Origin of the sequence: Lentibacillus jeotgali (assembly GCF_000224785.1) — a bacterium.
In the GTDB taxonomy this organism is placed as follows: Bacteria; Bacillota; Bacilli; order Bacillales; family Amphibacillaceae; genus Lentibacillus; species Lentibacillus jeotgali.
Window position 1 is genome coordinate 1 of the sequence record NZ_AGAV01000007.1, and the last position, 201,375, is coordinate 201,375.

Annotated in this window: 202 protein-coding genes, 3 pseudogenes and 3 riboswitches; of the genes and pseudogenes, 142 read left to right on the forward strand and 63 right to left on the reverse strand. The window is 42.2% G+C overall.

The window, feature by feature from the left end:
• Nucleotides 1-1,213 precede the first annotated feature (1,213 nt).
• The 7 genes and pseudogenes from ON01_RS06395 (at nucleotide 1,214) to ON01_RS06420 (ending at nucleotide 4,400) form a co-directional block, all read left to right on the forward strand.
• Nucleotides 1,214-1,414 carry a hypothetical protein gene (locus ON01_RS06395; protein WP_138919744.1) on the forward strand — a complete coding sequence of 67 codons (201 nt, stop codon included), beginning with the start codon at nucleotides 1,214-1,216 and terminating at the stop codon, nucleotides 1,412-1,414.
• Between the two features lie 97 nt (nucleotides 1,415-1,511).
• Nucleotides 1,512-1,736, forward strand: a complete 225-nt coding sequence (locus tag ON01_RS19180) for a hypothetical protein (protein ID WP_138919745.1) — start codon at nucleotides 1,512-1,514, stop codon at nucleotides 1,734-1,736.
• 288 nt (nucleotides 1,737-2,024) lie between these two features.
• Nucleotides 2,025-2,576 (forward strand): GNAT family N-acetyltransferase, encoded by a 552-nt coding sequence (locus tag ON01_RS06400; RefSeq protein WP_010530187.1) that lies wholly within the window; start codon nucleotides 2,025-2,027, stop codon nucleotides 2,574-2,576.
• A gap of 33 nt (nucleotides 2,577-2,609) precedes the next feature.
• Entirely contained in the window at nucleotides 2,610-3,035 is a 426-nt protein-coding gene (locus tag ON01_RS06405; protein ID WP_010530188.1) for a nucleoside 2-deoxyribosyltransferase, read from the forward strand.
• A gap of 219 nt (nucleotides 3,036-3,254) precedes the next feature.
• Nucleotides 3,255-3,673 (forward strand): annotated as a pseudogene (locus tag ON01_RS06410) (cytidine deaminase).
• 101 nt (nucleotides 3,674-3,774) lie between these two features.
• A complete protein-coding gene (locus ON01_RS06415; protein WP_010530190.1) occupies nucleotides 3,775-3,957 on the forward strand; it encodes a PspC domain-containing protein in 183 nt (60 codons plus the stop codon).
• A 119-nt stretch (nucleotides 3,958-4,076) separates the two neighbouring features.
• On the forward strand, nucleotides 4,077-4,400 hold the full coding sequence (locus tag ON01_RS06420) for a hypothetical protein (protein WP_010530191.1): 324 nt from the start codon (nucleotides 4,077-4,079) through the stop codon (nucleotides 4,398-4,400).
• A 152-nt stretch (nucleotides 4,401-4,552) separates the two neighbouring features.
• On the opposite strand, the gene ON01_RS06425 is transcribed toward ON01_RS06420, so the two are convergent.
• A complete protein-coding gene (locus tag ON01_RS06425) occupies nucleotides 4,553-4,933 on the reverse strand; it encodes a hypothetical protein (protein ID WP_010530192.1) in 381 nt (126 codons plus the stop codon).
• A 631-nt stretch (nucleotides 4,934-5,564) separates the two neighbouring features.
• On the opposite strand from ON01_RS06425, the gene ON01_RS06435 reads away from it, so the two are divergent.
• Nucleotides 5,565-6,029, forward strand: a complete 465-nt coding sequence (locus ON01_RS06435; protein ID WP_010530194.1) for a DinB family protein — start codon at nucleotides 5,565-5,567, stop codon at nucleotides 6,027-6,029.
• A gap of 220 nt (nucleotides 6,030-6,249) precedes the next feature.
• Nucleotides 6,250-7,443, forward strand: a pseudogene (locus tag ON01_RS06445) (IS3 family transposase).
• Nucleotides 7,444-8,103: 660 nt separating this feature from the next.
• Here ON01_RS06445 and ON01_RS06450 read toward each other — a convergent pair.
• Together ON01_RS06450 and ON01_RS06455 are read right to left on the reverse strand one after the other, a co-directional pair.
• On the reverse strand, nucleotides 8,104-9,513 hold the full coding sequence (locus ON01_RS06450) for an MDR family MFS transporter (RefSeq protein WP_010530196.1): 1,410 nt from the start codon (nucleotides 9,511-9,513) through the stop codon (nucleotides 8,104-8,106).
• Between the two features lie 142 nt (nucleotides 9,514-9,655).
• A complete protein-coding gene (locus ON01_RS06455; protein ID WP_010530197.1) occupies nucleotides 9,656-10,543 on the reverse strand; it encodes a TetR/AcrR family transcriptional regulator in 888 nt (295 codons plus the stop codon).
• Nucleotides 10,544-11,075: 532 nt separating this feature from the next.
• On the opposite strand from ON01_RS06455, the gene ON01_RS06460 reads away from it, so the two are divergent.
• Nucleotides 11,076-11,426, forward strand: a complete 351-nt coding sequence (locus ON01_RS06460; protein WP_010530198.1) for an NUDIX hydrolase — start codon at nucleotides 11,076-11,078, stop codon at nucleotides 11,424-11,426.
• A gap of 286 nt (nucleotides 11,427-11,712) precedes the next feature.
• Here ON01_RS06460 and ON01_RS06465 read toward each other — a convergent pair whose 3' ends face one another.
• Nucleotides 11,713-12,474: an MBL fold metallo-hydrolase gene (locus ON01_RS06465; RefSeq protein WP_010530199.1), complete on the reverse strand. Its 762-nt coding sequence runs from the start codon at nucleotides 12,472-12,474 to the stop codon at nucleotides 11,713-11,715.
• 116 nt (nucleotides 12,475-12,590) lie between these two features.
• On the opposite strand from ON01_RS06465, the gene ON01_RS06470 reads away from it, so the two are divergent.
• Together ON01_RS06470 and ON01_RS06475 are read left to right on the forward strand one after the other, a co-directional pair.
• Nucleotides 12,591-13,001 carry an Lrp/AsnC family transcriptional regulator gene (locus tag ON01_RS06470; RefSeq protein ID WP_010530200.1) on the forward strand — a complete coding sequence of 137 codons (411 nt, stop codon included), beginning with the start codon at nucleotides 12,591-12,593 and terminating at the stop codon, nucleotides 12,999-13,001.
• Between the two features lie 253 nt (nucleotides 13,002-13,254).
• Complete coding sequence (locus ON01_RS06475; protein WP_010530201.1) at nucleotides 13,255-13,620, forward strand: sigma-70 family RNA polymerase sigma factor; 366 nt, start codon at nucleotides 13,255-13,257, stop codon at nucleotides 13,618-13,620.
• A gap of 106 nt (nucleotides 13,621-13,726) precedes the next feature.
• Here ON01_RS06475 and ON01_RS06480 read toward each other — a convergent pair whose 3' ends face one another.
• Nucleotides 13,727-14,677 carry a DMT family transporter gene (locus ON01_RS06480; protein WP_010530202.1) on the reverse strand — a complete coding sequence of 317 codons (951 nt, stop codon included), beginning with the start codon at nucleotides 14,675-14,677 and terminating at the stop codon, nucleotides 13,727-13,729.
• A 105-nt stretch (nucleotides 14,678-14,782) separates the two neighbouring features.
• Between ON01_RS06480 and ON01_RS06485 the strand changes: the two genes are divergently transcribed.
• The 5 genes from ON01_RS06485 (at nucleotide 14,783) to ON01_RS06505 (ending at nucleotide 18,248) form a co-directional block, all read left to right on the forward strand.
• Complete coding sequence (locus ON01_RS06485) at nucleotides 14,783-15,673, forward strand: AraC family transcriptional regulator (RefSeq protein WP_010530203.1); 891 nt, start codon at nucleotides 14,783-14,785, stop codon at nucleotides 15,671-15,673.
• Nucleotides 15,674-16,117: 444 nt separating this feature from the next.
• Entirely contained in the window at nucleotides 16,118-16,591 is a 474-nt protein-coding gene (locus tag ON01_RS06490; protein ID WP_010530204.1) for an Lrp/AsnC family transcriptional regulator, read from the forward strand.
• Nucleotides 16,592-16,657: 66 nt separating this feature from the next.
• Nucleotides 16,658-17,371, forward strand: a complete 714-nt coding sequence (gene azlC, locus ON01_RS06495; RefSeq protein WP_029329017.1) for an azaleucine resistance protein AzlC — start codon at nucleotides 16,658-16,660, stop codon at nucleotides 17,369-17,371.
• The gene (locus ON01_RS06500; protein WP_029329018.1) at nucleotides 17,368-17,700 is read left to right on the forward strand and encodes a branched-chain amino acid transporter permease; all 333 of its coding nucleotides are present in this window, start codon (nucleotides 17,368-17,370) and stop codon (nucleotides 17,698-17,700) included. Before azlC ends, ON01_RS06500 begins: the two co-directional genes overlap by 4 nt.
• A gap of 92 nt (nucleotides 17,701-17,792) precedes the next feature.
• Nucleotides 17,793-18,248, forward strand: a complete 456-nt coding sequence (locus ON01_RS06505) for a PaaI family thioesterase (RefSeq protein ID WP_010530207.1) — start codon at nucleotides 17,793-17,795, stop codon at nucleotides 18,246-18,248.
• A 162-nt stretch (nucleotides 18,249-18,410) separates the two neighbouring features.
• Here ON01_RS06505 and ON01_RS06510 read toward each other — a convergent pair whose 3' ends face one another.
• Entirely contained in the window at nucleotides 18,411-19,427 is a 1,017-nt protein-coding gene (locus ON01_RS06510) for a DUF3231 family protein (RefSeq protein ID WP_010530208.1), read from the reverse strand.
• Between the two features lie 270 nt (nucleotides 19,428-19,697).
• Nucleotides 19,698-20,894: an MFS transporter gene (locus ON01_RS06515; protein WP_010530209.1), complete on the reverse strand. Its 1,197-nt coding sequence runs from the start codon at nucleotides 20,892-20,894 to the stop codon at nucleotides 19,698-19,700.
• A 430-nt stretch (nucleotides 20,895-21,324) separates the two neighbouring features.
• Nucleotides 21,325-21,428: riboswitch (TPP riboswitch) on the forward strand.
• Nucleotides 21,429-21,518: 90 nt separating this feature from the next.
• Between ON01_RS06515 and tenA the strand changes: the two genes are divergently transcribed.
• The 13 genes from tenA (at nucleotide 21,519) to ON01_RS06580 (ending at nucleotide 32,253) form a co-directional block, all read left to right on the forward strand.
• Nucleotides 21,519-22,208 carry a thiaminase II gene (tenA, locus tag ON01_RS06520; RefSeq protein WP_010530210.1) on the forward strand — a complete coding sequence of 230 codons (690 nt, stop codon included), beginning with the start codon at nucleotides 21,519-21,521 and terminating at the stop codon, nucleotides 22,206-22,208.
• A 144-nt stretch (nucleotides 22,209-22,352) separates the two neighbouring features.
• On the forward strand, nucleotides 22,353-22,655 hold the full coding sequence (locus ON01_RS06525) for a hypothetical protein (RefSeq protein ID WP_029329020.1): 303 nt from the start codon (nucleotides 22,353-22,355) through the stop codon (nucleotides 22,653-22,655).
• A 210-nt stretch (nucleotides 22,656-22,865) separates the two neighbouring features.
• The gene (locus ON01_RS06530; protein WP_010530212.1) at nucleotides 22,866-24,377 is read left to right on the forward strand and encodes a BCCT family transporter; all 1,512 of its coding nucleotides are present in this window, start codon (nucleotides 22,866-22,868) and stop codon (nucleotides 24,375-24,377) included.
• A 494-nt stretch (nucleotides 24,378-24,871) separates the two neighbouring features.
• Entirely contained in the window at nucleotides 24,872-25,726 is an 855-nt protein-coding gene (locus ON01_RS06535; RefSeq protein WP_010530213.1) for an aldo/keto reductase, read from the forward strand.
• A gap of 383 nt (nucleotides 25,727-26,109) precedes the next feature.
• On the forward strand, nucleotides 26,110-26,436 hold the full coding sequence (locus ON01_RS18530; protein ID WP_010530214.1) for a hypothetical protein: 327 nt from the start codon (nucleotides 26,110-26,112) through the stop codon (nucleotides 26,434-26,436).
• A 67-nt stretch (nucleotides 26,437-26,503) separates the two neighbouring features.
• A complete protein-coding gene (locus ON01_RS06545; RefSeq protein ID WP_010530215.1) occupies nucleotides 26,504-26,791 on the forward strand; it encodes a TIGR04104 family putative zinc finger protein in 288 nt (95 codons plus the stop codon).
• Nucleotides 26,792-26,921: 130 nt separating this feature from the next.
• On the forward strand, nucleotides 26,922-27,098 hold the full coding sequence (locus ON01_RS19475; protein WP_010530216.1) for a hypothetical protein: 177 nt from the start codon (nucleotides 26,922-26,924) through the stop codon (nucleotides 27,096-27,098).
• 102 nt (nucleotides 27,099-27,200) lie between these two features.
• Nucleotides 27,201-27,449: a hypothetical protein gene (locus ON01_RS06550; protein ID WP_010530217.1), complete on the forward strand. Its 249-nt coding sequence runs from the start codon at nucleotides 27,201-27,203 to the stop codon at nucleotides 27,447-27,449.
• A gap of 717 nt (nucleotides 27,450-28,166) precedes the next feature.
• Nucleotides 28,167-28,859 (forward strand): ABC transporter permease, encoded by a 693-nt coding sequence (locus ON01_RS06555; RefSeq protein ID WP_010530218.1) that lies wholly within the window; start codon nucleotides 28,167-28,169, stop codon nucleotides 28,857-28,859.
• Between the two features lie 63 nt (nucleotides 28,860-28,922).
• The gene (locus ON01_RS06560; protein ID WP_010530219.1) at nucleotides 28,923-29,384 is read left to right on the forward strand and encodes a YrvL family regulatory protein; all 462 of its coding nucleotides are present in this window, start codon (nucleotides 28,923-28,925) and stop codon (nucleotides 29,382-29,384) included.
• Nucleotides 29,385-30,469: 1,085 nt separating this feature from the next.
• Nucleotides 30,470-30,730, forward strand: coding sequence for a biotin/lipoyl attachment domain-containing protein (locus tag ON01_RS06570; RefSeq protein ID WP_010530221.1), 261 nt, complete (start codon nucleotides 30,470-30,472; stop codon nucleotides 30,728-30,730).
• A gap of 361 nt (nucleotides 30,731-31,091) precedes the next feature.
• The gene (locus ON01_RS06575) at nucleotides 31,092-31,538 is read left to right on the forward strand and encodes a hypothetical protein (protein ID WP_342632877.1); all 447 of its coding nucleotides are present in this window, start codon (nucleotides 31,092-31,094) and stop codon (nucleotides 31,536-31,538) included.
• Nucleotides 31,539-31,824: 286 nt separating this feature from the next.
• Nucleotides 31,825-32,253, forward strand: coding sequence for a hypothetical protein (locus ON01_RS06580; RefSeq protein WP_010530223.1), 429 nt, complete (start codon nucleotides 31,825-31,827; stop codon nucleotides 32,251-32,253).
• Nucleotides 32,254-32,420: 167 nt separating this feature from the next.
• Here ON01_RS06580 and ON01_RS19480 read toward each other — a convergent pair whose 3' ends face one another.
• Nucleotides 32,421-32,564 carry a hypothetical protein gene (locus ON01_RS19480; RefSeq protein WP_175284935.1) on the reverse strand — a complete coding sequence of 48 codons (144 nt, stop codon included), beginning with the start codon at nucleotides 32,562-32,564 and terminating at the stop codon, nucleotides 32,421-32,423.
• Between the two features lie 249 nt (nucleotides 32,565-32,813).
• Between ON01_RS19480 and ON01_RS06585 the strand changes: the two genes are divergently transcribed.
• Complete coding sequence (locus tag ON01_RS06585) at nucleotides 32,814-33,662, forward strand: formate/nitrite transporter family protein (protein WP_010530224.1); 849 nt, start codon at nucleotides 32,814-32,816, stop codon at nucleotides 33,660-33,662.
• Nucleotides 33,663-33,829: 167 nt separating this feature from the next.
• On the opposite strand, the gene ON01_RS06590 is transcribed toward ON01_RS06585, so the two are convergent.
• The 5 genes from ON01_RS06590 to ON01_RS06610 all read right to left on the reverse strand — a co-directional run bounded on the left by ON01_RS06590 (nucleotide 33,830) and on the right by ON01_RS06610 (nucleotide 39,872).
• On the reverse strand, nucleotides 33,830-34,783 hold the full coding sequence (locus tag ON01_RS06590; RefSeq protein WP_010530225.1) for a nucleoside hydrolase: 954 nt from the start codon (nucleotides 34,781-34,783) through the stop codon (nucleotides 33,830-33,832).
• 315 nt (nucleotides 34,784-35,098) lie between these two features.
• Entirely contained in the window at nucleotides 35,099-36,487 is a 1,389-nt protein-coding gene (locus tag ON01_RS06595; RefSeq protein ID WP_010530226.1) for an Asp-tRNA(Asn)/Glu-tRNA(Gln) amidotransferase GatCAB subunit A, read from the reverse strand.
• Nucleotides 36,475-36,669 carry a hypothetical protein gene (locus tag ON01_RS06600; RefSeq protein ID WP_010530227.1) on the reverse strand — a complete coding sequence of 65 codons (195 nt, stop codon included), beginning with the start codon at nucleotides 36,667-36,669 and terminating at the stop codon, nucleotides 36,475-36,477. Before ON01_RS06600 ends, ON01_RS06595 begins: the two co-directional genes overlap by 13 nt.
• Nucleotides 36,670-36,777: 108 nt before the next feature.
• Nucleotides 36,778-38,844 carry a catalase gene (locus ON01_RS06605; protein WP_010530228.1) on the reverse strand — a complete coding sequence of 689 codons (2,067 nt, stop codon included), beginning with the start codon at nucleotides 38,842-38,844 and terminating at the stop codon, nucleotides 36,778-36,780.
• A gap of 185 nt (nucleotides 38,845-39,029) precedes the next feature.
• Nucleotides 39,030-39,872 carry a halocarboxylic acid dehydrogenase DehI family protein gene (locus tag ON01_RS06610; protein WP_010530229.1) on the reverse strand — a complete coding sequence of 281 codons (843 nt, stop codon included), beginning with the start codon at nucleotides 39,870-39,872 and terminating at the stop codon, nucleotides 39,030-39,032.
• Between the two features lie 251 nt (nucleotides 39,873-40,123).
• Between ON01_RS06610 and ON01_RS06615 the strand changes: the two genes are divergently transcribed.
• On the forward strand, nucleotides 40,124-40,744 hold the full coding sequence (locus ON01_RS06615; protein ID WP_029329022.1) for a TVP38/TMEM64 family protein: 621 nt from the start codon (nucleotides 40,124-40,126) through the stop codon (nucleotides 40,742-40,744).
• Between the two features lie 408 nt (nucleotides 40,745-41,152).
• Here ON01_RS06615 and ON01_RS06620 read toward each other — a convergent pair whose 3' ends face one another.
• Both ON01_RS06620 and ON01_RS06625 read right to left on the reverse strand, forming a co-directional pair.
• Nucleotides 41,153-41,740: a cell wall hydrolase gene (locus tag ON01_RS06620; protein WP_010530231.1), complete on the reverse strand. Its 588-nt coding sequence runs from the start codon at nucleotides 41,738-41,740 to the stop codon at nucleotides 41,153-41,155.
• Nucleotides 41,741-42,021: 281 nt separating this feature from the next.
• Nucleotides 42,022-43,257 carry a dicarboxylate/amino acid:cation symporter gene (locus ON01_RS06625; RefSeq protein WP_010530232.1) on the reverse strand — a complete coding sequence of 412 codons (1,236 nt, stop codon included), beginning with the start codon at nucleotides 43,255-43,257 and terminating at the stop codon, nucleotides 42,022-42,024.
• 149 nt (nucleotides 43,258-43,406) lie between these two features.
• Here ON01_RS06625 and ON01_RS06630 point away from each other — a divergent pair, with 149 nt between their 5' ends.
• From ON01_RS06630 to betA, 3 genes are all read left to right on the forward strand, one after another.
• A complete protein-coding gene (locus tag ON01_RS06630; protein WP_029329023.1) occupies nucleotides 43,407-44,402 on the forward strand; it encodes an LLM class flavin-dependent oxidoreductase in 996 nt (331 codons plus the stop codon).
• 76 nt (nucleotides 44,403-44,478) lie between these two features.
• Nucleotides 44,479-45,510: a S66 family peptidase gene (locus ON01_RS06635; RefSeq protein ID WP_010530234.1), complete on the forward strand. Its 1,032-nt coding sequence runs from the start codon at nucleotides 44,479-44,481 to the stop codon at nucleotides 45,508-45,510.
• Nucleotides 45,511-46,132: 622 nt separating this feature from the next.
• Nucleotides 46,133-47,818 carry a choline dehydrogenase gene (gene betA / locus ON01_RS06640; RefSeq protein WP_010530235.1) on the forward strand — a complete coding sequence of 562 codons (1,686 nt, stop codon included), beginning with the start codon at nucleotides 46,133-46,135 and terminating at the stop codon, nucleotides 47,816-47,818.
• Between the two features lie 404 nt (nucleotides 47,819-48,222).
• On the opposite strand, the gene ON01_RS06645 is transcribed toward betA, so the two are convergent.
• Both ON01_RS06645 and guaC read right to left on the reverse strand, forming a co-directional pair.
• A complete protein-coding gene (locus ON01_RS06645) occupies nucleotides 48,223-49,455 on the reverse strand; it encodes an MFS transporter (protein ID WP_010530236.1) in 1,233 nt (410 codons plus the stop codon).
• Nucleotides 49,456-49,708: 253 nt separating this feature from the next.
• Nucleotides 49,709-50,692: a GMP reductase gene (gene guaC, locus ON01_RS06650; protein ID WP_010530237.1), complete on the reverse strand. Its 984-nt coding sequence runs from the start codon at nucleotides 50,690-50,692 to the stop codon at nucleotides 49,709-49,711.
• A gap of 176 nt (nucleotides 50,693-50,868) precedes the next feature.
• Nucleotides 50,869-50,970, forward strand: a riboswitch (purine riboswitch).
• A gap of 179 nt (nucleotides 50,971-51,149) precedes the next feature.
• Between guaC and ON01_RS06655 the strand changes: the two genes are divergently transcribed.
• The 8 genes from ON01_RS06655 (at nucleotide 51,150) to ON01_RS19875 (ending at nucleotide 58,752) form a co-directional block, all read left to right on the forward strand.
• On the forward strand, nucleotides 51,150-51,737 hold the full coding sequence (locus ON01_RS06655) for a xanthine phosphoribosyltransferase (RefSeq protein WP_010530238.1): 588 nt from the start codon (nucleotides 51,150-51,152) through the stop codon (nucleotides 51,735-51,737).
• The gene (locus ON01_RS06660; protein WP_029329024.1) at nucleotides 51,737-53,029 is read left to right on the forward strand and encodes a nucleobase:cation symporter-2 family protein; all 1,293 of its coding nucleotides are present in this window, start codon (nucleotides 51,737-51,739) and stop codon (nucleotides 53,027-53,029) included. Before ON01_RS06655 ends, ON01_RS06660 begins: the two co-directional genes overlap by 1 nt.
• A gap of 231 nt (nucleotides 53,030-53,260) precedes the next feature.
• Nucleotides 53,261-54,298: an N-acetyl-gamma-glutamyl-phosphate reductase gene (gene argC, locus ON01_RS06665; RefSeq protein ID WP_010530240.1), complete on the forward strand. Its 1,038-nt coding sequence runs from the start codon at nucleotides 53,261-53,263 to the stop codon at nucleotides 54,296-54,298.
• Nucleotides 54,299-54,374: 76 nt separating this feature from the next.
• Nucleotides 54,375-55,604, forward strand: coding sequence for a bifunctional glutamate N-acetyltransferase/amino-acid acetyltransferase ArgJ (gene argJ, locus ON01_RS06670; protein WP_010530241.1), 1,230 nt, complete (start codon nucleotides 54,375-54,377; stop codon nucleotides 55,602-55,604).
• Between the two features lie 12 nt (nucleotides 55,605-55,616).
• Nucleotides 55,617-56,414: an acetylglutamate kinase gene (gene argB, locus ON01_RS06675; RefSeq protein WP_010530242.1), complete on the forward strand. Its 798-nt coding sequence runs from the start codon at nucleotides 55,617-55,619 to the stop codon at nucleotides 56,412-56,414.
• Nucleotides 56,389-57,546: an acetylornithine transaminase gene (locus ON01_RS06680; RefSeq protein WP_010530243.1), complete on the forward strand. Its 1,158-nt coding sequence runs from the start codon at nucleotides 56,389-56,391 to the stop codon at nucleotides 57,544-57,546. The genes argB and ON01_RS06680 overlap by 26 nt, the downstream gene beginning before the upstream one ends.
• 241 nt (nucleotides 57,547-57,787) lie before the next feature.
• On the forward strand, nucleotides 57,788-58,090 hold the full coding sequence (locus ON01_RS19870) for a catalase (protein WP_245544985.1): 303 nt from the start codon (nucleotides 57,788-57,790) through the stop codon (nucleotides 58,088-58,090).
• Nucleotides 58,087-58,752, forward strand: coding sequence for a DJ-1/PfpI family protein (locus tag ON01_RS19875; RefSeq protein ID WP_010530246.1), 666 nt, complete (start codon nucleotides 58,087-58,089; stop codon nucleotides 58,750-58,752). The genes ON01_RS19870 and ON01_RS19875 overlap by 4 nt, the downstream gene beginning before the upstream one ends.
• 343 nt (nucleotides 58,753-59,095) lie before the next feature.
• Here ON01_RS19875 and ON01_RS18855 read toward each other — a convergent pair whose 3' ends face one another.
• The gene (locus ON01_RS18855) at nucleotides 59,096-59,218 is read right to left on the reverse strand and encodes a YjcZ family sporulation protein (protein ID WP_083838360.1); all 123 of its coding nucleotides are present in this window, start codon (nucleotides 59,216-59,218) and stop codon (nucleotides 59,096-59,098) included.
• Nucleotides 59,219-59,430: 212 nt separating this feature from the next.
• Here ON01_RS18855 and ON01_RS19190 point away from each other — a divergent pair, with 212 nt between their 5' ends.
• A complete protein-coding gene (locus ON01_RS19190) occupies nucleotides 59,431-59,808 on the forward strand; it encodes a hypothetical protein (RefSeq protein WP_029329025.1) in 378 nt (125 codons plus the stop codon).
• Nucleotides 59,809-59,977: 169 nt separating this feature from the next.
• Here ON01_RS19190 and ureC read toward each other — a convergent pair whose 3' ends face one another.
• Both ureC and ureA read right to left on the reverse strand, forming a co-directional pair.
• Nucleotides 59,978-62,023, reverse strand: coding sequence for an urease subunit alpha (gene ureC, locus ON01_RS06695; protein WP_010530247.1), 2,046 nt, complete (start codon nucleotides 62,021-62,023; stop codon nucleotides 59,978-59,980).
• Between the two features lie 32 nt (nucleotides 62,024-62,055).
• Nucleotides 62,056-62,409: an urease subunit gamma gene (gene ureA / locus ON01_RS06700; RefSeq protein WP_010530248.1), complete on the reverse strand. Its 354-nt coding sequence runs from the start codon at nucleotides 62,407-62,409 to the stop codon at nucleotides 62,056-62,058.
• Nucleotides 62,410-62,594: 185 nt separating this feature from the next.
• On the opposite strand from ureA, the gene ON01_RS06705 reads away from it, so the two are divergent.
• On the forward strand, nucleotides 62,595-62,951 hold the full coding sequence (locus ON01_RS06705; RefSeq protein ID WP_010530249.1) for a YmaF family protein: 357 nt from the start codon (nucleotides 62,595-62,597) through the stop codon (nucleotides 62,949-62,951).
• Nucleotides 62,952-63,798: 847 nt separating this feature from the next.
• Here ON01_RS06705 and ON01_RS06710 read toward each other — a convergent pair.
• Together ON01_RS06710 and ON01_RS06715 are read right to left on the reverse strand one after the other, a co-directional pair.
• Entirely contained in the window at nucleotides 63,799-65,838 is a 2,040-nt protein-coding gene (locus ON01_RS06710; protein WP_010530250.1) for a catalase, read from the reverse strand.
• Nucleotides 65,839-66,213: 375 nt separating this feature from the next.
• A complete protein-coding gene (locus tag ON01_RS06715; protein ID WP_245544986.1) occupies nucleotides 66,214-67,089 on the reverse strand; it encodes a patatin-like phospholipase family protein in 876 nt (291 codons plus the stop codon).
• A 168-nt stretch (nucleotides 67,090-67,257) separates the two neighbouring features.
• Here ON01_RS06715 and ON01_RS06720 point away from each other — a divergent pair, with 168 nt between their 5' ends.
• Together ON01_RS06720 and ON01_RS20210 are read left to right on the forward strand one after the other, a co-directional pair.
• A complete protein-coding gene (locus tag ON01_RS06720; RefSeq protein WP_010530252.1) occupies nucleotides 67,258-67,860 on the forward strand; it encodes a YqjF family protein in 603 nt (200 codons plus the stop codon).
• On the forward strand, nucleotides 67,782-67,994 hold the full coding sequence (locus ON01_RS20210) for a DUF2071 domain-containing protein (protein WP_175284936.1): 213 nt from the start codon (nucleotides 67,782-67,784) through the stop codon (nucleotides 67,992-67,994). The genes ON01_RS06720 and ON01_RS20210 overlap by 79 nt, the downstream gene beginning before the upstream one ends.
• Before the next feature lie 346 nt (nucleotides 67,995-68,340).
• Here the strand turns inward: ON01_RS20210 and sdhB are convergent, their stop codons facing one another.
• A complete protein-coding gene (gene sdhB, locus ON01_RS06730) occupies nucleotides 68,341-69,111 on the reverse strand; it encodes a succinate dehydrogenase iron-sulfur subunit (protein ID WP_010530254.1) in 771 nt (256 codons plus the stop codon).
• Between the two features lie 171 nt (nucleotides 69,112-69,282).
• On the opposite strand from sdhB, the gene ON01_RS06735 reads away from it, so the two are divergent.
• On the forward strand, nucleotides 69,283-69,981 hold the full coding sequence (locus tag ON01_RS06735) for an aspartate/glutamate racemase family protein (protein WP_010530255.1): 699 nt from the start codon (nucleotides 69,283-69,285) through the stop codon (nucleotides 69,979-69,981).
• Nucleotides 69,982-70,449: 468 nt separating this feature from the next.
• On the opposite strand, the gene ON01_RS06740 is transcribed toward ON01_RS06735, so the two are convergent.
• The 3 genes from ON01_RS06740 to ON01_RS06750 form a co-directional block, all read right to left on the reverse strand.
• On the reverse strand, nucleotides 70,450-72,093 hold the full coding sequence (locus ON01_RS06740; RefSeq protein ID WP_010530256.1) for a hypothetical protein: 1,644 nt from the start codon (nucleotides 72,091-72,093) through the stop codon (nucleotides 70,450-70,452).
• The gene (locus ON01_RS06745; protein ID WP_010530257.1) at nucleotides 72,086-72,877 is read right to left on the reverse strand and encodes an ABC transporter ATP-binding protein; all 792 of its coding nucleotides are present in this window, start codon (nucleotides 72,875-72,877) and stop codon (nucleotides 72,086-72,088) included. Before ON01_RS06745 ends, ON01_RS06740 begins: the two co-directional genes overlap by 8 nt.
• A gap of 88 nt (nucleotides 72,878-72,965) precedes the next feature.
• Nucleotides 72,966-74,015: a C45 family autoproteolytic acyltransferase/hydrolase gene (locus ON01_RS06750; protein WP_010530258.1), complete on the reverse strand. Its 1,050-nt coding sequence runs from the start codon at nucleotides 74,013-74,015 to the stop codon at nucleotides 72,966-72,968.
• Nucleotides 74,016-74,166: 151 nt separating this feature from the next.
• On the opposite strand from ON01_RS06750, the gene ON01_RS06755 reads away from it, so the two are divergent.
• From ON01_RS06755 to ON01_RS06765, 3 genes are all read left to right on the forward strand, one after another.
• Complete coding sequence (locus ON01_RS06755; protein WP_010530259.1) at nucleotides 74,167-75,660, forward strand: BCCT family transporter; 1,494 nt, start codon at nucleotides 74,167-74,169, stop codon at nucleotides 75,658-75,660.
• Nucleotides 75,661-75,943: 283 nt separating this feature from the next.
• A complete protein-coding gene (thpD, locus tag ON01_RS06760; protein WP_010530260.1) occupies nucleotides 75,944-76,840 on the forward strand; it encodes an ectoine hydroxylase in 897 nt (298 codons plus the stop codon).
• 76 nt (nucleotides 76,841-76,916) lie between these two features.
• Nucleotides 76,917-77,219 carry a hypothetical protein gene (locus tag ON01_RS06765; RefSeq protein ID WP_029329028.1) on the forward strand — a complete coding sequence of 101 codons (303 nt, stop codon included), beginning with the start codon at nucleotides 76,917-76,919 and terminating at the stop codon, nucleotides 77,217-77,219.
• A gap of 20 nt (nucleotides 77,220-77,239) precedes the next feature.
• Here ON01_RS06765 and ON01_RS06770 read toward each other — a convergent pair whose 3' ends face one another.
• Nucleotides 77,240-78,826, reverse strand: coding sequence for a peptide chain release factor 3 (locus ON01_RS06770; RefSeq protein ID WP_010530262.1), 1,587 nt, complete (start codon nucleotides 78,824-78,826; stop codon nucleotides 77,240-77,242).
• A gap of 278 nt (nucleotides 78,827-79,104) precedes the next feature.
• Between ON01_RS06770 and ON01_RS06775 the strand changes: the two genes are divergently transcribed.
• The 5 genes from ON01_RS06775 to copZ all read left to right on the forward strand — a co-directional run bounded on the left by ON01_RS06775 (nucleotide 79,105) and on the right by copZ (nucleotide 85,392).
• Nucleotides 79,105-79,404 carry a rhodanese-like domain-containing protein gene (locus tag ON01_RS06775; protein ID WP_010530263.1) on the forward strand — a complete coding sequence of 100 codons (300 nt, stop codon included), beginning with the start codon at nucleotides 79,105-79,107 and terminating at the stop codon, nucleotides 79,402-79,404.
• A gap of 734 nt (nucleotides 79,405-80,138) precedes the next feature.
• Nucleotides 80,139-82,277, forward strand: a complete 2,139-nt coding sequence (locus tag ON01_RS06785) for a heavy metal translocating P-type ATPase (RefSeq protein ID WP_010530265.1) — start codon at nucleotides 80,139-80,141, stop codon at nucleotides 82,275-82,277.
• 129 nt (nucleotides 82,278-82,406) lie between these two features.
• A complete protein-coding gene (locus ON01_RS06790; protein ID WP_010530266.1) occupies nucleotides 82,407-82,709 on the forward strand; it encodes a metal-sensing transcriptional repressor in 303 nt (100 codons plus the stop codon).
• Nucleotides 82,710-82,721: 12 nt separating this feature from the next.
• On the forward strand, nucleotides 82,722-85,106 hold the full coding sequence (locus ON01_RS06795) for a heavy metal translocating P-type ATPase (RefSeq protein WP_010530267.1): 2,385 nt from the start codon (nucleotides 82,722-82,724) through the stop codon (nucleotides 85,104-85,106).
• A 79-nt stretch (nucleotides 85,107-85,185) separates the two neighbouring features.
• Complete coding sequence (gene copZ / locus ON01_RS06800) at nucleotides 85,186-85,392, forward strand: copper chaperone CopZ (RefSeq protein WP_010530268.1); 207 nt, start codon at nucleotides 85,186-85,188, stop codon at nucleotides 85,390-85,392.
• Nucleotides 85,393-85,584: 192 nt separating this feature from the next.
• Here copZ and ON01_RS06805 read toward each other — a convergent pair whose 3' ends face one another.
• Entirely contained in the window at nucleotides 85,585-85,887 is a 303-nt protein-coding gene (locus ON01_RS06805; protein ID WP_010530269.1) for a hypothetical protein, read from the reverse strand.
• Between the two features lie 73 nt (nucleotides 85,888-85,960).
• Complete coding sequence (locus ON01_RS06810) at nucleotides 85,961-86,308, reverse strand: hypothetical protein (RefSeq protein WP_010530270.1); 348 nt, start codon at nucleotides 86,306-86,308, stop codon at nucleotides 85,961-85,963.
• Between the two features lie 326 nt (nucleotides 86,309-86,634).
• Between ON01_RS06810 and ON01_RS06815 the strand changes: the two genes are divergently transcribed.
• From ON01_RS06815 to ON01_RS06845, 7 genes are all read left to right on the forward strand, one after another.
• On the forward strand, nucleotides 86,635-87,702 hold the full coding sequence (locus ON01_RS06815) for a DUF3231 family protein (protein ID WP_010530271.1): 1,068 nt from the start codon (nucleotides 86,635-86,637) through the stop codon (nucleotides 87,700-87,702).
• Nucleotides 87,703-87,866: 164 nt separating this feature from the next.
• Nucleotides 87,867-90,008 carry a catalase gene (locus ON01_RS06820; RefSeq protein ID WP_010530272.1) on the forward strand — a complete coding sequence of 714 codons (2,142 nt, stop codon included), beginning with the start codon at nucleotides 87,867-87,869 and terminating at the stop codon, nucleotides 90,006-90,008.
• 158 nt (nucleotides 90,009-90,166) lie between these two features.
• Entirely contained in the window at nucleotides 90,167-90,667 is a 501-nt protein-coding gene (locus ON01_RS06825) for a CBO0543 family protein (protein ID WP_010530273.1), read from the forward strand.
• Nucleotides 90,668-90,696: 29 nt separating this feature from the next.
• The gene (locus tag ON01_RS06830; RefSeq protein WP_010530274.1) at nucleotides 90,697-91,179 is read left to right on the forward strand and encodes a CBO0543 family protein; all 483 of its coding nucleotides are present in this window, start codon (nucleotides 90,697-90,699) and stop codon (nucleotides 91,177-91,179) included.
• 72 nt (nucleotides 91,180-91,251) lie between these two features.
• Nucleotides 91,252-91,512: a hypothetical protein gene (locus ON01_RS06835; protein WP_175284937.1), complete on the forward strand. Its 261-nt coding sequence runs from the start codon at nucleotides 91,252-91,254 to the stop codon at nucleotides 91,510-91,512.
• 54 nt (nucleotides 91,513-91,566) lie between these two features.
• Nucleotides 91,567-91,839 (forward strand): hypothetical protein, encoded by a 273-nt coding sequence (locus ON01_RS06840; protein ID WP_010530276.1) that lies wholly within the window; start codon nucleotides 91,567-91,569, stop codon nucleotides 91,837-91,839.
• Nucleotides 91,840-92,077: 238 nt separating this feature from the next.
• The gene (locus ON01_RS06845) at nucleotides 92,078-92,380 is read left to right on the forward strand and encodes a DUF4183 domain-containing protein (RefSeq protein ID WP_010530277.1); all 303 of its coding nucleotides are present in this window, start codon (nucleotides 92,078-92,080) and stop codon (nucleotides 92,378-92,380) included.
• Nucleotides 92,381-92,500: 120 nt separating this feature from the next.
• Here ON01_RS06845 and ON01_RS06850 read toward each other — a convergent pair whose 3' ends face one another.
• On the reverse strand, nucleotides 92,501-93,850 hold the full coding sequence (locus tag ON01_RS06850) for an MATE family efflux transporter (protein WP_010530278.1): 1,350 nt from the start codon (nucleotides 93,848-93,850) through the stop codon (nucleotides 92,501-92,503).
• 159 nt (nucleotides 93,851-94,009) lie between these two features.
• Between ON01_RS06850 and ON01_RS06855 the strand changes: the two genes are divergently transcribed.
• The 5 genes from ON01_RS06855 to ON01_RS06875 all read left to right on the forward strand — a co-directional run bounded on the left by ON01_RS06855 (nucleotide 94,010) and on the right by ON01_RS06875 (nucleotide 97,299).
• A complete protein-coding gene (locus tag ON01_RS06855) occupies nucleotides 94,010-94,345 on the forward strand; it encodes an ASCH domain-containing protein (RefSeq protein ID WP_010530279.1) in 336 nt (111 codons plus the stop codon).
• Nucleotides 94,346-94,401: 56 nt separating this feature from the next.
• Nucleotides 94,402-95,457: an LLM class flavin-dependent oxidoreductase gene (locus ON01_RS06860; protein ID WP_010530280.1), complete on the forward strand. Its 1,056-nt coding sequence runs from the start codon at nucleotides 94,402-94,404 to the stop codon at nucleotides 95,455-95,457.
• A 246-nt stretch (nucleotides 95,458-95,703) separates the two neighbouring features.
• Nucleotides 95,704-96,006 carry a TIGR04104 family putative zinc finger protein gene (locus ON01_RS06865; RefSeq protein ID WP_010530281.1) on the forward strand — a complete coding sequence of 101 codons (303 nt, stop codon included), beginning with the start codon at nucleotides 95,704-95,706 and terminating at the stop codon, nucleotides 96,004-96,006.
• Between the two features lie 157 nt (nucleotides 96,007-96,163).
• On the forward strand, nucleotides 96,164-96,772 hold the full coding sequence (locus tag ON01_RS06870) for a chromate transporter (RefSeq protein ID WP_010530282.1): 609 nt from the start codon (nucleotides 96,164-96,166) through the stop codon (nucleotides 96,770-96,772).
• Nucleotides 96,772-97,299 (forward strand): chromate transporter, encoded by a 528-nt coding sequence (locus tag ON01_RS06875; protein ID WP_010530283.1) that lies wholly within the window; start codon nucleotides 96,772-96,774, stop codon nucleotides 97,297-97,299. The genes ON01_RS06870 and ON01_RS06875 overlap by 1 nt, the downstream gene beginning before the upstream one ends.
• Before the next feature lie 212 nt (nucleotides 97,300-97,511).
• On the opposite strand, the gene ON01_RS06880 is transcribed toward ON01_RS06875, so the two are convergent.
• Nucleotides 97,512-98,378, reverse strand: coding sequence for an alpha/beta hydrolase (locus ON01_RS06880; RefSeq protein WP_010530284.1), 867 nt, complete (start codon nucleotides 98,376-98,378; stop codon nucleotides 97,512-97,514).
• 449 nt (nucleotides 98,379-98,827) lie between these two features.
• Between ON01_RS06880 and allC the strand changes: the two genes are divergently transcribed.
• The 13 genes from allC to ON01_RS06945 all read left to right on the forward strand — a co-directional run bounded on the left by allC (nucleotide 98,828) and on the right by ON01_RS06945 (nucleotide 115,828).
• Entirely contained in the window at nucleotides 98,828-100,075 is a 1,248-nt protein-coding gene (gene allC / locus ON01_RS06885) for an allantoate deiminase (RefSeq protein WP_029329030.1), read from the forward strand.
• Between the two features lie 45 nt (nucleotides 100,076-100,120).
• Entirely contained in the window at nucleotides 100,121-101,851 is a 1,731-nt protein-coding gene (gene fdrA, locus ON01_RS06890) for an acyl-CoA synthetase FdrA (protein WP_010530286.1), read from the forward strand.
• Between the two features lie 24 nt (nucleotides 101,852-101,875).
• Nucleotides 101,876-103,141, forward strand: coding sequence for a YlbE family protein (locus ON01_RS06895; RefSeq protein WP_010530287.1), 1,266 nt, complete (start codon nucleotides 101,876-101,878; stop codon nucleotides 103,139-103,141).
• Between the two features lie 89 nt (nucleotides 103,142-103,230).
• Nucleotides 103,231-104,178, forward strand: coding sequence for a carbamate kinase (arcC, locus tag ON01_RS06900; RefSeq protein ID WP_010530288.1), 948 nt, complete (start codon nucleotides 103,231-103,233; stop codon nucleotides 104,176-104,178).
• Between the two features lie 47 nt (nucleotides 104,179-104,225).
• Nucleotides 104,226-104,990 carry a (S)-ureidoglycine aminohydrolase gene (gene allE, locus ON01_RS06905; protein WP_010530289.1) on the forward strand — a complete coding sequence of 255 codons (765 nt, stop codon included), beginning with the start codon at nucleotides 104,226-104,228 and terminating at the stop codon, nucleotides 104,988-104,990.
• Nucleotides 104,991-105,145: 155 nt separating this feature from the next.
• A complete protein-coding gene (allD, locus tag ON01_RS06910; RefSeq protein WP_010530290.1) occupies nucleotides 105,146-106,195 on the forward strand; it encodes an ureidoglycolate dehydrogenase in 1,050 nt (349 codons plus the stop codon).
• A gap of 63 nt (nucleotides 106,196-106,258) precedes the next feature.
• Nucleotides 106,259-107,308: an ureidoglycolate dehydrogenase gene (gene allD / locus ON01_RS06915; protein ID WP_010530291.1), complete on the forward strand. Its 1,050-nt coding sequence runs from the start codon at nucleotides 106,259-106,261 to the stop codon at nucleotides 107,306-107,308.
• Between the two features lie 319 nt (nucleotides 107,309-107,627).
• Nucleotides 107,628-109,019: an NCS1 family transporter gene (locus tag ON01_RS06920; RefSeq protein ID WP_010530292.1), complete on the forward strand. Its 1,392-nt coding sequence runs from the start codon at nucleotides 107,628-107,630 to the stop codon at nucleotides 109,017-109,019.
• Nucleotides 109,020-109,413: 394 nt separating this feature from the next.
• Nucleotides 109,414-110,877 (forward strand): allantoin permease, encoded by a 1,464-nt coding sequence (gene allW / locus ON01_RS06925; protein WP_010530293.1) that lies wholly within the window; start codon nucleotides 109,414-109,416, stop codon nucleotides 110,875-110,877.
• 35 nt (nucleotides 110,878-110,912) lie between these two features.
• Nucleotides 110,913-112,271: an allantoinase AllB gene (gene allB / locus ON01_RS06930; RefSeq protein WP_010530294.1), complete on the forward strand. Its 1,359-nt coding sequence runs from the start codon at nucleotides 110,913-110,915 to the stop codon at nucleotides 112,269-112,271.
• Nucleotides 112,272-112,319: 48 nt separating this feature from the next.
• Entirely contained in the window at nucleotides 112,320-113,651 is a 1,332-nt protein-coding gene (locus tag ON01_RS06935) for an allantoinase (RefSeq protein WP_010530295.1), read from the forward strand.
• Between the two features lie 339 nt (nucleotides 113,652-113,990).
• Nucleotides 113,991-114,371, forward strand: a complete 381-nt coding sequence (locus ON01_RS06940; protein WP_010530296.1) for a RidA family protein — start codon at nucleotides 113,991-113,993, stop codon at nucleotides 114,369-114,371.
• 47 nt (nucleotides 114,372-114,418) lie between these two features.
• Complete coding sequence (locus tag ON01_RS06945; protein ID WP_010530297.1) at nucleotides 114,419-115,828, forward strand: YfcC family protein; 1,410 nt, start codon at nucleotides 114,419-114,421, stop codon at nucleotides 115,826-115,828.
• Nucleotides 115,829-115,930: 102 nt separating this feature from the next.
• Here the strand turns inward: ON01_RS06945 and ON01_RS06950 are convergent, their stop codons facing one another.
• Nucleotides 115,931-117,592 (reverse strand): PucR family transcriptional regulator, encoded by a 1,662-nt coding sequence (locus tag ON01_RS06950; RefSeq protein WP_010530298.1) that lies wholly within the window; start codon nucleotides 117,590-117,592, stop codon nucleotides 115,931-115,933.
• A gap of 268 nt (nucleotides 117,593-117,860) precedes the next feature.
• Between ON01_RS06950 and ON01_RS06955 the strand changes: the two genes are divergently transcribed.
• The 5 genes from ON01_RS06955 (at nucleotide 117,861) to ON01_RS06975 (ending at nucleotide 123,277) form a co-directional block, all read left to right on the forward strand.
• Nucleotides 117,861-119,078, forward strand: a complete 1,218-nt coding sequence (locus ON01_RS06955; protein WP_010530299.1) for a pyridoxal-phosphate-dependent aminotransferase family protein — start codon at nucleotides 117,861-117,863, stop codon at nucleotides 119,076-119,078.
• A 133-nt stretch (nucleotides 119,079-119,211) separates the two neighbouring features.
• Nucleotides 119,212-120,156, forward strand: a complete 945-nt coding sequence (locus ON01_RS06960) for an oxamate carbamoyltransferase subunit AllH family protein (RefSeq protein WP_010530300.1) — start codon at nucleotides 119,212-119,214, stop codon at nucleotides 120,154-120,156.
• A gap of 33 nt (nucleotides 120,157-120,189) precedes the next feature.
• Nucleotides 120,190-121,521: a uracil/xanthine transporter gene (locus ON01_RS06965; protein ID WP_010530301.1), complete on the forward strand. Its 1,332-nt coding sequence runs from the start codon at nucleotides 120,190-120,192 to the stop codon at nucleotides 121,519-121,521.
• 338 nt (nucleotides 121,522-121,859) lie between these two features.
• A complete protein-coding gene (locus ON01_RS06970; RefSeq protein WP_010530302.1) occupies nucleotides 121,860-122,180 on the forward strand; it encodes an ArsR/SmtB family transcription factor in 321 nt (106 codons plus the stop codon).
• A gap of 176 nt (nucleotides 122,181-122,356) precedes the next feature.
• Nucleotides 122,357-123,277 carry a cation diffusion facilitator family transporter gene (locus tag ON01_RS06975; RefSeq protein WP_010530303.1) on the forward strand — a complete coding sequence of 307 codons (921 nt, stop codon included), beginning with the start codon at nucleotides 122,357-122,359 and terminating at the stop codon, nucleotides 123,275-123,277.
• Between the two features lie 64 nt (nucleotides 123,278-123,341).
• Here ON01_RS06975 and ON01_RS06980 read toward each other — a convergent pair whose 3' ends face one another.
• Both ON01_RS06980 and ON01_RS19485 read right to left on the reverse strand, forming a co-directional pair.
• On the reverse strand, nucleotides 123,342-124,037 hold the full coding sequence (locus ON01_RS06980) for a YetF domain-containing protein (protein ID WP_010530304.1): 696 nt from the start codon (nucleotides 124,035-124,037) through the stop codon (nucleotides 123,342-123,344).
• Between the two features lie 21 nt (nucleotides 124,038-124,058).
• Nucleotides 124,059-124,226, reverse strand: a complete 168-nt coding sequence (locus tag ON01_RS19485; protein WP_010530305.1) for a hypothetical protein — start codon at nucleotides 124,224-124,226, stop codon at nucleotides 124,059-124,061.
• A 151-nt stretch (nucleotides 124,227-124,377) separates the two neighbouring features.
• Here ON01_RS19485 and ON01_RS06985 point away from each other — a divergent pair, with 151 nt between their 5' ends.
• The 7 genes from ON01_RS06985 (at nucleotide 124,378) to ON01_RS07015 (ending at nucleotide 129,794) form a co-directional block, all read left to right on the forward strand.
• Complete coding sequence (locus ON01_RS06985) at nucleotides 124,378-125,241, forward strand: DUF421 domain-containing protein (protein ID WP_010530306.1); 864 nt, start codon at nucleotides 124,378-124,380, stop codon at nucleotides 125,239-125,241.
• Nucleotides 125,242-125,379: 138 nt separating this feature from the next.
• Complete coding sequence (locus ON01_RS06990; RefSeq protein WP_010530307.1) at nucleotides 125,380-125,592, forward strand: hypothetical protein; 213 nt, start codon at nucleotides 125,380-125,382, stop codon at nucleotides 125,590-125,592.
• A 34-nt stretch (nucleotides 125,593-125,626) separates the two neighbouring features.
• Nucleotides 125,627-127,069 (forward strand): sodium:solute symporter family protein, encoded by a 1,443-nt coding sequence (locus ON01_RS06995; RefSeq protein ID WP_010530308.1) that lies wholly within the window; start codon nucleotides 125,627-125,629, stop codon nucleotides 127,067-127,069.
• A 12-nt stretch (nucleotides 127,070-127,081) separates the two neighbouring features.
• Entirely contained in the window at nucleotides 127,082-127,672 is a 591-nt protein-coding gene (locus ON01_RS07000) for a hypothetical protein (RefSeq protein WP_010530309.1), read from the forward strand.
• A 244-nt stretch (nucleotides 127,673-127,916) separates the two neighbouring features.
• On the forward strand, nucleotides 127,917-128,612 hold the full coding sequence (locus tag ON01_RS07005) for a 2-phosphosulfolactate phosphatase (RefSeq protein WP_010530310.1): 696 nt from the start codon (nucleotides 127,917-127,919) through the stop codon (nucleotides 128,610-128,612).
• Nucleotides 128,609-129,367 carry a phosphosulfolactate synthase gene (locus ON01_RS07010; protein WP_010530311.1) on the forward strand — a complete coding sequence of 253 codons (759 nt, stop codon included), beginning with the start codon at nucleotides 128,609-128,611 and terminating at the stop codon, nucleotides 129,365-129,367. The genes ON01_RS07005 and ON01_RS07010 overlap by 4 nt, the downstream gene beginning before the upstream one ends.
• A 28-nt stretch (nucleotides 129,368-129,395) precedes the next feature.
• A complete protein-coding gene (locus ON01_RS07015; RefSeq protein ID WP_010530312.1) occupies nucleotides 129,396-129,794 on the forward strand; it encodes a VOC family protein in 399 nt (132 codons plus the stop codon).
• Between the two features lie 153 nt (nucleotides 129,795-129,947).
• Here ON01_RS07015 and ON01_RS07020 read toward each other — a convergent pair whose 3' ends face one another.
• Entirely contained in the window at nucleotides 129,948-130,463 is a 516-nt protein-coding gene (locus ON01_RS07020; protein ID WP_010530313.1) for a DUF3231 family protein, read from the reverse strand.
• A gap of 198 nt (nucleotides 130,464-130,661) precedes the next feature.
• On the reverse strand, nucleotides 130,662-130,787 hold the full coding sequence (locus ON01_RS18870) for a YjcZ family sporulation protein (RefSeq protein WP_083838362.1): 126 nt from the start codon (nucleotides 130,785-130,787) through the stop codon (nucleotides 130,662-130,664).
• A 245-nt stretch (nucleotides 130,788-131,032) separates the two neighbouring features.
• On the opposite strand from ON01_RS18870, the gene ON01_RS07025 reads away from it, so the two are divergent.
• Nucleotides 131,033-131,749 (forward strand): class I SAM-dependent methyltransferase, encoded by a 717-nt coding sequence (locus ON01_RS07025; RefSeq protein WP_010530314.1) that lies wholly within the window; start codon nucleotides 131,033-131,035, stop codon nucleotides 131,747-131,749.
• Between the two features lie 144 nt (nucleotides 131,750-131,893).
• On the opposite strand, the gene ON01_RS07030 is transcribed toward ON01_RS07025, so the two are convergent.
• A complete protein-coding gene (locus ON01_RS07030; protein ID WP_010530315.1) occupies nucleotides 131,894-132,316 on the reverse strand; it encodes an Hsp20/alpha crystallin family protein in 423 nt (140 codons plus the stop codon).
• Nucleotides 132,317-132,681: 365 nt separating this feature from the next.
• On the opposite strand from ON01_RS07030, the gene ON01_RS07035 reads away from it, so the two are divergent.
• The 3 genes from ON01_RS07035 (at nucleotide 132,682) to ON01_RS07045 (ending at nucleotide 136,974) form a co-directional block, all read left to right on the forward strand.
• Nucleotides 132,682-133,926, forward strand: coding sequence for a metal-dependent hydrolase family protein (locus tag ON01_RS07035; RefSeq protein WP_010530316.1), 1,245 nt, complete (start codon nucleotides 132,682-132,684; stop codon nucleotides 133,924-133,926).
• A gap of 712 nt (nucleotides 133,927-134,638) precedes the next feature.
• On the forward strand, nucleotides 134,639-135,505 hold the full coding sequence (locus tag ON01_RS07040; protein WP_010530317.1) for a TetR/AcrR family transcriptional regulator: 867 nt from the start codon (nucleotides 134,639-134,641) through the stop codon (nucleotides 135,503-135,505).
• Nucleotides 135,502-136,974: an MDR family MFS transporter gene (locus ON01_RS07045; protein WP_010530318.1), complete on the forward strand. Its 1,473-nt coding sequence runs from the start codon at nucleotides 135,502-135,504 to the stop codon at nucleotides 136,972-136,974. The genes ON01_RS07040 and ON01_RS07045 overlap by 4 nt, the downstream gene beginning before the upstream one ends.
• 153 nt (nucleotides 136,975-137,127) lie before the next feature.
• Here the strand turns inward: ON01_RS07045 and ON01_RS07050 are convergent, their stop codons facing one another.
• Nucleotides 137,128-138,129: a DUF3231 family protein gene (locus ON01_RS07050; RefSeq protein WP_010530319.1), complete on the reverse strand. Its 1,002-nt coding sequence runs from the start codon at nucleotides 138,127-138,129 to the stop codon at nucleotides 137,128-137,130.
• A 294-nt stretch (nucleotides 138,130-138,423) separates the two neighbouring features.
• Between ON01_RS07050 and ON01_RS07055 the strand changes: the two genes are divergently transcribed.
• The gene (locus ON01_RS07055) at nucleotides 138,424-139,020 is read left to right on the forward strand and encodes a hypothetical protein (RefSeq protein WP_010530320.1); all 597 of its coding nucleotides are present in this window, start codon (nucleotides 138,424-138,426) and stop codon (nucleotides 139,018-139,020) included.
• A 97-nt stretch (nucleotides 139,021-139,117) separates the two neighbouring features.
• Nucleotides 139,118-139,492: a DoxX family protein gene (locus ON01_RS07060; RefSeq protein WP_010530321.1), complete on the forward strand. Its 375-nt coding sequence runs from the start codon at nucleotides 139,118-139,120 to the stop codon at nucleotides 139,490-139,492.
• A gap of 134 nt (nucleotides 139,493-139,626) precedes the next feature.
• Here ON01_RS07060 and ON01_RS20045 read toward each other — a convergent pair whose 3' ends face one another.
• Together ON01_RS20045 and ON01_RS18875 are read right to left on the reverse strand one after the other, a co-directional pair.
• On the reverse strand, nucleotides 139,627-139,821 hold the full coding sequence (locus ON01_RS20045) for a YjcZ family sporulation protein (RefSeq protein WP_010530322.1): 195 nt from the start codon (nucleotides 139,819-139,821) through the stop codon (nucleotides 139,627-139,629).
• 126 nt (nucleotides 139,822-139,947) lie between these two features.
• On the reverse strand, nucleotides 139,948-140,052 hold the full coding sequence (locus tag ON01_RS18875) for a YjcZ family sporulation protein (RefSeq protein ID WP_083838364.1): 105 nt from the start codon (nucleotides 140,050-140,052) through the stop codon (nucleotides 139,948-139,950).
• A gap of 210 nt (nucleotides 140,053-140,262) precedes the next feature.
• On the opposite strand from ON01_RS18875, the gene ON01_RS07070 reads away from it, so the two are divergent.
• On the forward strand, nucleotides 140,263-140,532 hold the full coding sequence (locus tag ON01_RS07070) for a hypothetical protein (RefSeq protein ID WP_010530323.1): 270 nt from the start codon (nucleotides 140,263-140,265) through the stop codon (nucleotides 140,530-140,532).
• Between the two features lie 32 nt (nucleotides 140,533-140,564).
• Here the strand turns inward: ON01_RS07070 and ON01_RS07075 are convergent, their stop codons facing one another.
• A complete protein-coding gene (locus ON01_RS07075; protein ID WP_010530324.1) occupies nucleotides 140,565-141,356 on the reverse strand; it encodes a DUF2268 domain-containing putative Zn-dependent protease in 792 nt (263 codons plus the stop codon).
• Between the two features lie 149 nt (nucleotides 141,357-141,505).
• Here ON01_RS07075 and ON01_RS07080 point away from each other — a divergent pair, with 149 nt between their 5' ends.
• The 9 genes from ON01_RS07080 to ON01_RS07120 all read left to right on the forward strand — a co-directional run bounded on the left by ON01_RS07080 (nucleotide 141,506) and on the right by ON01_RS07120 (nucleotide 149,698).
• Complete coding sequence (locus ON01_RS07080) at nucleotides 141,506-141,736, forward strand: YppG family protein (protein ID WP_010530325.1); 231 nt, start codon at nucleotides 141,506-141,508, stop codon at nucleotides 141,734-141,736.
• A 31-nt stretch (nucleotides 141,737-141,767) separates the two neighbouring features.
• The gene (locus ON01_RS07085) at nucleotides 141,768-142,208 is read left to right on the forward strand and encodes a GNAT family N-acetyltransferase (protein ID WP_010530326.1); all 441 of its coding nucleotides are present in this window, start codon (nucleotides 141,768-141,770) and stop codon (nucleotides 142,206-142,208) included.
• A gap of 266 nt (nucleotides 142,209-142,474) precedes the next feature.
• On the forward strand, nucleotides 142,475-143,266 hold the full coding sequence (gene fdhD / locus ON01_RS07090; RefSeq protein WP_010530327.1) for a formate dehydrogenase accessory sulfurtransferase FdhD: 792 nt from the start codon (nucleotides 142,475-142,477) through the stop codon (nucleotides 143,264-143,266).
• Nucleotides 143,267-143,378: 112 nt separating this feature from the next.
• Nucleotides 143,379-143,558, forward strand: a complete 180-nt coding sequence (locus ON01_RS07095; protein ID WP_010530328.1) for a YozQ family protein — start codon at nucleotides 143,379-143,381, stop codon at nucleotides 143,556-143,558.
• A gap of 450 nt (nucleotides 143,559-144,008) precedes the next feature.
• Nucleotides 144,009-145,520: a D-alanyl-D-alanine carboxypeptidase/D-alanyl-D-alanine endopeptidase gene (dacB, locus tag ON01_RS07100; protein ID WP_010530329.1), complete on the forward strand. Its 1,512-nt coding sequence runs from the start codon at nucleotides 144,009-144,011 to the stop codon at nucleotides 145,518-145,520.
• A 73-nt stretch (nucleotides 145,521-145,593) separates the two neighbouring features.
• Nucleotides 145,594-145,851: a hypothetical protein gene (locus ON01_RS19490; RefSeq protein ID WP_029329031.1), complete on the forward strand. Its 258-nt coding sequence runs from the start codon at nucleotides 145,594-145,596 to the stop codon at nucleotides 145,849-145,851.
• Nucleotides 145,852-146,074: 223 nt separating this feature from the next.
• Nucleotides 146,075-147,538 (forward strand): spore germination protein, encoded by a 1,464-nt coding sequence (locus tag ON01_RS07110; RefSeq protein WP_010530331.1) that lies wholly within the window; start codon nucleotides 146,075-146,077, stop codon nucleotides 147,536-147,538.
• An 11-nt stretch (nucleotides 147,539-147,549) separates the two neighbouring features.
• Nucleotides 147,550-148,638, forward strand: coding sequence for a GerAB/ArcD/ProY family transporter (locus ON01_RS07115; RefSeq protein WP_010530332.1), 1,089 nt, complete (start codon nucleotides 147,550-147,552; stop codon nucleotides 148,636-148,638).
• Nucleotides 148,628-149,698, forward strand: a complete 1,071-nt coding sequence (locus ON01_RS07120; RefSeq protein ID WP_010530333.1) for a Ger(x)C family spore germination protein — start codon at nucleotides 148,628-148,630, stop codon at nucleotides 149,696-149,698. Before ON01_RS07115 ends, ON01_RS07120 begins: the two co-directional genes overlap by 11 nt.
• 133 nt (nucleotides 149,699-149,831) lie before the next feature.
• Here ON01_RS07120 and ON01_RS07125 read toward each other — a convergent pair whose 3' ends face one another.
• Nucleotides 149,832-150,485, reverse strand: a complete 654-nt coding sequence (locus ON01_RS07125) for a DNA-3-methyladenine glycosylase family protein (RefSeq protein WP_010530334.1) — start codon at nucleotides 150,483-150,485, stop codon at nucleotides 149,832-149,834.
• A 177-nt stretch (nucleotides 150,486-150,662) separates the two neighbouring features.
• On the opposite strand from ON01_RS07125, the gene ON01_RS07130 reads away from it, so the two are divergent.
• The 6 genes from ON01_RS07130 (at nucleotide 150,663) to ON01_RS07155 (ending at nucleotide 157,424) form a co-directional block, all read left to right on the forward strand.
• Nucleotides 150,663-151,877 (forward strand): NAD(P)/FAD-dependent oxidoreductase, encoded by a 1,215-nt coding sequence (locus ON01_RS07130; RefSeq protein WP_010530335.1) that lies wholly within the window; start codon nucleotides 150,663-150,665, stop codon nucleotides 151,875-151,877.
• A 280-nt stretch (nucleotides 151,878-152,157) separates the two neighbouring features.
• Complete coding sequence (locus tag ON01_RS07135; RefSeq protein ID WP_010530336.1) at nucleotides 152,158-152,409, forward strand: hypothetical protein; 252 nt, start codon at nucleotides 152,158-152,160, stop codon at nucleotides 152,407-152,409.
• Nucleotides 152,410-152,474: 65 nt separating this feature from the next.
• Entirely contained in the window at nucleotides 152,475-153,299 is an 825-nt protein-coding gene (locus ON01_RS07140; protein WP_010530337.1) for a VanW family protein, read from the forward strand.
• 480 nt (nucleotides 153,300-153,779) lie between these two features.
• Complete coding sequence (locus ON01_RS07145; RefSeq protein ID WP_010530338.1) at nucleotides 153,780-154,391, forward strand: nitroreductase family protein; 612 nt, start codon at nucleotides 153,780-153,782, stop codon at nucleotides 154,389-154,391.
• Complete coding sequence (locus ON01_RS07150) at nucleotides 154,388-155,395, forward strand: ABC transporter substrate-binding protein (RefSeq protein ID WP_010530339.1); 1,008 nt, start codon at nucleotides 154,388-154,390, stop codon at nucleotides 155,393-155,395. Before ON01_RS07145 ends, ON01_RS07150 begins: the two co-directional genes overlap by 4 nt.
• Nucleotides 155,396-155,399: 4 nt before the next feature.
• Nucleotides 155,400-157,424: an iron ABC transporter permease gene (locus ON01_RS07155; RefSeq protein WP_029329034.1), complete on the forward strand. Its 2,025-nt coding sequence runs from the start codon at nucleotides 155,400-155,402 to the stop codon at nucleotides 157,422-157,424.
• Nucleotides 157,425-157,975: 551 nt separating this feature from the next.
• Here the strand turns inward: ON01_RS07155 and ON01_RS07160 are convergent.
• Nucleotides 157,976-159,928: an aconitate hydratase gene (locus tag ON01_RS07160; protein WP_010530341.1), complete on the reverse strand. Its 1,953-nt coding sequence runs from the start codon at nucleotides 159,926-159,928 to the stop codon at nucleotides 157,976-157,978.
• Nucleotides 159,929-160,138: 210 nt separating this feature from the next.
• Nucleotides 160,139-160,675: a YceI family protein gene (locus ON01_RS07165; protein ID WP_010530342.1), complete on the reverse strand. Its 537-nt coding sequence runs from the start codon at nucleotides 160,673-160,675 to the stop codon at nucleotides 160,139-160,141.
• Nucleotides 160,676-160,844: 169 nt separating this feature from the next.
• On the opposite strand from ON01_RS07165, the gene ON01_RS07170 reads away from it, so the two are divergent.
• The 14 genes and pseudogenes from ON01_RS07170 (at nucleotide 160,845) to ON01_RS07235 (ending at nucleotide 175,428) form a co-directional block, all read left to right on the forward strand.
• Nucleotides 160,845-161,303: a DUF6884 domain-containing protein gene (locus tag ON01_RS07170; RefSeq protein WP_010530343.1), complete on the forward strand. Its 459-nt coding sequence runs from the start codon at nucleotides 160,845-160,847 to the stop codon at nucleotides 161,301-161,303.
• Nucleotides 161,304-161,367: 64 nt separating this feature from the next.
• Entirely contained in the window at nucleotides 161,368-161,697 is a 330-nt protein-coding gene (locus ON01_RS07175) for a hypothetical protein (protein ID WP_010530344.1), read from the forward strand.
• Nucleotides 161,698-161,853: 156 nt separating this feature from the next.
• A complete protein-coding gene (locus ON01_RS07180; RefSeq protein WP_010530345.1) occupies nucleotides 161,854-162,090 on the forward strand; it encodes a phage holin in 237 nt (78 codons plus the stop codon).
• Nucleotides 162,091-162,164: 74 nt separating this feature from the next.
• A riboswitch (TPP riboswitch) is annotated at nucleotides 162,165-162,268 on the forward strand.
• A gap of 115 nt (nucleotides 162,269-162,383) precedes the next feature.
• On the forward strand, nucleotides 162,384-162,956 hold the full coding sequence (gene thiT / locus ON01_RS07185) for an energy-coupled thiamine transporter ThiT (protein WP_010530346.1): 573 nt from the start codon (nucleotides 162,384-162,386) through the stop codon (nucleotides 162,954-162,956).
• A 133-nt stretch (nucleotides 162,957-163,089) separates the two neighbouring features.
• Entirely contained in the window at nucleotides 163,090-163,296 is a 207-nt protein-coding gene (locus tag ON01_RS07190) for a hypothetical protein (RefSeq protein WP_010530347.1), read from the forward strand.
• 33 nt (nucleotides 163,297-163,329) lie between these two features.
• Nucleotides 163,330-164,751, forward strand: a complete 1,422-nt coding sequence (locus ON01_RS07195; RefSeq protein WP_010530348.1) for a hypothetical protein — start codon at nucleotides 163,330-163,332, stop codon at nucleotides 164,749-164,751.
• A gap of 100 nt (nucleotides 164,752-164,851) precedes the next feature.
• A pseudogene (locus ON01_RS07200) lies at nucleotides 164,852-166,233 on the forward strand (Glu/Leu/Phe/Val family dehydrogenase).
• A 148-nt stretch (nucleotides 166,234-166,381) separates the two neighbouring features.
• Nucleotides 166,382-167,638 carry an L-lactate MFS transporter gene (locus tag ON01_RS07205; protein ID WP_010530349.1) on the forward strand — a complete coding sequence of 419 codons (1,257 nt, stop codon included), beginning with the start codon at nucleotides 166,382-166,384 and terminating at the stop codon, nucleotides 167,636-167,638.
• 160 nt (nucleotides 167,639-167,798) lie between these two features.
• On the forward strand, nucleotides 167,799-170,750 hold the full coding sequence (gene fdhF, locus ON01_RS07210; protein ID WP_010530350.1) for a formate dehydrogenase subunit alpha: 2,952 nt from the start codon (nucleotides 167,799-167,801) through the stop codon (nucleotides 170,748-170,750).
• Nucleotides 170,743-171,210: a helical membrane plugin domain-containing protein gene (locus tag ON01_RS07215; protein WP_010530351.1), complete on the forward strand. Its 468-nt coding sequence runs from the start codon at nucleotides 170,743-170,745 to the stop codon at nucleotides 171,208-171,210. Before fdhF ends, ON01_RS07215 begins: the two co-directional genes overlap by 8 nt.
• Before the next feature lie 184 nt (nucleotides 171,211-171,394).
• Nucleotides 171,395-173,140, forward strand: a complete 1,746-nt coding sequence (locus ON01_RS07220; protein WP_010530352.1) for a carbon starvation CstA family protein — start codon at nucleotides 171,395-171,397, stop codon at nucleotides 173,138-173,140.
• Between the two features lie 57 nt (nucleotides 173,141-173,197).
• Nucleotides 173,198-173,455, forward strand: coding sequence for a cory-CC-star protein (locus tag ON01_RS07225; RefSeq protein ID WP_010530353.1), 258 nt, complete (start codon nucleotides 173,198-173,200; stop codon nucleotides 173,453-173,455).
• A 53-nt stretch (nucleotides 173,456-173,508) separates the two neighbouring features.
• Nucleotides 173,509-174,441, forward strand: coding sequence for an ArsA family ATPase (locus ON01_RS07230; RefSeq protein WP_010530354.1), 933 nt, complete (start codon nucleotides 173,509-173,511; stop codon nucleotides 174,439-174,441).
• Between the two features lie 3 nt (nucleotides 174,442-174,444).
• Nucleotides 174,445-175,428 carry a zinc-binding dehydrogenase gene (locus tag ON01_RS07235; protein ID WP_010530355.1) on the forward strand — a complete coding sequence of 328 codons (984 nt, stop codon included), beginning with the start codon at nucleotides 174,445-174,447 and terminating at the stop codon, nucleotides 175,426-175,428.
• A 160-nt stretch (nucleotides 175,429-175,588) separates the two neighbouring features.
• On the opposite strand, the gene ON01_RS07240 is transcribed toward ON01_RS07235, so the two are convergent.
• Genes ON01_RS07240 through ON01_RS07270 form a run of 7 tightly spaced genes read right to left on the reverse strand, consistent with a single transcriptional unit; the run spans nucleotide 175,589 to nucleotide 179,287 of the window.
• Nucleotides 175,589-176,446, reverse strand: a complete 858-nt coding sequence (locus ON01_RS07240) for a DUF421 domain-containing protein (protein ID WP_010530356.1) — start codon at nucleotides 176,444-176,446, stop codon at nucleotides 175,589-175,591.
• 58 nt (nucleotides 176,447-176,504) lie between these two features.
• Nucleotides 176,505-176,708 (reverse strand): DUF1657 domain-containing protein, encoded by a 204-nt coding sequence (locus tag ON01_RS07245; protein ID WP_010530357.1) that lies wholly within the window; start codon nucleotides 176,706-176,708, stop codon nucleotides 176,505-176,507.
• 7 nt (nucleotides 176,709-176,715) lie between these two features.
• Nucleotides 176,716-177,066, reverse strand: a complete 351-nt coding sequence (gene spoVAE, locus ON01_RS07250; RefSeq protein ID WP_010530358.1) for a stage V sporulation protein AE — start codon at nucleotides 177,064-177,066, stop codon at nucleotides 176,716-176,718.
• A complete protein-coding gene (spoVAD, locus tag ON01_RS07255) occupies nucleotides 177,063-178,079 on the reverse strand; it encodes a stage V sporulation protein AD (RefSeq protein WP_010530359.1) in 1,017 nt (338 codons plus the stop codon). Before spoVAD ends, spoVAE begins: the two co-directional genes overlap by 4 nt.
• The gene (gene spoVAC / locus ON01_RS07260) at nucleotides 178,079-178,558 is read right to left on the reverse strand and encodes a stage V sporulation protein AC (RefSeq protein ID WP_010530360.1); all 480 of its coding nucleotides are present in this window, start codon (nucleotides 178,556-178,558) and stop codon (nucleotides 178,079-178,081) included. Before spoVAC ends, spoVAD begins: the two co-directional genes overlap by 1 nt.
• A gap of 16 nt (nucleotides 178,559-178,574) precedes the next feature.
• Nucleotides 178,575-179,030, reverse strand: coding sequence for a YhcN/YlaJ family sporulation lipoprotein (locus ON01_RS07265; RefSeq protein ID WP_010530361.1), 456 nt, complete (start codon nucleotides 179,028-179,030; stop codon nucleotides 178,575-178,577).
• A 50-nt stretch (nucleotides 179,031-179,080) separates the two neighbouring features.
• Entirely contained in the window at nucleotides 179,081-179,287 is a 207-nt protein-coding gene (locus tag ON01_RS07270; protein WP_010530362.1) for a DUF1657 domain-containing protein, read from the reverse strand.
• Nucleotides 179,288-179,506: 219 nt separating this feature from the next.
• Between ON01_RS07270 and ON01_RS07275 the strand changes: the two genes are divergently transcribed.
• From ON01_RS07275 to ON01_RS07295, 5 genes are all read left to right on the forward strand, one after another.
• Nucleotides 179,507-179,953 (forward strand): hypothetical protein, encoded by a 447-nt coding sequence (locus ON01_RS07275; protein ID WP_010530363.1) that lies wholly within the window; start codon nucleotides 179,507-179,509, stop codon nucleotides 179,951-179,953.
• Between the two features lie 161 nt (nucleotides 179,954-180,114).
• Nucleotides 180,115-181,386, forward strand: a complete 1,272-nt coding sequence (locus tag ON01_RS07280; protein ID WP_010530364.1) for a molybdopterin molybdotransferase MoeA — start codon at nucleotides 180,115-180,117, stop codon at nucleotides 181,384-181,386.
• A 23-nt stretch (nucleotides 181,387-181,409) separates the two neighbouring features.
• The gene (gene moaA, locus ON01_RS07285; protein ID WP_010530365.1) at nucleotides 181,410-182,435 is read left to right on the forward strand and encodes a GTP 3',8-cyclase MoaA; all 1,026 of its coding nucleotides are present in this window, start codon (nucleotides 181,410-181,412) and stop codon (nucleotides 182,433-182,435) included.
• A gap of 51 nt (nucleotides 182,436-182,486) precedes the next feature.
• Nucleotides 182,487-182,897 (forward strand): YwpF-like family protein, encoded by a 411-nt coding sequence (locus tag ON01_RS07290; RefSeq protein ID WP_010530366.1) that lies wholly within the window; start codon nucleotides 182,487-182,489, stop codon nucleotides 182,895-182,897.
• A gap of 807 nt (nucleotides 182,898-183,704) precedes the next feature.
• The gene (locus ON01_RS07295; protein WP_010530367.1) at nucleotides 183,705-185,063 is read left to right on the forward strand and encodes a TrkH family potassium uptake protein; all 1,359 of its coding nucleotides are present in this window, start codon (nucleotides 183,705-183,707) and stop codon (nucleotides 185,061-185,063) included.
• A gap of 207 nt (nucleotides 185,064-185,270) precedes the next feature.
• Here the strand turns inward: ON01_RS07295 and ON01_RS07300 are convergent, their stop codons facing one another.
• The 3 genes from ON01_RS07300 to lepB all read right to left on the reverse strand — a co-directional run bounded on the left by ON01_RS07300 (nucleotide 185,271) and on the right by lepB (nucleotide 188,830).
• A complete protein-coding gene (locus ON01_RS07300; protein ID WP_010530368.1) occupies nucleotides 185,271-186,413 on the reverse strand; it encodes a S1C family serine protease in 1,143 nt (380 codons plus the stop codon).
• 93 nt (nucleotides 186,414-186,506) lie between these two features.
• Complete coding sequence (locus tag ON01_RS07305; RefSeq protein ID WP_010530369.1) at nucleotides 186,507-187,694, reverse strand: zinc ribbon domain-containing protein; 1,188 nt, start codon at nucleotides 187,692-187,694, stop codon at nucleotides 186,507-186,509.
• 611 nt (nucleotides 187,695-188,305) lie between these two features.
• Nucleotides 188,306-188,830, reverse strand: coding sequence for a signal peptidase I (lepB, locus tag ON01_RS07310; RefSeq protein WP_010530370.1), 525 nt, complete (start codon nucleotides 188,828-188,830; stop codon nucleotides 188,306-188,308).
• Between the two features lie 222 nt (nucleotides 188,831-189,052).
• Between lepB and ON01_RS07315 the strand changes: the two genes are divergently transcribed.
• Together ON01_RS07315 and ON01_RS18890 are read left to right on the forward strand one after the other, a co-directional pair.
• Nucleotides 189,053-189,232, forward strand: coding sequence for an aspartyl-phosphate phosphatase Spo0E family protein (locus ON01_RS07315; RefSeq protein ID WP_010530371.1), 180 nt, complete (start codon nucleotides 189,053-189,055; stop codon nucleotides 189,230-189,232).
• Nucleotides 189,233-189,784: 552 nt separating this feature from the next.
• Nucleotides 189,785-189,934 carry an FbpB family small basic protein gene (locus ON01_RS18890; protein WP_083838367.1) on the forward strand — a complete coding sequence of 50 codons (150 nt, stop codon included), beginning with the start codon at nucleotides 189,785-189,787 and terminating at the stop codon, nucleotides 189,932-189,934.
• Between the two features lie 92 nt (nucleotides 189,935-190,026).
• Here ON01_RS18890 and ON01_RS20130 read toward each other — a convergent pair whose 3' ends face one another.
• From ON01_RS20130 to ON01_RS07325, 4 genes are all read right to left on the reverse strand, one after another.
• Nucleotides 190,027-190,269: a hemerythrin domain-containing protein gene (locus tag ON01_RS20130; protein ID WP_010530372.1), complete on the reverse strand. Its 243-nt coding sequence runs from the start codon at nucleotides 190,267-190,269 to the stop codon at nucleotides 190,027-190,029.
• Nucleotides 190,250-190,561: a hemerythrin domain-containing protein gene (locus tag ON01_RS20135; protein WP_010530373.1), complete on the reverse strand. Its 312-nt coding sequence runs from the start codon at nucleotides 190,559-190,561 to the stop codon at nucleotides 190,250-190,252. The genes ON01_RS20130 and ON01_RS20135 overlap by 20 nt, the downstream gene beginning before the upstream one ends.
• Nucleotides 190,562-190,580: 19 nt before the next feature.
• Complete coding sequence (locus ON01_RS20140) at nucleotides 190,581-190,721, reverse strand: DUF542 domain-containing protein (protein WP_010530374.1); 141 nt, start codon at nucleotides 190,719-190,721, stop codon at nucleotides 190,581-190,583.
• A gap of 76 nt (nucleotides 190,722-190,797) precedes the next feature.
• Complete coding sequence (locus tag ON01_RS07325; protein ID WP_010530375.1) at nucleotides 190,798-191,685, reverse strand: DMT family transporter; 888 nt, start codon at nucleotides 191,683-191,685, stop codon at nucleotides 190,798-190,800.
• A gap of 116 nt (nucleotides 191,686-191,801) precedes the next feature.
• Between ON01_RS07325 and ON01_RS07330 the strand changes: the two genes are divergently transcribed.
• On the forward strand, nucleotides 191,802-192,137 hold the full coding sequence (locus ON01_RS07330; protein WP_010530376.1) for a hypothetical protein: 336 nt from the start codon (nucleotides 191,802-191,804) through the stop codon (nucleotides 192,135-192,137).
• Between the two features lie 10 nt (nucleotides 192,138-192,147).
• Here the strand turns inward: ON01_RS07330 and ON01_RS07335 are convergent, their stop codons facing one another.
• The 4 genes from ON01_RS07335 to ON01_RS07350 form a co-directional block, all read right to left on the reverse strand.
• Nucleotides 192,148-192,360 (reverse strand): hypothetical protein, encoded by a 213-nt coding sequence (locus ON01_RS07335; RefSeq protein WP_010530377.1) that lies wholly within the window; start codon nucleotides 192,358-192,360, stop codon nucleotides 192,148-192,150.
• 81 nt (nucleotides 192,361-192,441) lie between these two features.
• The gene (locus tag ON01_RS07340) at nucleotides 192,442-192,915 is read right to left on the reverse strand and encodes a YkyB family protein (protein ID WP_010530378.1); all 474 of its coding nucleotides are present in this window, start codon (nucleotides 192,913-192,915) and stop codon (nucleotides 192,442-192,444) included.
• Nucleotides 192,916-193,093: 178 nt separating this feature from the next.
• Nucleotides 193,094-193,669, reverse strand: coding sequence for an SCO family protein (locus tag ON01_RS07345; protein WP_010530379.1), 576 nt, complete (start codon nucleotides 193,667-193,669; stop codon nucleotides 193,094-193,096).
• Between the two features lie 117 nt (nucleotides 193,670-193,786).
• Nucleotides 193,787-194,647: a metallophosphoesterase gene (locus ON01_RS07350; RefSeq protein ID WP_010530380.1), complete on the reverse strand. Its 861-nt coding sequence runs from the start codon at nucleotides 194,645-194,647 to the stop codon at nucleotides 193,787-193,789.
• Nucleotides 194,648-194,999: 352 nt separating this feature from the next.
• On the opposite strand from ON01_RS07350, the gene cbpB reads away from it, so the two are divergent.
• Together cbpB and ON01_RS07360 are read left to right on the forward strand one after the other, a co-directional pair.
• The gene (gene cbpB, locus ON01_RS07355) at nucleotides 195,000-195,449 is read left to right on the forward strand and encodes a cyclic-di-AMP-binding protein CbpB (RefSeq protein ID WP_010530381.1); all 450 of its coding nucleotides are present in this window, start codon (nucleotides 195,000-195,002) and stop codon (nucleotides 195,447-195,449) included.
• A gap of 126 nt (nucleotides 195,450-195,575) precedes the next feature.
• The gene (locus ON01_RS07360) at nucleotides 195,576-195,824 is read left to right on the forward strand and encodes a YkuS family protein (RefSeq protein WP_010530382.1); all 249 of its coding nucleotides are present in this window, start codon (nucleotides 195,576-195,578) and stop codon (nucleotides 195,822-195,824) included.
• A gap of 42 nt (nucleotides 195,825-195,866) precedes the next feature.
• Here ON01_RS07360 and ON01_RS07365 read toward each other — a convergent pair whose 3' ends face one another.
• Entirely contained in the window at nucleotides 195,867-196,703 is an 837-nt protein-coding gene (locus ON01_RS07365; RefSeq protein WP_010530383.1) for a mechanosensitive ion channel family protein, read from the reverse strand.
• Between the two features lie 187 nt (nucleotides 196,704-196,890).
• On the opposite strand from ON01_RS07365, the gene ON01_RS07370 reads away from it, so the two are divergent.
• The 3 genes from ON01_RS07370 (at nucleotide 196,891) to ON01_RS07380 (ending at nucleotide 201,201) form a co-directional block, all read left to right on the forward strand.
• The gene (locus ON01_RS07370; RefSeq protein WP_010530384.1) at nucleotides 196,891-197,340 is read left to right on the forward strand and encodes a redoxin domain-containing protein; all 450 of its coding nucleotides are present in this window, start codon (nucleotides 196,891-196,893) and stop codon (nucleotides 197,338-197,340) included.
• 260 nt (nucleotides 197,341-197,600) lie between these two features.
• Nucleotides 197,601-199,349: an ABC transporter ATP-binding protein gene (locus ON01_RS07375; RefSeq protein ID WP_010530385.1), complete on the forward strand. Its 1,749-nt coding sequence runs from the start codon at nucleotides 197,601-197,603 to the stop codon at nucleotides 199,347-199,349.
• Nucleotides 199,350-199,365: 16 nt separating this feature from the next.
• Nucleotides 199,366-201,201 (forward strand): ABC transporter ATP-binding protein, encoded by a 1,836-nt coding sequence (locus ON01_RS07380; protein ID WP_010530386.1) that lies wholly within the window; start codon nucleotides 199,366-199,368, stop codon nucleotides 201,199-201,201.
• Nucleotides 201,202-201,375 lie beyond the last annotated feature (174 nt).

Here is a 201,375-nt window from a genome sequence, read left to right on the forward strand (position 1 = left end):
CACAAACTATTTTACGTCATCGTGGCGGAGTAATGGGAAGCAGCACTTACTTTTTAGCCAAAAGGAATAACAATAGTAATAGTTAAACAATACCAGCTAATAGTTGTCAACACTCAAGTCTAAAAAAGTTTTAAAAAACGTGTTACACTAAATTTGGGCATACCAAATACCCTTACCGTTGAACCGATAAGGTATTAGAAGATTATGAATTAAAATTATCTCTTATTATTGATCTACAAAGACTTCCTGACGTTTTAACATGGCATGGATCCAGTGAACCGGATAAACCTCTTTCCTTTGTAAAAAAGGCTTGGACCTGGCTTTCTCCTTTTGCGATATCCAGGCCAATGACAGGGTCCATATGTGATCACAACTCCTTTAATAGATTCACCGGTGCGCCCCTAATCAATCTTGTAGTTTCATAGCTTCGCTTGTTATGCGGGATCGTGTCCCAACCAGCCTCAAACATGTTTCTACAAGTAGGGGGGGTGACAGTATTACGGACGGGGCCGATGTCCCACGGGCGCGAGCATCCTCCCCCGACTTCCTCAAGCATAAAACCTATGAAAAATAGGTCAACCAGTTCAATGACTGGCTGACCATATAATACGATCGAGCGCGGTAATCGAATAGGAAAGTGTGCTTCTAAACAGGATACTCTTTTCCTTAGGTTCAATTTCTAAACGTGATGATAATATGAATTACCGTTGTGGGTTGTGATTTACCATCATTTCATTGGCAGCTTTATTCGTATTATTTAATAGATGTTTTAAAGTTACACCATAGGAATGGAGTTGATTTAGAGTGAATCCTAAATTAAAGAAGTGGTCATTACTCTGTTTCATTATTTGCCTTTTACTTTGGATCCCTAATGTCATTTTCCAAATTAGCAGTCCTTTTTGGATGCTAGTCTATATTGTTGGTCCAATCGGCATAGCCTTTGGCGTTTTAGGTGAAAGTGTTATATTAACCATTTTGAATTTGATTATGTCTTTTAGTTTTTTCATTATTATGTTTTTTGGTTATCAAATTTCTGCATCGTAAGGATAGTATAATACTATTCTTGCGGATGACAGGAAGAGTCGGATTTTTTAACGCAAAAAATACTTATAATCAAGTGAGTTGAGTATTCTGCAAACGGACGCGTTTCTGATAAAATCGCGTCCATATAGCACATAAGGGTGATATTCTCAAATAAATGGGTGATTTAAAAATGAAAATAAAAACAAGAATTATCCTAGGTGCTTTTGGATGGATAATTTTAATCGGTCTGACAATAATTCAATTTAAATATGGCATCCAACAAACCTTTAACCAAGGTTTAAAAGGGATTTTATCCTTGATAGGAACCATTATTGGAATTGTATTGGTTCTTTCCTCTATACCATCACGATCCAAAAAGGATAATAAATAACTCCAGTGCTTCATTAATGACACCTATTTTTTAGCTTTTCACATTAACGGGCGCAGTAATCTAATAAGATGACGTCACTCTGAAAAGGGATTGTTAGTTGAATAAGAATGAATCAGGCATAGTGCTGGGAGAGTTGGAGGTGCAAGGAATGAGTTTTTGGTTTTATATAACAATTATTATAGGCTTTTCTCTTATTTATTATGGATATGATAAAAAGAAAAGCTACGAATTAAAGGGAAAGGAAATAGAGTTGGAACAAAAAAAGGTAGATTTAGAAATAAAAAAATTTGAATGTGGTATAACTGAAGATAAAAATGAATAGCTGAAAAAGTAAAGGGTTAAATCTTCTTTGATTTTAAAGAACATAGGTTTAATGGGAATGTTCAAGAACGAATTGATTATATCAAAAGCCAGAAACATTAAGACGACGATATACAGCAGACCTTTCAGCAATACGAACGGGGGCCTATCTGGAATAAGAGGCACCCTTTCTTTTGTATGTAGGTAATTTTATGGGATAAAGTTTCGGCCAACAAAAGGGGTTTGAAATGGTACAATTTGAATACAATAGTTTTCAGTATAAATCAAAAATAAAAGAGGAGAACAAATGATGGTCGAACTTAAATACTTTGAACGTTCGGATTTCAGACAACTTATCAATTGGATTGATTCATCTGAATTTTTACTTCAATGGGGAGGACCCGGGTTCAATTATCCCCTAGATGAAAGTCAGTTAGAAAAATACATTGAGAAAGCAAATGATGTTAATTCTGATACATTGGTGTATAAGGTGATCAATAAAGAAACGTCAAATGTTGTTGGTCATATATCTTTGAGTAAAATTGATAAAGAAAATAAGTCTGCGAGGGTAGGAAAAGTATTAGTCGGTGATAAAAATGTAAGAGGCCAAGGAATAGGTCAATTAATGATGACAGAAATACTTAAAATTGCTTTTAATGAACTAAATTTACATAGAGTTAGTCTTGGCGTTTTTGATTTTAATGTGTCTGCCATCGGTTGTTATGAAAAAGCCGGTTTTAAAAAAGAGGGATTACTTAGGGATTCTAGAAAAAATGGTGATGACTACTGGAGCCTATGGGAAATGAGCATTTTAGAAAATGAATTTATGGCTAATAGAAGATCATCTGGTATTCCGTTATAGGGCTGTATAAATCGCTCAGGAGGTCAATGGAAAATGAAAAGAGTTTATTTAGCTAGTCCGTTTTTTAATGATAAAGAGATTTGTTATTTGGAAAAGGTTGAGGAAATTTTGGCAGAAAAGGGTTTGAAAGTATTTTCACCAAGGAGAAAGCCAATTGCTGAAAATGTCAAGGTTGGTTCGCGCCAATGGTCAATTGAAACATTTATGGATGATATAAAACACATTAAGTGGGCAGAAATCGTTGTAGGTATTTATCATGGCAACTATTCCGACAGTGGAACAGCTTGGGAATTTGGTTATGCTTATGCTACGGACAAACCTGTTATTTTAGTTCATGTCGGTGATAACAGTAATTTAATGGTGCATGAAGGTGCACACGCAAATATCACTTTGAAGGAACTTAAAGAATATGACTTCGATGAGTTATCCAGTTCTTTCTATACAGGCGAAATGCTCTAAAAGGCTAAATTGAAAGAAAGTCTATATGGGGTCTAGTCGGAAATTTTCATTTTTCATTAGAATATAAAACAGCTATTTCTAGCCTTCTATTTAGTGTTTCCGGTCTTCAATAATGTGTCGCCATTCCGAAATAACACTAAGGGCCATTTAATGGCACAACATAGCTCAATCCAAATCACAAAAATTTACTACAATTATCATTTACTAGGGGGAATAACAATGGATATAGAAAAGAAATTATATGATTCGGCAGTTGAATTAATTAAAGAAAAATACCCTTCTGATTGGGGCGGTGCCGCAGCGATGGCATTAGAAGATGATACAATTTTAACAAGTATAGCACCTGAAGTCATTGTTGCTTCCACTGAACTCTGTATAGAAACAGGAGCAATCCTTGAAGCTCATAAACTAGGAAAAAAAGTGACTCATTCAATATGCGTAGTACGTGATGATGAACATTCAGAATTCAAGGTCTTGTCTCCGTGTGGAGTATGCCAGGAAAGATTAATTTATGGGGACCAGATGTAAAGGTGGCAGTCAGTGTACCAGGAAAAGATATAGTCTTTAAAACTTTATCAGAGGTGCAACCTTATCACTGGACTGCTGCTTATCCAGAAGAGGATTTATTTAATGAGTAAAGTTCCGTTAACGGCGCTTTTCCCTAATAAGGAGTGGTGCTAATATCGGATATAAGAGCCAGATTATTGAATAAATTTTGTGAAGTAAGGAAGGAATTTTAATGTCACAAAAGTTAGCGAGATCATCAACAGATAGAGCGTTATACGGAGTGTGCGGGGGGATAGCGGAGTATTTAGGCATTTCTTCTTTTATTGTGAGAGTGATATTTTTCCTTACTGCTACCGTTTCTGTTTGGGTATATATATTTCTTAATTGGTTTTTAGAAGATAAGCCGTCATTATGAAATATACAATTTCACAATACGATCGGGCGCCTATCCGGAATAAGGATAACCATCCTTTTTTTGGGGAGATGGCTTAGATTATTTAAAGAATTAGTGTCGAGGGAAAGGAGGTCGAATAAATGAAGTTCTTAGAAAAAATTATTGTTTCTGTACTCTCTACACTAATTCTTTCTCTGTCTTTAGCATTTTGGGAATATACACCAATGACCGAGCAACAGGCTGGGATTGCTTATTTTTCTTTTAAAGGGCTCTTTATCATATATTTTATGTATTCGTTACCTGTATATTTAATAGGAGGGGGTCTTTACTCCTGTTTCGTAGATGTATATTTTGGTAAGATTCAGTTTCGCAATAAATTTTTAAAATACGTTTATGGCAGTATATATATTCATACTCAAAGTAACTTGACATGGAGCCTCTGTGGTAATGGTGAAAGGCAATAGGGCAGGGGTTGGTCTTGTTTGGCAAATTAGTCTACCATCACTACTTCTCCATGTAAAGTTGTATTTACAGAATTTATGAATACGCTTGATTGACAAATGGTACATTTTTTAGATGCCATTAACACCATAACCTAAGATATCAGCCATAGATTTTAGTGAAGAGCCCTTTTTAATTCATCTCCTTTAATCCACATTTTCATATTATCCCCTGTTTTCGGATTTATGCTTTCAATCTGAAACATATTATGCTTATCACTAATTTCTGTCACTCTTACTACTGTACCTACACTAAAACTGTTTATTTCACTAAGGTCTAGGTGCTCCTCTACGGAATCGGGATCTCCCATTTCTTGAAGTTTCCTCATCTCATCAACTGTCTTGTCCATAGAGTTGATATCCATACCTCCTACGGTATTCCTTTCTAATCTAAAAGTGTCTCCCACTTTCGGTTCTCCACAAGCAGCTAAAATCAGGCATAAAAGCAACAATGGAATAAGAAATTTTAATTTCTTTGCCCTTGCTATTCTTCTCACCTCCAAAATCCACTTATGATTATTTATATTTGTATCACTACTACAAAATCACTACAATATACATGTTTTGGAAAATTAAAATTGCAAATTGGGTGTTTTTGTACGTCCTCCTGAAATGGTGGAATGAGCTCAAACTGCTTGAGTGGATTGAAGTTCTGCCAACGGGCGCAAATCCGGAATACTGTTAGGATGGTTTTTTGAAAAGCATTATAGAATTTTTCTCCAGTTTTATACTGATAATTGGCTGGGTGGTCACCATTATTGGGATCGGTATTTTGGTATTTTTAATTTTTGCGTCAATTATCTATGGAACCTTTTACAACTTATATTGGCTTTTGGGGTTTACAATACTTGGATTTGGATTATTTCTTATTTGGACCTCAAAGAATCTTATAAAATTTGCGGATGATCATTCAGTAGAAAAGTACATTGACTAGAGTTTTAAATCTTAAATTATACGATCGGGCGCTTTCGCGGAATTGAACGACACCCCAATTGTTAGACACAACAACAAATTGGAGGTGCAGTTCAGGAATAAATTGCGTCCTTTTATGATTTATCGGACCATATTGTTGAGGACCGTAGTTACAGAGGGTAAAATAAGGGGAAAGGGAAGGAGCATGATGCAAAGATGAACGAAGAAATGATTTTCCAGCAAATTAACTTAGTCAGGCAAAACACATTGAATGAAATGGAAGATTTGTCAGAAGAACAGGCAGATCAAATACCAGAAGGATTCCGCAACACGATCCGTTGGAATCTAGGCCACATTTACACGGTTCAAAATGTTTTGCTTTCGAAATTTGGCGGTAAAAATATCGAAACACCACCTCGCTATCTTGAACTATTTGCCCCAGGGACAAAGCCAGCCGATTGGCAAGGAGATGTACCGACACTTGATGAGTTGGGGCAACTTCTAGAAGAACAGCCAGTAAAACTGAGGGAGGCTTTATCCGGACAGTTGGATGAAAAAGCTGCGGAACCTTTTCAATCACTATCAACCATCGGTGAGATTCTGAATTTCACAATGTATCATGAAGGAATGCATGTGGGAACGATTAAAGGGCTAAAAAAGGCGAACAGTGTGGTAGAGTAAAAAGCAAGTCTTTCATTAAAAGCGTATATTAAAAAGAAAAAGTGATTATTAAAATGCTTATTACATAAAAGGACGTACTTCAAATAAGAATTGCGTCCTTTTTTGATACATCGGGAGCGTCTGCGCGAGAAGCAGTAAAAAGTATGATGTTAGCCTAATAATTGGACACAGAAAACAGAGATTTTTATACTGAAACTATTAATTCTTAGGAGTGTCCAAGATGAGCGGGAAACGATACGATAAAGAGTTTAAAATGTATGCTGTAAAGATGGTGACGGAAGATGGCAGAAAGGTGGCAGAAGTAGCACGAGAACTGGATATAGTCCATCAAACATTGCATAAAATGGGTGGCTAAATATGAAGAAGAACAAGAAGATGCCTTTGTAGGGAGCGGGAACCTTCCTGCCAAAGATAAAGTAGAGTATGAAAAGGATAAGCGTATTCGTGACTTGGAAGAGGAGAATGCCATACTAAAAAAGGCTATGGGCATCTTCGCAAAAAGCCGGAAGTAATTTATGACTTCATCGAAAAACACCGACACGAATTCCGTGTGGCGAAGATGTGCGAGGTATTAGGTGTTTGGAAAAGTGGCTATTACGATTGGAGGGTTCGATCCAAGAGTAACCAGGAAAAGCGAAAAGAAAAGCTCACAGCACAGGTGAAGCGAGTATATATAGAGTCCTATAGAAGATACGGCAGCCCAAAAATCACAGAAATATTAAAACAGGAAGGCTGGGACGTATCACAAAAGACTGTGACCCGTATTATGAAGGAGAATGGCTTACGTTCGAAAACAGTGAAGAAATATAAAGCAACGACAAATTCAAAGCATTCTTATCCTGTTTATCCTAATTTATTGAATCAGAATTTCCACGTAGACCACCCAGGAGAAGTTTGGGTTAGTGATATCACTTATGTATGGACCAATGAAGGGTGGTTGTATTTAGCCACTGTCATGGATTTATTTTCAAGAAGAATCATCGGTTGGGAAATGAGCAGGCGAATGACAAAGGCTTTAACGATGACAGCTTTACAAAGAGCGATTCGTCAACAGGAACCACAGGAGGGACTGATTCATCATTCTGACCGTGGCAGTCAATATGCAGCCCATGACTACCAGGCCATTCTACGAAACTATAAGATCACGACAAGTATGAGCAGAAAAGGCAACTGTTATGACAATGCTTCTATCGAATCTTTTCATAGTGTCATGAAGAAAGAGCTTATATTTCATCAAAGATATCAGACACGTGCACAAGCAAAGCAAAGTATATTTGCCTACATCATGACTTTCTATAATTATAAACGTGTTCATTCGTCTATAGGATATTTGTCACCGATAGCTTATGAGAAAAAGTATGCGCAACGAATGGCTGGAACGAACGGAGTGGAATTTCTGTTACCTAAAAAGTAATGATGGGGAGAATTTGTTTCTCTGCAGCGAAGGCTACAGGAGCAGCCTGATAAATACTTAACAAGAATTCCAAATTTTAAGTGTCCAATTTCTTGACATAGGTCCAGTATTACTCTTTTACTTGGCGGCTTCGAATTCCCCTCAGAAAGGGGGAGCGAGTGATTGATATTGACAAGACTCTCGAGTTGATGTTGATGTTTGGAACACTCGTTGTTTTACTTGCTGACAGCCATGAAAAGTAGTAATTACCCTGTCGTCTCCGTAAACGTGGGGTAATTACTCTTTTGTGAAAATCCTGATTCGGAGTCGTCGTGCCTTGCGGATAACTGTCCGGGTCGCAAGTTGCTGCTTACGATTCTTTTATCGACTCCGGAAAATAACAACCATTTTAATATTATTTGTTTCTATCCAAAACTATTCATCTTTTCTCAATTTTGATCAGAGGCTACTAGTCCATAAGTGCTTGCATATTTTTGTATCTTGAAATTACATTACCCTATCCCTATTAATAAGAAACATTTAGCTAAATGACTAGTCCGTTAAAGGGGATTTATTTTAATAAGTTCTTTGAAACACTCTTGTATAATACGAACGGGCGCTAATCTGGAATAATTGTTGAAGAATTAAACGACCACCTGCTTTAGCAGGTAGTCGTTTAAGTTAATGTTTAGATAAACGATCTCCCGGTTTTACGTCTTCTTTAAGTTTAAAAGAAAGTATGAATCCCAAAATAGCTGCGATTCCCGCTGCGATAAAGGAAACATTTACACCATGAATAAGCCCCGATACTGTCTCATCTGGTATGGCAGCTGTAGACATGATGGTAACAAGAATTGCCGTACCGATCGAACCGGCAACTTGACGGAATGTGTTATTCATCGCAGTCCCGTGCGGAATCAGTTGGTCCGGCAACTGATTCAAGGCTAAGGTTGTCATAGGCATCATGACCATTGCGATGGAAATCATGCGAATACCATTCATGGTTGCCAGATATGTGAAGCTTGTATCCATGGATAAATTCGTGAATGCGAAAGTTGTCAACGCTAATAGCAAAAGGCCTCCCCGAGCAAGCCATTTCCCCCCGAATTTATCAAAAAGATAACCGGTGATCGGGTTCGAAAAGCCCATAATAATTGCTCCGGGTAACAACACAAGTCCGGATTTAAGTGCTGAGAATCCAATCATATTCTGCATGTATAACGGCAAAATGATATTTGTTCCAATCATCGCAGCGAAGACGACCATCCCAAGCCCCGTCGCCAAAGTAAAAGTGCCATGTTTGAACACCCTGAATTCAAGAAGCGGCTCTTTCAGTTTCAATTGTCTTGTAATGAACAGGTAGAGAGAAACGATGCCGATCACAATGGATAATATGACCTGAAGGCTGAGCCATCCCGCGTTACCAGCGGTGCTGAATCCGTATAGAAGTCCGCCAAATCCAATTGTCGAAAGAATGACGGATAATATATCCAAACTTGGGTTTTTCTGTTCCGTCACATTTCTGAGTAAGAAGTAAGCCGCTATAATATCTAAAACGGCGATTGGCAGTATAACATAAAACACACTGCGCCATGGGAACTGATCAACGAGAAAGCCCGAAAGACTCGGACCGATGGCCGGGGCGAATGCGATAACAAGTCCGAACAGTCCCATCGCTGTACCTCTTCTGTGTACTGGAAAGGTAAGAAACAAAATGGTTTGCATGAGTGGCATCATAATGCCAGCTCCAGATGCTTGTAATACACGCGCAGCCATTAAGAATGTAAAATTCGGTGAAATCGCGGCAACAAGGGTTCCTGTGGCGAACAATCCCATTGCAGTTAGAAATAGCTTTCGTGTTGTGAATTTGTCGATTAAAAAAGCCGTAACTGGAATCATAATCCCGTTTACGAGCATAAAAACGGATTGCAGCCATTGTACTGTACTCTCACTTAAATTGAGATCTTGCATGATGGGTGGGAGCGCAGTACCAAGAAGTGTCTGATTTAAAATGGTAATGAAAGCGCCTGATAATAACACCGCGAAAAGCGGGACATATTTTTTCCAATTAAACGTTTCTGTATTTTCCATGATATACCATCTTCCTTGCAGTAAAATTTCATTGCATATGCAATTGCGATTATTAATTCCTTCTTGTAGAAGTTTTTGTTGTTTGCGTAAAATTTTTGCTGTTTACGTTATTTCATGAGTCATATTTCCAGACTTTTAATATTTAGTAGTATGTTGCCTGCAAAACAGTCTCAATGCGATGAACCAAGGGGTGACATTCCTTGATTTCCGTCAAGTACAACAATAGGGCTTTAATGAGAAATTTCCTTGGTTCGTTTTCATTAATCTCTTCTTGTAACGATTGAACGGCAGATATTGATTCTTGTTGGATTTCTCTGGGCATTGATAATCGTTCGATCTTCCCACGAAGTTCTTCCAAAAGTTTTTGGATTTGTTCCTGGGGTGATTCATATTGTTGGTCCGGTTCAAACGCTTCGTATTCTTCCATTTTTTGAGACGTTAAGAAGGGTTCCACGTCCGATGTGTGGTGGATCATCGTATCAAATCGTTCTATGACAAAGCGGGCAGCGACTTGAAAATCTATGTCCTTATTTTCATGAATAGCCAAATTCGCATATTCCCTCAATGCTCCCTGAAACATGATGACAAGATCCCAGATATAGGGTTCCACCCGGCTTCCATAGGCTTCCATCAGGCAGTCCTTATACCAATTCATCATTGTCACTCTGATTTTTTTCATAAGCCATGGAATTCTTGGATTGTCATGAGGGGGCATTGCCCGAAGCAGCATGGTTATAAAAGCCCTGTTATCACGAATGCCCTCAAATTGTACAGCAATTTTTTTGATGAGCTTTTCTTTTGGGGACGAAAAGGATTCAAGGCTGATGTTCACAGCCTTTTGCAAGACTTTATTTTGATTGTGTTCAATGACCTGGATCAAAAGTTCTTCTTTAGAATTAAAAACGTTATACAATGATCCCTTTGAAATTTTGCAGTCATCAGCAATTTCCTGTACGGATGTGTTGAAATAACCTTTTTCCGAAAAAAGGTGGGTCGCCGACTGCATAATTTCTTCTTTTTTTCTGGTCATCCCGCACTCACCTCTTTCGTAACATGAAGGTACTTATGCCTTGTACTCGAATAATTGGTTAAATACATGATGAACAACGCACAGTTTCCGTTTTGGATTTTGACATCCGAAAATTCGTTGTTCATCGTACGACTAATCGGTCAAAAATGACCATACGGTTAACAACTAATATATTGTAATTGACTGGATGCTTTAAGTCAACCACCCGAGTTTTTATTTATCTATAAACAATAAATTCAAGCGGTTAAAGCCATAAATCGTGAAACTACTGTACCACAGTAATAAAGGGGTAGCGTATGTAATTATATTGGTGCTTTGAAATTAACAGGTTTTCTCATACTATCTTGAATTCAAATCTTCAGGAAAAGGGCGCGGTAATCGAACAACTGCTTCCTAAGCTGGACCATATTACGGAATAAAGGTTCTGTTATAATCTTGTTAGATAATAGTGGTTTTAAAATAGTGGGATGGTGAGAAAGTGATCAGGGTAGATGTAGCATACGGACTTAATTTGTGAGCAAAAAAGGTTCTGATGGTTAATAATAGGGGGAGTGGCTGGTCTCTTCCTGGTGGAGCAGTTGAAAAAGGGGAAACGTTTAAACAGGCAGTTATGCGCGAGGTTAAAGAAGAGCCAGGGTTAACAGTAGAAGTTGAACACATTGTTTCGGTTAACGAAGCCTTTTTTAAGGAAAGGGGTCATCACGCTTTGTTTACAACATTCAAAGCAAAAATAATTAACGGAAGCCCTTCAATTCAATATGAAAATGAAATTGAAGAGAAAAAGTGGGTGGATTTTCAAACAGCAAACAAGTTAATGCCGTATAATCCCAGTGGCATAGAAGGACTGCTTGAATCTTTCGTCCCTTACACTTTCCAAGGCTAATATAACCTTCCCATTGTTCAATCAACGGGCGCAACTCAGGAATAAGTATCAGCAACCAAATTGAATATAAGGGCGCCATTCCTGAATAAGTCATGGAGCCCGTTCTATACATAAGGGCCAGATTGTTGAAGACTTGAATATTGAGAGATATTATTTCGAAGGGAGTAAATCTGATGCAAAAGGTGTAAGCGTAATGTACATAACAAAAACGGATAGGTAGTAACTATGTTTAATAACTTTGTTTATAACTTAAAGCAGAAAGAATGTTTTCTTTCTGCTTTAACTGCTAAAACGAGTATGATTCGCCATCGTCGGGAACTAAGACATTAGAGGAGATGCCTTTTTCATTTATGAAGTTTTTTAATTCTTCTCGTGATAGGGTCCAATGATTGACAGCTTCCATATGGCTAGCAATAATTTTTGCATTAGGCGCCGCCTTATATACTTCATATCCATCATCTTTTCCCATTACGAGAGAACCACCTTCGAGGAATTGGTTATCTCCGGCATTTACTACAATGATTTCTGGTTGGTGTGTTTCAATTTCCTCTTGAACGCCTTCATACCAAACTGTATCTCCAGCTACGTATAATGTTTTTTCATTTGGGTGTTTAAAAACAGCGCCACATACGGGACCAGCAACTTTTAGTATTTCCCCTCTACCATGCTCACCCTTGGTTTTAGATAATTGGATATCTGCAAAGACGGTATCTTCTTGCAAAACTTCCACGTTTTTAAAACCACTGTTCTTAATTTCTGAAGCATCCTCTTCATTTTGCGTAAACAATTTGATTTCTTTTGGAAGTACCTCTTTGGCAACATTATCCCAGTGGTCTAAATGAAGATGTGTAACTATGACGGCGTCTACATGATTAATAATATGATCAATAGAAGTTGGTAAATCAACTAACGGATTATTTTGATCTTGTCTTGCCGAATCCGGAAAAGGAGGGTAAGTCCCTTTTTCCGCTAAAAATGGATCTATTAAGAATTTCTTCCCTGCATACTCAACGATCAGAGTTGCATTGCGAATTTGTTGTATATTCATGGTTATAACTCCTTTGCTTTTATTTACATTTATTATATATTATCATCAATGAAGACATACATGGATGAAATCAAGTCTTTTTGCCGTTCTACTTGATAACTGAAAGGATTTGAATAATGTTAGATAGTACAGATATGCGTGTTATCGATGAACTATCCAAAAATAGTCGGATTACGATGAAAGAATTGGGTGAAAAAGTTCATTTGACTGGACAGGCTGCCTCAGACAGAATAGCCAAGCTAGAGGACAGTGGCGTGATTGAGGGGTATACGATAAAGGTTAACCAAAGCAAATTAGGGTGTCATGTACATGCCTTTATTACGATCATGACACAAAGTATTAATCACCAACCTTATATCTCATTTATAAAAACACAAGAACAATACGTTATATATAACTATAAAATTAGTGGAGATGGCTGCTATCTTCTTGAATGTAAATTTCCATCCAATGAAGTATTAGATGAATTTTTGGAAGAATTAAATGAATATGCAAACTATAAATTATCGATTGTTATTAATAAATAGTAACTCTTATGTAAAGTTTGTGAAGAAGTACACTTAAATTAACGTGCTTCATCGGGCATGTTGAATAATGTTTAGAGATACTTAGAAATATATTCATAGGATTTAAATTACAAGGAAAATGGGATATGCGTCAGTTATTTAATAGCTTACTTGCAAAAATAATGCAATGGTATTATAATCCGCGGCATTTCACAATTACTTGATTGGAAAACACTGTAAATGACTTAGAACAGTCAACAAGGGAGATATATTAATGAATAATAGATATGAATTAAATGATGATGACATGATTTTCTTTAAGGAAATGATTGAGGTTCCAAACTGGGGTGCACGAAGATCTTACTATAAAATACTAAAAGACCGGGAATCAGAAAGATTTATACGTTTTATAGCGATATACAGAACCGTACGTCCTCTGCTTCTAGACAGGTTATCAGAAAGGGAATTGTTTATCTTGGACGAGTTTTATGGTTTGAAAAAAGAATCAACTCCTATTAATGAATTAGCTTCAACTTTATGCATATCCAGAAGTCGTGTTATCCAGGTTCGTAACAATGCCGAAAGAAAAATTAGAAGAGTATTCCATGAAGAAAAACGAAAGAAACCTCATCAAGTTTGATAACGGGTCCCATTACGTATCGCAAAATCATATTTTGCACTAACCATACCAATAAAATTGAGAATTAGGACTTAAAGAAAAGTCCCCCCTGAAGTTTAAAGGACAATTATTCAACTCTGGGGGACTTTCCATTTTTACCTGATTTTTTCTCTGTAGAAGACTTTGTATTGAATGCAAGTAATACAGTCATCCCAAGAATACAAGCTGTACCAACCCATTGTAAATATCCAAAAGGCTCATTTAACCAAATGACTGTTGTTAAAACAGCTGATAGAGGTTCTAGACTGCCTAACAGACTTGTCTCTTTAGGTGAAAGACTTTGTAAGCTTTCAATATAGAACCAAAACGCAATCATTGTACCGAAAATGACTACAAAAGCGAGGTATAAATAAATTTCTACCGTTAAGTTTGTATAATCCATTTGCCAAGGAGACTGGATCAAACTTAATGCCAAACCGCCAATAATCATAGCCCAGCCAACAACAACAAGGGAATCGTATTGTTTCAGTAAGGGAACAGCATATAACGTATAAAAGGCCAAAGCAAGTCCGGATAATAACCCCCAAATGATGGCAGGTATTGGAACAGATAGTTGTGATAAGGATCCATTTGTTAATAAGAAAAAGCAGCCAACTAAAGATAATGAAATCGTCAACACATCCTGGCGTGTTAAGACCGTTTGTTTGCGCACAAGTAAATATATAATAATCATGACAGGAGCTAGATATTGTAATAGCGTTGCAACAGCTGCATTACCGTGATTAATAGATGCCATATATGTGTATTGAACCGCAAGCATGCCGAGTAACCCAAAAATAATTAACTTGATTGCTGTCTTTTTATTTTTCCAAACACTGAAAACTTGAGAAAAGTCTTTTCTTAACGCCTGAACGACTAAAAGTAAGATACCAGCTATGAGCAAGCGAACGATTACGAGCCAATTAACATCGATGGCATATTGCTGAAAGAGTTTTTGTGAAACCGTACCCCCGACACCCCAAAAGGTGGCTCCTGTTATAACAAGAATTAATCCTATTTTTTTATTAGGTCTATCCATCATTTTCTTCACCTCAAATTATAAGGATAATGTTATGATAAACGAAAATTCGCTGTAATAATACATAGATTGAATCAAATAATATAAATATATTGAGGTGATGATTTGAAATTTAAAAATATTGAAGTGGGGGAAAACTTGAAAGAACTCACTAGCCATCGTACAATTTCCTTACCAATAGCCTGTTATGAAACGGTGATTCGTCAAAATATACAAGGTTATATTCCCCTTCACTGGCATGATGAAATACAATTTGTTTTGGTTGTAAAAGGCGAAGCAAACTTTCAAATAAATGAAGAAAAAATAGAGCTTCGAGAAGCAGATGGGCTGTTTATAAATAGTGGTTGTCTGCATATGGCCGAAGAAAAGAACCAGTCAGACTGTATTTATATTTGTTTAAATGTTTCTCCTCATTTCATTTTACCTCAAGAACTTTATACAACTTATGTATACCCTTATATTCAAGCAACTAATTTACCTTATTTATACATTGATGCAAATGATAATTGGGGGCGTAACATTTTAGGGGCTATTATGAAAATTAAGGAGAGAATTGAACAGGAACCCCCATACTTTGAAATCGAAATTGCCTTACAGACCACGTTTATTTGGAAAAACCTCATTATTAATGGCTTTTCATTAGAATACAATCAAACGGAAGCGCTAAAGAATCATCGGATGAAGCAAATGTTAAACTGGATACATCGCCATTATGGAGAGAAAATTATGCTAGATGATATTGCAAGTGCTGGCGGGTTGAGCCGTTCTGAATGCTGCCGATATTTCAAAAGCATGTTAAAAACGACGCCATTACGTTATGTAACTGACTACCGAATTCAAGCAAGCTTAAGTCTGCTGCAACATACAGACGCCAATGTTACGGAAATTGCCTATCAAGTAGGTTTTAACAGTACAAGCTATTTCATTGATAAATTCCGTAAGATGATGAACATAACGCCATTGGCATATAAAAAACATAACTTTGGTGATCGTTAAGAACATATAAGGCTAATATTAAATTAAGATAATAATTACAATTTTCTGTAAACAGTGTGCGTTCGCGGAAGAAGGCGTCCATCAGAATTGAGCCATATTGTTGAACAACTTTTTTATAACTACATGTACCTAATTAACAAGTATAAACTAAATTCACATGAATAATTTTACTTCCGATAAGCAATAGGGACGGTTATGAAGGATTTTACTTTAACTAAAGGCAGAATAATAAAATATCGCTACGTTCTTTGTCCCCCCACCAAAACGGTAGGGGGTTTTGCTTGAATTAATATCTCATTTTAGTGTGAAAGAGCTGATGCAATAGATTTCCTGAACATTCATTTAACATGAATTATATTTAAATATTTGCTTGGTTAACGGTTAATTATTTGGTAAAATGCTTATTAAACAAAATATAATTTTATTATTTTGAGGAGGTGCAAAATGACAAGTAATCTTGATGAACATGATAAGGCAATATTACGAGAATTACAGGAAGATGCTTCCATTTCAAATCTAAATTTATCAAAAAAAATTGGACTTTCACCATCGGCTTGTCTTGCAAGAACAAAAAATTTGGCAGAAACAGGTGTTATTAAAAAGTTTACGACGATTGTTGATGAGAAAAAACTGGGAATTGAAGTCACAGCCATAGCTCTCATCAACCTATCACCTTTGAATAGAGAAACGATTCATTCATTTTTAGAAGATATAAACAAATATCCGCAGGTTCAAGAGTGCTACACACTTACAGGAAGCCATGACTATATGCTCAAGATCATAACAAAGGACATGGAAAGTTATAGGAATTTTATCATTGATTCATTAATGCAGAATCCGGCAGTCAGCGGCGTTGATACAAGCATGGTGATGAGTACAGAAAAAAGAACTGTCAGTGTACCCATTGATGAAGTTTAGGGGGCTATAAATTTGCATGAAAATATAGATTCACCTAATGAAAATTCCTCCAGTCAATATAAAGATATGAGTAGAAGTAATCAAATATGGATTGCAGCTCGTGTAGCTTTTCCAAAAACAGTCCCAATTTTTGCTGGATTTGTATTTTTGGGAATTGCTTACGGCCTCATGATGAATTCATTGGGCTTTAGTGCCATTTACCCCATTCTGATTAGTCTTATCGTGTTTGCAGGTTCCATGGAGTTTGTTGCAGCAAATTTATTGGTTGGTACTTTTAGTCCACTTACTGCTCTTTTTCTAACTCTGACGGTAAATGCACGGCATTTATTTTATGGTCTTTCCATGCTTGAAAAGTATGATGGCATCGGGAAGAAGAAGTGGTATATGGTGTATGGACTTTGCGACGAAGCCTTTGCAATCAATAGTACAATGGATGTACCGAAAAATATCGATAAAGGCTGGGTTATGTTTTTTGTCACACTGTTTAATCATTTCTATTGGGTATTAGGTGCAACTCTAGGCGGCATTTTTGGTTCTTTTGTCAATTTCAATATTGAAGGACTCGATTTTGTCATGACTGCCCTATTTGTAGTCATTTTTCTTGAACAATGGATGAAGGAAGAAAAGCATACCAGTTCACTTGTAGGTCTGGGAGCTTCCATTGTCTGCCTGATTATTTTTGGCGGAAGTAAATTCATTATTCCTGCAATGATAGCAATTTTAGGTCTCTTAACCCTGTTTAGAAAATCATTGGAGAAAGCCGAGGCTGAAGTCGTATGACGATGAGTATATCTCAGCAGATTATTGTGATTGCCATGGTTGTTTTAGGTACAGTTATCACAAGGTTTCTTCCATTTCTTGTGTTCCCATCCGGTAAACCGACACCGAACTATATACAGTATCTCGGTAAAGTATTACCAGCAGCGGTATTAGGCCTTTTGGTTATTTATTGTTTTAAAGATGTGAGCTTTTTATCGGGAAATCATGGTATCCCTGAAATTATTGGGGTATCAGTCGTTACATTGCTTCACTATTGGAAGAAGAATATGCTTCTCTCCATAGCTGGAGGAACAATTGTATACATGCTCTTGGTTCAAATGATTTTTTAATTACATTGACGATAAAAGAATTACAGGTATTTTGGATACATTTTATGAAATAGATAGGAGTAAAAAATAAAGTAAAGAAGGGGTGGATAATAGTGGGGAAGAGAATTGATGAGCTTCAAATTCACGAAAAACACTACGTACAAATCCGGGAGCAAGTGAAAAACGACCCATATGCTCAGGCGTTAGGTATCCAGTTAACAAAATTAGAAGCTGGTTTTGCAGAAGCCGTGCTAGATGTGCAAAGCCATATGGTAAATGCATATAGAACTGTTCATGGGGCAGTTATTTATGCTTTAGCAGATCATGCATTTTCTGCCGCCTGTAACGCATATGGAAGAACATCATTGGGACTCTCGACAACCATTCAGTTTATTGAATCTGCAAAACCTGGTGACAAGATAGTTGCACGTACAACGGAAATAAAACGAAATTATCGTACCGGGTTCTACCGAACTGACATTTATCATGGGCAAAATCTGATTGCTACCATGGATGCTGTTTCGTACCGTAAAGGTCAATTTTTTATTGAACTGGACGAGCAAGAATAAGTAGTGCAATTTGAACACTACTTGTTCAATCAACGGGCGCCATTCTGAATAAAACTGTGGCCACTATCACTTTAAAAGTCCATTTTCTGGAAGTATATTTGTTGGCACAATCGGGTCGGTCTTTGTTTTAACAGAATCAACAAAAGGTTGACCTTAACAAAGTCACCCTTTTTGTTGACTCTTCGCTAATTTTTTAGGATCTTTTATTCCAGGTGGTTGTTCCAGCCAATTATGTTTAATCATGATATTAGCTCCACTTTTGGCAAGCCGAGAAATCTCAAATGATAATCGTTCATAGTTAATCATCAAATCACTTCGTTGACTGGTAGATGCAGCAGTAGAATAATTCCCCATTCCTGCAGATATAAGCAAATTCATGTGAAACATCATTAATTTATCTGAAAAAGTTTGAGTTGTAGAGCCACTTACACTTACATTGGACTGTGCAGATTCAACATCATCTTGCAAAAGTGTATCTGTAAAAATTTTTAGATGCTTTTTCGAGATGTCCCTTCCACGAATCATGTAATCCTGTACATCTTTAGATGGCGACGTTTGTGCAAATGCAATGCATAAGTGCATCCCTATTGAATTTGTTAGGATGTTCTGATACAAATGGGAAATCTCAACAGCATTTAATGGCCGTTTATCACTGAATGGGTTTAAGCCGATTAAATACTTTTTACTGTCAACATAGTCTGTTTCTTTGGGAACTTCCATATAAGGGTGTCTGGCAATTAATCCCTTGGAAAGACCCGTTTCGAGTGATTGTTTATAAAGGTTACTGGTGTCATTTAACGCCTGCACAAAATAGTTACATACATCATCCCGGTAACTCATCGAAACAAAACCGCTGTATATTAACATTCCAGCCTTCGCCATATGATTCACATACATTAAACAAAGTGTGTCTGAAAAAAGCCACGGTGCGTTCATGTTTACATCTTGTTCTGTAAACCCATTTGGAATAGTGAATTGTTCATTTTCAAAAATAGGTACTAATGTATTCAAATGGTTGGACGAAATATCATAGGCATACTGCACAACAGGTTTTATATCTTCATCTTGAATGTGCTTCAACATAAAACCCAGTACTTGCTTCGACATACTATCATTCATATAGCCAGTCCAAAGAGAACCAATTTCTGATGATGTTAGGGGAATATTCGCTTCATTCATTAAGTAACCTTCCTTTGAGAATATATTCATGTAGGTTTATTATTTACATTAATACGGATTTTATTAACAGAGGTGCACAAACGATTCAAAAGGGTAAGCGCACTATAGAAAACTTACATAAAATTATTCTGTAAACGGGCGCTTTTCCCTAATAAGGAACAGCGCCATTAGCATATAAGGGTGAACAAAGTAAAATATCAAACATGAAATTTCGGGGCTTATGAGCTCAGGTTATTAAGATAATCCTAGAAATAGAAAGAAAGCCGAGCCTCAAGATTGCCCGGCTTCTCCGTGCGTCTGGAATAACGATTTGTCTTCAACTCTGTGCATGAAAAGTGTGAGAAGCACTCCAAACATCATCATACCTGCGGCTACAAAGGTGATCATGGTATACGTTAATCCAGTGTTTAGCAATATGGTTCCCAATGTTGCACCAATGGAATTGGCCAAATTAAAGACGGAGGCTGCAATGGTTCCTGATAAGGATGGTGCTTCGGGTGCACCAATAATAATCTTGGAATTTAAGATGGGCACGACTCCAAACGCTCCTGCACCAAACAAGAAGCACATCACAAATGTTAAGGGAGCGTATGGGAGTAAGAAAGTAAACAACGCAAGTATGACCGCAAATATGCCCAAGGCTGCCATAAGTCGTTCTGTTAGACGAGGGGGTTGAAATTTACCGGAAACAAGGTTTCCAACGACACCACCAAGTCCGAAGAAAAATAACCCGGTCGTAATGCCAGTAACGCCAAAATCAGCAAATTCCTGCATCATTGGTTCTATAAACGTATATGCGGTAAAATTCCCAGAAAAGCCAAACACAATAATGGCAATCACCATGAGTGCATTTTTATTTTTAAAGATTCCAAGTTCTTTTTTCAATTTCGGGGCTTCCGTTGCTTTAAAATTTGGTGTAACAAACAAAAGGCCAACAAACGTCAAAACCCCAAGGATAGCTATAAACCAAAAAACAAGTCTCCAGTCAAGCGCTCCCCCGAGAAATGAACCAAAAGGAACACCAAGCATGACGGCCATCGTGAGCCCACCTTGAACGGCAACAATCGCACTTGTTCGTTCTTCTGGTTTAGATATATTCACAGCCAAATTCATACATACGCCGAAGAATGGTGCGTGCATGGTTGCCGATAATAGTCGGGATAGTAATAAGACCTCAAAGTTTGGTGCGGTGGCAGCAATGATATTGCTCATGATAAATACACCCGCCAGCGCTAGGAGAAGCGGTTTGGGTGGAAATTTAATCGTTGTCATGCGAAGGAGTGGCCCAAAGATGGCTACGCTGATCGCGTAGACACTCAGTAGCAATCCTGTCGTTGACACATTCACGTTTAAATCTGCAGCAAACTGTGTCAATAAACCTGTCACGACGTATTCTGTCATCCCAATGGCAAAAGTACCAAGCATAAATACGGTTAGGATCATGTTTCTTGAGAAGTTTAAGCGCATTATAGGCACACCCTTTCCTTAGCTTTTTTAATCACGAATAGCTATGTTACTCCTTTGATGGGTCGATGTCTAGGTAATTTTCGGAAAAAATTAAAGAAGTAATTTTGGCAACAAAGAGGATTATGGAAATGGCCATGGGGATATCATTTTAAGCGTTAAATGGAATAGAATATGATTTCAATTCATTCAAGCGAATTTGGCTAAATTAAGTATATTGTGGTCTGTCTGACTTTCTTGTGAATTACTTTTACTCCAGATAAAAGGGAAGGTTGGCGTTCAATACCAGTTAATATAAGCCCTGCCTTTCTTCATGAAACGGACGCCTATCTGGAATAAGGAAAGATACGCTAAACACATCATTTCCTGACTCTCACTAAACTTATTGTACAACTCCTAATAATGTGTTTTCATAAAGTGAGAAATTTAAAAAATTATTCACTAGGGGAGCCGTTTGAAGGGCTGAGAAAAGCTTAGCTTTGACCCTTGGAACCTGATCTGGTTCATACCAGCGTAGGGAAGTGGAGTTACAAGTCATATCTGATACTGTATATATGACCAGTCGCTCTGTTTCCTCTAGGGCGACTCTTTTTCGCTTCTCTGGTGGATATAAATGGAGGGGATTTTATGCGTTTTTCAGAGTCGTTGAGAGAATCCACAAAGCAAAGCTGGGAGTTAAGCTTAAATCATCCGTTTGTACAGGGGATTGTCAACGGAGACTTGCCACTGGAAACTTTCAAAAACTACATTATGCAGGACATCTATTATCTAAAACATTATGGCAAGGTGCATGCCTTCGCAGCAGCACATGCAGATGACTTTCATGTTTCCGCTCAACTGGCCGAAAAAGCAAAATATACAGCAGAAGCAGAGCTGACAGTGCACAAGGAGCATGCTAAAATATTAAAGATAACCGATGAAGAGCTGGAAAATTTCAGACCGGCACCAACCGTCTATGCTTACACATCCCACTTATACCGGGCGGCGTTATCCGGAAGCCTGGGCCAAATAGTATCAGCTATGCTGCCATGTTACTGGCTTTATGCTGATATTGGTTTAAAATATAGGGATGCAAAACCGGAAGAAAAAATCTATCAAAACTGGCTGAATATGTATGCTGATGACTGGTTCCAGGAATCAACCCAGGAAATGATTGACTTGTTGGATGAATTAGTTGAAAAGGCTGGCGAAGCAGAGAAGGAAAAAATTAAGAATCAGTTTATTATCGCCAAAGAATATGAACTTGCCTTTTGGGAGATGTCCTACACCTTTGAAACATGGCTTTCTGAAAAAGTAAAGGAAGCAAGATCTAAATAAAAGATCATGGTTATTGGGTTTGGGATATATGTTGCACAACGAAGGGCGCCATTCCGGAAAAAGACTTGGCGCCCGTTCCATACATAAGGGCCATTTTGTGAGATAACTCTTTTGTAATACGAATGGACAATAAGGGTGGGGATAATGTTGCAAGATGAGAAAAAGTACTCTTGGTTGAGCTATGCATCTTTTGGATCAGGAATTTTGTCTACCGTTATAACTTTTCCTTTTTTTTCCAGCGTACTACCTTGGGTTTTATTACGAACAGTGTATTTAGTAGTAATTAGCGCTCCTATTTCTATAATACTTGGCATAATAGCTTTAAGGAAAAAAGGCGAGAAAAGGTTATTAGCTAATATAGGTATAACCTTAGGATTAATAACTGGAATTGCTTTGTTCTTTTTTATTGGATTTATTTGGCTTATAACTCCTGTTCATCCAAATTAAAAACTGGAGTGCTTCAATGGTTTTTTGCATTAAAGTAAAAAAGGTGTTTGTGGTGAAATTGGAATTGTACCGCAATCGGGTCGCTTTCCTGGAACAACAAGGATTGAAGTTCAGTGCTCGAAAATGTTTAACAGCTTAGGTGTTGGGTAATTTATAATATGTTACAATCTTTCTCCTCAAAACATTCACATATAACGGAAAGGATATGTTATGAAGAAAAACGAGACTTATAAAAATCCGGTGTTTTTTGTTTCGGCAATTATTGTTGGCTTGTTAGTTATCATTGGTGCTTTCATACCAGAACAATTTGGCACAGTGGCCCAGACACTTTTTGATTTTACAACGGTTAATTTTGGGTGGTTTTATTTACTAGCAGTATTTATTATTATTCTTTTCCTAGTTGGAATTTCCATAAGTAAATATGGGATAACACGGTTAGGGCCTTCTGATTCACGCCCGGAATACCCGTTTTTTACATGGATTGGTATGCTGTTCTCGGCAGGCTTTGGCGTATCTCTTATTTTCTGGAGTGTCGCAGAACCGATGAGTCACTTTTTTGAAACCCCGTTTCCTGGCATTGAGCCTCAGACAGAGGAAGCGGCTAGGGTGGCAATGGGTTATTCCTTTTTCCACTGGGGGATTAGTCAGTGGGCCGTTTTTGCGATTGCCGGACTGGCGATTGCTTTTCTTCAATTTCGAAAAAAAAGGCGTGGATTGGTTTCCGCTGCAATCGACCCCGTTGTCGGAAAAAACAGAGGTATAGCGCATACGGTGAATATATTGGCTGTCATCGCTACAGTCATGGGTGTTGCGACAACCATCGGGTTATCGTTTAGCCAGCTGAATGGCGGATTGTCATCCGTATTTAATATTCCGAATAATCTTGGGGTCCAGGTAGTAATCGCTCTAATTATGCTGGCCTGCTATTTAATTTCTTCTGGTACGGGATTGGACCGAGGCATAAAATGGCTGAGCAACTTAAACCTGGGGCTGGCGCTCCTTATCATGTTAATTGTATTTTTACTTGGACCAACGATATTTATTTTAAACTCCTTTGTGCTGGGTTTAGGCGATTATATAGCTAATTTTGTTCAGTACAGTCTGCGCCTGACGCCATATACAGGCGGCGAATGGGTAAACCAATGGACAATATTCTATTGGGCATGGGCCATCGCTTGGTCTCCATTTGTAGGTGCATTTGTTGCAAGGGTATCCAAAGGCAGAACCATCCGTGAATTTGTAGCAGGTGTGATGGTAATACCCCCCGCTATTGCTTGTGTTTGGATTGCCGTATTTGGTGGAACTGCATTGTACAGTGATTTAAATAATGGGACACAAATTGCAGAGGCTGTTAACGAAGATGTAACAGTAGCCTTATTTGAAGCACTCGGCGTTGTGCCTTTTACAGACATCTTATCGATTATCTCGATATTGCTGATTTTTACATTTATGGTAACTTCCGCTGATTCTGCAACTTATATTTTAGGTACCATGACATCCAAAGGAAGTCTAAATCCGGCTATGATAACGAAAATAATCTGGGGTGTTCTTATTACGGCAATTGCCCTTGTATTATTATTTACAGGTGGATTAAATGCATTGCAAACAGCTTCATTAACAGCAGCTTTACCATTTACAGTCATCCTTCTGATCATGATTATATCGATATGGAAATCGATAAGAGCAGAATACAAACCGAAAGATAAAAACAGAAGCAGTTAAGAATCATTCCTTTGATTGCTTTTCTTTGCTTTGAGACTACTGATGTCGTAAAAACTCTTTGAACAAGTGATAATATTAAAATTGGTATGAAGATGATTATTTATTTTGAAATCAAATCTCCAAGAATACCAGCTAATAGCTGTCGACATTTGAAGGCTTCGTTTGTCAAAATAAGCTAGACAACCTGCCTACATCCATACGTGTCTGGTAGTCCAAGGACTTTTTGGGTACGTGGTTCCGCCTGTCGGTTGCTGAAGCGATTGGTGTAGGATCATTTTAAATTGGGTATAATAATTATGGACATCTTAGTGAGAGAGATGAAAGCATGAAATACTGGTAATGTGACCTGAGCTTGATGATTGACCGCGAGCTTTTTAACCGAAACCACTGTTTGGTGAAGACAGCCTGTTGGTCTTATATTGGCAGACGTGAAGGAAATATCTTTTTCTATCATTCTCAACTTACATGACAAAGATTTTAAAGGAGATGAGACTTTGACTGTTGATAATAACAGTTTTATTTTAAATGATGGCTCAGTGCTTCCCCTTGTGGGATTAGGCACGATCGGCATTAACGGTGATCAAGGTACATTTGAAATTTTAAATGCCTTAAACACAGGATACCGTTTAATCGATACTTCAACAAACTATGACAATGAAGGTATTGTCGGTGAAGCTGTGCGTCGATCCGCACTGCCCAGAGAAGAAATTTTAATCAGTACGAAATTGCCCGGCTCTTACCATGAATACGACAAGGCGTTTATCTTTATTCAGGAATCTTTACGACGCACTGGGTTAAAATATTTTGACAAGTATTTAATTCATTGGCCGAATCCCAAAGACGGCAAATATGTAGAAGCTTGGAATGCTTTAGTGGATGCTCAAAAACAAGGATTAATCAGAACCATCGGTGTTTCAAACTTTGAACCAGAACATCTGGACAACATTATCGCGGAAACAGGTGTGACTCCTGCTACAAACCAGGTGGAGCGTCATCCGTATTTTAATAATAACCGTATGGTTGAGGAAGATGAAAAACGGGGTATTCTTACTGAATCCTGGAGCCCTTTTGGTCGGGGTTATCTGAATGACGTGCTGAAAAATGCCACAATTAAAGAAATTGCGGATAAATACGATAAAACTCCTGCACAGATTATTTTAAACTGGAACTATCAGGCCGGCGTATTTGCTGTTCCAAAATCGAGTAATCCAATGCATCAAAAAGATAATATCAATAATACCAACTTTGAATTAGCCCCTGAGGATATTGAAACAATCGATTCATTGGATAAAGGGGAAGCCGGCCGTGTAGAAGGGCAGGACCCCAACGAATATCATGAATATGTATAGAGGGGCCACTATATGAACATCGTACTGTATTCGATCCATGAAGGCGCTGCCGCTTCTGATATATGGTCATCGATATTCGGTTTGAAACTGAAAAACACACTATCAGAGTTAGATATTTTTGAGCAATAGGTAAAAGGTGGGGCTGTTTTAAGTTGACCCATTTTTATCTTTAAAAATTGCTCCGTTAACGGACACCTATCTGGGATAAAAGGTGTCCTTTCTTTTTGTATTTTTTAGGAAATTGATTCTGACAAGGATTATTTAAAAGATTGTAGAAATTAATAGCAACTGGAGGTGGTAAGAATGAAAGTTAAACCAATCGTTGCCAATGTGGAAACACAGGATATTTCAAAGGCTAAGCACAATAAAGGGGTTAGAAGATAATGACAAACTTCTCAGGAACAAAATGTTCGCACGATAAATATAGGATGGAAGCTGACCATAGCTCTGATCCTCTGTGGTGTTCAAAGTGTGGCTGTAACCTTGATATTGATGGCTTTCCTCTTTCTGATGAATTGAAATCTGAGTTAATGAATTGGGTAATTGAGTATGGGAAAATTTTAGAACAGACTGATTACGGCGAAAAAATAAAGCGTGATACGGCAATATTAGTTAAATCTCATGATGAAAAAGGAAGGAGGTTGTATCAAAAGTTAAAATTCGAACTCGGAGATAGATACGAGGTAAATTATATACATACATCACTTTGAACAATAACTAAGGCGAAGGGCGGCTCTGGTTTATCAATGTTTCTTCAATTACAGGGGGGATAATTAGATGCCAATCTGTCAAAGTTGTGGTAAAAGGTGGACTTGGAAACAAACGATTAAAACAATATTCAAGTTAAAATGTCCTTACTGCGGTGAAAAACAATACGAATCTGCATCATCCAGAATAAGAAGTGGTGTTTTTTGGCTTATTCCTTTAGTAATTCTACCTATTAATGCCGGATTCGGGTTCTCAGTAGGAACAGCATTATTTATTGCTATCATTTTGGTTTTTATAATATTAGGTTTATATCCATTCATTTTAAAGCTATCTAATGAGGAAGAACCCTACTGGTAAATTTACCTGACTATTATTCAGCTAAAGGGCGCATATCTGGAATAGGTTCTTAGCGTCTAAGCCGAATATAAGGGCTATTCTGCGGAATAAGGTAGATTGAGTTCAAGCAACAATTTAGGGAGGAAGTTTTTTGGATAAAAAGATTGGAGGGAAAGGCGCCTTCTTAGCAGTTGGTGCTGCAGTAGGTGTTGCGCTCGGATCAGCATATTTTAATAATTTAGCTCTTGGAATTACTTTCGGCGCTTTAATTGGAGCAATCATTGATGTGGTTATTTACTGGTACAGACATAACAAAAATAAACAATAACTATAGCTTTTTCAGTAACAGGCAAGTTTCTTAAATAAGGGAATGCGCTCTTGTATCATTAATGTTGCAGATTACCAAAGAAGACTGGGGGGAGGGAGCGAAATGAGTACACATAAACTTTTAAATATAATTGGGCTGGTATCAATTGTGTCAGTAATAATTTATTTTATGGCTTATACTCACGAATATAGTAAAGATGAAATCATTTCAGGATTGGTATTTTACTTCGTGGCAGCTGCTATTTATTTTTTATTTGTGTATCTTTATCACAAAAGTAATCTAGGGCAAAAAATCGTACTATATGGGTTAAGTACAATTATATTAATTTTAATTTTTCTTCTTTTAAGATAATAACATCAAGCTTAAAGAAAGCTTTTTGCAGTAATGGGCGCAAATCAGGAATAAGAACGCGAAACTTTTTGTCGATGTAAACGTAATATTTTAAAGTTAGCATTATAGTTTTAGGTGAGTGATTATGAATATACGAAACGTTGATCGGGCTTTATTTACAGGGTTTATTTGTAGGGATTATTACCTTTATTTCTGAGTTCGTTCTTCCCGATACCAATTATGTAATATCAATTTTAATCCTAGCATTAGCAGCTTTCTTTGGTTTCTTGATTGGGGATAAGGTACTCCCGCAAGATGATAATATTTATTAAAGTTTTTCCCCTTTTTGGATGTCTATTGTTTTTGCGTTTTTGTTTTATCCTTTTTGGGACTGGGCAAAAAACCATATGTTGGAATAAAAGTATAACAGAAAAATAGTGTAATTTTCCTTAAACAATAGGGGCGCCTTCCTTATTACGGTTGCAATCGTCGCCTTGGTAAAATGATAAACTTAGCCTTTGGTTGTAAGTAAGAAGTAAAACATGTATGTGGATTTCCGCTAACGGCCACTGGACCTGGAAACTTAGCCTGTAGATAATTACTTTTGTGATCAGGTCTGTCCATGTGAGCTTGATATAAGGCAGCGTAGCAAAAAAGGGGGATCAACATTGATCGAGGTACAAATTTCAATAAACGTTTTCCATGCCTATTTTGTTTGGCATCGGAATGGGCGATTCGATGGAGTCATTAGTTAGTGCGGGAACCAATGCAGAGAACTTCAATTATACAAAATTTATTTTCCCGGGGATTGTGGCGATGACCTTGCTGATGACATCCATTTTTTCATCACTTTCGATTATACAGGACCGTGATTTTGGTTATATGCGTGAAATTCTTGTGTCACCGGTGTCCCGGGTGAATATTGCAATTGGCAAAGTGCTCGGATCGGCTTCTGTCGCTTTTATGCAGGGTGTGATGATGTTTGTTCTCCTTCCTGTACTCGGTATAGGAATTGATCCGGTTTCGTTTGTCCAAATACTCCCCGTTATGTTTATGATTGCTTGTGCCTTCTCGTCGCTGGGTTTGCTCGTGGCGAGCCTGCTCAATTCCATGCAGGGATTTCAGCTGGTTGTAAACATTCTTGTTATGCCGATGATCTTTCTATCTGGTGCCTTATTCCCGCTAAATAATATGCCTGGATGGGTCAGTTACCTTGTGACATTGAACCCGGTCACCTATGGGGTTGATCTAATGAAACATATTATGATTGACGTGGAGAGCCTGAATGCGGTTGTGAGAGAGGAAATGGGTCTCAATCTTACATTTTTTGACCAACCTGTAACGATGCCCGGGGAAGTCTTCTTCTTAATGGGATTCACAGCGCTCCTGATTTTGCTTGCCACCTTAAGTTTTAGGCGAGCAAACAGTTAAGCGTACTATTTCTTCTAATCTATCAAGTTCAACAAGGGTTAAAAGCATAAAGGGGTTTTCTATATGAGTCAACATAACAACAATTCATTTAAAAATATGAGTTTAAAAGAAAAAACAGCAACAGTTATTGGAATGACACTATTGACTATTCTAATCGCCGGGTTTGTTTTAGGAATTTATTTTTTTGGGTTTGCGGGGGTCTTTGAATTACTCGGGGTTCAGTATCAATCCATTTGGTCATTAGTTATTTTTGTTGTCAGTTTCTTTGTTCTGGGATTTTTGATTGATCTGCCTTTTGAGGCGATGTCTAAACTGTCCGTTGAAAAATTAACAGGAAACATAGCTGCATTTCTTGTTGAATTGTTTTTCGGATTCGCATCGAACTGGATTGCCCTTGTTACAGTGGATGTGTTTGTGGGGAGTATTGAACTTTCACTGGAAGCGAAGTTAATTATTTCATTACTATTAGCCGTATTGGAACCCGTATTCGATAGCAAAAACGAGAAAAACGAAAAAGTGGCTTAGGATGACTTCAATAATAGTGTGTGAGAATGGCCATATCACATAGAAACTTTTTCTCTAAGGTTTGGGAGAGATTTTGTAGTGAATCATTTTGAATGAAGAAAAGCCTTCAGCATTAGAAAAATGCCGAGCAAAGTATGGATCGACACTGGTTGCGTTTAAATAAGAAGAAAACTCGACAGCAAATAATACATCGGATACAAAGGAAGAATATTTCCAGGAATTAAATTGTTTTGCTTATCTTCTTGGTGCTTATGTATATTTTGCTTAAGCAAGAAAGGAAAAGTATAAAGTATAGTTCTCTTATATATTTTTTGCTACTATCAATTGTTTTTATGAGTGGACAAATATATATTTCTTCAACGTATCAATTATCTGATGGAAAGCTTTTCGACTGGGTTTATTTATTCTTATACTTTTATTTTGTCCCACTGTTTATCTTAATGGCTTATAAATTATTTAAAATCACGAATAAAGCATTTAGAAAAACTTGGGTAAAAATTACTATGTTGATATTTTGGGCGGCTGTGCTGGTTGGTATTGGATCTGTATTACCGTTTATATTTATATTAATTTTTTACGGATTTGCGCCGTGAGCCGTAATATGTGCCCCACAACTAATTCAGAGGTGATGGAGGAGGAGCACATTTGAAATGAATTATATTAAATTTAGTCCGATTTTATTTTTGTTAAGCTTATGTCTGTTACTTGTTGGTTTATTATCTGAAGAAATAAGATATGGCTATATTGTTTCGGGGCTAATTATCAATTATATGGGAGTAGCTATGTTGATCATTGGTGTAACGAAAAGGAGTGAAAATAATAGTTAACGTCGGAAACTAATCGGGCGCTAATCGGGAAAAGAATTGGTCCTTTTTTGTTAGGTTGGAATGGATTCATATCAAAAACAGATTGATTTAATCTAAAGTATATATTGTTTCGATAAGATTGATAACCTATAATTATTAATATACAGTAAATATCGAATCGTATGATAATTATTGGCAAAGGTATAACTGCAATTACTCTCCGAAAATTTGAGGAACACTGTTATGTTGAACGAAACAATTAAAGGAGATGAATCTAAGATGAAGTTTGAAGTATTCCCAAGACGTTGGGGTTACCAACATATTATTACGACCCCGGTTAAAGGAAATGTGGAAAGCATTAAGGTCGAATCAGGAGAACAAGTTCACGAACAGCAATTGTTAATAATGATTCGGGCAGAATGGGGGAATGTGAAGCAAATTCTCGCCGGGATAGGCGGAACAGTAGAGACATTGGCTGTGAAAGTTGGGGACAAAGTAGTCCATGGCGATGTTCTTTTTTTTATAAAGGAAGATTTATAGAATTTAATTAAGTTACGCGAATTCTCATGACACAATCTTAGATTTTCTTATTTCCGACAAAGAGATTTTCAGTTCGCGGAATACGAGGTTTATTACCTTTGCCCGATTGTATACTACAGGAATTAAGACATCAGATAAATTTTTCATCCTGCACCTAATTTCCTAATCAGACTTGTTTCTTCCATTTTCAACTCCCGAGCGTTCTTCTTAGCTTCCTATTTTAGTAATTCTTATTCATTCGATTTTCAGTTAAGCTAATGTTCAAAAATGAACGTAAGCGATTCCATTGACGCAGTACCTTATTCTGTGTAAGAATAATTTTAAAGATTAGAACTGAGGCAGGTATTTTATAAGGAATGTGATGGAAAATATGCTTTATATATGGAATATTGAGCGGATAATTAAAGCTGCATTAAAGGAACTCAATTTAGACCTTAACTGTGAGTTTAACAATGATTTAACTGTACCAATGAGTTATAACGTATCAACAAAGACGATAAAATTTAATTACCTCCAAGTAAATGGATATATCAGTGAATTATTTAAACTAAGAGAGTCGGATGAAACCATTGTTAAACTAATCCTCTATCATGAACTTGGTTATTATCTGGATTTTAAGAAAAACAAGCGTGATTTAAAGATACTGATATATGGGGACGATGATGAAAAAGAAGAACTTCAATCGGAAATAGAAGTGAATGCCTGGGAATATGGTAGGACACTGGTACCTGAACAATTAGTAAAATCTTATGACAAAATTCGTGAATTCGAAAAGATGCGTATACAGGAAGCTATAAACAAAGGGTGAAAGCAGGCATATGTACCGTCTTGCTTTAACCCTTTTCCTGGTTGGGTTATAAAAAGTTGTCCGATTTTACCCCTTTGGATATGATTTGTCCAAAGGGTATTATTATGGAAAATAACATAATGATCTTCCGTAAGTCGGAGTTGTTTCCGTTAATTGATTAATAAGAGGGCAATTGAGAAGAAAATCTAAGCAGTAATCTGTGATAAACTTTAGAGAACGTGGGACATTCGTTTTCCTTTACACCTTAAAAAGAAATGAAACTGTATTCAGAGGGGAGGGGAGAAAAATGAAACAGACAAGGCGATTAAAATTGTTGGGATTTTATGATTTGATTTTGGCGGCAGGTTCAATTTGGATAGGCGTTATGATGATTAATTCGAGTGCAGGAATTTTTGTTGAATACCCTGAACTGTGGGCTTCCGGACTCCCCTTTAATAGCTGGGTTACTCCAGGTGCCCTTGCCATTGTTACATTTGGATTAGGTAATATATTGGCGGCATTCTTTACTATGAAAAAAGGTCATAGCTCATGGGCTGTATCTGCCATTATGGGAGGGTTTTTCTGTGTCAGCCTGATTTGTCAGGTCATTATATTAGGCGAAATATATCTTGCAACTATAGAGTTTCTGGTATTAAGTATCATTCAATTATGCCTGAGTGGGTATGTTTTGTTAGGTTATAAGAAAAACCTGAATGTGACCAAAGCCTGGGGTTAAGACTCCTTAATTTCACGGACGCAGTAATCGATAGTACCAATATTACTCTTACGTATGCATCGTCCATTGGCAGCCTAAGGAGTCTGAATTTCTCGTTAGAATGTCAATATCTTATTTCCCTTTATCATATAAAAGAGGCATCCCTTTAATGGATACCCCGATGGTTGTTATTTCTTATCTAGTTTTTCTTCAATTCTCGCTAATCGTTCTAATACTTCATCTTTCCATTTTTGGTCTTCATCATTATCATTGTTGGAACCTGTGTATTCATTAATTTTATTCAATGCTTTATTAACATCAAATTTAGGCATTTTTGCACCTCCCTAAGTAGTATTTTACAGGGGAAAATCGTTCTCTTGCAAATTTGTGACTACTTTCCGTCTTTCCCATTCACATATCTATTTTTTATTGAACAGTCCAACCACCTGTGATCGTCAACAGGAACAACTGCTCCATTGACGTCGGAGAGAAAATGACCATACAAAACTAGCCAGTACGCCCCATATTACTTTATAATCAACTTAGCAGGCTTAGATCACAAACAGATCGGAGGAAATCTTATGGGAGATAAAGACAATCAAGAATCATCACACAAAGCCGCTAACGGAATGCCTGAAAGACAGTTTCTCCTTCCGTCACAAGTCATACGGGTATTCAGTGAAAAAGGGAAAGAGCATCTTGATAAAAATATTCCATCTCAATTGCTTCTATCTTTAACAGCCGGGTCATTTATGTCCTTTGGGGCTGTTTTTTCAGTGTTGCTTGCCATCGGCGTTGATGTTAAAGGACTGGCCTATCTGTTGGAGGGGCTTGGATTTACTACGGGTTATCTTATGGTATTTATATCAGGATCCGTTTTGTTTACCGAAGTGAATGTGCTTTTGCCAACTTATATTTTAGAAAAACCTTATTGGAGGAAACATAAATACCTCCAATTCTGGGGTGCAACATATATCGGCAACATCGCAGGCGCGTTGTTTGTCGCTCTTTTAATAATCAGTTCAGGCTCCATGACACCCGAGTTCACGAAAGAGCTTGAAACCCTTTTGGGCCAAAAAATGAAATTTGCCGAGCATGGCTGGACCGGCTGGTTTCAAGTTATTTTATCAGGGGTTGTTGCCAATTGGCTCATCGGCATGGCCGCCTTTTTAACAAGCTCTGCCAGGGACTTGGTTGGGAAAATCATGGGAACAGCTTTGCCTGTCATCCTGTTTGTGGCAGGTAACTTTCAGCACAGCGCGGCAAATATGGGCTATTTCAGTCTCGGTCTGTTCGCCTCGGACAACTATGCATGGCATGAATATTTATTGTTTAATCTAATTCCAGCAAGCATCGGCAATATCATTGGTGGAACCATTTTCATCTCCCTGGTCTTTTCTTATGCTTTTCGGAAAGAGCTTCGAAGTTAGAAGAGGAGCAGACCTCCTGCAGTATTATCAGTAAACGAAAAATGAGAATAGAAACATCTAATGGACAAGTAACCCGCCAAAAGACGGCGGCTAACTGTCCCTAAATGCCCGATTCCGTTCAACTAACAATCAGTGGGGAAAAACCCCCCACTGATTGAAGTTTCACTTTACCTATCATTCGTTAAGATTTTAAGGACGTTCGAGACAAAGACATTTTGATTAATTTTCAGGGCAATACGTGTACATTCTGGTCCAAAACAATTATCCGACCCTGGTCGGAAGTCTGCGATGCTTTGACCGTCTGTAAACTTACCTTTATATTCGACCTTAACCTTTCGTTTTTTGTACTCATATAACCCACTGATATCAAGGGCTGCCATTAAAGCAGCCAGATCGTGTTGCGGTGTTCCGGGAATACCTGGATCTTGCTGTCGATAATAGTCGTAATAGAAATCCAGGATCGGTTTGATTATCTCTTCTAAAGGTGAATCTGAACGGGTATCGATGAGATTGACAACGCCCGGGGTCAATAAGGCATCCATTGTGGCATCTAAAGGTACGACTGTCAGGTTTACGACATTCCGGCAAACGAAATTAGCTGCAAGCGGATCACCGTAAAAGTTCGCTTCCGCTACTTCGGTTGCATTGCCGGGTTCGATGAAAGCGCCACCCATCACATAGGTTTCTTTTACATCTTGCATCACGTCAGGGCTTAAATAATGGGCTATAGCGAGAGAAGTGCATCGTCCGACATTAACGATCGTTATTTCATGACGATTGTCCTTAATCAAATTGAACAGCTTACTGAAATTCGTACGATTGGCATAACGCTCCTCTGGAATTGGAGGATCTATCGGACCGAGTCCTTCCATGCCATGAATTTCAGGAAAAAAGACAGGCTCTTCACCGCTCAAGGGGCGTGTAGCACCAGCAATGACAGGGATATCTGTACGACCTGCCAGTTCCAACAAGTACTCGACATTTCTATATGCTTTTTCCCGATCGATATTACCGTACCCACTGACCACTCCAATCAGATCAACTTCGGGATTCTTCAGTGCGTAAGTCAGCGCGATACTATCATCTATACCCGTATCGGCAAATAAGATTATTTTTTTCATTTTTACCACCTCAACCTACCCTATGAAAAAAAGACAGGTTTGGTTGTATGTTTGTCCGATGAAAATATTCTTAAGAGGTGAATTTGGTCAAATGTTTCCAATGGTCTTTCCGGACAGGGTTACGTGGAGGTATCTATAAAATCCCCATCTTGATAATAGATGGGGGTGATTTGGAACTTACGTTAAGTCAATTCATTATCCCGCTTGTAATGGAATAGACAGTAATCCGGCAAATAACGTCTGCTAACTGTCTCTAAATATCTGATTCTGTTCAACTAACATTCAGCGGGGAAAACGACTCAGCTGAATGAAGTTTCACTGTACCTGAAACTGGAAAGGGTTGATTCTTTCCCATGCATGTGCAACCTGAAGTAATTGTTTTTCAGAAAGATGATTTCCGATGAATTGCATGCCGGCAGGAAGGCCTCTTAGGTCTAATCCCATTGGCATGGATAAGCTTGGTGTACCCAGTAAATTTACAGGTGAGGTAAATGGCAAACACCTTCTAATAACCTCTAAATTTTGCTCGACCCAATTCTGAGCGAACGCGGGGGTTGTGATAGGTATCGTAGGGCCAAGCATAATATCCACACTCTCAAGAGCGTTATGAAATGCTTCTATCATCTTTCTGCGAGCCTGCTGGGCTTTGACGCAGTGTGGTGTATTTGTCAATGTACCGGATAAAAGGAAAATCCGATTATCCGCTCCATAATCCTCTGAGTGGGTCTGCAGCCATTCGTAATGAAACGCAGATGCTTCCCCAGCCACAATACTATAGCCTGAAAACGTAGACATAGATAATTCGGGGATCACTATTTCTCTTATTTCAGCTCCCAAATTTTGTAGGGTTTCAATTGCATTTTTAAAAAGTCTTTCTACCTCTGTATCTAACCCCTCAAGATAGTAAGTGGGAATTCCGATTCTTATCCCTCTTATTCCTTTATTAAGGTCTTCGGCATAATCAGGCGTTGATACACGAAGGCTTGCGGGATCATTTGCATCAAACCCTGCCATGTCATTAAGCATTAGCGCCAAATCTGAAACAGACCGTGCCATTGGTCCTGCTGTATCCAAAGACCAAGCTGATGGGAACATATTAGAAGTACTAACCAGCCCATAGGTTGGCTTTAAGCCATAAACACCACACATAGCAGCAGGTAAGCGAATGGAGCCAAATGTATCTGTTCCAGTTGCAAGTGTTGTCAGCCCAGCTGCTAGGGCTGCACTGCTTCCACCGCTTGAGCCGCCTGGCATATGATGAATGTTCCATGGATTTCGTGTCGTACCAAATGTCAGATTGGTTCCGGTGGATCCGAGGGCAAGTTCATGCATGTTTAGTTTTCCTAGCATAATCCCGCCTGCTGCTAACAGTTTTTCTGCTGCTGGGGCAGTTTTATTGGGGATGAAATCAACAAAAAGTTTCGAGCCAGCTGTTGTTCGTATGCCTTTGGTATAGTAATTATCCTTGATACCGACTGGAATGCCGTGTAGAGGTCCTTTATATCGACCGTGCATAATGTTCTGCTCAGCTTCTCTAGCTTGTTTAAGAGCCAGTTCGGGAAGAGGGGTAATATACGAATGGATGGTTGGATCAATTGTATCTATGCGCGTTAATAAATGATTTGTCAATTCGACTGGAGATAGTTGCTTTGACTCGATTAAAGGGGCTAGTTCAGTAGCCGTTAAGAAGGCTAGTTCTGCCATAGCATCAACCTCTTGTCGACCACCGTAATCGGTACTTTTTGGTTTAGATCAGGGTATGCTTTAAGGGACACCTGTGCCTGATTGATGGTGGTAAGTGTGTTATGGATATATGGAATGTCACCCTCGTAAATAGGTAAACCCTGCAGGTACAGGCCTTGCTTTACAAAATGTGTATTATTCAAATAGCTTACCTCCCTATTGTTAATCTGGCTATTGACTGACAGAATAAAAAAAGATGGGGAAATAAGTATTTTATTTCCCTGGATCTTTTTGTTATTTTTTTAAAAATACTATATTCGATCCCAAAAACGCTGATGCGCAATGGCGGAGACAAAGTCTTTCCCGAAGTCAGGATTGTTTGCGGCAAAGACTACACCGGCTAAATTATTTGTTTTTGATGCGTGAATACATGACTGCCCGGTTGTTGCAACACCAATCGGTTTATTATGCTTGTAGGCATTATTAATATAATCAGTGATATCTTGGTCGAATTTAGCTTGATTATTTGAGTTTCCGCCAACGACATAGAGTGAATCAAGCAGATAAGGACTTGTCGTAAGAAATGTATCATCAACTTTAAGTTTTGTGCCATCTGCTCCTGTAACGGTTCCAAGCTGGTCACTTATGATTTTTATAAATACCCCGCATTGCTGCAGGTGATTAAGTACGTTTGTGACCTCCTGTCCGTTAAAGCCATTGCCGATTAGTACACCGACTTTTTGTGTATACGCATAATGCGGTGTGTTAGCCTGACTAAGCGAAGGATAACGTGTAGAAATTGGAACATGGGAGCCGCTTGGGCGGTCGACACCGATATTATCAGCAACGATGCAAGCCATTTCCTTATCTACGTTGACCAGCAGATTGACATTTTGCTGGCGGACAGATTTGCTTTCAACCTTTCCGAGTTGATAGCTAAACCCACCGATTGTGTGTTGCTTTTCAACAGGTGTTAAGCTATTCCAAAAGATTCTCGGTTGCGTAAAGAAGTCATTGAATGATTCGCTTCGACCCCGGATGACGTGTCCTTCGACTTTTTTCGGGTAATGCTCATATCCGCCTGCCTCAGGAGGTGTCGTGTATGGCGTGTTATTTGCCAGCGAATTTTCATGATAGTTGACCTGATCCACGTCGATTCGATATCTCATAGGGCCTCGCCTTTGATTATTATGAAATGGGCAAATCGGTTTATTGATTGGTAATTCCTGAAAGTTCGTTCCGATTCGGTGTACTTGCGCCATATGATAAGCAATTAACCTTCCCTGCAATACGGGGTCATTAGAAAAATCAATTCCCGGAACAACATTCGCAGGATTAAATGCTACTTGTTCTGATTCCGTATGGTAATTATCGATGTTTTGGTTTAAAGTCATCTTCCCGATAAGCTGAACAGGGATTAGCTCTTCTGGCCAAAACTTTGCAGGATCGAGAATGTCAAAGTCGTATTTGAATTCATCCTCGAGTGGAATCATTTGGACGCCTAGTTCATACTCTGGATAACATCCTTTGTCAATAGCCTCTCTTAAATCTTTCCTGTGGAAATCCGGATCAAGTCCACCGATTTTCAGTGCCTCATCCTGAAGCAGGGAATGAACACCAAGAACAGGCTTCCAGACAAATCTGACAAAAGTTGCGACACCTTGATCATTAACAAATAAATACGTATTAATCGACCACGATTCCATCATCCGATAACTTCTTATAATGCCTCGGTCCGACATGATCCACTCTACCATATGAAGTGCTTCTGGATTATTGGCTACATAATCCCAAAAATAGTCGTGTGCACCTGAGGCTGTTGGTATATCATCATCCGGTTTAGATTGGTATGCATGCATCGCATCTGGAAATTTCATTGGATCTTGATTAATTAATACAGGCATAGCAATTGTTGTCAGATCGTAATTTCCTTCTTCCGTATAAAACTTAACACCCTTACAACGTAGATCCCTTGCCGTATCATAAGAACCTCTTGGTCCTTGTACGGTAGAAAAACGGACAGTTAGAGGAGTCTTTTTCCCGGGTTCCTGTAAAAATCCTGCTTTTGTAAACTGTTTCATCGACTGATAGCATTCAAACTCCCCATGGGCACTGTAGCCTCTTGCATGAACCGTTCTTTCTGGTTCCTCTTCCTGCACAAAATGATTCATTTTTTCAAAGTAATGCCAGTCTTGATGTAATGAAGGGCCACGCTCACCGGCCTTTAACGTCTCTGAGTCGTTCGATATTTTCCTTCCTTGATTTGTCGTCATCGGCTCCCCGGTATTTTCTATACGGTACCGATCCAATTGCTCATCTTTTTTATTTTCGCTGTATCCGCGGACTCCTTTTTTGTTTTCTGAATTTGAATGATCCATTTAATCACCTATCCCTTTAATTTAAACTTCACTTTAGGATATGTATGTACGAGAGCTAGTCTACATTCCATCCATATTGAAGGTGTCTTGAAAGGAGGGTGGTGATCCGTAGTGTAGAAGGCATCAGAGTAAATTCAAGACACTTGAATTAAATTGGAGTACATTAGGAAAACCGTTTTTTCCAATCATCTGTGGGTGAATTGTCCCTGCTCTATCATTCTCCTTAAAAATTCACCATCGACAATGAGATTGGCTAAAAAACTTTGAAACATTGAAACAACACCGTAAATACCAGCTATTTCAGCATCAGTGTGATACTTCTCCAGAGTCTGCCTATTTATTGTTACTGGATATGGCATTTGATGTGCATATTGAATACTCTGTGATTTTAAATTAGAAGAAATTACGTTATATTCATCCGTCCCAACGTAGTTCCCCAAGTACTTCCAAACTTCAGACAGAAATTTTGGATAAAAAGCTAATGCGCGAAAGTCGCTTGCAACATCAAATGATTGATGTTTTTCAGCAATGTCCAGGAGCAAGTCTTTCACATCAGAAGAAGCGTTAGGTATATGCATCAAATTAACTTGTGGCAGAGGGGGAAACACCCCTGGTTTGATAAAGCCCTCAATCGAATGAGTACCTCTGATGGGTCTATTAGCTAGGCTCTCTGACCATGCAGAGGCAATTAAAAGAAGCTTTGGATTCACGTAATTAAAAATAGACAAGATTTTTTTTATTTGAAGCATTTCCGGCTCATTATAAGCCTGGGACAAGTCTAATTTTGGCGGATTAACAGATAGGTGTGGAAAACGTAACAATTGGGCAGCTTTTTCCATATTGACGGTCAACATGTTCAGCCTGATCTGGCTCCATGCAATTTCAAAGAATTCCTCATATAATGCGGACGTCCTAAACATGAAATTAACAACTGGCACCTTAAGAACATACTTTATATCTTGATAAATAAGTGCTGTCAGCCCCTTAGCTTCTGACTCAAATATCTCAGGAACTCCATAGTTATCCATTTTAATCATCCTCCAGGTGTGTGATCTCTTTATCTTATGTCCCCAGGGCCCCTTTGTTCATGAATCTCTTCTAACGCTGCATTTCCACTCGGGGAAGGAAGCACCGCCTTTTGTGTCGAATATTTATATGAGGACCAGCCTTTTTGTTGCTCAATGAGACAGAAATTTTTGTCCCCGTAGATTTATATGGTATTCTAATTATATTGGGTGAAGAATAATATTCAGGTAACTTGATTGAAACTGGTGTTGGCATGAGTCATCTAAAGAAAACCCTCATAAATTATCAAAAACCGATCGTTCAAATTACCACCATTATCGGGATTATCCTGCTGATCGGGTTTGCTTGGTTTATTATTGAAAGCGGGTTTTTTAGTAATCCGGATCGTGTACAAAACTGGGTCGAAGGATTCGGCGGCATCGCACCGCTGGCTTTTTTGGGATTAACGTTCATTCAGGTCGTTATTCCGGTTTTGCCCGGCAATGTCTCAACCGTTGTCGGAGTGATGTTATTTGGTATTGGTCTTGGATCTATACTGAATATAGTCGGCATTTTTCTCGGTTCCCTGGCCAACTTTTTATTGGCACGGCGATTCGGACGCGGTTTTGCAAGTTATTTCGTCAAACAGGAAACATATGATAAATATATCGGCTGGGTAAATAAGGGGAAGCGGTTCGAACGGTTTTTCTGGATTTCGATGGTTTTCCCGGGGTTTCCGGATGATTTTATCTGTCTGATTGCCGGTCTTACCAAACTCTCATTGAAAAAATTTATCTTTTACTTTTTGCTCTGCAAGCCGGTTACGCTATTTATTTACACGCTAGTTCCGCTTTACGGCATGCATTATATTTATGATGTATTCCAGTCGTTTTAGCTGATTGGCGTCATATGTAAAAAAGCTGAAGACCTTATGAAGAAGGTCTTCAGCTTTTTTAAAGGGTAAGTGACACTCTTGCTCGAAATCGTGGCAGCGTCGCGCGATCTCATGCCATTCTCGCGCGAAATCCGGAGAGTGTCGCGCGATCTCATGCCATTCTTGCGCGAAATCCGGAGAGTGTCGCGCGATTTCATGCCATTCTTGCGCGAAATCCGGAGAGTGTCGCGCGATTTCATGCCATTCTCGCACGAAATCCAGAGAGCCTTACGCGATCGAACAACACAATGCTTCAATCGAGAGAAAAGCGAGTCACCGAGCCAGCAAAGAATTTGATACAGTACTGCATATAGCACTTATGATAGGCAAAATACCACCAGTTTGTAATTGACCTGATTTTTTCCTTATTTATTTTGCAAAGCGATGGTTGCCAATTGTTTTGATGGTCTCACGTGAGAACACCCAGTTATCACTGCTGACTTTGTCCGGATTATAGAAGTATAATGACCCCATTCCTTGCCCTCTGAAGGCAATTGCTTCATTGACAGCTTTCATGTCTTCTGAATCGTATTCATTGTTAATGGCACCGTTTTTCACTGGCGAAAACGCATGGACGCCGCCGGTTTTTTCATAGATGACATCTTTGATCGTGTCAGGAAAATCGTTTGAATCGACACGGTTTAAAACGACGGTCGCAACAGCAACTTTCCCTTCATACGGTTCACCTTTAGCTTCCGCATGAACGAGCTTGGCCATCAACTCCTTATCTTCATCGGAAACGGAATCCGGAATAGCGATTGTTTCACCCGTTTTTAGCTGGAAACCTGATCGTTCGTTGGCAATCTGTAAGTTCGTTAATGATAGACTATTTTTCAGGGCTATCGAGTGAAATGTATCACCTTGTTGTACGGTATATGATTCCGCGGATGCACCTGTCGGAAATGCGATTATAAATAATAGTATTGCTGTAAAAGAGAATTTATTTAATTTATTCATTTTGTTGACCTCCTAGCTGAAAAGTTCACAACTAAGAGTTTAATCAATGTAATATTATTTAGCATTAACCAAAAAATGGCTGTACAGAATGGGCCTTTCTCAACGTTTTATTCATCTGTACTTGCAACCATCAAGGGAATATTTCCCAAGAAATAATAGTATGCAGATTCTGGTTTGACAGGTAAAGAAAGGTCGCTATTTAACAAAGGTTTACAGAGTGATGACACATGTTTCTTCATGAAAAAAGGCGCATAGTAAATTCTGCGCCTTTCATTAATCTGTTAGCTGTTTGCATTGTCTGGATAGGTGCTGTCATCCAGTTGCCGCTCCGTCGCATTAACCACAACGGCCCCGGAAGCGTCACCTGTAATGTTGACAGCCGTACGGAACATATCCATGAAACGGTCGACACCGGCAATCAATGCAATAGCTTCAAGCGGCAGATCCAATGTTGTCAGCACAAGTGTCAACATGACGAGACCCGACCCTGGTACGCCTGCTGTGCCGATCGAGCCTAGTGTTCCAATGAGCACTATTATCAGTATCTGGGCAAATGATAATTCGATCCCAAAGGCTTGAGCGGTGAACAGGGCAGCAACACTTAAATAAAGCGATGTTCCATCCATGTTAATCGTTGCACCCAATGGCAGGATGAAACTTGATATTTTCTTCGACACGCCCAGGTTATCTTCTGAACTTTTGATTGTGACCGGCAATGTTCCGGAACTGCTTTGCGTACTGAAAGCGACAAGACTTGCCGGTGCAATCCCTTTAAAGAATTTAAGCGGATTCATTTTGGCAAATGTCTTGACGGCAAAAGAATAGGTAACCAGTGCGTGAACAATACAGGCGATTGCTACAACCGAAATCAGTTTGATCAACGGCATTAAAACGGACATACCGTATTCACCGATGATCGGAGCCAGCAGTCCGAAAACACCAATAGGAATCAGTTTCATAATAACCCAGGTAATTTTGTACATAATCTCGGCAAAGCCATCAAAGAAACGATGTACTGGTTCAGCCTTTTGCCCGACCATTGTAATACCGATGCCAATAAAAATGGAAAAGAAGATGATCTGCAGAATGTTACCGCTTGATAGACTTTCAATCGGGTTTGTCGGGATGATATTCAGCAATATACTGACGACACCTTCTGTTTCCGTAGCCTCTGGCACAGCCTGTGACGTAGAGATATCAACACCTGTACCGGGTGAAAACAAAAATCCGGCAATTAGTCCGATGGAGACAGCGATAAAGGTTGTGCCGATATAATAAAGAATGGTTTTGCCGCCAATCCGGCCGAGCGTTTCCATACTCCCTGTACTGGCAACACCTGTAATGAGTGATGAAACAATTAAAGGAATGATAATAAATTGAATAAGACGTAAAAACAGATCGCCCAGCGGTTGTATGACGGTGATACCCGGACCGAAGATAATACCAGCTAAAATGGCAAGAACAAAGGCAATTAAAATTTGCGACAACAGGCTCATATTTTTAAGCTTGGCAGCCATGACACATTTTCCCTCCCTTCAGCGTAGTATTAAATAGATATGCTTTGTCCAGTGAAATGAGAACTCCAAGTTGTATCTATTAAAATTGGTAGTTAAATATGTCATCATAGAGGTGTTCCGATTGTTATATGAAAGGGGATTATCGCCGGATGAAGCTGAGTGTACTTGATCAGTCACCGATTTCACGCGGGTCTGATCCTGAAACGGCATTGAACAATACATTAAAGCTGGCAAAAATAACAGAAGACCTTGGATACACCCGTTATTGGGTGGCGGAACATCATAATACGAATGGTTTGGCCAGTGTAGCACCGGAAATACTGATTGCCCGGATCGCTTCATATACGGAAAAAATACGTGTCGGCTCTGGCGGCGTGTTATTACCGCAATACAGTCCGTATAAAGTGGCAGAGAACTTCAAAATGCTTGAGGCGATGTTTCCAGACAGGATTGACTTAGGGATCGGGCGCTCACCTGGGGGCTCTCAGGATACACGCATGGCGCTGACGGATGGCATTAATAAAAGCATGCGGGCGTTTCCGCGGCAATTGCAGGATTTGCAAGGGTTTTTACATAACTCACTTCCCAAAGATCATCCTTACCGCCTGGTCAAAGCAGCTCCACGAACAAAAAAAGCTCCGCCAATGTGGGTTCTCGGGTTGTCGGAAAGGGGCGCCGCGAATGCTGCTGAGATCGGGGCCGGGTTCATGTTCGGACATTTCATCAGCCCGGACAAGGGACAAGCTGCCATGGAAGCCTACCGGGAGCAATTTCAGCCGTCGCCAGATTTCGATCATCCGGTGAACGCGGTCTGTATTTTTGTTGTCTGTGCGGATACTGAAGAGGATGCGGAAGAACTAGCCATCAGTCAGGATAAGTGGCTGCTAAACGTCGGGAAAGGTTCGGATATAAAAGTCCCATCGATTGAAGAAGTTAAAAAACGGACCTACCGGCAGGAGGAGCTTGATATCATCAGGAAAAACCGCCGCCGGGCTGTAATCGGTACACCGGACCAGGTGAAACAGGAACTGGAGCGGCTAAGCGATTATTATCAGACCGATGAATTTATGATTATAACCAATATCTATGATTTAGATGCGAAAGTTCATTCTTACCGGCTGCTGGCTGAAGCGTTTGGTTTATAGATTTAACGGGTTGGGCTTACGTATGATTTATTTGTAGAACAGAACTGTGAGATATGCATAGAAAGGTGGACGTACATTGCTAAAAAAACCAGAAAAACTGCAGTCAGGAGATAAGATTGCGACCATAAGTCCTTCTTCAGGAGCGGCAGGTGATCCCGATACGCGATGGCGTTACGAGCAAGGTGTAGAGCGATTGAGAAATGAGTTTGGTCTTGAAGTTGTTCCAATGCCTAATAGTTTAAAGGGAGCAGACTATTTATATGAAAATCCGAAAGCACGTGCGGAAGATTTGATGACGGCATTTAAGGATGACCGTATCAAAGGAATTATTGCGAATGTTGGCGGCAAGGATTGTATTCAATTACTTCCTTACATTGATCTTCACGTTATCAGCGAAAATCCGAAAGTGTTCATGGGTTATTCTGATATAACGATTCCCCATTTGCTTATGGTTAAGGCAGGAATTTCTTCTTTTTATGGTCCGAACATTTTAACCGACTTTGCTGAAAATGTTGAGATGAACGCATATACCATTGATATGGTGAAACGTGTCCTTTTTTCGAATGAAACCATTGGAGAGATCAGACCTGCCGACGAATGGGCTGTTGAGGTTTTGGAATGGGATGAAGCGGATAAGCACCAACCTCTCACAATGCTGCCGAATCCTGGATATGAATGTCTGCAAGGTTCGGGTGTTGTGAAAGGAAGATTGATCGGCGGTTGTATGGATGTATTAGAAACCGCGAAAGGCACAAAAATTTGGCCTGAACTTGAATATTGGAAAGATAGCATCCTTTTCCTGGAAGTTGCAGATGGAACACTGGAACCTGAGCGCATAAAATCATGGCTGCGTAACTACGCTGCACAAGGTATTCTGCAAATGACAAATGGCATTATTTTTGGTAAACCGCAAGACGAGAAGTATTATGACGACTATAAAGAAGTCATTCAAGAAGTGATGAAAGAAAATGGCCTGGAAAATTTACCAGTCCTTTTTGACCTGAATTTTGGCCACACAAAGCCTAAAACCGTATTGCCGTACGGTGCAATGGCAGAAATCCATTGTACTCAGGAAACGTTTTCGATATTAGAAAGTGGCGTGGAATGAAAATCAAAAGTGACTGTCACAGTCCGAAATTTAGTGGACAGCCATGCTTATTAAGGCAAGAATCTATAACACCATCGGGTTAAATACAAAGGAAGATCATTCATGCTGATCAAGAACAGTGTGAATGATCTTTTTATTTTGCAGTTAAGAAGTATAAATTCTTTCTTACTGCATAAGTGCAACTAAGGCTTTCGCCATTAATGCTTGGCGCTAAGCCAAGTTTTCTAATGTCAGGCAAATTGCTTATCAAAACGGCGCAATTCACTTTTCCATCTACATAAAAAGTTCGATTGGCCATCCATCCACCCGGTTTACGTTCCAATCACCCAATTGCTTGACGCAAATCTATTAGCTCAGGGTTTACAATTTTAATAGATAATGCTATATTTATTTTGTTAAATACATTAAGAAATTATTTAATAAAATAAATTTCAAGTGGCACAGGTGGAATAACCGAGAAGGTTCATCCATCAGAAATGAGTTAAGAATCATGCGGTCACAATTCGTGAAAGGTCTATTCCGATCACCAAGAAATGACCGCAACGAAGAAGTATTGGATGAATGTTCGCAAGTTATTTTGCACACTAGTATTTCATTTACCATCTTTCAGGAGGTTTTACAAATGAATCAAACATACGACTATGTAATCGTTGGTGGCGGTAGTGCGGGTTCTATACTCGGTAACCGTCTAAGTCAGGATAAATCGAGCAGTGTTCTTGTCCTGGAAGCGGGACGTAGTGATTACCCATGGGACCTATTTATTCAAATGCCAGCAGCATTGATGTTTCCATCAGGCAATCGCTTCTATGACTGGATCTATTCTACGGATTCTGAGCCTTATATGAATGGACGGCAGGTCGCGCATGCCCGGGGGAAAGTCCTAGGAGGATCGAGTTCCATAAACGGCATGATTTACCAGCGTGGCAACCCGATGGACTATGAACGGTGGGGGTCTGATTCCGGTATGGAAACGTGGGACTATGCCCATTGTCTGCCATACTTTAAACGGCTGGAAACAACCTTTGGAGCAGATTCCTCTGACGAGTACCGCGGTCACCATGGTCCAGTTAAATTAAAGCGTGGACCTGCCAAGAATCCTTTATTTCAAGCCTTTTTCGATGCAGCTGTGGAGGCTGGTTACTCGAGAACACCCGATGTGAATGGTTTTCGTCAAGAAGGGTTTGGACCATTCGACAGCCACGTGCATAATGGGAGACGGGTTTCCGCTTCACGTGCCTATTTGCGGCCTGTTATGCGACGCAAAAATCTTACAGTAGAGACACGTGCCTTTGTTACCCATATTAATTTTGATGGTCCCCGTGCTAATGGCGTGACATACCAAAAGAATGGAAAAACCTATCATGTTGAGGCAGGCGAAGTGATCCTGGCCGGTGGGGCATTCAACACACCGCAGCTGCTTCAACTGTCCGGTGTAGGAGACGCTGACCATCTGCGCTCACTTGGCATTGATCCGATCGTTGACTTGCCGGGTGTAGGTGAAAACCTTGAAGATCATCTCGAAGTATATATTCAGCACGCTTGTCCGCAGCCGGTTTCGGAACAACCTAGCTTAAATAAAGCAAAAATGCCTTGGATCGGCTTGCAATGGCTACTTGGACGTACTGGTCCGGCAGCATCGAACCATTTTGAAGGCGGCGGGTTCGTCCGTTCGAATGAAGATGTTGATTATCCGAATCTGATGTTCCATTTCCTGCCGCTTGCGGTTCGATATGATGGGCAAAAAGCGAATACGGAGCATGGATTCCAAGTACACGTTGGGCCGATGTACTCCAACTCCAGAGGAAGCTTGAAAATCCGTTCCCGTAATCCTTTTGAGCATCCAAGTATCGTATTTAACTATCTGTCTACTGAAGAGGATCGGCGTGAGTGGATTGAAGCAATACGCGTTTCACGGGAAATTCTTTCGCAGTCGGCGTTAGCGCCTTACAGTTCGGGCGAAATTTCACCTGGTTCTTCTGTTCAAACAGATGAAGAAATTTTGGAGTGGGTAGCGAATGACGCGGAAACAGCACTCCATCCATCCTGTACGGCAAAAATGGGTCCCGCTTCTGATCCGATGGCTGTCGTAGATCCGCTGACCATGAAGGTCCATGGCTTGGACAACGTACGGGTAGTGGATGCGTCTGCTATGCCGCATACGACGAATGGAAATATCCATGCGCCGGTGTTGATGTTGGCAGAAAAAGCAGCGGATATCATCCGGGGACTAAAACCAATGAAGCCTGAGTATAAGGACTATTATCGTCATGGCGTACATTCGAAAGACGCAGGCACCGTGGTGAAGTAAGATAATATAGCTCTGCTTCACAAAGGAACAGAAATTAGGGTGAGGCAATTACACTGTCATGACTGTCTATCAAAACTTAAAAATGGAAAAAATACTACAAAAATGGTTCCGATCTTCAAAAACTGATGCTCGGAACCAGTTTTGATTTTGAAGGGACTTTGGCCGATACATTGCTAGTTTGTTAGTTGCGTTTCAAAATGTTTTTAGCCAAATGACTGAAATCAAGAAAGCCTCGCGCGAAATTCAGGGAGTGCCGCACGATCTTGTACCACCCTCGCGCGAAATCCGAAGAGCCTCGCGCGAAATCCCAAGAACCTCGCGCGATTTCGTGTCACCCCCGCGCGAATTTCATAACGCAACTCGTTCACGCGGCCGAACAACACAATCACCGCTTCATTCAGTGTTCAGTGTTGATACCATTCCCGCACTTTTTCATCCTTTGGCAGTAAAAAGGTGAGTAAGCCGAGCAGGGGTAACAGGGATGCCATGATCATCGTTGTTGTCAGGCCAAATAAATCAATAAATGAACCTAAAGCGACAGCACCGATCGCTCCCATGCCGAATGCCAGCCCGATGATCAAGCCGGACATTGTACCGATTTTACTGGGTACGAGTTCTTGCGCATACACGACCGTTACGGAAAAACTGCTCATTAAGATAATGCCAATGACAGCCAGGAGTCCCATTGCTATTGCCGGACCAACATATGGCAAGAGGATCGTCAACGGGCTTGCCGCAACGAGCGAAAATAGGATAATATTTCTTCTGCCAAATCGGTCTGCTAAAGGCCCGCCAATAAACGTGCCAATGGCTCCTGCAGCGAGGAATATAAACAGATAGACTTGTGATTTTGCAATCGATACCTGGTATGTTTCAATCGCATAAAAAGCGTAAAAGTTGGAAATAGCTTTCGTATACCAGGATCTGGCAAATACAAGGAAAACAAGTATAAAGATCGCGCTTTTAATCCCTTTGGAAACGGACTTACTTGGTTTTGCAGCTGTGGTATGCTTTCGTTTCTCCTTATTATATGCCATTTGGCTTTTATACCATTTCGCAATATATGTCAGCAAAACAACCGCAAGGCCCGCGATCAATATGAACCAAAGTGCCCCTATTTGTCCGAGCGGCACAAGGATTAGTGCCATGATGACGGGAGCCAGCGCCTGCCCGGAATTCCCGCCAACCTGAAAAATCGATTGAGCCAGACCGCGTTTATTGCCTGCTGCTAAGTAAACAACCCGGGACCCTTCTGGATGGAAAATAGCAGAACCCAAGCCGATAAATACAACACTGATGATGAGCAGCCAAAAATCCGGAGCCAGGGCTAAACCGACCATCCCAACCATGCTGCTCCCGAGGCCGATTGGAAGCGCATAGGGAACCGGATGCTTATCGGTGAATGTCCCGACGACAGGCTGCATGACTGATGCAACCATATTTATCGTAAACGTAATCAGGCCAAGCTGTGTAAAGGTCAGCCCCATGGATTTTTCTATAATGGGAAACATCGCAGGAACGACAGCCTGAAGCGAATCATTCAGCAAATGACAGGTTGCAATGATAAACAGTATACGGTATACGGTTGTATTGTCACTGCTTGGCGTGACGGCTTTCTTAGGTATTGCCTTTTCCATATACAATCCCTCTTTTATCGATATATTCCATTACGATTGAGTATAACTGAATTTTGGCGGATAAACCATTAATCAAAACAGTCTAAATGAAAAAATACCTCGCAGCTTATATCGTTTTACTGATAAACCGCGAGATAATAGGAATTTATTTTATCGTCAGATTGTAATAACTCTGGGGAAAAAGCTGTGAACTTCAGGAAATTCCCTGTGAACTTCGGGGAATGCTCCATGAAAAGGCAATAACAAAAAACATCTAGTAAACCTTATCCCCGTTTAAAATCGAATTCTTGACGACGACATAGTCGACATAACGGATCGCATGCAGTTCTTTTCCGCCAGCATAGGAAATGGCAGATTGCAGATCCTGTTTCATTTCAGCCAGTGTGTCGTTCAGTGATCCTTTGTGCTCGACGTACATTTTCTTGCCTTCAACGTTTTTCTTTTCACCTTTTTGGAATTCTGAGGCGGAACCAAAATATTCTTTATAACGCTTGCCATTTTCTTCAATCGTTTTCCCTGGTGATTCTTCATGACCTGCAAACAGGGACCCAATCATGACCATTGATGCACCGAAGCGGATTGATTTGGCGATGTCACCATGCGTGCGTATGCCCCCGTCAGCGATGATCGGCTTGCTTGCTGCTTTGGCACACCATTTAAGTGCAGCCAGCTGCCAGCCGCCGGTTCCAAATCCTGTTTTCAATTTGGTGATACAAACTTTTCCAGGTCCGATCCCTACTTTTGTTGCATCTGCGCCGGCATGTTCCAGTTCTCTGACTGCCTCGGGTGTACCGACGTTTCCGGCGATGATGAAACTTTCTGGCAGGTATTTTTTAATATGGCGAATCATATTAATCACGGCTTCAGAATGACCATGGGCAATATCAATCGTAATATATTCCGGTGTCAGTTTTCTATTTGCCAATTGCTGGATAAATTCATACTCATTTTCTTTTACGCCAACACTGATAGAAGCGATCAGCCCGTTTTCCTGCATGTCACGGATAAAATCGATTCGTGTTTCCGGTTCAAAACGGTGCATAACATAGAAGTAATTATTCTCAGCCAGGTGGCGTGCGATTCTTTCGTCAATAATCGTCTGCATGTTGGCAGGTACTACAGGCAAATTAAACGTATGTCCGCCAAAGGTAATGGTTGTGTCGCACTCAGATCGGCTGTTGACAACACATTTGGCAGGTATTAATTGAATATCTTCATAATCAAATACATTTTCCATCGTTACACCCCTAAACACGAATGTTAATATCGTTTGTATTTAAATTGTTCGTATATTTTCAATGTACATGACTTTTATCAATCTGTCAATCCGTTCCATAGAGGTGTTCGCGAACAAGCGGAGTATTCTGAATTCAATTACAGGGTTGTTTTTTGTGTGTGACGTGCTATAATAGACAGCAATTCAATAGCTTATTTCATATAATCGCGGGAATATGGCCTGCAAGTTTCTACCGGTTCACCATAAATGAACCGACTATGAAAGGAAGCACAACAAAAGGATGCCATCATTGACTTGAGACTTGTCTGGTGAAATCTTTTAGTTGAATGTTCGGATTTAGGCGTATAGCATGTGCTGATCTATATGTCATTATCAATAACCCGAAAAGCATTGCTTTCCTCATAGTTTGAGTGGGAGCTTGCTTTTCGGGTTTTTTATTCCTGGAAAGGAGATCGGAATGGAATCACTCAAACAGAAAATTTTAACAGAAGGAAAGGTTTTGTCCGATTCGGTCATAAAAGTGGATGCATTTCTGAATCATCAGGTTGACCCTGGCTTCATGCAACTTGTTGGAGATGAATTTGCGTCAAAATTTGCACTTACAGGCGTTAATAAAATTATCACGCTCGAGTCTTCAGGCATCACCCCGGCTGTGATGACGGGGCTGGGCCTGGGGGTTCCGGTCGTTTTTGCCCGGAAACGAAAATCGCTCACGTTAAATCATCATCTTTATTCCGCTGAGGTTTATTCGTACACCAAAAAAGAATCAAATGAAATTTCTGTTTCCAAAGATTATATCGACAGTGATGATGTTGTGCTGATTATTGATGATATTTTGGCGAATGGCCAGGCCGCATTGGGGATGATTGACCTTGTCGAACAGACCGGTGCAGCGCTGGAAGGTATTGGTATTGTGATTGAAAAAGGGTTCCAGGAAGGTGGCGAGTTATTGCGCAGACGCGGGATTCGCGTTGAGTCATTGGCAACGATTGCGTCACTTAAGAATGGTCAGGTCACATTTCAAAACGGGGAGGAAACAATATGATGAAAACAGCTGCTTTGAGCCTTCAGCATTTACTGGCGATGTATGCTGGAGCAATTCTGGTACCGCTGATTGTGGGAGAGGCACTGGGGTTAACCTCTGAACAGCTAACGTATCTCGTCGCCATTGATATCCTGATGTGCGGGGTAGCAACGATCCTGCAAGTACTGCGCAACCGGTATTTTGGTATTGGTCTTCCGGTTGTCCTCGGCTGTACGTTCACGGCTGTCGGGCCGATGATTGCGATTGGCGGTCAGTTCGGTATAACAGCCATATATGGTTCGATCATCGTATCTGGTTTGTTCGTTCTGGTTGTCAGCCGCTTCTTTGGCAAATTGGTCCGGTTTTTCCCGCCGATTGTTACAGGAACGGTTGTAACGATTATCGGTATCACATTGATTCCTGTTGCCATCAATAATATGGGCGGTGGAGAAGGCGCTCCGGATTTCGGGTCGGCAGCGAACCTGTCACTTGCATTTGGAACACTGCTGTTCATTATTTTGCTGTACCGGTTTACAAAAGGCTTTATTCGCTCCATTTCGATCCTGATCGGTCTTGCTGCGGGTACGATTGCGGCAGCCCTTATGGGAAAAGTAGATTTTTCCGCAGTCGGGGAAGCATCTTTCTTTCACATGGTTCATCCATTGTATTTTGGAATGCCAACGTTTGAATGGTCTGCAATTATCACCATGATTTTGGTAGCAATGGTTTCATTGGTTGAATCAACGGGGGTTTATTTCGCGCTTAGTGATATGACCGACAAGGATTTGAAGGAAGAGGACCTTTCCAACGGCTATCGTGCAGAAGGTCTGGCAGTATTGCTCGGCGGACTGTTCAATGCTTTTCCATATACTGCATTTTCACAAAATGTTGGACTGATGCAGCTGACTGGTGTTAAATCAGTCAGGATCATCTTCATAACCGGGCTGATGCTCGTGACACTCGGATTTATCCCTAAAATTGCAGCCGTGACAACAATTATTCCAACCGCCGTCCTGGGCGGTGCCATGGTAGCCATGTTCGGTATGGTTATTTCGCAGGGGATTAAAATGTTGAGCGGTGTCATCTCGGAATCGCCCGGGAATTCAATGATTGTTGCTTGTTCGGTTGGAATGGGCATGGGCGTTACTGCTGTTCCTGAACTGTTTGCTCAATTCCCATCAGGCGTTCAGATTTTAACGAGCAACGGCATCGTGGCAGGGAGTGTAACGGCAATCGTCTTGAATATCGTGTTTAATATGACCCCGGTAAAAACGAAAAAACAAGCGCATGTTGTACGTCAGGAAAGTGCGTGAGTTTGTTACGGGGTTGCGATCGGAGAAATTAATGAATTCAGGTTAAAAAGGTGTCTTATAGGGCGCCTTTTTTTATTTATTTATGATAACCAAGCTTATTACACGAATTTTAAAGTAGACCGGTCATAGCTGCTAATCTTTTTATAAAATTTATAATTATACACTTGACATTATATTTATACATTTTATAATAGGTAGAAATAAATGAATTTCAGGAGGAGAACGTGTCATATGAAAGCAGCGATTGTTGGTGCAACCGGATATGGGGGAGCAGAACTGATTCGCATTTTGCAGCAGCATCCAGACGTCACTCTGCAGTCATATCATTCATCAAGCCACCAGGGGGAATCGATGGCGGAAAAATACCCGCATTTCAAGGCTGTGTCCGAAATGGATCTGGAAGGCATTGATCCAGAGTACATCGCACAGGATGCTGACGTGGTATTTGTGGCGACGCCGTCTGGTGTGTCAGCGGAACTGGTGCCTGAGTTCATCAAAGCGGGTGCTCGTGTCATTGATTTATCGGGTGACTTTCGCCTGAAAGATACGCTGCAATATGAGAAGTGGTATAAGAAGAAAGCGCCTGATGAAACGATCCTTGAAAATGCTGTTTACGGGCTGACCGAATGGCTGGATACAGAAGCCACAGAAACGCAGCTGATGACCAATCCGGGCTGTTATCCGACGGCAGCACTGTTGGGGCTGGCGCCACTGGTGAAAAATCAGCTTATTCATCCGAATTCGATTATCATTGACGCCAAGACCGGGGTCAGCGGCGCGGGGAAAAACCCCACAGCCGTCACGCATTTTACGGAGATGAACGATAATCTTAAAGTATACAAAGTCCTGGAACATCAGCATACACCGGAGATTGAACAGGTGCTTGCCGGATGGAATCCAAATACAGGACCGGTAACATTCGGCACTCATCTCGTCCCAATGACACGTGGGATTATGACGACGATTTACGCAGATGCAGCAGAGGATATGACGGCAGCGAAACTATCAGACTTATACAAAGAAACATACAAGGACAGCTATTTTGTCAGAATCAGAGAACAGGGTACATATCCAAGTACAAAAGAAGTATACGGCTCAAATTTTTGTGATGTGTCAGTGGCATATGATGAGCGGACCAATCGGATTATGATTGTTTCAGTGATTGATAATCTTGTAAAAGGTGCTTCAGGGCAGGCTGTGCAAAATATGAACCGCATGTTCGGAATCGATGAAAAAGCAGGTCTGGCATTTGCACCTGTCTATCCATAGGGTGAATGTTAGTTGAACCGAATCGGGCGGCTTTGTCCATTAATTTGAGATAAAATCCATGAAAGGGGGAGAAACAATGGTGCTGACAAAAGAAAGCAGCATTAAAAAAATGGAAAAGGGGACGATTGTGACACCGGCGGGTTTTCAGGCATCAGGTATGCATACGGGAGTGAAACGGAAACGAAATGATCTTGGGATGATTTATTGTGACGTCCCCGCAAGTGCTGCTGCGCTGTATACACAGAACATCATTCAGGCAGCACCATTGAAGGTGACAAAGGAAAGCATTGCTGAAGGGGGAAAGCTTCAGGCTGTGATTGTCAATAGCGGCAACGCCAATGCCTGTACCGGGAAACAGGGCGAAACGGATGCTTATACGATGCGCCGGGCTGCTGCTGAACAACTGTCATTGCCGGAGCATACAGTTGCCGTTTCCTCAACCGGCATAATCGGACTTGATATGCCGATGGATCATATTATTCCGAATATCGAAAACCTTCATTTGGCAACGGATGATAAGGCTGCAGCAGCGTTTGGCGAATCGATTTTGACAACCGATACCGGGAGCAAATCTGCGTGTCACCAGGCAGTTATTGACGGGCAGACAGTAACAATGGCTGGTTCGGCAAAAGGCTCCGGTATGATTGAGCCAAATATGGGAACGATGCTGGCGTTTGTGACAACGGACGCAGCCATAGAGCCCGATATGCTTCATCTGGCGCTGAAAGAGGCGACAGATAAGACATTTAATTGTATAACGGTGGATGGCGATACATCGACAAATGATATGGTGCTGACAATGGCCAGCGGAAAAGCAGAGAATGACAGTCTGACGCCGGAGCACAGTGATTGGGAGACATTTACCGGATTATTGCAGCAAACCTGTGAGGATCTAGCGAAGATGATCGCCCGTGATGGTGAGGGTGCCACAAAGTTAATCGAAGTTGGGGTCGACGGGGCACATGATGACGATGAGGCAGTTAAAGCAGCCAAAACAATCGTCGGCTCATCTCTTGTCAAAACAGCTGTTTACGGAGCAGATCCCAACTGGGGAAGAATCATTGCCGCTGTTGGACGAAGTGGCGTAAAAGCAGATGCTGATACGATTGATGTCTCCCTGGGGTCAATTCCACTGTTGCAAAACAGTCAGCCGCTTCCATTTTCCGAAATAGAAGCCTCTGATTATTTGATGAATGAAGATATTTCCATTTCGGTTAACTTGAACGTCGGCGGCGGCTGCGGCAAAGCCTGGGGATGTGATTTGACATATGATTATGTGCGTATCAATACCAGTTACCGGACATAAGGAGGGGTGATCATGAGTGAAATTGCTGTCATCAAATGCGGCGGCAGTATTATTGACAGCCTGTCAGACGGCTTTTTCGAAAACATCCGGCAGCTGCAGCGAAACGGGGTTAAACCGATTATCGTCCATGGCGGTGGCCCGGCGATTAAAGACATGCTGGAGAAGCTCGGGGTAGCGTTTTCATTCATCGATGGGCTCAGAACCACCTCTGCTGCAGCAATGGATATAGTGGAAATGGTGTTATCGGGGCATGTTAACAATGCCATAACGCGACATATGAATGCAGCGGGTATTCAGGCAGCAGGTTTTTCCGGATCTGACGCCAACTTGATCACCTGTGTCCCGAAAGATTTTCAGACCTATGGCTATGTCGGCGACGTTGTGGATGTGAATAACGTGTTTTTGCAAAGTCAGCTTGAACAACATATTGTACCAGTCGTAGCACCAATTGCCGTTGGGGAAGATGGTGACAGTTATAACGTGAACGCTGATACGGCTGCGGGAAACATAGCGGAATCAATGAATGCGGAAAAGCTTATATTTGTGACCGATGTGCCGGGCATTATGCAAGACGGGGAACTGGTTCGCTCAGCTACAAGGGTGCAAATTGAAGGACTCATTGACAAGGGGATTATCCATGGAGGGATGATTCCTAAAGTGAAAGCGGCCCTTGCCTGTTTAAATGATGATTTACAAAACGTTATGATTGCTGATGCGAACCAGGCAATCAGTGATGCCGGGTTCACCGGTACGATGATTAAACGATCAGAGGAGGCCGTATCGTATGACAGCACTATTTCCAACCTATAAACGCTTTAATTTGTCAGTAGAGCGAGCGTCCGGAACCACCGTGGAAGACACAGACGGTAAATCGTATCTGGACTTTGGGGCAGGCATTGGCGTCTGCAGCCTCGGACACCGGCATCCGTCGGTTCAGGAAGCTCTGCAAACCCAGCTTAACGCCTATTGGCATGTATCAAATCTATACCATAATCCAGTCCAGGAAAACGTGGCGAACTTGCTTACCCAATACAGTTCAGGTGACCAGGTGTTTTTCTGCAATAGCGGAACGGAAGCGAATGAAGCAGCTATTAAGTTAGCCCGGAAAGCGACCGGAAAACATAAAATGATTACATTTAACCAGTCTTTCCACGGGCGGACGCTTGGAGCCATGGCAGCAACCGGACAAGAAAAAATCCATAACGGGTTTGGCCCGATGCTGGAGACATTTCAGTATGTGCCCTTTAATGACAATGAGACCCTCAAACAGGTTATTGACGGCGAAACGGCTGCCGTTATGCTGGAAGTGGTTCAGGGAGAAGGCGGCATCAACCCGGCTGATACTGATTTTGTCCAGGAACTGGAGCGTGTATGTCAGGAAAATGATGTCCTGTTGATTGTTGATGAGGTCCAAACAGGCATTGGACGGACAGGAAAGCCATTTGCGTATCAGCATTACGGAATTTCCCCGGATATCATCACGTCAGCAAAAGGGCTGGCCGACGGTGTCCCTGTTGGCGCTATGATTGCCAAAGACAAACTTCGTGATGCATTCGGACCGGGGAGTCACGCGGCGACATTCGGCGGAAACCCGCTTGCGATGGCAGCAGCAGAAGCCGTTCTGAAACATGTTTTTCAGGATGGTTTTTTGCAGGAAGTAACGGACAAAAGCAATTATTTGATGGACTGCCTGAACGAGTTGATCAAGCCATTACCAGTTGTTTCATCAATCCGCGGCAAAGGGCTGATGATTGGCATCGAATGCTCACAGAATGTATCACATCTGGTTGAAGCACTGATTGAAAAAGGACTGCTTGTTTTAAGTGCGGGTCCAAACGTTCTCCGGCTGCTGCCCCCTCTGATAGTGAGCAAGGAGGAAATCGATCAGGCTGTGGACTTGTTAAGTGAAGTTCTGAGCGATGAAAAGGTATCCGCTCATTGACTTGAACCGATCGATCCAGTAATGGGGTCAGAGAACTTTTCCTATTATTCACAAGAAAAACCTGGTGCATTTGTCCATATTGGCATGCAGGGAGATGTAAGCAAATACCCGCATCATTATCCGAAGTTTGATATGGATGAGAACGTCTTCCTGTAACCCTTTTGAGCAAGTATTATTTAGTTATAGGAATCAGTTCGGACTAAAATTGGTTTGGAAGTGTTCCAATGTCCTTCAAGGAAGGTTGGCTGCGTATCTACCTGCACACTACCATCGGCTTGGTCCGAATTATCAGGAATTACCGATCAATAGACCGATATGTTCGTTTCATAGTAATCAGCGAAGAGGAAGCAATGCCATTTCAATCGATGTTGATCGAGTATGGTATCATGAAAACTCGATGGCCAATAATACGCCTTACACGACGCCTCCAGAAGAAGGGGGATATGAACATTACCAAAGAAAGTTGATGGACACACAATCCGGGCGCGAAGTGAATCATTCAAAGATTACTTTTCGCAACCAAGGATATTCTGGAATAGCATGACAGCAGTTGAAAAGCAGCACTTGATTGATGCACTCAGCTATCAGATCGGACGGGTGGAACGTAAATTTGTTCGTGAGCAAGCTGTTAATCTGCTTGTCAATGTCGATAGAGAGATGGCATGTATTGTAGCTTACAATGTTGGTGTAGATTACCCAAGTGGGACGAATGTTCCCGTGTCAACAAGTTATCCTTCCCTCAGCATATTCAATACACGATATTACGCCTATACGCAAAAAGTAGGGGTACTGATTGGCGATGGGTTTAATAGCCAAGAAGTCATAAATGTGCTAAACCTGCTGAAACAACATGGCGTTTTTGTGGACATTGTAAGTGAAACGCTTGGTACAGTAACTGGTGCAGATGGTACAAAACTCGAAGTTGATAAAACATTTCTTACATCCAGTCCATATCTGCTTGACTCTCTTTTTATCCTTGGAGGAAGTGCTAACAACGAGGCGAAATACTACCAGGATATCATGTATTACACAAAAGTCGCATACAAAGATTATAAACCGATTGGAGTTACGACAAGTGCACAGTCCTATATTCCAACATCCAAGGAAAACAATTTGGCTGGCGTCGTTTTCGGTGCTAACAATCCAAATTTTGGAAATGAATTTGTCGAAGCAGTTGCTATACAACGTTTTTGGAGTAGAACATAATATTGATCTCCCGTATGGATGACCTTTATGGTGGTTTAAGATCTGCAGGGTCACTGCTTCTTTTACTGTACAAATAGGATCATAGATAAAACACCTTTCCAGAATGGATGGTTCCTCCCGTAGCTTGCCTTCAAACATTCCCGTTAAAACGAAACGCTTCATTTTCTGGGTTTAGTTTCTCTGAAACGATAAAAATTATGTTCATGTAAATTTACGGCAAATGAGAAGATCTCACTGCTGCGGTCTATTCGGTAATGCAAAAGGCTTATGGATTTGTTCCATAAGCCTTTTGCAAGTGTATTTAAATAGAAAAGAGGGCTTGCGGCTAAATGGCTTCTTAAACCTAGTAGCCGCCGAATCCCCCTCCAAAGCCTCCACCAACATAGGCAGTACCAACGATGATGAGAAGAATGAACAATACGACAATTAGGGCGAATCCACCGCCCTCTGCATATTCTGCACCCATTAAAAAGCACCTCCCTAGCGTGGGTAGTTTCATACTATGCTCGAAATAAACAGATAGTGTGGATAGCAATCTAACACCATTAAATATCATAGAATAAGAGTAAGCTTTTTAAAAAGTAGCTAGGTGTTCGCCCTTTTTCCTAGACATATACACATGTACCCTACATATGAATACCCTGTTAAGGAATATTTGCTTAGGAAAGGGATGAATTTATGCATAATTATGTATACGGAAATCCACAGGGGCACATAGCTAATGATCTGAAAAATAAGGAGAACATGTATCAACACGTCAAAAAATATATGAATCAAAAGGTGCATATACAAACCTTTACCGGTGATTTTTTCAATGTTTATGTTGACCACGTGGATGCAGAAAATGTCTATCTTACTTTGGCTAGCCAACAGATGGAGACGTCTTCAAGGCAATTTGGATATCCAGATTATGGCTACGGAGGATATGGTTCAGGTTACGGATTTGGAGGATATGGCCCATATGGCCCGGGTTATGGCTACGGTGGATTTGGCGGTATTGGAAGCCTCATTCTTCCTCTGACTGCCATTGCCGGCATATCAGCAGCAGGGTTTTAGTGACTTTTTGGTATTCATAGTATCTGTACCCGTCACCAACATACAATCAGGCGCAAGAATGGAATAACCCTTGCGCCCATTTTTTGATATAAAAGGGCATTTAACGGAATTAATCCTTGTGAAAAATAATGACTGATGTTGAGCTCGTTCCTTAGTGTTGATGTTGTTGCTAAAACATGAAGTATTTCTGACTCATTGGGACATTTTCTTCAGGTGGTTTCTCCACCAATTCACCATTAACATAAACCTGATATGTGGCAGGATCAATGGTGATAACAGGGTTATTATTATTTAATATCATGTCTTTTTTTCCAATAGTACGTGTATTGCGTACGGCATAAATTTTCTTCTTTAGTCCCAATTTTTCGGGAACACCGCTTTCAATGGCAGCTTTGGACATAAATGTAAACGCAACATTTTCAGGTACTTTTCCGCAGGCACCCCATGATTGGCGGTACATGACTGGTTGATCGGCTGAAGTTGCCCCGTTTGCCTCACCTATCGGGGCATGAACAATAAATCCGCCTTTGATAATTTGTTCCGGTTTAACCCCGAAAAATTCAGGTTTCCAAATGACTAGGTCAGCCATTTTGCCTGTTTCAATCGACCCGACCATTTCAGAAATTCCGTGGGTTATTGCCGGGTTTATCGTATATTTGCTAATATACCGCTTTGCACGGAAGTTGTCATTGTTTCCTTTTTCCTCCTGCAAAGGACCCCGCCATTTTTTCATGACATGTGCCGTTTGCCAGGTTCTGAGGATTGTTTCTGCCAAATGCCCCATTGCCATGGAATCAGAACTCATCATGCTTATGATGCCCATGTCTTGCAAAAATCCCTCTGCGGCCATCGTTTCAGGGCGGATTCTTTTCTTTGCCATGGCAACACCCACCGGATCACTGCGCAGTACCCCATGAACCTGGAACAGCATTTGAATGTTAGCATCTGCTGAGTTAATCGTAAATGGACGTGTTGGTGTCGTAGAAGATGGTAATATCGAGCCTGCTCTTGCCATTTTCATCATGTCCGGTTCGTGTCCGCCACCGGTACCTTCCACGTGATAGGTATGAATGGTTCTGCCATTAATCGCTCTAATGGAGGTTGATTCAACCGTGCCGGACTCATTACTGGAATCCGCGTGCAGACAAACCTGAACATCGTATCGATCTGCAATATCCAGGCAGGCGTCAATAACCGCTGGTGTCGCTCCCCAATCCTCATGAACTTTAAAACCGGCTGCACCTTCCATAACTTGTTCTTCTAGTGGTTCTGGAAATGATGCATTACCTCTTGCCCAGAAACCAAAATTTATCGGAAATTCTTCAGCCGCTTCAAGCATCCGGTGAATATTCCATGCGCCAGGAGTAATATTCGTACCCTTGGTTCCGGTTGAAGGCCCGGTTCCCCCGCCAAGCAGAGTGGTAACACCCGATTGAAGTGCTGTCGTTACAACTTCGGGATAAATGTCATGAACGTGCGGATCTATCCCGCCTGCTGTAACAATCTTTCCATTAGCATCAATGACATCAGTTGATGCCCCCACAATTAAACGTGGGTCAACGCCATTCATATAATCGGGATTCCCTGATTTACCTATCTCCTGAATTTTTCCGTCTTTGATCCCAATATCCGCTTTTACAATCCCCCAATAATCAAAAACAATCGCATTTGTAATAACCAAATCAAGTGTTTCTTCCCTCGCCGCACGTGCAGACATCCCCATTCCACTGCGGATTGTTTTTAACCATCCGTACACCATTTCATCCCCATAAACAAGCAGATCTCTTTCCACCTCAATGAAAAGGTCCGTATCAGCTAAACGAATTTTATCCCCTTCCGTTGGACCGTACCGTTTAACATATTTTTTTCTTGATATGTAATGATTACTGGTTTGATTGGTCATGACATTTTCGACCGGTCCATTTACGTATCCTCTAAAACCATAAACCAGTTTTTTTCCGCCAATTTCAACCAGTTCAACTGTTTTTTCCACACCTGGTTCGAATTGGATGAATACACCTGCTGGAACGTTGAGATGCATTCCTTTAGATCGTTCCCTGTCAAAATAGAGGTCCGGATTGACTTCATAGAAATGGTAATGAGAACCAACAAACATTGGTCTGTCACCAAGGTTAATAACATTAATTTTTCTCGTATTTCTTCCCCTGTTAATTAAAATCTGATGATTATCCAGAATAATTTCTCCCGGCTTCATGTTATCCCTCCTTGCTGTATTTTCGTATCCGGTTAATCGCCAATTGGATCATAATACTCTCCTAAATCAGGTTTTTTCGGTGGTTCTGTTGGATTATAAATAACAATTAATTTCGTTCCATCCGGGAAGGTAGCATGTGCATTAATCCTGCTTATCATGGTTGGAACCCCTTCCATCAAATCTTCCTCTGTTAAAATCGTTTTACCGTATACCTGTAAATCGGAAACTGTCATTGTCCCCGTTCTCGCTTTCTCCATAACTTCAAACGTAATCAGTGCCACAGCCTCGGGATAACTTAGCTTAAATCCCTTAGCCAGCCTTTCCTTAGCAAGCCACGCTGCAACCACGATGAGCAATTGCTCCTGCTCCCGCTGGGTTAAATGCATTTATCCTCCTCCTAACGGTATAGGCTATGTTAATATTATGCCAATTTCCTTCTATCAAAATATGATTTTTGTGTTATCAATATTCTTGAACCAAGTGGAATACTTTTCTCGAAACCTTCTCTGGGTCATATAACCAGATGCTTGCATAGTATGGATGAAGCAGTTATTAGAAAGGATGGAAATTAATGAGGTATCCTGTACAAGGTTATATGACGCAGCCAATTCATCTGCATTCACAGTATGATAATGACTGGAATCACCAGACACATGTACATCCATTTATCGGGGTTACCGATACTGTGGAAGGTCATCAGCATAAATATGTAGGTCTAACCGAACCGGCACCATCTGGCATACAACATTTTCATGACTATCTAACCTGGACTTTCTTTGTTGATGGTCATCGGCACGTGCTTTACGGGAAAACCGGTCCGGCAATCCCGGTGGAAGGTGGTCACATTCATCATTTTGAAGGTTACACAATCGGCTATACGTACCATCAGCATTGGTATAATGGCAGCACGCAAATTGTTGCGGTTTAGCTTTTGTTTTTATATTTGATCATCCTTTATAATAAGTTCAATTATTTCTGATTGGGCTTTTCTAAGTATGTAATGGATTCACAGAAACACAAACTAAAATAATCTGATTTATGGGAAATTTGTACCATTTGCCAAAAATTAACACATGAAACATATGTTTTGTAGTATACTAAAGTAGGCATGTTATACAGGGTGACGCTTCTCGCGGGAAGCAGTAAAAAGTATTACGCTTTTTACTTGGCGGCTTCGAATCCCCTCAGAAAGGGGGGAGCGAGTGATTGAAATTGACAAGACTCTCGAGTTGATGTTGATGTTTGGAACACTCGTTATATTACTTGTTGACAGCGATAAAAAGAAGTAATCACCCTGTCGTCTCCGTAAACGTGGGGTAATTACTCTTTTGTGAAAATCCCGATTCGGAGTCACCGTGCCCTTACGGATAACTGCCCGGGTCGCAAGCATAAACTTGCGATCCTTTTATCGACTTCGGAAAATAACAACCAATGTCATATTATTTGTTTCCATACAAAACTATTCATCATTTCTTAATTTTAATCAGCGGCTACAAATCCATAAATGCTTGCACAATTTGTACCTTGAAATTACAATACTCTGCCCCTAATAATGTTTTATGAATCCTAGGATTAATGTTAGGGTTCTTTTTCTTTATTAAAAAAGAAATATGGAGAGCTATGATTCCAAACGCCACATTAATCCGGCATAAGGGAACGTTTATTATTGCTTCACCGGAATTGAAAGAAGAAAGTATCGTTAAAAGGGAAGACCTTGAGGGTATAAAGTAATTTCAGGAAAATAACAAACGTTACTTCCCTGAAATTGATATAAGCTATGTTCTATCCCAAAAGCGTTGCTGCGTAATGGCGGAGACAAATTCCTGTCCGAAATTTGGATTATTTGCGGCTGAAACGATGCCAAGTAAATTATTGTCTTCTGATGCCTGAATAAAAGACTGGCCAGATGAGGCAACACCTATTGGCTTATAGTGCTTATATGCTGTGTGCATGAAATACGTAATATCAGCATTAAATTTTGCCTGGTTGTTGGCGTTTCCACCAACAATGTAGATCGAGTCAAGCAGATATGGACTTGTTGTCATAAATGTATAATCAGCTTTGAGTTTTGTGCCACCTGAACCAGTGACCGTACCAAGCTTTTCGCTTATAATGTCAACAAAAACCCCGTTTTGACTTAATGTGTTACGTACATTTGTTACTTCTTCATCCTGAAAACCATCACCAATCAGTATCCCTACTTTTTGCGTTGCTGCGGAATAGGGGCTATTGACCATGCTAAGAGACGGGTAACTTGTTGTAACAGGTACATGAGATCCACTTGGCTGTTCGACACCAATATTATCAGCGACGGTAGAGGCCATTTCCTTATCAACATTGACCAGTAAATTAACGTTTTGCTGGCGGACAGATTCGTTTTTGACTCTGCCAAGTTGATAACTCAGCGCTTCGATCGTATGCTGCTTTTCGATTGGTGCCATACTGTTCCAAAAAATCCTAGGCTGTGTGAAGTAGTCTTTGAACGACTCGCTCCGGGCACGTACAGCCTGTCCTTCCACTTTTTTTGGATAATGCTCATATCCGCCTTCTTCCGGGGGTGTTGTGTTTGGCGTATTATTTGCCAACGAATTTTTATGATAGTCGACCTGGTCAACATCGATCCGGTATCTCATAGTGCCTCGTCGCGTATTATTATGATACGGGCAAATTGGTTGATTGATCGGCAAATCCTGAAAATTAGCTCCGAGACGATGGTATTGTGTACTTTGATAAGCAATTAACCTTGCCTGCAGGACAGGATCATTGGAAAAATCAATGCCAGGAACGACATTTGCCGGGTTAAATGCGACTTGTTCCAACTCCGCAAACTCGTTATCGACATTTCGATTTAATGTCATCTTACCGACAGGATGAAATGGAACAATTTCTTCCGGCCAGAATTTTGAAGGATCGAGAACATCAAAGTCGTATTTGAATTCATCCTCCATTGGGATCAGTTGAACGCCTAGTTCATACTCCGGGTATGCACCTCGGTCAATTGCTTCCCGCAGATCGCGCCGGTGGTAGTCCGGGTCGATTCCACCAATTTTTTGTGCCTCATCCATAAGCAGCGAATGGACACCAAGGAGGGGCTTCCAAGTAAATCGCACAAAGGTTGCTTTCCCTTGTTCGTTGACAAACAGATACGTATTAATCGACCATGATTCTAACATTCGATAACTTCTTGGCAGACCCCTATCAGACATAATCCACATCACCTGATGGAGTGATTCCGGATTATTGGCGACATAATCCCAAAAATTGTCGTGTGCAGCACTAGCTTGCGGCATTCCTGTGCGCGGATTAGGGAAGTATGCATGCATCATATCCGGAAACTTCATTGCATCCTGATTAATTTTTACAGGCATATCGATAGTTGTCAGATCGTAATTTCCTTCTTCTGTATAAAACTTCGTGCCCCAGCAGCGCATATCCCTTGCCGTATCCTTGGATCCTCTACTTCCTTGTACGGTAGAAAACCGGTTAAATACAGGGGTTTTTTTTCCGGCTTCTTGCAAAAACCCAGCTTTTGTATATTCTTTCATTGACTCATAGCATTCAAATTCCCCATGGGCCCCATAACCTCTTGCATGAACCACTCTTTCCGGTATCTCTTCTTTGCCAAAACGCGTCATTTTCTCGAAATATTCATAGTCCTGACGTAATGAAGGGCCCCGTTCACCGGCTTTTAATTGATCCTCATCGTTTGATATTTTTTTCCCTTGATTTGTCGTCATTGGCTTGCCTGTGTTTTGGACGCGGTACTGATTCAATTGCTCATTTTTGAGGTTTTCGTTGTTTCTCGAATTATCCATTTGGCCACCTTTCCTTTCATTAGGTCTATCTGTAATATGTGAAAAGGTTTCGAGAATATTCACCTTCACAAAATCGGAATAAGTTGACAATTATGTTTCTTTAGGGACAAAAGAAGAAAAATGGGCCGTTTTCCAACATGTACGAGATGAAATCTGAGACAGAATCAAACGTTTTGCTGAATCCGATGAATAAAATAGAGAAGCCATGAGATCGTCTCATGGCTTCTCTGTCATTCTTATGTTTAATCAGACCGCCCATTGGTACATGGAGCGGTCGCAGTTGAAAAAGATAACAGTTAGTGTGTTTTTTCTTATATTAGCAATTTACTCTCCCGGATTTGAACCCTATTTCCAGAACGTTTTTAAAATATAACACTATGAAGACAAATTCTCTTCCACATATGATGAGGGTTTTTCTGAACTTTCGAGAAAGTCCAGTAACGCTTGATGTTTCTCTTGGGCTACCTGATAACCCTGATAATATAAGGCCTCGAGCTTGTGATGGCTTTTTTCAATCCGGCTGGCTTCCAGCGGCTCCTCGGGCTGGATGATAAAAACTTCGTTGCGCGCTTCCATGGCACGTATTTTATCCATGATTTCATTGTAGCGCAGATGCCTGTTACGCAATAACTTAATAAGTTCAGGTTTTTCTTTAAACAAACGCTTATAAAACCAGTTTAATTTTGTTGGTTTTTTGACATAGTTTTTATTCCGGGTAAGTACGACGACATGCTTGCTTAATCCTTGTTCAATCAGGGGGGTGATTGGTATCGGATCAGACACTCCGCCGTCAATTAATTGTTTTCCTTTATAGGCAATGCTGGGAGCCAAAACAGGCAGTGAGCAGGAGGCTCTGATTATAGCTGACAGATCTTTCTGTTTATCAAATTGATCGTAGAAAACAGGTCTGCCGGTATTAATATCGGTTGTGCCGACAATAAATCTGGTGCTCGCCTGTGAAAAAGATTGAAATTCGAGCGGGAACGTCTGGTTAGCCAGTTTGTCAAAAATCAAATCCATGCTGAACAGTTCCTTCTTCTTCAGCAGCCGTATGATTGATATGGCGTCGCGGTTTTTACCTATGGCAGCAAGCAGGTTCGTGTTCCGGTGACGCTGTTTAGCGATATAGGAACTCCCGATCAGCGCCCCTGCTGATGCTGTGGCGACAGAAGGGAATTCAATCTGCTTATCAAGAAAATAATCCAGTACACCTACTGTAAATGCACACCGCATACCTCCGCCTTCTAACATAAGACCTGCCTCGTATTCCAAAATTCGACACTTCCTTTTTTCCATATACGAGAAATTATATCAGTCATCTGACCATCTAACAATTTATCAGTTTTGGAATCATTTACAAGCGGAAAAGATAATGAGAAAACCTGATAATTATATAGATATGAAGGAGGGCGAAAAGAAATGTATCAGTACATCTTAAACAGTACGGCACATCGTAACAGCCAGCTGCCGTGTGGTCCATGGGTCATGATGCAGCAATGGGAACAATTATTGTTTATGCACCAGCGCTTTCCGCGGCGGGTGCTTGAACATTATCTTCCTCCGGGACTTAAACTGGATACATATGACGGGGATGCTTGGATAAGTGTTATTACGTTTAGAGTAAGTCATGTACGCATTCGTGGATTTCCACCTATTCCGTTTTTGAACCGTTTTTTAGAAGTGAACGTCCGGACCTATGTGAAACGAAACGGTATGAAGGGGGTCTATTTTTTCAGTCTTGATGCAGATAAGCTGCCAGTCGTGATGGGAGCAAGGATGGCAACACTTCCATACAGCTATGCAGCTATGTCAATGAACATGCGGGATGGCATTATTTCTTTTCGCAGTGAACGTAAAGGTAAGAAGCTAGGGTCCCTAAGGGCTGCATATCAGCCGGCAGGTGAACGTTTTTATCCGGAAGGGAGGGCCTTGAAGACTGGCTGGTGGAGCGCTATTTTCTTTGGACTTATAGGAATGGCAACCTGTATAGATGTGGCATTCATCATAAAAAGTGGGAACTAAGACCAGCTGAAGCGGAGGTGGAGCAGCAGCTGCTGACCCCATTTTTGCCCGCCGGGACGATAGGTTCAAATGCCCTCGCGCATTATGCAACATCCCAGACTGCTTTGATTTGGATGATCCGGAAAGAGGGATAAGGGTTTTTTAGTAAATCTTCCCTTATCGATTGCAAGTGTATAATATTAATTATTTGAGTGGTCATTTGAATCTCATGGGTGAATAAGGTGGAAAACCGGTGATTCCTACCGCACAGATTGCTGATTTCATGCTACCCTCGCGCGAAATTCAGGGAGTGTCGCGTGATCTCATGCTACCCTCGCGCGAAATTCAGGGAGTGTCGCGCGATCTCATGCTACTCTCGCGCGAAATTCAGGGAGTGTCGCGCGATCTCATGCTACTCTCGCGCGAAATTCAGGGAGTGTCGCGCGATCTCATGCTACCCTCGCGCGAAATTCAGAACACCCGCACGACCCTATCCCGATCTTAATAGTTGTCGCTTCCAAAAAAGCTTTTAAAGGATTCGAGGGTGGCTTCCCGATTGACTGCCGCAATTGATGTGGTGATCGGGATACCTTTAGGACAAACCTGCACACAGTTTTGTGAATTGCTGCAGCCTTGCAGACCTCCTTCTTCCATAAAGCCATCAATACGCTCTTCACTATTCATTTCTCCGGTCGGGTGGGCATTTTTAAGCCGTACCTGAGGGAAGACGAACGGCCCCATGAATTCACTCTTATCATTAACATTCGGACATGCTTCCAGGCAGACACCGCATGTGAAACATTTCGAAAGTTCATAGGCCATGAGACGCTTCTTTTCATTCATCCGTGGACCGGGCCCAATGTCATATGTACCGTCAATCGGTATCCAGGCTTTTACCTGTTTCAGAGAATCAAACATGCTCTCGCGGTCAATGATCAGATCCCTTACCACTGGAAATGTGCGCATTGGCTCTATTCGAATGGGCTGTTCCAGGTCATCAATCAGCGTTGAACAAGCCTGACGGGGAACGTCGTTAATTAGCATGGAACATATGCCGCACACTTCTTCAAGGCAACTCATTTCCCACTGAATCGGAATGGTTTCTTCACCATCTTTGTTAACAGGGTTTTCCCGAATATACATGAGTGCAGAAATAATATTCATGTTAGGACTGTACGGGATTGAGAATTCTTCCTTATATGGTTCGGAGCTAGGATCTTTTTGTCGTTCTATGATTAAATGAATTGTTTTTTCTTCCGTTGTTGCAGCCAATTTGATTTCTCCTTTCTGGATCGATTTAAACTTCGGATACCAGCAGTGAATGACGAGTTGATAGTAATAGTATTGGAACACAGTGTTAAATTTATACAACGGGAATAATGTGTGATATAATAATAATAGATAAGTTTTCCGATTAAAATACTCAGCTAAAGGGTGGATACGATGAAACGTGCAGGAATAGTCGGCGGGCTTGGACCTGAATCAACAGTTGATTACTATCAATCATTCATTCAAAAGTATCAGGACCGGATGAACAGCAAACAGACATTGCCGGAATTGTATATTAACAGCATCAATATGTATCATATTTTTAAATTTATCAGCGAAGACCGGCTTAATGACCTTAGCGATTATGTGGGCGAAGCAGCGAAAAAGCTGGAAGAAACCGGAGCTGCCTTTGCTGTCGTATCGGCGAACACCCCGCATATCGTGTTTGAACAGATCCGGGAACACGTAACGATTCCAATGATCAGCATCGTGGAAGCAACGTATGATAAAGCAGACGAGCTGGGTCTGCAAAACGTTGGTCTGCTGGGGACAAAATTTACGATGGAACATGACTTTTTCAAGAAGCCATTTCAGTCAGGCGGCAAAAAAATTGTGGCGCCTTCTGAAGAAGACCAGCAATTCATTCATCAGCGGATCGTGGATGAATTGGAAAATGGTATTGTAAAAGAGGAGACGAAGCAGGCGTTTCTGCAAATCATCAACAAAATGATGAAGCAAGAACAACTGGACGGCCTGATTCTTGGCTGTACGGAACTGCCGATGATCCTGAAAGACGGGGATGTCGATATTCCGCTTTTGAACACGACAGAAATTCATGTTGATAAAATGGTGGAGCTAACGTTTTCGGATTAGTATTTGAGAAGATTGATTTTGGCAGTAGCCAAACATTTTCCGTTAGGGAAGTAGGATGAATCCAAACTCGTGCGAGCCCGTCTACAACTTGTGCGGGAAACATCCAAACTCGTGCGGGATCCGCCTCAACCCGTGCAGAAACCACACAAATTCATGCGACGGCGCCCCAGCTCCAACGAGGCAACTCCAAGCAAGGCAATACAAAAACAGAGGCTGAGACAAAAGTATTTAAGGTAAAGAAAAATGGGCTCCTAAACTAGCGGAGGAAAAATACGGAGACTCCTGGGGGAGCATAGGCCTAGATGAGACCCCGCAGTGCGAAGCACGAGGAGGCTCATCAGCCGCCCCCGGAAAGCGTAGTATTTTTCCGAAGCGGTCGTTATAAGATATACCAACATTGTATTAGAATTTTCCGACTTTCATTGGTCTTTAGTATTGCGTATTTCAGTTATGTCCCAGCCTCTGTTTTCAACCTTGCTTCAACTGTGCATCATTATTTCGAAATATAATCAGCCAGCTAACGACCGTCACAATCAGTAAGGCGCCGATGTAAAAATAAATGCCATAGCTGAACGATAGCACGATATAATGAACGAGAGCGAACAATCCTGCCATAAGACTAAGTAAGATGTTAAAAGCTGTATTCGTGTCCTGTGCTAGTTCAAATGACTGGCTAAAGGGATAGGTGCGATTATTAAGCAGCTTATACGAGATAATTGTGTGCAGCCACCCACCCAGCAGGACCGCGACCAGATCTGGTGCAATCCGTGGAGAAAAAATAAATAGAAACACCACACTCAGCACCGCGAAAACCGGCAGATAAAGTTTAACGAAAAAGGCTTTAATAGCACCGCGATGCAGTGATAAGGAGTCTGCGAGCGATACCGTGCGCAATATCCAGCTACCATTGTAGTTTTCCGAGTATTTGAGCATGTGAATGGCGGCTGGAATCATAATACTGCCTATATAGATGGTTAAATACATTTTGCTGTCACCGATATTCCCGGTCAACTCATTATTGAACGAGTTAAACAAAAAGACAAACGGAAAAAATAGTGCAAAGCCTAATGACGGATACACCTTTAATTTGAAATCCCGTTCTTTTTTCATCATGGCAGAGGCAAATTGGAAAAATACGCGTTCTTCCCGGTTGAAACAGACAAGGCGTGACCAAAGATGATCCAATTTGAATAATTTTTGCCTGCTTGTTCCGGATTCGTTCAAAAGCTTCTCCAAATTCCGCTCAAATGAAGGCATTAGCCGTGCGTATATGATAATCGAAATGATGGGAACAAATAATGCCAGCAAAGACAGAAAGATAATGCCACTGGACATATTTTGCCTCAACAGAAGCTCAAACGGCGCCCCAAACCAAATCGGCGGTATAAAAACATGCCACCAGCTGAACGTATACGATACGGTTAAATCAATCACTTCAAAGGAACGTGCAAGCAGCTGGTAACCCACAACAATACCAACTGATAACAAAATTTGGACGTAATTGATGATGTCTTTTAATAGCTCCCCGCTGAAGATTTGCAACGTGAATATGTATATAAGAGCTGTCAGTGCAATGATAAAGATCAGGTTCAGGAGAATAACGCCTATAAACAACAATGAAAAAAGAATCCCTTTTGTAAAAATCATCACGATAAATGGGGCTGCTAAAAAAGCGCCTGCCAACAAGGCGATGTACATACCGACATGCACCATTTTGGCTGCACTGATGGCTTTTTTGCTGACGGGTTTTGTGCCAATGATATTTTTGTCCCGGACATCCAGCAGAACAGAAGTGAAGTCGGAAATCATCGATGTCATCAGAAAAAACATGGTGATGCCAAACAGGAGACTCATCTGCAGCATGTAATGGTCGCCGAAAAATAAAAACGGAACACTGATGAGTCCATAAAGCGCATACAGCCATAATGATTTCAGAAATTGATTGCCTTGTTTCTTTTTCGATGAATCCATGTTGAAAATGGTAGGCACCCGACGTTGATCCATCGTCAATTTCAGCTGTAGGATCTTGCGCATATCGTCATAATCTATTCCGAGCCGCCTGAACAAAAATTGAAAACGATCGAGAAATCTTAATGAACTGAAATCATTCATGGCGCGATTCCCCGCTTACAATGCTGACGAAGTTTCCGGCGACATCATGATGTTCATCAAATCCGGTCAACTGATTGAATATTTGCTCTAGTGATCCTTCTTTACTTTGTTCCTTTAACTCGGCAAAACTGCCATCAGCCGCGACTGCCCCGTCAACCAATAAAACAATCCGGTTGCTGATTTTCTCGACAACATCCATGATATGCGAGGAGTAAAAGATCGTTTTTCCCTGTGCTGCCAGCTGAGCGAGAATTTCTTTTATAATCATCACGCTATTGGCATCAAGCCCGTTTAACGGCTCATCGAGGAAAAGCAGATCCGGGTCGTGCAGAAGGCTCGAGATGATTAAAACTTTCTGTCGCATCCCTTTGGAGAATGCGGAAAGGCGTGTGTGGAATACATGGTCCAGTTCGAATTCCTGCATTAATTGGCGTGCTTTGGTTTCTGCCACATCTTTATCAAGACCATAAAGCTCGCCAATAAAGGTGAGATATTCGCTTGCCGTAAGATTGTCGTAGATTTCCGCATTTTCCGGAACATAACCGATTCGCCGTTTATATGTATGGTCACCGGTTGCAATGTCCCGGCCGAATATTTCAACAGTGCCCTGATAATCTTCTATTAAACCGAGCATGATTTTGACTGTTGTGCTTTTGCCGGCACCATTCGGGCCGATGTAACCGATGATTTGTCCCTGATACACATCCAAATTGATGCCATTTAAGACATATTTTCCGCCCAGGCTGATAGTCAGGTCATTGAGCGACAATACTTTCTCAGTCATTTTAATTCCCCCCAATTGAACAAAACAGTATACCAATTTTAACATATAATGGTATTTTTGAGGGGGTCAGATTTAAGGAACAATCGTCCTATTGCAACGCCATATTCACAAATGGCTTAGGATAATCAAGCTCGCCTTTAATCTGTTTGATGTGAATGTTTCCTCCATGGAGCCATTTGCCAAAATCAAAAATAACCGGTCTTCGGTCAGGGCCGATTGCGAACCAGGCTTTCATTTGTTTTGGAAAATAAGCTGCCGTATGAAGCGTTCCGGCTGCTGCATCATATTTGAATGAGTAGATATCCTTATCTGAATCATTCATCAGCCTGAATGACGCGTATGGGTCAGCGGCATACTGCTGCTGCTCCTGAATCGCATTTTCCCGCCTGCGCGACTCATCCTGCCGGTAGCGGTTCTCCTCATCAAGCAGATGAAAATGGTTGGTGCAAACATTGGACTTCCGCACGGCAACCTCTCTTGGCGATGCCTCTACGACATAAGATTCACCGCTTTTATCCAACAGTACATAACTGAATGAGTGCCGATGCGGTATTTCTTTTAGCAGTGAAATGGCCTCATCCACGTCCGCGCAGGTTTCAAGGATTATCCGTCCGATCATGTTACAGATGAAACCGTCGCTTGATTGTTTGCGATGGGTGAAGTTGTATCCCATGACGAGCCCTTTCTCATTTAGACCATCAACCCGCCCGGTTATCTGCATGGTTGGTCCGATGACGGCGTACCCTTGGTCAGTTGGCTGATAAATCATATAACGCCCTTCATAGCCAATCGGATGACTGTCATAATTGCGAATCATGTAGTCAGAATCTGTGAAAATCGAACAGCCGCTCCGGTTATATTCCAGATAATAGCCGCCGAACATGCGAATGGCCTCTTCCATATTCAGCTGCAATGCATCAGTGAGTCCGCGGATTTCGCCCCAGACACCGGGGGCAAACCTAAGGATGACCTGTTTGACCTCATCGGGATTTATCAGGAAATGCCGGTCTTTTTTCGGTTCCCATTGTTTCCTGCGATTAATCAGAACAGGGGAGTCCCTGAGCTGTTCCCCTTGTATATAGCCAAAATCATAATGCGTTCCCCGATATTGTATAACGTCGCTCCAGAATTGTTTCAAAGCAGTCAGCCCTCTTTCTTTTAAACTAATGTCAGTTTAAGGGATGTGTCTGTGAAAGCAAATGAATCTGTTTCTGATCCGCATTTCTGTATAGAAAGAATTCAGTTCAGAAAAACTAAAATAACCATGCGGATAGGAAGGTTTTGAGGATATGAAAAAGGTAACAATGGTATTTTGGATCACCCTGGCACTTACACTTGCATTATCACTATTTGGGGTCATTACCCCGGACAGATTTGAAAGTATCTCGGGGTTGATTATGAGTTATATTTCTGCCCACTTCGGCTGGTTCTATTTATTAATTGTCACGTTGTTCGTGTTATTTTGTATATATTTGGTTTTTAGTCCCTATGGCAAAATCAAACTCGGAAGACCCGGCGAAGAACCGGAATTCAGCTATACATCATGGCTCGCCATGCTTTTTAGTGCTGGTATGGGGATCGGTCTTGTGTTTTACGGGGTCGCATCACCGGTTTCTCATTATATTAAAACACCCCCCACAGCTGAAGCCGGGACCAGAGAAGCACTTGAAGATGCACTGCGCGTGACGTTTTTCCACTATGGCATTCATGCATGGGCAATCTATGCAGTCATTGCGCTTGTCCTGGCGTACTTTATGTTCCGTCATGAAAAACCCGGTCTGGTAAGTGCTTCATTGGAAACGTTATTTGGCGACAAAATGAAGGGAGCATGGGGGAAGGCTGTCGATGTCATTGCTGTGTTCGCAACGATAGTCGGTGTGGCAACGACACTTGGTTTTGGAGCCACGCAAATTAATGGCGGCATCGCTTTCCTGTTTGATATTCCCATTTCGTTCTGGGTCCAGCTCATTATTATTCTGATCGTAACTGTTTTATTTATGATTTCCACCTACACCGGGCTCAGCAGAGGCATTAAGTACTTGAGCAATGCCAATATGGGTCTGGGTGCGATATTATTTTTAGCTACATTAATTCTCGGCCCCAGTTTATATATCATTAATTCATTTACGGACTCAATCGGTTCTTATCTGCAGCAGCTCCCTTCCGAAAGTTTTCGATTGGCTCCGAATGATGATGATGAACGGCAATGGGTATTGGACTGGACGGTCTTTTTCTGGGCGTGGTGGATTGCCTGGTCCCCGTTTGTCGGGATATTCATTGCCCGTGTATCAAAAGGACGTACGATCAGGGAATTTGTGGCTGGTGTTTTGATTGTGCCGTCAGTCGTCAGTTTTTTGTGGTTTTCAGCATTTGGCATATCAGGCATTGACGCACAGAATAGTGGCGCCGATATCGCCGAACTCCCAGATGAGCAGGCATTGTTCGGGATGTTTGATCAGCTGCCGTTCGGGATGATTTTATCGATTATAGGGATTCTCTTGATCAGTACTTTTTTCATTACATCAGCCGATTCGGCAACATTTGTCCTAGGTATGCAGACGACCAATGGATCCATGTCACCCCCGACAACGGTAAAATTCACGTGGGGATTTGCACAGTCGGCAATTGCAGCCGTATTACTTTACACGGGCGGTTTGCAAGCCTTGCAAAATGCGCTGATTTCTGCAGCGCTTCCATTCTCAGTTATTATGCTGCTGATGGTTGCTTCGTTTTATAAAGCGCTTAAAATTGATAAAGAGAAGAACTGGACAAAGAAAAAATGAAACGCTGAAACTGCCCTTACTGACTGGAGTCGGTGGGGCAGTTTATTTTTAGAATAACGGAAAGCGGATCGTAACTGTTTTTATCAATGTCTATTCACTTGCATTCATTAGGGTTTATTTGTACAATAATTTTAAAAGATTTTTATATTAGGTAATTTAGGAGTTAATTAAGAAGGTTGAGGTGTCGTTAAAACAACCATGCAGGAAAGTTTCCCGGCTAACCAGGAAACTTAATAGCATATATAACTTAAAGTGAAAAATTTTAATAGGGAGTGTTGTTATAATGGAAGATCTTTATCCATCACGAAAAAAGGACCAGCCGGAGATATTGGAACGGAAGGACCCTGTGATACACACGGATCGATCCAAAGATAATCAGGCCCCTATTTCAAAAGAACAGCTTGATTCCTATGAGAAAAATGGGTTTTTGCAGATCGAGAGTTTCTTCTCTGATGACGAAGTGACAGACATGCAGAAAGCCATTTTTGAATTACAGGATTCGAACAAAGATGTCACTTCCGACAAAGTGATCCGTGAGCCGGAAAGTGATGACATCCGTTCAATTTTTCACGTCCATAAAGACGACAACTATTTCAAAAATGTTGCAAATGATCAGCGGATACTCGATATCGTGAACCATCTGCTTGGAAGCGATGTCTATATACACCAGTCGCGTATTAATTATAAGCCTGGTTTCAAAGGGAAAGAATTTGAATGGCATTCAGACTTTGAAACCTGGCACGTTGAGGATGGCATGCCGCGGATGCGTGCGGTCAGTTTATCGATTGCCTTATCCGACAACTATACATTTAACGGGCCTTTGATGCTTATACCGGGGTCCCAAAACTACTATGTCAGCTGTGTAGGGGAAACACCTGATAATAATTATAAGGAATCGCTGAAAAAACAGAAATTTGGTGTACCTGATGAAGACAGCCTGCGCTGGCTTACTAAAAATGGCAGCGGGATTTCCGTGCCAACAGGAAAAGCAGGCTCGATTACACTGTTTGAATGCAATACGATGCATGGTTCAACGAGCAACATCACGCCATATCCGCGCAACAATTTGTTTATGGTGTACAACAGCGTGGAAAACCGCTTAGTTGAGCCGTACTCGGGCGGCAGAAAACGTCCGGAATATATAGCTGTACGGGAAAGCGGTATTCCAGCTATGAGCTGATTTAATTAGTCTATCGCCGGGAAACTTTCCTGATTTAATCTTGGCGTTAAAACGACCGTCTCAAAAGGGGGAACTTTTGGGGCGGTTGTTTTTTGTTTGGTGTATAGGTCGGCGAATATCGGCAGAAACGGTTCAGATATCAGCAGAAGAGGGGGAGGTATCGACAGAAAAGGATGGAAATCATCAGAAGAGGGGAGATATCGACAGAAGAGAGTGGAAATCAGCAGAGGAGGGGGAGGTATCGACAGAAGAGGATGGAAATCAGCAGAGGAGGGGAGATATCGACAGAAGAGAGTGGAAATCAGCAGAAGAGCAAGAAAAGAAGACCATCAGATTAAAACCACAGTCAATAGCCCATAAAAAACAGCCCGCAGAATGAGAATTCCGCAGGCTATACGGTTATGTTGTCTGATCATACTGGTTCACATCAAACAGATCGATCAATTCGATATCCGGGTGATTATCTTTGAACCAGTTCAGCGAAAAGTCATTTTTGAACAGGACAACGTAATTGTCGGAGCGGTCCCGGACAAGCATATTCCGCTCATCGTACATCGATGGATCCACCTGGTCAGACTTCAGCCACCGTGGTACCCGTTCGCCAATTGGCTCGAGCATGACTTCTACATTATACTCATTCCGCATGCGGTATTGGAAGACCTCATATTGCAGCTCACCGACCGCACCCAGAATGTATGATTCGGAACGGTAATGTTTATACAATTGAATGGCGCCTTCCTGGACGAGCTGTTCGATGCCTTTTTTAAACTGCTTGGCCTTCATGACGTTTTTGGCTGTGACGCGCTTAAATTGCTCCGGCGGGAATTGCGGAAGCTCCTGATATTCGAATAGGTCTTTTCCTTCCAACAATGTGTCACCGATTTGATAAGCGTTCGGGTCGTAAACACCGATGATATCACCGGCATACGCTTCCTGAACCGTGTCACGGTCAGAAGCGACAAACTGCTGCGATTGTGCTAGTTTGATTGGCTTTCCGGTACGTGCCAGTTTCACACTCATGCCGCGTTTGAATTTCCCGGAACAAACTCTCAGGAAAGCGACTCTGTCTCGATGATTAGGGTTCATGTTAGCCTGGATTTTGAAAATAAAACCGGAAAAATCCGGGTTATCCGGTGAAATGACACCTTCCGTTGATTTGCGCGGTGCGGGTTCCGGAGCCATCGAAATAAACGTGTCAAAAAAGGTTTGTACGCCAAACGGAGCCAGTGCACTTCCGAAAAAGACCGGTGTCTGCTCGCCGGAAAGGATTGCCTCGAGTGAGAATTCATCACCAGCTTCCTCAACCAGTGAGAGTTCATCCTTGGCCGCCTCGTAAGTTGCGTTGGACACGAGTTCGTCATGCTCCGGTTTATCGAGATCTTCGTAGGGAATATAAGTTTCTTCTTCATTCCCGTTATACTGAATAAACTGATTCCCGTGCCGGTCAAATGTGCCGAGAAATCGTTTGCCCATGCCGGCCGGCCAGGTCATCGGATATGTTTCAATATCAAGTACTTCTTCGATTTCTTCCAGCAATTCGAGCGGCTCGCGTCCTTCACGGTCAAGTTTATTGATAAATGTAAAAATAGGGATGCCGCGCATTTTACATACTTTAAACAATTTGATTGTCTGTGCTTCAATCCCTTTTGTTGCATCAATGATCATGACAACACTGTCCACCGCCGTTAATGTCCGGTACGTATCCTCACTGAAATCCTCGTGTCCGGGGGTATCCAGAATATTGACCTGATAGCCGTTATATGGAAAATTCATCACACTGGACGTCACCGAAATGCCGCGCTGTTTTTCAATTTCCATCCAGTCTGATGTGGCGAATTTGCCCGACTTTTTCCCTTTCACGGTACCGGCTGAGCGAATCAAATTGCCGAACAACAGCAGTTTCTCGGTCATTGTAGTCTTCCCGGCGTCCGGGTGCGAAATGATTGCAAATGTTCGCCGCTTTTTCACTTCATCATGTACTTCCATAAAAATCCCTTCCATTTTAGATTTTATTTTTGTATTCTGACTTCGATGGGGGATTTTAATTTACATCGGAAAGATTCTCCTTTATTTTGTTTAAAAAGTCGTCGTTTGATACGTACAAACGATAGCATGTCGGAGGTGTTTAGTCAATCTGTTCCAGGATATGCATGCGGAATAAAATGAGGAATTAAAGAGGCGTTAAGTGCTCAAATACTTGCCTTTTTAAAAAACATTCATATATCCTTGCCCTTATAGGTATTAAAATTTGAGGAGGTAATCTTATGAAACAAATAACAACCAAACAATTGGCGGAAAAAATTAAAGATAATGAGAACGTGAACGTGATTGATGTCCGGGAAGATGAGGAAGTGGCACAAGGAAAAATTCCAGGTGCAAAGCATATTCCATTAGGAGAAGTTCCTGAGCGTCTTGATGAAATAGACAAAAACAAACACTACTATATGGTATGCCGTTCCGGTGGCAGAAGCGGCAGGGCGAGTGAATTTCTGGATGCTCAAGGCTATGATATCACCAATGTGGATGGCGGCATGCTTCAATGGGATGAGGATGTTGAAAAATAACGCCTGCTGATAGAAAAGCTTCCTTATCACAGGTGGTAAGTGATGACACTATGCGATTAGAGCGAAAAAGTATAAGAAACTTCAATCAGTGGGAGCGTTTTGGCCCCGCTGATTGTTAGTTGAACAGAATCGGGCATTAATTGGCAGTTGGCCTTTTTGGTTTACCGCATCGTCTTTGAGTAGGAATACTACTGCCAGTTATGCGGGATAGATTTATTTAAAAACACCGGCGCTATTGTACGCCGGTGTTTTACTTATAGAGTAGAAAAAGATCACGATAAAGCACAATGACAATCTTCCGGCTCGTGCGAGAACCAGGTTGACTTGTGCAAGAGGTACTCGAACCTATGCGGGAACAGTACCAACCTGTGCGAGGTGCTGTTGAACTTGTGTCGGAACAGCGTGAATTTGTGCGAAAGGCGCCCGAACTTGTGCGGCAGCATCCCCAACTTGTGTGAGAGACGCTTGAACTTGTGCAGGAACAGCCCCAACTCGTGCGAGAGACACTTGAAACTCGTGCAGGAACAGTGAAATTGTACCCATCAAAGTAGACATCTTGAAAATCATGCAAGAAGAATCGAACTCTCACAAAATATTATCAGTAGACTTTAATAATTTGCAGGATTATAATGTTTACATATTACCCTAAGGGGGTATATGTATAAATGAATCATAAAAATTCCGCCATGTAGAAAACTATTAAAGTAAGTGGCTTGAGAAAGGAGGACCATATAATGAGTAACAATCATAAGAAACATAATAGTAGTCATGCTGAACATCAGCATGATCACCAGCATAGGGAAGAGGAACATCAACATGACCAAAACCATAAGAGCACTCACGAGCATCATCACCATCATGATGGCGCACACCATGATCATAGCAGCCATGACGACCACCAGGGGCACGATCATCATGGGCACGGCCATCATGATCATGGCGATATGGTCAGTGATTTCAAAAAACGATTTTATATTTCTTTAGCTACTACCATACCAATATTAATTCTGTCACCGATGATTCAGAATTTTATTGGTGTCGATTGGCGTTTTCCATTTGATCAGTATATCCTGTTCGCGCTTGCGACATTTGTATTCTTTTACGGCGGGTGGCCGTTCATTACTGGCGGTGTAAGTGAGCTTAAAGATAAAAACCCAGGTATGATGACACTGATCGGACTGGCCATTCTTGTCGCATATGGATACAGCTCACTGACTGTTTTCGGCTGGGAAGGCAAAGATTTCTTCTGGGAACTGGCCACATTGATTGATATCATGCTGCTTGGTCACTGGATTGAGATGCGGTCGGTCATGGGTGCATCCAATGCCCTGGAAGAACTGGTCAAACTTATGCCGAATGAAGCACATAAGCTCGATGAGAATGACAATGTGACAGATGTGCCTACCTCTGAGTTGAAACATGATGATAAGGTGCTTATAAAACCTGGCGAAAAAATACCAGTCGACGGGACGATTTTTGAAGGCAATTCAGCGATTGATGAGTCGATGCTGACTGGTGAGTCGGTTCCAATCGAGAAAGAAAAGGGCGATGAAGTGATTGGCGGATCGGTTAACAAGGAAGGCTCAATTAAAGTTACCGTTGAAAAAACCGGCGAAGATTCGTACCTTTCCCAGGTCATTACCTTAGTCCGGGAAGCACAGGAATCAAAGTCAAAGACACAGGATTTGACAAACCGTGCGGCCAAATGGCTGTTTTACATCGCCCTTGCATCAGGGTTTATCACATTATTCATTTGGCTGTTATTAGGCTATCAGTTCGATGCTGCTTTGGAGCGGATGGTCACGGTTATGGTTATCACCTGTCCGCACGCACTTGGGCTAGCAGCGCCGCTCGTTATTGCCGTTTCAACATCGATTTCGGCTAAACAGGGACTTCTGATCCGCAATCGTGCCAATTTTGAAGGCGCACGCAATTTAAATGCGGTTGTGTTTGATAAGACCGGTACGCTGACAAAAGGCGAATTCGGCGTCACCAATATCGTGCCTCAGGAAGGATACGAAGAAAATGATATTCTGACATGGGCGGCAAGTCTTGAGCAGAATTCGGAACATCCGATTGCGGCCGGCATTGTCAATTCTGCTAAGGACAAAGATCTTCAACTGAAAAAAATAGAGGAATTTGAATCGATTACAGGAAAAGGCATTGAAGGCAAAATCGAGGGCAGGAAAGTCAATGTTGTTAGTCCCGGTTATGTCGCTGATAACACTATGGATTATGACCAGGATCAGTTTGAACATTTATCTGAAGAGGGCAAAACCGTCGTCTTTTTGCTGCTGGATGATGAACTGGCTGGCATGATCGCTTTGGCGGATATGGTTCGCGAAACGGCCAAAGAGGCTGTCGCATCATTAAAAGAAGAAGGAATACACACTATTATGTTGACCGGCGATAATCAAAAGGTCGCTGACTGGGTAGCAAAACAAATCGGGATTGATGAGGTCTACGCAGAAGTGCTTCCTGATGATAAAGCGAACCAGGTGAAGAAGATTAAACAAAAAGGCTGGGAAGTCGCTATGACGGGTGATGGCGTTAACGACGCACCGGCACTGGCTACAGCCGACTTGGGCATTGCCATCGGGGCTGGTACAGATGTTGCGATGGAATCAGCCGATGTTGTTCTCGTTAAAAGCAACCCAAAAGATGTGGTATCACTGATGAATCTTTCCGGCAAAACATACCGAAAAATGGTCCAGAACCTGTGGTGTGCAGCAGGCTATAATATTGTCGCCATACCGCTGGCGGCAGGGGTGCTGGCACCGATTGGCCTTATTCTCAGTCCGGCAGTCGGTGCAGTACTGATGAGCCTGAGTACGATTATTGTGGCGATCAACGCCAAGCTGTTAAAGGCGTAATATTTTAAAAAGGAAATCGGTCTTGCTGCCGGTTTCCTTTTTATTATCCGACATTATTTTGTGTTTTTACGTTGACAAATATACGAAAGGGGGGTATCCTATAATTAGAAAATGAAAGGAGTGAGGCAGATGGGCGAACATTTGCGTGATCACCCGGTAACGCCCCGGTCCGACTCTGAAAAACAGGCGGTTGTGAACCGCCTGAAGCGGATTGAGGGACAGGTACGGGGTATCCAGAAAATGGTTGAAGAAGATCGTTATTGCGTTGATATATTAGTGCAGATCAGTGCGATCAACGCTGCGTTGAAAAAAACAGGCTTCTCCATCGCGGAACGGCATACGAAGCATTGTGTCAGCGATGCAGTGCAATCCGGTGAAGGGGATGAAGCAATTGAGGAATTAATGGAGGTTATGAAGCAGTTTTCCAAGTAGGGGGGATAAAAAATGAGCGAATCAGAACATACAACGCTTGGTGTAACAGGGATGACCTGTGCTGCCTGCTCCAACCGTATTGAAAAAGTACTCAATAAAATGGATGGTGTCGAAGCGAAAGTCAATTTAACAACAGAAAAAGCCTCTGTAGACTACAATCCTTCTTCGGCATCTATTGATGATATAAGTGCTAAAATCGAAAAACTGGGTTATGGCGTTCAAACCGAAAAAGCAGAATTTGACGTTTATGGGATGACGTGTGCTGCTTGTTCCAACCGTATTGAGAAGGTGCTTAATAAACAAAGCGGTGTCAAGCTTGCCAATGTTAATTTGGCAACGGAAAGTGCAGCTGTTGAATACAACCCGGGTCTGATGGAAGCAGACGATATTATTGGACGGATCCGGAAACTTGGCTATGATGCCGATGTAAAAGCCGATCAGGAAGATAAGCAGTCACAGAAGGAAAAGCAGATTCAGCGGATGAAAATGAAGCTAATCACGTCCGCTGTACTGTCGGTACCGCTTCTGATGACAATGCTTGTACACCTGTTTGGCATGAGTGTACCGGATATCCTGATGAATCCGTGGTTCCAATTTGCCCTGGCAACCCCGGTGCAATTCATTATTGGCTGGCAGTTTTACGTAGGCGCTTATAAAAACCTCCGCAATGGCGGGGCCAACATGGATGTGCTTGTCGCATTAGGTACGAGTGCCGCGTATTTTTACAGCCTGTACGAAGCCGCGAAAACAATCGGGAACCCGGCGTATATGCCGCATCTCTATTTTGAAACAAGTGCCATTTTAATCACGCTCATTCTTTTCGGTAAATATCTGGAGACGAACGCGAAAAGTAAAACAACCGTTGCCCTGTCGAAGCTTTTGGATCTGCAGGCCAAACAGGCGCGTGTCATTCGCAATGATGCGGAAGTGATGATTCCGGTTGAGGATGTGGCAGTCGGTGACAGACTTATGGTCAAACCAGGCGAAAAATTCCCGGTTGACGGGATCGTTATGAAAGGCAAAACGTCAGTTGACGAATCGATGATCACCGGTGAATCGATCCCGGTTGAAAAAGAACTTCAATCAAATGTCATCGGGTCGACCATCAATAAAAACGGAACAGTCGAAATGGAAGCAACGAAAGTCGGCAAGGATACAGCACTCGCATCGATTGTAAAAGTGGTGGAGGATGCGCAGGGGTCCAAAGCACCGATCCAGCGGCTGGCAGACGTTATTTCCGGCTATTTCGTTCCGATCGTCGTGGGGATTGCTCTTTTGACATTTGTTATCTGGATTGTATTTATACAGCCGGGCGCATTTGAACCGGCGCTGGTTGCCTCAATCGCCGTGCTCGTCATTGCCTGTCCGTGTGCCTTGGGGCTGGCAACCCCGACATCGATTATGGTCGGTACTGGCAAATCTGCTGAAACCGGTATTTTGTTTAAAGGCGGCGAACACCTAGAACGGACTCATCAGCTGGATGCGGTGATCTTGGATAAAACTGGTACCATTACAAAAGGTAAACCTGAAGTCACGGATTTCACCGGCGATCAAGAAACGTTGAAGTTGCTGGCCAGTGCAGAAAAAGGCTCTGAACACCCGCTGGCGGAAGCGATTGTCGCATATGCAACTGAGCGTCATGTCGATTTGGCTGATGCCGATGCGTTTGAAGCTGTGCCAGGCCGGGGCATCAAAGGAGTTGTTTCCGGTAAGGACGTACGCGTAGGAACGCGCGAATTGATGGCTGAAAAAAACGTCACAATCGAAGGTGCGGACCATGACATGGCCGGCTATGAAACGGATGGTAAAACCGCGATGCTGATTGCTGTAAATGGTGAGTACCGCGGGATTGTTTCGGTAGCTGATACGATTAAGGATACAGCTGTTGAGGCAATCAATCAGCTGCACGAACAGGGGCTTGAAACCATCATGCTAACCGGTGATAACGAACGCACTGCACAGGCGATTGCCAGGCAGGTTGGCATCGATCAGGTTATTGCACAAGTTTTACCAGAGGTAAAAGCGGATAAAGTAAAAGAGATACAGCTTCAAGGAAAAAAGGTCGCTATGGTCGGTGACGGCATCAATGATGCGCCGGCACTAGCCGTTGCAGACATCGGGATTGCCATCGGTACGGGCACTGAAGTTGCTATTGAAGCAGCAGATGTGACGATCCTCGGCGGTGAATTGCTGCTGATACCAAAAGCGATTGGCATCAGTAAAGCCACAATCAGAAATATCCGGCAGAATTTGTTCTGGGCGTTCGCCTATAACAGTGCCGGTGTCCCAATCGCAGCTGCCGGATTGCTGGCGCCATGGATTGCCGGCGGAGCCATGGCACTAAGTTCCGTAAGCGTTGTATCCAACTCACTTCGCTTAAAGCGAGCTAAGATATAGAGCGCTACTGTGGAGCGGTTTCCTCCACAGTAGGTTGAGAAACCTTTAACAAATATTTTTTAAAAGGAGAGATGTCATTATGCAAACGACACTGGATGTAAAAGGAATGACATGCGGTCATTGCGAGAGTGCTGTTAAAGGCGCACTAGAAGGAATAGAAGGGGTACAAGGCGTTGAAGTAAGCCTTGACACTGGCAAAGTTAATGTCATATATGATGAAGCAATCGCAAACATTGAATCAATGCGTGCGGCAGTGGAAGAGCAAGGCTACGATGTTGTTGTTTAAGACAACTCTCTAATAGTAGTTGTTCAAAAATAAATAAGAGGTTGGGACATAACTAATGATACTTTTGTCTCGACCTCTTTTTTGAAAAATAGGTAAAAAATCTTGGCCCTGCCACAGTGTGTTCACTGTGGTATCTTTATAGGATGAGAAACCATCATGGAATGCATTTATGTAAGACAAGAAGGTAAATGATTACCTTCTCATGCCTCTCTCTTTTAGTCTTACCGGTGCAGAATCGTTTTTTTCTTTAATATAATGTTCATTATCCTTCGTTAAATCGTCTAATTTCCGGACAGCTTTTTCAAACTCTTGTCTCGTAAGTTGATTTGTAGCCATTAACGAACATAGCATAGCATATGCCATGGGTGTCGTATCAATGAGGATACTTACATCAACATCCGAATTACCACTGTCCCGGACGATCGATTCAACTGATTTCTTAACTTCAGCCTGTTTCCTGTCTTCTAATGGGAACACATTGTCTAGGTTTTCCATGGTTGCTCCTTTCTTGTTTGAAATATCTTATCAAAGTGGGATAGTTCTATCCCACTTTGATAATTAAACTATACTAATAGCACTTCTTTTTTCTGCGCTTTTTCTGCCTGTCTTGGTTGTCTCTATCATCCTGTACGCCACCCACTTCGTTATTATCATCTTCAACGTCTTCACTGAAGTCGGCTTCGGAATCGGCGTCAACCCTAATATCTGTATAAGAGTTCCCGCTGTTTTCGACTCTTGCGATATTGATATTACGGTGTTTGTTTTTTAGATCGTTTTCGTTATCATTGTCATTTTCATTGTCTAGTTTTATATCGCCGTCGAAATCAACTTTTGACTTCGAATTGGCATCAGTCTTTGCTTTGGCCTTTGAGAAACTAACCTCTTGATTTCCGTTTTTATCAAACTTTTTCCACATGTTCATTTCCTCCTTTTTTGGATTTAATAACACTGTATGTCGAGGGTGTTTTAAGAGGAAAGGCTGTTCACGTAGTCAATTGATTGTTTCTATGAGGATGGTATTAACCATAATGGCGTCAGTCATTTATGTAAATGAACAGGTAAACACTGCTTACTTACTAAAAACTACCGGCGTTTCACTGTATACATAATTTACATGGCGGTTGGGAAGATATAAAAGGTACATGACCGCTATAACGCAATAAGCTAGAGCCATCGTGGAAACCCTGAAGACCGATTGGGGACAGCCATCATCAAAATAGACAGTCGAAGGAGGCGAACTAAATGGATGATTCAAAAAATCAAAGTTCAGAAAAAGACAAGAAAATCGAGTCACAAATCTATGAGCACCAGAAGCACTTAAAACTGAACGCCGCTGAAATGGATGATTTGTGGAGTAACTATATGGGCGATTCGATGTTTTCCTGTGTATTCGAGCATTTATTGGAAGTGGTTAAAGATGAGGAGATAAAAGATCTTCTGTTGTTTAATCAAAGTTTATCGAAGCGGCATATAAATACGATCTCCGAATTGTTTGTTAAAGAAGGTATTCCCGTACCGGCCGCGTTTGGTTCATCAGATGTTTTTAAGGGAGCACCACGTCTATTTGAAGATGTTCTTATGGTATTTTATGTCCAGCAAATGGCGATTGGCGCGTTTGGTCAATATACAAGAGCGTTATCAACCGCTATTCGGCAGGATGTGATCAACTTTTACCAGCAAGGCATTCGGGAGTTAAATGAAGTTTATGAACGGTCGACACACCTGCTTATCGAAAAGGGTGTGATTATGAAAACACCTAATATTCCTTATCCGAAACGAGTAGAGTTCGTTGACAGTAGGTATTTCAACAGTTTCTTTACCGTTAAAACACGCCCATTAGCAGGACTCGAAATTAAATATTTAAACTTAAATATTGCTACAAATACTTTGGGGAAAGCCTTAATGATGGGTTTTGCTCAAACCGCATCCTCTCAGAAATTAAGAAATTACTTCAAAAACGGCTGGCAGCTTTCAGATAAACAGATTAAACAGTATGGTGGAATTTTGGCAAACGATAATATTTCATCGCCAGCACTTATGGATCCGCACGTCACTGACTCGAAAGTTCCTGCGTTCAGTGACAAACTGATGCTATATCACGTTGCAATAGCCAATCAGCTTGGAATGGAGAATATCGGTATATCGATGTCCAGAACGTTCAGGCACGATATCTTTGCTAAATATGCCAAGTTTTTTGGTGAAATCGGTTTATATTCCAACCAGGGGCAGAAAATGATGATCAGTAATGGTTGGCTTGAGCAACCCCTATTGGCTCCAGACCGCAAAAAAGCTGTCAGGAATCCCCTTTAGTAGTCCCGCATTTTATTTCCGTTCACGTTCAAGTGGCCACATTCCTTGGTTTATCACTATTCAGCGCATAAATCGTAAACAATACAGCAAAACTATACTGGATAAATTAACTTGGCGGTTGCCTGAAGTTTTTTCAGGTTTCACCGATAATGGGAGGATCACATATGGCTAAAAATCGACAGAACGAACCAGCCAATCAGCCTAACCAGCAAAACAAGAAAAGCAAACAGCTGGATCAGTACCGTAAAGACCACAAAGATTCCACACTTACAACGAATCAGGGGATGCCCGTTTCAAACACAGCTGATTCATTGAAAGCCGGCGAACGCGGTCCCACCTTGATGGAAGATTTCCATTTCAGGGAAAAGATGATGCATTTTGACAATGAACGGATTCCTGAACGGGTTGTGCATGCGCGCGGGTTCGGTGTGCATGGTTATTTTCAGGTATATGAACCGCTGACTGAATTGACAAGTGCCAAATTTCTGCAGGATCCATCCGTGAAAACACCCGTATTTGTCCGCTTTTCGACGGTCGTTGGTCAAAAAGGTTCTGATGATACTGTTCGTGACGTTCGCGGGTTTGCGACCAAGTTTTATACCGACGATGGCAACTATGATCTGGTAGCGAACAATATGCCGGTTTTCTTTTTTCATGATGCGATGAAATTTCCGGATTTTGTGCACTCGATCAAACCAGAACCGCATAATGAAATGCCACAAGCAACTGCAGCACATGATACATTATGGGATTTTGTCGTGAATAATACGGAATCAGCCCATATGATGCTGTGGCTCATGTCAGACAGGGCTATTCCACGAAGCTTCCGGATGATGGAAGGCTTCGGCGTTAATACGTTCCGGTTTGTGAATGCTGAGGGCAAGGGACGTTTTGTCAAATTTCACTGGAAGCCTCTGCTTGGCGCACATTCGCTGGTCTGGGATGAGGCCGAAAAATTGAGAGGGGCAGATCCGGATTTTCTGCGCCGGGATTTGTGGGAGGCGATTAACCAGGGAGAATATCCAGAATTTGAACTGGGTGTGCAGATCCTTGAGGAAGAAGATGAATTTGCTTTTGACTTTGATATTCTCGATCCAACCAAGTTTTGGCCGGAAGAACAGGTTCCAGTGAAGATAATCGGCAAGATGACGCTGGATCAGAATCAGGATAACTTTTTTGCAGAGACAGAACAGGCAGCATTTCATCCGGGGCATGTCGTTCCGGGTATTGATTTTAGCAATGACCCAATGCTGCAGGGCCGACTGTTCTCTTATTTGGATACACAGCTGCTCCGTTTGGGTGGACCGAATTTTGCTGAGATTCCAATCAACCGTCCTATTGTTCCAGTTAAAAATAACCAGCGTGAAGGTTTTCATCGGATGTCGATTGATAAAGGCGCTGTCAGCTATTCAGCCAATTCGATGCGGGGAAATTCACCTGCTCCAGATCCCGAAAATGGTTATAAGCATCATGCTGAAAAAGTTGAAGGACGAAAAACCCGTAAGCGCAGTGACAGCTTTAACGATCATTATCGTCAGGCAACCCTTTTTTGGAACAGTATGTCACAGCCGGAAAAACAGCACATTATCAAAGCTTTTCACTTTGAAGTTGGAAAAGTGAAGGATAAGACTATCAGACAGCGTGTTGTTGATATGTTCAATCATGTGGACGGGCAGTTGGCAGCACAAATCGCTACGGGAGTCGGGGTTAACCCGCCTGAAAGTCCCGGCGGCAGTGGTGAAACAGCTGCTTCACCGGCCGTCAGTCAGGAGAACACCGTGAAAGCTGCTACTACTCGCAAGCTCGCTATACTGATCGAAAATGGATTTAATATGGATGACGTCGTCCAGGTTACGACACAACTTGGCAGTGCCGGGTTGCATGCGGATATTATCAGTAAAAATCAGGGCATGATTACGTCTGCTGACGGACAACAGATTGAAGCAAATAAAAGTTATGCTATCAGCAGTTCCGTTATGTATGATGCGCTCTACATCCCGGGCGGTAAACAGTCAACCGACCAGCTCATGAAGCACTTCGATGCGAAAAGTTTCGTGAACGATGCTTTCGTTCATGCGAAGACGATTGGTGCGGCGGGTTCAGGTATTGATCTGCTTATGGCGGCTGATATTAGGCAAATCATGCTGGCGGATACAAATACAACGAATCAGGTTGTGACGGACTTGGGAGTCGTTACGATACATGATACGAATGAACTGACCGCATTCACACAGGAGATGATCGATAACATTGCCCAGCACCGTCATTGGGCCAGGGAAAATAAAGATGGGAAGATGAGTGGTTAATAAATTTCGTGTAACTGGCAGTAAGACCCCTGCTTCGGGCTTGAGAGGATTGAGTTTTACGTTATGCGTCCTTTGATATGAGATTAAAGGGCGCATTGTGTTTAATCTATTGGGCATTCTATATTCAGGGCACTATTTTATCATTCAGGTGAATTGACATGCACATATTAATTATCTTTTTGGTCGTTATAGCCGCGTGGCGCTGTGGAGACTGGTCCCGCTTTTATCAATTTCATGCAACAATGCTCTACATTACAGCTATGAATTTATTGTATTTCTTTTTTACGACTGATTATCCCATTTGGAGCTTTCATTCAGATTTTGGTGTACCGGAGCACGTTTTGGATCTCTTACATGCATTTATTGTTCTTCCATTGACCGTTATGATTTTCCTGTCAAAATTTCCAGATGGACGCATTCATAAAGTATTGTATATCGGAAAATGGGTATTATTGTATATCATATTTGAATGGGCCGGGCAGCATCTGGGGGCAATTGAATACGCAAATGGCTGGTCGATTGGCTGGTCATTCTTGTTTGTCCTTGTCATGTTTCCGATTCTAAGATTGCATTACGCCCGCCCGTTAGCTGCATATGGCCTGTCCATTATCATCATTGCCGCCCTGCTAAGTCTTTTTGACGTGCCATGGATTCATTGAAGTTATCGACTATTACGGGAGCTGTTAGCATGGAAATCATCTTACTGTGGCTCTTTCTTATTTTAGGCATAATCCTTTTAACCGTATCACTAAAAAAACAACCGCTTAAAGACTGGCTGTTATGTCTATTAGCTGCAGCATATTTTGCCAGCCCTCTTGGTGACCTGGTGGTAAAATATGAATTTCTGTCTTATCCTGTTCAATTGTTTCCTCAATTCCAGTCGAGTATCCTTTATGAATATTTGCTGCTTCCACTCATGTGTCTATTCTACTTCCAATCCACTTATCATAAAGGTATATTCAGCTGTATATGGCAGGCTTTCCTTTATAGTGCCGTCCTGACAACATTTGAAGTACTGCTTGAAATCAAAACAGCCCTTATTGATTACATTCACTGGGGCTGGTTTAGTTCATTCATTACTCAATTTTTATTTTTATTATTTATACGCTGGCTGATGTGGCTCGTAAATGTTGTTGTGAAAAAGAGAGAAAAAACCGTAGACCGCCGATAGATCACGACTTACATTAGTATAAACGTTTACATCATCAAAAACTGTCAACCCTATTAACAATGGGGTGGTTGTTTGAAGTCGATGTATTTATATTTAGGTCTCTTTGCAGCTATTTTTGCAGTGGGCATTGTGTTGGGCTTGATATTATTTATAGCTGCTGATGAAAATAAAACAGCCGAAGAAAATATTGAGACAAGGGGTCTGCATCAGCAGGAGGCGGGACAAGTGCTGGAGGAGACTGTCGAAGTTGTATCATCGGATGATGGCAGTGCGCAGATTTATCGGAACGCTGAAGCAGGACTTCCGGGTTCTGTACATATCATGAAAAATTGAGGGTAGACTAAATGTGCAGATATATTCATAATTCATGCGACGGAGGCGACTCACATGACACAACAAAACTTACACCAGCAGCTGCAGCAGGCAAGCCGGCAAATCCATGAGGCACAGGAATCAGCAAGGCAGGCGCAGGGTTCAGACGAACGTCTCCTTGACCAGGCAGAACAGCAGTTGCAGCAAGCCGAGCAGCAATTAGAAGCGGCTAAACAAGCTGGAACTGAAGCGACAGAGAACCCGCAATTTCAGCAGGCATATGAACAACTGCATGATACCCGCCAGCAACTGCAGGAAGCACAGCAAAATAATCATGATGTACTATGAAATCGAGTAGGAGATTAATCAAACAATGGTTAGTCTCCTACTCGATTTTTATGAACAAAAATGTATGAGTTCACGAAAAACACGATGGGGGTTCAAACATTAAATAATGAAGGTATATTTGGTTACACTGCTTTCTCAGTTTAAGAGTTTCCAGTCATCAGCACATACAATTTATCTGTTATATAAGTAAGATACAACAACGACGGATGTCGTCCCAACAGATTCGAGGTTTTTTTATGTGACTAATCAGAGAATAGCACCGGGAACTACTCTGACGATTGACGCAGCCAGCTTTTTTGCTGATGATGGAACAGCTGTAACAGCACTCCCTGAGCTTGAGGCAAATAATAGTTATTATAATGTATATGTAAATGGTGTTCTCCAGATGCAAGGACTTACCACTTATACTCCTGGGGCATCTGGAACGGGAGCATTAGTGATAAATGTTCCAGCTGATAGCGGTGCACTTCCCAGAAATTCACCGGTAGTGTTGGAAATAATAAATTATTATCCGGAAACGGCAGTAACAGTAACGTCTTAGTAGTTCATTCACGGAATGTTATCTAGGCTTACAGGCGAGCATGACACCCACTTCAATATTTCCAGGACCGGGAATATAAGTGGGTAATCAGCTAACCGTATGTGCGTCAAGCTGGTTTCATCAGTACCCCTGTGACCGCCACTGACGATTCATCACACCTCGTCTTGCAAACAGAACAAGGAAGGTTGCGGTAAGTCCTTCTGCAGCAGGCAACGCCAACCAGACACCAGTCGTGTCGAATAAGAGCGGCAGAATAATCAACGCAGCAACCAGCAAAATGAAACCGCGAAACAGTGTGATACCGATTGATGGTACAACATAAGCAATCGATTGATAATATGTCATGTAGATAAAGTTGATCCCCATGAACAAATAGCCTGTGAAGAATAGTGTAATCCCTTTTATGGCTAGCTGGCGTATGGCTTCTGTTTCCACTCCGAAAATTGAAACAAGACCGCCGGCACCGAACCAACCGATTGCAAGAAAACTGATACCGAGAACAAGCCCAGTGATTTCAGCAACTTTTACCGTATTTTTGATTGATTCATACTTCTTTGCACCATAATAAAAACTGATCATTGGCTGAATGGACGTTCCTATCCCGATAAAGGCCAGAAATACGAAGGTATGCAGATAGTTGATGACCGAGAATGCTGCAAGTCCGGTTGTGCCTGCATAATAAGACAATGCAATATTATATCCAATCACAAAAAGTCCTGTTCCAGCTTCAGAAAGGAAGTTAGGGAAGCCCAATTTGCTGACCATAAGCATATCGTCTTTTTTCCATTTTGTGAGGATGAATTTTAACCCGGCATCCTTTTTGAAAAAATGAATGGTATAAATCAGCAAACCGGCTGCTGTTGCGATAACTGACGCGAGTGCAGCCCCCGCCACTTCCATTCCCAATATAAAGATCATCCAGTAGTTCAAGATAATATTGAGTAAAGCAGATACAATAAGACCTGCCATCGCCAGCTGCGGCCCGCCATCATTGCGAACAAAAATACTGAGCGTGTTTTCCCAAGCTATGACGGGAGCCCATAGAAAGATGATTTGCATATAGTCCATTGCATAGCTTAATGTGTCCGCGTTCGCCCCAAATAGTCGGGCGAGCGGCTCGGAAGCAATATAACCGGTCAGGCCGATAATCATTATCACAATCGTCACAAGCAGCATGGAAAGCGTAAAAACCCGCTGCGCGCGGTCAGTATCCCGTTCACCGGTTGCGATTGAATAAAGTGTTCCGCCACCGATACCGATCAGGAGTGAAATGGAGATGATGATCGACCAGACTGGTACGGCAATATTGACACTTGCCAGCGCCACCGAACCAATGCCATTACCGACAAAGATGCCGTCAATCACAATATTCGCTGACATCAGCATCATGCCGACAAGGGTTGGAAGCAAATAGTGGAAGAAGCTTTTTGTCACACTTTGGGTTAAGAGTTTTTGCTCTGCTAGGCTCATTATGTTTCTCCTGACTTTTGCACTTTCCCTTTATTTTATAGCGTTGTTAATCGGAAATCCATTATAGAGGTATGCGACATTCTAAATGTGTTAAACAACAGATTTATATGTTTGTATTATTTTGTGCAAAATGGGAAAATACGAAGGGGAGATGATAACATGCAAAAGAATAAACAAAACTGGCCCGAAAAATATGCTATTGATAAATTAGTCACCATCCAGAAGGATATACAAAAAATCATTAGCGGTGAAAAAACGTCTGTACGGCGTAATGACCGGTATGCAGATCCAGGCGACAAATTTGAGCTTAACGGACACACGGTTATAGTTGAGGATGTATACCCTCAAAAACTTGGAGAAGTAACAAATGACGATGCGCAGCAGGAAGGATACGGGAGCCTGAAAGAATATATAAACAGTATTACAAAAATCCATGGCGAAAAAGTCTGGGATCCCCACTTGATCGTTTGGGCACACATATTGAAACCAGTTTAAGACAAAGAATGGGGCAAGGTCAGACGCTTTGTCCCATTGGGAGGTTGTGATTACATATGCAAAAATATCGCATTGATCCAAGTAAAGGGCTTGAATTTGGTCTTTATACATTAGGTGATCATTTGCCGGATCCTGAAACGGGTGAACGGATCCCGGCAAAGCAGCGTATAAATGAAATGATTGAACTGGCAAAGCTAGCTGAACAGGCGGGCCTTGACTTTTTCAGTGTTGGGGAAAGTCATCAGGACTATTTCGCGACACAGGCACATTCGGTTGTGCTGTCAGCGATTGCACAGGCGACAGAAACTATAAAAATTTCCAGTTCTTCAACGATCATCAGCACGCTTGACCCCGTACGTGTGTTTGAAGATTTTGCCACCATTGACCTTATATCAGGTGGCCGTGCTGAAATTGTTGCCGGACGTGCTTCCAGGGTAGGGGTTTATGATTTATTAGGTTATGATCTTCGTGATTATGAAGAACTTTACGAAGAAAAATTTGATCTGCTGAATAGAATTAATGAAGAAGAAGTTGTCAATTGGAGTGGGCAATTCCGGCCATCGCTCAGGAATGCCAGAGTATTGCCGCGTCCACTGAATGGCTCGCTGCCGATTTGGCGTGCTGTCGGCGGAACACCAGCCAGTGCGATTAAAGCAGGATTTGCCGGAGTCCCGATGTATATGGCGCACTTAGGCGGCCCGGTGTCTGCGTTCAAGCGGACGGTTGATGCTTACCGTGACGCATTAAAGCAAAGCGGGTATGATCCGGCTGAACTGCCTGTTTCAACAGCAGGATTTTTCTATGCCGCTGAAACCACCCAGGACGCCTTGAGAGAGTATTACCCGCATATTAATGAAGGTATGAAGAAGACAAACGGTCAAGGCTTTCCGAAACAGGGCTTTGCTCAGGCGCAGGATACACGCAGCGTCATCAATGTCGGCAGCCCGCAGCAAATCATTGAAAAAATCCTTTATCAGCATGAGCAATACGGGCATCAGCGCTACATCGCCCAAATGGATTTCGGCGGTGTGCCGTTTGACAAGCTGAAGAAAAATATAGATTTAATCGGTACGGAAATTTTACCAGCTGTCAAAAAGTATACGGCAAAGTAGGGGATCTCGAACTAGAGCGAGAGCAGCATCAACTTGAGCGAGATTCGCTTGAACATGTGCGTCAGCAGCGCCAACATGAGCGAGATTCGCTTGAACATGAGCGAGAACCGCCCGAACTTGAGCGTTAGCAGCAGCAACATGAGCGAGAACCGCTCGAACATAAGCAGTAGCGGCATCAACTCGTGCGAGAAGAACGATGGTAGCGTTGACAATAAGGGATGATTATACTTTCAAGGAGCTGATGGCATGCCAACGTGTCAAAACTGTCATGAACAATGGAGCTGGGCCCAAACGGTCAAAGTGATGTTCACATTGGATGTAAGGCTCACGTGTCCGTACTGTGGACAAAAGCAGCACCTGACAACGAAAGCACGTAAACAGAGCTCTATCCTTAATTTCGTTGTACCGGTAGCGCTTTTTCTTGCCTTAATGCTCGAAGTGCCCCCATTGGCCAGCTTTGCCATATTAGTAGGCGGTGCTCTAGTAGCTGCTGGCATTTATCCATTTTTGATCGAATTGACCAATCAGGCAGAACCGGGCTGGGAGTAGGACGGCCGCCATTATAATGCTGATGGAGCGCAGTATCCCGGATTACGGCTTATACGCTGTTGTGGGGGGATGCGTGAATGAAGATCTTGATAACCTCAATTATACATATTCGTCGTTAAGATGGTGGCATCGAGATACGAATAGAAGATGGAGTTGCATGCTGGTGAATAATAAAAATGCAGCAAAAGAAAAACAGAATAACGGAAAACAGCACCTTCATCTGTTCCTGGCTTTTTTCCGGGTCGGCATACTCGGCTACGGTGGTGGTCCTGGTTCGATCCCGCTGATTCATAAAGAAGTAGTGGATAAGTATCAATGGACAAACGACGAGGAATTTGGCGATATTCTGGCGCTGGCTAATACCCTTCCCGGCCCGATTGCGACGAAACTCGCCGGCTATATTGGGCATCGTGTGTCCGGTGTAATGGGGATGTTCAATGCGATTGTGGCGGTTATATTGCCGACTATCCTTTTAATGATTATCCTGTTAATGTCGCTATCCTCGATCAGGGAGTTTGATTGGGTGAGTGGCATGACGGCAGCAGTCATCCCGGTGGTTGGTGTTATGCTGGCTGTTTTGACATGGCAATTTTTCGAAAAAGCAGGCAAGGGCATGGGCTGGCTGCAAACGATCATTATGAGCGCCATTATTTTGGTTTTGCTGGAATTAATGGGTATACATCCGGGCATTATCATCGCCGGTCTGATCATCGCGGCTTTATTCAAGCCCGATAAAGGCCGAGCAAGAGAAGGTGATACCCCTTGATGCTTTACTGGAACATTTTCATCGCATTTTTTATTCCGGGAATCCTTGGCTATGGTGGTGGACCTGCATCGATACCGCTGGTGGAAAATGAAGTGGTACAGCGTTTTGAATGGATGTCCGTACAGGAGTTCAGTGAGGTGCTGGCACTGGCCAATTCGCTGCCTGGCCCAATTGCCACGAAACTTGCCGGCTATATCGGGTATGAGGTAGCCGGGATCCCGGGTGCAGCTGTGGCAGTTGTTGCCACGGTGGCACCATCACTGATTCTGATGATCTTATTACTGGGTGTTTTATATAAATATAAAGATTCCCCTAAGGTCAAACGACTGACACTATATGTGCGCCCTGTTATTGCCATTTTGCTCGGTCTGATGGCATGGCGGTTTTTCGCTGATTCATATGAAGGGATTGGCATTTGGCAAACAGGCGTTCTCATTGTCGTCAGTTATTTATTGTTGGAACGTTTCAAAATTCATCCCGCTTTTGTGATCTTAGGGACGCTGGTGTACGGCGGGTTTGTTTTGTGAAATATGTAATCATGACGAACCCAGCATCGTCTAATCGATGCTGGGTTTTGGGTGTGCCCAACTGTTGCACAGTCTAGGTAGTTCAATCCGCACAATAACCTTTTCCATTATAAATACCGCAGGAGAAGCAAAGCCATCACCCCTGCGCTTCGATCGTATCGGTGCATAGGGATGATTTATAATCCTATGGCTCTGTCTCCAATATTTCCTCCCTACAGATTTGATTTTAGAAATGAAATAACTTGTTCAAATGATTCGATGACGGTCGAATTAGTCATATCCTCATCAAATGAGTGCTCTCCATTTGGGATCGTAATAAGCTGCGTGGTTATATCAGCATTTGAAAGTGCTTGATACATGTTCACGGATTCCTGATACGGGACGTCTTTGTCTGCATCTCCGTGCAGCAAAAGGGTTGGCGGAAAATTAGCATCAATGTTTTCCAAAGGGCAATACTTCCTTATTGTTGCAGCTTCTATCCTGGGGTTTAGCGCCGTTATGTAATCAATCCATTTACCTTGCTGACGGCAATATAAGTAAATGGCATAACGTCTTTCAATTGGTGCCTCTGCAATCGTTTTATGTTGAATTAATTGTTTGGCCAATTTTTCCGGCACTTTGGTCATTTTCAAAAAATGTGGTGAGGGATCAGTATACCAATCACCTCGTATATTTCCATAGCCGTAAAACGATACGATAGCTTTAGGCCTCACAGGCAGGGTGCCGGATAAGAGTGCCAGATAACCTCCTGCAGAACTGCCGGTTACGGCAATTTTATCAGAGTTAAAGTCATATTCCTCGGGACCCTCATCTTGCAGCCATTGAAGAACATCGGCAATATCTGTGGTGATTTCCGGTAATTTGGTTTCGGGGGCAAGACGATAATCAATCGAACAGACGTTAAAGCCGGCCTGACGGTACCGTTTGATTTGCTCCGTGTGCATACCTTTCCGTGATCCCCAGATCAAACCACCGCCATGAATATAAACGATCAGTGGTGCATTGTTTTCTTCGACCGGGTAAAAATCCCCTTTAATAGTGCAATCTTTTACGTGTTTGTATGTAAATGTTGTTTTCATTTTGATTCAACTCGCTTTAATTTCGGTTTTTTCACATACTAAGGTATGAGGAATGATATGGCTTTCATTGGTTTAATTTCATGCCAAGTAACGAGGGTAAGTATACCTATTTTAAAGTAAATCGTCCAGTCTCGTATCATACTGGTGTCCATCAAGCGATTTCAACGTAAAACGATTGTCCAATATACTTAAAAAAACATTAAAAATTTGTCTAAAACAAACAATTACTTTTATGACACTATTGGTTATAATGAATGATGGTTTAAGAGAATTGATCCAGGTGTTTCACAAGTGTTTGCTACCTTAAGCCTGGGTTAACAAGACACGTTACACGAGTTATGACATCCATTTATAAAAGTAAATGGGGGAAAACTTATGTCTGCAGGAAAATTGAAGCTGACAAGGAGTTCTCACGTCAGCGAGTATTATATATAGAAAGGACGATTGGTATGAGCTCTCGAAATGATGTGATCTCCGGAGAGGCCGTTAAAGAACTGCTTGATTGGTTAGGCCAATTCGGAAGTGATTCTGAAGGCGGCATTTCAAGGCTGCTTTACAGCAAGGAATGGGTTGACGCCCAGCAATCATTGAAAAAGCTGTTTGAAGACGGAGGGTTGAATACTCAATTTGATGAAGTTGGTAATCTGTTCGGAAGACTTGAGGGGACAGCTTATCCGGATGAAACTATTTTAACAGGCTCCCATGTGGATAGTGTGACAAATGGTGGGTTGTATGATGGACAATATGGCATTATTGCCGGTTTTCTTGCCCTTCGTTATTTGAAAGAAAAATATGGCGCCCCACTAAGGAATCTGGAAGTGGTGTCGATGGCTGAAGAAGAAGGGAGCCGTTTCCCTTATTCATTCTGGGGCTCAAAAAATATTGCCGGTCAGGCTAAAACGGAGGATATTCAAGGCATCAAGGATTTTGAAGGGACGTCATTTGACGATGCAATGCATCAGGCTGGCTTTGATTATAGAAAGAGCCCTGAACAAATTCGTGAAGATTTGAAATCCTTTGTTGAAGTTCATGTTGAGCAGGGTAATGTGCTGGAAAAAGAAAATATACCAGTCGGAATTGTCCGGCATATTGTCGGACAGCGCCGTTACACCATTACCGTGAACGGTGAGGCGAACCATGCAGGTACCACTCCGATGGGGTACCGCGCGGATGCCATGAATGCAGCTTCCCGCATGACTTGTGCCATTAATGATATGGCCGTGGCTGAAGGCGATCCGTTAGTGGCCACAGTTGGTTCAATGTTCCTTGAACCTAACACGGTTAACGTTGTGCCGGGTAAGGCCACATTTACAATCGATATCAGGCATACTGAAAAAGATGCATTAACGAATTTCACAGCGGATGTGGAAGCTAAATTGCAGGAAATCGCAGAACAAATCGGTGTTGAAGTGGACATTGACTTGTGGATGGATGCCGATCCTGTACCGATGGATCAACAGATTGTCAAGGTTATGCAGGAACAATGTGATAAAAATGATGTTCACTATAAGTTGATGCATAGCGGTGCAGGGCATGATTCCCAAGTGATTGCACCTATTATCCCGACAGCCATGCTTTTTGTTCCGAGTCATCAAGGAATAAGCCATAATCCGAAAGAGTACACAAGCCCTGAACATTTGGCGGAAGGCGTAAAAGCTTTAATTGGTACCCTGTATGAATTAGGGTATGCCGAATAAACGCGGCAAGAAGTATTCAAAAACTATTCGTTTGGAGTGAAAATAGTGCTATATACTGTGATTAAGAAAAACTTGTATCAGGATTCTGTCAGCCTGATGCTGTTGACCAATCACTTGTCTGCGGTAGAAGGTGTGACACAAGTGCAAGTTATGATGGGCACACCAGCTAACAAAGACATTTTCAAAAGTTCTGGTTTATATACAGAAGAACTGGAAGAAGCAAATCCGAGTGACCTTTGTATTGTGGTTGATACAGATGACGAAAGTGTTGTAGAGAATGTTGTAGAAGAAACTGATTCATACTTGAACAGTCAAACGGAAGCATCCCAGCAAAGCACCATTCCAACCGTCCGCACATGGGAAATGGCGGAGAACAAACTGCCGACTGCAGATGTGGCATTGATTTCGATCGCTGGTGAGCATGCTACAGCTGAAGCCAATAAAGCATTGGATCGTGGTTTGAATGTCTTCATGTTTAGTGACAACGTTCCGGTTGAAGATGAATTGCAGCTGAAAACACGCGCACAAGAGGAAGGCCTTATTGTTATGGGACCTGATTGCGGTACTGGCATTTTAGATGGTGTGCCAATGGCGTTTGCGAATGTTGTGGAAAAAGGAAACATTGGCATTGTTGGTGCATCTGGTACTGGCATTCAGGAGGTCTCATCGATCATTGGCAGAAATGGCAGCGGTGTATCGCAGGCTATCGGTACTGGCGGGCGCGACCTGTCATCGGAAATTGGGGCGATCACAACGATTCGCGGTTTACAGGTGCTTGATCAGGATCCGGAAACAGATGTCATTACGTATATTTCAAAGCCGCCTGCTCCGGCAGTACGTGAAAAAGTGGTTGAAGTCTTTAAAACACTGTCGAAACCAGTTGTCGCGATATTTATGGGAGATAAGCCAAGAGAAGCACATGATAATGTTCACTATACATGGACGCTGGAAGATACGGCTCGGAAAGCATTGGAGCTGGCTAATGGCAGCAATCATTACAGCTGCAATTTCATTGAAGATAAAGATCTGCAAAAAATCAAAGAAAACAATCAGCAGCGTTATATCAAAGGCTATTTCTGCGGCGGTACATTAGCCAATGAAGCAGCTATGGTGATAGAAGACGCACTTAAGCTTGATGCGTCCCATGAACACCCGGAAGGTATGATGCTGCAGTATGAAGGTCATGAAGTTGTTGATCTTGGCGATGATGCCTATACACAGGGGCGTGCACACCCTATGATTGATCCGACCTTGCGTGTGGAAAAAGTGGAAGAAGCTGCAGCAGACGATGAAACGGCTGTTATTTTACTGGATAATGTCATCGGGTATGGTGCACACGATGATATGGCCGGTGTATTTGCCCCGGTTATTGAAAAGGCAAAGCAACAAGCGGCCAGTGAAGGCAAAGCATTCGTTGCCATTGCTTCGGTTACGGGTACGGAAGAGGACCCGCAAGTGTTCCAGGATCAGGTCGATAAACTTAAAGCAGCTGGTGTCATTGTAACGGAAAGCAACGCACAGGCCACCAAGCTTGCAGTGGAGATGGTTAACTATCTCAACGGTGAAAATTCCGAAGTAGAAAATATTGATAATGCGGAAGTTGAAAACGATAAAGTCCAAGCATTAATTTCCAATAAACCTCGAGTGATCAACATTGGATTGAGGAATTTTGCGGACGCTATAATGGAACATGGCGGAGACGTTGTTCAATATCAATGGGCGCCGATTGCAGGCGGAAATAAACGGTTGGCAAAAATTTTGGAAAAGCTTAAATAAGCGATAACGAATAGGAGGATAATGATGGAATATCAATCAATTCAAGAAGCTAATGAGGCTGTGACACAGCAAATATTAGAATCACAACCATTTTTATTGGATGTTGTTCCGGCTAAAGATGTCATCTCCGAACTGGACGGTAAAGTGTTATTGCATGCCGGTCCCCCTATCAAATGGGAAAATATGACACACCCAATGCAAGGTTCTTGCATCGGCGCAACATTGTTCGAAGGCTGGGCAGATAATGAAGATGACGCCAAAAAAATGCTCGAATCAGGCGAAATCAAATTCGTCCCATGCCATTCGGTAGATGCGGTAGGACCGATGGGCGGCATTACATCTGCCAATATGCCGGTTGTTATCGTTGAGAATAAAGTAAATGGAAAGCGTGCTTATTGCAACCTGAACGAAGGCATTGGTGCGGTGCTGCGTTTTGGAGCGTATAACGATGAGGTCATCAATCGCTTGAAGTGGATGAAGGATATACTTGGACCTGCCCTTTCAAAAGCATTGAAACAAATCGACGGTGGAATGAATGTCAATGTCACTGTTGCAAAAGCTATTACTATGGGGGATGAATTTCACCAGCGTAATATTGCAGCGTCAGCATTGTTCCTGAAAGATATTGTTCCATATCTATTAACTGCCGATTTACCGGAAAAAGAATTGCAGGAAGTCACGCAATTCCTGGCTGATACGGATCAATTCTTCTTGAACATTATGATGGCAACAGGCAAAGTTGTAATGGATTCTGCAGCTGAGATTGAAGAAGGCAGTGTTATCACGGCGCTTTCACGAAATGGCGATGAATTTGGAATTAAAGTCAGCGGTCTGGGAGACCAGTGGTTTACAGCACCGGTTAACACACCGGATGGTCTTTATTTCAGCGGCTATAGCACAGATGATGCAAACCCTGACATGGGAGACAGTGCCATTACAGAAGCTTATGGTGTCGGTGGAATGGCAATGATTGCTGCGCCAGGGGTTACACGTTTTGTTGGTACAGGTGGCTTCAATGATGCCGTAGAGACAAGTGATGAAATGCGCGAAATTTGTGTTGGCAATAACCCGAACTTATCTATTCCGACGTGGGACTTCCAAGGTGCATGCCTGGGCATTGATATTCGTAAGGTAGTCGAAACAGGCATTACACCGGTTATCAATACAGGCATTGCCCATAAAACAGCAGGCATTGGACAAATTGGTGCTGGTACGGTTCGCGTTCCATTAGAATGTTTTGAAAAAGCGTTGGAAGCTCTTGCGGAAAAATATGGTGTAGAAGTGGAATGAACAGCTATGAAGAGCATACGGCTTCTATGTCGAATGCTTTTCATTGGCAGTTTGTAAAGATTATGCAGGACACAGAAAGAGGTTGAGGGATGAGCAAAACAATTGTAGTTGCTTTAGGCGGTAATGCTATATTACAGCCGAAGCAGGAAGGCACGTACGAGAATCAATTAAACAATGTGCGGACAAGCAGCAAGTTTCTGGCTAAATTAATTCAGGAAGGCTATAAACTTGTAGTAACACATGGCAACGGCCCCCAGGTAGGCAACATTCTTCGGCAAAATGAAGAAGCAGAAAATGTTGTTCCGCCAATGCCAATGGATGTATTGAACGGTGAATCACAAGGATTCATCGGATACATGATGGTGCAATGTCTGCAGAGTGAATTGAATGCACTTGGCATAGATGTTCCGGTTGTAAATACATTAACACGTACACAAGTTTCAAAAAATGATGAAGATTTCAATGATCCATCGAAACCAATTGGTACCTTTTATACAGAAGATGAAGCAAAAAAGTTATCTGCTGAAAGGAACTGGAACATGAAAGAGGATTCCAATCGCGGATGGCGTCGTGTGGTACCATCTCCGCAACCGATCAATATTTTGGAAGCAGGTACTATCAAGCAGCTTGCAGAAGCAGGTAATGTCGTTGTTGCATGCGGCGGCGGGGGAATTCCGGTTATTCAAAAAGAAGACGGGGAATACGAAGGTATTGAAGCGGTTATAGACAAAGACCGCAGTGGCTATAAACTAGCAGAAGAAGTAAATGCTGACGTATTCATGATTCTGACTGATGTTGACCATGTGTTTGTCAACTTTGGAAAACCTGAAGAAAAGGCATTGAAAGAAATTTCGGTATCTGAACTGGAATCATATGTTGCGGAAGGTCAGTTCAGTAAAGGCAGCATGGGGCCGAAAGTTGAATCAGCGTTGAATTTTGCCAAAAACGCCGAGAATGGCAGATCTATCATTTGTTCTCTTGAGAAAGTGGATGAAGCCGTTCGGGGTAACAGTGGAACGATTATTTCCAAGCAATGATATCCAAAGTTTAAACATTATAATTTAAAAGAAGGAGCGATTCATAAATGGGGTATCCGAACGATATTTTGACTAGCAGAGCTGTTGTGAAGCCCGGTAAATATATGCTCTTACCTCCTGAAGGATTAGTCAATAATGTGGTGCCAGGATTCGAAAATGTATCGATGAGTATCTTGTCAACGCCTAAGACAGGTGCCAAATTTGTCGACTACATCGTCACAATGCATAAAGGTGGAAAGAATGAACAGGGCTTTGGCAGTGGTAAAGATGTCGAATCGTTTGTCTATGTATTAGATGGAAAAATAAAAGCATCTGCGGACAAGGAAGAATTCGTTCTCGAACAAGGCGGCTATTTATATTGCCCGCCATCTGCAACCATGTATTTGGAAAATTTGCAGGATGCAGATTCAAAACTTTTTCTTTACAAACAAAAGCATATTGCGTTAGAAGGGCATAAACCATGGATTCATGCCGGAAACTCAAATGAGAATGAAGAAGTTATTTATGATGACATGGAAAATGTTCATATTCAGGATTTGCTTCCAACCGATATTGCATTCGATATGAATTTCCATATTCTAACTTTTGATCCGGCGGCAAGCCACCCGTTTGTCGAAACACATTATCAGCAGCATGGTGCTTATCTGTTGTCTGGTGAAGGGATGTACAACCTTGATAATGAATGGATTCCGGTGAAAAAAGATGATTATATTTTCATGGATACCTATTGCCTTCAAGCGGCTTATGCAGTAGGACGCGAGAAGTTATCATACGTTTATTCCAAAGACTGCAATCGGGATGCATTTCTATAAACAATGATGGATGGTAAAAGGCATTTTTTGCTTTTTACCATTTCATTTATGCGGAACTATCCAGAATGTAATGGGGATCCTTTCATCAGCGGGATGCACGCCCTGTTGAATGAAGTTTCATTTTACCCATAAGAAAGAAATAAGAGGTGTTCTCAGTGAGAGTGTCAAAACAAGAGTTAACCGATCTAATCCAGACAAAATTAACGAAAGCCGGTTTACACGAGGAGCATGCGGAGGTTGTGGCTGATGTGTTGGTGTTTGCTGATGCAAAAGGCATTCATTCCCATGGTGCCATGCGTGTTGAGTACTATGCTGAACGCATTGCAAAGCATGGCATTAATAATCAGCCGCAATTTAACTTCGAAGAGACAGGTCCAAGTTCAGGTATTTTGCATGGCGACAATGGCGCTGGTCATGTTGCTGCAAATCTTGCCATGGATGAAGCGATCCAGATGGCTAAGAAAACTGGTGTAGCAGTTGTTGGTGTAAAAAACATGAGTCATAGCGGGGCAATTTCTTATTTCACTGAACGTGCTGCGGCGCAGGATCTAGTTGGGTTTTCCGTTTGTCAGTCAGACCCGATGGTCGTGCCATTCGGTGGTGCAGAAGCTTATTACGGAACCAATCCGATTGCGTTTGCTGCACCGGGGAAAAATGGCAAGTGTATCAGCTTTGACATGGCTACAACCGTTCAGGCCTGGGGCAAAATTTTACATGCACGCTCCAAAAATGAATCGATTCCTGAGACTTGGGCGGTTGACAAAAATGGCGAGGCGACCACAGATCCGTTTAAGGTTCAAGCACTTCTGCCAATTGCTGGTCCTAAAGGCTATGGCCTGGGAATGATGGTGGATGTGCTGGCTGGTGTGTTGCTTGGTCTTCCGTTTGGCAACAAGGTGTCCAGCATGTACCACGATTTGACTGAAGGCAGAAACCTCGGGCAGCTTCATCTTGTGATTAATCCGGAACAGTTTACAGCGATCAATCAGTTTAAGGATAATATAACAACTGTCATGAACGATCTAAATAATATCAAACCAGCCCCAGGCTTTGATCAGGTCTATTATCCGGGGCAAAACCTGGAGGTCATTCAAGCGGATTATGAAGCGAATGGTATCGAAATTGTTGATGACATTTACAATTATTTAACGTCGGATGCCATTCATTATAACGCATATGATTCGAAAGACCCGTTTGCTGAATAATCATACAGAGACGATTGGAAGTTAATCTATGTTTATATAAGAATTGACTGAGAGGTGATAGTGTTGAAAGTATCCGAGCAAAAATTAAAGGAATTAATGAAAAATAAACTTCATCAGGCAGGTCTGACAGAAGACCATGCAAACGGTGTAGCAGATGTATTGGTGCATGCTGATCTACGGGGCGTTCATTCCCACGGAGCGATGCGAGTGGAATATTATGCAGAGCGTATCGCAAAAGGTGGTATTAATACCAATCCCCAGTTTGTCTTTGAAAAGACAGGCCCAAGTACTGCGATGTTTGATGGTGATAATGGTGCCGGTCATGTCGCTGCTAAAGAAGCAATGGATGAAGCGATTGATATGGCAAAAGAGAATGGTATTGGGGTTGTCGGTGTTAAAAGAATTAGTCACAGCGGATCGTTATCCTACTTTGTCCAGCAAGCTTCTAAAGAAAACTTAATCGGCTTATCCGTTTGCCAGTCAGATCCAATGGTTGTTCCATTTGGCGGAGCTGAAGCATATTATGGTACGAATCCAATTGCCTTTTCAGCTCCTGGTGAAGAAGAAGATTTCATCACCTTTGATATGGCAACGACTGTACAAGCATGGGGAAAAATTTTGCATGCACGTTCAAAAAATGAAGCGATCCCTGAGACTTGGGCGGTAGATGAAAATGGTGAAGCAACGACCAATCCGTTTGATGTAAAAGCTTTACTGCCAATCGCAGGTCCAAAGGGATATGGCTTAATGATGATGGTCGATGTATTATCCGGTGTTCTTCTTGGTGTACCATTTGGAAGCAATGTATCCTCCATGTATCAAGATTTAAGTGAAGGACGGAACTTGGGACAGCTCCATATCGTGATTAACCCAGCCTACTTTACTGATATAGCGACGTTTAAACAAAATATTTCGCAGACAATGAAAGACTTAAATGCGGTAAAACCAGCACCAGGCTTTGAACATGTATCGTATCCCGGTCAGCGAAGTATTGAAAGAGCACAACGTTATCAAAAAAATGGCATTGAAATTGTGGATGAAATATACGACTATTTAGTTGGCGATGCCATCCATTTTGACAATTATAATCATAAAGATCCGTTTGCAAAATAGAAGGGAAAAAAATAGTGGAGCTGCTCGTGTTTTGGCGAGTGGCTCCATTTTGCATGTTCAGAAAGAATATTGTTCAACTTTAACATTATGATATGCATCTTGATCAAAATTCAAAGAAGGCTTGTTCAAGCTATACAACGAATGATTGTTATTTTGTCCATTCGACATGAAGACTAGTACAGGAAAATGCGATATAATGCGTACTAGCGTTGGAAGCGGTTCATATACGTCATGCCAACATTTGCCCATGAGAATTATATGAAATGATGAACATGTTGCGCTTTATAAAATACAGAAAGCACAAAAGGAGTTAGAAGACATGGCAAAGGATATACACAACTCAGAAGAGGTGAATGAACAGCGTTTTCCGAATGTGGAAAAATCTTTAAGGCCGAATGGCCCAAATGACCGAAAAGTCGGCAAAATCCCTTATTTGTTTATGTGGGTTGGCGATGGTGTCAATATGGGTAATATGACACTCGGAGCCAGCATTGTAGTTGCCGGAGCTGCAACCCTTAATATTTTCCAGACATTGTTGGCAGCTTTTATATCCATATTAATTATTTCGACAGTTTTTGCCCTTAATGACAGAATGGGTTATAAAGATGGTGTTCCATATGTCATTCAGCTTAGAATGTCTTTTGGGGTGAAAGGAACCGTTATCTCATCACTCTTGCGTGGTGTGCCGGCTATTATCTGGTATGGCATTCAGAGCTGGATCGGGGGTTCGGCGCTAAATGAGATCATGATAATTTTGACAGATGGTGCGTTTGATAACATTGCCATTTGTTTCGTCTTATTGACGCTTGTACAAATTGTTCTTTCATGGTATGGATTCCATTCTATTAAATGGATTGAAACAGTAGCATCCTTTGTTATCATGATTTCCATGGTTTACGTATTCACTATTTTGGTAACATCATATGGAGATGAATTAGTTACAAACTGGGTACAAATTGATGGAAGCTGGGGATTGCCATTTTTTGGTTATATTATGGTTTTCTTAGGGAACTATGCGGCCATATTCCTTAACGCATCCGATTATTCAAGAGAGCTTGAAACGGGCATTAGTGATGGGAAGCGCGGATTCATGTATTTCACACCGATTTTTATCTCCTATGGATTTATATTGATGGTTGGTGCGATGACGGCCAGCGTAACAGGTGTAACTAACCCTCCTACTGCTTTAGCGATGGTGATTGATAATTCGTATGTAACACTTGGGGTATCCGCATTCATTGTAATGGCTACCATTGCAACAAATATGGTTGCAAATATTATTCCCCCTACCTATGTGATTTCATTGATCACAAAAGCTCGGTATAGAGTGGCTGTTACTATTACTGGGCTACTGGCGATGGGAGCTTTTCCATGGATGCTTGTTCAGGAAAGTAACTCACAAGGTCTGGACTTGTTCATTAAAACATACTCTGCGTTTTTAGGACCGATCGTTGCGATATTGTTAGTCGATTATTATTTGATGCGAAAACAGAAATTGAATGTAGCTAATCTGTATAAACAGGACGGCCCATTTGCCGGGTATAATTTAAACGCTTTTTTGGCGATGATTATCGGTGCAGCTTTTGCCTTTATTAATGTTGACTTGGCTTGGATAATCGGCTTTGTTGTTGCAAGCATTGTATATCCGCTGTTATCGAAATACGCTTTCCAAGGGTCCAGATTTAAAGAAGGTACAATATTTGAGAAATGATAGCTTGTACGAAACACTGTACATGCATTAATCCCCGATCTTTTGACTGAGGTCGGGGATGATTTTATTTAATTTAAACAATAAAATGTACAAAGTGAATAAAAATAAAGGTGGGTGTTATGTAAAAGAACCAACTAATTGTGCATAATTTGTTTAATGAGTATAACGACCTGAGGCCTGAAATGTAGTATAATTGCTTAAGTATTTCGGGAAAGAATCATAAGCGTTATGAAAGTCCTTTATGACTAAGCAAAAAGCAATGAAGGCTTTTTTAATGGTCGTTTATTGAATACGGATTGTTTAAGCTTGTTAATTTGTAAAAAATTGACTCCCGCCTCATACACCAAAAGAACGAACCTAAGGAAATGTTAAATCTTGCAAGGGGGTATAATTTTTGGATCAAATTAAACGAGATCAGCTAAAGGAAGCAGGGTTTAGTGAAGACGTTTTACCAACGAAACCGGCTGATAGAAATTGGAACTTCGGCAATTTTGCAACGGTGTGGATGGGTGCTGTTCATAACATTCCCAACTACATCGCCATAGGCGGGCTGTTTGCGCTCGGCATGTCTGTTGGCCAAGTATTTGCCGCGATTATGTGTGCATCTGTTATTATAGCGGCCATGATGGTGCTTAATGGACATGCAGGGTCTAAATATGGCCTGCCGTTTGCAATGCTTTTGCGTGCTTCATTTGGTCATAAGGGTGCGATGATTCCTGGTGTCATTCGCGGAGTTATCGCCGCCATTATGTGGTTTGGGTTTCAAACCTATGCGGGAAGTCAGGCATTCTCCATCTTAATAGGAAAATTATGGCCATCTTATTTAACATTGGGTGGTGAATGGGACTTTTTCGGCCTGACATTGCCGGCAATGATTTCGTTTTTGTTATTTTGGTTATTTAATGTAGGCTTAATTTTTGGTGGTATGAAAGTGCTTGGCAAATTCACCAATATTCTTTCCCCATTAGTTTATATTGTTTTTGGCGGTATGGCTATTTGGGCTATTAACCTGGCTGGTGGTATTGAACCAATTCTAAATTATTCAGCAGATGGTATTGACGGCAATAAACTCATTGTGTTCTTGGGTGCGGTCGTTGCGGTTCTGGCTGCCTGGTCTGCGCCGATGGTAAATGTGTCCGATTTTACGATGCTTGCACGTAAGCCTAAGGATCAAATGTTAGGACAGACAATCGGCTTGATTGTGACCTATGTGTTATTTGCTGTGGCTAGTATAGCGATTATTGTAGGATCTGAAATTGCATTTGGCACCCCAATTTGGAACGTGCTGGATGTGGTTGCACGTTTTGACGGGACCTTTGCAATCGGCATTTCGGTTCTGACATTATGCCTGACCACATTATCCGTTAATGTGACAGGCAATATCGTACCGGCTGGCTATCAGCTGGCAGCATTATTTCCAAAAAAGCTGAATTTCAAGACTGGCGCTACTGTAGCTGCTGTCATTGGAATTCTTATTATGCCATGGAAGCTGATGGAGAACTCTACAAGTATTTTCACGTTTTTAAATATTGTCAGTGGCTTATTGGGTCCGATTACCGGTGTGATGCTGGCACAATATTTTGTCATCGATAGAACACACATTGACTTAGAGGAATTATATTCATCCGGTGGAAAGTACAGCTATCAAAATGGTTTTAACGTGAATGCGATTGTAACCATTATTGTTGCTGGTGTTCTTGGTTTGATCGGGAATTTCGTGCCATTTTTCGAACCGCTCTATGAAATCTCATGGATTGTGGGTATCGCCTCAGCGTTCATTCTTTATACATTGCTTGAATTTCCGAAAGCATCGAGGCCGCAGCTGGACAGGGCAAAGACTGCTGCGGGACATAAATAAAGATCTGATTTTTGCATGAAAGGAGAACTTCTAACATGGTTTATGATTTAGTAATTAAAGGTGGCGACGTTGTTTTTCACGATGGTGTCCGCAAAGTTGATATTGGCATTAAAGATGAAAAGATTGCCTGCATTGCAACACATATTGAGGATGAAGCCAAAGCGGTAATCCAGGCAAGCGGCCAATACGTGATGCCGGGCATGATTGATACACACGTTCATATCAGTGAACCGGGCCGCACCGAATGGGAAGGATTTGAAACAGGTTCCAAAGCGCTTGCTGCAGGCGGTACGACAAGTTATGTGGAAATGCCTTTAAATGCTTTGCCTGCAACAACGAATAAAGAAGCACTTGATTTGAAACTGGAGGCAGCCAAGTCACAAAACTATGTCGATTATGCGTTTTATGGCGGACTTGTTCCAGATAATCTGGACAAGCTGAATGAATTGACAGATGCAGGTGTTCTTGCTTTTAAATGTTTTACTGCCAACTGCGGCAGTGATATACCGGGTGATTTCACAAATGTGGATGACTATACGCTCTATAAAGGTATGCAAAAGCTGGCTGAGCGGGATCAATTATTATGTATTCATGCGGAAAATGCGGATGTAACAGACAATCTTGCTAAAGAAAAAGTGCGGCAAGGGAAGACAACCGCAATGGATTTTGTTGAGTCCCGGCCAATTTTTACAGAAGTGGAAGCTGTTCAGCGCGCCTTACTATTTGCCAAAGAAACAGGCTGTAAATTGCACCTCGTTCATATCAGCAGTTCGGAAGCAATCCAAGCGATTCTGCAGGCACAGAGAGAAGGTGTGGACGTAACAGTTGAATCATGTGTCCATTATTTTGCCATGACAGCAGAAGATGTTGCAGAAATTGGTCCGAAAGCAAAATGTCAGCCGCCATTGCGAAAAGCTGAAGATCAGGCTAAATTGTGGGATGAACTGATGGATGGCAATATTGATTGGGTAACGTCTGACCATTCCCCGTGTACAGAGGATTTAAAAGAAGGCAATATATTTGATGCCTGGGGTGGTATCAGCGGTGCACAGAACAATGTTGACCTTATGTTTGATCTGGCAGTGAAACAGCATGGCTTGTCGGTCAGCCGGTTCACGGATTTGATTGCAAAAACACCATCAGAGCGTTTCAACCTGCCGAATAAAGGCGAAATCGCTGTTTCCAAAGATGCCGATATCATTTTAGTCGATTCGAATAGCGCATATACCCTGAAACAGGAAGATCTTTATTATAAAAATAAACACAGTGCATATGAAGGCCGAAAAATCAATGCACGCGTCACCAAAACAATCGTTCGCGGAAATGTCGTATATGATCTGGATCAAGGAATTGCAGGCGAACCGATTGGCCGATTGATGTCAGCCAATCAGTAAATCAACCAGTAAGTTTATTTTTAATCAGAGATTTGGGAGGAAATAATTATGGCTATGTACGATGTCATCATAAAAAATGGAACCATTGTAACAGCCGATTCAACATTTCAGGGAGATATCGCCATAAAAGACGGTAAAATGACAAAGGTCGTGACGAATAAGCCACTGGAAAACGATGCAGCTGAAATCATTGATGCAGAAGGCCTGCACGTACTTCCTGGCTTAATCGATCCGCATGTGCATTTTAATGAGCCTGGAAGAACCGAATGGGAAGGACTGGAAACAGGCAGTAAAAGTCTGGCTGCCGGCGGTGCTACGACATTTTTTGATATGCCGCTGAATAGTACGCCTCCAGTTATTGATAAAGAAAATCTGAATGCTAAAAAAGAACTGGCAGCCGAAAAATCGGTTGTAAACGCAAATTTCTGGGGCGGACTTGTTCCAGGAAATGTGGATCAATTAAAAGACATGCATGATCGCGGTGTCATTGGATTCAAAGCCTTTATGCCTCCAAGTGGCATTGAGGACTTTGACAATGCTGATGATGAAACCATTTTTACAGGAATGCAGGAAATAGCTTCGCTGGGTTCCCGTTTAGCCGTCCATGCAGAAAGTCCGGTTATCTGTGAACAACTGGCAAAGGAAAAACAGCGTCAAGGAAAAACATCTGCAAGAGATTTTGCAGAATCAAGACCCATTATTTCAGAAATCGACGCTGTCAAACACCTCATCTCTTATGCAGAAGCTACCGGGTGCAAACTTCATATTGTTCATGCCAGCAGCCGCAAAGTCGTTAAGATTGTAAAAGATGCACAAGAGCGCGGTGTTGATGTAACCGTTGAAACATGCCCGCATTATCTGGCATTAACGGTAAAAGATCTGGAAGAACAGGGCGGCATTGCCAAATGCATGCCACCATTGCGCGATAGCGATGAAGTAGAAGATTTATGGAATGCCGTACTGCAAGGGGAAATTAATGTCATCGGTTCCGATCATTCCCCTGCACCTGCAGATATGAAGCAGGTTACGGATAATTATTTCGAAGGCTGGGGCGGTATTTCCGGCGCTCAATCTACATTGAATATTCTGTTGACGGAAGGGTATTTTAAACGTGGACTCACGCTTCAGCATTTAGTTCAGTTAGCTTCAGCAAATCCGGCAAAACTGTTCGGGTTGACGTCAAAGGGAACGATCGCTGCAGGCTTTGATGCCGATATAACACTGGTTGACTTAAATGAAAACTTTGAATTGAAGAAAGAAGATCTGTTCTATCGTCACCAGCATTCGCCATACGTCGGTAAAACGTATCAGGGAGCTGTTAAAACAACGATCGTGAATGGAGCGATTGTTTTTGACAATGGTGATATAACGGCCGGCTAACGTTTTTCATGTGGTTAACGGACGATTCCGTTAACATCCCAAATCCTTATGACAAGGGTTTGGGATTTTTTATAGGTATCTTCTGATAAATGATTATCGTCTAACTTGTATAATCAATTGTTTAATGATAACAAAATAAAAAAAACGGTTGTACAACTTATACAATTGAAAGCGGTTAATTTGGTTCTATACCAACATTTACTTATGTCAGGTATTCGTTTATGGTAAGGTGAAACGATTTCAATATATAATCCGTTCAGATGGGAAGCTCCATAACAAATCACATATAACATTCAAGAATTATCAGCAACCATAAAATGGAAAAGGAGAAAATTCATGATGACAAGAAAAACCTATGAAGCAAAAAATGCAATTGTATCAGGTCCTTATTCGCACGCGGTTGATGCTGGTGAATTTGTATATTTTTCGGGGCAGACAGCAAAGAACGCTCCAACTGCAGCGGATATGAGCGGCGATATTCAAGCCCAAACGAGGCAATGCTTTGCAAATTTATTTGACGTATTGGAAACGTCCGGCCTTACGAGTGACGATGTCGTCAAAGTAAATGTCTATCTGACAAGCATGAAGCATTTTGCTACCATGAATGAGGTATACGAAACACAATTCAGGGAACCTTACCCGGCCCGAACATGTGTGGCAGTGCTGGAATTACCGCTCGAAGCAGAAGTTGAAATTGAAATGATCGCCAGGAGAACCTAAGTTAAACACGACATACACGGACTGATGATGGCAAAGGGGAGATTGGAATGCAAGGGAACAAAGCGAAAAAAAGAACGTTTCAAATGCCGCATATTTATGTCATATTATTTGTATTGAGTGCGGTTGCCGCCATTTTGACGTACATTATTCCGGCCGGGGAGTATGAGCGTGTTCCTGGACCGGAAGGCAGGACAACCATTGATCCAAATTCGTTTTCGGCCGTGGAGCAGACACCTATTGGTATAGTTGACTTTCTGACGGTTATCCCTCGTGGACTCATTGATGCAGGAGAAGTGGTCTTCTTTACGTTTATCATTGGCGGCATGTTTATGGTGCTGCGTCACACAGGCATCATCGAGATCGCTGTTGATAAGCTAACCCGTAAGTTTTCAAATAAAAGTATTATGCTTATTCCTGTTTTGACAGCAGTTTTTGCAGTTGTTGCCACGGTTATCGGAACTCCGGAATTATCACTGGTTTATATACCGGTGATTATGCCGCTTATGATCGCATTAGGGTATGATTCACTGGTCGCTGCAGCTATTGCACTTTGTGGCACGGTTATTGGATTTGCAGCGGGTGTGTTGAATCCAATTAATACAGGACTGGCACAAAAAATAGCCGGAATCCCGGTTTTTTCAGGAATCGGATTTCGTTTGACGATCTTTATTATTGCTATCGTGACGGCGGTATTGTATATTATGCGCTATGCCAAAAAGGTTCAGCAGGATCCGATGAATAGTTTGGTATATGCGGATGACCAGGAAAAGCGAAACCTTTACCAGCATCAGGATCAAGTAGACGAAAAGCATATGAGCACCAGGCAACAATATGCTGCCGTCACTGCCCTGATCTTCTTCGGGATATTAGTGTATGGGGTGATTGGGCAAGGCTGGTTCATGATTGAAATGGCAGGTTTGTTTATTATCATGGGGACGGTTGTCGGGCTTATTGCCGGATTAACCTTAACGGAAGTTTGTGAAGGCTTTAACCAAGGTTTTCGTGACGTGTTAATGGGTGCTATGATTGTTGGTATTGCCCGGGCAGTTGCTGTAGTGATGGAAGATGGCCAAATTATGGATACGATTGTACATACGCTGGGGGCAGCTGTAAATGAATTGCCGCCAGTTCTGGGCGCTGTGGGGATGTATTTTGTACAGCTCATTATCAATTTCTTTATCCCATCCGGAAGCGGACAAGCCCTCGTAACGATGCCAATTATGGCGCCATTATCTGATATTATCGGTGTAACAAGGCAGACAGCCATACTGGCATTTCAATTAGGGGATGGGTTTGCGCATATTCTCTATCCAACATCCGGTTACTTTATGGCGGCTTTATCAATTGCGGGAGTTGCGTATCAGAAGTGGCTTCGGTTTTTCTTTCCATTATTTGTTATATTGGCATCCATATCCGTGATGTCACTTATTATTGCACAGGTCATTCAATGGAGTTAACGAGAAGGCAATTTGGCAAGGTGTGCGGTTCCTCGAGCTTGTTATACACACAACTGCTGGAATCATTCACAATGGACTTAAACAAACACCCTCATCCCAGTGTTACTGGGGTGAAGGTGTTTGAGCCTCTTCTTCCAGAATAGACCCAATTGTCAGGGCGACGCGTACCCGCAAAGAATCTGCCGGATTGCGGAATGAACAATCCAACAATTCTTCCGCTTTACTTATCCGGTATTTAACGGTATTGCGGTGGATATATAACTTGCGGGCTGTATCTGATATTTCACATTGACAGTCTAAATAGATTTCAATTGTTTTGACTAGTTCCTGATCTTCTTTTGTTTTTGGATAAGCAAGTGATTTTAAGGCATTTTCGTAAAGTGCTTTGATATCTTTACGAGGAAGTGTGTTTAGTAATTCTTTGATTTCTCTCGTTTTATAAAAATTGATGAACCCTGTCATATTATCATCGTATCCATTGTCAATCGCTTCTGCGGCTTCCTGGTATGCGTTTGGAATTTCGGTAACAGACTCTACGGGGTTACTGATACCAAATGAAACGGAATATTCTCCTTGCACATGATTCTGAGCTTGTTTCGTAAATTCCGTAACCATCCTGATTTCTGCTTCGGTGTACTGGTTAAATTGCAAAATCATCACAAAAAATTTTTCCTTAGTGAACAGGGTGGCTTGCATATTGCCATTAATAATTTCATCTTCCAGTTGATCATAGATGCTGTTATGCAACTCGCCAATCTTTTTCTCGTAGAGCTGCAATGTTTCATAGTTGTCCCCTTCTGAATCGACGCTGCATAAGACACAAATGCTTTCCTTGTCCGGAAGCAGCCCATAAAATGCCGTCCGGCTCATGATCTCTTCTTCAGCTTGTACTCGTTTTTCAATTAAATCCGCAAAAAAGTTGTTTTTTAAGAGTCTTGAATTTTCTTCAATCGCCTGTTCCTTAATTAGCGTAGAAGAGATAACGTTTCCTGCTTGTTCAACAGCCATTTGTGATGATGGATATGGCAATGTCTGAAAATTGATGATAACCAGCATGCTGGGCTGTTGTCGTTTCGTTTTGACAGGGAAAGTGGTGACGGTCTGCTGTTTTAAAGACGGTATGTTAAATGTTGTTCCATCCTGGTATGGTGCTGTTTCTTCTCTAATGGCAGCAACGATTTCTGTTTCAGCTAGTTTCATAGAATCCATACGAAAATCATGGCTTCGGGCAATCATTTCTCCCCGATGATTTAATAATAGGACAGGGCGGACAAGAAAGTGGCCCAAGTGCTCCACTAATGAATTAAGATTGTAGCCTTTTACCATCATATCTGAGAATTCTTGTTGTACATGCAGTGCATAATATAATTGTTCTGCTTCATGATCATTAAGATAATTCAGGATGTGACGGGATAAGTCCCCAAGTGTGCGGTTCGTTGGCAAATCAATAATCGGAAATGCCAGATCGTCTGCAAGCAGCTTTGCTTCTTCCGGGATTTTATAGAAAAAACGATTGACTTTAATGATGATCCCTGAGCAGTTTAAATCATGCATCTCCCGAATCAGTTCACAGAATTGATTCGTATCATTGTAAAAACCATAACCGGTTGTCAGCAGCAGATGGTTTTTGTATAGAAATTGTATGACATCGGGCGTGTCGGAAATATTAACAGATTCAACGTTCCTTGTCAGGCCACGGTGTCCTGCTAATACAACGCACTCCTTCATGCCATCAAGTATGAATAGATCGTTAAGTGTTTTCATGCAACACCACTCTCTTATAAAGAATTAATAAGAAACCTTTCAAGTGTATTATACGTCAAAAATAGACAAAAATCAAAATGTTATTTAGCTAATTTAAACAATGACTTTTGATGTTATTTTTTTTAAAATAAAATGGTTAAAATAATACTGAATTTGAGATAAAGTCTATACGCATCTTTCTGTTAGAGGCAGTAATGGCTATTGATCATAGTTGTTCCAACTGTTCATAGATGGATGATTTGAATCGTTTCAAGGAGGTAATTGGCATATGTCTTATACTGATTTATCGACACCAATACGTACGATTATGACACCGGGGCCGGTTGAGGCTGATCCAAGGGTGCTTCGAGCGCTGTCAACGCCGATCATTGGGCAATTTGACACGGAATTTTTAAGAATTATGAATGAAACAATGGCGTTATTGCGGTATAGTTTTCAAACGAATAACCGCTGGGCTTTTCCGGTGGACGGAACCTCCCGGGCTGGAATTGAAGCTGTTTTGTGCAGTATCATTGAACCTGGGGATAAAATATTAATCCCGATTTTCGGTCGGTTCGGATACCTGCTTACAGAAATCGCCAGCCGCTGTGGTGCTGACATCTATACGATGGGAAAAGAATGGGGCGAGGTATTCGATCCGGAAGAAGTAAAAGCCGAGATGAAGAAAGTGAATCCTAAGGTTGTAGCAATGGTACACGGGGAAACATCAACAGGCAAAATGCAGCCATTAAAAGAGATTGGCCAATTCTGCCGTGAACAGGATGCACTGTTTGTAGTGGATGCTGTGGCAACCCTTGGGGGCGTTGAATTTAAAACCGATGAATGGTGCATTGACGCTGCGATTGCCGGCACGCAAAAATGTCTTGCTGTTCCATCAGGCATGGCACCACTCACATACAATGATCGTGTTGAGAAACTTATTATGGAACGAAAAGATATTGAGCGGGGCTTAGCTGATGATTCGGACAATGAACGAAGAATTCAAAGTAACTATTTTGATTTGAGTCAAATTCAGGATTATTGGTCACCGGATCGTCTAAATCATCATACAGAAGCTACTTCGATGCTCTATGCGCTGCGTGAAGGTTTACGGCTCATTCAAGAAGAAGGGATTGAACAGCGGTTAGAGCGCCATCAATTACATGGCGAGGCCCTGGTAGCAGGCCTTGAAGCTATGGGACTTGAGCTGTTTGGTGATGGTGAGAACAAAATGCCGGTTGTAACCGTGATTAAAGTTCCAGAAGGTATCGATGAGGCACAGGTTCGCCAAACATTGATCAATGAATTTGGCATTGAAATAGCCGGTGCGTTTGGGCCGCTGAAAGGCAATGTGTGGCGTATCGGTTCGATGGGATACAGCTGCCGCAAAAATAATATTTTACAGGTGCTGGGGGCACTGGAAGCCACATTACTTTATCATGGTGCTGATATAAACTGTGGAGCTGCAGTACAGGCAGCCTTAGCATTTTACGCTGAAAACAAGTAAACTGCAGTATTTGAATCCAAGCGAAGACGAATTTATGTTGCGATGACAATGAAAGCACCACTGCATATGTAAGTGGTGCTTTCATTCGGATTCCATGTCAGCAGAAATTATTTGCTGGCCAGGAGTGAGCTAATTGGGGTATACACCTAACCAAAATTTTCATACAAGACAGGTCAATGCCGCTTCTGTGAGTGATTGTGTTGATCAAATTCTGCAGCGGCAGCGGAGCGGAATGGTTCATAGTGTTTTTGATTCGAGCTTTAATTTAGTGTTTGGTAAACGTCTGATTCATATTGGTGTCTACACGAATGGGGTGGCGCCGTTTGGAATTGGATTGGATCGCCAGGCGTCCCGGCACCTGAGGCGCTCGATTCAACAAGCGGAGAGGGTTGTCTGGAATACTGAGGCACAAGCTTTTATGTTTGCCAGTGGTGCATCCTTAACGTTGGGGCATGCAACCAGGACAAACCATTTACTGCAGCCAAAGCCTTTTGATGAACAGGTTTTGACGGACAATTTGCGTTTTGCAGTGGGCAAAATGCTGGAAGAGAACTGGCAAACCGGGTTGACACAGACAGAAGAAGAGCATCAGTTGTTCATGCGTTATATCCAGACCTCACTTTCTTCCAGACAGCTTTCGTTTATTGGCAAACTAAATGATCTGAGAAGGTTAGCGAACGGGTCAAAAACAATCGTGCCTGATGATGTTCTGGATTATTGGATTGGCCGTGGACTTGGATTAACACCAAGTGGTGACGATATTGTGACGGGCATGTGCGCCATGTTATCCGTTTTAGGTCTGTCCTCAACACTTCAGGAACGATTACATGACTATGTGTTTCAAAAGGGAATGGAGCGGACAACCCCTGTAGGATATGAATATTTATGGTATGCCGCGCTTCAGCAATACCACACCCATGTGCTAGATATGTGCAATGCTATGCTGGAATCTGATGATGAGCGCTTAGTGGCTGCATTACAGACGATGAAAACGATTGGTCACACATCCGGTGCAGATACGGTGTCAGGTATTTTACTGGGGATAAAGAGCCGGCAACTGATGGAGAGTTATGATTGAACAGTTTTATAGATGGAGAAGGAGAAGAGTAAAATGAACGAATTCTGGAAGTCAAGCAGTTGGTTATCCGGCTTGCAATGGCTTTTTTTCATTTTCACGAACACAGTTGTTATTCCGATCACAGTCGGAGCGGCATTTGGATTGTCGCAGGGGAGTATAGCAAGCATCCTGCAGCTGTCATTTATTGTGACGGGGATTGCATGTATGGTGCAGGCACTTATTGGACATCAGCGAGCGATTATGGAAGGCCAATCCGGTTTGTGGTGGGGCGTCATATTGACACTTTCCAGCATTGCCGTCGCCCAGGATATGCCTTTAGCGGTACTGGGTGGCAGCCTTGCCATTGGGGTCATACTGTCCGGCTTATTGACCATTACCATTGGATTAACTGGTTTGGGGCCGATTCTTGCCAAGCTGTTTAATCCGGCTGTGATGGGCGTATTTATGTTTTTATTTGGTGTTAAACTGATCGGCATATTTTTAAAGGGAATGCTTGGGATACCTTTTGGAAATGATGCGGATTCCGCAACGATTGATTTATCCGTATCGCTGTTGTCGATTATTATAGCAATTATTGTCATTGTCATCAGCATTAAAGCTCCACCCAATATTCGCCGTTATGCACTATTGATTGGTATTGTGATTGGCTGGATTGCCTATAATTTAACGTTTGGAGGACAAGCAACCGTTGAACAGACAGCGTCGTCCGGATTCGCATTCTTCCCGCTGGGTGAACCAGTATGGAATACCGGGGTTATCATAACGGCAATACTTGCTGGTCTGCTTAATACAGCGAATACATTTGGAGCATTAAAAGGAACAGATAATATGTATCAAAAGGAAACGACAAATGGTCAGTATCGTGCATCGTTTACGATCACGGGAATCTTTACAAGCCTTGCCGGTGTGCTTGGTCTTGTTCCATATGCGCCATATGTCTCTTCCATTGGCTTTTTGAATCAGACAGGCATTATTAAACGTGTTCCATTCATTATAGGTGGATTGATGTTTTTTGTAATGGGTATAATTCCGCCAATTGGACACTTTTTCTCCTTATTGCCATTAAGTATCGGCAGTGCTGTTTTATTCGTATCTTATTTGCAATTACTTAACTCATCCTGGAACTTTTTTCAGGAAGTGGAATTTACTTCCCTTAATGTATATCGGTCGGCAATTCCGTTGTTTGTCGGCATTATTATCATGACACTGCCGCCATCTTATTTTGAAACAATTCCCGGTACTGTCCGCCCGCTTCTCAGCAGCGGATTGTTAGTAGGCATTATACTTGCCCTCCTGCTGGAAAACATATTTAAGTGGGACCGGGACAGTAGACAGATCAGCGATTCTGAAGACATACAACATTAGATTTAACCTACTCCACAGGTTTATTTGTTGGAAATCATCCCATTTCTGTTTGAAATTGTTATGCCTGCTTTCAAACGCTTTATATCAATCATAGTTATCGCACTGAGCGACGCATTCCTAACATATGGAATGCGTCTTTTAATCAGTTTTACGGATACAAGACGGGAGGATTAACCGTTTCTAAACCTATCGTAACATTGTATATGTTTCACCTTGTGAATTTGACAAATCAGATAATCATTTTTATAATATGAACATATGCTAATATAAGCACATAACAGATGTGTGTTACAAATTGAAGAACACGGGAATTTAATATTAAAGGTGAGGGAATTCTAATGGATGAAAACCAGGGAACCAATTCATATGAAGACCTGGATGAAGAAACATTGTTTGTTGTATCACAGACATTTAAAGCACTGGGAGATCCAACAAGAATCCGAATTCTCCATCTGCTTTTCCAGCATGAATATTCGGTTAATCAGATTGCCGAGAATCTGCATCTCAGACAATCAACCGTATCACATCAATTACGGTTTCTGAAAAATTTGCGGCTCGTTAAAAACCGCAGGGAAGGAACAACATTGTATTACTCACATGACGATGAACATGTGATGAACTTGTTGAAACAAACAATCGATCACGCTCATCACAGTTAGCAATTTTATTTAGCAGGGATATCTAGGGGTGTTGTGCCGGTTAACGTGCGGGTCGCGCGAAAATCATTTGTCGTTGCGCGAAATCGAGGCCCTGTTGCGCGAATTTAGGTCCGTGCCGCGCGAAACCGGAGTACCGTCGCGCGATTTCTGGACCAGTTCGATGGGGAGGTATTCACATGGGACACGATCACAGTCATGATCATACACACGGTGCCAACAAAAAGGCGTTAATGATCAGTTTTATCATTATTACAATATACATGGTTATTGAAGCAGTCGGCGGCTTCTTGACCAATAGCCTAGCTTTACTGTCAGATGCGGGGCATATGTTAAGCGATTCAATATCACTTGGTGTTGGCTTTTTGGCTTTCATATTTAGTGAAAAAGTGGCCAATTATCGAAATACGTATGGCTATAAACGATTTGAAATATTGGCGGCTGTATTTAATGGGGTCACGCTCATTTTAATCTCACTATACATTTTCTATGAAGCTTATCAGCGTTTTGCGGCGCCGCCTGAAGTTGCATCGACCGGCATGTTAACGATCGCCATCATTGGTTTAATTGTGAATATCGCCGTTACATGGATTTTAATGCGTGGTGATACAGAGGAAAATCTGAATCTGAGAGCAGCTTTTCTACATGTATTAGGTGACTTGCTGGGTTCTATTGGTGCCATTACAGCAGCCTTGCTCATTATGTTTTTCGATTGGGGCTGGGCTGATCCGCTGGCAAGTGTCATTGTTGCGATACTTGTATTGGTCAGCGGCTGGCGCGTCACCAAAGACGCCGTTCACGTACTGATGGAAGGTACTCCTAAAAATGTCGACATGGATGAGATTATCCATACAATCGAGAATATCCCGGAGATAATCAATTTACACGATCTGCATGTATGGAGTATTACAAGCGGACAAAATGCGCTTTCCTGCCATGCGGTAGTTGACGGGGGGTTATCGATACATGAAAGCCAACAACTGCTGCGGACGATTGAGCAGGAGTTGGAGCAAAAAGGTATCGGCCATGTCACCGTTCAGATGGAAAGTGAAGAACACCCGCATGAAGACTCATTGCTGTGTAACCATGAATCTGAATGACAAGGCAATACAAAAACGTGCATTGATATCAGTCGATGCACGTTTTTGTATTTGATCTGAAGTACTATTGTACGATATCATCTTTTTTATCAATATAAAGCGTTCCATCCGGCTGGATCTGTGCATAAAAGACCTGTGAAAATGTTTTAATACCGGCTTGATCCATTTGCTGCTCGAGCCAGTTCATGTCCAGGTTTAATGCAGAAAGATTCCTTGTGTTAACTTTTCCATCAGCTATTATTTCCGTTCCAATGGGATGTATATTAGGTGTTCCTGCCAGATTCATGTCACCTTTTGTAACGGATTGTTTGGTTTCTTTTTTCATGACAGAAAGTTTTCCGCTTGTCTCAAATATGGCATAGTCAACGTCAGATATCGCAAATACATTCTTTTGTCTTAGTAATGCGTTCAAAGAATCGATATCCAGTCGGGCACTTCGCAGAGAATCATCCATAATCTTTCCATTTTTAATGACAATTAATGGATCCCCAGTTGTCAGTTTTCGTGCTTTTTTTGATTTTATGTCAATAAATCCCATTAACAGTGTAAATATGGCCCATCCCACGATTGCCAGAATACCATTGCGAATACTTATATCCTGACTAAGAGCAAAATTTGCTGAGAGCGAGCCAATCGCAATTGCAGAAACAAAATTAAAGAATGTCATTTGACTGATTTCTTTTCTGCCCATAATTCTTGCTAATAAAAAAAGCAGAAAAAAAGAGATGAGAATTCGGAGCAGTACTTCAGAAGTTTCCATTGATTGTACCTACTTTCTTAATCATTTCTCGCTTGGATCATACTCATCATATGTCATTCTGGTCACCCTGGTGGATTCGCCGTTTTCAATGTCTTCTTCGGTTGCCGGTTCACCAAAAGAATCATCCGGATCAATGCCTGGTGCTGTTACATGGCGGTCTGTTGTTTCCTTTCGTTTCTTTTTATCCATTAGGTTATCCCTCCATTTCTAATCATTATGTTTTCTTTTATTGCAGATTTTATCCCGGGAGATTGATAATCACTCTTCCTGCAGTATCTTTCTTCCTAACTTAACCACAATAAAAAAAGATATAAATGATTCTTTTGAATGGAGGATATATATGCCGGAATATATGGTCATTGCTGTCCGGACCTTATTTTCTTTCTTTTTCATCCTGTTGATGGCGAGGATTTTGGGAAAGAAACAACTTGCCCAGCTGACTTTTTTCGATTATATTACAGGCATTACGATTGGAAATATGGCGGCCGCAATGGCTATTGACACGACATTACAGCCAATTGATGCTGTGATAGGGGTAACAATATTTACCATCATGACAATCCTTATTGCAAAAGGGGCGATGCGTTCCCTGAAATTCAGGAAATTGGTTGAGGGAAGCCCGCTTATGTTGATGAGAAATGGCAATGTCCTGGAAAAGAATTTATCGAAAGCGAATTTAACGTTTGATGATCTGATGATGGGATTAAGAGAAAAAAATGTTTTTAAATTATCCGATGTTGAGACGGCTGTCCTGGAGACTAGTGGCACAATAAGTGTGATGAAGAAGACAGAATATAACCCGCTGACACCGAAAGATATTAATCTGTCGGTGGAATCGGAGCATGAGCCATCACTCATTATTGTTGACGGCGTATTATTATCAAAGCGTTTAAAATACCTTGGTTATTCTGAGGAATGGCTCCTCGGTGAAGTCATGAAGCAAGGGGGTAGTGGTTTTAAAGATGTTTTTTTGGGACAAATTGATACAAAAGGCAATGTTTATGCTGATTTGTATGATGAAACAAAGAAGACACAGCAAGTCAAACAAAAACCACAACTTGCGTCACAGCTGCGTAAGATACAGGCTGAGTTGGAGAGTTTGGCGATTCAAACGGACGATAAAACTGCAAAGCAAATGTATTACAATCAATCTATTGAACTCCAGAATCTAATTGACACCATTAATCCTTTCCTTAAAGAGTGATAAAAGCACTTTTGTCCTGCAAGTGCTTTTTTCTGTTTATGACTTGTCGGTTAATTGCAAATTATTTAAATTCGATATTACTCATGATTTTTATTTAAATTTCATATAATCCAAAAATGGGTACAGGGGGGGATTTCATTGACATCACGATCCAAATTCCGGGACCCGGGATTCATTTTGACGATTGTCCTGATTGTTTATGCAGCGATTGTCTTCATCTGGTGGCCGACAGACATTTATATGCTCGAGATTTCACTGGTTGCCTGGCTAATGTTTGCTGGATTGTTTTTTTGGTTTCTGCTGGCAATTATTTATAGTGTGTGGATTGAAAAGATAGAGAGCAGGCGATGAATGAATTTGTTTTAAGGGGGAGGGGATGTAAGGCATGCAGGTAACTGAGTCGATTATTTTGCTGATCTATCTAATCGCTATGACACTTATGGGGATTTATTTTTATAGACGCGCAAGGCGTTCGGAAAACGATTATTTTACAGCAGGACAGAGTATTAATACGTTTATCGGAGCGTTTGCGATTTTTGCAGCAGTGGCAAGTTCCAGTTCCCTGATGGGGGCAGTCGGGTCAGGGGTCGCGTTGGGAGTACCGTACTTTTTCACATATGCGTTTGGTGTTATCGCAATTCTTCCGTTTTCGATGTTTCTGGTGTCCGGTCAAATTCGCAGAGCTGGTGTGAAAACGCTTCCTGAATTTTTTAATCAGCGTTTCGGTAAACCTGTACAAATCGTTTCAGCTGCTGTCGTCGTGATTGGCATGACGTTTTACATGGTACCGCAGCTGACGGCTTCAGGTTTGATTGGTTCCCACGTATTGGGCATTGATTATAAGACCGCTGTTGTCGTTTTAGGATTAGGCTTTACCCTCTATGCTGCGCTTGGTGGTATGTGGGCCATCACCTATACAGACCTTATTCAGGGCTCAAGCATGCTTATCGGAATTGTCATTTTGGCTTTATTTATCATGGTTGATCACAATGGTGTTGTGTCACTGATCAACGATGCTATGGCGGTTGATCCGGCGTTTGGTGACATTACACAGCCATGGATGTCTTATTTTGGGTTGTTCATTGCATTTTTGTGGTTTGGTATCATTTCACCCTCGGTTGTCATGCGTAATTTTGCATCGCGTGATGCGAGAACGGCCCGGCATTCTGCCATGTGGGCTTGTTTGCTTTATTTAACATTATTTATTGCCGGATTTTTTGTTACGGCGGCTGGAGCAAGTATGGGCATTGTTGAGTCACTGGATAATACGGATATGATTTTCGTGTCGGTAATTGAGCAGTACCTTCCTGCGATTCTTGGCGGTATCATGCTTGCCGGACTGATGGCAGCGATTATGTCGTCTGCTGATGCTATGCTCTTGGCAATCTCAGCCGGCATCGCGCACGATATTTACAAGGAACATATTAATCCAAAAGCCAGTGAACGGTTCGTAACTGGGCTGGGTCTTATTGTCATGATCGCCGCAAGTATAGTTGGTATTCTGATTGCGATTGATCCGCCGGGACTGATTGCTGTCATGGTCGGCTGGGTCGGCGGGTTCCTGCTGTCGGCTTTCGGATTCCCGATTGTTCTTGGTATATGGTGGAAGCGTGCCAATATGCTTGGTGCTTTAACTGGTATGCTTGGCGGCTCGATCGTATTTCTTATCCTGATAATCGGACGATGGCTCCCGACCAATGCTGAACCGATTATTGCTGCACCGATATCATTATTGCTGATGATCGTCGTCAGTTTGATGACTGAGCCGCCATCACAGGAGACTCAGGCGAAGGTGGATTATTATCATACACATTTGGAAAATAGATAGGATGATGCAGGCGTGCAAACGAATGAAGGAACCATCAAAGTCATTGGAGATGACGTTATAGTTTCGGAAAATGCATTATATAAGTATATCTATAAAGCTGCCGGTATGAAGGCCAGGGTTAACAGCTCAATAAATGAACATTACCTGCGCCAGAATGCAAAAACGTGTGAGTTAATCTATCATCCATTCTGGCTTGCCAAAACATTGGTTGTTGCGGATCGTCCGCCATTTCCACCGCGAATCCAGCCAAATATAATCTTTGTTGATGCTGTATCAGGATATCGGGGTGTATTTTCCAAAGTCCCGCCGATTCATGACCAGGAAATCGGCCATAGTTCTCTTATAGAATCTAATATAGCTGACAAGGAAGATGCTGAACGGTATGTGATAAATGTCCAGGAAAAGCAGATGAACCCCTCCTATATTTTGAAAAAGCCGAGACATGAGATCAGGGAACTTTTCCTGGTGTATCTGCCGCTGTGGAAGGTCGCGATCCTTAGCGGGCTGGTCAATGAGACGTTTTTTATCAATGGCAATACAGGCGAATCGGAGAAATTCATGTCTGAACGCTGGCAGAGCATGAAGGACTTCCTGCAGCACTGATGGCATAAGCTGAAATGTAATGATCTAAAAAGTGTACCAATCAAGCGTTGGTATGCTTTTTAAGCTACTTTTCAATGGGCTCGGCGATTGTTAAAGCGAACCGGTCCAACTTTGGAAATTTCTAAAAAGACAGTAACAGATACTGCTCAGGCGAATATACTTTTTGTAAGTTGTGGGCCCAGTTAACTGATGTGGCATTGTGAAGCCTGTCAATATAACACCATTAAGATAAGGAGAATAAGTCATGCAAATTGCTATCCATCAAGGTAGAACATCCCCGCAGGCGGCTGCAGATATTACGATTGTAATTGATGTTATTCGGGCATTTACCGTCGCGCACTATGCTTTTCTGCAAGGCGCAAGACGCGTTTTCCTTGTAAAGACAGCCAATCAGGCATTTTCGATAAAGAAAGAAAATCCGGAATATCTTTTGGCAGGGGAGACAGATGGTTTAGCGGTTAAAGGGTTCGATTTCGGCAATTCGCCATACCATCTCCAGCAATACAATCTCAGTGGAAAAACACTTGTCCAAAAAACGACGAACGGGGTGCAGGCAGCCTTAAACAGCTTGTCATCCGATCATGTATTTGTTACAGGTTTTACGAATGCGAGACGGACAGCGGAATTTATTAGAGAGAGAATGCCGTATAAAAGAAAAAAAACTGTCCGTATCATTGCTTCCCACCCAAGCGGGGACGATGATCTGGCTTGTGCGGCCTATATAAAAAGTATACTGGAAAACGACAATTCTATTTCAGCTCAGGAGGTAAAAGAAAGAATCAAGCATTCACATGCGGCTGAAAAATTTTTTGAGGACGAGGCCAACACAGCTTTTATCCATGAAGATATTGTTCATTGTATCAGGGAACTGGATACTGACTTTGTCATGAAGGTAAATAAGAATACAGAAATACCAATGATTGAGAGGGTTCATGTATGACGGAGACAGAATTGATTCTGCCTGCAAGGGAGCTGAAACCGAGAGAAAAAGGATTAACGATTTTAATTGACAATGGATCGCCCTTAAATTTGTTTATCGATACAATTCAAAGTGCAAGCGATTATATTGACTTTGTGAAGTTCGGCTGGGGCACATCACTTATAACAAGTCATATAAGGCAAAAAATCGCTTGTTTGCGGGATCAGGGAATTGAATTTTTCTTCGGTGGTACATTGTTCGAAAAGTTTCTCAGCCGGGATCGGGTAGAAGAATATTACGACTACTGCAGAAGATTTCATTGTAACTATGTTGAAATATCGAATGGAACAATGCCTATTTCGAATAAGGAAAAGGGTTACTTTGTCAAGATGTTCTCGCGTGAATTTACCGTGTTTAGTGAAGTTGGAAACAAAGATACTGTCATGTCTAATGCGCAGAACTCTTCTGAATGGGTTGAAAATATTCAGGAGGATTTAGAAGCAGGGGCAGCGAAGGTTATAACCGAGGCGAGGGAAAGTGGTACGAGTGGAATGTGTCGGGAAAATGGCGGTATTCGATTAGATATTTTCGACCAAATTGTCGATTCCGGTATTCCTTTTGAAAAGCTTATATTTGAAGCGCCGACTAAAAAAATGCAAACATTTTTCATTCAGCATGTCGGCTCGGACGTTAACCTTGCCAATATCGCTTTAGCAGACGTCATTTCAGTGGAAACGCTGCGTTTAGGATTGCGTTCAGATACATTTAATCTGTAATGGTTGATTAACTTCGAGGAGGAATAACATGCGTAAAACAAGTAAAGTGTTTCATTTAGCAATACCTTGTAAAGATTTGGATGAGACGGTGGCATTTTATAAAAAATTAGGCTGCAAACTTGCCAGACGATATAATGACCGTGTAACGTTTGATTTCTTTGGTGACCAGGTGGTATGTCATTTGAGTCCTGATGATGTCGATGAGCAGCCGAAAATGTACCCGCGTCACTTTGGCATCACGTTTCTGGATAAAGAGGAGTATGTTCAGACACTGGAATTTGCAACCAGCCAGAAGCTTCCATTTTTTAAAGAGCCGATGGTCCGTTTTGAAGGAAAACGGGAGGAACATATGACATTTTTCCTGATCGATCCTGCCAATAATTTGCTGGAATTTAAGTATTACCATGATATCAATATGGTTTATTAGCTATAAGGCGTGACGAACAGTTTTATAGAGATAGGAAAGAGAACAGCTTCGAATTGATTGCTGTTCTCTCTTTAGTGACAAGAAGATAGACGTCACATGCTGTATTTGTGTCCTTCCAGACTGGAGCTGTGACAATTTAAGCCGATTCGTAAATTAATCATCGTTAACTTTACTGTGATGCAGAGGAGGCGGTACTAACCAGCCTTTTTCTTTTGTAATGTTTAATAGTTTGCTTTCATACTCCGATTTTTGCGTATGGAATTCATTAAATAATTCGGCAATGTCTCCCCGGATGGAAATACCGATGACATAGCTGCACAAAAGCCGCCCGGACGTTAATTCGTTTTTTACCAGACCAGCAATTTCCGCATCATTAAAACGGGCTCCGGCGGGAATATCCTGTACTTCGACATTAGGCCTGTCCGGCGGGGCAGGTGGAAGCCGAATACCTGTCTCTTTTAAAATCGCCTCAACCTGCTGCTCCTCTTGTGTAAAACTGTTTTCTGTAAGATCTTCCAAAAAGGTTTGTAAATCATGATCACCTGTATGATTCGTTAAAACCTGCAGGGTTACTAAAGTCGCTTTTGTACTGTATAAATATGACCATAGATGGAACACCTCTCCTGAATGGAATGGCTCCTCTTGCGGTTTTCCTTCGAACATTCCCATTAAAATGACACTCCTTCATTTTTTCTGGGTTTAGTTTCCCTAAAACGAATGGAATTATGTTTAAGTATATGTTGTATTAATACTGTCCATCATTCCAGTAATAGTAAAAGGCTTATGGAGTTGTTCCATAAGCCTTCTGTTTCCTCAAGTTATTTCAAATGGAAAAAACAAGCCTTGCGATTAAAAGACTTCTTAAGCTTAATAGCCGCCGAAGCCTCCACCAAAGCCTCCACCAGCGTAGGCAGTACCAACGATGATGAGGAGAATGAACAATACGACAATCAGGGCGAATCCACCGCCGCCTCCTGCATATCCTGCACTCATTAAAAAGCACCTCCTTAGCGTGGATAATTCTATACTATGCTCGAATGAACAGATAGTGTGGACAGCAAACTACCTATGTCTTAAATAGCACAAAATATCATCTCATGTACCATTGAGTGTAGGGGAAACGATGCATATCCTCTAGCAGTTGTGTTAATTTCTTCCTGTTACTATTGGCTAATGAAGGTACCTATTCGTGTTTCACATCATAAAATAATGTAGCAGTCAGAAAAGGCGGAATAGAAATGGAAAATAACAGCTATATCGACGCATTGGCATTAATGGGAGTCGGAGGTGCGCATCCTGGTGGTCTTCAGTTGACGAAAAATATACTATCAAGGGAAAACATAGATGAAGAAATGTCTGTTCTCGATGCCGGCTGCGGTACAGGGCAAACAGCTGCATATATCGCCGAACAATTCCAGTGTCATGTGACTGCCCTTGATAACAGTAACATAATGCTTGATAAGGCCCGGAGAAGGTTCTCAGACGGAGATCTTCCGGTTAAAATCAGACAGGGGAATATCGAAAACTTGCCTTTTCCCGATGATTCATTTGAAACAGCTCTGTCCGAATCAGTCATCGCTTTTACCGACATCCGTCAGTCAATTTCGGAATTGAACAGAATACTGAAACCGGATGGGGTTCTTTATGCGGTTGAAATGGTAATGGAAAAAAAGCTGCCGGAATACGACATGAAACCCATAATTGATTTCTATGGCGTTACCCGATTATTGTCAGAAAGCGAATGGCGTGATTTGTTTCAGGAAGTGGGTTTCCAGCAGATAATTTCAAATAGTTTCAAACAACAGGTTGAAAACGTGGACTTGAACGATGGACCGGATTTTTCTCTGTCTGAAAATATGAGTGATGAAACGATGGATATTCTCTTGGAACATGACCGTCTCACAAAGTTATATGAGGATAGACTTGGATTTCGAATTTTTAGATGCTCGGTTTAATAATTAGGGGATCTTATTTGCTTTAGCTTAAAGGTTGTTAAGGGTAATGACGGACAATGTACTAAATAACTACAATCAAGAGTCCAGATAAAAGCCGGTTATCCAATTTGTTGGAGCCGGCTTCTAAAGTGTAACTTGGAAACATCAGTCATTTTCATCGGCAATATCGATATATGTCCGGTCATGATCTGTTTTAGGGATCGTCACTTTCAACAGCCCATCATGGAACGTTGCTTTTGTTTCTTCTTTCTGTATCGGAAATGGAAGCGTAATGGTGCGTTCCGTTTGCTGTTTCTCGTGAGTGGAACTCCTTTGGGCAGCAATCCGTAAACGATGAGCAATCATCTCTAACTCGATCTCATTGCGTTTGTAACCCGGCAATTCCGCTGTGACGATTATTTCGGAATCGTATTCGTCTACATCGACCCAAAATGGCTGCATATTGAAAACGGAATTCATCTGTTTGAACGATTGGTTGAAAAAGGAGTCCATCTGACCCATCAGACCCCGAAATGGTGACATATCAATATCAAATTTTCCTGGCCGGTTGTTATTTTTTGAATTCATTTTTTCACCTCTTTGTACCATGCTGCTAATAAAATATGCTTAAAGAAAGTAAGAGTGGTGGGCGATTTTCTTATGCCAATTTATGTTAATACAATGATAGCTTGTAAACGATACATTAATATTTATTGAAATCGATTACCTTTCTAACTATTTGCATGTTTAGTCACTACCTCATTTCGACTATTTAAAAGAGTACATTAAATTTAAAGCGTGACATTGCAGAAAATAGTAAAATAATGACAGTAGACAAGCAAGATTCGGAGTGATATAGTGTTGATTAAATTTTCTGAGGAGCCTGTTTAAACCAAAAGCACTGGAACGTTCGAATTCATTTACATTGTAAGTTAACGAGGGGAGGAATTAAGATGGCAAGAACATTAATTAAAAACGGATTATTGGTAGATGGCAATGGTGGCCAACCACAAACAGATTCGGTTGTCGTGACTGAAAATAACCGCTTGATTTATATTGGTCCTGAACAAGACTATAATAAAAAAGGTGATGAAACGGTTATCGATGCAGAAGGCGGAACCATCCTGCCTGGTCTGATTGATTCACATGTTCACATGATGATGGAATATACACCAGTTTCGGAAAAATTAACGACACCATTTTCGTATATGTATTATCAGGCAGCTAAGTATTTGGAAACGACGCTAAACACCGGGATCACATCCGTCCGAGACGCGCTTGGTACGGATCGCGGCGTGAAGAAAGCTGTTCAGGACGGATTGATTAGCGGGCCGCGTCTGCAACTAAGCATTAATGCGTTAACGACCACCGGAGGTCATGGAGATGGTTATCAGGTTTCGGGTGATGTGATGGATCTATTGCCATCAGGTCACAGAGGTATGCCGGATGGACGTTGTGATGGTGTTGAAGAGGTACGCAAGAAAACACGTGAAATGCTGCGTGCCGGTGCAGAGGTGATTAAGGTCCATGCAACAGGTGGCGTCCTAAGCCCGACCGACCACCCAGAATTTACTCAATTTTCCCCAGAGGAGCTGAAAGTCATTGTTGAAGAGGGCCGCTTTCGCAAGGGGACTACAGTTATGGCACATGCTCAAGGTGCAGAAGGAATCAAAAACGCGGTTAAAGCGGGAGTACATTCAATTGAACATGGTATTTTCCTGGATGATGAAGCGATTGAATTAATGCTTGAAAACGGAACTTATCTTGTCCCGACATTACTTGCTCCAGTAGCAGTACTGGAAACAGCGGATGAAAAAGGCATGCCGGCATCAGCAGTCCAAAAGTCTAAAGAAGTAATTGAGCAGCATAAAAAAAGTATAGCTAAAGCTCATAAAGCAGGTGTCAAGATTGCAATGGGAACGGATGCTGGTGTCATGAAACATGGTACCAATTTGCGTGAACTTGGCTTAATGGCAGACACTGGCATGAGCCCGATGGAAACGATTGTGGCCACAACGAAAACAGCCGCAGAATGTCTCGGCTGGGATGATCAAGTTGGTACACTAGAGGCAGGCAAATTAGCAGATATTGTTGTTGCGAAAGGCAACCCGCTTGACGACATTAATTCGCTGACAGACAACGATACAATCCAGTTGGTTATGAAAGATGGAAAAATCGAAAAAAATACAATAAGCTGATTTAATGGATTTTAAGCAGCTTATATGTTTTGGAGTTGTTTTTAACGCGATAAGAAGTCGGCAGTGAGCTTAATTCAATCGAGGGCGTTGAATTTTCAATCGAAAGACCTAAATTTCAATCGATACGGGATAAATTTGATCGAAAGGCACAAAAGGACAAGTGAGTACGGGGAATCGTCGCGCGATCTCGTGCTATCCTCGCGCGAAATCCGGAGAGTGCCGCGCGACCTCGTGCCACCCTCGCGCGAAATCCGGAGAGTGCCGCGCGATCCCGTGCTATCCTCGCGCGAAATCTGGAGAGTGTTGCGCGATCTTGTGCTACCTTCGCGCGAAATCCGAAGAGTGCCGCGCGACCTCGTGCTACCTTCGCGCGAAATCTGGAGAGTGCCGCGCGATCTCGTGCTATCCTCGCGCGAAATCCGAAGAGTGTTGCGCGATTTTGTGCCACCGTCGCGCGATCGAACAACACAAAGTTTCGGTTGGGAGAAAAGCGAGGTACCCAAAAAATGTGGTATGGTGCTTTACATAGGACTCATAATAGGCAAAAAACCGGGCTGTAATTGGCCCGGTTTTTTCTGATGGGAAATCCCCTGAATGAAGTTTTACTTAAATTCTTCAAATCGATTGTTTCATAGCATACCAAATGTTATTATGTGTTGGTGACTATAAATTTACCAACAGTAACTAACTGGTCAAAAACAGGAGGATCTTAATGACACAACGGCATGAAGAGCTTCTGGATGCTGCGATTCAGCTCTTTCAGAAAAGCGGTATTCACGCTGTCTCTGTGGCTGATATTACGGAAGCGTGCGGGATATCTAAAGGTGCTTTTTATAAACATTTTGACTCAAAAGAAAACATGATACTGGAATTGCTGAAGCGGTATTATGATGAGATGTTCAGGGAAGCGGATCGGTTTACTGAAGAATTTAACCAGTCACCTTTAATGATACTAAAGCGAAAGATTACGATTGAACTCGAAAAATCAATCGAATACAGGTCGTTCTTTCTTGCTTTATTAACTGAATTCCCTCCGTATGAAAAGGGACCGATTCCTGAATTCCTTGATCGGATACAGCAGACACATCAGCAATGGCACAAACAGGCGTTATTGGATGCATTTGGTTCGAAGTCCAAGAAATATATGGATGATCTAACGCTTGTTCTGGAAGGAATCCTTCATAGTTATTTAATGCAGATTATTTGGAAAGGGCCTGCTTTGCCTCTGGACAGATTGGGCGATTTTATTGCTGAATGTATAAAAGCGATCGTGGAAAATGATGAGGCCATATCACCGTTGCTTCCGGTATACTCTAATGCTGATTCTGAAGCTTCCATCTTAGAAATCATCGGCAATGACTTGCATACATTGCGGACAGAAATGAACACAGACCGTGCCCGCTACTCGCAAAAAGATTTACAAACAATCGATTTATTAATCGAAGAACTCACGCAAGAAAAACCAAGGGAATTTCTGGTCGATGCACTGCTTGCTCAACTGCATCGGCGTACTTATTTAAAAACTGGAATAACCAAAATAATGACATCATGGGAAGTATGGAAAGGGGATTTAACATGAGTGATACAGCAACTTCCTGGGATTTGCCGCCAAAACAAAAAGGATTGATGATAGCGGCCTTGTTGACGGGCGCGTTTATGGGTATCATCAATGAAACATTACTGGCAACAGCGCTCCCGACAATTCAGGATGCGTTCTCCATCTCACAGGGGGAAGTACAATGGATGACAACCGCATTCTTGATGACAAATGGGATTATGATTCCTGTTTCAGCATTTCTGATTGACCGGTTTACAACCCGGGGATTATTTATAACTGCAATCGGCCTATTTGGTGCAGGCACCGCCATTGCGGCGATAGCCACTACATATCCGGTACTGCTGTTAGGGCGTGTTGTCCAGGCATCCGGATCCGGAATTATGCTGCCTCTTTTGATGACGGTGCTCCTGGCGGTCATTTCGGTTGAACGCCGTGGTACCGCAATGGGGATGATTGGTATTGTGATTGCATTTGGACCGGCGATTGGACCGACATTGTCAGGCTGGCTATTGGAACATTTTTCATGGCGTTCGTTGTTTATTACGGTTCTTCCAATTGTAGCGGTAACCATTACTGTTGCGGCGCTTTTTCTGCGTAATGTGACTGACCTCCGAAAGCCAAAGATAGACGTACTATCGATTGTCTTGTCTTCAGTCGGATTCGGTTCATTCCTGTATGGATTCAGTATTGCATCAGAGAGCGGCTGGGGGAGCACTGTCGTTATCAGTGCTATCACCATTGGATTAGTGGTGATTGGTTTATTCATCTGGCGGCAGCTTATCCTGGACACCCCGATGCTAGAATTTAAGGTGTTCCAATTCCGGATTTTTACTCTGGCAATCGCTATCACGATGACGGTTCTGATTTCACTGATTGGGGCTGAAACATTGCTGCCGCTGTTTATGCAGAATGCGCTGGGATTCTCACCGTTGAAGTCCGGTATGATGCTCTTTCCGGGTGCAATTGTAATTGGAATTATGTCACCGATTACCGGGCGGCTGTTTGATAAGTTTGGCGCTAAATGGCTTGCGCTTATCGGACTCAGTATCGTCACTGTAACGACATTTATGTTTACCAGATTATCACTGGAAACATCATTTGCCTACTTGACGACAATCTATGCGATTCGCATGTTTGGTCTATCGTTTGCATTAATGCCGGTGATGACATCTGCTTTGAACCAGCTTCCGCCAAAATGGTATGCGCATGGGTCAGCGATGGCTAATACCCTGCAGCAAATTTCCGCATCAATTGGAACAGCAATCCTTGTTACGCTTGTTGCAATGGGCACTAATAGTTTCGTAACAGATGGAAACACGTCACCGGAAATAGCTGGTAAACTGGCACAAGTGGTTGGATTTGAATGGGCGTTTATGGGCAGTACGATTCTTGCGTTTATCGCATTTATTTTGGCATTATTTCTCCATCCGCCGAAAAAAGAAAAAGAAATCGTTCGGCAGATTCATGGGGAGCATGCTACTATGCGGTGATTTGCAGAAGAGGCGTATCGTATAGAGTGAAAACATGAAATAACAAAGCTTTTGGGGTGCTAATCACATGTCTGTTAGTACCCTATAATTGGAAAAAGGTTTAGAGCGATCGGAATTCAAATTAAAACACCTCTTATAAAAGGTGTTTTATATTTATTTATCTTTTGCTATTTCCTTTCTGTTTGGAGCTAGTGGTGGTTGTTCAAGCCATTTATTTTTGGTCATTAAATTGAACCATTCTTTGGTAACCATGATGTTCTTTAATATGACTTTTTCATATGTTGTTACGAGGTCTGCCCGCATAGCAGATGCAAGTCCTGCACCATGATAATTTTGTGAAGCTTGCAATAAAAATCCAATGTGATACAGCATCAACTTATCTGAAAAAGGAGAATCCTGTGATGTAGTGACTTCAGATTCCCAAGACATCGGCACAGGTAAGTTATCCTTTTTTAATAATTTAGCCAATGATTGAATTTGGTTATCTGACGTGTCTTGTGCAGATTTCAGAAACTTTCTAACCTCTTTTGACTGTGTCACTTGGCTGAATCCAATGGAAAGCGATTTTTCCATTATTTTCTTTTTGATATTAAACGAAAGACTAATGATTTCCGTTGCGGTTAATGGACGGTTACCCCCAAAAGTCTGTACAAATTGTTGTCCAGAGATGAATTCAGGGTGGTTATCAGGATAAAAGTAAGGGGTTCTTTGAAAATGCCCTTTTTCCAGTAATAATTCAATCGTTTGGTGGTACATTCTCTTTCCATCATTATCACAGGAATCATAAAAATCTCTTAGGTCTTTTCTTACAGAAGAGGTAAGCGATGCTGTATGCCCTAATAAACCGTGTAAGGTCATAATGTGCAAATAGTGTAAACAGAATATGTCGGAAAATAACCTTTTTGCTCCTCGATTAAGGTCTGATTCAGTAAACCCGATGGGAATCGGGAACCCCTCGTTTTTAATGAATGTAGATATCTGTTTCTTTTGTTTATCAAATGTCTGTATAGCATCTTCAAAAACAGCCCTTATCTTTTCATCCTTTATAATGGAAACCATATACTTGTTTACAATATCAGTCGCAGTCCCGTTTACATACTCCCCCCACAATGTACCGATCTCAGCAGAGGTAAGTTTTAATTGTTCCTTATTCATTCAATCACCTCGATTTTTATGGTTCCCGTGTTTTAATAATTTATTATTGAATCTTGACAATAAGCAAAGGGGACGGAAGTGATTTATACTCTCTGGTACAAAGATAAATGGATGACACCCCCGTTGCAGGCCTTTATATATTATTCCGTTATACGACAGGCGCATTTGCGGAATTAACAAGCAGCTTAAAAAGTAGTGACTATTTAACTCACCTCTATTATACTAGTCATAAGGTGTAGACAGGGAGTGCATCAGTACGCACACTAGACCCTAAGACAAGAAAGGAAGAATTTAATGAAAAATAATCATAAATTTTTAATGGTAATGTTGATAGGAGTATCCCTTATATTGGCTGCTTGCGGAAACTCATCTGAACAAGAAGGTACACAAGATTCACCTAATATTAACCAAGAGACAGAAACCGATTCCTCTGAAGACGCATATTCCGGACAGGAAGCAAAAACACACGATAATCAGGCGGAGGAACAAAGCCAAGAAGAACTACTGGAAGAATATGTTCCAAATGAAGATGATGTTGTACTAAAGCATAATAATTTGAAAAATAAAGGTATACTTGAAGCGTTTATGAAAGTTGCTGGAGAAAACGGCGAAAACAATGAAAGTGAAATTAGAGTAGTGAAGGATGAAGGGGCAAACGGTGTGCTTATTTATGATTTGAAATCAAGATATGATAAAAATGCCGATCAGGCATGGATTGGGGTTATTCCAGATTTGAGTCATTATAGCGCCTCAGAAAATGACGTACAAGATGTTTTTAATAATGCACGCCAGCAATGTAGCTATATGTCAAAGGATAAACAAGAAGGGTACTATAAATTGAATGAATGTCGAACGCATTGGGAATATCGGTTCCTTCCAATTGTTAATTGATAATGGCTTTTAGAGATTAAGTCAAACAATCTGGTGATCTACCGAATGGCTTGGTAAGAAATACCAGCAGGAAAGGTTATAAAAAGGTGGTATACATATGAAATTGTTTTTTCGAACATTATATTCGATTCTCTTATTTGGAGCCGGTATCTTGCATTTCATCCATGAACCAGGTTTTCGTAAAATTGTCCCCAAAACACTGCCTTTACGACGGACCATCGTGCTGGTCTCAGGTGTATTTGAAATGATCCTTTCCGTCTTGCTTTGGGTAAAAAAAGGACAACAAATCACAGGAAAACTATTAGCACTTTTTATGGTCGCTGTTTTTCCAGCGAATGTGTACATGGCTGTTAAAAGAATATCATTCCGGCCGGGGGAACAAGCTAATCTTTGGATTCTATGGTTACGATTACCTTTGCAAATTCCACTGATTGCTGGGGCATTAACACTGGGAAGAAAAGATAATGAATAGACTATTCCAGAGTGTTGGGTGCGCTAAAGAATAAGCGTAACGCGTTAATCATTAAGGTAAAAATGCTGTAAAAAACCCGGACTGCCGTTCATGGCAGCCCGGGTTTTTTACTATGATATTTTAAACGGCTGCGGTTAGCACCATGCTGCGCCAACGATGATAAGCAGGATGAATAATACGACGATCAGCGCAAAGCCGCGGCCGGCACCGCCGCCATAGCCACCGTAGCCACCGCCATATCCGAATCCGGCACCACCGTAGCCGGCTCCTGCAACTTGGCCGCCGTAGCCACCGCCAAAGCCGCATCCGCAGTTAGATCCAAATCCCATTTAAATTCCTCCTCAAAAATTTTGTATTTTTGGCAGATAAGAAAAATCTTTCTTATCTGTATAAGTGTAGCTAAGGCTTTTCGTCATAAAGGCTTGACGATAAAGCCAGACTTGCTGATGTTTGGATTAATAGCCAACGTAAGCAACGCCGACAATAATTAGCAGGATAAATAGTACTACGATTAAGGCAAAGCCTCCACCGTAGCCTGCTCCGCCTACATATTCACTCATTCATCAACACCTCCATTACCTTTTGTTAGTAATGTATGTAGGTAAATGCAGATTGATATGGGTACTCCCCCAAATTAAAGGAATTGGGCTCAGACAAGTAACGTTTTTGGCTTGAGTGTTTTCCGCTGATTCCCCAGTATATCTGTCTCTTACTGAATTTTTACCGTATACATATAATGTCGTATGTTTCTGTAAAATGGAGGTGAAAGAATGTCGGTCAGGTATTATTATGAATTATGCTGTAAATATAAAGGGAGACCTGTCAAAATAGCCACACGTGATGGGGTCGTTCACCGTGGTGTGATCCGGGATGTTGATAACCATCGTGTATTTATAGAGCCGTTTGGCTGCCAGGGAAATCTAGGTGGTTTCGGATATGGCTTCTACGGACCGGGATATGGATATGGTTCCGGATTTGGCTATGGTATCGCATTGGGAGCGATTGGCACACTGGCTTTGCTTCCATTTTTCTACTGGTAATGCTTGTCCCCAAACGCGGAAAAACAGACGGATCAGAGTTCGTCTGTTTTTTCGATTATTGTTTCCGATTTAACAGGCAATAAGTCTTGTGACGTTAAGTCTTCTTTGTTCATATAGTTTTTTACCAGGTGATACCCGGCGCAATAGCCGGCCATTTTGGGATAAGGACCGAGACCATACAGTATTTGTAAATGTTTGCGTCCGGATTTCGGGATATTCCGATTAGGGAGTATCAGATTCATGCATATTCTTTGTAATTGTCTATCGGAGTAATACGATAACCAATTAGCTGTATACCGGACACCAAACCTTTCACGGACGGCGTTTTCCGCTAAACCTTCCAGTATCACGGTGTCAAGAAGTGTGTATTCAGCTTCCTTTTTGCTGTATTTGGATAATCTGCAAATATGATTGTATTCATGTGTCAACAACGCCCGAATTTCTTTTTCTGTATTGGTTTCCGAAACAAACAAAAAGAGTTTGTCAGGGAAGCTCAGTCCTGATTTCCCGTTTTGTTCTTGGTTTAATTTTCGGTTATTCGTATCAGCGGGCAATATGAAAACCGGGATATCTGGGCCGTCCCATTCTTTCTTCAGATTTTTTGCTTCCCGTTGTACGATTTGCCAAATATGGTTTTTTTGTAATCCTTCGATCAGTTCATTCCCATTTTTCCGTGGCTCTCGGTACATGCCATGCATTGTTAAGTGCTGATGAATGTCGGCGGCTGAAACACCTTTATCAAATTGGCTTTTAAATTTTTCACAAAGTTCCAGCGGTTTATGATAAGTATCCAACAACCATTTGTCGGTTCGAATGACACTCATATGCATACTCCTAACCTTATTGTATCTAATACACTATGTCACCGGCTGTGTCGATGTTACTAAAGAAGTGAATGGATTAGTCAAACACCTTTTCATTTAATTGTTTAGTTGAATAGGATATAACAAAACGAAAACAGGGAGGTATGAGGATGATCTATCTTGGAAGACCAGAAAGGCCTATGCCGCCGCCACGCCCTCCTATGGGCCCGCCACGTCCGGCAATTCAGAGGCAGCGGCAACCGGCAGGACAAAATATCTTGAATCATTTTCGGGATTCAGACGGAAACTTGGATATTGACAAAATCACGACCACAGCCCAGCAAGTCGGAAAGCTTTACGGACAGGTAAGCCCGCTGATCACAAAATTTACCAAACGCTGATTCAGTAGATGCATAGGAGTTGTATAACCGGATGACAATACGAAAAGCAACAAAACGTGAAACCCGGGAGGTTATCAGTCATTCAATGGACGTTTTAAAGGAATCGAGTATGGGGCATATTCCTGAAAAACAGGAAAAAGCTCAGCAAATGATTGCCCCGTTTTTGGCTTCCGGAGGCTATTATCTGGTTCACACTGAGAGTAACAATCTTCAGGGCTGGATAGGTGTTGGAACTACAATTGATCATTATACAGATAAACCTGTGGGTGTCATTCCTGAGCTTTATGTCCTGCCACAATACCGTAAGCAAGGGATCGCGGAAACATTATGTCATGAAGCTTCGGCAATATTGTGGGAGAAGGGGGTTGCCGCTGTTCAACTTAATGTGTTCGCCGGCAATTCAGTCAAACAGCTTTATCAGAGGCTTGGCTTTCAGGAAGTTGCTACGTTAATGGAAAAGCGATTTGATTAAGCAGGGAAATTATAACCACCGCTGCAGAAGTTTTTGATGGAAACGGATAATGTTATAAAAAATCCGAACTGATTCGAATCTAACTGGCGATTTTGAATCATCGTTCGGATTTTTAGTTGATGTAACGATTCTTATGACCTATGCTCGAAAAAAGCTGGAAGGGTTGTGTTCTTGCAACTGTCATGATAATTTAATTTACAGAAAAGAAAAAATATCGTTACACAAATATGGAATTAAGAACGGAAGTTGATCTGGAAGGTGATAGAATGAACAATACACAGCATAATTGGCAGATTATCCGGTTTGATGGGGAGGAACCACAATCACTGGATGATGAAATCGCCACGGAATTTCCCTTGACAGTTATATTAAACGGTGATGAATTTGCCACAATGGTATGTTCACCGACCGATTTGGAAGAATTGACAATAGGATTTCTTGCCTCAGAAGGGATTATCCGTTCTTATAATGAGATCAACAGTATTTCAGTTGATGAAGGCAAAGGGTTTGCTTATATTGATATCACTAAAAATATCGACGCCATCCCGCAGGATCAGACAAAGCGTTTTATCGGTTCCTGCTGCGGGAAGAGCCGGCAATTTTATTTTAAAAGTGATGTCAGAACGGCGAAAACGGTTTACAGTCGTCTGTCAGTCACAGTTGAGCAGTGTTATACCCTGATGAACCAGCTGCAGTCTGAATCGGAGCAGTTCATCCGAACCGGCGGAGTTCATAATGCGGCCCTGGCAGCCCCCGATGATATGTTTGCAATTCGGATGGACATTGGCCGACATAACGCCCTCGATAAAATTTATGGCCATATCCTGAAACAGCGCATTCCGGTCAAAAATAAATTGATTGTGTTCAGCGGCCGGATTTCTTCCGAAGTGTTACTTAAGATATCCAAAATTGGCGCGGGCATTCTCGTTTCCAAATCTGCTCCGACAGATTTGGCACTTCAACTGGCGACCGATTTGGGTATTACGGTAATCGGGTTTGTCAGAGCCGACAAAATGAACGTTTACACACATCCGCAACGAATTAAAGAAGCGATTTAGAAAATAATAAAAATCGAACACTAGTGGTTCGATAAATGTCAGAAAAAGGATATATTATCCCCATCAATGTTTGGGCAACCTAACAACAGTTGAATTAAATGGAGGGTTATGTATGCCGAAGAAGCGAAATAAAGTAAATCCGGAAGACAGCCGTAACGTTGCTGAGAGGGGTTATGAACCAGACAACTATCTTGGCAATACACAATTTGATAAAGGCATGGCGGAAACGCATGAACAAGTGTCTGATGACTATAAGGAAGGAACGATTGACCGAAAATTAGAGGACAAATAATCCCTTTCCAGCAGTCAAGCGCCTCTTTTTGAGGATAGTCATACAATCGCCCTGGCAAAACATTCACTTTAACGTATTGTATATATTAACTGGCCAAGCGGTAAAAAAGCCAGCGCTCATTCAATTTTCGCCTTATCGGAAACAGAGTCCCTTTTCAAAAAAGGGGCTCTTTTTTATAGGCCATGTCCGGCTCCAGCGTCAAAGCTGTAGGGCGTACGTTGCTAAACGAACGCTTGCACCTTTGTTCGCAGCTCAGCTAATTGTGACAACTTGAGCGAAAAATTTGTGAACTTGAGCGGAGTTTGTGACAATTTGAGCCGATTTCATGATATTTAAGCCGATTCTGTGACAGCTTGAGCCGATCCAACAATTGCATGCACGTATAAATCATTCCCCGCAAGTCTATCATTTACGGAGAGGTGTCGTTTCAAGAAGGATTCAGCACTGTTTATGACGAAATATAAATATAAGGCTTACCGGGGTGATTCCATGACCGTGAAACATTATAGCTTTGGAATGCTCTTTCTTTTTATAATCGTTTTTCTGGCAGGGTCATTCGCTGACAATAAACCTGACCATATAGACAGCGAAGGAGAGGGGCACGATATGAGTGAAAAGCTGAATCATTTGATTGAAAATGAACCAAAGCTGCAAGGAGCTATCACAGGGATAAGCATCCGAGATGGGGAAACAGGGGAAAAACTATATGGTCATAATGGAGATGTCCGGTTGCGACCGGCCTCCAATATGAAATTATTAACCGCCGCAGCAGCACTTTCTGTATTGGGTGAGGATTACAGGTTTACCACAGAGGTGTTGACTGAGGGATCCATTACAAATAATCAATTGGACGGGAATCTGTTTTTAAAAGGAAAAGGCGACCCCACGCTTATGCCTGAAGACTTTGATATGTTTGCCAAAAAAGTGAAGGAAAGCGGAATTGATGTGATCAATGGGGATATTATTGCTGATGATACCTGGTATGATGATGTTCGTCTGTCGCCCGGTCTTGTCTGGAGTGATGAGCACTGGTATTACGGAGCGCAAATTTCTGCATTAACGGTTTCCCCTGATAAGGATTTTGACGCCGGCACGGTTGTTGTTGAAGTCGCACCAGCTGATACCGGGGACAGTCCGGTAGTTACAGTATCACCTGATACAGATTATGTACAGGTCAAAAATAATGCAAAAACGACTACGCCAGGTGGTGAGGAAGATTTAACGCTCAATCGGATTCATGGTGAAAATGTGATTACAATTGACGGGACCATTCCGGCTGATTCAGCCAACGTTAAAGAATGGATGGCCGTCTGGGAGCCGACCGGTTATGCGCTGGATCTGTTCAGACAATCACTGGAAGAGCGGGGGATCACATGGACCGGCAGGGTGAAAACAGGACAAGCTCCAAAAAAAGCTGATGTCCTGCATACGGGTAAATCCATGCCACTTTCCGAATTGCTCGTACCATTCATGAAGTTAAGCAACAATACACATGCGGAGATTCTTGTAAAGGAAATGGGTAAAGTCGTTCATGATGAAGGAAGCTGGGAAAAAGGACTGGACGTCGTCGAGTCTGAAATGAAGAGTCTTGGCATGACTAGCGATACGACTGTGATTCGCGATGGATCGGGCATTTCTCATATGAATCTTCTGCCGCCGGATGAACTATCCAGATTGCTGTATAACGTGCAAGATAAAGAATGGTTTGATACGTATTTAAACGCGCTTCCGAATTCCAACGCTTCAGATCGGATGAAGGGCGGAACGTTGCGTCACCGAATGAACGATGTCAGTATACAGGCTAAGACCGGAACAATTGATGGTGTCAGTACACTTTCCGGTTATGCAGAGGCGACGAATGGAAGCAAATTTATATTTTCGATTATGCTTAATAACCTGTTGGATGAAGAAGATGGACCAGAGATAGAAGATAAAATAGTGAAGATATTGGTGAATCAATAACAGAAGGGAGCCCATACTTTTTGGGCTCCCTTTTTAATCCCGAAAGATTACTGGTTATTTTGCTGGGATTGCTGTGCTTGAGTTGCTTGCTGGCGAGCTTGCTGAAGCTGCTGCTGCGCCTGCTGAACTTGCTGGTTTTGTTGTGCTTGGGCACCAGCTTGTTGCTGCGCGTTCTGCAATTGTTGTTCAGCCTGCTGTACCTGCTGCTGAGCTTGCTGAAGCTGCTGCGGATCAGCACTTGCCTGAGCTTGCTGAACAGCTTGCTGAGCCTGCTGTGCTTGTTGAACTGCTTGCTGCAGTTGTTGCTGTTGTTGGTTTTGTTGTGCCATAAGTATACCTCCAAGTAAAATTATTGCGCTGCAAGAGCGCTCCGTACTTATCATGCCGCATACTTTGTAAAATATGTATGTGAATTGAAACTTTTTTCCATTTAACCGAGCCTTACGTTTCTTCTAAGTCCTACTATATAGAACCCAAATCCGATCGGTGAATAATAACGTGTTTAATCTTTCATACTAAAATCAACATATCGCTTAGCTTAGAAGGATGTTCGCATGAATAAGAAGACGTCACAGAAAAGAGTGCAAAGGGGATTCGACAAGCTGTTAACTGAATTAGAAAAGAAAGATTCTTTCATTCATTATCAGCATGAGCATGAAAATGGCACGATTCATTTGGGCTATTTAAAAACAGCTGTTGATCCGCAAAAACTCGAAAAATATATTCTGCCGCGTGTACAAGAGTACATATATAACGATTTAAGCGAATTAAATGGGTACATCCCATTCACAAAAACCGAACTAGCGGAAAATTCCGATCATATTCAGGATAAGCTTGTGAAGGGTTTTGTATTTATTTACATGCCGAATGTCAGCCCGTCGTATTTGCTGGTTCCGCTGCCGCTCGATCAAAAACGGCAGGTTTCTGTTCCTGAAGTGGAGTTCAGTGTTGTCGGTCCGAAAGAAGCGTTTGTTGAAGATATTGACACAAATTTGAATCTAATCCGGAAAAGGCTGTCTATCCCCGAGTTAAGTGTTAAGAAATTAAAAGTCGGTACAATCACGAAAACAGATGTGGCTGTCGTCTCAATAGATGGAATAGCTGATGAGGAGAATGTCAATACCGCGGTACAGCGTATAAAAGATGTTGAAATTGATCAGGTGATTGACAGTTCGTATATCCAGCAAACGATTGCAGATAACAAAAATTCACCATTTCCGCAGCTGCTGGATACGGAGCGGCCTGACCGGATTGCCGCGATATTGGCTGAAGGAAAAATTGCTATATTTGTCGACGGTTCGCCGCATGTTTTACTTGGGCCGACAACATTGATCGAATTCTTTTCCGCGTTTGAGGATTATTTTTTAAACTGGATGACCGCGTCTGCGTTCCGACTGATCCGTTTAATTGCCGTCTTTTTTTCAATTTTAATTACACCATTATATGTTGCAGTGCTGACACATCATTTTGAAATAATACCGCAGACACTGCTTACTACAATTGTCCATTCCAGAACGCAGGTGCCTTTTCCGCCTGTAATAGAAGCACTCATTCTAGAGTTTACCATTGAATTGCTGCGGGAGGCGGGTGCCAGACTGCCGACCAAAATCGGTCAGACAATCGGTATTGTGGGCGGTATTGTTATTGGAACAGCGGCGGTTGAAGCGGGGCTGACAAGCAATGTACTGCTGATTATTGTTGCACTTGCTGCTTTAGGTTCATTTACAACGCCCGTGTATAAAATGAGTAACACAATCAGGCTGATCCGTTTCCCGTTAATCATCGTTTCGCATGTTTACGGGTTAATTGGTCTGACGATTGCCATTGCTTATATTATGGTACATCTACTGCGGCTGACGTCGCTCGGGCGGCCGTTCTTTGCACCGGTTTTTCCGTTCAGGCCTAAGGATTTCAAAGACGCATTGATACGTCTGCCGTTTTCCGTGCAGCAGAAACGTCCATATCAAGTGCGTCCAACTAAAGTAAAGCGACCTGTTGCTGAAGAAACTGATAAATAGAGGGGTAAGCGATGATTTCACTCGATGATAAAGTAACAGGGTTGATGGTTTTTTTTCTCATCACCTCTTCACAAATCGGTGTCGGTGTGCTCGGGTTTGAAAGTATCATTAACAAATATGCCGGCCATGACGCCTGGATGTCATTAATCATTTCCGGCCTTGCTGTCAGTGGCATCATATATCTCATGTATAAGATGCTGAAAAATGCTGAAAAGGGCGATATTGTTGAAATCCATCAATTTACGTACGGCAAGTGGCTTGGAAATTTCGTTACGATTATATTCACGATGTATTTACTTTTGATGGCAACTGTTGTGTTGCGTACGTATATCGAGATTATCCAGGTATGGATGTTCCCGCATTTAAAGGTTTGGGCCTTTTTATTGATTCTAATTCCACTTATCTATTATACGATATCCGATCAATTCCGGACGGTTGTCGGGGTTTGTTTCCTTGGTATTGTCTATCCGTCTCTTTTAATTCCGACGGTGATTTATCCATTGCGTTTTGCGGATATGAACCACATACTGCCCATTATGGATCATACCATCACAGAATTGATGCAATCGTCGACCTTAGCTATATTGAATTTTATGGGCTTTTCAACGCTTCTCGTTTTCTATCCGTTTATAAGGGAAGCAAACAAATCACAAAAATACGCCCAGTATGGCAATCTCTATACGACAGGATTGTATGTCGTTGTATGCTTAGTGTCATATCTCTTTTATAATCAGAGTGAATTGGAAGAGGTCATTTGGGCATCATTGGGGCTATGGAAAATTATTGAAATGCCATTTATGGAGCGGTTTGAATATTTTGGAATTGCCACGCTGTTCTTTATGATTTTGCCGAATGCCGTACTGTACATGTGGGCGTCCACACGCGTGGTGCACCGTACCTTTGGCTTTGACCATAAGAAGACAGCTGTTGTGCTGCTCGTTATTTTATTCCTAACATGTGTGAGTTCTACGGGCAGGGTAGGTGTGAATGTATTAAATGATGGAGCCGGTAAAATCGGCCTCGTGTTTTTGTTTATTTACATACCTGTTCTGTTTGTCATCAACCTGATTCGCAGGAAGGTGCGTAAGAATGTATCTTAAATATATTGCTTTTTTCGTGTTAGTAATTGTAAGTTTACTGTTTAACACTCAGATGCCAACAAAAATAATCGATCAAATTCAAATGATTACAGTAGCGGGGTTCGATGCGACTGACCAGGATAAGATCCAGGGCACCGTTGTAACGCCAAAATATCTTCAGCAAGCTCAAGTTGAGGATTATATCTACACAGATACCGCTGACACAGTGTATGGCGATTGGGTGAAATTAAATGCGAAAGCGACTGAACGATTGCTGAATGGCAAGCTAAAGGTTGCTTTCTATAATCAGAAACTAGCAGAACAAGGGCTTAGCGAATTTACCGAATTCTTATTAAGAGATCCATCAATTGGCGGCAATGTCTTTTTGGCACTGGCAGAAGGGTCATCCGAGGAGCTGATTAAATCAGTTAAAACTGGTAAGGGCAGAGGTATTTTTTTCAGTGATTTTTTTGAGCATAATATAAAGCATGGGAATCTGCCGCAAACGAATTTAAAACTGTTTAATTCCAGCTTGAAAAGTGACACGAGTGATCCATTTATGCCGATGTTCAGCATTGAAGGCGGGGTGCCGGAGCTAACAGCGCTTGCATTCTTCAACGGTGATAAATATGTTGATAAATTACCCATTGTAAAAGCGAATGTCTTTAAATTATTATATGAAAATCTCAGCGATGGGCAGTACCAATATAAAAGTGATGCATATAACATATCAATTGAAAATCTTGAATCAGATAGGGATGTGGTTTATGAAGCAGAAAAAGGGAGTGGCGGGATGACGTTTAATGTGAAGGTTCGGGGCGTTATTAGGGAGTACACCGGTCAAGAGCCCACAGATCGGTTACCTGTGATTCAAAAAGATATCGAACAGGATTTAGAGCAAAAAGCAGAAAAATTGATTAATCGGTTTCAGGAATTGAATATTGATCCGCTTGCTATTGAGGAGGAAGTTAAAAGCAGAAACCGGAATTATACCAAGGATCAGTTTAAGTCAGCGTATCCGGATATGCCGATTAACGTCAATGTGAATGTCAGACTGACTGAATCGGGGACACGCCGTTAAAGCTCACATAGTGCATACTGGTTAGGGCGCTTTATGAATAGTTGATTCTTGGACGGCCGGATCTACCAGAATTCCCGAAGGTCACACTATTTTTCCCGAAGTGCCAGAACGGCTCCCAACTGGCACTGACCTTTTAAATGATCGCGTCAATTGACTGATATTTCTTGTCAAAGCCTAAATGAACGACCTCCCATAAATAAAATGAGGCGATGGTCAGATGAGGGTCCCAAACGGGCTTTTTGTCGAGTAAAATCCGGCGTCGTTCAGACTTATCAACTTCATACAGCCATTTTGCCCCGCGCTGGATACCGATATCATCGACGGCGAGCACATTCATCCTTCCGAGTGAAAAAATCAGGAACATCTCGGCCGTCCATTTTCCAATCCCCTTAATGCTTGTCAGCAGTTTGATGACCGATCGATTATCCATATCATCCATTTGGGCAAAGTCAATGGTTTTGTCATGTACCTTGGCGGTCAGGTCGCGTAGATAGTTAACTTTTTGGCGGGATAATCCGATTGTCCGCAGCTGTTCATCAGACACCTTCAGAATGGCTTCCGGCTCGATAAGACCCTCAAGCAGCGCTTCCAGTCGTCCAAAGATGGTGCTTGCAGCCTGTACCGAAATTTGCTGGCCAATAATTGAGCGGACCAGTGATTTGAAATAGTCAGGACGCATCGAAACTGTAACATCCCCGACAATATCTATCAGTTTATTCATTTGCTGATCGGCCGCTTTCAATTGGTTAACTGCATCATTATGTCGATCAATCATAATTGTTCCCATAGGTCACCTCGAGATCAGTTTAAAACTTAGTGTAAATGATTTTATACATTTTGACAAAAAACGCCGTCAACGTATTGAATTGCTAGCCTAAATAAGATAGTTTTGATATGATAAAATTGAAATCAAATATGATCTTAACAGAGAGGCTTTAAACCAGTCAGGAAAGGTGGAAGTTATATGAGTAAACCAAAAATAGTCGTTCTTGGCGCCGGTTATGCCGGAATGATGACCACAAAACGATTAATGCAAAAATTAAGTCCTGAAGAAGCGGAGTTAGTGCTCGTTAATAAGCATAACTACCATTATCAGACCACATGGCTGCATGAGGTGGCCGCCGGGACAAGAAATCAAAACCAGGCTCGCATGATGATCAGTGACGTGATCAATCCAACCCGTGTCAACCTGATTTACGATGAAGTTGTCGAAGTGAAAAAAGACGAGAACCGTGTTGTTCTGAAAAACAGTGAGATTACATACGACTATCTTGTCATTTCACTTGGTTTCGAAACGAATACATTCGGCATTAAAGGCATGGAGAAAAATGCGTTTTCTATTACCGATATAGATTCCAGCCGCATGATCCGCGAACATATTGAATATCAATTTGCCAAATATAGCACTGCCAAGAATCCAAAAGATGAAGATCTGGCAATTCTTGTCGGCGGTGGCGGCTTTACCGGCATCGAATTTGCTGGTGAACTCGTTGAGAAAGTACCTGAGCTATGCAAAAAGTATGATATTGACCGTAGCAAAGTCCGTATCATTAATGTTGAAGCCATGCCGCGCGTCCTGCCTGGTTTTGATGATGACCTTGTGGCATATGCCAAGGAATCTCTGGCTGAGGGCGGTGTTGAATTTAGAGAAGGTGCGAAAATCTCGGAGTGCAAGAAAAACAGCTTTGTTATCGGTGATGGTGATGACGCCGAAGAGATCAAAGCTGGCACCATTGTTTGGACAGGTGGCGTAACAGGTAGCTCCATATTGTCCAAGTCCGGTTTTGACATTACAAAAGGAAAAGTAACGGTTGACGGCGACATGCGTGCACCTGATGAAGAAAATATCTTCATCCTTGGTGACTGTGCATGGGTTATGAACGAAGAAGAAGGAAAGCCGTTCCCGCCGACCGCACAGGCAGCAATGCAGCATGCTGATACGTGCTCGGACAATTTAAAAGCGCTGCTGCGAAATGAACCATTAAGCAAATTCGTATTTGATGATAAAGGTACTGTTGCTTCTCTGGGCAGCAAAGATGCTATGGGAACGGTATTCAATGACAATAAATTGTATGGCAAACCTGCAGTATCCATGAAAAAAGTAATCGACAACCGCTACCTCTTCCTGCTTGGCGGACCGAAACTTATCTTGAAAAAAGGGAAACTGCGCATGCTTTAATCAATTGAGGAGGGACATTTTCATGAAAAACGGAACATTATATTTGTTTTTGCTGGCATTGGCAGCAATTGTAGGATACACAGCGGCAAAACGTTCGCTTGAGGACACAAGGGATTTCCGTTAATTGACGGAAGCCTGTAACATGATAACCACCCTGGCCTGGCAGGCGGGGTGGTTTTTTGTATCTTGCGGAGGAGATTCATTTTGTTATTAAATTGTGATATTTATCACTGTTTTCATGCTATTATTCGTATATATTGGTAAAAGGGGAGGTTTTACAATGAGTATGGGATTGATTATTTTCCTTGTCATATTATTTATTGCCGCTATGGGCGGAACGTTTTTTGCATTTAAACAGGAGGAAGACAAAATGAAAAAGTATGAAGAGGAAGGCGATTCGTTTGAAGATCAGTTAAGACGGTCACATGAATATGAAACGTCCTCATTGAGAACAAATGTCCCTATACAGCTGGCGATTTATGGGATTACGATCACAGTTTCACTCATCGTTTTTGCGATTTATGTATTTTAATCTGTTTCTTTCGTCATTCATGTTTTTAACTTATTATCGAATACTACAGGACAGGAGGTGGTTGGATGATGACCGTTATTCTGTCCTTTTTATTGGCATCGGCTCCACTGACGGTTACTGACGATGATCAGGTGGTGGACAAAATCGTGAAAGAGGACTTTGAAATGTTTTATGCTGACCGGTTATGGGTTAACGATGCAAAACTCGAACTGCAAATGGATGTTCTTGATGAGAAATTGCATGAAGATCCTGTCAATGCAAAATTGGATGAGGATGGGCAAATCATAGAAGAAAAGCCCGGAAAAGCACTAGACCGTCAGAAGTTCCACAAACTGTTTCTGGATTATTTCTACCGGGGAACACCTGAAAAGATAGTATTGCCCACACGGAAGGTTTACCCGCGGGTAGACAGCGAACTGCTGGCAGAAATCCGTGAACATAAAATTGGTGATTACACGACAAATTTTAAAGAAAGCAATAAAGAACGAACGCGAAATATTGAGCTGGCTGCCGAGGCGATTAATAACCATGTGGTCTTTCCGGGGGAGCGTTTTTCCTTTAATGATGTCGTTGGGAAACGCACGGAAGAGAAAGGCTACAAACGTGCTCCGGTCATCGTGAAGGGTGAACTGGCCGAGGATATCGGCGGAGGGATTTGTCAGGTTTCATCGACATTATATAATGCGGTTAATTTGGAAAACATTGAGATAACTGAACGTTATTCACACAGCCGGAGTGTCCCTTATGTACCGCCCGGACGTGATGCGACCGTCAGCTGGTACGGTCCTGATTTCGCGTTTACCAACAAATACAAACGGCCGATTTTGATACGGGCGTCGGCTGATAATGGTAATATGACGATCGAAATTTTATCTTCGGCCACGTCATAATACACGCGAATGGATGATCAGTTGATCTGACATGCAGCGGGGAGAACCCCGCTTTCATTTAATGGGGGATTTGGCTATAATTTAAAGTGGAGAGGAGTCTTGGTTATGGGTATGGATATATTGAACTTGAACGATCATTTTCAGGATAATATGACATCGAAATACAGACCAAAGCGACCTGGATGAACAGCTTTCAGATAAACTGAAGATGGTTGAAGCGATCTGCCACTCGGAAATCGGCGAGGTAAGAGCTTCCTCCGAGATCATCTCCGGATTGTATAAGCACTCCGAGATTGATTGGATGCTGTTGGGTGAGTTGGCATTGATGTGTGATTTTAAACTTGCCCGTGGTTATCTTGTACTGGCTGATTCGTGAAAATGACCAACGCCTAAAAATTTCTTGACAGGTTAGGTTATGCCACGTAATATGATAGTTGATAATGAGAATCTTTTTCAGTTATACTGAGTCTTTTGAAGCAGGTGAGTGTCATCGATATATTTGAAGCAATACGGGAAAGACGTACCATTCTTCACTATCAACCTGAAGAAGTGGATAGGGATTTGCTGGTTCACTTGTTTAATAAAGCGGCATATGCGCCGAACCATCATTTAAAAGAGCCCTGGAAAATTAAAATATATGAAGGTGAAGCAAGGTCGGCATTTGGTGAAAAAATTGTTGACAGTTACATAAGGCTGGGTCTCTTGGATACGCTTACCGATGAAAAATTAAAACGTGCCCGGCAATCATATGATCGTTTTTTCCGATCTGTTCCACATCATGCACTTTTCTATATGGAAAAAGAAGATGACGGCGGGTATCTGGATGATGAAAATTACGCAGCAGTTTGTGCATTCATACAGAATTTCCAACTTGCAGCATGGGCGAAAGAGATCGGGACAATGTGGACTGCCAAACCGACACTTCGGGATGATATATTCATCAATGATATTGGTCTGTCACCCGAGAAGCACCGGCTGGTGGCAGTTGTACAGATTGGCTATCCAAGAATAACTCCCCGCACTAAAGGCCGTACACCTGTTGAGGATTCCATTGAATGGTATAACTGCGGGATAGAGGAGCGAGGATCATGAAAAGAATTGCGGTTTTGGTTTTATTATTGATGATCGGGCTGTTAGCTGCATGTGGCAATGATGAGGACGCTGAACAGGAAAACAGTAATCAGGACGATGGCGGCAATGGAGACAGCAGTGAATCCGTGACGATTGAAGATGCAATGGGTGAACAAACGATTGAGAAAACACCTGAAAACATCGTGGCACTTGAGTGGTCGTACGCTGAGAACCTGCTTGCGCTGGGAATTCAGCCTGCGGGTGTTGCTGATTTGGACGGTTTTCATCAGTGGGTGAACATTGATAAGGCGTTTGATGAAAGTGTCAAAGATGTCGGGACGCGGCAGGAGCCGAATCTCGAAGCAATCAGACGACAGGATCCGGACTTAATCATTGCAGTGAAGTTCCGTCATGAGCAATATCTTGATCAGCTGAAAGAAATTGCGCCGGTCATAACGTTTGCCCCTTATAGCGAAGAGGCTATTCAGGATCATTACGGGAATATGCTTAGCGAATTCAAAAAGCTGGCAAAAGTAGTTGATAAAGAAGACGAGGCTGAACAGGCCATTTCGGATTTAAATGCGTTTATCGATGAACAAAGTCAGCGTGTTGCAGATGCAGGACTGAAAGGATCACAATTTGTCGCAACACAAGCTTTCACGGCACAGAATACCCCAACACTACGCTTATTCACGGATAATTCCATGGTAGGCAAAGTCATGAACAAACTTGGGTTTGAAAATGCTTATTCGACTGATGAACCGGAAGTGTACGGCTACAGTGAAGTGACAGTGGAAGCACTGCAGAATTTCCAGGGCAAAGAGGACCTGCAATTCCTGTATATTGTTCAGGAGGAAGACAATATATTTGAATCAGACTTTAAAGGGAATCCTGTCTGGGAAAACTTGAGTTTCGTGCAGAATGGCAATACACATCAGCTGCCCGGTGATACATGGACTTTCGGCGGCGTACTGTCAAATAAGGTATTAGCCAAACAACTGGTGGATGCCATGGTAAACGAGTGATTGGATGAATAGAAGTTTACGGAATATAGTGCTGGCGGTTCTCACCTTTGGAGGGGGAGCCGTCCTTTTGTGCATACTGACATTTATACATATCAATCAGGGGAGTGTTTCGCTATCGCCAGGAACAGTTATTGACGCAATCATTGCTCCGGGTGATAACTTAGAGCACCATACTGTACGCATGTTGCGGCTGCCGCGTGCCATGATGGGGGTTATCGCGGGCGGTACGCTTGCTGTTTCGGGGGTCGTCCTGCAAACAGTAACGCGGAACCCGCTGTCATCGGCCAGTACGCTGGGCATTCATTCTGGTACGTATTTTGCGGTTGTTTTCTGTACGGTGTTTTTTCCGGCAGCCTTGATCGGAAATGGCATTATTGCGGCATTCGCCGGTGGTGTGATGACATTTTTGATTGTGTTCACCCTCTCTGGCGGGAATAAGGCATCACCGGTCCGCATGGTGTTGGCCGGAATGATTGTGACGTTTCTGTTTTCATCACTGACGAGTGTCCTGCAGATTTTTTATGAAAATGAAACAGCCGGATTGTTTTTATGGGGATCCGGAACATTGGTGCAAAATGATTGGAGCGGTGTCCAATTCTCACTGCCGATTGTGGCAGCCGGACTTGTGGTTATTTTATTAATGACTTTCAAGATGGATACGCTTATGCTGGGCGATGATGTTGCGACCGCCTTGGGTCAGAATGTGCACACGGTTAAATTTATTGCAGTCGGGGCGGCTGTATTGCTGACGTCTGTTACTGTCAGCGTCGTTGGCCCGATTGGCTTTGTCGGTCTTGTCGCACCGCATATCATTCGGCTGATTGGCTATCGAAAACATTTGCCGCTTGTGATAGCGTCATTTATTTGGGGCGCTAATGTCCTGCTGTTTGCGGATGTTTTGGCACGTTTTATTGATCCCTCCTTTTCCGAACTGCCTGTGGGTGCCATTACCGCACTTATCGGAGCGCCGTGGTTGATTTATCTGGTTATGCAGATGAAAGGGTCTAAATACGGGGATGAAAATACGTCCGTCATTGCCGGAAAAGTAACGGGAAAGATGTCGCTGAAAGTCATCATCCCTATTTTGGCCGCTATCATTTTTGCAACGATGTTCGTCAGTCTGGCGTCAGGGAACTACGGGTTTGAGCCGGTTCTATTATGGAACGCACTGTTCGGGGGATCAGACGATTTTATGCTTGATCTTGTGATGGATTTGCGTTTGCCCAGGGCTTTGGTCGCCTTGGTCAGCGGCATGATTCTCGCTGTCAGCGGCTTGCTTTTTCAGGGCGTTCTGAGAAACCCGCTCGCAGATCCCTCGGTCATCGGAATTACTTCCGGGGCCGGCGTCGGTGCACTGCTGACGATGTATGTGTTCAGCCTCTCAGCCGTCTGGGTCCCGATCGGAGCCATGGCCGGTTCATTTGTGTTCTTCCTGTTTGTGATGCTTATGGCCACTCGGGCCCAGTTTAAGCCGACGATTCTTGCTCTGCTCGGTATCGGTGTCTCGGCCTTTGGCTCGGCGATCATCCAAATATTAGTTGTTGAGGCCGATATGGGCATTGCTTCCGCTTTAACGTGGCTGTCAGGTACAACATATGCCAGAGGCTGGTCGGAGCTCATTAATTTACTGATCTGGCCTATGCTCATTTTGATACCGTTATTATTCATGCGGATCCGTATTCTTGATACGCTATCACTTGGGGATGACACAGCAAAAGGTCTTGGCGTCAATGTCATGCGAACACGATTTCAGCTTGCGTCAATAGCGACAATACTGGCAGCGTTTAGCGTGGCGGCAGTCGGATCTATCGGTTTTATCGGATTGATTGCACCACACCTGTCACGGCTGCTTGTGGGCTCATCGAACCAAAGGCTGTTGCCTGTAACGATGCTCGTTGGAGGCGCCTTGCTTGTGATAGCTGACGCATTGAGCCGTACGCTTCTCGCACCAAATGAAATCCCATCCGGCATTTTGGTCGCCATTATCGGCGCGCCCTATTTCTTATGGTTAATGCGAAAACGCGCTTAAGGTATGGCTTGCAGGATGAAATGAAATAAAAACCCGTCTGTTCTCGAATGAAAGGGAACAGGCGGGTTTTTTATCAGGCTCTTTTCGTAAAAAGTATTGCTTCTTCATAGTTGATATAAAATGCGACATGGTGAAAAATTTGTGTGCGATAATACCGCTTCGGAAATACACTTCGCTAAGTTTTGTTTACGGACTTTATATTTTACGACGGACAAAGCCCCGATTTCTCAACCATTAACCTAGCAGGAATACTTTTGCTGCCTGAATGACTCGCTTTTCTTCCAATCGAAGTTTTGTGTTGTTCGATCGCGTGAAGCTGGCACAAGGTCGTGTGGCGCTCTAAATTTCGCGCGAGGGTGGCACAGAATCGCGCGACACTCTTGAATTTCGCGCGAGAGTGGCACAGAATCGCGCGACACCCTCCAGATTTCGCGCGAGAGAATTCCTCGTACTCAGAAATCGTGAACAAAAAATACACTGTCATTACGTCGCAGTTTATGGACTTTGCGTCAAAGCAACAACTTATTAGAAAGCAACCTTATATTATGACGTTATACCTTTTGCTGGCGGTCTTTGATCCAGTTAATTAATCCGCCGCTCAGAATAACCTCACGCTGACGTTCAGATAGATTATGTTCAGCGATAATTTCATCGCCGCTGTCTGTCCGTGTCAGTTTGATGTTATCATTGTTTTTCACTTGGCTGCGCAGATCCTCAAAATGGAGTACTGCTTCTTTCTCAATTTTTTCATAATCGTCTTCATTCGTAAACTTAAGCGGCAGGACTCCGAAGTTTACAAGATTTTGCCAGTGGATGCGGGCGAAATCTTTTACAAGAACGACACGCAAGCCAAGGTAACGGGGGGCTAATGCAGCGTGTTCCCGGCTTGAGCCCTGACCGTAGTTGAGGCCGCCGACAATGGTATGGCCGGATTTTTCTTTTGTTACATTTGCTCGGTCCACATAAGTCGGGTCGACATCTTCGTAAGTGAATTTACTGATTTCCGGCAGATTACTGCGGTATGGCAGCACACGAGCTCCGCCGGCAAGAATTTCGTCAGTGGATATGTTATCGCCGACTTTTAATAACACCGGTACATCCAATGTGTCCGGTAAACTATCCATAGCCGGAATGGATGCTATATTTGGCCCTTTAGCAAGCTCTTTTTTCTGTGCCTCTTCAGGCGGAAGCGGTTTTTCAAGCAGGCGGTCATCTACATTCGGCTCACTTGGATCAGTCACTTTTGGATAAGGGAAATTCATTGTTCTTGGGTCGGTAATCTCACCGGTTAATGCAGATACCGCTGCTGTTTCCGGACTGGACAGAAATACACTGTCTTCTTTTGTGCCCGATCTGCCCGGGAAGTTACGCGGTGTTGTCCGCAAGCTGTTACGTCCTGATGCAGGTGCCTGCCCCATGCCGATACATCCGTTGCAACCGGCCTGGTGAAGTCGGGCGCCCGACTGTAAGAGACTTGCAATATGCATCTCTTTCACCAGATTTGTAAGCATTTGTCTGGATGTCGGGTTGATATCGAATGATACGCCGGTTGCTATGTTCCGATCTTTTACAATTTCAGCCGCAATGGCAAAATCCCGGTATCCCGGATTGGCTGATGAACCAATATAAGATTGATAGATCGGGGTCCCAGCAAGTTCACGGGCTGGAACGACATTTCCGGGACTGGATGGCTTGGCGACCAATGGTTCCAATTCGGAAAGATTAATTTCTTCATGTATGTCATAGGCAGCATTATTGTCTGCGGTCAGTTCAACCCAGTCATTCTCGCGGTCCTGCATGCTCAAAAAGCGCTTGACTTCATTGTCTGAAGGGAAAACGGTGGCTGTTGCCCCAAGCTCTGCTCCCATGTTGGCAATGACGTGTCGATCCATAGCTGTCAGGTCATCAAGTCCAGGACCGTAATACTCAATGATTTTTCCGACACCGCCTTTAACATCGTGGCGTCTGAGCATTTCCAGAATAACGTCTTTTGCACTTACCCAGTCAGGCAGCTTGCCGGTTAACTTGACACCCATCACTTCCGGCATTTTAATGTAAATCGGTTCACCGGTAATTGCCATGGCAACGTCTATTCCGCCGGCCCCCATTGCAAGCATGCCCATACACCCGTTGGCACATGTATGACTGTCTGAACCGAGAAGTGTCTTGCCGGGGATAGCCAGCCGCTGCATGTGCACGGGGTGACTCACACCATTCCCGGGCCTTGAAAAGTGCAGACCGAAACGTTGTGCCGCGCTTTCCAGAAACAGGTGATCATCCGGATTCTTGTTGTCTTCCTGTATTAAGTTATGGTCCACATACTGAGCTGAGGCTTCAGTTTTGGCGTAGTCCAGCCCCATTGCCTCCAGTTCCAGCATGACCATCGTTCCGGTAGCGTCCTGTGTCAGAGTCTGATCGATTTGGAGACCAATCTCCGCGCCAGGTTTCATCTCACCGGATACAAGATGGTCCTTAATTAATTTTTGTGTTACATTCAAAGCCACTGTATATCCTCCTTTGGAAATATCTATATAATAATCCATACCTCATAATAGGCATCATTAAACAAAAAAGAGATCAACAATGCGTTAAAATTGTTACTTTGATCAGCTTAACGAGTGCTTGAACGAAGGGGAACACTGCGAAATGCAAGGATTGTATGGTCCGGTAAAAAGTAAAAAATGCCACCGCAATGGTGACATTTTTTAACTCCATTATTCAGCTTTGTGTGCTTCGATTTCGAAAGTGATTTTAACATCTTCTCCAACGAGAACGCCGCCTGTTTCCAGTGCAGCGTTCCAAGAAAGACCGAAGTCCTTGCGGTTAATGGTTGTCTCACCGCTGAATCCGGCAACGATATTGCCGCTCATTGGGTCTTTACTTTGTCCTTCAGAAACAACATTGAATGTAACCGGCTTTGTTGTGCCTACCAATGTGAAGTCTCCTGTTACATCATAGTTGTTGTCTGATTTTTTCTTGATGTCAGTCGCAACGAATGTCGCTTTTGGATGGTTTTCAACATCAAAGAAGTCACCTGAACGCAAGTGATCATCACGATCTTTATTTTTTGTATCAATACTGGATACATCAATGGTTGCTTCTACCTTTGAATCTTCCAGGTTGTCTGGATCTGCCTCGATGACAGCATCGAAATCATTGAAATGTCCTTTTGCTTTTGAAATCATCATATGTTTTACGGAAAATCCTACTTCACTGTGTACTGTGTCTACATTAAATTTCTCTCTTGTCATGATTATCCCTCCATTAGTTACTTTACGTAACCTAGTATATAATGATAAATAAATGCTGTCAAGTAATTATTCAATATTTATCTTGAATTCAGTATAAATTTTCCCGGTGTATATTTCGCTAAACATGTTTTCCGTGGTATACTTATTAATAGATTCGGAGTGGTCGATTATGACGGAGTTAAGTATCATCCCATGTGGCAGGAAAAAGATCTGGGATAAACAGCCTGAAATGGGTGCGGTACCGGCAAAAGATGCCTATATAGGCACATTGCATCAGCGGTCGAGACAATATGCGGAAATGTTCACAGACCAGTGGGTGATTCTCTCGGCCAAGCATGGTTTTTTACTGGCTGATGATATAGTTGACGGTCAGTATGATGTCACGTTTGGCCAAAAAAGTGATGAGATCATAACACGTGATAAATTAATCAGACAGGTAATAGATAAGCAGTTGGATCAGTTCGATCGGCTCGTTGTTCTTACCGGGAAAAAATATAAACCTGTCATTAACGGCACTTTTGCCGAAGATATGCCCCGGGTGTATCCTCTATTGCCATACGGCGGTATAGGATACATCTTGCAGGCGCTGAAGCAATCAGTTGAAACAAATATTCCCATTCATGAATAAAAAGTGAAAATCGGTCCTTTAATGGCAGTTGATTTCCCAATATAATGAAACAGGAGCAGATACAATGACACGCCCATTACTTATAGCACTCGTTTTAATTGCTTATATGATTTATGTCGCCTTTAAACATAAAGAAACCTGGAGGAAATTGTCAATACCTCAAATTATCGGGGTCTTCATCACGTTTGTCGGGGTTGTCAGTGTGTCGGCAGTCATTCTATACTATGGCAGCCGCTATATCACGTCTGCCATTCCAGGTGAGATGATTGCGTTTATCGTTCAGTTTCTGGCGATTATTATTATCATTGCTATTGCAGGCGTCGGATTTGCTGGTATAGCCAGTAAAATGACAAATGGTATTATTCCAATTCAGCGAAAAAACCAGAAGAAATAACAATACCCCGCACAGATCAAGGTCTGCTGCGGGTATTTATTATTTGGCTGATATTAAAAAGCGGTTAACTCATTCACAGAAACCCAGCCGTTCCGAAAAGCTGTCTGTCCGCACACTATAATAGTGCAATCTAGAAGGACAGATAGGGGGATAACGATGGATAAAGGCACTGCTATACGAACGGTAGCGCTTGCTGTGGCACTATTGAACCAGATTCTCGTTATGTTTGGAAGATCGCCGCTTCCGATTGATGCCGAAATGGTCGACCAGACGATTTCATTTGTTTTTATAGTGGTGACTTCTATTTGGGCATGGTTCAAAAATAACTATGTCACCGAAACAGGGAAGAAGCAAAAGGCGGTTTTAATCGAGAATGATTGTTATAAGGGCTGAAGGATATATAAAGAATTGTTTGTAAACGATTTACCAATACGTTATAATACAAGTAGCAAAAAAAGCATAATTAAGAAGCCTGCAGGGGGAGCCGTTTGGCTGAGAGTGAACAGGTTGCTGTTCTGACCCTTCGAACCTGTTAGTTAATACTAGCGCAGGAATGGTGGCTTTTTTGATGGAATAGATAGCAGTGTGAGCGGAGTTCCCATCAGGAAGCTTCCCCTTGGCATTGCTTTTTTTGTGCGCAAATTCAGCAGGTGGTGCCATTCCGCCGGCAAAGGGGAGGAGTTACGATGCGTTCCAAACGTACATTATTTTTGATTGAAGTAGCCGTTTTTACAGCCTTGGCACTCATGCTTGACATTATACCGTTTTTATCAATCAAGCTTTGGGCACAGGGCGGATCGGTGTCGCTTGCGATGATTCCGGTGTTTATCATTGCCTATCGATGGGGGCTGAGAGGCGGGCTTTTGTCAGGGTTTTTATGGGGGATCTTGCAAATAGCTGTCGGTACTGGCTATGTGCTACATCCTATACAAGGGTTTATTGATTATGCATTGGCTTTTACAGTAATCGGTTTTGCTGGCATTTTTGCAAAACAGATTCAGGAAGCCGTTCAGTCAGGCAATACAAAAGTGTATCTCACGTATATAACGATCGGGGTAATTCTGGGAAGTATGGTGCGGTTTGCAGCCCACTTTGCAGCAGGAGTGGTATTTTTTGAATCTGCTGTGGAAGGGCAGTCTGTCTGGGTTTACTCGTTCCTGTATAATGCTTCCTATATCATTCCATCCATCATTATCAGCGTGATTGCAGTCTTTTTGTTGTTTCACAAACAGCCGAGAATTTTGCTGCTAGCGGCTTAAGACATTCTAATCTCTGCTCACAATGCCAGTTCTTAAGCAGTTCCGGCTGAAAGATTTTGTTTTTAAAAATAGTCTTTTTGATGAAAAAGGCTATTTTTTTCATATATACTGTCTATAAAAAGGAGTGATTTTCATGCGGGAGCTCATTGGGGAATGTCAGCAATGCGGTAAAAATGTCTATTGTGAAAATGGATTTTTTGACGGGGTTCAGGAAAATGGTAAATTGCTGTGCAATGAATGTGCCGATGAAAAGAATCGACATAATGGTGAAAATCCCGAAGTTCACAATTTAATAGACGCCATTCGAGGCATAATCACCGCTTCCTTTCGATGTGCATAGGCTGTAGCACAGTTTAGAAAGGAAGTGTTCGACGTGGAAATAACCCTTTCCCATTGGCTATACGGTATATTCACTTTAACAATCATTTTAACGATGATTTTCCGTAAAGGTGTTGTGCTGCCAACCTTACTGGGAACGTTTATAGTCGCCTGGGTTTATCAAGGCAGTATTGTGGATGGTTTCACTGCAATCTTTAATGCCAACCTTGTTGCGGCGAAAGAACTTTTTAATATCTTTTTGATCATTACCTTTATGATAGCTTTATTGTATTCATTGCGTGACCTCGGTGCTGATAAACGAATGATTCAGCCGATCCAGAAGTTAATGGTCAATGGCCACGTTTCGTTCTTTGTATTGGTCGCGGTAACCTACGTGATATCCCTATTCTTTTGGCCGACTCCGGCAGTACCATTAATATGTGCGCTGCTTGTTCCGGCGGCTATCAGATCGGGTCTTCCGGCATTGACCGCCGCCGTTGCCGTTGCACTGGCAGGGCAGGGAATGGCTCTGTCCTCTGACTACATTGTGCAAGTTGCTCCTAATCTATCGGCGACAGCAGCAGGAATCGATACAGCACTTGTCGCGGACAAAGCAATTGTTTTGTCCCTGATAGCCGGTGGGGTTGCCATTGGAACAGCATACTTGCTATACAGGAAAACCATCCGTTCAAAAGACAGTGAACTGAATGAAATTGAAATGAACCAGATGCAAATGGAAAAAGAATCGGAAAACAAGGCTAAATCAGTCCACTTAAACACATGGAGCAAAGTATTTGCAGTATTGGTTCCGGTCTCTCTCCTGGCTGTTGTTATTTTCATGATGTTCACAAAACTTAATTCAGGAAGAATGACAGGATTTGAAGGCGGGGAAGGTGCAGCTTTTGTCGGTGGTGTTGCTGTCATATTGCTGCTGTTGTCCACGATAGCGTTCGGGCGTCAAAAAGCCTTGGACTACATTACCAACCATATTACAGAAGGATTTGTCTTTGCATTTAAAGCAATGGGACCGGTTATCCCGATTGCCGGGTTCTTTTTCATGGGAAGTTCGGATTTCTCCGGAAACATTCTTGGCATAGAGGAAGAAGCACCCGGATTCCTTTTTGATCTGGTTGAGGCATCACAGGGTTATTTGCCGGAAAGTGCTTTGTTGACGGTTTTTAGTATCCTGATTATTGGCATTATAACCGGACTTGACGGTTCAGGTTTTTCCGGTTTGCCACTCACGGGTGCATTGGCCGCATCGCTGGAAACCGCATCTGTTGATGCAGGAACGCTCGCTGCCATCGGACAGATGGGCTCGATCTGGACCGGTGGTGGAACGATTGTCGCCTGGTCTTCACTGATTGCAATTGCTGGTTTCTGCGGCGTGTCGGTTATGGAATTGGTCAGGAAAAACTTTTTGCCGGTGATGCTCGGGTTATTCGCAGCTGCCATTCTTGCATTGGTCATATTCTAGTAATCATTCAGAAAAAAATGTTAAGATTTTGTGATAAACGGTTATATATACAATAAATGAACTATTAACTATCCAAATACCAAAGACAGAAGGTGATAATATGGCAAACAGTACTGAAGCAATTGTCAAGGAATCATTGGATGCATTAATGGATGACCAATCATTTTTACCTGATTTGAAAGGTCTAGACCGGAAGAAAGCTTTTTCTTCCTTGCATTCAATTCTATCGACACCGGATCACGTCAACAAATCTTACCTGCGCGTTTCGCTTGAAAACGGTGAAGTCGAACGAATTCCTGCCTTTCGGGTGCAGCATATAATAAAATTTTGGGCCCTTATAAAGGCGGTATTCGCTTTCATCAAACAGTTTCCGAAGAAGAAGTGGGTAATTTCGCTGCACTCATGACGTTGAAGAATGCATTGCACGAAGTTCCATTTGGGGGCGGAAAAGGCGGGGTCATCATTAACCCCAGAGAATATTCGAATAAAGAATTGAACTTGATTTGCAAAAAATATGTTCAAAATTTCAATGAGAATCTTGGTCCGGATAAGGATATACCCGCACCGGACATGGGAACTGGTGAAAGGGAAATGGACTGGATGATGGGCGAATATAAAAACATCCATCCGGGTATGCCGTACAGGGGCAGCTTCACCGGGAAAAGTGTTATGAATGGTGGTTCGCTGGGCCGAAAACAGGCGACTGGTAAAGGGGTTTACCTGTCTTTTCGTTACATGATGAACGACTTTGTGAAAAAACAGGAAAAATGGCTCTCCGAACGTGATAACCGATTTGCCAAAACGGCTCTGGAACATGTCGATAAACCACTGTCGATTGCCGTGCAAGGGTTTGGCAATGTTGGTTCTGTTGCAGCGCTTGAAGCGTACCAGTGTAACTATTTGAATAATAAAGTGGTCGCTGTCAGTGATCACAATGTCACAATGTATAATTCAGAGGGGTTAGACATTCCGAATCTGATTGAGTTTGCAAACGATCACGAGGGTGATTTGCCAATAAATGAAGACCAGTTGGCCAAAGCTGACGTTAAGGCGATTATCCGGGATCGTGATGACCTGCTGACACTTGATACAGATGTGTTAATCCTGGCTGCCCTGGAATCGCAAATTCACCAGGAGAATGTGAAGGATGTTAAAGCACGAATCATTGTCGAAGGTGCGAACGCGCCAGTGACAAGTGAGGCTGATCAATACTTGAGTGACAATGGTGTCATTATCATACCGGATATTCTTGCAAATGCTGGCGGTGTGATCGTATCCTATCTGGAATGGCTGCAGGGCAGAGAGACGCAATTTCTGAGCGAAGAACAAGTATATGATCGCATGTTTGAGAAAATGAAACATACGTATGATACGATACTGCCTGAATTTTATGGCGATCCATTCCCGTTACGGCAAAATTGCTATATTCATGCGGTGATGAAAATCTCCACCATTATCTATCGGCAGGGCAAATTATTTTAATAACCCGGCATAAAAAAAGGCATTCGCTTACAGGATGCCTTTTTTTATGCCATGTATAGATTTTTTAATAATCTTGAATACGTGCTTTATTGCAAAAATATAAATGCAAACAAAAGAATTATATATCCTCAGATTTGGGAGGGGTAGTATGGAGAAAGTGAAAAATCGCTGGTTGATTGCTTTGTCAGGGGTAGGCATACATATTTGTATAGGTTCAGCGTATGCCTGGAGTGTGTTCACAAACCCAATGGCCGATGAGTTTGGCTGGAGCACAAGCCAGATTTCGTTAGCCTTCAGTATTGCCATCTTTTTGCTGGGATTCTCTGCTGCTTTTATGGGTAAGTTTGTTGAGAAACGGGGACCACGTATTTCCGGTATGTTATCGGCTTTGTTCTTTGGAGCAGGTGTTATGGGAACGGGCCTTGCCACTGCTTTTGAATCACTGATTTTATTGTACTTTTTCTATGGTATCATCGGCGGTATCGGACTTGGTATCGGTTATATAGCACCAGTATCAACGCTTGTTAAATGGTTTCCTGACCACCGGGGGCTGGCGACAGGGCTTGCTATTATGGGGTTTGGTTTTGCGTCACTAATCAGTGGCCCTGCAGGAGAGGCTTTGGTCAGTTCAGTAGGGATATCAAATACATTTTATATTTTGGGGGCAAGTTATCTCGTCATTATGATGGCTGCCTCACAATATTTGGCTCCGCCTCCTGAAGGCTGGAAACCCAAAGGAATGAAAGATGAAAAAGCTAACGAACAAAAGTATGAAAAAGAGGACCTTTCGCAGATGACTGCCAATCAGGCAATTAAAACGAAACCATTTTGGATGTTATGGATGATGTTATTTTTTAACGTCACGACAGGTATTGCCATTATCTCTGTTGCATCCCCAATAGGACAGGAAATAACTGGTATGTCATCTGTTGCCGCAGCTACAATGGTAGGGGTGATGGGGCTGTTCAATGGTGCTGGGAAACTGGGGTGGGCCACGATTTCGGATTACATTGGCAGACCGAATGTGTATACCATCTTTTTTATCATCGGAATTGTTTCATACTTTTTGCTGCCGGTTATAACATCGGTAATCATATTTCAGATTCTAGTTTATGCGATCGTTTCCTGTTATGGAGGAGGATTTTCGTCCGTTCCTGCTTACATTGGGGATTTATTCGGAACAAAGCAGCTGGGTGCGATACACGGTTATATTCTAACTGCTTGGGCGGTTGCTGGCGTTGTCGGACCAATGCTTCTATCATTGATTTATGATAATACAAACAGCTATGAATTGGTATTGATCATATTTGGTATCATGCATGTTATTTCTCTATTAATTTCGCTTTGGATAAGAGGGGTCATGCGGAGAATGAAAGAAGCGAAAATGCGTTATTCACAGACTTAAAATGATTACCGAACAGGTTCTAAAGATTCGAAAGAGTTGTGCTTTTACTTTCAGTATAATATATTGTAATATTAAAAATATAGCAATATATATTAAGCGGCAAAAAATCGCGTATACATTTTTGCAAGGGTATTCATTAATAATTCTTGGAGGGGATAAGATGCAGGATCAGGAGCATGTTCTGGTAACGATTAACGGGGAAGAATACCTGGCAGCTCCCGGGCAGAATCTGCTCGATCTGATTAATACAACAGGCAAATTTGTACCGCAAATCTGCTACAACGAGTCACTTGGGCCAGTCCAGACATGTGACACGTGTATGGTCAGAGTGGATGGAGCGATTGTACGGGCGTGCGGGACAACAGTTGAAGCAGGCATGGAAGTGAATACCGAAATGGAGCCTGTCAATGCTGCGCAGCAGGAAGCGCTGGACCGTATTCTCGAAAATCATGAATTGTATTGTACTGTTTGCGATTACAATAACGGGACTTGTGAAATTCATAATACAGTGGCGGAATTTGGACTTGAACACCAGTCACGACCATTTGAGCCAAAACCATACGAGGTCGATAGTTCAAGCCCTTTTTACCGCTATGATCCTGATCAGTGCATTCTTTGCGGTCGTTGTGTAGAAGTCTGTCAGGATGTACAGGTGAATGAAACGCTGCTGATCGACTGGGAACGTGAACAGCCGCGTGTCGTATGGGATAATGACGTTCCGATTGATGAGTCATCATGTGTCAGTTGCGGGCAGTGTGTAACTGTCTGTCCATGCAACGCTTTGATGGAGACCCCAATGGTCGGAGAGGCCGGCTATATGACCGATCACGAGCCAGGGTTATTACGTTCCATGATTGAGGTAACGAAAAACGCTGAACCTGGATACGGCCCGCTATTTGCAGTTTCCGACACAGAGGCTTCAATGCGCGAGGAGCGCATTGAAAAGACAAAAACCGTGTGTACATACTGTGGTGTCGGATGCACATTTGATGTCTGGACAAAAGATCGTAAAGTATTGAAAGTTGAGCCGCAGAAGGATTCTCCTGCAAACGGTATTTCAACATGTGTGAAAGGAAAGTTTGGCTGGGATTACGTGAACTCGGAGGAGCGGCTGACAAAACCGCTGATCCGTGAGGGCGATTCTTTTGTTGAGGTTGATTGGGACGAAGCACTGGATTATACTGCTAAGCGCTTTTCCGAAATCGAAGCTGATAAAGGCAGCGACGCCTTAGGGTTTATCGCCTCATCAAAAGCTACCAACGAAGAATCATACGTCATGCAGAAGCTGGCCCGTCAAGTGTTCGGTACAAACAATGTGGATAACTGCTCGCGCTATTGTCAGTCTCCTGCAACGAAAGGGCTTTTCCGTACAGTCGGCCATGGCGGTGACTCCGGGTCGATAGATGATATTGCGGAAGCTGATATGGTTATAACGATCGGTTCCAATACAGCCGAGTCTCATCCAGTACTGGCATCACGGATTAAGCGCTCACAAAAATTATTCGGTCAGAAGCTCTATGTGTTTGATTTGCGGAAGCATGAGATGGGGCAGCGTGCTGATAAGTTTTTCCAGCCGAAAAGCGGAACAGATCTTGTGTGGCTGTCAGCTGTCACGAAATACATCATCGACCAGGGCTGGGAGGATCGTCACTTTATCGATAAATGGGTCAATGATTTTGATGCATATAAACAATCCTTGGAAAAATTCACGTTGGATTATGCCGAGGAATTATCAGGCATTTCCAAAGATGAACTTAAACAAATTGCGGAACAAATTGTCAGCGTAGATAAGCTTGCAATTTGCTGGGCAATGGGTGTAACGCAGCATCAGCTGGGCAGTGATACCAGTACAGCGATTTCCAACCTGCTGCTGGTCACCGGCAATTATATGCGGAATGGAGTCGGTGCTTATCCTTTACGCGGTCATAACAATGTTCAGGGGTGCAGTGATTTTGGAAGCATGCCAAATTTCTTCCCGGGCTATGAAAAAGTGGCAGATGATGATGTCCGCAAGCGTTATGAAGATGCCTGGGGGGTTGAAATTCCGGCTGAACCTGGGAAAGACAACCACGAAATGATTGGCGCCATCCATGAAGGCACGCTTCACTCCCTGTATGTGCTGGGTGAGGACACCGGGATAGTTGATGCTAATATCAATTATGTAACGGCTGCATTTGAGAAGCTGGAATTCTTCGTGGTTCAGGATTTATTTTTAACGGAAACAGCGAAATATGCCGATGTTATTTTCCCTGCTGTTCCAAGTCTTGAGAAAGAGGGAACGTTTACAAATACTGAACGGCGGATCCAGCGACTGTACAAAGCACTTGATCCCGTCGGTGATTCCAGGCCGGATTGGACCATCATAACTGATTTGGCAGCAAGGCTTGGGTATGACTGGGGGTATAACAGCCCATCTGATATTATGGATGAGTCTGCATCGCTTGCACCATTATTTGCCGGTGTCAGTTATGATAGACTGACCGATTACAATAGCCTGCAATGGCCGGTTGCTGCTGATGGCACAGATTCACCACTATTGTTTGTTGACGGGTTTCCGTTTGAAGATAATAAGGCTAAGCTGTATCCATTGGACTATGAACTGATGTATGAGACGAACGACGAATATGATTTACATGTCAATAATGGCAGAGTGCTTGAGCATTTCCATGAGGGCAATATGACCTATAAATCAAAAGCCATCTCGAGTAAAATGCCGAGTGCATTTATTGAAGTTTCGCTCGAACTGGCGGAAGAACGCGGTATAAACGAGGGTGCTGAAGTGAAATTGATTTCTGAAGCCGGAGAAGTGACAGGTCCCGTACACATTACAGGCAGAGTGAGCGGAAGGGAATTGTATATGCCGTTGAATGATAATGGCAAAACAGCCGTTAACTATTTAACTGACAACCGGGTTGATAAAGATACCGATACACCGGCGTTCAAGGAAATAGCCGTGAAAATGGAAGTGCTCAAGAAGAAAGGCAAAAGTCCGCTTCCGCCGAATAATTTCAGACGCGGTAACCCTCAGCCGCAAGTCGGCGTCCAGCCTGAGCGGAAATGGGAGCGAAACGATTATGAATTCCCGGGAAGTCAGGTGAAGGAGCATGGCTGAACAAATTTCCAGGATTAAGCGTAAGGAGATTCCTGAAGAAACCCTCCGGGAAAGAAATCTGAATGAAGTTGCGAAGTCCGTCAGCGAAAATAAAGAAGCTATTTTAAAAGGGATCGATTTGCTGGAATCCCTGAATCAGAGCGGGACTCTGGATATGGTCAATGCCTTTGTGAAACATCGTGAAGATGCGCTGGAGCATGTTATGCGGGAGTTAAACAAACCGCAGTATTCAAAGATTCTGGAAAACCTTACAAATTTAGTGTTGCTCTTGGGTGATATGAATATGGAGGACCTGCAGTCGTTTGCCGGTCGTCTGAATCATGGTGTGAAGGAAGCGGCTGCTTCTGAAGCTCCGGAAAAAACGTCGTATATGGATCTGATAAAAGCGTTAAAAGATCCGGAAATTAATCGAAGCATCACCATGCTGCTCCAATTTTTACGGGGTATGGGCAGAGAATAGCTATAATTGCCCCGGCAGCGTCAGGAAGCGTTGTCGGGGTAATTTCTACAACAAAGATTCGCAATATTTACTTTTAACTGTATTTACAATAAAATAGAGTCGTACTAGCCACAACCATAATACATAAAATGTACTGGAGGGTCATATGTTCTGAACTTTCCAAAAACAAAAGGGAGGCAGAGAAGTGAATAGTATTTTAATCGCCATTATTGGTCTTGTTGTTTTTGCACTGGGTTATCGCTATTATTCCAAGTTTATAGCGGAGAAAATATTCCGTCTTGACCCGGACTATGTTACACCGGCACACCGGTACAAAGATGGGGTGGATTTTGTTCCGACAAACAAGTTTGTATTATGGGGACACCATTTCACATCGGTTGCTGGGGCAGCGCCGATTCTCGGTCCTGCTATAGCCGTCTATTGGGGATGGCTTCCCGCACTTTTATGGGTAGTTCTTGGTACCGTTTTTGCAGCAGGTGTCCATGATTTCGGGACACTGGCAGTATCGATCCGCAATAAAGGGCAATCAATCGGCACACTGGCTAATAAGCTGATCGGACAGAGGGCTAAGATTCTGTTCTTATTTATTATTCTTATTCTTGTGTTAATGGTAAATGCCGTATTTGCCTGGGTCATTGCTAATCTCTTTGTTTCCTTCCCAGCGAGTGTTCTTCCTGTATTCATTCAAATTCCGCTTGCCATTTGGATTGGATATGCGGTGTATAAGGGAAAGACAAAAATGCTTCTGCCGTCTGTCATTGCACTTGCTGTCATGTATTTGACAGCTGTTCTGGCGAGCCGTATCGGCTTTTTGCAGATTGATTTGGTTTCATACTTTGGCGGCGAGGGCAGTGCCGGTTTATTTGGACTTGGCGCCGTTAATAGTGCTTTTTTCATCTGGATTCTAGTTTTAATGATTTATGTTTATATCGCGTCGACATTGCCGGTTTGGAAACTTCTGCAGCCAAGGGATTTTATTAACTCACATCAACTTGTCGTCGGGCTTGCTATTTTATATTTAGGTTTGCTGTTTACCAATCCGGAGATTACGGCGCCGGTTACAAACCCAGGTGCTGATACATCATGGTTCCCGCTGCTATTTATCACAATTGCATGTGGCGCGATATCCGGGTTTCATGGTCTGGTCTCGAGTGGTACATCTTCTAAACAGGTCAACAAAGAAACTGATGCACGTTTCGTCGGTTATTTTGGAGCAGTCGGCGAAGGGTCACTTGCGCTGATTTCCATCTTGGCAGTCGTAACGTTCTTTGGCACGACAGATGAATTTTTTGGGACCTACAGCAGTTTTACCGCAGCCAATGAGGCTGGTCTGAATGTGTTTGTTGAAGGGGCCAGCGTATTGGCTTCAGGCTTAGGCATTCCTGCTGATATTGCTGCAACGATTGTATCGGTTATCGTTGTCAGTTTTGCAGCTACGAGCCTTGATACATCTGTAAGACTGATGCGTTATATCATTGCTGAGCTTGGCATTGAATATAAAGTGCCTGCGCTGACTAAAACGCATGTGGCAACATCTGTAGCTGTTATTTCGAGTGCGGTTCTGGTGTTGATGCCTGAAGGGTCAAGAGGATTTGGCTCTGGCGGTTACTTGCTCTGGCCGTTATTTGGGACATCAAACCAGCTCTTGGCTGGTATCAGTCTGCTGCTCGTATCCATTTGGCTTAAACGACGGGGAAGTAATTATTTGTTCACATTGATTCCAATGATCTTTGTGATGTTTATGACATTGTGGGCGATGTTCGAACAAGTTGTGTTTGAATGGTCATGGTTCGGCAGCGATCCGAAAATGCTGCTGTTTGTGCTCGGTTCCATCATATTTGTTTTTGCTATCTGGATTGTTCTAACGGCATTCAGTACGTTAACGCAAAATATGGATTCACCGGAAGACCTGGATGAAAACACAAAATAGTGAACAAAAGGGATCAGGCATTATGCTGATCCCTTCACGATTTAAAGAGGTGAGCTCATGTTTGAACAGCTGAAGAAACTTGTGGCATTTTATGAAGAGGTATTGAGTATGCCGCACCGCCAGGAAATCGCCAGAGAACTGCGTGACCAGGATGATTTATTTTTACTGCTTTTATATTCGGAAATGATTGGTATCCCGAATCCCGTTTATTATTATACACTTGAATTGTATCCGTATATGATTGAAGATTTCCACGACTGGCATTTGCGCATGGGAATGGATAAATCACCGCTGACCGGTATCAGATGCTGTTAATAAGCGCTGTCTGAGGAAGCCGGAACCGTAGCCGAGAGAAAGGGAGTCTTGTCATGCAGGTTTTAGACAAAAAAATTATTTTCGTTGGGGGCAAAGGTGGTGTCGGGAAGTCAACTTCTGCTGCGGCAATTGCCTGGAAAGCTGCAGGGGACGGTAACCGGACGCTTTTAATTTCCACTGACCCTGCCCATAATTTGGGGGATATTTTCGATGAATCGATCGGCGGAAAAATAACAGATATTTCAGATAATCTTGCCGCGCTTGAAATTGATCCGGCCGCCGAAACGGAAAAGTATATTAAAGGGGTCAAAGAAAATATAACAAACGTCGTACAGTCCAGCAGGATGGAAGAGGTCAACCGGCAGCTTGATACCGCTAAAGCCTCACCGGGTGCAGAAGAAGCCGCTTTATTCGATAAACTTATTTCCATTATACTGGAAGAAAGCGATCGTTATGATAAGATTATTTTTGACACAGCACCAACAGGGCATACCATCCGGCTGTTGTCGCTTCCTGAACTGATGGGTGTCTGGATTGAAGGCATGTTGAAAAAAAGGCAGAAGACAAATGAAAACTATACCCAGTTGTTGAACGATGGTGATCCTGTTGACGATCCGATTTATGAGGTTTTGAAAGTGCGGAAGGATCGGTTTTCCAAAGCGAGGGAAATATTGTTGGACGGCAGCATCACAGGGTTTGTTTTTGTTATCAATCCGGAACGCCTTCCAATTGTGGAAACAGAAAAAGCGATCAAACTGCTTGATCAATACCATCTGCATGTGAAAACATTGATTATAAACAAACTGCTGCCTGACGAAGCTGAAGGCGAATTTTTACTGAAGCGGAAAGAGCATGAACAGCACTATCTAGATATGATCGAGGAAACATTCGTCAAGCAGGAAAAAATTTATGTTCCATTGTTTCCACATGATATCACCGAGAAAAGACATCTCGAAGCATTCAGTAAATATTATTTGGAGGGGTAGAAGATGAAAGCATTTGTACATGAATATGGAGAATTGAAACTGAAAGACATGAACGAGCCATTTGCGGATCATGGACAAGTTGCCGTGTCCATCCGAACGGCCGGACTGAATCGCAGAGATGTCGCCGTACCCGGTCGCAGAGGGAATGATGCCGGTGCGTTGATCCTTGGTTCTGACGGTGCTGGTGTAATTGAGGCTGTAGGAGAAGGAGTCTCCGAATTTTCAGTCGGGGACGAAGTGATCATAAACCCTTCGCTAGGCTGGTATGAAAACAGTGAAGCACCGCCTGAACAATTTGATATTTTGGGCATGCCTGATAACGGGACATTCACTGAATATATTGTGCTGCCGGCGGAACAGATTGAACAAAAACCGGCACATTTATCCTGGGAGGAGGCCGGGGTGCTCGCCCTGTCCGGATTGACGGGATACCGGGCACTGTTTACAAAGGGGAACATACAATCAGGTGAAACGTTGTTCATACCCGGCGCCGGCAGTGGTGTGGCAACCTATTTGATTCAATTTGCCAAACAGGCTGGTGCTCGAGTCATCGTGACTTCCAGAAGCGGGGAAAAACGTAATCAGGCGCTGGAACTTGGTGCTGACAGAGCATTGGATACGAACAGCGACTGGCCAGCGGAACTTAAAGAGGAAACGATTGATATCGTGATTGACAGTGTCGGACGGGCAACCTTCAACCGTTCACTGGAAGTACTGAAAAAAGGCGGGCGTCTCGTCACATTCGGGGCGACGACAGAAGATACGATTGAATTGAATCTGCGCAAGTTTTTCTATGGGCAGTACAAGCTGATCGGTTCTACTATGGGCAGTCAAGAAGAGCTCCGTGCCATGCTCGAGTTGATTGACGAGCATCAGATTCATCCAACGGTTGGCCGGACATATAGACTTGAAGAAGCGCATGATGCCATGAACTATCTTAAAGAAAATAAGCAGTTCGGTAAAGTCGCTTTAAAAATCACTGAATAATAATAGTGTACAGGCTCTCAATGGTAGGGGAGCCTGTTTTTGACTATTTAAAGAAGTGGACCCATTATAAAAAAGGTGGACATCGACAGAAGAGGCGAAACATGAGCAGAATAGCATGAACACCAGCACAAAATGTTCCTGACCATAAAAACGCCGCAGCTTATTGTAAGTACGGCGTTATTTTATCGATGGCCTCCTGCATTCGCTTGCTGTTTTTTTGGTACAACAGTTTGGAATCCTGATTTTCAGTCTCCAGGGCAAATAATTCAAGATCAGCCTGGCATTTTTTCAGCGAGGCAAGTACTAGCGGTTTTTCAGTTGGTTCCGCAACAGTAAGCTTATCATCATATAGATCGACGGTTAGTTGTCCGTCACTGTCGACCTGTCCGAGAAAGACATTCTCGATACTGACATTCATTTTATCCAGCTCAGTTTCCAGCCAGTTTGTGTTCAGTGAGGCGTTTGCCAAAGGCTCCAATAGAGCATGTCCGTCCATTATGACTGTTTGCGGTTCTTTTTCAGGCGCAACATGCGCCCCGATTATTTTTGGTGTAATTGGCTGATGTTCTTTTTTAGGAAGTATGTTTACTTTTCCTGTTGATTCCAGAACGGCAAACTCAACATCGGCTGCATTGAACACCCTATTATTGCGTAATTCTTCAAGCAGATCATCTGTCGTGAACCGTTCTTTCTTCATGTTGTCTTCCATAACTTTTCCGTTTTGAATTAACACGGTGCCTTTACCCTGGACTAAGTTGCGGAATCGTTTGCTCTTCAGTGCAGTATATTCGATCGCTATCGTAATAAGGAACCACACTGCCAGTGCCAGAAATCCGTGTACAGCATTGGTCGTATGATCAGTCACATGGATAGCGACAATGCTGCCGATGACAATCCCGGTAATATATTGAAAAATATCCAGTTGGGACATTTGTTTTTTGCCAAGTGCTTTCGTTATCACAAACAAAACGATTATAAAGACAACTGAACGAATCACGATTTCTAGCCAGCCTGGCATGTGTATCCATCCTTTTCTGTGTTGTTTAGGTTAATCGGTTTCTACCTGATCAAATTTTTCAGCTTTTATATTGAGGTTCTTCTTTTGTCAGGTACAGAACCTGGTTTTCCAAGTCAAGTTGGACCGTTTTTAGCGTGTTTTGAACATCTTTAAAGATTTGTTCCGCCTCTTTGTCCTTTGTTTTAGCTGCTAATGTTTCAAGTGTTGCCTCTGCGCTTTTGATGGAGGAAAAGCATCCTTTAACCTGGGAGCTGACCGTCATAATGATCCTATCCTTTCGGTTTAAAAATGATGGCGCCAATGACACCAAAAATAATGGCGGCTGAAATACCGGCGCTTGTTACTTCGAAAATCCCGGTGACCACACCGATTATGCCGTGCTGCTGTGCCTCCTGCATAGCACCGTGCACAAGCTGATTTCCGAAATTCGTTATCGGAACAGTTGCCCCGGCGCCGGCAAAGTCAATTAGCGGATCATACAAGCCCAGACCATCTAAAATGGCCCCTGCAATCACAAAAATGGTCAGTGTTACGCCCGGGTTCAGCTTGAATACGTCAAATAGAATTTGCCCGATAAGACAAATCGTACCGCCGACAATAAATGCCCAGAGAAAAATCATGGTTTATCACTTCCTGACTCAATTGAGACTGCATGTGCAATACAAGGAATGGCATCATTTTGCTGTATACTTAAGGGCGAATGGAGTGAACCGGTTGCAACGACGAGAATACGGTTTAATTGCTGTTCTTTCATCAGCTTTAAAAAATGACCATAAACGGCAACTGCTGAACTCGCTGTACCGCTTGCGCCAGCCAGAACCGGTTGCCCCTCACGATAGACGGTCAGACCACAGTCCTGATACATGTCACTGGTTATATTGATGTTTTTCTTCTGCAGCATATCCATTGAAATTTCACGGCCGATGTGCCCGAGATCACCCGTAATGATCAAGTCATAATACGTTGGGTCAACATTTCGTTCCCTTAGATGGGTTTCAATTGTATCAACGGCGGCCGGTGCCATGGCAGCACCCATGTTAAACGGATCTGAAATGCCCATATCGACAACTTTTCCAATAGTTGCTGATGTAACCCTAGGGCCTTCACCGTTTTTGGCAACCAACGCACATCCTGCTCCTGTGACTGTCCATTGGGCTGTCGGGGGCTTCTGTCCGCCGTATTCCGTTGGGTATCTGAACTGTTTTTCCGTTGCGGCGTTATGACTGGCTGTCCCGCTTAAGATATAATCAGCCCCATCACCATTAATAATGAAAGCAGCAAGCGCAAGACTCTCCATCGATGTGGCACAGGCGCTGAATAAGCCAAAGTATGGCATGTCAAGTGATTTGGCTGCAAAACTGCTCGGGGTAATCTGATTGATCAAATCCCCGCTGATGAAAAATTTCACTTGTTCTTTTTGTATGAGGCTGTTTTTAACAGCAACCTGGCTTGCTTCCTCCATCAGTGTCCGTTGTGCTTTTTCGAAGGATGATTGCTTCAGCCACATATCACCATGCAAAATATCAAAAGCATCCGGAATATTGCCATTAGCCTCAAACGGACCACCGACAGTTCCGGTGGATATAATGACAGGCTCATTTTTAAAAATCCAGGTACGGTGTCCAGTTAACATTATAAGCCTCCCCATTGAATCAAAATCGATTTAATTAAAGCAATGACAAAGGCCGAAAAAACACCATATACGATGACGGGACCGGCCAGTTTGAACATATTGCCACCGACACCCAGGATAAATCCTTCTGAACGGTGTTCAATCGCCGCTGAAATGACAGAATTGCCAAAACCTGTTACAGGTACTGCAGACCCGGCGCCTGCAAATTGCCCGATCCGGTCGTATACACCAAAACCGGTCAAAAACATGGTAATAAAAATAAGAGTGGCAACTGTCGGATTGCCTGCTGTTTGCTCAGTAAAGCCAAACAGGTATATATGCACAGTGGAAATGATCTGGCCGATAAAACAAATAAAACCACCAATCAGAAAAGCCTTGATACAGTTCTTCAGCAACGGGCGTTTAACTTCCCGATGTTTTGCAAATGCTTGATATCGCTGTGCATTTGGCGGTAAATTTTTCTTCTTCTTATCTGCCATACATCTTCACACCTTCTTACGTTTTATCTTTCATTAGTTTAATGAGTCGGTCGACCTCTTTTTTCAATTTCTTGCGTGATATGTCTTTCCCGGCTATTTTTTCTTCGAGATTACCGATATCGAAGACGAGCCTTTTGTCAGTTGAAACCTCAACCTTATGATCGGGAAATTCCTTATCCATTTCTTTTTGCATTTTCTTGCGTATATCAACTAATTGAAGCCGCTTGTTGTGTTTAATTTCAAAGGCAAGAATCAATTTCTTGTCTGTATTGACGGCGTTAACAGCGGTTACAGGCTCATGTCTGCTTATCTTTTCTTTTGCCCGATTTGCAGCAGTCTGATCAATCGGATTGCTGGTTGAGATTTTATTGAAGTTGACGTCTTGACTATTCTGTGATGTATCATCGTTTGGTGAGCAGCTTATCAGGAAAATCAGTGCGAATACTGTCAACATAATGTGCCATGTTTTCATTGTATGTCTCCATGGGGGCGAGGCTGGCTGATTCAGCCAACCTCGTCCATTTAAAATCCTTTGTATTGAGGTTCTTCCTGCTCTATTTGTTGTACACGCGGTTCGACAGTTTGCAAAATGGTTTGTGTCTGCTGAGCTGCATCCTGATAAAGCTGCTTTGCTTGTTTGTTTTCTGTCTGAAGGGCGAACTGTTCAAAGCTCGCTTGTGCACTTTTTAAACCGGCAATCGTCTGTTTAACCTGCGATGAAACGGTCATGGTGATTAATCCTCCTTAAGTTAGGGAACTCACTTATAATCAAAAAGTAAATAGAAAAAATGTGTCACCAATCTCAGATGTGTTTTTTCCTACGCACTTCACTATTTATAATTTTAATGATTGCCCTTAATTATGCTTACTATTTTTTACCTTTTTATTAACTTTTATGAAACTTTTGAACGGGTCAAATCGTCATAAATAAATGAGGTGAGATGGGGTATGAAAAAATGGCATATGGTGTTTATTGGGGTGATGTTGCTCATCGCGGCCGCTTCCTTCTATTGGTTAAATGGAGGAGCAGATGCAGAATTGACAGGTAATGAAACAACTCAGATACAGGAAGGCGACTTTATTTTACATATTCGGACTGAATCTGTAGATGGAGGATTTCGAGTGTTCAGGGCGATTCAGTATGTCGGTAGTGAATCAGTTGAAATCAAACATCAAACGCCGCTTGTTTCAGTATCATTTAACCATCCCAATCACGACTATACCGGAAAAACTGTTTCCAATATCCTGGTTACAGGAAACAGTTATCATCCGCAGGGACCGAAAACATTTGATACACCGGGAAAAGGCGTTTATACATTATTTTGCGAGACACGGTTCATTGCTGATGGTGAACAAAAGAAAATCACGCATCAGGAGGAATTGACCTTCCAATAGAAAAGCATCCCGCAGCATGGCAGGATGCTTTTTTAATGACGATTTTCGGGTGCGGTCAGATTCATTCCTAAACATCTCGTGACAATCCGGTCTGGTGATATCAATTTTCTGTCACTTTTGTTAAACTGATGGTACAGACATTTATGGAAGGTTGATGGCAGATGGCAGAGTTGCGAAAGCCGATTCCGGTTGAAGAAGCGATTAACCACGTATGGAAGCATCGATTAACAGGAGAAACAGAGCATGTTTCCATAACTAATTGTGATAATAGAAGACTGGCAGAGAATATTGTGGCCAAGCACCCTGTTCCGCCATTCCCGAAGTCACCCTATGACGGGTTTGCGCTTCGTTCAGAGGATACACAGGAAGCGAACCGGCATAATCCGGTGTCGTTTAAAGTTGTTGAACATATCGGAGCAGGGCAGGTTCCGGAAAAAAGCTTACATAAAGGAGAAGCCACACGCATTATGACTGGGGCTGAGATTCCTGATGGCGCAGATTGCATTGCCATGTTTGAAATATGTCAGACGTATGAAGAAGATAATCATTCCTATATGTCGATTAAACGAACGATGGAGCCGGGTCAGAATATCATCGGAGAAGGTTCAGAAGTATCAGAAGGCGAAAAACTGATCGAGAAGGGAACCATGATTAACCCCGGTATCAAAGCGGTTCTGGCAACGTTTGGCTACAGTCAGGTGAAAGTCGCCAAAAAGCCGGTGATTGGTGTGATTGCAACCGGCACCGAATTACTCGATGTAGGGGAGGAGCTGCAGCCAGGCAAAATTCGCAATTCCAATGCTTATATGATTGCATCACAAATAAACAGAGCCGGCGCAGACTATAAGTATTTTGGAAAGCTTGAAGATGAGTTTGATTCCAGCTATAACATGATAAAAGAGGCATTGGAAGAAGTCGATATTCTGATTACGACCGGGGGCGTATCAGTTGGGGATTTCGATTTAATGCCTGCCATTTATGAAGAACTTGGAGCGGATGTTCTTTTCAACAAGGTGGCGATGCGTCCGGGAAGTGTCACGACAGTTGCGGCAATTGGCGGAAAAATCCTGTATGGACTATCGGGCAATCCTTCCGCATGCTATGTTGGCTTTGAGCTGTTTGTCAGACCACTCTTAAAGCATTATTTATACAGCGATTATGCTTTTCTGCGCAGGATCAAGGCAACACTTTCGGATGATTTTCCAAAACCAAATCCATTCACCCGATTTGTCCGCAGCTATTTAACATATGAAAATGGCAGGGTTCACGCTAAATTGGCCGGGACGGATAAATCCAATGTTGTCACCTCACTGGCGCATACAACCGGTTTGATGATACTTCCGGGTGGGACCCGCGGTTTTGAAGCCGGTGATGAAGTGGACATATTGCTGCTTGACGATCAGCATGGGCAGCGTGATTTTAAGGCCATTTAGATAGGGCTAAAGGAGAGGTTAATGTGCAAAATGAACCAGCACCCATAAAGGACCACTTCGGAAGAGTACTTAAAGACCTGCGTATATCGGTAATCGATAAGTGTAACTTCCGCTGCACCTATTGTATGCCGAAAGAAATATTCGGCGAGGACTATGTGTTCTTGTCGGAAAAAGAATTATTGAGCTTTGACGAAATCATTCGGCTTGCCAAAGTATTTGCAAATCTAGGCGTCGAAAAAATCCGTATTACCGGCGGCGAGCCGTTGATGCGCAGAAATCTTGATAAATTAATTGCCGATTTGGCAGCCATTCCGGGAATAAACGATATCGCCCTAACGACAAATGCCGTTATGCTTTCAAAGATGGCAAAAAAGCTGAAAGCGGCCGGACTAAAACGGGTCAATGTCAGTCTCGATGCGATTGAAGATGACGTATTCAAGTCAATTAATGATAGAGGTGTCGGATCCAGCCCTGTCTTGAAAGGAATCGAGGCCGCCAAAGAAGCGGGGCTTGGCGTAAAGATCAATATGGTTGTCAAAAAAGGGATGAATGATAGCCAGATTTTACCGATGGCCCGCTATTTCAAAGGAAAAGACATTATTCTACGTTTTATCGAATTTATGGATGTCGGAAACCATAATGGCTGGGATTTCAACCATGTCATTTCCAAAAAAGATATTGTCAACACGATTAACCAGGAGATGGCGATTGAACCGGCGGAAGAAAATTATTACGGTGAGGTGGCTTCAAGATACCGTTATAAAGATGGCGAAGGTGAAATAGGTGTCATTTCTTCTGTGACTGACGCGTTCTGCGGTACCTGCACCCGGATCCGGCTGTCTGCGGACGGCAAGCTTTACACGTGTCTTTTTGCATCAGATGGATTTGATGTCCGGGGCAGGATGCGCGAGGATGAGCTGTCTGATGATGAATTGGAACACGAGCTGACAAGTTTGTGGGGCAGACGAAAAGATCGCTATTCAGAAGAACGTACTGAAGAAACCCGGCGAAACAGGAAGAAAATTGAAATGTCGTATATCGGAGGTTAAAGTCGTTCCAGTATTTGTGAACGAGTCCATTGATAAAATGGGGGTGGTTGTGTGAAAACATTTAAGCTGAAGTCTTTAAAAGTCATAGATAATGAAGATGCTGATATGCTGGAGCAATCAATCCCTCTCTTGGACGGTTTGATTATTAACAGGGAAGATGAGGAAAATAGCTGGATAATCGAAGCATATGTTGAGCAAGAACAATATGATTTTTTTCAAAATCTTCACAGTCATAACGAGCAAGTCATGATTGAGGTTAAAATTACAAAAGAGAGTAACGATCCTGCAACGTTCATTACATCAATTTCAGGGATTAATGTGATTGGCGATCACATGAATGTTCTGTTTATCGGTACCATTGTCGATCAGAGCAAAGAAATAATCGAAGAAAAGCTAAAGTTGCTGATTGAACAAGGCTATCAGGGAGAAGAGCTGCTGCATAAATTTAAAGAACAGATTTAAGGTGAATTTATCCGTTTATTAGAAGATGGGGCAGTTCAAGTCAATCGGCCTTTAATAAGCCGGCGTGCTGCTATTAAGTGAGCGCCGGCTTTTTGAGCAGTAAGTATAGATACATAATTGCAACTTGGGCTTTCGCCATAACAATTTTTCTAATATTGACCCATTCATTACATTTTGATGTTTTTTAAACCAGTACAGTTGATATAAAATGCGACATAGTGACAGGGTGATTTCCGCTTTGGGCAGTTGCTTTCCGCGGGCAACGCTTCAGCTTCCTCGGAAGCAAAAACCGCTTCCTGCGGGATCTTCAGCCGCCCGCTTTCCCGCAGGAGTCAACTGCCCTCCGCTCCAATCAACCATCATAATATCATGATTGGAAGTGGAATATCTCCAAACCAGCGGAGGAAATACACGGAGACTCCTGTGGGAGCAAAGGCATAGGTGAGACCCCGCAGTGCGTCAGCACGCGGAGGCTCACCAGCCGCCCACGGAAAGCGAAGTGTATTTCCGAAGCGACGTTATTCCACTCAACCTTTACGTCGCAGTTTATAGATTCTATGTCAAAAATTTAATCTTTTTGTTAGCAGCCTTTGTTTAAATTATAGTAAAACGGGGTGCTGATAAAGAGACTCCCGTTTTACTATAATTATGCTGCCAGATGTGTTGTTTTTGTTCATGTTTTTAGTATTTGAAGTCTCCGTTTAAAAAATTATCAAATCGGAAGCATTAAACGCTGTTGACTGCTATAATGGTGATTAAGTTTTTCAATACAGCTGATAATAAAGTGAGCGCAAGGGGGATTGAATGATGAGGCATTCCTTTTTCCGCTGGATGAACCAATTATCACCAGTACAGCTTATTTTCCTGTTTTATTTTATAGCAGTTATTGCGGCTACAGCGCTGCTGGCACTCCCTGTAGCTCATCAAGAAGGTGCAGAACCGCCGTTCATTGATATATTATTTACTGCGGTCAGTGCACTTAGTGTTACCGGCCTAAGCACTTTGACAATAGCCGAGACCTTTAGCACCACTGGCATCACGATACTTGCTGTCATTCTTCAGTTAGGCGGTGTCGGGGTGATGGCCGTCGGAACGTTTATCTGGATGATTATCGGCAAGAAGATTGGGCTGAAGGAACGTCGTTTGATCATGGCAGATCAAAACCAGACATCATTCGCAGGGATTGTCAGGTTGGTAAAGGAAATTTTATCGGTCGTTTTGATTATTGAATTGATTGGCTTCCTGATTCTTGGGACATATTTTTTGCAATATTTCCCGACAGCAAAAGAAGCTTATTTCCAGGGGTTTTTCGGAGCGATAAGTGCGACGACAAATGGCGGCTTTGATATTACCGGTCAATCTCTGGTTTTGTTTAAGGATGATTACTTCGTTCAGTTCATCAATATGCTGCTGATTATTTTTGGGGCTATAGGCTATCCGGTTTTGGTTGAGATCAAAGAATTCTTATTTGGAAAGGAGAATAGAGGCCATACGTTTCGGTTTACACTGTTTACAAAAGTCACGACACTGACCTTTTTTACCTTGGTTGTCACAGGGGCCATTTTCATTATGCTGCTGGATATAAACAACTTTTTTGCAGGGAAATCCTGGCATGACATATTGTTTTATTCCTTGTTTCAATCGGTTACAACACGAAGCGGCGGGTTGAGCACAATGGATGTCAGTCAACTGTCCGAGCCGAATCACTTATTCATGTCAGTGCTTATGTTCATCGGAGCTTCGCCCAGCAGTGCCGGCGGGGGTATCCGGACTACCACCTTCGCACTGGTTGTCATATTCATCATTACCTATGCAAGAGGTAAGGGGAATATTCGGTTGTTTAACCGTGAAGTGTATGAGGAGGATCTCTTAAAAGCTGTCATGGTGACATTAATGGGTTTTATATTTGTATTTGCCGCAATGATTATTATTTCCGTTGTGGAACCATTTGACCTGACCGAAATCCTGTTTGAAGCAACTTCGGCGTTTGGAACGGTGGGCTTATCTCTTGGCATAACTGATAACCTTTCAAATATTAGTAAAATCGTTCTTATGTTTTTGATGTTTATTGGAAGAGTAGGGATTATTACCTTCTTGCTTATTTTCAAGGATAATAAAAAGACCGGGAAGTACCATTATCCAAAAGAGAAAATGATCATTGGCTAAAGATCCCATTAAGGAAAGAATACTATCAAGTTGATAAACCGGAGGAATCGGGACAAAAGTGCTTTTATGCAAGAGAAATCCGAACTAAATAGAAAATATGGTTAGTGATTTCTCCCGCAGGAGTCTCGTATATTTCCTACGCTAAAGCAGTATATTGTTCGACTTTAGAGTTGGTTGTTTTAGTTATGTCCCAGCCTCCGGTATCATTCAATTGTTGTTTGATTTCTTGATGCCAAGGATTTTTAACTGGTCATTCTCGTGTCCAATAGTCAGTTCATAAGTGATTTCTACTCCCTTTGTTTTTTCTTTATCCGGTGGTTTTGTTTCCGCAGTGACCGTAACTGTCGTTTTAACCTGGTTGTCATCTGTAACGGTACTTGAAAGACCGGAATATTCAAGGTTCATGAAATGGATATAGCCTTCACGAAACTCTGAATAGGACCGGGACGACTGCATAGAGCTTCCCAACAAAGTATAGGCACCGACATAATCTCTGATGCTGATATTTTCAAAAAAGTAATCTGCCACATACTCAGCATCCTCGATCAGCTGATCTGGGCTGTCGGGGGAATTAATATCATCGGCATTTTTATATACCAGCTCGTCATGTTGTGCCTCATTTGACCAAGTTGTCACTTGTTCATAAATTTCACTTGCCGGGATACTAAAACCGATTGTTCCATCATTTGTTCCCACTGAATTAATGCCGATAACATTGCCGGTTTCACGGTTAATCAAGGGACCGCCGCTGTTGCCATGGGTTATTTGCGCTGAAATTTGGTAGACATTTTCATAATTGAAACCGTCGACTGAAAAATTTCGTTCTGTTCCTGAAATAATCCCAAGGGTCACTGTGTTTTGAAAACCGTGAGGACTACCAAGAGCGATAACCTCATCTCCAATTTCAGCTTTTGTTTCCGTCTCGATATTCAAGGCATTTTGGTTGGCCAACTGCTGTACACGGATAACGGCAATATCGGTATCTTCCCCTGTTCCGACGATCGCCGCTGGATAAATGTGGCCATTGGCTGTCCGAACATTAATAACGTCAGCATTTTTCACAACGTGAGCGTTTGTAATTATGTCGCCTTTCTCATTAAATAAAAATCCGGACCCTGTGATCGTGCTTTGCTCATTTTGACCTTCTATCTGGACAACACTTTTTTCCGCGTTATGAATGATTGATTTTAGGTCAAGGCTGCCGGTATTTGATTTTACCTTGTTAATGGCGGGATTGTTTACCGCAACGGGATTTGCTTGCCATGTATTATACATAACAGTCAAAATAATTATGCCGGCTGCAACAAGCAATAGAGATACAATCACCGGTCCCCGAATTTTTCTTTGCATATGTTCACCTCTCTGATTACGTATTCGTTTATCCCAGGCAATCAAGAGTTAACAGGGAAATATCAGTGGAAAACGATCTGTCGAATGGCGTGTTTACTGGTCAGTGTACCATTTGATTCTGTCCACTTTAATGTCGATTTGATTGTTTTGATTAATATCAAAATGGGTAAACTCAAACTCGCCTGTCTCATCCGGATAAAGTGTGTCCGGGTATACATACACCTTATTTGATAAAAAGGCTTCCTCATTAGTCAGCAATTCATATTCAATCAAAATGGAATTTATCGGAATAGTGGCGACACTTTTTACGTTTCCTTTTACAACCACTTTCCCTTGCTCATCACTTTCGACATCTACTGACACGAGTTCAATCGCATCGTTTTCGTTTAGCTTCCGTTCTTCTTCAGCTGAACTGATAGCCTGTTCAATCCGCTTCCGCTGAGCTGTTTCAAATGCCGTCTTTTCTTTTTCGATTGTGGTCTTCAGACTTTGCAGTTTTTCGGATTCCGGTGCATATTTTAATCCGTCTTCCACCACCAGCAGAGCATCTGAAAATTGTTTATCATTTAATTGCTCGCTTGCTTGTGAAAACGCATGTTCAATAATGCGTGTCCGAATAGCGGCAGTCAGCTCCTCAGCCTTATCGCTCTGAATGGCATCGCCTTCCCATAGCAACGTTTTTAATTCACTGATCCCCGGATCCTGTTCCAGTTCATATTTGAGCTCTTCCAGTTTTATTGTATTCCGTTTTTCCGTCAACTTATTGATTAATGGGGTAACAGCATCGCCGTTGAAATTGGCTAAACTGCTTTCAGCTTCATTGATAAGTGACAGCGCTTCCTGAAATTTCTGCTGATCCAGAAGCTTTGACGACCGTTCTATATCTGATTCAGCATTTTTTGCAGTTTCGACAAAACTTAAAGCTATATCGGCTTGGCTAAACGACTGATTATGCTCAAGAGCGGATTTTAATGACTCGCTTGCTTCCTGATATTGACCTTCCATAGCATTTTTTTCGCCTTTATTATATAGCTCTTTTGCCTGTGATGTCTGGGCTTGCAAAAACAGGTAAAAAAATACACAAGTCAACAGGATGAGCGCCATAATGGATATGGGAAAATACCAGTTTTTATTGAATGTTTTCGTGTCTGTGAGACGTTGATATATATCTTCAGGCAATTTTTTGCCGCATTTTATGCAATAGGATTCATTATCCCGGACATTTGTGCCACAATAAGGACAGTGGTGCATCATCACACCTGCTTTCGTTGAAATTGCCATAGGCGAGATTTTCGTTTGATTTAGTCTAATTTTATCATATTTTCGTTCTGCCCCGCACTACCGGGTAGCAGATTCTGTCTTTAAATTTAAGATGATATGCCCGATTCGTTCAACTAACATTCAGTGGGGAAAAGCACCCCACTGAATGAAGTTTCACTTTCCCCGCATGTAACGGACAGTAATCCGCCCAAGGACGGCGTCTAACTGTCCCTAAATGCCCGATTCGTTCAACTAACATTCAGTGGGGAAAAAGCACCCCCACTGAATGAAGTTTCACTTTCCCCGCATGTAACGGACAGTAATCCGCCCAAGGACGGCGTCTAACTGTCCCTAAATGCCCGATTTGTTCAACTAACATTCAGTGGGGAAAAAGCCCCCCACTGAATGAAGTTTCACTTTAATTAATACGGTGAAATTGGTAAAATGAAAAGGGAAAGTATGGTTTGGTTTCATACATAAACTGCAAGAAGGGGGTACAAACAATGGAAGTGTGGGAAACAGCTTTTGGTATCGTTTGTTTGGGATTACTTGCACTTAATATCGGCTATTGTATTTTTGATAACGAATAAAAATAAGGGTCAGACGATTTGAGACATGTCTGACCTCTAAACCTAATCTGTCATTGACCATTCGTTTACAGGAAGAATGGTGAATTCTGATTTTCCGGATATATTATCTTCTCTTATAAGACCGAGTCCGTTGCGGCTGTCCTTACTCAATTTTCTGTTATCACCCATTACAAAGTAACTGTCTTCAGGTACTTTGATGGGCCCGGAGTTGCCGGTGTCATCTCTGAATGCCTCTGGAATAAACGATTGCTCGTATTTCTCACCATTGATATATAATGCCTGATTTGTTGAAGAGATCGTTTCCCCGGGTAAACCAATAATCCGTTTCACATAACTTTTCCGCGGCCTGTTAATGATGACAATATCTCCGCGTTCAGCATCGTTGAATAAATAGGTGAATTTATTGAAAAGCACTACTTCACCATCTTCAAGGGCAGGTTCCATACTTTCACCTTCAACGACTGACGTGACCAAGACGAATGATCTGAGAAAAAAGGCGATTAAGAGGGCGAACAGAATAAGTTTCACCCATTCACCCAATCCATTTTTCTTCTGTGATTCCCCCACCTGTGACACCCTTTCATTCTTTATATACTTCGTGCTGCATCATTAAACTATTTTTTGATATCAGACAAATTACTTTGGTTCATCAAAAAGTCATTCTAAAACATATTTAACTTCCTGCCAAACGAAAAATTTTTTCCAGAAATTTCAATTGAACCTTGTCATTATTTGTTGAAATGTGCTAAAGTTAAGTAAGCTTTATAATGGAGGTGCCCCTTAAATCAAATGTGTGCTGCAGACAAGCTTTTAAAACGCATCGAATACTTACGGAACAAGATGACCGATGTTGCTATGGAGAAAGGTTTTACAAGTCCGGAATCCGTCAGCATCAGCCAGGAATTGGACAAACTGTTAAATCTCTATGAATCCATGAAACACACAAAAAACCGAAAAAAAGTAAAATGATATAAAACAGGAATTATCTTTAATCGCCGTAAATGAAATGGGGGCGATGGATACTATCTCTTAATTGTATACTTATCATATGCGTAAGACAAGCGCATATAGTATTCCCTCAATTGAATAACAAACTGTCTGGCTTTTCTTTTCGGCACTGAGTCTAATCTTATTCCATTTGCAGGAAAGCGCCGGAAAAGAAACAGAATATCCCATCCTTTTCCACTAGTGGTATACTAACTTACCGTTTATTTCATCAGCCAAATTCAATATTTATTATCAAGCATATAACGGGTAGTAAGACCTCCACCTCAAAAAATTGAGTAGCCAAGGAGTTTAAGTAGGTGAAGGATCGACTACCCGTAAATGTCTGATCCTGTTCAAAAAGTAAGACTAAGAAAATGTTGGTTTAGAAAGATCGAAAAAATGTTATAAAATGTTCAAATAATTTTGAGTAGTATGATGTAAAATAGGATACACTATCAATAGGATAAAAGAGATTATTCAAAAAAATCTGGCTTTGTCTTTTTGGATAATCCATATTGAAGGAGTGTATCATATATGCGACCAAAACATCAGAATTTTGAAGATCTGGTCAAGCAAAACAAACAGGAATTGCTTGAAGATGAACAGAAAATCAAACAGATCGAACAGCGGCTTGATAAGAAAGCAGCCGACCGAAATATTGATAAAATGAATCAATTCTCGTAAACAAGTTATCACAACGAAATGGTGTGATGTACAAATTTTGTGAAACGTAAAGAGGAAGCATTTCAAAATGCTTCCTCTTTTCAGTGTTCCTGCTATAATTGTTTAAACAGTACGTGGTTTTCCAGATGGATATGCTGGAACGTATCATTCTCCAGCTCTGCCAGTCGGGCGTAGGTGATCCGATATGAGTTGCACGCATCACTTGGCGGCTGGAATCCATCAGTGATTTCCCGAATGCGTTTCAGGATGCCCCCACTGGCATCATGTTCATTTTCAAGATCTCCATTGACTGTATGGATTTGCGCCAGAAGTTCCTCACCTTGGATTTTCTTCATATTTTTTAATCAGCGGGAAGACCTCTTCTTCCTCCTTTACCGAATGTTCCTCCATATCTAACTTAAACGCGTTGTAAAGCCTGTGAAGCTCTTTTAAATGTGGATGATTTTTACCATGCACACGCAAGATTTTTGTTACAAATTTCCCCAATTCTGGCAGTTCTTCGTATAAATAAGCATGATGGCTATGAACGATATGATCAATTAGCTCGCTCGGTGTTTTGGCCTCCCAGTCAATAGCCTCATGGCCTTCGTTTTGCCAATTCTGATAGGAATGATTAAGCTCAGCCATCAGTTCTGCTTCATCTATGTTACGTTCCTTGAAAACCTCCCCTGAGCGGCCGGTCCCCGCCGCAGCAAAAATCAATGCGCCGCTTTTTAAATAAATCACTTGCCTTGGGATAAATTTTGACGGTATCAGCTGGTTTATGATCAACAGTAAATTCAGTCATCACGATTACCTCCTAAATTGAACTCACCCTGATCATAACGGATTTTGCTCCCAAATGACGTGATGCATATCACTGACTAAGACATTTTTGTCCGACGGGGGTTGATTTGGATTAGGATGACTGCCCCAATGATACAAAGCATGCCAATCATTTGTGCTGATGTAAAAGCCTCCTGAAAAATGAATACACCGATCAATGTCGCTACAACCGGTTCTATCGTGGTCAGAATGGAGGCTCTGGATGCCTCGGTTTGATTTAGTCCATATGTATAGATGATATAGGCGAATGCTGTCGGCAGAAAGCCAAGTCCAACAGCAAAAAATAAGACACGCGGTTCCATGAGTAAGGGCCATTTTTCTTGATAAGGGAAAAATGGCAGTAAGGAAATTGCCGCTATGATAAACGTGTAGGCTGTAATGCTTAAACTTGTGTATTTTTTCAATGCAAACTTACTGAAAATACTGTAAAGGGCATAGCCAAAACCCGATCCCAGACCGAATAAAATGCTTGTCAGCTGAAGGGCGTTCAAATCAAGAGGGATTAGACCGACAACAAGAGCACTTCCGAAGATCGTGATCACAAGGGCCATTATTTTCGGCTTGGTCAGCGGCTCATGGAATAGTATGAGAGATAATATGGTAACAAATGCCGGCCCCGTATAAAGCAGGGCGGTTGCCACAGGTATCGTTGATAAATCAATGGCAGTGAACATGCAATAATTGAAGAAAACAATACTGAAAATGCCGGTTCCTATAAAATATTTCACGTCAGAAAAGGACGTCAGTTTCAATTTTTTCGGTTCCTTGATGACTAAAAAAAGCACCATTAGTATGGCAGCAGACCAGACCCTTAATGTGACGACTTCCATGGGGGTGAAACCGTACGCGTACAAGTTTTTCACATACCAGCCGATTGTTCCCCAGAGTGCGGCGCCGAGTATAATATAAAGAAACGCTTTATTCAACGGAATCCCCCCCGAACAATGCTTATTGCTGATATTATATCAGATTGATGCAACGTATAATACGAAATTGATTGGTTTATATTGAATAGTAAGTCGATGGGGAAGAGGTGAGTCATATGTTGGATTGGATCGGCGTTTCGGAGACCATGCAGACGTTTTCAGAACAACTAAATCCTGCCTATATTTTGATGATTATCGGAATCACCGCAGTTTATGTTATTATTCGCCCGTTCATAAAATGGGTTGTTGTTACCAAATCGGTTAAATTATTAAACTATGTTATGAGCAGTTTGCTTGTGCTGGTGATCCTACTGGGAGGAATTGTTCTAACAGCGGTTTTCCAGCTTCCTTTATTAGAGGTTACATTGCATAGTCTTGCTGTTTTTGGCGGATGTCTGGGGATTATCCATTTATTAGTGCACGCCTTCCGAAATAAAAAGAAGCGCGTATGACGGATACGCACTACTCTGTGATTCCAAATTCTATCTGCATTTGTTCAAGCCAGTCTATAATCGTTTGCTGTTCTTTTGGCGGCATTAACCAGCCGGACGGGGCAAGTTCTGCAACCTTGTTTTGTTCCTCAGGTGTCAGACGTTCAAAAGCATCTTTAAAGGTATGCGTCTGTTCAACGTGATTTTTAAGCTCATACAAAAAATCTTCCATTTCGATGGCCATACCAGATACCTCCCTTTGGCTGATACTATTCCCGCGATTATAGAAAGCAAAACGTTAAAAGCACTTACCGGTCAAGTGCTTTTAACGCGTTCTTCGTTTTGTTTTGCTTGGCGGCCAGTTTATTTTCCCCAGTGAAGATGGCGTGAAATAGGAAGAACTGTATTTTTTTCTTGGTTTTTTGGCTGGCTGCCAGTCTATGTAACGATAGACTATTTTTTTCGCTTGTGAAAGTGACATCTTTGTTGGAGGGTTCCGGTAGTTTTGATCCAGTTTGCCTAAGTGTTCAAGTTCTTTGAAGTCGTCTTTCGTTGGGGGGATATGAAAGAAATACTTGTCCACTTTAACTAAAAGTGTCGAGTGCTGGCTGCTGAATCTGGGATTATTCGAGAAGTGCAGGCCAACCTTTTCTGCGCGGTTTTCTTTTAATAAGCGGTTAATTGATTCCTTCTTGATGTAATAAAGGTGTTTGGGATCCGGAGCTGTTTTCGCATGGCGGTTTATGGTGAAAAGCGCCTTGCCAAGTTCATCGAGTGGAACGTTTTCCTTTGCATGCATTCAGAGGGACACTCCTTTCTATGGTTATAGTCTTTGCTTGTTTCTATCGTACCTTATCGCCAGTCCAAATTCAATTTAAAATGAGCGGGTTTTAATCCCCGCTCACGCTTATAAATCCAGACAGTGTATATCCGCTCGATTCATCATTCAGCGGAAAGATTATGCCGCCTGAATGTTTTTACTTCATGGCTTGTATGTCTTCTACTATTTTTTCCATGTTCGCAGCCTTCCGTCCATCATAGTTTTTGATGGCATTTCCTTCCGGGGTGACAATGAAAAAGCTTGTTCCATGCATGACTTGGTCAGAATCTGGAAGCTGTTCAACCGCTGATTTAAAGGATTTGACGGAAAACTCTTTGATTGTCTCAAAGTCGTAACCTGTGAGGAGATCCCAATTATCGAATGTTCCGCCGCGTACTTTAGCGTAGTTCTTTAGTGTTTCCGGTTTATCATTTTTCGGGTCCACGCTGAATGAGACAAGCCGCACATCTTCAAGTCCGGCTTCCTTCAGCTGCTCCTGAAGAGAGGCCATATTAGACGTCATTGGCGGACAAACAGTCGTACAATTGGTGAAAATGAAGTCAGCCACCCAAAATTCACCTTCCAAATCACTTTTACTCACTTTTTCGCCATCCTGGTTCGTAAACGTAAAGTCCTGCACTTCATAAGAGAAATCACCATTATATTGATTACCGCATGCACTTAATAAAAGAACGAATAATAACAGCGGAAAAACCCACTTGAATTGCGCCATGTGCTTTCCTCCTAGTTGTAATCACTTTCAAGTGTAGCATGTTTTTCAGAAAAAAACTATGAACAAACTGTTACGAATGTTTGGAGAAAAACGAAGTGCCGCTATTTTTAACAGCTTTTATGACGCAGGGTCCGCTTTAAGGGTATACGTATGGATTTCAGGTTTACATAAGAACCTGTAAGGCAGCCGTGTTGTTCCGATCCCGCGATTGACAAACAAGATGAGTTTGCCGTTTTGAAGTGTGTGCTTACCCTGCACATACTTGTGTGCGTAAAGCGGGGTATAGAGATGGCCGATAAATGGCAGGCGGATCTGGCCACCGTGACTGTGCCCAGATAGCTGAACGTCGACAGGGAAGCGCACGGTGTTGTCGGCATAGTCAGGTTCATGTGCTAGTAAAAGGGTGTATAAATCCGGATCTGCGTTTGCCAGGGTGTCTCCAAGATTCGGATCGCCCAGCATGACATCATCAATCCCCGCGAGAACAATTTGTTGATTATCCATTTCAATAGTGGTGTGGTTATTTTGCAGGAGGCTGAAACCGGCTTGATCCATTACCCTCTTAACGATATCAGTTCCATATCCGCCATGATCATGGTTGCCGTATATCCAGTATTTACCGTATTGTGCGTTTAAATTCTGCAGTATATGGGCGATTTCGTTATCCCAGTGATACGTGTGCGGTTCGTCAACAAGATCCCCCGTAAACAGAATTAAATCAGGGTTTTGGGCGTTAATCGTCCTGACAAGTTTTGAGAATTGTTCGATAGTATAATGATATCCGATGTGCGTATCGGAAAACTGAACAATTTTAAAACCATTGAAAGGCTGCGGAATTTTACGGGATGCGAGTTCTGCGTGATTAATATCAAGCATACTGGGTTCTATATCGTGTGCATAGTAATAGGTGCCGCCACTTACACCAAGCAGGGCAAGCATACTGCCAATTGACCGTTTTAAGAACGTGCGTCTGTTCATATGTTTCTACCTTTCAAAATGTATCAATTAATATGTTTATTTTAAATGGGAATGATGTATGATGCCAGTGAAATATATAGATGTTAGAAACTGTTAATATTTTGACTTTTGTGTCATCAGACTTTACTATGATAGATAGAGAGAAAGAGAAAGGACTCTTATATGGACATTTTTTACTTTTGGTTTTGACCTGCATATTGTGAAATATGCGACTTATCCCGCATGTCACGAAAACTGAACTGTTCATAAACGGGATAAATGATGTTATATCTGCATGTCCTATGGTAAACTAAATATGTGGTCAATATAATAAACTCCTTATTGTTTAGGATTTGAAAAGGAGCGTTTTATTATGAGTGCAACACAGGATAAGAAATTAACAGATATTGTGATTGGGGATTTAATGATATCCTCTGAAAAAGTAGCACACGTACAGATTAACAACCCTTTAGAACATGCTTTGCTGATACTTGTGAAATCGGGATACTCTGCCGTTCCTGTTTTGGATTCGTCGTATAAACTTGTGGGTACGATCGGCAAAACGCGCATTTTAAACAAGGTTCTTGGCCTGGAACGGTTTGAAATGGAGCAGCTATCCGAAATACAAGTACATGAAGGCATGAACTCGGATATCCCGTGTTTATCAAAATCGGACACATTCATGGACGGGTTGAAGGTAGTCATCAACTATCCATTCGTATGTGTCGCTGATGAGGACGGCTATTTTGACGGGATACTGACAAGACGCGCTATCTTAAAGCAACTGAAACGTGACCATTTTACATTTAAGTCTCATGTATAAGATTAAGTAATCGGCACCCTTTCCCGCAGCAGAGGGTGTTTTTCATGTGATTACCAACTGTATATCTTTTTCTGTTTGAGAAAAACTACCTGTGAAATGTATCTGCAGCAGAGGAGGTTTGCAACAATGGCGCGAATTGGCGTAGAAGAGACCATGACCGATGTGAAAGAAGCACTTGCGGAGATGGGGCATGATGTTGTTGATTTAAAATCAGAAGACGACACCGCCTATTGCGATTGCTGTGTCATTTCAGGTCAGGATAAAGATGTCATGGGCATGTCAACAGCAAGTATTGCCGGTTCAGTGATAAACGCAGACGGCTGCAATGCCCAGGAAGTTTGTAATATGGTGAATGACAAATTGAATCGGCAGTAATGTAAAAAGCTTCGGCTCAATCGCAGCCGAAGCTTTTTAACATTAATCTTGATTGCTGTGAACAGCAACCTGCTGAGGAAATGGTGTTTCAATGCCTGCGTGGTCAAAGGCTTCTTTAATTTGTCTCCGCATGGCACGCTCACACTCCCACTGAAGGCCGTTTTCAGTCTGGCCGACAACACGCAGCACAATATCGGATGTGCCAAAACCTTGCACCCCGATGGCATCAGGTCCTTCCTTAAAGCGCTCATCTTCCTTGAATTCGGCACACACTTCTTCCAGAACGGCAATGGCTTGGTCAAGATTATCATTGTAGCGGATGCTTATATCAACTAGGGCCCGCATGTTGCCGCGGGTATGGTTCGCCACCCCTTCGATATAACGGTTTGGGACGTAATTCAATGTACCGTCAAAACTGCGTATTTTTGTCGTGCGCAAACCAATTTCTTCAACAATCCCGTCATAGCCTGCTGTTGTTACATAATCATCTATTTCCAGCTGGCGTTCCAACAGGATAAAAAACCCGGTCACGATATCACTGACAAGCCCTTGTGCGCCAAAGCCGATCGCAAGTCCAATAATACCGGCACCTGCCAGGATCGGTCCGAGTGGAATGTCAAGCGCCCCAAAGATCATTAACACCAGCACAAAAAACATGACATAGGAAAACACGTTCAGTAACAATTTTTCAAGAGTTTTAACACGTGATGGTGATAATTTTTGATTCGACCCAGCTTTGTTCAGGGTTTTTCCAATGACTTTTTTACCAATCGGCACCAAAATAATGAAGGCCAGAATCATTAAGCCAATTTGTAAGACAACCGGCACAACACTCCCCAATAAGCCGGCCAAATCAATACTAATTCCGAAAATTTCCATATGTATTCTCCTTTCAGTAGACAGTTTAAGACATATTATGAAGGATAACAACAATTTTCCCTAATCACGAAAAATAAAACGTAGCACTGTACAGGGAAAAGCTTTCCAGCATATATAATATAGGAACCATTAAAGAGGCGCTATTATTCAGGTCAGGCCCGACTAACAAATTTGGGAGGTTTTAGGGATGAGATTAAAAGATCAGATGCCGGAGTTCGATCGTTCGGGGAAATGGCTTAACAGCAAACGGCTTTCCCATAATGATGTAATTGGAAATAAACCGGTTTTAATCTATTTTTGGTCAGTGAGCTGTGAAACATGTAAAAAATCAACACCAAAAGTAAATAAATTGTATGATACCTATGACGATCAATTAGCCGTTATTACTGTTCACATGCCGCGTTCTGAGCGCGATAAGGATTTATCGGAAGTGCGGTCTGCCGCACAAGTGCACAACATTTTTCATCCGATATTTGTCGATAATGAGCATACATTAACGAATCAATTCAATAACAGGTATGTCCCGGGTTATTACCTGTTCGATACTAATGGAAAACTGAGGCACCGTCATTCGGGTTCCGGCGGATTGCAAATGCTGCAAAAACGAATTAATAGGATAGTCAACCAGTCTGAATAATAACTCCTATGAAAGCTTCTGCAATTACAGGCAGAAGCCATTTTTTTATGCCAAGAACGTATTAATTGTGATTGACCTTCCGAAAAATTACGGCGCTCGCTATAACACGGGGTGAATGCCGCGTTTTTCTAAGCAGTTTACACGCTTTATGTACATGCAATCCGATTTGAATGTTAAAAAAATTAGTGAAAAAGTATAGCATTTTATTTCGGAACCCGTTATATTAGATATTACCGAAAATCATAAGGGGGGATTTAACAATGAATACCTTCAAAAAATTAAAACGGTTTTATTGGCCCCACAGGAAGTATTTCTATACCTCAATTTTTTTCCTGTTTTTTGTGGTAGCCATAACTGTGGTTTATCCGGTCGTGTTGCAGTTAACGATTGATGAAGTCGTGTTACAGGAGCGGTATAAGCTGATCCCATATATTGCTGCAGGATTCTTTTTTATCATGCTTTTTAAGGGGATAGCTTCGTTTTTTCATCAATATACAGGGGATTTGTTTGGAATTACGACGGTTTATAAACTCCGGGAAGCATTGTATGAAAAGCTTCAGGTATTATCGTTCAAATATTATGATAATGCCAGAACCGGGGATTTGATGTCCCGGAAGACGACGGATGTGGAAGGTTTTCGTAATTTTATCTCGTTTGGGATATCGGATTTCATTGAAATCACACTACTTATCCTGTTTAGTTTAGGCGTTATGTTTTATTACTCCATACCCCTTGCATTAATCACGATGGCAGCTATGCCGTTTTTAGCTGTAGTGGTTTATAAATTTGATAAGCGCGTTCATCCGGCATTTAGAGGAATCCGTAAATCATTTGGCAGGCTGAACACTCGTGTACAGGAAAATATCAGCGGTATGAATACGGTGAAATCATTATCGAAAGAAGACTTTGAAGTCGGGCGTTTTTCAGACAGCAATGATAACTATCGTCAAAATTATTTATTTACATCCAGTATCTGGTCAAAGTATTTTCCGGTGATGGAATTCATAGGTAATATCTGTGTTGTGCTGCTGCTGGCATACGGCGGTTATCTGGTCATTAGCGGAGACTTAAGCCTCGGAGCACTGACAGCATTCTTCAGCCTTGTCTGGTATATTATGGGGCCGTTGATGAACCTGGGGTTTGTCATTAACATGTTTTCCCAGGCAAAGGCTTCCGGAGAAAGGCTTCTGGAAATATTGGAGGCAACAGAAGATGTTACGGAGAAAAAGGGAGCGATCGATGTACCGATAGCCGGACATGTCACATTTAAAGACGTAACATTGACGTATACGGAAGATGATGATAAAGCACTTAGCGATGTCACATTTGATGCCACCGAAGGAAAAATCATCGGTCTGAGCGGAGCGACCGGATCAGGGAAAACGAGCATTACGCAACTGATTCCCCGTTTTTATGAGCCTGAAGAAGGTGAGGTACTCATTGATGGCAGACCGGTTGAAGACTATAAATTAAAAACCTTGCGTAAGCATATCGGCTTTGTTTTGCAGGAATCGTTTCTGTTTTCAACTACAATTAGAGAAAATATCCGTTACGGCAATCCGGAAATTACTGAAGAACAGATTATCGATGCTGCTAAAAGAGCCCAGGCCCATGATTTCATTATGGCAATGCCAAAAGGCTATGACACGATGCTGGGCGAACGTGGCATGGGGCTTTCGGGCGGACAAAAACAGCGGATTGCAATTGCCCGGGCAATCTGCATCAATCCGAGTATATTAGTGCTTGATGATGCGACATCAGCCGTTGATATGGACACCGAATTCAAAATTCAGCAGGCACTCAAAGAGGTTATGAAAGGCCGGACCACCTTTATCATCGCCCACCGTATCTCGTCGCTGAAACACGCAGATGAAATATTGGTGCTTGAAGATGGCAAAATCGTCGAACAGGGTAAGCATGAGGACTTAGTAAACCATCATGGCCCGTATGAACGGATTTACAATATTCAGTACCAGGATAGAGAACAAATTATGGAAACAGCAACTTAAGAGGGGAGGCGACGTGATGTCCAGGAAGACACCTAAAGAAAACCGGCATTTAAACCGGTTCTATTATACAGTAGACCACGCGGTGGAAAAGCCATTTAACTGGCAGCAAATGTGGCGCTTATTAACTTATTTGAGGCCGTATGCCAAAACATATTTACCCGGTGCCTTTATGGCGATGATGCTCTCAACTGCAGTACGGTTAATTGTACCTATCCTGATTGGTAAGGTAGTTTTTGATATCGTTATTGCAAATGAAAATATGACAATGCTTACGTATATGGTGATTGGTATCACGGTATTATACTTGCTGAGCTATATTGGAAACGTCTTTCGGATAAAATGGGTAAATATCCTAGGGCAAAATGTTATTTATGATCTGCGGCAGCATTTATTTTCACATATCCAGCGCCTGTCACACCGTTTCTTTGATACACGGTCCGGGGGATCTATTATCGTTCGAATCATGAACGATACGAACTCCCTGCAGGAACTGTTTACAAACGGAATTATCAATCTTCTGATGGATGTTGTCACATTAACCGGAATCGTCGTTATTTTATTGGTGCTGAGTCCGAAGCTGGCACTGGCCATTATGGTCATTCTGCCAATCATGTTTTATATTTCAACAAAGCTGAGGCGCAATATCCGCCGCTCGTGGCAGGATGTGCGTATTCAGCAATCACGGCTCAATTCCCATCTCAATGAGAGTATTCAGGGCATCCGTATTACTCAGTCATTCTCACAGGAAAAGGCGAACGAAGAATATTTTGATGGCGTTAACACCGATAATTTTAAAAGCTGGCGAACGGCTACGAAAAAAAGTGCCATGTTCGGTCCGTTTGTTGAAATGAGTAATGCGCTAGGAACCGTTATCTTGATCTCATATGGTGCTTATCTTATTTTACTTGGTGAGTCAAACGGCGGTATCGCCATTGGAACGTTTGTCTCGTTCGGATTCTATGTCGGGATGTTCTGGGAGCCAATATCACGGCTTGGCCAGATGTATAATCAGCTGCTGATGGCTATGTCAGCTTCAGAACGTATCTTTGAATTCCTTGATGAACAGCCGAATGTTGTTGATAAAAAAGATGGAACAGATTTAACTGATATGAAAGGACATATCGAATTTGACCATGTGGAATTCTCTTATGATGAAGAACGGACTGCGCTTCATGAGATATCATTGGAAATTAAAGCAGGTCAGACAATAGCTTTGGTCGGGCATACGGGAAGCGGCAAGTCGACGATAGCCAATTTGATCAGCCGATTTTATGATCCGACGAAAGGTGCTGTCAAAATAGATGGTCATGATTTGCGGGATGTCAAATTGAACAGTCTGCGCACTGGGATTAGTGTTGTGTTGCAAGATACATTTATTTTTTCCGGCAACATTATAGAAAATATCCGGTTTGGTCGTCCGGATGCAACTGATGAAGAAGTTATTGAAGCTTCAAAGGTTGTTGGAGCGGATGATTTTATCCGAAGACTGGCAGACGGATATGAGACGGAAGTGGAAGAACGTGGCAATATTCTGTCAGCAGGTGAACGGCAATTATTATCATTTGCCAGGGCACTGCTGGCTGACCCGAAGATACTAATATTGGATGAAGCGACATCAAGTATTGACACCGAAACTGAAGTAAAAATTCAAGAGGCCCTGCAAAGGCTCCTGAAAGGGAGGACGGCGATTATTATTGCGCATCGTCTGTCAACCATCAGGGAATCAGATAATATTTTCGTACTCGAAAACGGTAAAATACTTGAGAATGGCAGTCATGATGAACTCATGAACCAGCGCGGTGAATACTTTGAGCTGGTTAAATCACAGTTTAAAATGCTTGATGCGATGTAGCAAGAGCGGAAGCACCACCAGCTTCCGCTCTTCCTTTAGGTTATTTTCGTAAACTTTGCTGCTCTAAACGCGGTTGATATAAACTACGACACAACCCAGAAGTTAGCGAGAATCTCTAACCACGCAGCTGGAATATACTCGCTTTCCGTGGGCTCACCACGAGCCTCCTCGCTC

Excerpts from the sequence above, each read along its gene's own strand:
- ON01_RS18855 (WP_083838360.1), bottom strand. The coding sequence starts at position 59,218 with ATGGGTGCAGAATATGCAGAGGGCGGTGGATTCGCCCTAATTGTCGTA.
- ON01_RS07005 (WP_010530310.1), top strand. The coding sequence starts at position 127,917 with ATGCAAATTGCTATCCATCAAGGTAGAACATCCCCGCAGGCGGCTGCA.
- ON01_RS06465 (WP_010530199.1), bottom strand. The coding sequence starts at position 12,474 with ATGAATATACAACAAATTCGCAATGCAACTCTGATCGTTGAGTATGCA.
- ON01_RS07070 (WP_010530323.1), top strand. The coding sequence starts at position 140,263 with ATGTCGGTCAGGTATTATTATGAATTATGCTGTAAATATAAAGGGAGA.
- ON01_RS06625 (WP_010530232.1), bottom strand. The coding sequence starts at position 43,257 with ATGGCTGCCAAGCTTAAAAATATGAGCCTGTTGTCGCAAATTTTAATT.
- ON01_RS07265 (WP_010530361.1), bottom strand. The coding sequence starts at position 179,030 with ATGAAAACATGGCACATTATGTTGACAGTATTCGCACTGATTTTCCTG.
- guaC (WP_010530237.1), bottom strand. The coding sequence starts at position 50,692 with ATGGAAAATGTATTTGATTATGAAGATATTCAATTAATACCTGCCAAA.
- ON01_RS07080 (WP_010530325.1), top strand. The coding sequence starts at position 141,506 with ATGATCTATCTTGGAAGACCAGAAAGGCCTATGCCGCCGCCACGCCCT.
- ON01_RS06745 (WP_010530257.1), bottom strand. The coding sequence starts at position 72,877 with ATGACTGAGAAAGTATTGTCGCTCAATGACCTGACTATCAGCCTGGGC.
- ON01_RS06570 (WP_010530221.1), top strand. The coding sequence starts at position 30,470 with ATGAAGTTTGAAGTATTCCCAAGACGTTGGGGTTACCAACATATTATT.
- ON01_RS06415 (WP_010530190.1), top strand. The coding sequence starts at position 3,775 with ATGTCACAAAAGTTAGCGAGATCATCAACAGATAGAGCGTTATACGGA.
- ON01_RS07330 (WP_010530376.1), top strand. The coding sequence starts at position 191,802 with ATGTTGGATTGGATCGGCGTTTCGGAGACCATGCAGACGTTTTCAGAA.
- ON01_RS06975 (WP_010530303.1), top strand. The coding sequence starts at position 122,357 with ATGGGACACGATCACAGTCATGATCATACACACGGTGCCAACAAAAAG.
- ON01_RS06810 (WP_010530270.1), bottom strand. The coding sequence starts at position 86,308 with ATGTGGAAAAAGTTTGATAAAAACGGAAATCAAGAGGTTAGTTTCTCA.
- argB (WP_010530242.1), top strand. The coding sequence starts at position 55,617 with ATGAGTGAAATTGCTGTCATCAAATGCGGCGGCAGTATTATTGACAGC.
- ON01_RS20140 (WP_010530374.1), bottom strand. The coding sequence starts at position 190,721 with ATGACTGAATTTACTGTTGATCATAAACCAGCTGATACCGTCAAAATT.
- ON01_RS07190 (WP_010530347.1), top strand. The coding sequence starts at position 163,090 with ATGCGGGAGCTCATTGGGGAATGTCAGCAATGCGGTAAAAATGTCTAT.
- ON01_RS07060 (WP_010530321.1), top strand. The coding sequence starts at position 139,118 with ATGAAATTGTTTTTTCGAACATTATATTCGATTCTCTTATTTGGAGCC.
- ON01_RS06995 (WP_010530308.1), top strand. The coding sequence starts at position 125,627 with ATGCAGGTAACTGAGTCGATTATTTTGCTGATCTATCTAATCGCTATG.
- ON01_RS06470 (WP_010530200.1), top strand. The coding sequence starts at position 12,591 with ATGTTAGATAGTACAGATATGCGTGTTATCGATGAACTATCCAAAAAT.
- ON01_RS07165 (WP_010530342.1), bottom strand. The coding sequence starts at position 160,675 with ATGACAAGAGAGAAATTTAATGTAGACACAGTACACAGTGAAGTAGGA.
- ON01_RS06705 (WP_010530249.1), top strand. The coding sequence starts at position 62,595 with ATGAGGTATCCTGTACAAGGTTATATGACGCAGCCAATTCATCTGCAT.
- ON01_RS07010 (WP_010530311.1), top strand. The coding sequence starts at position 128,609 with ATGACGGAGACAGAATTGATTCTGCCTGCAAGGGAGCTGAAACCGAGA.
- ON01_RS06580 (WP_010530223.1), top strand. The coding sequence starts at position 31,825 with ATGAAACAGACAAGGCGATTAAAATTGTTGGGATTTTATGATTTGATT.
- ON01_RS06605 (WP_010530228.1), bottom strand. The coding sequence starts at position 38,844 with ATGGATCATTCAAATTCAGAAAACAAAAAAGGAGTCCGCGGATACAGC.
- ON01_RS06645 (WP_010530236.1), bottom strand. The coding sequence starts at position 49,455 with ATGGAAAAGGCAATACCTAAGAAAGCCGTCACGCCAAGCAGTGACAAT.
- ON01_RS06595 (WP_010530226.1), bottom strand. The coding sequence starts at position 36,487 with ATGGCAGAACTAGCCTTCTTAACGGCTACTGAACTAGCCCCTTTAATC.
- ON01_RS06940 (WP_010530296.1), top strand. The coding sequence starts at position 113,991 with ATGACAAGAAAAACCTATGAAGCAAAAAATGCAATTGTATCAGGTCCT.
- ON01_RS06870 (WP_010530282.1), top strand. The coding sequence starts at position 96,164 with ATGCTGGTGAATAATAAAAATGCAGCAAAAGAAAAACAGAATAACGGA.
- ON01_RS06790 (WP_010530266.1), top strand. The coding sequence starts at position 82,407 with ATGGGCGAACATTTGCGTGATCACCCGGTAACGCCCCGGTCCGACTCT.
- ON01_RS06840 (WP_010530276.1), top strand. The coding sequence starts at position 91,567 with ATGACACAACAAAACTTACACCAGCAGCTGCAGCAGGCAAGCCGGCAA.
- ON01_RS06850 (WP_010530278.1), bottom strand. The coding sequence starts at position 93,850 with ATGAGCCTAGCAGAGCAAAAACTCTTAACCCAAAGTGTGACAAAAAGC.
- ON01_RS06755 (WP_010530259.1), top strand. The coding sequence starts at position 74,167 with ATGAAAAAGGTAACAATGGTATTTTGGATCACCCTGGCACTTACACTT.
- ON01_RS06805 (WP_010530269.1), bottom strand. The coding sequence starts at position 85,887 with ATGGAAAACCTAGACAATGTGTTCCCATTAGAAGACAGGAAACAGGCT.
- ON01_RS06500 (WP_029329018.1), top strand. The coding sequence starts at position 17,368 with ATGACGATGAGTATATCTCAGCAGATTATTGTGATTGCCATGGTTGTT.
- ON01_RS07300 (WP_010530368.1), bottom strand. The coding sequence starts at position 186,413 with ATGCAAAGAAAAATTCGGGGACCGGTGATTGTATCTCTATTGCTTGTT.
- ON01_RS06795 (WP_010530267.1), top strand. The coding sequence starts at position 82,722 with ATGAGCGAATCAGAACATACAACGCTTGGTGTAACAGGGATGACCTGT.
- ON01_RS06770 (WP_010530262.1), bottom strand. The coding sequence starts at position 78,826 with ATGGAAGTACATGATGAAGTGAAAAAGCGGCGAACATTTGCAATCATT.
- ON01_RS07040 (WP_010530317.1), top strand. The coding sequence starts at position 134,639 with ATGACACAACGGCATGAAGAGCTTCTGGATGCTGCGATTCAGCTCTTT.
- ON01_RS07140 (WP_010530337.1), top strand. The coding sequence starts at position 152,475 with ATGATGACCGTTATTCTGTCCTTTTTATTGGCATCGGCTCCACTGACG.
- ON01_RS06880 (WP_010530284.1), bottom strand. The coding sequence starts at position 98,378 with ATGAAAACAACATTTACATACAAACACGTAAAAGATTGCACTATTAAA.
- ON01_RS06660 (WP_029329024.1), top strand. The coding sequence starts at position 51,737 with ATGAAAACAGCTGCTTTGAGCCTTCAGCATTTACTGGCGATGTATGCT.
- ON01_RS07150 (WP_010530339.1), top strand. The coding sequence starts at position 154,388 with ATGAAAAGAATTGCGGTTTTGGTTTTATTATTGATGATCGGGCTGTTA.
- ON01_RS06710 (WP_010530250.1), bottom strand. The coding sequence starts at position 65,838 with ATGGATAATTCGAGAAACAACGAAAACCTCAAAAATGAGCAATTGAAT.
- ON01_RS06735 (WP_010530255.1), top strand. The coding sequence starts at position 69,283 with ATGAAACGTGCAGGAATAGTCGGCGGGCTTGGACCTGAATCAACAGTT.
- ON01_RS06950 (WP_010530298.1), bottom strand. The coding sequence starts at position 117,592 with ATGAAAACACTTAACGATCTATTCATACTTGATGGCATGAAGGAGTGC.
- ON01_RS06970 (WP_010530302.1), top strand. The coding sequence starts at position 121,860 with ATGGATGAAAACCAGGGAACCAATTCATATGAAGACCTGGATGAAGAA.
- ON01_RS07075 (WP_010530324.1), bottom strand. The coding sequence starts at position 141,356 with ATGAGTGTCATTCGAACCGACAAATGGTTGTTGGATACTTATCATAAA.
- ON01_RS07230 (WP_010530354.1), top strand. The coding sequence starts at position 173,509 with ATGCAGGTTTTAGACAAAAAAATTATTTTCGTTGGGGGCAAAGGTGGT.
- ON01_RS06395 (WP_138919744.1), top strand. The coding sequence starts at position 1,214 with ATGAAAATAAAAACAAGAATTATCCTAGGTGCTTTTGGATGGATAATT.
- ON01_RS06615 (WP_029329022.1), top strand. The coding sequence starts at position 40,124 with ATGAGTCATCTAAAGAAAACCCTCATAAATTATCAAAAACCGATCGTT.
- tenA (WP_010530210.1), top strand. The coding sequence starts at position 21,519 with ATGCGTTTTTCAGAGTCGTTGAGAGAATCCACAAAGCAAAGCTGGGAG.
- ON01_RS06985 (WP_010530306.1), top strand. The coding sequence starts at position 124,378 with ATGCCGGAATATATGGTCATTGCTGTCCGGACCTTATTTTCTTTCTTT.
- ON01_RS06855 (WP_010530279.1), top strand. The coding sequence starts at position 94,010 with ATGCAAAAGAATAAACAAAACTGGCCCGAAAAATATGCTATTGATAAA.
- spoVAD (WP_010530359.1), bottom strand. The coding sequence starts at position 178,079 with ATGTTAACTGGACACCGTACCTGGATTTTTAAAAATGAGCCTGTCATT.
- argC (WP_010530240.1), top strand. The coding sequence starts at position 53,261 with ATGAAAGCAGCGATTGTTGGTGCAACCGGATATGGGGGAGCAGAACTG.
- ON01_RS07280 (WP_010530364.1), top strand. The coding sequence starts at position 180,115 with ATGGCAGAGTTGCGAAAGCCGATTCCGGTTGAAGAAGCGATTAACCAC.
- ON01_RS07225 (WP_010530353.1), top strand. The coding sequence starts at position 173,198 with ATGTTTGAACAGCTGAAGAAACTTGTGGCATTTTATGAAGAGGTATTG.
- ON01_RS06585 (WP_010530224.1), top strand. The coding sequence starts at position 32,814 with ATGGGAGATAAAGACAATCAAGAATCATCACACAAAGCCGCTAACGGA.
- ON01_RS06820 (WP_010530272.1), top strand. The coding sequence starts at position 87,867 with ATGGCTAAAAATCGACAGAACGAACCAGCCAATCAGCCTAACCAGCAA.
- ON01_RS06825 (WP_010530273.1), top strand. The coding sequence starts at position 90,167 with ATGCACATATTAATTATCTTTTTGGTCGTTATAGCCGCGTGGCGCTGT.
- ON01_RS06550 (WP_010530217.1), top strand. The coding sequence starts at position 27,201 with ATGAGTACACATAAACTTTTAAATATAATTGGGCTGGTATCAATTGTG.
- ON01_RS07180 (WP_010530345.1), top strand. The coding sequence starts at position 161,854 with ATGGATAAAGGCACTGCTATACGAACGGTAGCGCTTGCTGTGGCACTA.
- ON01_RS06965 (WP_010530301.1), top strand. The coding sequence starts at position 120,190 with ATGAACGAATTCTGGAAGTCAAGCAGTTGGTTATCCGGCTTGCAATGG.
- ON01_RS06945 (WP_010530297.1), top strand. The coding sequence starts at position 114,419 with ATGCAAGGGAACAAAGCGAAAAAAAGAACGTTTCAAATGCCGCATATT.
- azlC (WP_029329017.1), top strand. The coding sequence starts at position 16,658 with ATGAGTAGAAGTAATCAAATATGGATTGCAGCTCGTGTAGCTTTTCCA.
- allE (WP_010530289.1), top strand. The coding sequence starts at position 104,226 with ATGGGGTATCCGAACGATATTTTGACTAGCAGAGCTGTTGTGAAGCCC.
- argJ (WP_010530241.1), top strand. The coding sequence starts at position 54,375 with ATGGTGCTGACAAAAGAAAGCAGCATTAAAAAAATGGAAAAGGGGACG.
- ON01_RS07130 (WP_010530335.1), top strand. The coding sequence starts at position 150,663 with ATGAGTAAACCAAAAATAGTCGTTCTTGGCGCCGGTTATGCCGGAATG.
- ON01_RS06655 (WP_010530238.1), top strand. The coding sequence starts at position 51,150 with ATGGAATCACTCAAACAGAAAATTTTAACAGAAGGAAAGGTTTTGTCC.
- ON01_RS06450 (WP_010530196.1), bottom strand. The coding sequence starts at position 9,513 with ATGGAAAATACAGAAACGTTTAATTGGAAAAAATATGTCCCGCTTTTC.
- ON01_RS06875 (WP_010530283.1), top strand. The coding sequence starts at position 96,772 with ATGCTTTACTGGAACATTTTCATCGCATTTTTTATTCCGGGAATCCTT.
- ON01_RS07335 (WP_010530377.1), bottom strand. The coding sequence starts at position 192,360 with ATGGCCATCGAAATGGAAGATTTTTTGTATGAGCTTAAAAATCACGTT.
- ON01_RS07020 (WP_010530313.1), bottom strand. The coding sequence starts at position 130,463 with ATGGGAATGTTCGAAGGAAAACCGCAAGAGGAGCCATTCCATTCAGGA.
- fdhD (WP_010530327.1), top strand. The coding sequence starts at position 142,475 with ATGAACAATACACAGCATAATTGGCAGATTATCCGGTTTGATGGGGAG.
- ON01_RS07360 (WP_010530382.1), top strand. The coding sequence starts at position 195,576 with ATGGCGCGAATTGGCGTAGAAGAGACCATGACCGATGTGAAAGAAGCA.
- ON01_RS07030 (WP_010530315.1), bottom strand. The coding sequence starts at position 132,316 with ATGAATTCAAAAAATAACAACCGGCCAGGAAAATTTGATATTGATATG.
- ON01_RS19485 (WP_010530305.1), bottom strand. The coding sequence starts at position 124,226 with ATGGATAAAAAGAAACGAAAGGAAACAACAGACCGCCATGTAACAGCA.
- ON01_RS07270 (WP_010530362.1), bottom strand. The coding sequence starts at position 179,287 with ATGACCGTTTCATCGCAGGTTAAACAGACGATTGCCGGTTTAAAAAGT.
- ON01_RS07240 (WP_010530356.1), bottom strand. The coding sequence starts at position 176,446 with ATGCCAGGCTGGCTAGAAATCGTGATTCGTTCAGTTGTCTTTATAATC.
- ON01_RS18875 (WP_083838364.1), bottom strand. The coding sequence starts at position 140,052 with ATGAGTGAATATGTAGGCGGAGCAGGCTACGGTGGAGGCTTTGCCTTA.
- ON01_RS07045 (WP_010530318.1), top strand. The coding sequence starts at position 135,502 with ATGAGTGATACAGCAACTTCCTGGGATTTGCCGCCAAAACAAAAAGGA.
- ON01_RS06490 (WP_010530204.1), top strand. The coding sequence starts at position 16,118 with ATGACAAGTAATCTTGATGAACATGATAAGGCAATATTACGAGAATTA.
- ON01_RS07235 (WP_010530355.1), top strand. The coding sequence starts at position 174,445 with ATGAAAGCATTTGTACATGAATATGGAGAATTGAAACTGAAAGACATG.
- copZ (WP_010530268.1), top strand. The coding sequence starts at position 85,186 with ATGCAAACGACACTGGATGTAAAAGGAATGACATGCGGTCATTGCGAG.
- ON01_RS07120 (WP_010530333.1), top strand. The coding sequence starts at position 148,628 with ATGTATCTTAAATATATTGCTTTTTTCGTGTTAGTAATTGTAAGTTTA.
- ON01_RS06560 (WP_010530219.1), top strand. The coding sequence starts at position 28,923 with ATGAGTCAACATAACAACAATTCATTTAAAAATATGAGTTTAAAAGAA.
- ON01_RS06555 (WP_010530218.1), top strand. The coding sequence starts at position 28,167 with ATGGAGTCATTAGTTAGTGCGGGAACCAATGCAGAGAACTTCAATTAT.
- ON01_RS06895 (WP_010530287.1), top strand. The coding sequence starts at position 101,876 with ATGGAATATCAATCAATTCAAGAAGCTAATGAGGCTGTGACACAGCAA.
- ON01_RS19480 (WP_175284935.1), bottom strand. The coding sequence starts at position 32,564 with ATGCCTAAATTTGATGTTAATAAAGCATTGAATAAAATTAATGAATAC.
- ON01_RS06455 (WP_010530197.1), bottom strand. The coding sequence starts at position 10,543 with ATGACCAGAAAAAAAGAAGAAATTATGCAGTCGGCGACCCACCTTTTT.
- ON01_RS07155 (WP_029329034.1), top strand. The coding sequence starts at position 155,400 with ATGAATAGAAGTTTACGGAATATAGTGCTGGCGGTTCTCACCTTTGGA.
- dacB (WP_010530329.1), top strand. The coding sequence starts at position 144,009 with ATGACGAAATATAAATATAAGGCTTACCGGGGTGATTCCATGACCGTG.
- ON01_RS07085 (WP_010530326.1), top strand. The coding sequence starts at position 141,768 with ATGACAATACGAAAAGCAACAAAACGTGAAACCCGGGAGGTTATCAGT.
- ON01_RS06515 (WP_010530209.1), bottom strand. The coding sequence starts at position 20,894 with ATGCGCTTAAACTTCTCAAGAAACATGATCCTAACCGTATTTATGCTT.
- ON01_RS06575 (WP_342632877.1), top strand. The coding sequence starts at position 31,092 with ATGGAAAATATGCTTTATATATGGAATATTGAGCGGATAATTAAAGCT.
- spoVAE (WP_010530358.1), bottom strand. The coding sequence starts at position 177,066 with ATGATTTTTCTCTGGGCATTTATTGTCGGCGGTACGATTTGTCTTATC.
- spoVAC (WP_010530360.1), bottom strand. The coding sequence starts at position 178,558 with ATGGCAGATAAGAAGAAGAAAAATTTACCGCCAAATGCACAGCGATAT.
- cbpB (WP_010530381.1), top strand. The coding sequence starts at position 195,000 with ATGAGTGCAACACAGGATAAGAAATTAACAGATATTGTGATTGGGGAT.
- fdhF (WP_010530350.1), top strand. The coding sequence starts at position 167,799 with ATGCAGGATCAGGAGCATGTTCTGGTAACGATTAACGGGGAAGAATAC.
- ON01_RS06435 (WP_010530194.1), top strand. The coding sequence starts at position 5,565 with ATGAACGAAGAAATGATTTTCCAGCAAATTAACTTAGTCAGGCAAAAC.
- allB (WP_010530294.1), top strand. The coding sequence starts at position 110,913 with ATGGTTTATGATTTAGTAATTAAAGGTGGCGACGTTGTTTTTCACGAT.
- ON01_RS06420 (WP_010530191.1), top strand. The coding sequence starts at position 4,077 with ATGAAGTTCTTAGAAAAAATTATTGTTTCTGTACTCTCTACACTAATT.
- ON01_RS07175 (WP_010530344.1), top strand. The coding sequence starts at position 161,368 with ATGACACGCCCATTACTTATAGCACTCGTTTTAATTGCTTATATGATT.
- ON01_RS18870 (WP_083838362.1), bottom strand. The coding sequence starts at position 130,787 with ATGAGTGCAGGATATGCAGGAGGCGGCGGTGGATTCGCCCTGATTGTC.
- ON01_RS07115 (WP_010530332.1), top strand. The coding sequence starts at position 147,550 with ATGATTTCACTCGATGATAAAGTAACAGGGTTGATGGTTTTTTTTCTC.
- ON01_RS07375 (WP_010530385.1), top strand. The coding sequence starts at position 197,601 with ATGAATACCTTCAAAAAATTAAAACGGTTTTATTGGCCCCACAGGAAG.
- ON01_RS06860 (WP_010530280.1), top strand. The coding sequence starts at position 94,402 with ATGCAAAAATATCGCATTGATCCAAGTAAAGGGCTTGAATTTGGTCTT.
- ON01_RS06610 (WP_010530229.1), bottom strand. The coding sequence starts at position 39,872 with ATGGATAACTATGGAGTTCCTGAGATATTTGAGTCAGAAGCTAAGGGG.
- ON01_RS06830 (WP_010530274.1), top strand. The coding sequence starts at position 90,697 with ATGGAAATCATCTTACTGTGGCTCTTTCTTATTTTAGGCATAATCCTT.
- ON01_RS07305 (WP_010530369.1), bottom strand. The coding sequence starts at position 187,694 with ATGGCAATTTCAACGAAAGCAGGTGTGATGATGCACCACTGTCCTTAT.
- ON01_RS20130 (WP_010530372.1), bottom strand. The coding sequence starts at position 190,269 with ATGAAGAAAATCCAAGGTGAGGAACTTCTGGCGCAAATCCATACAGTC.
- ON01_RS06525 (WP_029329020.1), top strand. The coding sequence starts at position 22,353 with ATGTTGCAAGATGAGAAAAAGTACTCTTGGTTGAGCTATGCATCTTTT.
- ON01_RS06785 (WP_010530265.1), top strand. The coding sequence starts at position 80,139 with ATGAGTAACAATCATAAGAAACATAATAGTAGTCATGCTGAACATCAG.
- ON01_RS06590 (WP_010530225.1), bottom strand. The coding sequence starts at position 34,783 with ATGAAAAAAATAATCTTATTTGCCGATACGGGTATAGATGATAGTATC.
- ON01_RS07125 (WP_010530334.1), bottom strand. The coding sequence starts at position 150,485 with ATGGGAACAATTATGATTGATCGACATAATGATGCAGTTAACCAATTG.
- ON01_RS07350 (WP_010530380.1), bottom strand. The coding sequence starts at position 194,647 with ATGAACAGACGCACGTTCTTAAAACGGTCAATTGGCAGTATGCTTGCC.
- ON01_RS07245 (WP_010530357.1), bottom strand. The coding sequence starts at position 176,708 with ATGACGGTCAGCTCCCAGGTTAAAGGATGCTTTTCCTCCATCAAAAGC.
- allC (WP_029329030.1), top strand. The coding sequence starts at position 98,828 with ATGAGCTCTCGAAATGATGTGATCTCCGGAGAGGCCGTTAAAGAACTG.
- ON01_RS07015 (WP_010530312.1), top strand. The coding sequence starts at position 129,396 with ATGCGTAAAACAAGTAAAGTGTTTCATTTAGCAATACCTTGTAAAGAT.
- ON01_RS07275 (WP_010530363.1), top strand. The coding sequence starts at position 179,507 with ATGAAAAAATGGCATATGGTGTTTATTGGGGTGATGTTGCTCATCGCG.
- ON01_RS06510 (WP_010530208.1), bottom strand. The coding sequence starts at position 19,427 with ATGAATGAAGCGAATATTCCCCTAACATCATCAGAAATTGGTTCTCTT.
- ON01_RS06630 (WP_029329023.1), top strand. The coding sequence starts at position 43,407 with ATGAAGCTGAGTGTACTTGATCAGTCACCGATTTCACGCGGGTCTGAT.
- ON01_RS06620 (WP_010530231.1), bottom strand. The coding sequence starts at position 41,740 with ATGAATAAATTAAATAAATTCTCTTTTACAGCAATACTATTATTTATA.
- ON01_RS20045 (WP_010530322.1), bottom strand. The coding sequence starts at position 139,821 with ATGGGATTTGGATCTAACTGCGGATGCGGCTTTGGCGGTGGCTACGGC.
- ON01_RS18890 (WP_083838367.1), top strand. The coding sequence starts at position 189,785 with ATGCGACCAAAACATCAGAATTTTGAAGATCTGGTCAAGCAAAACAAA.
- ON01_RS06475 (WP_010530201.1), top strand. The coding sequence starts at position 13,255 with ATGAATAATAGATATGAATTAAATGATGATGACATGATTTTCTTTAAG.
- ON01_RS07295 (WP_010530367.1), top strand. The coding sequence starts at position 183,705 with ATGAGGCATTCCTTTTTCCGCTGGATGAACCAATTATCACCAGTACAG.
- ON01_RS07110 (WP_010530331.1), top strand. The coding sequence starts at position 146,075 with ATGAATAAGAAGACGTCACAGAAAAGAGTGCAAAGGGGATTCGACAAG.
- ON01_RS06405 (WP_010530188.1), top strand. The coding sequence starts at position 2,610 with ATGAAAAGAGTTTATTTAGCTAGTCCGTTTTTTAATGATAAAGAGATT.
- ON01_RS07050 (WP_010530319.1), bottom strand. The coding sequence starts at position 138,129 with ATGAATAAGGAACAATTAAAACTTACCTCTGCTGAGATCGGTACATTG.
- ureC (WP_010530247.1), bottom strand. The coding sequence starts at position 62,023 with ATGAAGCCGGGAGAAATTATTCTGGATAATCATCAGATTTTAATTAAC.
- ON01_RS06980 (WP_010530304.1), bottom strand. The coding sequence starts at position 124,037 with ATGGAAACTTCTGAAGTACTGCTCCGAATTCTCATCTCTTTTTTTCTG.
- ON01_RS07340 (WP_010530378.1), bottom strand. The coding sequence starts at position 192,915 with ATGCATGCAAAGGAAAACGTTCCACTCGATGAACTTGGCAAGGCGCTT.
- ON01_RS06740 (WP_010530256.1), bottom strand. The coding sequence starts at position 72,093 with ATGAATGATTTCAGTTCATTAAGATTTCTCGATCGTTTTCAATTTTTG.
- arcC (WP_010530288.1), top strand. The coding sequence starts at position 103,231 with ATGAGCAAAACAATTGTAGTTGCTTTAGGCGGTAATGCTATATTACAG.
- ON01_RS06530 (WP_010530212.1), top strand. The coding sequence starts at position 22,866 with ATGAAGAAAAACGAGACTTATAAAAATCCGGTGTTTTTTGTTTCGGCA.
- ON01_RS07035 (WP_010530316.1), top strand. The coding sequence starts at position 132,682 with ATGGCAAGAACATTAATTAAAAACGGATTATTGGTAGATGGCAATGGT.
- ON01_RS20135 (WP_010530373.1), bottom strand. The coding sequence starts at position 190,561 with ATGGCTGAGCTTAATCATTCCTATCAGAATTGGCAAAACGAAGGCCAT.
- ON01_RS07365 (WP_010530383.1), bottom strand. The coding sequence starts at position 196,703 with ATGGAAATTTTCGGAATTAGTATTGATTTGGCCGGCTTATTGGGGAGT.
- ON01_RS07380 (WP_010530386.1), top strand. The coding sequence starts at position 199,366 with ATGTCCAGGAAGACACCTAAAGAAAACCGGCATTTAAACCGGTTCTAT.
- ON01_RS06955 (WP_010530299.1), top strand. The coding sequence starts at position 117,861 with ATGTCTTATACTGATTTATCGACACCAATACGTACGATTATGACACCG.
- ON01_RS07215 (WP_010530351.1), top strand. The coding sequence starts at position 170,743 with ATGGCTGAACAAATTTCCAGGATTAAGCGTAAGGAGATTCCTGAAGAA.
- ON01_RS06715 (WP_245544986.1), bottom strand. The coding sequence starts at position 67,089 with ATGTTAGAAGGCGGAGGTATGCGGTGTGCATTTACAGTAGGTGTACTG.
- ON01_RS06920 (WP_010530292.1), top strand. The coding sequence starts at position 107,628 with ATGGCAAAGGATATACACAACTCAGAAGAGGTGAATGAACAGCGTTTT.
- betA (WP_010530235.1), top strand. The coding sequence starts at position 46,133 with ATGAATCAAACATACGACTATGTAATCGTTGGTGGCGGTAGTGCGGGT.
- ON01_RS06460 (WP_010530198.1), top strand. The coding sequence starts at position 11,076 with ATGGTTAATAATAGGGGGAGTGGCTGGTCTCTTCCTGGTGGAGCAGTT.
- ON01_RS06680 (WP_010530243.1), top strand. The coding sequence starts at position 56,389 with ATGACAGCACTATTTCCAACCTATAAACGCTTTAATTTGTCAGTAGAG.
- ON01_RS07170 (WP_010530343.1), top strand. The coding sequence starts at position 160,845 with ATGACGGAGTTAAGTATCATCCCATGTGGCAGGAAAAAGATCTGGGAT.
- ON01_RS19875 (WP_010530246.1), top strand. The coding sequence starts at position 58,087 with ATGACAGCAGTTGAAAAGCAGCACTTGATTGATGCACTCAGCTATCAG.
- ON01_RS07055 (WP_010530320.1), top strand. The coding sequence starts at position 138,424 with ATGAAAAATAATCATAAATTTTTAATGGTAATGTTGATAGGAGTATCC.
- ON01_RS06400 (WP_010530187.1), top strand. The coding sequence starts at position 2,025 with ATGGTCGAACTTAAATACTTTGAACGTTCGGATTTCAGACAACTTATC.
- ureA (WP_010530248.1), bottom strand. The coding sequence starts at position 62,409 with ATGCATTTAACCCAGCGGGAGCAGGAGCAATTGCTCATCGTGGTTGCA.
- ON01_RS07370 (WP_010530384.1), top strand. The coding sequence starts at position 196,891 with ATGAGATTAAAAGATCAGATGCCGGAGTTCGATCGTTCGGGGAAATGG.
- ON01_RS06720 (WP_010530252.1), top strand. The coding sequence starts at position 67,258 with ATGTATCAGTACATCTTAAACAGTACGGCACATCGTAACAGCCAGCTG.
- ON01_RS06935 (WP_010530295.1), top strand. The coding sequence starts at position 112,320 with ATGGCTATGTACGATGTCATCATAAAAAATGGAACCATTGTAACAGCC.
- thiT (WP_010530346.1), top strand. The coding sequence starts at position 162,384 with ATGCGTTCCAAACGTACATTATTTTTGATTGAAGTAGCCGTTTTTACA.
- thpD (WP_010530260.1), top strand. The coding sequence starts at position 75,944 with ATGGAAGATCTTTATCCATCACGAAAAAAGGACCAGCCGGAGATATTG.
- ON01_RS07205 (WP_010530349.1), top strand. The coding sequence starts at position 166,382 with ATGGAGAAAGTGAAAAATCGCTGGTTGATTGCTTTGTCAGGGGTAGGC.
- ON01_RS06480 (WP_010530202.1), bottom strand. The coding sequence starts at position 14,677 with ATGGATAGACCTAATAAAAAAATAGGATTAATTCTTGTTATAACAGGA.
- ON01_RS07095 (WP_010530328.1), top strand. The coding sequence starts at position 143,379 with ATGCCGAAGAAGCGAAATAAAGTAAATCCGGAAGACAGCCGTAACGTT.
- ON01_RS06815 (WP_010530271.1), top strand. The coding sequence starts at position 86,635 with ATGGATGATTCAAAAAATCAAAGTTCAGAAAAAGACAAGAAAATCGAG.
- ON01_RS07315 (WP_010530371.1), top strand. The coding sequence starts at position 189,053 with ATGTGTGCTGCAGACAAGCTTTTAAAACGCATCGAATACTTACGGAAC.
- ON01_RS18530 (WP_010530214.1), top strand. The coding sequence starts at position 26,110 with ATGACAAACTTCTCAGGAACAAAATGTTCGCACGATAAATATAGGATG.
- ON01_RS19190 (WP_029329025.1), top strand. The coding sequence starts at position 59,431 with ATGCATAATTATGTATACGGAAATCCACAGGGGCACATAGCTAATGAT.
- ON01_RS07025 (WP_010530314.1), top strand. The coding sequence starts at position 131,033 with ATGGAAAATAACAGCTATATCGACGCATTGGCATTAATGGGAGTCGGA.
- ON01_RS07345 (WP_010530379.1), bottom strand. The coding sequence starts at position 193,669 with ATGGCGCAATTCAAGTGGGTTTTTCCGCTGTTATTATTCGTTCTTTTA.
- ON01_RS06545 (WP_010530215.1), top strand. The coding sequence starts at position 26,504 with ATGCCAATCTGTCAAAGTTGTGGTAAAAGGTGGACTTGGAAACAAACG.
- ON01_RS07135 (WP_010530336.1), top strand. The coding sequence starts at position 152,158 with ATGAGTATGGGATTGATTATTTTCCTTGTCATATTATTTATTGCCGCT.
- ON01_RS06865 (WP_010530281.1), top strand. The coding sequence starts at position 95,704 with ATGCCAACGTGTCAAAACTGTCATGAACAATGGAGCTGGGCCCAAACG.
- ON01_RS06775 (WP_010530263.1), top strand. The coding sequence starts at position 79,105 with ATGAAACAAATAACAACCAAACAATTGGCGGAAAAAATTAAAGATAAT.